Below are 203534 nucleotides of genomic sequence, written 5' to 3' on the forward strand. Positions count from 1 at the left end.
CGCCACCGGAACGCCGGCGGGCGTGGCAGCGGAAAACGCGGCACCCGCGGCGGTGGCGAACAGGCAGGCGGCGGTCAGATTCCGGAGGGCGGTTTTCATCGAAGCGGGTTCCGTTGAAAGAGACGGTTGCGGGACAGTGCGGCGCGCGAAACGATGGCCATGAAGCGACGACGATGAAGCCGGCGCGGCGGGCAACGCCACGCCGGCGTCGAATCGGAAAAGCGAACGCCGGCCGAAACGGGCGGCAAATCGTTCAACGATACGACGCGTGAAGCCAGTGGAAAACGAACGAATTCTCGAATGAATATGACGTGCGGCATCGCACCGGCGCATGCGATCTCATGCGCGTCCGCACGCGCATCACTCCCGGCCCTTGATCCGCGCCATGTGATACACGGATGCATGCACGCCGTCACGCAACGCGTAGCCCGGCGATTCGCCTTCGATCCGAAAGCCGTGCTTCTCGTAGAGCGCGATCGCCGCGCGGTTGTCGGTGAATACGGTCAGCTCGAGACGCGTGAGGTTCAGCCAGCCTTCCGCGAGGTCGATCGCGGCCGCGAGCAGCCGGCTGCCGATGCCGTGCCCGTGACGGGCCGCGTCGACCATCATCCCGAGCCCCGCGGCATGGCGCCGGCGCGGATTCGGTTCGAACTCGAGGCCGAGATGGCCGACCACCGTGCCGTCGGTTTCGGCGACGAGGCTCACGCCGCGCTCGTGCGCGTTTGCGAGCCGCTTCTGCCATTTCTCGAGCGATGGAAACGGATACTGCAGCGTATTCCTGTACACCGCGGGATGCGCGGCGATTTGCCGGATCGCGTCGACGTCGTGCGTCTCGCTGTGCCGGATCGTGATGTCGGTCATGGGTGGGCCGGTTCCGAAAAATCGCGCTGAAGGCGCGGACTGCGCGTGTGCGCAGCAATGTGTCGAGCTTATCCGATTTCACGCATTTGAAACATGGGTGTCACGTCGCCTCGCGTCCAGTTGCACCCGCAACTAACGTGACCCATGGATTCGAGCGGAATCCGGAAAATTCTGACCGGTCGCGCATGTTCCGCCCGGTAATTTCTTACCTTTTTCGATCACGCATCGCGTCTTGGATAATCGTTGCGCACGCAACGTCATAAACGCGACATGCGATGTCACGCCTTCATCACGTCGACGTCATGTCGTCTCCCTAGACTGGGCGCCGCCCAGCCCGGCATGCGCCGGGCCGGTGTGTGCCGACACCGACACCCTGCCCCGCGCATCGCGAGCGCGCGGCGCACGGGATCACGACGACGGCCGCTGCCTTCGCTCGACACCGCGTGCCGAACGCGATGCGCGCACCTCCGCCACATGCAGCCGGCGCACCGAACGCACACGCAACGCGGATCGTCCCAGGGGGGACGACGCACGGGCGCCCCAGACGAAGTCACGAACGCTCCCACCATCACAGGATCCGAACGCCATGACGTCACGCCGTAAATTCCTTCAGCAGACCGCCACTTCCGGCCTCGCCGCCGCCGCGCTGTCCGCGTTTCCGCCGAGCATCCGCCGCGCGCTCGCGATCCCCGCGTTTCATGAAACGGGGACCATCAAGGACGTCAAGCACGTCGTGCTGCTGATGATGGAGAACCGAGCGTTCGACAGCTACTTCGGCACGTTCAAGGGCGTGCGAGGCTATGGCGACCGCTTCGCGGTGCCGTCGCCGAACGGCCGCGACGTGTTCTACCAGTCGTACACGAAGGCGACGCCCGCCACGACCGTGACGCCGTATCACCTCGACGCGAGCCAGGGCAACGCGCAGCGCGCGGGCGGCACGCCGCATACGTGGGCCGATGCGCAGGCCGCATGGGATCACGGCCGGATGAACCGTTGGCCCGACGCGAAGACGCCGCTGTCGATGGGCTATTACGACGCGGCGGAAGTGTCGTTCCAGCGCGCGCTCGCCGATGCGTTCACGCTGTGCGACCACTACCACTGCGGGATGCACACGGGCACGATCGCGAACCGCCTGTTCTACTGGAGCGGCACCAACGGCCCGAACGGCATCAGCCCGGCCGACGGCAGCCGCGTGAAGATCGCCGCGCTGAACAACCAGTTCAACGGCGGCAACGACATCGGCCCGTCGAGCCAGGGCTGGACCTGGACGACCTATGCCGACCGGCTGCAGCAGGCCGGCGTGAACTGGAAGGTCTACCAGAGCCTGATCGACAACTTCGGCTGCAACGAGATGATGAGCTTCCGCCACTGGCGCGCGGCGATCGAGCAGATGCCGGCCGCGCGCCGGCCCGCGTACGTCGCGTCGACGGACATCACGCAGCCGGTGACGGCAGCCGGCGCGTTCTACGACCCGGCGATCGACGATCCGCTGAGCCCGCTCGCGAAGGGTTTCGGCAACACGATGCCGTACGGCTTTCTCGAAACGTTGCGCGACGACATCCGCAACGGCACGCTGCCGGAAGTGTCGTGGATCATCCCGCCGTCCGCGTACAGCGAACACCCGGGGCCGTCGAGCCCCGCGCAGGGCGGCTGGTACGTGCAGGCCGTGCTCGATGCGCTGACGGCGAACCCGGAGGTGTGGAGCAAGACCGTACTGCTGGTGAACTACGACGAGAACGACGGCTTCTTCGACCACATGCCGTCGCCGGCCGTGCCGTCGCGCAACGCCGACGGCACGCTCGCGGGCGGCCATACGCTGCGCGATACCGATGTCGCCGCCGAATACCATGACTTCACGCCGGCCACGTCGAGCCAGCCGGCCAGCGACGGCCGTCCGTACGGCCCGGGCCCGCGCGTGCCGATGTGGGTCGTGTCGCCGTGGAGCCGCGGCGGCTGGGTCAACTCGCAGGTGTTCGACCACACGTCGACGCTGCTCTTCCTCGAGAAGCGCTTCGGCGTCGCGGAGCCGCAGATCAGCGCGTACCGCCGCGCGGTGTGCGGCGACCTGACGAGCGCATTCAACTTCCGCTCGCCGAACAACGAACCGCTGCCGACGCTCGCGGGCCATACGACGAAAAGCCAGGTCGACGCGCTGAGCGCCGCGCAGCAGGCCGCGCCGAAGATCGTGCCGCCGACCTCCCCGGCCCTGCCCGCCCAAACCACCGGCGTGCGCCCGTCGCGTGCGCTGCCCTACGAGCTGCATGCGAGCGCGCGCACCGATGCCGGCGCCGGGACGGTCACGCTGAAGTTCGCGAACACGGGCCGCGCCGCCGCCGTGTTTCACGTCTATGACAAGCTGCACCTCGACCGCCTGCCGCAGCGCTACATCGTCGAGCCGGGCAAGACGCTGCACGGCGACTGGGCCGCGCGCGCCGACAACGGCGGTAAATATGACCTGTGGGTGCTCGGCCCGAACGGCTATCACCGCCGCTTCACCGGCGACCTGAGCCGCCTCGCCGGCGCCCGCGCGCCGCAGCCGGAAGTGCGCGTCGGCTACGCGGGCGCGAGCGGTAACCTCCACCTGCGGCTGCGCAACGACGGCGGCGGCACGGTGCGCTTCACGGTGAAGTCGAACCAGGTCTACGGCCCGCTGTCCGGCCGCGGCGGCAACGACGGCCACGGTCATGGCCACGACGACGAGGACGGCAACGGCCAGGGCCGCGGTAACGGCCGCGGTACCGGTACCACGTGGGCCGTCACGGTACGGGCCGGCGACCAGGCCGAGCTGCACTGGAAACTCGACTCGACCGGCCACTGGTACGACTTCATCGTCACCGCCGACAGCGACGCGAGCTTCTCGCGCCGCGTGGCCGGCCGCCTCGAGACCGGCCGCCACTCGGTCAGCGACCCGGCGATGGGGCTCGCCGACCGCTTCTGACGCCGCCGCGGCGACACGCATCGCACCGCGTGTCGCCGCCCGCGCCGGCGCGGCCGGGAACGCCCGTCACGCGCCGGCCGCGGCGGCGGCCGATCCGGCTGAAACGCCCGCCCTGCTTGGCTCAAACATCAGAAGGATCGGTGGTGTAGCCCTCATTTCACCGCACGAAAATGCTCCGTCTTGCGGCCCGTTCGCGTTAAACTGCGTCAAGCTGTATTCAACAAAGACATCTTTGCCGTTACGGCATCCACGACACGATACGAGGATAGGTTCGATGCGCACTACCGGCTCATCCGGGGCAATGACCCTGCTCACCGAACACGACCCGGCCGACGGCCGCGAACTGCGCTCGCTGCGACTGGAAGCAACGGGCGACGGTAAAAGCGTGCTGCTGATCGAGATCGACGAACGCAAGCCCGGCATCCACCGCGAGGTCCGCTACGAGATCACGCCGGCCGAACTGATCGCGGCGATCCGCTCGCACGGCGCCGAGCTGCCCGGCGAAAACCACGGCGCCGCCTCGCTCGCCCGCACCCTCCCCTGATTCCGATCGGTGAGCCGCGCGCAGCGCGCCGGCTCACCGGTATCCCCCTGCCGTCGTCAGGCGCTTTCCGTCATTCCCGCCGCTGTCTTGAAAAAGGCCGATAATCGGCCCATCTGTGTTTCCTGCCCACGCGTTTCCTTTTCGGCCAGCCGTCATGCTCCTACGTGACCTCGTCGCCCAGTACGGGCCGCTTCTCGTGTTCGCCAACGTGCTCGCGGCGGCCATCGGCCTGCCGGTGCCCGCGATGCCGACGCTCGTGCTGTTCGGCGCGATGGCCGGGATGCACCCGGAAATGATCGGCTCGCAACTGGTGACGGTGGTGGCGCTGTCGGTGTTCGGCGCGCTGATCGGCGACACCGTCTGGTACATCGCGGGGCGGCGCTACGGCGGCACGACGCTGAAGACGATCTGCCGGCTGTCGCTGTCGCGCGATACGTGCGTGAGAAAGACCGAACGCTTCTTCGGCCGCTACGGCGTGCGCGTGCTCGCGGTCGCGCGCTTCATTCCCGGCCTGTCGCTGGTGTCGGTGCCGATGGCCGGCGCGCTCGGCACGCGCTATCGCACGTTCGCCGGCTACGACGCGCTCGGCGCCGCACTGTGGACGATCGTCGGGCTGGTCGCCGGCATCGTGTTCTGCCAGCAGATCGACTGGCTGTTCGCCGGCGCGAGCCATCTCGGCCGCGCGGTGCTGCTGGTCATCGTCGCGCTGCTGGCGATCTATGCGGCCGTGCGCTGGATGCGCCGCCGTGCACTGATCCGCCAGCTCGCCCATGCGCGAATCGGCGTCGACGAACTCGAAAACCTGCTGCGCGACGACGCCGCGCCGGTAGTGCTCGACGTGCGCTCGCCCGAACACCGCAAGCTCGACCCGTTCTCGATTCCCGGTGCGCAGTTCGCCGACGAGCGGCAGATCGCCGACATCGTCGCGCGCTATCCGTTCTCGCAGAAGTTCGTCGTGTATTGCTCGTGCCCGAACGAAGTGACGGCCGCACTGATGGCGAAGCGCCTGCTCGACGCAGGCTTCACCGATGCGCTTGCGCTGCGCGGCGGCCTCGACGCATGGCGCGACACGGGCCGCCAGCTCACGTCGCTCGCGGAAGAAATGCCCGCGGCGAACGATCCCGTCGCGGGGCTGCACAAGCCGGCCTGAGCGCACTGCTGGCAGGCCGGCTGCGCGATGCGGGGGAACCGGCGTCCCCCTTCGATCAGAACGCGTGCAGCGGCAGGTTCACGACCAGACGGTACTCGCGGTTCGTCGCGTCCGAGTAGTGCGCCGAACCGTTGTGCCACATCGCGATGAACGTGACCTTCGTGTCCTTCAGCTTGCCGCTCTGGAACGTGTACGACGGGATGAAGCCGAACTCGTGGTGACGGCCCTGCACCGGCGCGCCGTTGCTCCAGTAGATGCTCGACTTGCTCGGGTCGTTGGCCGCACCCGCGCTGCCGTCCGCACCCCAGCCCGTCACGCCCCAGACCATCGCCTTGAAGCCCGGCAGGCCCGCTTCCTTGCCGTAGAACGTGTAACGCAGCTGCAGCGACTTTTCGTGCGGCGCGTTGTAGTCGACGTCCATCGAGTTGGTCAGGAAGATGCCGTTCGTTTCGTTCAGGTAGTCGAAGAACTGGTCGCCGAGCACCTGCTGGAAGCCGAGCAGCAGCTCGTGCGGGCCGTGCTGCGCGGCCACCGACAGGCTGTATGCGTTGTTGTCGATCTTGCCCTGCAGCGCGTCGCCCGTGTCGTGCGTCGAGTAGACGTTGCCGAAGCCGGTCCACTTGATCGTCTGCGGGCTGCCGATGCTGTGCTTCACCGACGCGTAGTACTGGTGCCACACGTCGTCGGCCTGGTTCGCGTACAGCGCGACTTCGCCGTTCGGCGAGTAGTCCCACGTGCCGCCGACATACGACAGGCGATTGATACGCGTGCCGCCGTACTGCGTCGTCAGGTTGGTGAGCGTCGTGTGACCGCGCGCGTTGGTCTTCGTGAAGCTGCCGGCCTCGAGCATCACGTTCTTGAATTCATTGCTGACGATCGTCGTGCCGAGGAACGTCGGCGGCAGCGCACGGTTGTCGTGCTGCTCCATGAACGGGTTGTCGACGGCCTGCAGACCGTACTTGATCACCGTGTTCGAGATGCGCGCCTTGATGTCGTAGATGCCCGGGTACGCCCACGCGAGCTGGTTGCCGCCACCGCCGCCCTTCGCGATGTGCACCATGCTGCCGGCGCCCTGGCCGCCGTCGAGCTTCAGCGCCGCATACAGCGATGCGTCGAAGCCGATGCCGATCAGGCCCGTCGTATAGCCCGATTCGAAGTTCGCCATCGCGCCCTGGACCCACGCGTGGCGATGCGGCCCGCCCTTGCTGTCGAGCACGTCCGAGTAGTTGCGGAACAGGAAGTCGAGATGGCTGTCGGCAATGAAGCCCTTCGACTTCGACTGCGCCGACGGCTCGTCGGGCGGCGTGACGGCCTGGGTCGCTTCGGCGTTGATGATGGCGTTCGGGGTCGATGCCTGCGCAACGGTCGTGGCCGTACCGGCGGCCGGTGCGGCCTGCGCCACCGTCAGCGGCGCGGGCGCCGCGTCGTCGGCGTGAGCCACGCCCGTCAGCGAGACGCCTGCGAGTGCCGGCAGTCCCCATGCAAGCAGCATCTTCGATGCCGTCCCGATCGTCTTCTGTTTTTTCATCGTCATTCTCGTCTTGTTTGATATCCGTCCACGCCGGTCGCGATCCGCTCCCGGCCCCCCGGCGCGCCCGGTTAAGGACGCGCCTGTACCCGCGACGCGAAGATCATTCGTGCCGCCACTGCCCCTGTTGACCTGCCTGGTTTTATTTGCCCAACTACTTCACTTCACGCCACACCCGCACGGATGCACGCGACACGCGCCGCCGACCCCTGCCGAACTTCCGGCAGCGGCACGTCCTGCGCGCATGCGTCGATCGCGACCGGGCAACGCGTGCGGAACGCGCAGCCGGACGGCGGGTTGAGCGGCGAGGGCATCTCGCCCGCCAGCAGCATCGGACGGCGAGCACGCTCGCGCGCCGGCTCCGGCGTCGGCGCCGCATCGAGCAGCGCCTTCGTGTACGGGTGCTGCGGCACGCCGTACACGTCATGCCGCGTGCCGAACTCCATCACGCGGCCGAGATACATCACGAGCACACGCTGGCTGATCGCCTTCACCACGGCGAGATCGTGTGCAACAAACAGATAGGACAACGACAGTTCGCGTTGAAGATCGCGCAGCAGGTTCACGATCTGCGCCTGGATCGACACGTCGAGTGCCGACACCGGTTCGTCGCAGATCACGAGCTTCGGCTCGCCGATCAGCGCGCGTGCGATGCCGACACGCTGGCACTGCCCGCCGGAAAATTCATGGGGATAACGCAGCAGGTGATGCGCGTTCAGGCCGACGCGTTCGAGCATCGTGACCACGCGGCGGCGCACTTCGGCGCGGCCGAGGCCGGCCTGGTGCGTGACGAGCGGCTCGGCCACCACCTGTTCGATCGTCATGCGCGGATCGAGCGACGCGAGCGGATCCTGGAAGATCATCTGCACTTCGCGCCGCATCGCGGTGCCGCGCAGGTGATCGGGCGTGACGGCGTCGCCGCGCCACTTCACCGTGCCGGCCGTCATCGGCACGAGGCCGATCAGCGCGCGCGCCAGCGTCGACTTCCCGCAGCCCGATTCGCCGACGAGACCGACCGTCTCGCCGCGCTTCACGTCGAACGACACGCCGTCGACCGCGCGCAACGTGCCCTTCGGCGACCACGGATAGCCGCCGAGCGGCACGCGGAAATGCACCTTCAGATTGTCGACGGACAGCAGCGTGTCGCCCGTCGCGCCGGCATCGCGGCGTTCATTGACGCTCATCGCAGACCTCCCGTCAGATCGGCCACCGGGCGGTGGCAGGCGCGCACCGCGCCCACGGCGCCATAGGTTTCGAGCGCGGGGCGCGTCGCGCCGCAGCGTTCTTCCGCATACGTGCAGCGCTTCGCGAACGCGCAGCCGGCCGGCGCGGTGCCGGGCATCGGCGGGTTGCCGGGAATCGCGACGAGCGGCGCATCGTCCGCGTCGGTCAGGCGCGGCAGCGCATTGAGCAGGCCGATCGTGTACGGATGCGACGGCGCCGCGAAGATCGATTCGGCCGGTGCGTATTCGACGGTGCGGCCCGAGTACATGACCATCACGTCGTCCGCGAGGCCGGCGACCACGCCCATGTCGTGCGTGATCAACACGATCGCGGTGCCTCGCTCGCGGTTCAGTTCGCGCAGCAGGTCGATGATCTGCGCCTGCACGGTCACGTCGAGCGCGGTGGTCGGCTCGTCGGCGATCAGGATTTCCGGCTCGGACAGCAGCGCCATCGCGATCATCACGCGCTGCCGCATGCCGCCCGAGAACTCGTGCGGATACATGCGGATGCGCCGCGCCGCGTCGGGAATGCGCACCGATTCGAGCGCCTCGATCGCGCGCTTCGTGGCTTCCTTGCGCGACAGCTTGCGATGCAGCTGCAGCGTCTCGGTCATCTGCCGCTCGATCGTCAGGAACGGATTGAGCGACGTCATCGGATCCTGGAAGATCATCGCGATCCGGTCGCCGCGCACCGCGTTCAGCGCGCGCGTGTCCATGGCGAGCAGGTTGTCGCCACGGTAGCGCGCGGCGCCCGTCGTCGTGCCGTTGCCGGCCAGCAGGCCAAGCAGCGCCATCACGGTCTGGCTCTTGCCCGAGCCCGATTCGCCGACGATGCCGAGCGTCTTGCCGGCTTCGAGCGAGAACGACACGCCGCTCACGGCGTCGATCGGCGGTGCGTCCTTGCGCGTGAAGCGCACGCCGAGGTTGTCTACTTCAAGCAGTGCAGCCATTTCAGCGATCCTTCGGGTCGAGCGCGTCACGCAGGCCGTCGCCGACGAAGTTCACGCAGTAGAGCGTCACGCACAGCATGACGGCCGGGGCCAGCAGCAGCCACGGCATGGATTCCAGTTTCTGCGCGCCGTCCTGGATCAGCACACCCCAGCTCGTCATCGGCTCCTGCACGCCGAGGCCGAGGAACGACAGCACCGATTCGGTCAGCACGATGCCCGGCACCGAGACCGTCGCGTACACGACGACCACGCCGAGCAGGTTCGGCACGACGTGGCGCAGCACGATCGAGGCCGGCGTCACGCCGATCGCGCGCGCAGCATCGACGAACTCGCGGTTGCGCAGCGACAGCGTCTGGCCGCGCACCACACGCGCCATGTCGATCCACGAGAACGCGCTGATGGTCAGCACGACCAGCATGAACGAGCGGCCGAACAGGGTCATCATCAGGATCGCGATCAGCAGGTACGGGATCGCGTACATCATGTCGACGATGCGCATCATCACGGAGTCGACGCGGCCGCCCGCGAAGCCCGCGGTCGCGCCCCATGCGACGCCGAACAGGCCGGACACGAGCGTGCCGAGCACGCCGACCTCGATCGACACGCGGCCGCCGATCAGCGTGCGCACGAGCAGGTCGCGGCCGAGCTCGTCGGTGCCGAACCAGTGCTGGTTCGCCCAGGTCGGCGGCAGGCTGATCGCGCCCCAGTCGCTCGCGGCGGGATCGGCCGCGAGCAGCCACGGGCCGACGAAGCAGGCGAGCGTGACCAGCGCCAGCAGCACGAGGCTGAACACGGCTGCGCGGTTGTGAAGGAAACGCGCCATCGCGAGCGCGAGCGGCGAGCGCGAACGCGGCGGCGAATCGGTCTGCACGGGCAGACCGACGACCGGAGTAGTCGGAGTCATCGCGGTGCCTCGCTCAATAACGGATGCGCGGATCGAGCCACGCATACGCGAGGTCGACCAGCAGGTTGAACAGCACTGCGCAGACGGTGGTCAGGACGACGAGGCCGAGCACCAGCGTGTAGTCGCGGTTGATGGCGCCGTTCACGACGAGCTGCCCGAGGCCCGGCAGCGCAAACACCGATTCGGTGACGACGGCCGCCGTGATCGACGAGATGCAGACCGTGCCGAACAGCGACACGACCGGCATCAGCGCGGGCTTCAGCGCATGGCGCAGCACGATCGTCGAGCCCGGCAGGCCCTTTGCGCGCGCGGTGCGGATGTAGTTGCTCGACAACGTCTCGATCATCGAGCCGCGCATCACGCGCGCGAGCAGCGACATGTTGATGAAGGTCAGCAGCACGATCGGCAGCAGCCGGTATTGCCAGCCGCCGTCGCCCCAGCCGCCCGCCGGCAGCCAGCCGTTGCCGGCCGACGTCTTCAGCAGGATCGCGAAGATCCACACGAGCACCGGGCCGAGCACGAACGGCGGCACGACGTTGCCGACGTTGCCGATCAGCATCACGACGCGGTCGACGAAGCTGTCGCGGCGTACCGCCGCGACGGTGCCGAGCAGCACGCCCAGCCCGATCGAGATCGGGATCGACACGCCGCCCACGCCGACGCTCACGGGCAGCGCCTTCATCACGAGGTCGTTCACCGACCAGTCGACGTAGCGGAACGACGGACCGAGATCGCCATGCAGCAGCGAATCGAGGTACATCAGGTACTGCTTCCACAACGGCTGATCGAGGTGGTACTTCGCGTTCAGGTTCGCGAGCGTCGCGGCGGACAACTGCTTTTCCGTATCGAACGGACCGCCGGGCGTGAAATGCAGCAGCAGGTAGCAGACGGTGACGACCGCGAGGATCGTCGGCACCGCCCACAACGTGCGCCTCAATGCGTAGGCCAGCATGATCGCTCCGCTCAGTGCTTGATCAGGTACATGTCCTGCGAAGCACGCATGTCGATCACGTTCTTCAGCGAGTAGCCGCCCACGTAGGGCTTCACGAGACGATCGGCCGAGTACTGGAACAGCGGCACCATCGGCGTGTCGTTCAGCGCCATGTCATGCGCTTGCGTGAGCAGCGCGGCGCGCGCCTTGTCGTCGAGCTTCTGGTTGCCTTCGTCGACGAGCGCGTCGGCCTGCTTGTTGCAGTAGCCGACGGTGTTCTGCGCGCTGCCGCAGCGCAGCAGGTCGAAGAACGTCATCGCGTCGTTGTAGTCGGCGAACCAGCCGTCGCGCGCGATCTGCACCTTGCCGTCATGACGCTCCTTCATCAGCACCTTGAACTCGACGTTCTCGAGCTTCGTGTTGACGCCGAGCTTGGTACGCCATTCCGACGCCGCGAACAGCGCGACCTTCTTGTGCAGGTCGTTGGTGTTGTAGGTCAGCGTGAATGCCAGCGGCTTCGCATCCGAGTAGCCGGCCTGCTTCAGCAGGTCCTTCGCGGCCGAGACGCGCTTGGCCATCGGCCACGACGCCCAGTCCGGCGTGAACGGCTGCACGCCCTTCGTGCCGTTCGGCATCAGGCCGTACATCGGCTTCTCGCCGGCTTGCGTGAGCTTTTGCGTCAGCACGTCGCGATCGAGCACCATCGACAGCGCCTGGCGCACGCGCTTGTCCTTCAGCGCCGGATCGTTGTTGTTCAGGTAGTAGTAGTAAGTCGCGAGCTGCAGGCCCTGGCGCAGTTCGCCGCCGAACTGCTTGCTGACCTGCTGGAAGATCCCCGACGGGATCGAGTAGCTGTAGTCGATCTGGCCGGCCTGGTACATGCGCATCGCCGTCTCGTCGCTCTCGATCGGCAGGTACGTGACCTTGTTGACCACGACCTTCGGCGCATTCCAGTACTTCGCATCCTTCGAGATCACGATGCGGTTGTTCGGCTGCCAGTCGACGAGCTGGTACGCGCCGTTGCTGACGATGTTGCCCGGGCGCGTCCACGCGTCGCCAAGCTTCGTCACCGTGTCCTTGTTCACCGGCGCGAGCGGCACCATCGCCGTCAGCTCGGGGAAGAACGCGACGGGCACGTCGGTCGTCACTTCCAGCGTGTACGGATCGACGGCACGCACGCCGAGCGTCGACGGCGCGGCCTTGCCCGCGATGATGTCCTTCGAGTTCTTCACGAATTCGACAAGGATCGTGTACTTCGAGCCCGTCTTCGGATCGACGAGGCGCTGCCACGAATAGACGAAATCGGCGGCCGTCACCGGCTGGCCGTTGCTCCACTTCGCGTCATGGCGAAGCTTGAAGATCCACGTCGTCGGCGTCTTGCGTTCCCACGACAGCGCGACACCCGGCACGACCTGGCCGGCTGCGTCGATGCGGGCCAGCCCTTCGAACAGGTCGAGGCCGATCGTGTTGCCGGTCCACGATTCGATGTGCGCGGGGTCGAGCGACTCGACTTCGGCGGGCACCTGGCGCGTCAGGTCCTGTTGAGGAGCGAGCGCGACGTTCGACGGAACGGAAACGGCGTGGGCGACAGGCGTCAGGGCGAGCGCGGCCAGCACGGCCGACATGGCATGCAAGGATTTCATCGTGGCAGTCTTGAGAAGGGTTGTTCGGTGAGCGTCGCGCGGCGGATGCCGCGGATTACGCGTGAGACGCTGACGGGTGCAGCGATTGAGGAGGCCCGTGATTCTCGTGTAGCATTTTAGTATTCCTTACGTTTCTTTCGACAGGCATCCCGTCTTCGAAACGAAGGAATACCTGTGCGTTAGAACAGCCTCGGTGTACCCACCCAGACCACCACCGACTCGATCTTCGCGGTGTTGACCCAGCTGTGCGGCACCGTCGACTGATAGTGCGAACTGTCGCCGGCCTGCAGGACGAACGTCTTGCCTTCCAGCGTCAGCGACACTTCCCCTTCAATCACATACAGGAACTCCTCTCCTGCATGTGTCGTCACCTCCGACCGTTTCTGCCCCGGCGGCATCCTCACGAGGATCGCCTCCAGCTGGCGCCCTTCGGACACGTTCGTCAGCCTCGCGAACAGGTTCGCCGAATCGGCAAACCCGAAGAAGCGCAGCTGCTCGCCTCGGCAGACCGAGCGTTCTTCACTCGGCGTATCCACGAAGTACTGCACCGTCACACCGAGCGCGTGTGCGATACCGGCCAGCGACGTCAATGACGGCGACGCGAGCCCGCGCTCGACTTGAGACAGAAACGGCTTCGAAATCCCCGCGGCGGTAGCGGTGTCGTCGAGCGTGCGCTTGAGTCGTTGACGCAACGCGCGAATCTTGCTGCCCAGTGCGGCGGCAGCGTCTGCGGACCGCGAGTTTTCAGTGGGGGGAACCATAGCAGGCCGAAAAGTGATCGTCAAAAAATGTTTGATGGAAAATAACTAAGTTAGATCGATATAGCTTAGTCTTCGGGTTCGCACACGTCTCCGGTGTTGAGCCCGGTGCACTAAACGGGGCACGAGGCGAGCGAAACGACGCGCTATCTTGCCAGACTCGCCGGCTTCACAGGCAAGCTGCAAGCGGCTCTCCGGGAATCTTCGGAGGACCTGCGCGGATTCTTACAAATAGATGATGAGACGAATGTTCCTGAAAGCTGCTGCCACATCGGGAGTTTCCCTAGGTGGCGCACACCTGTCGCACCGGACCGGCAACCGTTACCATGCGCGCGCCGGTCGGGGACCTTCCCCGCCCCACCAGGCGGTGTCCGACCCCGGCCCGGGCTAATCCGCCCGACTGTTCCATCGCCAGCGCAAAGCTTACCCGGCCCATTGCGCAACGGCGCCAGTTCGACCCCAAGACGACGCGCGATCCGTGCCGTCCGTTTCAACCGAGATTGATGATGCATTCACCTGTTTCACAAACCCGATCGTTCACGACGGTCTTCCTCATCGAAATGTGGGAGCGCTTCGGCTACTACGGCATGGCCGCGCTCCTGGTCCTCTTCATGGTCGACCGGCTCGGTTTCACCGACAGCCATGCGAACCTGACCTGGGGTGCGTTCACCGCACTCGTCTATGCGGCGCCGTCGATCGGCGGCTGGATCGGCGACAAGGTGCTCGGCGCCCGTCGCACGATGATCATCGGCGCGGCCGTGCTGTGCGCCGGCTACCTGATGCTTGCGGTACCGAACGACCAGCTGACGTACATGTATGCGTCGCTCGGCGTGATCGTCGTCGGCAACGGCCTGTTCAAGGCCAACGCGGCGAACCTCGTGCGCCGCATCTACGAAGGCGACGACGCGCGCATCGACAGCGCGTTCACGATCTACTACATGGCGGTCAACATCGGCTCGACGGTGTCGATGCTCGCGACGCCGTGGATCAAGGATCACTGGGGCTGGCACGCCGCGTTCGCGGTCTGCTGCGGCGGCATGCTGCTCGCGATCCTCAACTTCATGCTGATGCATCGCACGCTCGCCCACGTCGGCTCGCGGCCGGACGACGAACCGATCCGCTGGAAGCGCCTCGGCGCGGTCGCGCTGGGCGGCGTCGCGCTCGCACTGGTCACGCTGTACGTGCTGCAGCACAAGCAGCTCGCCGTGGCCAGCGTGTGGACGGCGGCGTTCGCGATCCTCGCGATCTTCGCCTACATGATCGCGAAGTCGGAACGCTCGGAGCGCGCAGGCCTGATCGCGGCACTCGTGCTGATCGGCCAGGTGATCCTGTTCTTCATCTTCTACGTGCAGATGTCGACGTCGCTGACGCTGTTCGCACTGCGCAACGTCGACCCGCGCTTCATCCTGTTCGACACGACGCTGTTCACGTGGAGCGCCGCGCAGTTCCAGGCACTGAACCCGATCTGGATCATGCTGCTGAGCCCGCTGCTCGTGTGGGTCTACAACGCCGTCGCCAAAAGCGGCCGCGACCTGCCGGTCGCCGCGAAGTACGCGCTCGGCTTCGGCGCAGTTGCCGCGGGCTACCTGGTGTTCACGATCAGCGGCCGCTATGCGGTGGACGGCCGCGTGTCGTCGTGGTTCATGGTGTGGGGCTACGGCCTCTACTCGCTCGGCGAACTGCTGGTGAGCGGCCTCGGCCTCGCGATGATCGCCCGCTACGTGCCGGCGCGCATGAGCGGCTTCATGATGGGTGCGTATTTCGTTGCGACGGGTGTGTCGCAGTATCTGGGCAGCGTCGTCGCGAACTTCGCGCAGATGCCGTCGCACGAACTGCCGGCCACCGAATCGCTGCCGCTCTACCTGTCGCTGTTCGAGAAGCTCGGTTGGCTCGCCGCGGTCGGCATGGTGCTCGCCCTGCTGCTGCTGCCGCTGATGAACCGCCTGTCGCGCCAGCATCAGCGCTGCGCGGAAGAGCGTCGCGAAGAAGCGCTGGAGACGCAGGGCGTCGCAGCGGCCCAGTAAGTACTATCCCTTGGCGTGCGGCCTGCACGCCACATTCTCCCGCCAGGCACGCGAACGCGTCCTACACTGGTTGCAGGACATGCATCCGCTTCGCGCGATGCGCCTGGCGGGAGAAAACCATGAAAAGCAAGACAACGAGGCTGCTGAGGATACTGTCGGACATCCGGCACGCTCGGCACTGCACCGCGATGCGCGCCGCCCGGGCCGCAGCCGAAGCCGACGCGGTACTCGCGGAACACGACGATCCCGTGCAGGACGAACGCGACGACGCCGAATCCGACGACGCAACCGCCGTGCCCCGCTCCCGTATCGGCTCACCTCACTGACGCCGCGCGGCACACACCGTGCCGCTCGCACCGCCTCCCGCGCCGCTTACGCGGCCGCACTGCGCCACCGCGCGATCCACGTTCCCGAACCGGCCACGGCCATCATCAGCCCGAGCGCGCACGCGTCGGCCACGAGGCCCACGCCGACATGCCGCAGATCGGCGCTGCGTACGACCGGATGCAGCAGCGAATCGATGACGAGCGAAATCGCCGCGCCCGCTACGAAGCAGATCAACCCGCGCTGGCCGACCGCCACGACGGGCCGCACCCCCTGCGCGATCCGTGCGATCCAGCCGAAGCGCACGCAATCGGCCATCAGCCACGCGATGGCCGCGAAGCTCACGACGCGCGGCAGCGCGAGGTCGCGCTTGAACACGCCTTCGGGCAGCGGCAATCCCGAGAACAGCTTGTAGCTCGCGCAACCGAGCACGATCGCGCACGCGAGCCCGGTCGCCGCCGCGCCCCAGCGCCCGAGCGCGACGTGCCGGTAAAACGGCTGGCAGCGCGCGAGCACGCCGGCGACGAACATCAGTTGCCAGGCGAACGGGTTGAAGCTCCAGCGGAAGCCGTCGGTATCCAGCAGCTCGGGGCCGAGCCAGCCGGCCGCGACCCACGACGCGACGCCAAGCGCGACGAGCAGCCACGGACGACGGCGCGCGAACGGCACGAGCACCGGCGACGCGAGCGCGAACAGCACGTACATCGGCAGCACCGACGCGAGATACGGCTGGCGCTGGAACGTCAGCAATTCGGCGAGGCCCGTGAGCGGCGACGCGAGCATCACGCTGACGTCGTCGAGCGCGAGGTTCGGCGCATCGATTCCGTAGTGGTCGAGCACGGCCGACACGACGAGCATCAGCGTCGACGTCGCGAGAAACGCGCGGTAGATCTGCATCGCGCGATGCACGAACCGCCGCTGCGCGGCGCGCGCGCCATGCCGCTCGGCGATCGCGCCGTACGCACTCGCGGTCGCGAAGCCGCCGAGAAACACGAACACCTCGGCTGCATCGCACAGCGCGAACGCATGCAGCGTCACGCGCGACAGCACGCTCGCACCGATGTGATCGACGACGATCATCAACAGCACGAGCCCGCGGAAGAAGTCGATTTCGATCAGGCGGCCGCTGCGTGGCGACTGGATCGTGGTGGAAGACGGCGGGCTCAACGACATGAGCGCACCGGCACGACGACGGTGCGGCACGCACCGTGGAAGGGATCGGGAAGAAGAAGGCGAGCGCGATCAGCGGCGATACGCGTATGCTCGCATCGCGCCAACCCGGCTGGCCAGGCACGGAGATGACCGTTCATTGAAAAGCTGCATACGAAGGGAAGTCGGTCAGGCCAGTCTAATGGCCGATCGGGGGAGACCCTAAGTAACAAAGTGCAACCGAATCTTCTGTTCGATTACACGCGCGAGCCATGTGGAGCAAAGCGGTCGGCGTCGCCAGATTCACGTCAGCGCGACGCCAGCTTGCGGTCAGCCTCGATGCATTCGACCGCTGAACGAGCGCGGTTCGATCGTCGAACGATGCGCGATGCGCGGCGCGCTCCATGCGGCCGCCGCATCGCGATCGGCGCTTATCCGCGTGCCGGCAGACGCCGCATCAGCATCGCGCTGTGCCACGCGGTGAGCGCGACGGCGACCCAGATCGGCCCGTACGTCGCGAGCTTCGCGACGCTCAGCGTCTCGCCGAGCAACAGCAGCGACACGGCGACGAGCAGCACGGGTTCGACGTAGCCGAGGATCCCGAACAGCGCCATCGGCAGCATCCGGCTCGCCTTGAGGTAGCTGGCGAGCGCGAGCGTGCTGAGCACGCCGAGCCCCGGCAGCAACGCCGCCCACAGCACCGGATGCTCCGCGACGCGGGTCGTGCTCGTCGCGACCATCGCGAACGCGATCGGGCACAGCAGTGCGATCTCGACCGCGAACGCGGCGAGCGAATCGGCGTTGATCCGCCGGCGCAACACGAAATACGGCGGATAGCCGAGCGCGACGACAAGCGTCGGCCACGCGAACGCGCGCGTCGCCCACACTTCGTGCGCGACGCCGAGCGCGGCGCACGCAACCGCCGCCCACTGCAGCGGGTCGAGCCGCTCGTGATAGTAGAAGCGGCCGACGAGCACCATCGTCAGCGGCAACAGGAAATAGCCGAGCGACACTTCGAGCATGCGGCCGTGCAGCGGCGCCCACAGGAACAGCCACAGCTGCACGCCGAGCAGCGCCGCGCTCACCGGCAGCGCGATCAGCAGGCGCCAGTCGCGCACGGTGCGCCGCGCGAGTTCGACGAGCGCCGGCCAGCGGCCGCGCAGCGCGATCAGCGCGAGTGCGCCCGGCGCGGTCCACAATACGCGCCACGCGAAGATGTCGAGCCCCGTGAGCGGCGCGAGCAGTTTCGCGTAAGCCGACATCAGCGCGAACAGCGTCGACGCCATCACCGACAGCATGAGGCCGCGCCCGGCTTCCGGATACCCCGTCATGATTGTTCTGCGCCGCTTACTGTTGCTGGAAACGCTCGAAGCGCCTTTCGGTCTGACGCTCCTCGAACGTCACTTCGGTCACGCGCGCGGCCGGCGGCCCGTGACGCAGCCACGCGAGCATCCGGTCGATCTGCGCGCCGGGCCCCTGGATCATCGCCTCGACGGTGCCATCCTCGAGATTCGCGACCCAGCCGCGCAGTTTCAGCGCGTGCGCCTCGCGCACCGTCGCATGACGGAAACCGACGCCCTGCACGACGCCGCGCACCCGCACGTAGTAGGTCTCGATCCGTTCGTCCAGTTCATTGCGGCTCATCGCGTCGCCCTCCCGTTGCATTCAAGCCCGGCATTGTAGTCGCGTCGGCGGCTTCGCACACGCGCCGGCCAGGCGTCGCCGCGCGCGCCGACCACGTACAATCTCGCCGACGCTCAACCGCCGCGCCGCCCCGCGCGCGGCCCTGAAGGAAACGCATGACTGATACCTCCCGCGATCTCGTTCTCGTCACCGGCGCGTCCGGTTTCGTCGGCTCGGCCGTCGCACGCATCGCGCAGCAGAAAGGCTATGCGGTGCGCGTGCTCGTGCGCCCGACCAGCCCGCGCACGAACGTCGCGGATCTCGATGCCGAGATCGTCACCGGCGACATGCGCGACGAGGCGTCGATGCGCGCCGCGCTGCGCGGCGTGCGCTACCTGCTGCACGTCGCGGCCGACTACCGGCTGTGGGCGCCGGACCCCGACGAGATCGAGCGCGCGAACCTCGAGGGCGCGGTCGCGACGATGCGCGCGGCCCGCGCGGAGGGCGTCGAGCGGATCGTCTACACGAGCAGCGTCGCGACGCTGAAGGTGACGAGCGCCGGCGATCCGTCCGACGAGAACCGGCCGCTCACGGCCGAGCAGGCGATCGGGGTGTACAAGCGCAGCAAGGTGCTCGCGGAGCGCGCGGTCGAGCGGATGATCGCCGACGAAGGCCTGCCGGCCGTGATCGTCAATCCGTCGACGCCGATCGGCCCGCGCGACGTGAAGCCGACGCCGACCGGCCGCATCATCGTCGAAGCCGCGCTCGGCAAGATTCCCGCGTTCGTCGATACGGGGCTGAACCTCGTGCACGTCGACGACGTCGCGCACGGCCACTTCCTCGCGCTCGAGCGCGGCCGGATCGGCGAACGCTACATCCTCGGCGGCGAAAACCTGCCGCTGCAGCAGATGCTCGCCGACATCGCACAGATGACGGGCCGCAAGGCGCCGACGATCGCGTTGCCGCGCTGGCCGCTGTACCCGCTCGCGGTCGGCGCAGAAGCCGTCGCGAAGTTCACGAAGAAGGAACCGTTCGTCACCGTGGACGGGCTGCGGATGTCGAAGAACAAGATGTATTTCACGTCGGCGAAGGCCGAGCGCGAGCTCGGCTACCGTGCGCGTCCGTACCGCGAAGGGCTGCGCGACGCGCTCGACTGGTTCGGCTCGGCGGGCTACCTGAAGTAACACAAAGCGGCGCGGCTCGCGCCGCTTTGCGCACTTTGTTACACGTCCCGCGCGGACCGGCGCCGGCGCAGCGGGTAAAATCGCGGGTCTTACGCAGAGAAGACACGCATGAACCTGAACGATCAGATCGCTTCGCTCACCACGGGCGTCGATCAGCTCCTCCACGATCACCACGCCGCACAGCAGGCGGCACGCAGCGCGGAAGCCTTCGCGCGCGCCGCCGCGGCGGAAGCCCAGGCCGCGGCCGAACGTCACGCCGCCGCGGAAACCGAAGCGCAGGCCGCCGCGCAGCGCCACACGGCCGCTGCCGCCGACGCGGAAGCCGCGCAGCAGCGCCACGCCGACGCGACCGCCACGGCCGAAGCTGCCGCTCAACGTCATACGGATGCCGCCGCGCAGGCCGAAGCGGCCGTGCAGCGCCATGCGGAAGCCACTGCGCTGACCGAAGCGCTCGCGCAGCGTCACGCGGATGCCGAAGCCGCCTCGCAGCGCCACGCGGCTGCGATCGCCGAAGCCGAGGCCGCCGCGCAGCGTCATCACGCCGCCGCGACCGACGCCGATGCGGCCGCGCAACGTCATGCGGCCGCGACCGTCGAGGCCGAAGCCGCCGCGAAGCGCCACGCGGAAGCGACCGCCGAAGCCGAAGCCGCCGCGCAACGCCACACGGCCGCGATTGCCGAGGCCGAAGCGCTTGCACAACGTCACACGCAGGCGATCGCCGACGCCGAGGCTGCCGCGCAGCGTCACGCCGCCGCGGCCGCCGAGGCCGAAGCCGTCACGCGGCGCCACGCCGAAGCGATCGCGCAGGCCGAAGCGGCCGCGCAACGCCATGCCGACGCGACCGCCGAAGCCGAGGCCGTCACGCAGCGCCATACGGAAGCGATCGCGCAGGCCGAAGCGGCCGCGCAGCATCACGCGAAAGCCATTGCCGACGCCGAGGCGCTGGTCGAGGCCGTCGTCAAGGAAGCCGCGACGAACGCGGTTGCCGCCCGTGCGGTGGCGGCCGAAGTCGTCGACCCGGCACCGGCGGATTCGCCGGCGGCGGAAGCGGTCGTGAACGCGGCCTCGCCGGCTGCGACCGAAACGCTCGGCGTCGTCGACGCATCGGTTGTTGCCGAAACCGCACTCGTCCCGGCGGCGCAAGCCGAGCCCGTGACCGAGGTCGAGGCCGCGCCGGTCGCCGCTGACAAGGCGACGCTGCACGTGTCGCGTCCGACGCAGAACGAACTCACGCTGACCGTCAACGGCCAGTCGATCACGCTGCATCCGGAGCAACTGGGCCAGCTGATCGAGGAACTCGCGCACGCACGCGCGTCGATGCAGCCGGAGCCGCCGCCCGGCATCCCGTCCGGCTGGCGCTTCGTGACGACGAAGAACCCGATGATGGCCGTGCAGAAGCAGTCGAACGGCGATCGCCTGCTGGTGGCCCGCCACACCGGCTACGGCTGGGTGCCGTTCACGTTCTCGCCGGACGTCGTGGTCCAGATGTACATGATGCTGACCCAGCGGTAAGCGCCGGCAGGCAGCACCGCCGAAAACACAACGGCCCGACCGGTTCGCACCGATCGGGCCGTTTGCTTGCCGGCTGCCGGGAGGCGTGCCTCCCGGCAGTACTCAGCGCTCCACCGGCGCCTGCACGCGCGCCTTCCACTGGCCGCCCTTGCCGCGCCAGTAGCGCCACGCGGACGCGAACGTCGCGCCCACATAGAACAGCGCGACAAGCGGCAACGCGGGCGCCCACAGCGGCGAGCGGCGGTAGTAGCGCAGCATCGGCGCATACGCGGCGCACATCGACGCCCACGCGAGCCAGGCCGGCCATGCACGCGCGCCGTACGCGAGCGCCGCGACGGGCGGCACGAGATAGATGATCGTCATCCCGAGCAGCGTGCCGGCCAGCAGCAGCGGCGAATAGTGCAGCTGCGTGAACGCGGTGCGCGCGATCATGTTCCAGATATCGCGCCAGCTGTCGTACGGGCGCAGCGACACGCTGCGATCGGCCAGGTCGAGACGGATCGGATGGCGGCCGCTGCCGCGATGCTTGATCTGCGCGGCCAGGCTGCAGTCGTCGATCAGCGCGCCGCGGATCGATTCGATGCCACCGGCTTCCTCGAGCGCCGCGCGCTTCACGAGCATGCAGCCGCCGGCAGCGCCGGCCGTGCGATTGCGCGGGTTGTTGATCCACGAGAACGGGTACAGCTTCGCGAAGAAGAACACGAACGCCGGGATCAGCGCCTTTTCCCAGAACGAATCGCAACGCAGCCGCACCATCAGCGACACGAGATCGCGATTCTCGGCCTGCGCACGCGTGACCAGCTGCGCGACGGCGTCGGGCGGATGGCCGATGTCGGCATCCGTCAGCAGCAGGTAATCGGCCGGCAGGCCGAGCGTCTGCACCGCGGCGATCCCCTGCGACTGCGCCCACACCTTGCCCGACCAGCCGGCCGGCAGCGGCTTCGCGCTCAGCACCGTCAGCCGGTCGGCGCGATTGATCGCGAGTGCGGCCGCGCGAGCCGCATCGGCGGTGCCGTCGTCGCTGTGGTCGTCGACAATGATCAGATGAAATTCGCCCGGGTAATCCTGCTCGAGCAGCGAAGTCGCCGCGCGGGCGATCACGTCGGCCTCGTTACGCGCCGGCACGACCGCGACGACGGCCGGCCAGCCGGCCTCGGCAGCCGCCCCGCGCGCCTCGGGCGGCAGCGGCCGCGCGGGCTGCGCACGCCAGAAGCCGCCGCGCGCGACGAGCAGCACGATCCAGATCATCAGCGACAGGCCGGACACCAGGAAAGCAATCACCAGCATCATCGGCATGCCTCCTGCCGGGTGCCGGCTTGCCCGATTTCAATAAGGGTCAGGAACAAAACACCCGAAACCGCATGGGCGGCCGGGCAATACGCAAAAGAATCGACGGTCATCGAATGGCCTTGAAATGAGCGCGACGCCGGGCAGCCGGAGCGGCTGCCCGCGAAACCGCGTAGTTTACTGGGTTCCGCGCGCGCCAGCGCCGACGCGGCTCTCCCGCAATTGCAACAGCGCCGATACAGCACCAAAGCACGGACGGCCCGATAGGGTTAAAATGCGCGATTAATTCGGGGTTCCGGGGCCTGGCCGGCCGGTTCGTTCCTGCCTTCATAACATCAAGCCGGGGCGAGCGAGCGAGTGCCAGCTCCTCGAACCCCGGTGTCTGTCGTCGGAGTTCGCTCACCTATGCGAGTCATCCTTGCCCAGCCCCGCGGCTTTTGTGCGGGGGTTGTCCGTGCGATCGAGATCGTCGATCGCGCGCTGCAACAGCACGGTGCGCCGGTTTATGTACGCCATGAAATCGTGCATAACCGGCACGTCGTAGAAAATCTGCGTAATAAAGGGGCACGATTCGTTGAGGAACTCGACGAGGTGCCGCACGGCGCTGTCGCGATCTTCAGCGCGCACGGTGTCGCCCAGACGGTCGAGCGCGACGCGGAAACGCGCGGGCTCGACGTGCTCGACGCGACCTGTCCGCTCGTCACGAAGGTGCACGTGCAGGGCCGTCAGTATGTCGGGGCGGGTCGCCGGCTGATCCTGATCGGCCACGCGGGCCACCCGGAAGTCGAGGGTACGATCGGCCAGATTCCGGCCGAGGTGATCCTCGTGCAGAGCGAAGCCGAAGTCGATACGCTGACGCTGCCCGTCGACACGCCGGTTGCGTACATCACGCAGACCACGCTGTCGGTCGACGATACGCGCGGCATCATCGAAGCGCTGCAGCGCCGGTTCACCGACATCGTCGGCCCGGACACGCGTGACATCTGCTACGCCACGCAAAATCGCCAGGCCGCCGTACGCGAGCTGAGCGAACAGGTTGACGTGCTGCTCGTCGTCGGTGCGACGAACAGCTCGAACTCGAACCGCCTGCGCGAGATCGGCACCGAAAGCGGTGTGCCGAGCTACCTCGTCGCCGACGGTTCGGAAGTGAAGGCCGAATGGTTCGCGGGTGTGCAGACGGTCGGCCTGACGGCCGGCGCGTCGGCGCCCGAAGAGATGGTCGAAGATGTAATTGGCGCGCTGCGCGCGCTGGGGCCCGTCGATGTCGCGACGATGGCGGGCCGTGAGGAAAAAGTCGAATTCAAGCTGCCGGCGAAGCTCACGCAAGCTGTCGCCCGCGAAGTTTAAGGAGGACATCCCTTGTCTATTCCGCTGCTCCAGCAAGTCCGTGTCGGCGCCTATATCGTGCGCCAGCACCTGTCCGGCAACAAACGCTATCCGCTCGCGCTGATGCTCGAGCCGCTGTTCCGCTGCAACCTCGCGTGCAACGGCTGCGGCAAGATCGATTATCCGGATCCGATCCTGAACCAGCGCCTGTCCGTCGAGGAATGCCTGCAGGCCGTCGACGAGTGCGGCGCGCCCGTCGTGTCGATCGCCGGTGGCGAGCCGCTGCTCCACAAGGAGATGCCGGAAATCGTCAAGGGCATCATGAAGCGCAAGAAATTCGTGTACCTGTGCACGAACGCGCTGCTGATGGAAAAGAAGATGGACGACTACGAGCCGAGCCCGTATTTCGTCTGGTCGGTCCACCTCGACGGCGACAAGGAAGCGCACGATCACTCGGTGTCGCAGGATGGCGTGTACGACAAGGCCGTCGCGGCAATCAAGGAAGCGAAGCGCCGCGGCTTCCGCGTGAACATCAACTGCACGCTGTTCAACGATGCAGTGCCGGAGCGCGTCGCGAAGTTCTTCGACACGCTGGGCCCGATCGGCGTCGACGGCATCACGGTGTCGCCGGGTTACGCGTACGAACGCGCGCCGGATCAGCAGCACTTCCTGAACCGCGACAAGACGAAGAACCTGTTCCGCGAAATCCTGAAGCGCGGCGAAGGCGGCAAGCGCTGGTCGTTCAGCCAGTCGTCGCTGTTCCTCGACTTCCTGGCCGGCAACCAGACGTACAAGTGCACGCCGTGGGGCAACCCGGCGCGTACGGTGTTCGGCTGGCAGAAGCCGTGCTACCTGGTCGGCGAAGGTTACGTGAAGACCTTCAAGGAACTGATGGAAACGACGGAGTGGGACAACTACGGCGTCGGCAACTACGAGAAGTGCGCGGATTGCATGGTCCACTGCGGCTTCGAGGCGACCGCCGTGATGGACACGATCTCGAACCCGCTGAAGGCGCTGAAGGTGAGCCGCAAGGGCATCAAGACCGACGGCCCGTTCGCACCGGACATCTCGATCGCGAAGCAGCGTCCGGCCGAGTACGTGTTCTCGCGCCACGTCGAGATCAAGCTCGAGGAAATCCAGCGCGCCGGCAAGGGCAAGCTGCAGAAGCCGGCCAAGCCGGCAGCCGCGGCTTAAGCGCGTTGCGCCACGCGGGGGCTGTGCCTCCGCGCAGGTGACAAAAATAAAGCGCCACGGATTCGCTCCGTGGCGCTTTTGCTTTGGGCAGCGTTTCGCCGTCACCGTGTCACCGTAACGTCGCGACGGCCGCGCAATCGCCGAAGCCGCGCGATTGCATCGACCGTGCCGGTGCGGCCGGCCCTGTCTCCTCCATCCTCCCTGCAAAACCGGTGTGCGGCGCTATGCGGCCAGCGAGTCGATCACGTGCGAGCGCATCTTCTCCGCCGCGCTCGCGACGAGCGCCGGCTGGCCGCATGACGCGAACGTGCAGACATGACGCCACAGCTCCGCCAGCCGATGCCGCGTGAGCGTCGCAACGCAGGTGTCGTGCGCGGCAAGCACACGCTCGAGCACCGCACATTCGTCATCGTGCAACGTCCATGCGCCGCTTTGCGCCGCGCGCGCCGCACCGGCTTCGAGCGCGCGCTCCGCGTGAACGCACAGGTCGATGTCCGCTTCGGCGTACCGCGTATCGTCGAGCGCGAGGAACACCAGGTAGACGCTCGTGCGCAACCGCATCAGCAGCACTTCGTTGCCGTGCTCGCCGCGCAGCGCGACGAGCGCCATGTGGCATTTCAGCGAGATGTCGCGTGCATGCGCGGGGGGCAGCGGCAGCAGCCACTCACGCGTCAGCGGCACGTGGCGGCGGTGTTTCCGGGCGGCCTTCATGATTCGTGCCCACTTGCCGGCGCTTCGCTGCGCGGCGACGCTGCTCGCGCGTCCGGCAGCCGGCACAGCGCCAACGCGCGCACGACGCCGGCCAATCGGTTCGGGCATGCCATGCTCGTCTCCTGCATCAGAACGTGTTCTCGCCCTTCAGGTAGTACGCGGTCTTCACGAAGAAGGCCTTCACCGGATGGCCGCTCTGCGCGTCGCGAGCGGCGCGCGCTTCCATCGCGGCCCGCTCCTCGCGCGACCGGTCAGGCACCGGATTGTGGACACGGTCGAGCGCTTGCTGCATCGCAAGCGGATAGTTCTGGTTGCCGGCCGTCGTCGCGCGATAGCCGGCGCGGGTCATCTGCATCAGTTGCGCATTGGTTTCGGCACGCGCCGCCGACCAGGTCGACTGCGCGGCATTCGACGACCAGTCCGGGCCGGCAGACTGCGCAAAGCTGACGGCAGGCAGCGCAACGAGTGCGCAGGAAAGAACAGCAACGGGAACGAGGGATCGCATAGTGGCCTCCAGATGGTTGTCCCCGCATCGATCGCGATCGTCGATGCGTTGAAATCATCGTATGTCGTGCCGCATGCCACTTGAATAGCCGATTCCGCAATTGATATTTTCGGCTTCGGAATCCGGCGTGCGGGCGCGTCTTTCGCGAATCCCGTCGAACGGGAATTTCTTTATTTCATTCAACGACCTGATCCCGCTTTTGCGCGCGACCGAAAGCGGCGCGCATTGCGCTTTTTCAATTTCCGAAATGACGTGTTGCCGGTGCGATCCCCGCCTGCGCCCCTGCCGGCAAGGGTTCCGGCGTGATATCGCGCACGCGGATACCGCACAAACGAATGCGTCGGACCAACGGTTCTCCTGATACAGGACAAATCATCGGCGCCGGATTGCCGGATTGCGACACGACGTGCCCGGCAAGGACGCGCGATAATCACGCATCGGCCATTTGCTTCGTTTCGCACGGCCTCTCATGCATTCCCCTTTTTCATCGAGTCCTTCCATGGCTGCCCTCGACACCACCGCCATCGACAGTTGGCACGCGCACGTCTATTTCGATGCGGCCAGCCGCGACGCGGCCTGGGCGTTTCGCCAGGTCGTCGACGAGCGGTTCGGCGCTGTCATCGAGCTCGGCCGCTTTCATGAGCGCCTCGTCGGTCCGCATCCGGCCTGGTCGTACCAGATCGCGTTCGATGCCGCGCGCTTCGACGAGATCGTGCCGTGGCTCGTGCTGAACCACGGCGCGCTGGACATCTTCCTGCATCCGAATACCGGCGACGAACTGCGCGATCACCGCGATTGCGCGGTGTGGATCGGGAAATCGTATGGGCTGAATCTCGACGCGCTGGCGGGGTAAGCGCGGGCCACGGTGCAGCCTTCACACGGCTGCATCCACGTTTCGGGTTGACGTGAAACGTCTCGCGGCGGTGCGCCCATACAGTGGGTTTCCGCCAACGACGCTTCCGGACGCCCGCCATGACACCCGCAGAAACCGACGCCGACGCCCGGCGCATCCATGAAGACTGGCACGCAGCCGTCGTCGCGCGCGACCTCGATGCGCTGATGGCGCTGTATGCCGACGACGCGGTGCTCGAAACACCGCTCGTCGTCGTCACGCTGCCCGCGCACGGCTCGGGCGTGCTGCACGGCAAGGCCGCGATCGGCGCATTTTTCGCGGCCGGCCTGCGCAATCCGGGCAGCCCACTCGGCCGCTGGTACCGGACCGGGCTGTTCTTCTCGAACGGCCGCCAACTCACGTGGGAATATCCGCGCGCCACGCCGGACGGCGACCAGGTCGATCTCGTCGAAGTGATGGATCTCAGCCACGGCCTGATCGCGCATCATCGCGTGTACTGGGGATGGGTCGGCTTCCTCGCGCTGCAGGCGGCCGCCACACGCCGCTAGCGCATTGCGCGGCAGACGCGCCGCTCACGCAACGTACATCGCGACACTGACGAACTGGCACAGGCTGCCGGCCAGTACGAAAAGGTGCCAGATGCCGTGCCCGTGGCGGATGCGTTCGTCGTTGATGAAGAAGTAGATTCCCGCGCTGTAGATCAGGCCGCCGGCCACGAGCCAGGCGGTGCCGACCGGCGGCAGCGCATGGATCAACGGACGCACGGCGACGAGCGCGAGCCAGCCCATCGCCACGTACAGGATCATCGACAGCATGCGCGTGCGGCGCCCGAGCGTCAGTTCCTGCACGATGCCGAACACGGCGAGCCCCCAGCTCACGCCGAACAGCGACCAGCCCCACGGGCCGCGCAGCGTGACGAGCGTGAACGGCGTGTAGCTGCCGGCGATCAGCAGGTAGATCGCCGAGTGGTCGCATTTCTGCAGGATGGCTTTCAGGCGCGGGCTACGCACGCTGTGATACAGCGTCGAGATCGCGTAGAGCAGGAACAGCATTGCGCCGTACACGCTGAAGCTCACCACCTTGTACGGATCGCCTTCGAGCGCGCCCATCGTCACGAGCGCCACGAGGCCCGCCACCGACAGCACCGCGCCGACGAGATGGGAAATGCTGTTGAAACGCTCACCGACATGCACGACGTGTTCTCCTGCGGGTCCATCGGGAAAAGAGAGACCCCTATGATACCGGCGGCCGGATTTCGCCGTGCTGCGCCTGGGCAAACGGCGAAGCGGCCGCCGCGCGATGCGTGCCGCCGCCGCCCCAAAGAAAAAGCGCCGCGATCTCCATCGCGGCGCTTCTCTTTCGATTACCGAACGGCTTGAACAGGCTGGTTCAGCAGCACTTCCCTGCTCCCGACCCGTACCGCGCATTCTGACGCTCGCGGAAAAATTCCTCGTACGTCATCGGCTCGCGGTCCGGATGGGTTGCGCGCATGTGCGCGACGTAGGTGTCGTAGTCGGGCAGGCCGACCATCAGCCGCAACGCCTGCCCGAGGTAACGCCCCGCGCTGCGCAGGTCGCTGCCAAGATCGCTGAACATCGCGGCCTCCCCTTAGCGTCCGCTGCCGAGCGCTTGCGCGGCCGGCATCGCTTCGTACGGCGTCTCGCGCACGGTCGGCTTCGACTCGCGGCGCGCGCGCAGCACGGCGATCACGCCGTACACCGCGATCGCCACGACGACGAAGATGAACAGCCCGGCCAGCGCCGCGTCGATGTAGTCGTTGAAGATGATCCGCTGCATCTGCGCGATCGACTTCGCCGGGGCCAGCACCTTGCCTTCGTCCACCGCGGCCTGCAGCTTCGCCGCGTGCGCGAGGAAGCTGACCTTCGGGTTCGCGTCGAAAATCTTCTGCCAGCCGGCCGTCAGCGTGCAGATCAGCAGCCACACGGTCGGCACGATCGTCACCCACGCATAACGCTCGCGCTTCATCTTGAACAGCACGACGGTGCCGAGCACCAGCGCGATCGCGGCGAGCATCTGGTTCGAGATGCCGAACAACGGCCACAGCGTGTTGATGCCGCCGAGCGGATCGACCACGCCCTGGTACAGGAAGTAACCCCACGCGGCCACGCACAGCGCGGTGGCGACGAGGTTCGCGGGCAGCGACTCGGTGCGCTTGAGCGCCGGGTGGAACGTACCGAGCAGATCCTGCAGCATGAAGCGGCCCGCACGCGTACCGGCGTCGACGGCCGTCAGGATGAACAGCGCTTCGAACAGGATCGCGAAGTGATACCAGAACGCCATCATCGCTTCGCCGCCGATCACCTGGTGCAGGATGTGCGCCATGCCGACGGCCAGCGTCGGCGCGCCGCCCGCGCGCGCGATGATCGTCGTTTCGCCGACGGCCTTCGCGGTCTGCGTCAGCATGTCGGGCGTCAGCACGAAGCCCCATTGCGTGACGGTGTTCGCGACGGCTTCAGGCGTCGTGCCGAGCACGGCGGCCGGCGCGTTCATCGCGAAGTAGATGCCCGGCTCGATCACGCTCGCGGCGACGAGCGCCATGATCGCGACGAACGACTCCATCAGCATCGCGCCGTAACCGATGAAGCGCGCATTGGTTTCGTTGTCGATCAGCTTCGGCGTCGTGCCCGACGAGATCAGTGCGTGGAAGCCCGAAACGGCACCGCACGCGATCGTGATGAACAGGAACGGGAACAGGCCGCCCGACCACACCGGGCCCGTGCCGTCGACGAACTTCGTCAGCGCGGGCATCTTCAGTTCCGGTGCGACGACCAGGATGCCGATCGCGAGACCGAGGATCGTGCCGATCTTCAGGAACGTCGAGAGATAGTCGCGCGGCGCTAGCAGCAGCCACACCGGCAGCACCGATGCGACGAAGCCGTAGCCGATCAGGATCCACGTGAGCTGCGTGCCCGTGAACGTGAACCACGCGGCGAGCGTCGGCGAATCGTGCACGTGCTGGCCGAACGCGATCGACGCCATCAGCAGCACGAAGCCGATGATCGACACTTCGCCGATGCGGCCCGGACGGATGTAGCGCGTATAGACGCCCATGAACAGCGCAATCGGAATCGTCGCGGCGACGGTGAACGTGCCCCACGGCGAGTTGGTCAGCGCCTTCACGACGATCAGCGCGAGCACCGCGAGGATGATCACCATGATCAGGAACGCGCCGAACAGCGCGATCACGCCGGGCACCGTGCCGAGCTCCATCTTGACGAGATCGCCGAGCGAGCGGCCGTCGCGGCGCGTCGAGATGAACAGCACGATGAAATCCTGCACCGCGCCGGCGAACACGACGCCGGCCAGGATCCACAGCATGCCGGGCATGTAGCCCATCTGCGCAGCGAGCACGGGCCCGACGAGCGGACCGGCGCCGGCGATCGCGGCGAAGTGATGGCCGAACAGCACGTACTTGTTGGTCGGCACGTAGTCGAGGCCGTCGTTGTACTTGACGGCCGGCGTCATCCGCAGCCCGTCGAGCTGCATGACCTTGCTGGCGATGAAACGGCTGTAGAAGCGATACGCGATCAGATACACGCAGACTGCGGCGATCACGATCCAGAGGGCACTCACGCGCTCGCCGTGTGCGAGTGCGATCGTTCCGAACGAGAACGCGCCGAGCAGCGCGACCGCGATCCAGAGCAGGGTACTGGAAGCCCGATTCATGGCGTCTCCTGGTCTCCAATGTGGTTTTAGATGGCGTGCGGCACAGGAGCCGCACACACGTGACGTCGATGCGTCGTGCCGCGGTCTCGCAAAGGCCGCGACGATGGGCCGTAGTATTCCGTGCGACGGGGGCGGCTTACAAGCGGTTAACTACGTATGCGGATCTACGTAGAATTACGTAGATGCCTGTGCAACGTTCGGGCGAACGAATGGGAAACGCGCCGGCCTCGCCGGCGCGGCACGATGTAAAACGGCCGGCAACAGATGTGCCGGCCGCTGGTGCAAAACGGATGAATCCCGCGTCGCGCGCCGCCGTCCTCGCAGCCGGCGCACGTTTACGGGATGCCGTGCTAAGACTGCCGCTCGGCTGCCACGACCGGCTCCGCCCGGCTATCGCGCGCGCCGCTTGCCGCCGCCGGCTTCTCCCAGAACGTCGCGTTCGCGATGCCGAGCGCGACCGGATCGAACGACGGCTCGCGCCCTGCGCGCTTCTGCGCCTCGTAGTCGCGCAACGCCTTGAGCGCGGGCTTCTGCAACAGCACGATCGCGACGATGTTCAGCCACGCCATCAGCCCGACACCGATGTCGCCGAGCGCCCACGCAACGCTCGCGCTCTTCACCGCACCGTACAGCGTCGCGAGCAGGATCACCGCGCGCAGCACGAACGTGCCGGCGGCGCTGCTGCGCGCACGGCTCAGGTAGGCGACGTTGGTTTCCGCGATGTAGTAGTACGCGAGGATGGTCGTGAACGCGAAGAAGAACAGCGCCATCGCGACGAATGCCGCGCCGAAGCCGGGCAGCATCGATTCGACGGCCATCTGCGTATAGCCGGGGCCGGCCTCGATGCCGGCCGCACCCGAGAACAGCGCGCGGCCGTTCGGCGCGATCACGTTGTAGGCGCCCGTGATCAGGATCATGAAGCCCGTCGCCGAACAGACGAACAGCGTATCGACATACACAGAGAAGGCCTGCACGAGCCCCTGCTGCGCCGGGTGCGTCACTTCGGCGGCGGCAGACGCGTGCGGGCCCGTGCCTTGCCCCGCTTCGTTCGAATAGACGCCGCGCTTCACACCCCACTGGATCGCCATGCCGAGCACCGCGCCGAAACCGGCCTCGAAGCCGAACGCGCTTTCGAACACCAGCTTGACGACGCCCGGCAGGCGCTCGATGTCGAGCGCGATCACGACGCACGCAATCAGGATGTAGCCGAGCGCCATGAACGGCACGACGATTTCCGCGACGCGCGCGATCCGCTTCACGCCACCGAAGATGATGAGGCCGAGCAGCAGCACGAGCACCGCCCCGGTAACGGGCTTCGCGATGCCGAAGGAGTTCTCGATCGCGGACGAGATCCCGTTCGCCTGCACGCCGGGCAGCAGCAGCCCGCATGCGAACACGGTCGCGATCGCGAACGCGATTGCGTACCAGCGGATGCCGAGCCCCTTTTCGATGTAGTACGCGGGGCCGCCGCGATACTGCCCTTCGCGCCGCACCTTGTAGATCTGCGACAGCGTCGATTCGACGAACGCGGTGCTCGCGCCAAGAAACGCGACGAGCCACATCCAGAACATCGCCCCCGGGCCGCCGAACGTGATGGCCGTCGCGACGCCCGCGATATTGCCGGTGCCGACGCGCCCCGACAGCGACAACGCCAGCGCCTGGAACGACGACACGCCTTCCGCCGATGCCTTGCTGCCGCGCATCAGGCGCAGCATCTCGATGAAGTGGCGAACCTGCGCGAAGCGCGTGCGCAGCGAGAAGTACAACCCTGCGGCAAGACAGAGAAAGATGAGCGCGGGGCTCCAGATGACACCGTTGATCGAATCGACGAGTTTTTCCATAAGGCGTTTCTGTTGATAACGGAAGATGGCGCGTGGCGGAGAGTCGAATCCGTTACGTCCACGCGCGGGTGGCTCGACTACGGGCGGATCCGACCTTGCCTTTCATTTATATTACATTCTTTACGGTTTTCTTCGGAATCGGGGTGAGCCCCAAGCCGCGCGTCACGTCGAGTCACGTCGATTGATCCGCTCCGGCGAGCCACGTACAGTGTTCGCCTGTCCCTCCTGCCAGAACCGCCATGCCGATCGGATTTCAGAAGATGAACGCAAACGGCGATGACTTCGTCATCGTCGACCTGCGCGGTCAGGATCAGGATCACGCGCCACGCATCGACCGCGCCCTCGTGCGGCGCATGGGCGACCGGCACAACGGCATCGGCTTCAACCAGCTCGCGGTGGTGTCGGACTGCGACGACGCGGCCGCCCGCGTCGCGTTCTGGAATGCCGACGGCTCACCGCTCGACACCTGCGGCAGCGCGACACGCGGCGTCGCGTGGCAACTGATGCGGGAAACCGGCATGGCGTCGCTCGTGCTGCGGACCGGCCGCGGGTATCTCGTCTGCTCGAGGGAGGCGAACGGCCTGATCACCGTCGGGATGGGCACGCCGCTCACCGGCTGGCGGGACGTGCCGGTCGCCGAGGCGCTCGACACCCTCGCGCTGCCGCTGCCCGGCGCGCCGGCCGCCTGCAACATGGGCAACCCGCATTGCACGTTCTTCGTCGACGATCTCCGCATGATCGATGTCGCGGCGCTCGGCCCGGCCATCGAAACGCATCCGCTGTTTCCGCAGAAAACCAACGTGCATTTCGTTCAGGTCGTCGATCGCACGCATATTCGCCTGCGCATCTGGGAGCGCGGCGGCGGCGTGCCGCTCGGTTCGGGATCGTGTTCGTGCGGTGCGGTCGTCAACGGCATCCGGCGCGGGCTGCTCGACGATACGGTACGGGTGACATGCGACGGCGGCGACGTCACCGTTCGATGGGACGGTACCGGCAGCGTGTTCCTGAGAGGGCCGGTCGCGTTCGGTTTCGACGGGGTGTGGGTAGACGGAGAGAAGCCGGCGATCTGATCGCCGGAATGGGCGGCATTCGCGGCGTGTTGCGGATCACCACGCCGATTCGCGCGAGCTCGCATGGCGACCGACGGCCGGCGGTCGCCAGCCCCGGCGCAACGCGCGCCGGGCTGCGATACATCGAATCGACGATCAGTGCTTGTCGTCGAGCTTCTTCGGCTTCGGCGGCGACGGCACCTTCGCGTACTGGAACGCCGGCGTCGCCTTCAGCGCTTCCTTCGTCGCGCCCGGCAGGTAGATGTTGCCCTTGCGCACGTCGAGCGACGCGATCGGCACCGCGACGTCATGCGCGGCCACGCCGAGGAAGCCGCCGGCCGACACGATCGCGGCCGACACCGAGCCGTCCGGCGCGACGATCAGGTCGCGCACGGTGCCGACCTTCTGGTTGTCGTCGTTGTACACGGCCTTGCCGAGCACGCTCTTCTTCACGCTCCAGCCTTCGAGCAGCGCCTGCGATTGCTCGACGGTCACGCTGATCGGCTGCGCACCCGCGATCTGCGCGTGTGCGCTGACGCTCGAGGCGAGGACGGTTGCTGCGATGAGGGTCTTGTAGAAAGCCATGCTGTTATGCACTCCGGTGAATTGTTGTCGGTATCGGCGGCCGGCCTCGCCGCCTCCGTGCGCGCGAGGCTGCGCACCGGCCCATGTTAGCGCCACTCGTGCAACGCTGCATCGGACGCGATGACGCAGCCCGCGTCACGCGTCACGCGTTGCGCGACCGCGCGCGCCGTTGCCGCACGGCGTCGGCCAGCACGTCGAGCACCGGCTCCGTCTGCGTCCAGCTCAGGCATGCATCGGTGATCGACACGCCGTACTTCAGCGGCACGCCCGGCTTCAGGTCCTGACGCCCGGCCTCGAGATGGCTCTCGACCATCACGCCGACGATCCGCTGCTCGCCCTGCGACAGTTGCCGTGCGAGATCCTGCGCGACATCCACCTGCCGGTCGTGCGACTTGTTCGAGTTCGCATGCGAGCAGTCGACCATCACCTGCTCGCGCAACCCGGCCTTGCGCAGCACCGCGCAGCACGCCTCGACATGCTCGGCGTCGTAGTTCGGGCCCGTCTTGCCACCACGCAGGATCACGTGCGCGTCGTCGTTGCCGCGCGTCTCGAAGATCGCGGCCATCCCCATCTTCGTCATCCCCATGAACGCATGGCTCGCCGCGGCCGCGACGATCGCGTCCGACGCGACCTGCACGCCGCCGTCCGTGCCGTTCTTGAAGCCGATCGGGCAGCTCAGGCCCGACGCGAGCTGGCGATGGCTCTGGCTCTCGGTCGTGCGCGCGCCGATCGCGCCCCACGCGATCAGGTCGGCGATGTACTGCGGGCTCAGCAGGTCGAGGAATTCGGTCGACGCCGGCAGGCCGAGCGCGTTGATGTCGAGCAGCAGCTGCCGCGCCGCGCGCAGCCCTTCGTTGATGCGGAAACTGCCGTCGAGACGCGGATCGTTGATGTAGCCCTTCCAGCCGACCGTCGTGCGCGGCTTCTCGAAGTAGACGCGCATCGTGATCAGGAGGTCGTCCTTCAGCGCATCGGCGGCAACCTTCAGGCGGCGCGCGTAATCGAGCGCCTGGTCGTGGTCGTGGATCGAGCACGGGCCGACGACCAGCAGCAGCCGGTCGTCGCGGCCGTGCAGGATGTCGCCGATCGCGCGGCGCGTATCCTCGACGAGCGTCTGCGTGCCGGCCGGCACCGGCAGCTCGTCCAGCAGCAGCGCCGGCGAGATCAGCGGGCGCACGGCGCCGATGCGGACGTCGTCGATACGCGTGGTGTCCTGCGTCGCGTCGGCGCTGCCTACCTCGCGATCGTGGGAAGGATTGTCGAGGTTCTGCATGGTGATTCTCCGGGGGACGTCTGAAATGATGGGCAGCCTCGATTATGGCACCCGGAGAAGGCGGCACAGAGTAACGGCGGGGGACCGCGGGCGCGTGGCAACCGCCGTCACGCGACCGGCGTCGAGACGTCGAAAAAAAGGGCGACCGCCAGCGGGTCGCCCGACCATTCATCCGGTCGTACGTCGCTGCGTCTAGTGCAGCGTCTCGGGCGCCAGCGAATTGCTCGGCAGCAGCGACGTCAGCCAGCAATTGCTCGGTGCGGTTTTCCCGTTGAAGCGGTCGTAGAGCCAGGGCAGCATCCCGGCCACCCACGGCACGATCGCGCCCGCATGTTCCAGCGGATACTCGGTGTACGTGACCGGCGTGCCGCTGGCGCAGAAACTCTGCGCCAGCGCGCGCACGTCGTACGCGAGCATCACGCCGTCGCCGACCTGGCTGCTGAAAGTGCCGTCGAGCGCACCTGCCGTGCCCTGGCCGATGAACATCGGGATCGTCGGCGATGCGGCCAGCCCTGCATTCACCTTGTTCGCATACGTCACGTACGCCGGGATGCTGTTGATGTCGTTCGCGTATTGCGGCTTGAACAGCGTGCTCCAGTGCAGGCCCGTGTACTTCGGCAGGATGTACGCAAGCGACTGGTTCTGGATGTCCTTGAACACGGCGACGCCCGTATCGCTGAGATACGGCGTCAGGTCGAACGCATAGCCGCGCGACAGCCCGGCCAGCGCGGCCGCCGCAACGCCACCCCACACGATGCTGCCGTCGACGTAGCGCAGGTTGTGCGCGGGATCGACCAGCACGCCGCCTTCCGCCGCGCCGACGAGCTGCTTGTTGATGTCGGGCGCATAACTCGGCGCGAGCTGCACGGCCCAGTTCGTCGCGATTGCGCCGCCCGAATAGCCGATCATCGCGACCTTGCTCGACGGATTCAGGCCCGTCGACGGCGTATTGAGCGCCGCGCGGATCGAATCGAGCGTCGTCATCCCGTATTCGGGGCCAGCCGCGAAGTCCGCCGTCTGGCCTTCCGTATCGGGCACGATGATGTTGTAGCCGAGCAGCAGCAGCGTCGACAGCGGGATCGACTCCGCACTGTAGAGCAGCGTGCCGACGTTGATGACCTTGGTCACGTCGCGATCGCCGGCGATCACCTGCGACGGCTCGTCGTACGGGTTCAGCGAATCGTAGGCCGACTGGTACGAAATGGCCTGGCCGTTGCTGACCTGGCTGCGGATCACCGACGTCACGTTGACGACGGGCTGGTTTTGCGCGTTGTTGGTGCGGTACAGCAACTGCTGCGCGGTCACGGCGGTCGGGATGCCTGCGACGTGATAGGTGACGTTGCGCGTCTTCAGCACCGTGCCCGGTGGAATCGATGCCAGCGGCGTGGCGCCGGTGTATGTGTAGAACGGATCGGACACGGTCGGCGCGGCGGCGCCGGCCGGCGGTGCGGCAATGGCCAGCGCGGCGCACACGGCGGCCGCGACGGTCATGAGTCGTCTGGAGGACATGGGTGGGGGCCCCTGGGATAACCTGCTTTCATCGAAGGAAGTTCGGCGGTATTGCAGACCATCGTGCTTGCCGCATCAAAACCGTTTCCATGCCATCGACTGTCTCCTGTGAGTAAATGATCCGGCCTGTTCTGAATCCGACATTTTAGTAGGAGTACAAACCGGATTAATTGAAGCACAACGTGGACACGTTCGATGGGCGTTTTCGATTGTTTGAAGGTAAACGTCTAAAACCCTGGCCGATCGACGCGAACGCACCGGCCGTTCGGCCGACTGTTCGCGTGTCGCCGAAGTACCGTACGATCACGTCTGTCCGGTAACGAAGCGGCCCGTGGTGCGACACCGGACACACCGTGCGCCGCCTGCCTGCAACCCATCGTTCCCTGCCCGACCGACACGCCACGATGACCGTATCCGAACTGCTCCGCGCCATCCGCCAACCTTACGCCGACCTGCTCGCGAAAGCGGCCACGCAACCGTCGGCGATCGTCGAGCCGGCCTACCGGCAGGCCGACGGCGCGCTCGCCACCGAAGGGCCGCTCGCGCTGCCGTGCCGAGCCGACACCATCGCGGCCGAAGGCGAAGCGGCCGGCCAGCCCGTGATGATCGATTCGACCACGCAGCTGGATTTCGAACCGTTCGAGTTCAATCTCGAAACCGCGGCCGTGTCGATCCGCCCGTTCGTGTGGGACTGGGCCGTGATCGAGGCCGACGGTCTCGACGAAAGCGTGGCGGTCGATGCGTTCAAGACGTGGTTCCTCGCGTGGTTCGATGTCGACGACGACAACGAGCCGGCCGAAGACGGGCTGCACGGCATCGTGCACTACCTGTCGGAACCGGTTCGCACGGAACACGGATGGCGCGTCAACGCGGATCTCGGCTCCGCACCCGAGACAGCCGTCGAGGATCTGCTGTTCCGGCTCGTCGATGCGGGCGCTTCGCGGATCAGCGTTGGTTGACGTACCGTTTCAGTTCTCTCACGCCATCATGAAAAAAATCCTCGCAGCCGTACTGCTCTGCGTGTCGCTGCCGGCACTCGCCAAGGTGTCCACCGAAGTGTTCTGCTTCAAGTCGGATGGCGACAAACCCGTGCGCTTCGAGATGCGCACCTACTACGACGATGCAGTCAAATGGTCGGGCGGCATGGTCCGGTACGCGAACGCGAAAACGGCACTCCCGTTGGTGATCGAACATGAAGAGGACGAAGTGCTCGCGGAAGATCGCCCGCATCAGTACACGACGACCTGGGTCGAACTCGTCGACGGCAGGATCAACGGTCGGTACGAAATGATGAGCCAGGGCGCGATGATCTATTCGATGACCTACACCGCTGCGCGCACCGGCAAGAAGACGTCGTTCGGCCGCGCACTGGATGTCGACGCGTCCGAGCGAACCGGGTGCCGCTGGTGATGCACCCGGCAAGCTGTCGTTCGCCGTGTCGGGGAACGACCATGCGGCGGGAGCCTGTCCGGGGCCTCTGCTCGACGCGCCGTTTGCGGCGCGCGAGCCGATCGTGAGATCGGATGGTGCGCGTTATCTCGTGCCGGGCGTGAAGCTGAAGTCACGCGGCGGTGCACAAGCACCGCCGCCATCTGCGTCAGGACGCGTCGCCTTGCGCGTCGACGTCGATTCCCAGCTCAGTGGCCATCCGCTGAACCAGCGCACTCAGCCGCGCCACTTCATCCGCGAGGCGCTTCTGCTCGGCCTTCAGCGCCTCGAACTCGGAAGGCGGTACCGAATCCGCGCCGCCGGCATCCGCGCTCGCGAAGTCGGCCACGTTCACTTCGCCGCACATCAGGTGCATCCAGCGGTTTTCGCGCGCGCCCGGTGCGCGTGGCAGCCGGATAACGAGCGCCTGCGCGCGCGCCGCGAGTTCGTCGAGGAACGCCTCGACCGACGAGATATCCGCGAAGCCGTGCAGGCGTGCGCTGTTCAGGCGCAGCTCGGCGGCCGTCTGCGGGCCGCGCAGCAACAGGATCGTCAGCAGCGCGATCGCCTGGCTCGGGATGCCGAGCACGCGGTTCATGTTGTGCTCGAAACGCGGCACGCGGCTGCTGCTGCCCTCCATCACGAGGCTCAGGCGCTTCAGCTCGTCGAGCGCGGTCGTCACTTCGTCCTCGCTGACGCTCATCACCGGCGCGCGCGCGGTCTTCTGGTTGCAGCCCGCGGTCAGCGCGTTCAGCGACAGCGGGTAGGTATCCGGCACCGTGTGCTGTTTCTCGACGAGCACGCCGAGAATGCGGGCCTCGAGGGGCGTGAGTTCGCGAAGGGCGCGTGGCGTGGGCGTATCCGGCGTGGTGTTCATGAGTGGCGTCGCAGCGTGCAGCAGGTGAAGGGAAACGATCGCGGCCCGTCCGGCATCGCGCACGGGCGAGCCATATGATAGCTCGCGACGCGTGGCCCCGCGCCGCGCGCTGCGCTGGCGCGCGCACTTGCCGCAGCCGGCTTTCGTCCAACCTGTCGGCGCGCCCGGTACTGCGCGGCGCCGCGCGGCGATGCATGCGCGCACGCCCCGGCGTTTGCGCGATGCGCGTGCCGGCGCTACGATATGCGTTCACCCCGATATCCGTGGCGCCGCTTGCGACTATATTCGCACGCCGGTTCCACGCATCGTCCGTCCTTGGCGTGCTGCCGCCACGCATGCCCGCCGCTCGTCACCACCGCTCACCCCTTCACCGGTTCACCGCCATGACTGCATCCTCTTCCGCGCACGTGCGCGCCATCGTCACCGGACACACGCGCGGCCTCGGCGCGTCGCTCGCCGAACAACTGCTGCTGGAGGGCGTCGCCGTGCTCGGCGTGTCGCGCAGCCGTCATCCGTCGCTCGCGTCGCAAGCCGGCGACCGCTTCTCCGAAGTCGAGATCGACCTGTCCGATTCCGCGGCCGTCGCAACCTGGCTCGCCGGCGACACGCTGCGTCGCTTCGTCGACGGCGCATCGCTCGTGCTGCTGTTCAACAACGCGGGTATCGTCGATCCGATCGGCCCGCTCGCCGCGCAGGACCCGGCGATCGTCGCGCGCGCGGTCGGCCTGAACGTCGCGGCACCGCTGATGCTGTCGGCCGCGCTCGCGCAGGCGGCCTCGGCCACGACCGAATGCCGGATCCTGCACCTGTCGAGCGGCGCAGCCCGCAACGCATACGCGGGCTGGAGCATCTACTGCGCGACCAAGGCCGCGCTCGATCACCATGCACGCGCAGTGGCGCTCGACGCGAACGGCGCGCTGCGGATCTGCAGCGTCGCGCCAGGCGTCGTCGACACGGGCATGCAGGCGACGATCCGCTCGACCAGCGAAGACCACTTCCCGATGCGCGAAAAGTTCGACGAGTTGAAGTCGAGCGGCGCGCTCGCAACGCCCGAGGCGGCCGCGCGGCAACTGATCGGCTATGCGCTGAGCGACGCGTTCGGCGCCGAGCCGACGGCCGACGTGCGGAACCTGCCGGCCCGATAAGCTGCAAACGCGGCCCGTCACCCTCCGAGCCGCTTCGTCCAGTCTTCGACCTGCCGCTCCGTCCGGCGCTTTTCAAGCATCTTGCGCCAGCCGGGCGGCAGCAACGGCACGTCGCACAGCGCAGCGAGCGCGGCCATGTCGAGCGTGCGCCGGTACAGCACGTCGAGCACCGCCGACAGCGGCCATTGCGGATACGCGCGCTCATGCAGCGTCAGCACTTCGCCCGCCTCCACCCAGCCTTCCTGCAGCACACGGTAATACCAGCCGGTCCGGCCGCTCTGCTGCACGAGCGCGGCCATCCGCGGATGATCGAAGCGTGCGTTGAGCTTCCAGCACGGCTGCCGCGACTGCGTCACCTGAAGCACGGCACGGCCCAGCGTGAACACGTCGCCGAGACAGACGTCGCGCTCGGTCACGCCTTGCGTCGACAGGTTCTCGCCGAATGCGCCCGGCTGCGCGAGCACGTCGCGCGCGCCGATCTGCGCCGACCACCACGCATAGTGGTCGTGGGCATAGTGGTGAACCGCCTTGTCGGGGCCGCCGTGATGCCGCGCATCGGCCTGCTCGTCGCCGGAAAAGCCGAGCGTACCCAGCCACAGACGCGCATCGACCGGCTGCTTGTCGATCGCGCTCGCATGCGGCGTGCCGGCCAGCGGCCGGCTCGTGCCGACCCGCACCGCGCCGATGGCGGCCGCGATCGCCGGCCGTGCGTGATCGCTCATGCCGCGACGCCGTCCGGCAGTGCCGCGAGCAGGCGTTCGAGTTCGCGCGTGCGTGCGTCGCCCAGCGGCAGCAGCGGCTTCCGCGGCTCGCCCGCGTCGAAGCCGCGCAGCCGCAGCCCGGCCTTCACGGTCACCGGCAACCCGCCGTTGACGATGAACTGCAGCAGCGGCAACTGCGCGTGAAATACCGACCTGGCGCGCGTCAGGTCGCCCGTCCGCATCGCGTCGACCAGCGCGAGCGGCAACGCGGCATTCAGGTTCGGCGCGGCCGTGCACCATCCGGCCGCACCCGCGGCCAGCGCGGCGAGCGCCATCGGGTTGCTGCCGTTGTAGAACGGGATCGTCCCGTCGCTCAACTGCGCGAGCCGATGCATCCGGCCGATGTCGCCGGTGCTCTCCTTGACCATCGTCACGTTGTCGACGGTCCGGCAGATCGTCGCGATCAGGTCGGGCGACATGTCGACGCCGCTCGTCGCCGGGTTGTTGTACAGCATGATCGGGATGCCGATCGCCTCGCCGATCGCGCGATAGTGCGCGACGATCTCGTCGTTGCCGAGCTTCCAGTACGACACCGGCAGCACCATCACCGCATCGGCGCCGGCCTGCTCGGCAAGGCGCGCGCGGCGCACCGCGCCTGCCGTGGTGAGGTCGGAAATCCCGACGACGGTCGGCACGCGCCGGCGCACCGCGCGAATCGACGCGATGGCGACCGCCTCCCATTCGGCATCGGACAGGTAGGCGCTCTCGCCCGTACTGCCCAGCGAGGCGATCGCGTGGACGCCGTCGGCGATGAGCCGCTCGATCAGCGCATCGAGCGCTGTCAGGTTAACGCCGCCATCGGCGGAGAACGGTGTAACCGGGTAGGCAATGATGCCTTGCAACAGGATGGACACGATCTGTATTCCTCAATGATTGTCGGGCGAGGTGGGATCGACGCACGCATTCATGCGACGCAATCCCGATGCGTACGCAGCGCGCGACGGGCGTAATAGTCGAACGTCACCGCGTCGCGTTTCGGCTTCGAAATCCAGTCGTGCGCCTCGCGCGCCAGTGCCGCCGGCACCGGCCTGATCTCGCCGGCGGACATCGCGAGCAGTTGCAGCTTCGCGGCCCGCTCGATCAGCAGCGCGAGCATGCAGGCTTCCTCGATCGTCTTGCCGACCACGAGCTGGCCGTGATGCGACAGCAGGATCGCGCGCTTGCTGCCGAGCGCCTTCGAAATGATCTCGCCCTCCTCGTTGCCGACCGGCACGCCCGGCCAGTCCTTCAGGAACGCGCAATCGTCGTACAGCGGGCAGGTGTCCATGTGCGACACGACGAGCGGCTGCTCGAGCATCGACAGCGCCGCGACATGCGCCGGATGCGTGTGAATGATGCAGTTCACGTCCGGGCGCTCGCGATAGATCCACGTATGGAACCGGTTGGCCGGATTCGGAATGCCTTCGCCGTCGACCACGTCGAGATCCTCGTTGACGCGCAGCAGGTTCGCGGCCGAAATCTCGTCGAACCCGAGCCCGAGCCGCTGCGTGTAATACGTGCCGGCGTCGCCCGCGCGGCAGGTGATCTGCCCGGCCAGACCCGAGTCGTGACCGGCGTCGAACAGGATCCGGCACGTGAGCGCGAGCTTCTGCCGCGCGGACCAGCCGCTGTCGCCCACCTCGTTTTCAAGCCGCTGCTCGGCCAGCGCGACCAGCGCTTCCTTCGTCAAATTCAGCGTTTCCGCCATGTTCGCCTCCTGACTGGATCGGGTTCGCCGCGCCGTCCGCGGTCGTTTCCCCGGCATCACGAGACACACGATACATCATAGGACACTTTGTGTCATGCGTTACAATCGGTTTTTCGAAGGACACCCGGCGCCCCATGACGATTCGCCTGAAGCTGCTCAGAAAACAGAAGGGCTGGACGCTCGATGTGCTGGCCGACGAGACAGGCCTCACCAAGAGCTACCTGTCGAAGGTCGAGCGCGGCCTGAGCGTGCCGTCGATCGCGGTCGCGTTGAAGCTGTCGAAGGCGCTGAGCGTCGACGTCGAACAGTTGTTCTCGGAAAGCCACAACCGCGAGCTGATCACGGTCACGCGCGCCGGCGAGCGCACCGCGATGGGCGCGGCGGCCGACCGCCACGCGCACCGCTTCGAAAGCATCGCGGCCGGCGTCGCGCCGAAGAAGATGCTGCCGTTCGTCGTGCACCCGCCGCACGAGTTTGTCGCGTCGACGTTCCGCGAGCACGAAGGCGAGGAATTCCTGTTCGTGCACAAGGGGCGCGTCGAAATCGAATTTCCGAACGAGACGGTGCAACTCAAGACCGGCGATTCAGTCTATTTCAACGCACTCATCCCGCACCGCACGCGCAGCCTCGGCACCGCGCAGGCGGAGATCCTGGTCATCGTCAGTCACGACGACTAGCCTCGTCACTTCTTCGCGCAAGGACCCCCGATGGTCACCAAGGCCACCGCCCCGTTCCAGCAGATCAAGACGCTCGTTCGCCAGAACGTCGAGTCCGGCGACTGGCGCCCCGGCGACCGCATTCCGTCGGAACTCGATCTCGCCGCGCAGTTCGGCGTCGCGCGCATGACGGTCAACCGCGCGCTGCGCGAGCTGACCGAGGAAGGCGTGCTGAAGCGCATCGCAGGCGTCGGCACCTTCGTCGACGAGGTGAAGCCGCAATCGAACCTCCTGATGATCGCGCATATTCGCGATGAAATCCGCGCGCGCGGGCACGAATATCGCTGCCGCGTGATGAGCCGGTCGAGCGAGCCCGCGTCGTTCGACGTCGCGGCCGCGTTCGGGCTGCCGGTCAATACGCCGGTCTTTCATGTGGTGTGCGTGCACGAGGAAAACGGCCGCCCGATCCAGCTAGAGGACCGCTACGTGAACCCGGCCGCCGCGCCCGGCTTCATCGACCAGGATTTCCAGGCCGAGCCGCCGTCCGAATACCTGTACAACAACGTGTCGCACCACGAACTGGAAATCGAGCACGTGGTCGACGCATCGCTGCCGACCGTCGAGCAGGCGCGGCTGCTCGACATGCGCGCCGACGAGCCGTGCCTCACGCTCACGCGCCGCACCTGGACGGACGGGCTGCCCGTCACGTTCGTGCATTTCCTGCATCCGGGCAACCGCTACCGGCTCGGCTCGCGCTTCAAGCCCGGTGCCGGGCGCCACCCGACCTGACCTTTATCACCCACGAAAAGCACACGGCGGCCGTTTCGCGATGAAACGGCCGCCGTGTTCGTGACTGCACGGCTCAGATCGCGCCAGCCTGCCCCGCGCCACGCGACCACACGACCGGAAACAGCGGGTGGTCGAGCGCCGCGCCATCGGCCAGCTGTTCCGCGAGCCCGGGGAACTCGGGGGACGTCTTCCAGCGGCGCGGCGCGTGACGAATATCGTCGCCGACGAAGCGGATCGAGAACGCGCGCCGGCGGTTCTGCGTGCCGCCTGATGCGTGCAGCGTGAGCATCCGGAAGCACACCATGTCGCCGGGCTCGAGCGCCCAGTGGCGAATCGGGAACGCCGCGCGGTCGGCTTCGATGTCGGGCAGGTCCGCCAGGCTGCCTTCCGGGAACCACTTCGCTTCCTTGTCCATGAACGTGCGCGGCATCAGCCACGGCCCGAGATGCGAGCCCGCCACGAATTCCAGCGTCGATTCGAGCGGCACCGGATCGACCGGAATCCACATGCTGACGTTGTCGTCGCCCTCGATGTTGTAGTACGGCTGGTCCTGGTGCCACGGCGTGCGCTGCCGCGTGCCGGGCTCCTTCACGAGCAGGTGGTCGTGATGCAGCCGCACGTTCTCGGTCCCCATCAGCGCGGCGGCGACCGACGACGCCGGCGAGCGCACGATGAAGTCGCGATACGCGTCGTTGTGCTGCCAGTTGCAGAAATCCTCGAAGAACCAGCCGGGATCGTCGGGCTGGCTCGCCACTTTCGCGCGCTCGCTCGGCTGGGCGAGATTCGCGTCGATGCCGGCGCGCAGCGCGGCCACTTCGTCGGGCGAAAAGATGCCCTTGATGCAGACCGCGCCTTCCTCGCGGAACGCGGCGATCAGTTCGGGCGTCACGGCTTGCGCGACGCGGTCGTGGATAGTCGTCATGGTGTGCCTGTCGATGGAATGAATCACGGAATCACGGTGCCGAAGTCAGCTGCTGCTTCGTGCCGTAGATGTCGAAGTCGAAGTATTTCGCGGCGATCTTCTGGTAGGTGCCGTTCGCGCGGATCGCGACGATCGCGTCGTTCAGCCGCTTCTTCATCGCGTCGTCACCCTTGCGCACGCCCATCGCGACGCCGTAGCCGGTGATGCGCGCGTCAGTCACGTCGGGGCCCGCGAACGCATAGCCCTTGCCGCGCGGCGTCTTCAGAAACGCGTAGCCGGCCTGGGTCTTGTCCTGGAAAGTCGCGTCGAGGCGGCCGTTGACGAGATCCTGGTACACCTGGTCCTGGTTCTGGTACGAGACGATCGTCACGCCCTTGGTCGCCCATTCGGCCTTCGCGTACGTCTCCTGCGTCGTGCCCTGGTCGATCCCGACGCGCTTGCCCGCGAGCGACGCGGCGGTCGGCAAGAGCTTCGAGCCGACCGGCGCGACGAGCGCGCCCGGCGACGCATACAGCTTGTTCGAGAAGTCGATCTGCTTGAGCCGCTCGTCGGTGGCCGTCATTGCGGACATGATCACGTCGAACTTGCGCGCGCGCAGCGCCGGGATCATCCCGTCGAAGCCCTGCTCGACCCACACGCACTTCGCACGCAGCTGCTCGCAGATCGCATTGCGCAGGTCGATGTCGAAGCCGGCGAGCGAGCCGTCGGGCTGCTTCGCCTCGAACGGCGGATACGTGGGGTCGATACCCCAGCGAATCGTCGACGTGTCCTGTGCGAACGACGCGAGCGGCGCGAACGCCAGCGCGGTAACGAGGAACTTTGCAGTGCGGTTCATGGCGTGTCCTTGAAGGTCTCGACGCGGCGGGCGACGCCGGCGTCCGGTGGAGGCGCCGCGCCGGGACGCCGGCACGGTGCGCGAAAGACGGGACTTCGATGAAACTGCGATGCAGTCTAGACCACTCGATTTTCGAGCGCAAGCGAGGGAATGCGGGGAGGTAGCGGATTGAGGGGAGATGGGGGCCGAAAAGGTGGGGAGACGCTTGATTGATGGTCTTTTTGCGGGATTTTCGGGTGTTTACCCTGCGAGATGCAGCGCCGCCACAGATCGCGTTTTTCCGGATGTTCGCGAAAACTGGATGTCTATACAGGTGACCGCGGCAATGCTTTGCCCGATGCTCATTCGACCGGATGGGCAATGCACCCTATACCGCGATGGCATTTTTCAGCGACGACAGTTCGCCTCGAAATGCTTACATCGGGAAGCACTGAATCGTCGTCGGGAGGTCCCCACGCAACTCCATGAAATCGGTCAGGCCGTCGCGAAACGGCGTGCCGAACTCGACCTCACGCAGACACAACTCGCGAAGCTCGCCGGGTTGTCCCGCCTGACCGTCAATCAGCTCGAAGCCGGCAATGGTCGAGGGATCTTCACCTGTATCGTGAAGTATGGGTCTGACCGCGGCGCGGTCCCGCCCGGTTGAAACCTACCGCGCCCCCGCCGCCACCAGCACCCGCTCGATCGCGCCGTACCCGCGCTGCCGCGCATGCTGCAGCGGCGTCACCCCGTTCGAATCGGCCAGATCGACGTTCGCGTGCCCGTCGACGAGCAACTGCACGATCCGCACGTAGCGCTCGCTGCCGTCGCCGAGCATGATCGCCTCCAGCAGCGCGGTCCAGCCGAGCCGGTTCACGTGGTCGACGTTCACGCCCGCGTCGATCAGCGTGCGCACCGTCTCCACATGGCCACGCTCGGCCGCCGGAATCAGCGCGGTGCCGCGATACCGGTTCGTGCTGCGCAGATCGGCGCCGTGCGCAAGCGTCATCCGCAGGATGTCGAGATAGCCGCGCGCGCCGGCATACAGGTACGGGCTGTCCTGGATCGCGTCCTTCGCGTTGACGTCCGCGCCCGCGTCGATCAGCACGCGCGCCGCGTCGACGTGATTGCCGTGCGTCGCGATCAACAACGCGGTACGGCCCTGCCCGTCGCGCGAATCGACCTGCGCGCCGCGCTCCAGCAGCGTACGCACCTCGCCCGCGTCGCCGCGGTCGGCCGCGCTGCGCAGCCGGCCCTCGGGCGCACCGCCGTCGGCGGCAGCCACGGCCGACGTCAGCGTGGTCAACGCAAACGAGCCGATGATCGCGATCCGTTTGAATAACATCCCGTTTCCTCCTTGCGCGCCGCGCACGCCGATGCGCGGCCGATGCAATGCGTCAGGCGCCGGCACGGCGCCACACGACGCCGCGCCGGGTCCGGCGAAACCGCGATTGCCCGCGGCGTCCGGCCATGTTAAAAGTCGTCGCACGCATTTGGAAATGAAATGTTTGAATCCGCAAAAGTGCAGAAATGAATAGACCCCTGTTCGACATCGACCTGTTGCGCGCGCTCGTGATGGTTGCCGACTGCGGCAGCTTCACGACGGCCTCCGCACGCCTGCATTCGACGCAGTCGACGGTCAGCCAGAAGGTGCGCCGGCTCGAGGAAATCGCCGGCCACCGCCTGCTCGACCGAGGCACGCGCGACGTCCGGCCGACCGACGCGGGCGTGACGGTGCTCAGCTATGCGCGGCGCATGCTCGCGCTGAATGACGAAATGCTGGAGGCGCTGTCGGGCGCCACGGTTGCGCTGACGATCCGGCTCGGCGTGCCCGACGATTTCGCGGCGGGCCGCACGACGCATGCGCTCGCCGCGTTCAAGCGCGAGCATCCGCAGGTCAAGCTCGAAGTGATGTGCGGGCTGAGCCGCGACATCAGCGCCGCGTACGACCGCGGCGAACTCGACCTCGTTTTGATCAAGCAGCGGCGCGACAGCCGCGAGGCCGTCGTGCGCTGGCCCGAAAAGCTGCGCTGGATCGACAGCGCGACGCATCCGTCGATCGATCTCGACCCGGTGCCGATCGTCGTGTTTCCGCCGCGCGGGCTTTACCGCGACGACATGATCAAGGCGATCGAGGAGCGCGGCCGCCGCTGGCGGATCAGCTTCACGACGTCGAGCCTGAGCGGCATCCAGGCGGCCGTCGCGGACGGGCTCGGCATCAGCGTGCTGCCCGCGCGCGTGGTGACCGACGAGCACGTCGTGCTGACCGCGACGCAAGGTTTCGCGCCGATCGAGCACATGGACATCGCGATCCTGCACCGGCCGACGGCCGACCCGATGGTCAGCGAACTGACGAAGACGCTCGCGGCGATGCTGGAGCACGAGGAGCAGTAGGAAAGCGAAGACCGAATGCGCCAAGGGAACGGACGGCGCAACGCCTCGGGCACGGCCGATGCGATGCGATCGCGGGGGCATCGGCACGGCCGCGCGCCCGATCCCCGTCAGAACATCGTATTGCCGTTCGCGGCCTGCTCGGGCACCGGCTGGTTGACGTCCCAGTGCTCGACGATCTTGCCGTTCTCGAGCTTGAAGATGTCCATGATCGCGCTGCCGCGCGTACCCGGTTCGCGCACCGCGTGCACGTGCAGGATCACGTAGTCGCCATCGACGAACGAGCGCTTGATCTCGCTTTGCGACTGTGGATATTTGTCGCGCAGAAAGGCGACGAACTTGCGAAAGCCGTCGGGGCCGTCAGCCGCATTCGGGTTGTGCTGCACGTAGCGATCGCCGACATACGCGAGCGCGGCATCGGCGTCCTTTTCGTTCAGGCCTTTCTCGTAGAACGCGAGCACCGTCCGCCGGTTGGCTTCCTGCTGCGCGTCGGTCGGGCCGGCCGCCGCCGCATGCGCGGCCGTCACGGCGAACAGGGCCGCCGCCATCCATCGTGCGGCCCGTGCCGCTGTCGTGCGTCGCATCGTCGTCTCCCCGGAAATCCGGCTGAAAACCGGATCATACCGGGGCGACGCCCCACTCAGACGAGTGCGCCGTTGCGCGCGACGATCTTCCCGGACGACACGACGAGGCGTCGCACCGGCCGCGCGACGACGGCCTCGGCGAACGTCAGCGCATCGACGAGCACGACATCCGCGCGACTGCCGGGCTGCAGCCCGTAATCCGCGAAACCGCAGCCGCGCGCCGCGCTGTGCGTCACGCAGTCGAGCGCGACTTCGAGCGCATCGTCGCGGCGGAAATCGTTGCGCATGCCGATCAGCATCGCGCGTTCGAGCATGTCGGGCGAACCGTACGGCGACCACGTATCGCGCACGCCGTCGTTGCCGCCGATCACCGTCACGCCCGCCGCGCGGCACGCGACCACCGACGGCACCGGCACCGCCGCCGGCGCCGTCGTGACGATGGCCACGCCGAGCTCGGCCATCCGGGCGAGCAGCGCATCGCGCTCGCGCTCGGCGATATCGCCGAGACAGAAGCCGTGGCTGATCGTGACCATCCCCTGCATGCCGTGCGCGGCCGTGCGCTGCAGGATCAGGTCGAGCGAGTACGCACCCATCGACGCGCGCTCGTGCAGGTGGATGTCGAGCCCGCGGCCGTGGCGCTCGGCGATCGCGAACAGCACGTCCACCGCCTCGACCGGATCGCCTTCGATCGCGCACGGGTCGAGCCCGCCGAGCAGGTCGGCGCCGGCGCCGAGCGCGTCGGACAGCAGCGCGTCGGTGCCCGGCCGCTTGAGCACGCCCGATTGCGGAAACGCGACGATCTGGATCTCGACCTGCCCGCGCAGCGTCTCGCGCGTCGCGAGCACGCCGTGCAGATGGCGCAGCCCGGCTTCGGTATCGACGTCGACGTGCGTGCGAATGCGCGTCGTGCCGGCCGCGAGGAATGCGCGTGCCAGCGCGAGCGACGCGGCGCCCGCGTCATGGCCACTCGTCGCGCGGTAGTGGCGTTCGTTCTCGATGCGATCGACGAGGCGCGGCCCGACCTGGTTGCGATACCACGGCATTCCCCAGTGCGTCTTGTCGAGGTGCGTGTGGCCTTCGACGAGGCCAGGCAGCGCGAGCGCGAGCGCGCCGTCCTCGATCGCGCAGCCGGCGGGCGCGTCGAGCGACGGGCCGACGCGCGCGATGCGGTCGCCTTCGATCAGGATGTCGAGCGCGGTGTCGGCGCTCGTGCGGACGTTGCGGATCAGCAGGTTCGTCATGTCGGTTCCGGTGTGGTCGGTCAGTGCGAAGCAGGCACGGCGCATGCCGTGCCGCCGGTCATCAGGTCAGCGCGTGAAGCGCAGCGACGGGGCGAACGGCGCACCCGTATCGCTCTCGCCGCGGCGGAATACCCAGCGCTCGGCCGGGACGCCCGCGACGGCCGCCGCCGCATTCGGCGCGCGCACCGCGACGAAGCTCGCGTCACAGCCGACCGCGATGCCGTAGCGTTCCTTGCCGATCGCGCGTGCGCCGGCATGCGTCGCCATGTCGAGTGCGACGCCGAGCGCTTCGTCGGTGTAGAAACCCGACCGGTAGCCGACCATCATCGCGCGCTGCAGCATGTCGCCGTTGCCGTACGGCCACCACGCGTCGCGGATGTTGTCGTTGCCCGCGAACACGTGCACACCCGCATCGCGCAGCTGCTGCACCGGCGGAAATGCGCAGTCGCCCGGCGCATTCGTCAGGATCGACACGCCTGCTTCGGCCAGTGCCGCCGCGGTGCGCTGCACGTCGTCGTCGCTCACCTGGCCGAGCGCGTACGCATGGCTCACGTTCACGCGCCCGCCGAGCCCGGTCGCGCGCGTGCGCGCCGCGATCCGCAGCAGTTGCGCGATGCCGGTTTCGCCCGGCTCGTGCAGGTGGATGTCGATCTTCGCGCCGCGCTTCTCGGCGATGCCGAACACGATGTCGAGCTGGCCGTCCGCATCGCCGTCGAGCGTCGTCGGGTCGATCCCGCCGACCACGTCCGCGCCTTCGCGCACGGCTGCGTCGAGCACCTCGGCCGTGCCCGGGCACGTCACGACGCCGGCCTGCGGAAACGCGACCAGTTCGATGTCGACGATCCCGCGCCATTGCTCGCGCGCGGCCATCACGGCCTGCAGGTTCGACAGGCCCGTCGTCGCATCGACGTCGACATGGCTGCGCATCGCGATCGTGCCGAATGCGGCGGCCTGCGCGATCAGCGCGTTCGCGCGCTCGACGATCGGCGGTGCAGCAGCGAGCTGGCGCTTCTCGACCGCGAGCCGCTCGCGCAGCGAGCCGACCGGCTCGTGCGGCACCCAGCGATCGCCGACGAAGCTCTTGTCGAGGTGGATGTGGCCGTCGACGAAACCGGGCAGCACGACGCGGCCGTCGAGGTCGATCGTCTCCGCACCGGGCGCGGCTGCGCACTCGGCGCCGATCGCGGCGAAGCGGCCGTCACGGACGACGAGGTTGACGGGCTGGCCGCCGGCATCGACGGCGTTGATGAAGAAGCGTTCGGTCATGGCTTGGAATGTGGGGCGGTCGCGGCGCGCCACCGGCGCGGACAGGGGAAGGAACCGCAGCCGGCGCGGCGCGACCCTTGGCAGGGAATGCGGCCACGATATCGGACGCTGCCGCCCGAGGCCAATTAAATGTCGCGATGCCGCGCATTCGATTTCGCGATGTGCGGCGCGCACGCCCGCCGGGCCTGGCGCGGCGACGGGGTTCGATCGCAGGGGAGGCGACGGAATCGCCGCCTGAAACGCGCGGGCCGCCTCACCGTCGCGCGGCCGGCCGGAAGCCGTCTCGCGCCCTTGTCGGGCATGGCTCGAACACCCCGCCCGGCTGGCGATTTACGCGGCAACAGACTTTACACGTTGTTACCCGGCCGCACCGGACGCGCATCCGGCCATTCCTTATACTCACGCCGAGTTCGCCACCCATCCGGGAATCAGTCGGCGGACACGTTGCCGATGCAGGAAACATCATGATGCGCATGCCTTCCACGAAGACCGTTCTGTTCGCCTCGCTCGTCGCCGTGGCGGCGCTCCCGCTGACCGCCTGTGTCGCGCCCGGCTACTACGGCGCGCAACCGGGCTATCCACAGCAGCAGCAATACGCGACGCCCGGCTACGCGCAGCCCGCGTACTCGCAACCGGGCTACGTGCAGCAGCAACCGGCGTATCCGAACCAGGCGCCGCAGCCGTATGATCAGTATGGCAACCAGTCGCAGTACGGGACGCAGCCGTATGACCAGTATGGCAATCAGCAACAGCAATACGCGAACCCGTACGGCGCGCAATACGGCACCGTCGCGAACATTCAGCCGGTCAACGGCTCGGTCGGCCCGTCGGGCGTGGCCGGCACCGTCGTCGGCGCACTCATCGGCGGCGTGCTCGGCAACCAGGTCGGCCGCGGCCATGGCCGCGATGCCGCGACCGTGATCGGCGCGCTCGGCGGTGCGGTGGCCGGCAACCAGATCGGTCAGCAGATGGGCGCCGCGCAGGGCCCGAGCAGCTACCGGATCGACGTGCAGGTCAGCGACGGCTCGATGCGCTCGTTCGACGTGCAGTCGCCGGGCAACCTGCGTCCGGGCGACCGCGTGCAGATCAACGGCAATCAGCTGTCGCGTTATTGATGCCGGTTGCGTGCGCGCGACCTGATCGCGCGCACGTCTCACGTCCCCCCTTTCGTCACGCCAGCATGGCTGCGTGACCGTCATGCGCACGGGCACACCGTTCCGGCGCCGCCGGCATGCGCAATGCGCCGAACAGCGCCACGCGACATCCGGATTCCCATTAGGATGAGGACGATGCATCCCGCGGCGACAGCAGCGCGCGCCGGCATGCACGACCCTCAACCGGAATTCACCCGATGACGATCACGACCCGCCTGCTCGATGCGGCCGACGCCGCCCGCTTCCAGACCGTTCGCCTGCGTGCGGTCGACACCGCGCCCACGTCCTTCCTGCCGACGCTCGACGAGGAATCGCAGGTGCCGGTCGACGAATTCGCGACGCGCATCACGCCGACCCACGAACGTGCCGTGTTCGGTGCGTTCGACGGCGATACGCTCGTCGGCATCACCGGCGTGCGCCGCGATGCGCGCACGAAGATCGCGCACAAGGCGACGATCTGGGGCGTGTTCGTCGATCCCGCGTATCGCGGGCAGGGCATCGCGCAGACGCTGCTCGAAAGTGCGACCGGGCATGCCGCGCAGGCGTGGCAGTGCAAGCAGCTGATGCTGTGCGTAAACGAGGTCAACGGCACCGCGGAGCGGCTGTATGCGTCGCAAGGGTTCGTGCGGTTCGGCACGGAACCGCGCTCGCTGTACGTCGATGGCAAGTTCTACGACGAGCACTACATGGTCAAGACGCTCGCGTAACGCGTTCACGTTCGCTCGCACTCGCTTTTGCCGTTGACGTTGCGTTCGCATGCATCGACCGACCACCCCGCACGCGAACGCCCTTGCGCGCTCACCTCATTGCATCACCGCTTGTCGGTGATCGTCGTGTTGACGGCCTGCCCGGCGATCGTCACGTTCGTCAGCGTCATCGCGTTCACGTTGAACGCATAGATCGGCCCCGGCGACGTGACCGTCGGCGTGCCCGACGCGACCGGCGTGCCGAAGTCGCAATTGCTGATCGTCACGCCGGAGATCGGCTGCACCGCAGGCGTGGGCGGCGTGCCGTTGTAGTCGAACGCGACGGGCCCCTGCGCGACGATCGCCTGGAAGCACGACGCGGTCACGCCGTTCAGCGTCACGTTGCTCGCCTTCACGTCCGAGATCGTCACGTTCTGCACGACCGGCGGACGCGTGCGCACGGCATCGTTCGCCGGCTGGTAGTCGCAGTCGAACGTGACGATGCCGCCCTGCGCCGCGGACGGATTCCCGGCCGACGGCGTCACGACGCCGAGCGGCACGCTCGCGTTGACCGGGCTGCCCGCGAGCAGCGCGCTCCCGTAGCCGCCGCCCTTCAGCGTCACGCCGTTCGGCAGCGTGACGCCCTTCACGTGGAAGTCCTTCACGTAGCCGCCGCGGTTCATGTTGGTCTTCACGCGAATCGCGATGTTCAGCGGGTTGGTCTGCCAGTTCGCGTTCAGCATCGACAGGTTCGTCGCGTAGATCTGCTCGACGCCGCCGCCCATCTCGCTGCCGAGCGTGATGCCGCCGTGCCCGCTGTTCATCGTGCAGTTGCGGATCAGGTGCCGCTTTGCCGGACCGTATTCGGTGTCGCGGTCCTTGCCCGACTTGATCGCGATGCAGTCGTCGCCGGTGTTGAACGTGCAGTCCTCGCACAGCACGTCGGTGCACGCGTCCGGATCGAAGCCGTCGTTGTTCGGGCCGATGCTGTTGGTCGTCACGCCACGGATCACGACGTTGCGGCTCGCGGTCGGATGGTGCTGCCAGAACGGCGTGTTCTGCGTCTGGTAGTTCGCCATCAGCACGTTCGTGCAGCCGATGAATTCGACCATGCACGGGCGCAGGTAGTGACCGAGGCCGAAGATGCGTTTCTCGACCGGCACGCCGGCCTCGGACAGCGCGGGCAGGTAATTCTGGTCCTGCTGCCACGGCGTGACCGGCGACGTCAGCAGCGAATAGAGCGCGTCGGGAATCGCGGGCGCGACGATCCGCAGATCGACGTTGTTCGGATTCAGGTACGCCTGGCTCGGTACCGACGCACCCGCGCCGTACGCGCCCGACGAGCCCTTGTAGGTCCACCAGCAGACGCTGTTCGCGCCGCTGCCGGAGAACGGCGTCATCGCCTGCCCGTTGAGCACCGAGGTCGGGCCTTCGCCCGTCAGCGCGATGTTCGTCGCGTTGCGCGCGTAGACGGGCGCGCCGTAGTTCAGGCAATCGTTCGCCTGCCAGCGGCTGTAGTACAGGCGGCCGTTCGCGCCGCAATCGACCGGGCCGTCCTTCGCGTAGTCGGCCGGGTTCGGGCTGAAATAGATCGTGCAGTTCGCGCTCAGGTGGAACGTGACGTCGCTCTGCAACACGATCGGCCCCGCGCAGTACCAGGTGCCGGACGGCACGACGACCCGGCCGCCGCCTTCGCGCCGGCACGCGTCGATCGCCGCGAGGAACGCCGGGCGCGAATCGAACGCGCCGGGCGCGGTCGTCAGTTCGGAACCGGGGCTGACGGGCGATTTCGCCACCGGGTACAGCGACGTCTGCGCGACCATCGTGCAGGGGCGCGCACCGTAGTGCGTCACGTCGAAATCGCGCCCGCGCCGGGCGAGCCGCGACACGTGCGCGAGCGACGCGGCGATGCGCGCCGCCGCGCCATGCTCGCCCCACACGAGATCGACCGCCGACGTATTGGACATGGGGCCTCCGGCCAGCGCCCGGGTCGCCGCGGACGGTCCACCGAGCATGGCGCCGCCGGCGAGTGCGCCGGTCCAGCCGATGAAGGCGCGGCGCGACACCCGCTTCGACGAGGGCGACAGGGTGGACGAAGACGAACGGCGGCGGTGGGCGGCCATGGGCGCTCCTTCAGTGTAGGGGGTATCGATGCGCCGGGCGGCGGATCACTATTCATACGTCGTCGTACTACATCGCGCAGTCTAGTCGCGACCTGCACGGAACACGTATTTGTCGTTTACCCTGTTTTCACTGATTTCATGCCATGGATGTGTGCGCACACTCACATTTGGAAATATCGCTTCAGAGATATGTTGTCGTATGTTTATGCGCAAAAAGTTTGACTGAAAATCCCCGGTGGGCGATGTCCACCGGGGTGATTTCCCTATTCGCCTGCCGCCGCGGCGGCCCCCGCCGCCGGCTCGCGTCCGGCTGAAGCCGCCGGCTCGAACACCAGCACGAGGTCACCGCGATAACGCCCGCTGGGTGACGCCGCGTCACCGGCGATCGGCGCTTGTGCGCTGATCTTCACGTTGCGGGTTTCGTCGTAGCCGTCGAATCCGTCGTGTCCGCGGCTCACCAGCGTGATCGGACGAGCGGCGCCCGGCGTGATGTCCGCCTTGCCTGCGCCACCCGTCATCAGCACGACCTTTGCGTTAGCCATGTCTTCGTGGCCGTTCGACAGCCGCAGCGGCTGCAGCAACATGACGTTGAAGTCCGGATACGTCGTGCGCACGCGGATCGGCAGCGTCGCCGTGAACGTCTGTTGCGTGCCGTCCGCCGCGGTCAGCTCGACCACGTCGTACGCGGTGTTGTCCGGCTTCGACGCGAACAGGCTGTCGCCGATATGCGCGGTCAGCGTGATTTTCTTGACGATCATTTGTGGCGACGTCGGGCCTGCGTGTGCGATGCCGGTCAAGGCGCTGCAGGCGACGAATGCGGCGAGATGGGTTCGGATTTTCATTGTGTTGCCCCGCATGCTGGAAAGTTGGAATCGGGCGCCCGAACCCGTCCCATCACCGGCCAATCCGGGATCCAACTATCCCGAAATTAGCCGGCAATATCCCCGTCGAATTCGCTGTGCCCAGCCGGGTACGCGCGCGATCGAGTCGGCCGGAGTCGATCGCATCCACCTGCCGGGTTCGCGCGCCGGCCAATACCGGCCTGCTCGTGTGAACCCGTCGCGCCACGGCATGCAACAACGATAGGCCGCGAAAGACCCGTTAAACATTCATGGAAACCTTCACGTCCCGGTGCGTCTTTCATTCACCTGTGCCATCTTGAAATCAAACTGGACGCACCGGCGAATCCCCGCCACCCACCCGCCTCGGTAGTTCCGCGTCTGTTCAGCCCCCTGCCGCCCGCGCTATCGTTTCCCCTTCTTCACAGCCCAGGAGCTGCCTTTGCCTTCCCGCCACGGAGTCGACCTCATCCGCGCCCGCGCATTGTTCGATCGCGAGCGCCAAGCGTTCACCGAAGCCATGCCGGTCTCCCGCGCCCTGTCCGCGGAAGCATCCGAGCACTTGCTGTTCGGCGTGCCGCTGCACTGGATGCAGGACTGGTCGACACCGTTCTCGCTGTATGTGAAGGAGGCGCGCGGCGCAACGTTCACCGACGTCGACGGCCATCGCTACGTCGATTTCTGCCTCGGCGATACGGGCGCGATGTTCGGCCACGCGCCCGAACCGGTCGCCCGCGCGCTCGTCGAACAGGCCACGCGCGGCTACACGACGATGCTGCCGAGCGAAGACGCCGCATGGGTATCGCGCGAACTCGCACGCCGCTTCAGGCTGCCGGTCTGGCAATTCGCATTGAGCGCCAGCGACGCGAACCGCTTCGTGCTGCGCTGGGCGCGTGCGGCCACCGGCCGCAACACGATCGTCGTGTTCAACGGCTGTTATCACGGCACGGTCGACGACGTGTTCGTCGATCTCGTCGACGGCCGCCCGGTGCAGCGCGACAGCCTGCTCGGGCAGTCCTACGATCTGCTCGCCAACACGCGCGTCGTCGAATTCAACGACCTGGCCGCGCTTGAAGCCGCACTGAAGGACGGCGACGTCGCGTGCGTGCTCGCCGAGCCCGCGATGACGAACATCGGGATGGTGCTGCCCGACGCGGGCTTCTGGGACGCCGCGCGTGAACTGACGCGCCGCTACGGCACGCTGCTGCTGATCGACGAGACGCACACGATCAGCAGCGGCCCCGGCGGCTACGCGGTCGCGCACGATCTCGAACCGGACATGCTGGTGGTCGGCAAGCCGATCGCCGGCGGCGTGCCGTGCGCGGTGTACGGTTTCAGCGCCGAATTCGCGGAACGCGCGAAGCAGGCCAAGCTGAACGCGCCGCCCGGCCATTCGGGCATCGGCACGACGCTCACCGCGAACATGCTCGCGATGCATGCGATGCGCGCGACGCTGGCCGAAGTCGCGACCGACGCCGCGTATGCGCACATGTTCGAACTCGCCGCGCGACTGGCGACGGGCCTCGAGCAGGCGATCGCGAAACACGGGCTGCCGTGGTGCGTGACGCGCATCGGCGCGCGCACCGAATTCCAGTTCGCGCCCGTGCCGCCGCGCAACGGCACGCTGGCCGGCGCGCAGCTCGACAGCGAACTCGAACACATCGTGCACCTGTACCTGCTGAATCGCGGCGTGCTGATCACGCCGTTCCACAACATGATGCTCGCGTGCCCGCAGACGACGGCCGACGATGTCGACCGGCTCGTCGCGCAGTTCGACGCGTGCCTGGGCGAACTGGTGTGACGTGATGTGATGCACTGCGCGTCCGGTTCGCCCGCGGCGGCGCTGCCGGACGCACGCCCGGCGCTGCTTCCGCAGATCAGTCGGAGCGCGCACTCACTTCCAGCGCCACGCGCAGCGTCTCACGCGTATCGCCACGGCTACTTCGGCAGATCCGTGGCATCGACCTGCGTGCCGGGCACGCCTGCGGAGCGCGCACTCACTTCAAGCTCGTCGCGCAGCGCCACACGCGTGTCGACGCCGCCCGAGACCGGCCCCGACGCCCGCCCGCCATCGAGCGCCGGCAGGATGTAGCCGTTCACCATCCGCCGGAACAGCTTCACGTTCTCCGCATCGCGCAGGCCACCGTCAATCGGCAGCACGCCCGTCATCACGATCACCGTGTTGCGCTTCGGCAGCACCGTGATGAATTGCCCCTTGAAGCCCATCGCGTCGAATTCGGGCTCGCTCTCGACGATGTTGTTGATCCACCAGTAGTAGCCGAAATGCGGCGACACACGCGGCGCCGTCATCTGCGCAATCCATGCCTGCGGCACCACCTGCCGCCCCTGCCAGCGCCCACCGTCGAGCACGAGCATGCCGATCTTCGCCATGTCGACCGCGCGCAGCCGCAAACCCCAGCCGGCCGACACGAGCCCCGTGCGATCCGCGCGCTCCCATGTCGCGCGCTTCATGTCGAGCGGGGCGAACAGATGCGCCTGCGCATAACGCTCGACGGGTTCGCCGGCCGCCGCGCTCAACATCGCGGACGCGAGGATCGGGTTCACGTCGGTGTATTCGAACGCGGTGCCGGGCGCGACCTTCGGCGCGGCCGAAGCAGCAAGCTTCAGCCGGTCGGGCGCGGTGTAGTAGATCGGATCGTCCTTCGGGCTGAAGTCGTAATGCAGGCCGCTCGACATCGACAGCACGTGCTTCAGCTCGATGCCTCGCTTGTCCGCGAGCGCGCCGCCGAGGTCGGGACGCCACGCGGCGAGCCGCGCGGCCACCGGCTCGTCGAGATGCACGGCGCCCTGATCGACCAGGATGCCCGCGACGAGCGACGTCACGGCCTTCGTCACGGAATACAGCTCGTAGGTCGAATCGCGCGACGCCTTCGCGCCGTAGCGCTCGAAGATCAGCTTGCCGTCCTTCACGACGAGCAGGCTGTACACATCGAGCTTCTGCTCGCGGATCCAGCGCGACAGCTCGACGAGCTTGTGCGAATCGGCGCCGACGTCCTCCGGCGCAGCGGCTTCGATGCCCGTTTCATGCAGCGGCGGCCGTGCATCGGCCGCGTGCGCCGCCGACATCGTCGGCACCGGCGCGAGCGCACCGCTGCCGATCAGCAGCGTTGCAAGCCGCGCGAGCAGCCGGCGCATGAAAGGCACGGCGCGCGATGCGGGCCGTCGCGAACCGGGCCATGCATCCGGATTGGCGATCATGTTCGTTATCCTCATCAAATCTCCGGCGCATCGTTGAAGGCGGCGGCCGTGCCGGGCACGCCCTTCGTCTCGCGGCTGCGCGCCAGCTCGTCGCGCAGCGCCTGCGTCGTTTCCGCGCGCTCGACCGGCGGCTGCGCCGGCGTGAGCGCGGGCAGGATGTAGTCGCTCACCATCCGGCGATACAGGTTCAGGTAGGTCGCATCGCGCAGCCCACCGTCGGTCGGCAGCAGGCTCGTCATCACGACGACCGCGCGCTGCGCGGGCAGCACCGTGATGAACTGCCCCTTGAAACCCATCGCGCCGAATTCCGGCGTGCCGTGTTCGACGACGTGGCTGATCCAGCAGTAGTAGCCGTAATCGGCCGCGGCCGGCGACGGTGTCGTCATCTGCCGCACCCAGCCGGCCGGTACGACCTGCTTGCCGTTCCACTGACCGTGGTCGAGCAGCAGCATGCCGATCTTCGCCATGTCGACCGCGCGCAGCCGCAGCCCCCAGCCGCCGGCCACGGCGCCGGTGCCGTCGGCGCCGCTCCAGCGGTAGTGCGCGAAGCCGAGCGGCTCGAACAGCCGCTTGCGCGCGAACTCGTCCTCGCGCTCGTGCGCGGCGATCGACACGGCCGTGCCGACCAGCACCGGGTTCACGTCGATATAGTCGAACTGCGTGCCGGGCGGCTGCGCCGCACGGCTCGTCACGGCAACTTTCAGCCGGTCGGGCGCTTCGTAGTACAGCGGATCGGTGCCTTCGCGCGTCGTATAGTGCAATCCGCTCGACATCGACATCAGGTGCCGCAGCTCGATGTCCTGCTTGTCCGCGAGTTCACTCGCGAGATCGGGCCGCGCGGCCGCGATCAGCGGCGCGACCTTCGTCGACGGGCCGAGCTTGCCCTCGCCGTCGAGCACACCGGCGAGCAACGCGGTGATCGTCTTCGTCACCGAATACAGCTCGTAGTTGTGGTCGCGCGTGAGGCCGTCGCCGTAGCGTTCGAACACGATCTTGCCGTCCTTCACGACGACGAGGCTGCGCACGTCCATCCGGTCGTGGCGCAGCCATGCCGACAGCCGCACGAGCGGCGCCGAATCGACGCCGACCGATTCGGGCACGACGCTCGGCATGTCTTGCGGCGCACCGCCTGCGGCCAGCGCCGGGCCGCCGCACGAACCGGCGACGATCGCTGCGGCCGCGATACCGCGCATTGCGTGGGAAACGCTCATTCTTGCTCCTGTTGAAACCTGCGCCCGCGGCAGCGCGCGGGCCTTCACCTCAATCGAGACACGGCTTGCCGGCCGGCACGAACTGCCCGCGCCCCGGTTCGGCCGCGAGCAGCCGGCCGTCCTCGACGAGCAGCTCGCCGCGCGAGAAGCAATGACGCGGCCAGCCCGTCACCTCGATCCCTTCGTACGGCGTGTAGTCGACCGCATGATGCAGCGACGCATTCGCGATCCGCACGCGCTTGTCCGGATCCCACACGACGATGTCCGCGTCGGCGCCGACCGCGATCGTCCCCTTGCGCGGATACAGCCCGTACAGCTTCGCGGGGCGCAGCGACGTGAGCTCGACGAACTGGTGCAGCGACAGCCGCCCGTGACGCACGCCGTCGAACAGCAGCGGCAGCCGCGTCTCGAGCCCCGGAATCCCGTTCGGGATATGGTCGAACGAAACGGCCTGCCCGCCCGGATGCTTGCCGCACGGATCGTCGTAGTTGAACGGCGCATGGTCGGACGAGAACACCGAGAATACGCCCTGCTTCAGCGCCTTCCACACGGCCTGCTGGTTCGCCGGATCGCGCGGCGGCGGGCTGCATACGCACTTTGCGCCTTCATAGCCGTGATCGTCATGGCCAAGATCGGCGGCCGTCAGATACAGGTATTGCGGGCAGGTCTCGGCGAGGATCGGCAGCCCGCGCGACTGCCCCCAGCGGATCTGCTCGATCGCCTCCGCTCCCGACACGTGCACGATCAGGATCGGCACGTCGACGAGTTCCGCGAACGCGATCGCACGATGCGTCGCTTCGCGTTCGACCACGGCCGGCCGCGCATGCGCATGGAAACGCGGCGCGACGTGGCCGTCGCCGAGCAGCCGTTCGGTGAGCCAGCCGATGCAGTCCGAATTCTCCGCATGCACCATCACGAGCGCGCCGTGCTCGCGCGCGACCGACAGCACGTCGAGCATCTGGCGGTCGTTCAGCTTCAGGTCGTCGTAGGTCATGTACACCTTGAACGACGTGTAGCCGTTCGCGATCAGCCGCGGCAGTTCCTCGGCCAGCACGTGCGGCGTCGGATCGGCGACGATCAGGTGAAAGCCGTAGTCGACCAGCGCGCGCCCTTCGGCGCGCCGGTGATAGTCGTCGACGGCCGCCTGCAGCGACTGCCCCTTCGCCTGCGCGGCGAACGGGATCACGGTCGTCGTGCCGCCGCACAGCGCCGAGCGCGTGCCGGACAGGAAATCGTCGGCCATCCGCAGCCCGTCGGGCATCGGCTGGTCGAGGTGGCAGTGCGCATCGACGCCGCCCGGCATCACGAGCATTCCGCTCGCATCGAGCTCGCGCGGCGCGCGCGGCAGCCCGTGGCCGAGCATGGCCACGCGCCCCGCGCGAATGCCGATGTCGCACGAGAACCGGTCCGCCGCCGTGACGACGTCGGCGTGACGGATCACGAAATCGAGATCGTTCGACATGGCGCCCGCCTCAGATCACTTCGCCGAAGAGACGGCCCCAGCCCTTCACCTGCCGTGTGTCGTAGTCGGCAAGCTGCAGCGACTTCCACACGACGGTCGAGATCGTGTCGTAGATCGGGATGCCCGTTTCCTCCTCGAGCGCCGGCACCAGGTGCGCGGCATTCAGGTTCGTGCAGAAGATCGAGATCGCGCGCGGGCCGGCCGCCGCGACTTCGCGCACCATGTTGCCGATCTCGTCGCCCGTCACTTCGGAGAACGAGAAATTGACCTTCAGGTTCAGGTGGCGCTCGGCGATGCAGTTCAGCCCCGAACGGCGATAGTTGTCGACGATCTTCGTCTGCACGTCGTCGAGATACGGCGTGACGAGGCCGAATTCGTGCGCGTTCGTCTTCTTCAGGATCTCGTTGAGCGCGAGCACCGACGTGGTGGCCGGAATGCCGGTCGCCGCGGTGATGCGCTCGCACAGCCGCTCGTCGGCCTCGAAGCCGAGCCAGCCCGACGACGTGCCGTTCCACGCGATCACGTCGACCTTCGCGTCGGCGAGCAGCATCGCGGCCTGGATGATCTTGTCGTCGTCGAACTGGCCGAGCGCCTGGCCCGTCAGCGAGATCTCGGTGACCGGAAAGCGCGCGAAGTGCGCTGACACGCCCGGCAGGCCGGCGACCATCGCGCTCGTCAGCGGTTCGAGCGACGTGTTGGAGGACGGGGTGAGCATGCCGAGCAGGGTACGTTTCTTCATGATGGGTTTCTCTTTACCAGTGAATGCAGTCGATGCAAGGAAAGGGGCCGGTCAGACGGGGAGCTTGTTTTCGTAGTCGATCGCGCTGGAGCACACGAGCAGGCCGACGCCGGCCGCCGCGAACACCATCAGCGCAAGGAAGTAGGAACCGGTGAACTGCACGATCGCGCCGACGACGATCGGCACGGTGACGCCGCCGATGTTGCCGCCGAGGTTCATCAGGCCGCCGAGGAAGCCGATCTTGTTGCGCGTGCCGAGCGACGACGGGATGCACCAGTACAGCCCGCACCAGCGCAGGAAGAACAGTGTCGACGACAGCAGTGCGACGCACACGACGGGGTCCTTCACATACGCGACCGAGAAGATCGACACCGTGGCGATCACCGCGGCGATGCCGAACAGCGTGCGCATCACGACGTTCGGGCGGCCGCCCGCGGCCTTCCACTTGTCGGCGATCCAGCCGCCGAGCAGTTCGCCGACGAAGCCGCTGAAAAAGATGATGAAAGTCGAGCCGCCCATCTGCTTGATGTCGAAGCCGTGCACCTTGTGCAGATAGTTCGGCATCCACGTGAGCAGCCCGTAGAACACGCTGTTGAAGCACATCCAGCCGAAGAACATGCACCACACCGAGCGGTACTTGAAGAAGTCGCGCGAACGGCCCGACGCGCCGGCCGGCTCGGCCGCGAGATCGCTCGCATGCGACGCCTCGATGTATTCGGCTTCGAGGTCGTTGACGCCCGCATGCTCGCGCGGCGAGTTGCGGATGTAGTGCCACGCGAGCAGCCCGGCCAGCACGGTGCCGACGCCGGCCACCGCGAACGCGAGCCGCCACGAGCCGAGCACCGCGATCAGCCCGGCGATCAGCACCGCGCCCAGGGCCGCACCGAGCGGCGCGCCGCCGTCGAGCAGCGTGGCGCCGCGGCCGCGCTCGGTCTGCGTCATCCAGATCGCGTTGAGCTTGCCGCCGGCCGGGTAGATCGGCGCTTCGGCCGCGCCGAGGCCGAGGCGCGTGAGCAGCAGCGACGGTGCGTTCGTGCACAGCGCGGCGATCGCCTGGAAGAAGCCCCAGAACACGGTCGCCGTCGCGATCACGATGCGCGGCTTGAACCGGTCGGCCAGCATCCCGCCCGGGATCTGCATCACGGCATAGGTCCAGAAAAACGAACTGAGGATCAGACCCTCCATCGCGGGCCCGATATTGAACTCCTGCGAGATGTAAGGCATGGCGACGGACAGCGACGCGCGATCGACGTAGTTGATCGCGATGAGGCTCAGCATGACGACGAATATCTTCCAGCGAACAGCGGATTTGCCGACCGTCAGGGCGGCGACACCGGAGGTTGAAGACATGGACGGACTCCAGGAGTGAACGAGGATGGTCGGGACGTCGCGCAACGTGGAGCCGAGTATAGGATTAGAAATTTATAATTACCGTTATCGTAAACGCTTGGTTTGATTGATATTCTTATATCACAATGTTGGTGCAGGGTAAGCCCCGATATCGTGATAAGCTCGCACCATCATGAGCCAGACACCCCGCAATCCCCTGCTTCTGCGCACGCGCGGCATGGCCGCCGAGATCGCCGCGCGCCTGCGCGTGATGATCGACGAGGGCGAATTGCCGCCCGGCGCGCGGATCGACGAAAAGGAACTCAGCCTCGCGTTCGACGTGTCGAAAACGCCGCTGCGCGAAGCGCTGAAGGTGCTCGTCGCGGAAGGCGCCGTCACGCATCGCCAGTACATCGGCTATCGCGTCGCGTCGATCGACCTCGACGACCTGGTCTCGACGTTCGAGCTGCTGCACGGGCTCGAGGCGATGGCGGGCGAGTTGCTGCGCCAGCGGATCGGCACGGCGACGCTCGCCGCGCTGCAGGCGAAACACCGGAAGATGGTCGAGTGTCATGAAGCCGGCAAGCGCGTCGAGTACTTCCGGCTGAACCAGCAGATTCATCAGATGATCGTCGACGCAGCCGGCAACCCCGTGCTGTCGGGCATCTATGCGTCGCTGATGTCGAAGGTGCACCGCGCGCGCGGCGCCGCGAACACGGACACGCTGCGCTGGGCCGAGTCGCTGCACGAGCACGAGGACATCATGGCCGCGCTCGCCGACCCCGACCATGCGGTGCTGCCGCAGGTATTGCGCAGCCATTCGGAAAACACCGCGCGCGAGGTGCTCGCGATCCTCGATCGCACGCGCGCGGCCGACGCGCCGGAGCAGCGCTCGGCCGGCGCGTGAAGGCTGCCGACTGACGCTCCGCTAGGCCGCCCGCAACGCGCGCCGCGCCACTTCCGCGAAATACCGCGCGCCGACCGGCAGGATCGCGTCGTTGAAATCGTACGTCGCGTTGTGCAGCGGCACGCCGCCGTGGCCCGCAGCCTCGCCGTTGCCGATGAACACGAAGTTGCCGGGCACCGCCTGCAGGAACGCGCCGAAATCCTCCGAGATCATCATCGGCTGCACGTCGGCATTCACCGCGTCGGCGCCGGCAATCTGCGCGGCGGCCTGCACGGCCGTGCCGACCCATTCCGCGGAATTCACCGTCGGCGCGAACTCGTGCGTGTACTCGAACGTGCACGCCGCGCCGTGCGTGCGGCAGATCCCTTCGCTGATCTCGCGCATCCGCGTTTCCAGCAGCGCCTGCACGTCGCGCGAATAGCTGCGCGTGTCGCCCTTGATCGTCACCGTCGACGGCAGCACGTTGCGCAGCCCGTCGGTCAGGAACTCCGTGCACGAGATCACCGCCTGCTGGCCCGGGTCGAGATTGCGCGACACGATCGTCTGCAGCGCGAGCACGATCTGCGAGCCGATCACGATCGGATCGATGCCCATGTGCGGCCGCGCCGCATGCGTGCCGCGCCCGTCGATCCGGATCACGAAATTGTCTTCGCTCGCCATGATGCCGCCCGCGCGCGTCGCGAACGTGCCGGCGCGCATGCCCGGCATGTTGTGCGCGCCGAAGATCGCGTCGACCGGAAAGCGCTCGAACAAGCCGTCGGCCATCATCGCCTTCGCGCCGCGGCCATGCTCTTCGGCCGGCTGGAAAATGAAGCGCACCGTGCCGTCGAAATCCTTGCGCTCGGCCAGCAGTTGCGCGGCGCCGAGCACCATCGACATGTGGCCGTCGTGTCCGCACGCATGCATCTTGCCGGGCGTGCGCGACGCATGCTCACGGCCCGGCGCGTGCTCGGCGATGTTCAGTGCGTCCATGTCCGCGCGGATGCCGATCGCGCGCTTGGCCGTGCCGGCCGTCAGGTTCGCGACGAGCCCCGTGCCGCCGATCCCGCGATGCACGTCGAGCCCGAGCGTCGTCAGGATGCGCGCGACGTAGTCCGACGTGTTCACTTCTTCGAAACCCGTTTCCGGATACTGGTGCAGATGGCGGCGCCAGGTCTTCAGTTGGCCCTGCAGCATGCTTTCTTCGATTGCATCGATTGCGTCCATTGCGTTCGCCTCGTCGGTCGTCATGTCGTTCAGGCGGCCACCGCCGCGCGGTTCAGCCAGTCGCGCTGCCGCGCGAGCACCGCATCGGCCGTCTCGCCGACGCAGTTCCGGTACACGGACGGCGCCGTCGCGCCTTCCGTATTGATCGCCAGCACGCGCGCGTTCGCGTCGAGCCCGACCTGCCGCGCGAGCGCCGGGTCGCGCATCAGCACCGCCAGGCCCGCCACGCCAGCCGCGCCCGATTCGCCGGCTACGACCGGCACGTCGCCTTCACTGCCGGCCGCGAGGCCGCGCATCGCCTGCACCGCGTCTTCGTCGTCGATCAGCATGAAGTGGTCGATGCACATCTCGAGGAAATCCCACGCGAGCGGCGACGCCTCGCCACACGCGAGCCCGGCCATCACCGAATCGACGCTGCCGGTCGCCTTCGTCGCGCGCCCCGCGAGCGCGCTCTGGTACAGGCAATCGGCCTGCCGCGGCTCGACGACGACGAAGCGCGGCCGCTGCACGCCGTCACGCTCCCACAGATAACTAGCGACGCCCGCGGCGAGACCGCCCACGCCGCCCTGCAGAAACACGTGCGTGAACGGCCGCCCGTCCTCCTGCGCCGCCTGCGCGGCGGCTTCGGCGGCGATCACGCCATAGCCCTGCATCACGTCGCGCGGAATCGCCTCGTAGCCGTCGTACGACGTATCCGACACGACATACCAGCCGTTCGCCTGCGCGAGCTGCGCGGCGCAGACGACCGATTCGTCGTAATTCCCCGCGATGCGCACGATCCGCGCGCCGTATGCCGAGATCGCGCGTTCGCGCTCGGCGTCGACGTTCGCGTGCAGCACGATCACGCACCCGCAGCCGATCGCGCGCGCGGCGGCGGCCAGCGCGCGGCCGTGATTGCCGTCGGTCGCGCTGATCACCGTCAGGTCGGCAAGCTGCGCCGCGTAGCGGCCGGTGACGAGCCCTTGCGGATCGAGATCCTGCGTGCGGCGCAGCCGCTTCACGAGCCGCACCAGCGCGATCGGCGCACCGAGCGCCTTGAAGCTGCCGAGCGGCGAGCGGCACGACTCGTCCTTCACGCTGACGCTCGCGACGCCAAGCCGCGCGGCGAGACCGGGCAGCGCGCGCAGCGGCGTGCGCGCATTGCCGACGAGCGGCCAGTGCGCGAGCCATGCGCCGCTTTCGTCGGCCGATGCGATGTTCATCACGCGACGCAGCGCGTTCGGGTAGGCGGTGCGCGACGCGCGCGGGTTGGCGATCAGCACGGCGGAAGGCTCCTGAGCAGGACCGCGCGCGGGCGGCCTATCGGGTGGGTCGGATCGGGCAAGCGCGGGTTGCGCTCGTCATCGGTTGGAAAATAATATTGCGCACGCCGGTCAACAAAATCGCAAAATCGACCGCCGCCACGCAAAAATTTCTCATTCTTTCGAGGTTTCGCGCCCCATCATGACGACCCCACTCGACGCGTTCGACCGCAAGCTGCTGATGGAACTCCAGCGCGACGCGCAGACACCGCAGGCCGAGCTCGGCGCGCGCGTCAACCTGTCGACCGCGGCCGTGAACCGGCGGCTGAAACGTCTCGCGGAAGACGGCGTGATCGAGCGCTATACGGCCGTCGTCGCGCCGGACAAGGTCGATCATCCGCTGACCATCGTCGTTAACGTCGAGGTCGAGAGCGAGCAAATCGACCAGCTCGACGCGATGAAGCGCGCGTTCGAGCGCTGCCCGCAGATCCAGCAGTGCTACTACGTGACGGGGGAATGGGATTTCGTGCTGATCCTGGCCGTGCGCAACATGGATCAGTACAACGCGCTCACGCGCGAGCTGTTCTTCGCGAACAACAACGTGAAGCGGTTCAAGACGCTGGTGAGCATGAGCCGCGTGAAGGTCGGGCTCGACGTGCCGGTCGATCTCGGCGAATGAGTGAGTGAGTGAGTGAGTGAGTGAGCGATCGCACACATGAAGCGGCCGGCACGCAATCGCACGCGCCGGCCGCGTCCCATCGACGGCTACCTCAACGACAACTGAAGCTCGCGGCCGAATTCACGTCGCCCGAGCCGTTGTAGCGCGCGACCTGCGGATACGGGCACAGCGGCCGCGTGCGTCCGGCGCCCCACGATGCAGGCACATCCGCATTCGGCACCGCGTTCGTCGCGTCGCGCGCGGTGGCCACCACCGCACCGGGCGCCTGCCCCTGCTCGACCCACGCGACGAGCGGCGTCAGCAGGTCGAACTGGTCGGCCGCCGGCCCGCCCGAGCAGTGGTTCATCCCCGGCACCGGATAGAAGCGCGCGAAGTCCGACGCATCGCCGCCGTTCGCCTGCGCGACCTTCGCATACCAGTCGCGCGTATCGTCGAACGAGAACACCGGGTCGCCCGTGCCGTGATAGACGAGCAGCTTCGCCCCGCGCGCCTTCAGTGCGGACAGGTTCGTCTCGTCCGGCGGCGTCATGAACGTCCACGCGGATTGCGTGTACGTGCCGTTCGTCGCGAAGATCGCCGGCGCATCGTTGTCCATGTCGAAGTCGAGCGCGAAACCGGCCAGGTTGGCGAGCGTCGCGGCGGTCTTCGGCGGCGTCATGAACGTGAACGCCATCGCGGCCGGATCGAGCGTGATCGAATTCGACTGCTTCCACGCGGCCCAGCCGCTGCCGCCGATGCCCGGATCGTACGGAAAGCCCGCGTAGAGTGCCGTGCCCGCGCTGTTGCGTGCGCCCGTGAACACGTTCTCGAGCGCGGTCTTCTGCGCCGGCGTCAGACAGGCGCCCGTGCGCGTGCCGTTCGCGCAGGTCGGAATATCGGCATCGACGCTGAAGTGCGCCTGGCAAGCGGCAACGTCCTGCACCATTCCGTCGGCCGCGCCGTCGAGCGCATCGCATTTCTCGAGGATCTTCGCGCCGACGAACTGCCGCTCCGCTTCGGTGAAGCCGCTGCGGATGTCCGGCAGCCCGTTCGTCCCGGTCGCCGATGCGATCTTCGCGAACTGCTGCGCACCGTACATCTCGCCGATCGCCGCCTTCGGCAGATGAAAGCCCGGATCGCCCGCGATGATGCCGTCGTAGTCGGCCGGGTTGCGCGCCGCCGTGACCATGGCGTGACGGCCGCCGTTCGAGCAGCCGTCGAAATAGCTGCGGTCGGGCGCCTTGCCGTACGCGAGCCGGATCACCTGCTTCGCCATCGGCGTCAGCGCGTCGACCGCGCCGTAGCCGTAGTCGATGCGCGCCTGCGGATCGAGGCCGAACAGCGGATTCTGCGCGGCACTGTGCCCGGAATCCGAACTGATCACGGCGAAGCCCTGGTTCAGCGCATCGTTCAGCGGCCCGCCGCCGCCGATCTCGCCGGTCGCGGTCACGACGTTGCCGTCGAGCCCGCCGTTCGCCTGGTAGAAGAAGCGGCCGTTCCACGCCTTCGGCAAGCGCATTTCGAAGCCGATTGCGTAGGTCTTGCCGTCGACCGCGCTCACGCGCTCGTTCATCTTCCCTTCGATCACGCAGTGCTCGGCGATCGGCTTGCCGGCCACCGTCAGCGCGCCTGCGGCCGCGGTCGTCACCGACGTGAACGACGTGTTCGCATACGCGAGCTTCGCGGCAAGCGCGTCGCAAGTCTGCGCCATGGCGGCCGGTGTCGCGGCGCTCAGGTGTGTCGGCGTGGAACTGACCGAATCGTCGCCGCCGCAACCGGCGAGCATGGCCGCCGCGGACAGCGGCGCAATACAGAGGAATGCAGATTTTCTGTTCAAGATATCTCCCGTTCGTCAGGCTGCCGGATCAGAACATGTGCCGCACGCCGACCATCGCGCCGAGCTGCCCCATCCCTTCGCCGGGCGTCGTGCCGGCGCCGCCGCCGCTGACCGCGTAGCGCGCATGCGCGCTGTTCCACAGATACGACGATTGCGCGTAGACCGCCGTGCGCTTGGTCAGCAGATAGGTCGCGCGCAGCGTGGCCATCGTCGCGCGCGTGTCGTGCGCGCTGTTGACGATCCGGTAGCCCTCGCCGTCGACGACGAAATCCGGCTTCACCGCATACGACGCGCCGACGAAGAACAGGTCCGAATGCGCGCCGGGCGCGGCCGGCGAACCGGTCGACACGCGGCGCCCGATCCAGCCCGCGCCGATCCGCGCGCCGGCGGCCTGCGCATAGGCGCCCACGTGCGTGCGTGCGTCCTTGCCGCCGCTGCTGGTGAAGGCGACCGGCGCGATGCCGTCGAAGAAGTTCGCGGCCGCGCCGGTCCCGCCGCGCTGCTCCTCGTACGACGCCGCCGCACCGAAATACGCGCTGTCGTACTTGAGCATCACCGACCAGTCGCGGCACTGCGTGGCGTCGCCCGGCACCTGCCCCGCGCACGTGCCCTGGCCCGGTGAGTTGCCGGTGCCCGCGCCGTCGCGGCCGAACGAATACGCGGCGCCGAGCGTCACGCCGCGATAGGTGCCGACGTAGGTCACCGCGTTGTCGGCGCGGCCGTTCGGCACATACGCGTCGAGCGAGCCGAGCCCGTAGATGTCGGGGCCGATGATGTCCGCGCCCTGCAGCGCGAGATAGGTCATCGTGTACTGGCGGCCGAACGCGAGCGTGCCGAAGCCGCCCTTCAGCCCGACGAATGCCTGTCGCCCGAACAGCCGGCCGCCCTGCCCGAGATCGCCGCCGCGCACGTTGAAGCCGCTTTCGAGCGTGAACACCGCCTGGTAGCCGCCGCCGAGATCCTCGGCGCCGCGCAGCCCCCAGCGCGACGGCAGCTCGCCCGTCACGCCCGGCATGCGCACCACGTGGTCGCCGGCCGCGTTCGCATGCGTCACGAACTCGACGCCCGTGTCGATGATCCCGTACAGCGTCACGCTCGACTGCGCGTGCGCGCCCGGCGCGGCGAGCGCGCAGCAGGCGCCGGCGGCCAGCAGGCCGTTCCTTGTCTTCGTTTTCATGTTGTTGCGTCTCCAGACCTTGGTGAGTGGCGCGCTCTGACGGCGCGCATTGAAAAACGCCAAACCTCAGTCGCCCGCTTGCGGGCGGCGAATCAGCACCAGCGCGGCGACGGCCGCGACGAGCGTGACGGGGATGCTCGCGCCGATCACGACGGGCGCGCTGCGGCCGGCGGCGAGCAGCGTCGCGGCCGCGAGCGGCCCGACGACGGAACCGAGCCGGCCGACTGCCACCGCCGTGCCGACGCCCGTGCCGCGCATCGCGGTCGGGTAATAGATCGCCGCGAGCGCATACAGCACCGACTGCCCGCCGACCACGAACATCCCGGCCGCGAACGCGGCCGCCGCGAGCGATGCGAAGCCGGGCGCGGCCGCGAGCGCGGCGAGCGACAGCACGATCCCGACATACATGCCGCCGACCACGCGCGACGCGCGCATCCGGTCGAGCGCCGCGCCGATGCCGAGCGCGCCGAGCCCCGCGCCGACGTTGAACGCGATCTGCACGAGGCCGACGTGCTCGCGATCGAGCCCGCGCGCGGCCATCAGCGACGGCAGCCAGTTCAGCAGGAAGTAGAGGACGATCAGCGTGCAGAAGTAGCTGACCCACAGCGCGACCGTCGACGTCGTGCGGCCGTCGCCGAACAGCGTGCGTGCCACGCTCGCGCGTGCGGCCTGCGTGCCGGCGACGTCGAGATACGCGCGCGACTCCGGCAGGAACCACACCAGCAGCGGCACGAGCAGCAGCGGCCCCGCGCCGCCGACGTAGAAGATGTGCCGCCATTCGGTATCGCCGGCGAGCAGCACGCCGATCAGCGACGCGATCACGCCGCCGAACGGGATGCCGCAGTACATCGTCGCCACCGCGCTGCTGCGCGAGCGCGGCTCGACCGCTTCGGACGACAGCGCGATCAAATTCGGCATCGCGCCGCCGAGCCCGATGCCGGTGAGCACGCGCACGACGACGAGCATCGCGAAGGTCGACACCTGCGCGGTGGCGATCGACAGCAGCCCGAACAGCGCGGCCGACGCGATCAGCACGCGCTTGCGGCCGATCCTGTCGGCGAGCCGACCGCCGAGCATCGCGCCCGGCAGCAGCCCGAAGGTGCCCGCGCTGAACGCGATGCCCATCTGCGATACGGAGAGCCCGAATTCGCGCGCCATGCGCGGTGCGGCGACGCCAACCGACTGCAGGTCGAGCCCTTCGAGAAGGGCGATCGCGAAACACAGTGCGAGCGTGGTCGCGACCGTGGGTTTTTCAGCAACGTAAGTGTTCATCCTGTCTCCTGTCTCCGGTCGGCTGGAGTGAGTGCTTCAGCACAGCCCCATGCACCGCATTCCCGTGTCTTGTCTTGTAGTCGTTCGCCCTGCAACGACCGCCGCGCGCCGCCGCCGGCCAGTGGCGAAGCGGCGCGCGAGTGTCGTCCGAACGGCCGCTTTTATCAGGCAGCCTGATTCACTGGCCGCAAGAATGCCTGCCGGTCACATGGCCGGCCGGTCGTTACGCCTGCTTGTCCCTGCTCGTCCCTGCTGACTGCTTACGCGTAAATCACGTCGGGATCGCGCCGCGCCGGGTCGTACAGCGCGTCGACAGTTGCCGCACGATGCTTCTGCACGGCCGCCTGGTTCAGCGAACCCTTGTCGGTCGCTTCGCCGAGATCGAGCGACGGCGGCGTGTCCATCAACCGGATGCGCGCGACGAACGTCGATCCGCCGCTCGCATGCCGGTTCAGCGCGGCAAGCCACGCCGCGAACGCCGCGCGCACGGCCGGCGCGCGCAGCACGTCGGCGACCGGTGCGTCGGCAGCAAGCCCCGCCAGCGCACGGCACGCATCGACACGCGGAAACACCAGCAAACCGATGTCGTCGCGATTGATCCCGGTGACGACCACGTCCTGCACGTACGGCGCCCCGCTCGACACCGCGTTCGCGCGCAACGGCCCGACGCTCACGAACGTGCCGCTGCTCAGCTTGAAATCCTCGGTCAGCCGGCCGTCGAACAGCAGCCCGAGTTCCGGCCGCTCCGGATCGGCAAACACGCCCGCGTCGCCGCTACGGTAATAGCCTTCGTCGTCGAATACGTCGCGCGGATCGACGTCCGCGTGCCAGTAGCCGCGCATCACGTTCGGCCCCTTGAAGCGCAGTTCGAGCTTGCCGCCGCACGGCACGAGCTTCGCGTCGCAACCGGGCGCGGGCAGCCCGATATAACCGGCGCGCATCAGCGGCCCCGTCGTGAACAGGCACGACGGCGACGCCTCCGTCATCCCGAGGCCGGCCATGATCCGGATGCGCTCGCCGCAATGCGCGTCGGTCACGCGGTCGAGCCGGTCCCACGCGGCCTGCGACAGCCCCGCGCCGCCGAAGAAATACAGCTTCACGCGCGAGAAGAACGTGTCGCGCAACGCGGCGTCATTTTCGAGTGCGGCCGTCAGCTCTTCCCAGCCCTTCGGTACGTTGAAGTAGATCGTCGGCGCGATCTCGCGCAGGTTGCGCACGGTTTCGTCGAAGCGGCCGGGCACCGGACGGCCGTCGTCGATGTACAGCGTGCCGCCGTTGTACAGCGCGATACCGAGGTTGTGACTGCCGCCGAACGTGTGATTCCACGGCAGCCAGTCGACCAGCACCGGCGGCTCGCGCGTCAGCTCGGGCATCGTCTGGCGCAGCATCTGCTGGTTGCTGCACAGCATCCGGTGCGTGGTCGGCACGGCCTTCGGCTGCTTCGTCGAACCGGATGTGAACAGGATCTTCGCGAGATGGTCGGGGCCGACCGCCGCATGGATTGCATCGATCGTGCGCGGGACGGTGGCATGCAGGCGTGACAGCGGCACCGCGCGGCCCTCGACGTCGGCATCGTGCGCGACGATCAGCGCCGCATCGGCCGGCAGCGTCGCGTCGAGCGCGCGCGCGAACGGCGCGCGTTCGGCGACGAACACCGCGCCCGGCCGCAGCACGCCGAGCGTATGTCGCAGCTTGCCGTAGTCGGTCGACACCAGCGAATACGCGGGCGAGATCGGCGAGTACGGCACGCCGGCCAGCATCGCCGCAAACATCAGTTGCAAGTGTTCCAGATCGTTGCCGGACAGCACCGCGAGCGGACGCTCGGCCGACAGGCCGAGATCGACGAGGCCCTGGCCGAGCGCGCGGGCGCGTTCGAGCATCTGCGCATAGGTGATCTCGATCCAGCGGCCGTCGGCGCCGCGCCGCGCGGCCAGCACGCGGTCGGGGTGCGCCTGTGCGCCGCGCACGAGGCAGTCGGTCAGGCGCGTCGGGTAGTCGCCGAGCGGTTCGCGCGAACGCAGGTACCACGCGCCGTTATCCGCGCGACGAATCTCGGCCGCACCGACGGCGACGGCCGCCGCGCGATAGCGCACGCCGCCCGTGTCGTTCGCTGGCCCGCTCGCGGGAGTCGCAACATTCATCGTCGGCTCGCTCATATCGGGTAGTGACGCGGCGTGGTCTGCACGGTGATCCAGCGCAGCTCGGTGAATTCGGCGATCGACGCGCGGCTGCCGAAGCGGCCATAGCCGCTCGCCTTCGTGCCGCCGAACGGCATCTGCGCCTCGTCGTGCACGGTCGGGCCGTTGATATGGCAGATCCCCGATTCGATCCGGCGCGCCACCGCCATCGCGCGCGCAACGTCGCGGCTGAACACGCTCGCCGACAGACCGAACTCGCTGTCGTTCGCGAGCGCGACCGCTTCGTCGTCGCTGTCCGCGCGCAGGATCGCGACGACCGGCGCGAACGATTCCTCGCGATACAGGCGCATGTCGCGCGTGACGCCGTCGACGATCGCGGGCTGCATCGTCGCGCCGTCGACGCAGCAGCCGAGCGGCAACTGCGCGCCATGCGCGCGAGCGTCCTCGACGAGCGACGCCGCGCGCGCGGCGGCCGTCGCGTCGACCATCGTGCCGAGCGGATGGCCTGCGAGCGGATCGCCCGCGACGAGCGTGCGCGCCTTAGCGGCGAGCCGCTCGACAAGTGCATCGGCGATCGGCCGCGCGACGATCACGCGCTCGGTCGACATGCAGATCTGCCCCTGGTTGAAGAACGCGCCGAACGCGATCGCGTCGACGGCCGCATCGAGATCGGCGTCGTCGAGCACGAGCACCGGCGCCTTGCCGCCGAGTTCGAGCAGCACGGGTTTCAGGTGCGCGGCCGCGTGGCGCGCGATGATGCGCCCGACGTGCGTCGACCCGGTGAAGTTGATCCGCTTCACGTGCGGATGCGCGATCATCCGCTCGACGAGTTCGGGTGCATCGGCCGCCGCGTGCGTGATCACGTTGACGACGCCCGCACCGAGCCCAGCTTCGTCCAGCACCGCGCCGATCAGCGCGTGCACGCCGGGGCACGCTTCGGATGCCTTCAGCACGACCGTGTTGCCGCATGCAAGCGGCATCGCCAGCGCACGCGTGCCGAGGATCACCGGTGCATTCCACGGCGCGATGCCGAGCACCACGCCGCACGGCACGCGCATCGCGAGCGCGAGATTGCCGGGCACGTCGGACGGGATCACGTCGCCGGCAATCTGCGTCGTCATCGACGCGGCCTCGCGCAGCATGTTCGCCGCGAGCGTCACGTTGAAGCCGAGCCAGCCCGGCGTCGCACCGGTTTCGGCGACGCCCGTCGCGATGATCTCGTCGATGCGCGCGTCCATCAGGTCGGCCGCCTTCAGCAGCCGGCGGCGCCGCTCGGTCGGCGCGAGCGCCGCCCACGCGGGGAACGCGCGGTGCGCGGCGTCGATCGCCGCATCGGCGTCGGCGAAGCCTGCCGCCGGCGCGCGCGACGCGAGCGCGCCGGTCGCGGGGTTGAATCGGTCGAAGGTTCTGCCGTCGCGGGCGGTGCACCACTCGCCGGCGATCAGCATCCGTCTGTCGGTCATGTCGTCTCCTGCCTTGCCTGTCTCTTGCGGTTGCGTGGGCGGTTCGTCTGCGCTCGTATCGGCGCTCGCGTCAGCGCTTGTATGCCTGCAGGCCCGGCTTGATCGTCTTGTCGTCGAGGAACTGCTTCAGCCCCTGCTCGCGGCCGCGCTCCGGATCGCGCAGTTGCGCCTGGTCGAGCTTCGCATACAGGTAATCCTCGCACTGCTCCCACGTGAGTTCGCGCGAACGCTTGAAGCCGTGCTTCGCCGCGCGCAGCACGACCGGGTTCTTGTCCATCAGCCGCGCGGCGAGCGCGATCGTCGCGTCGCGCAGGCCGGCCAGCGGCACGCTGCTGTTCACGAGGCCCATCTCCGCCGCGTCCACGCCGGTGAACGTGTCGCCGGTCATGATGTAGTGGAGCGCGCGGCGATGCCCGACCGTGTCGGCCATCGCCTTGCTGACGAGGTTGCCGGGCGGGATGCCCCAGTTGATTTCCGACAGCCCGAACACCGCTTCGTCCGCGGCGATCGCGAGGTCGCACGCGACGAGCGGCGAGAACCCGCCGCCGAAGCACCAGCCGTTCACCATCGCGATCGTCGGCTTGTTGTACATCCGCAGGCGGCGCCATTGCCATTCCGACGCATCGCGGCGCACCTTTTCCTGCAGCGCGTCGGAGCCGCCGTCGATCTCGCGGAAATATTCCTTCAGGTCCATGCCGGCCGTCCATGCGGCGCCCGCGCCGGTCAGCACCAGCACCTTCGCCTCTTCGTCGAACTCGACGGCGTCGAGGACTTCCAGCATCTCCCGGTTCAGCGTCGGGCTCATTGCATTGCGCTTGTCCGGACGGTTCAGCGTCACCCATGCGATGCCGGCCTCCACGTTCACTTCCACGGTCTGCCAGCGGTTGTCGTACTTGCTCATGTCTGTTCCTGTCGTTCGTTCCTGTGCGATTCGGTGCGCAGCATTCCTGCTGCGAACGGCTTCATTTAATATCAGGCTACCTGATATTGCAAGCGGCACGAGCGGCGGTGTAAACCCGGAGCGGAAAGCGAGAGGACACGACGGAATCAGGGAACGGTCAGGCGACCGGCGATGGTGCGTACGGAGCGAACGCGGGCCCGATGGGCCCGCGTCGTAGAGATTCGGTAAGCGATCAGCCGCGCAGGTTGCGCGAGAACAGTTCGAGCGCGCGCTGCACGTGCGCGGCGTCGTCGGCGGAGACGTCGCCAAGCATCCGCGTTTCGAGCGGGCGCAGCACGGCTTCGCATTCACGCAGCATCGCCGCGCCTGCGTCGGTCAGCGTCAGCAGGATGATGCGGCCGTGCGACGGGTCGGCTTCACGCGTGACGAAACCGCGGGCGGCCATCACGCTCATCACTTCGTTCGCCGACTGCGGCGTGATCCACGAGCGCTCGGCCAGTTGCGCGTTCGACGACGCGCCGCGCGCCTCGAGCACCGACAGCGCCGTGTATTGCGCGAGCGTGATGCCGAGCGGCGCGAGCGCGTCGGTCATGTGGCGGCGCAGCAGCCGGTCGAGACCACCGATCACGTAGGTCAGGCGCTGCTGCACGCGCGCCTTCGGCTTGTCGCCCGTCGTGCGGGCGGTGTTCTTTGCGGCGCTTTTCGGGTTCGCGGGCTTGGTCGGGGTGGAGCTCATGGCGCGGGCAGGATGGGATTGCGGGCCATCTTACCAGCAGGTCGCGGGGACGAACGGGGTGTTCCGAAAGCCGGACGGCGTCGGCGCCGCTCGCGCATGCGCAGTGGACTGCGGACCTCAGCGCGAAGTCCGCGGCGTCAGCGGCATCCCATGAACGGAATCCCTTGCGGGGATCCGCGATCAGCCGCGCGGCGCACCCGCGAACCGCGCGGTCGGCAACCCCGCGTAGCGCGTCTGCGCGACGAACACGCCGCCGGCATCGGCATCGCTCGCAAGCGCATCGTCGCTCAAGCCGACACGCGCGCTCGTCACATACAACCGGCCTTCGCCATCGAGCGTCACGCAGCTCGGCTGCGCGGTCGGCACGGCTACGCGATCCGTCTCGACGCCGTCCGGCCCGTAGCGCACGACGCGCCGGCCGCCCCACTGCGCGTTCCACAGCCCGCCGTCGCGGTCCATCGTCGAGCCGTCCGGGTCGCCGTCCGCATCGGTCAGCCGCGCGAACGGCCGCACGTTGGCCACGTCGCCGCCCGCGCGGTAATCGCACACGAGAATCTCGCGCACCATCGAATCGCAGAAAACCATCTTCGAACCGTCGGGAGAAAACGCGATGCTGTTCGCGATCGCCGCCGCCGGCAATGAAAGCCGCTCCAGCGTGAGGTCGGGATTGAGCCGATGGAACCCGCCGACCGCTTGCGGCGGCTCGCTGCCTTCGCCCTTCATCCCGAACACGAACGCGCCAAACGGATCGCAGCGCCCGTCGTTCAGCCGCGTCGGCAGCTCGGGCTCGACGTCGACGATCCGCGTGAACGCGCCGCTGCGCAGGTCGAAGAACGCGAGATGCGTGGCAAGCCCGACGAGCAGCACGTCCGGTTCATCGGTCAGCGCGAAGCACGCGAGCCGTTCCGGCATCGGCCACTGCGTGACGTCCGAGCCCTCCGCGCGGCAGCGCCACAAGCGCGCGCCTTCGATGTCCGTCCAGTACAGCGCGTGCGTCGCGTCGCACCACGTCGCGCCTTCGCCGAGCGTGTTGCGGCTGTCCACGAGCAGCGCCGCCGCGCCCGGATGAATCTGTTGCATGCCGTCTCCCGATATCTGTCGCCTTCGCCGGCGGCCGCGCGTTCGTCAGGGTCAGATCTTCATCGCGCGCCGCTGGTTGCGACGATACTGGTCGAACAGCACCGCGAGCAACAGAATTCCGCCGCGTATCAGATATTGGTAAAACGTCGGCACGTTCAGCAGGCTCATCGCGTCCTGCACGGAGCCCATGATCAGCACGCCGACCAGCACGCCGGAGATCGTCGCGACGCCGCCGGTCAGCGACACGCCGCCGAGCACGCACGCGGAAATCACGCCGAGTTCGAGCCCGACCGACGTCTTCGGATCGCCGAGGCTCATCCGCGACGCGAGCATCACGCCGGCAAAACCCGTCACGAGCCCCTGCAGCACGAACACCGTGATCTTGATGCGCATCACCGGCAGCCCCGCGAGCAGCGCGGCCTCGCCGTTGCCGCCGACGGCCAGCACGTTCTTGCCGAACACGGTCTTGCGCAGCAGGAAGCCGAACACGACGAAGCCGACGATGTTGCTCCAGATCGGATACGAGATGCCGAGGAACGACCCGCCGCCGAGATCGAAGAAACGCTCCTCGGAGATCATCACCGCGTCGCCGTTCGACGTGATGAACGCGAGCCCGCGCACGACTTCCATCATCGCGAGCGTGACGATCAGCGAATTGATCCGCCAGCGCGCGATCAGCACGCCGTTGACGAGTCCGACCGCACCGCCCGCGAGCACACCGCCCGCGATGCCGAGCACGACGCTGTGCGTCGCGGTGATCAGCGTCGACGCGACGACGCCCGAGAACGCAACGATCGATGCGACCGACAGGTCGACCTCACCGAGCGCGAGCACGAACATCATCGTTACCGCGATCGAGCCGATCAGGGTGACCGACAGCAGCAGGCCCTGGATGTTGCGCGGCGTGAGGAAGTCCGGCACCGTCAGCGACAGCGTCGCGAACAGCACGAGGAACACCATCACGATGCCGGAGCGGTTGATCAGTTGCCACACGCCGCCGCGCGCTCGCGCGGGCGCGGCCGGGGCATCCGGGGACGGGGAAGTGCGTTGGGTTTGCATTGCCTGGCTCATATCGGTTGCTTTCCGGTTGACTGCAGGCCGCTAGCGCGGCAGCGCGAGCTTGATCAGCGCGTCGGGCGTCGCCTGCGCCTTCACGACCTCGCCCGCGATCCGTCCTTCCTTCATCACGACGATCCGGTCCGACACGCCGATCACCTCGGCCAGATCGCTCGACACGAGGATCACCGTGCGGCCCGCTTCCGCGAGTTCGTAGAACAGGTTGTAGATTTCCGCGCGCGCGCCGACGTCGATGCCGCGCGTCGGCTCGTCCATCAGAAACACGTCGATGCGCTCGGCCAGCCAGCGCGCGAGCACGACCTTCTGCTGGTTGCCGCCGGACAGCGCGCCGATCGGCGTATCGCCGTCGCGGGTCTTGATGGCAAGCCGCTCGATGTAGCGTTGCGCGAGTTCACGCTCGCGCCGCCCGTCGAGCAGCACGCGCGCCGGGCTGAAATGACGGCGCGCGCTGATGTTCAGGTTGTCGGCCACCGACGCGATCGCGACGATGCCCTCCTGCTTGCGGTCTTCCGGGCACAGCGCGAGACCGGCGCGCACCGCATCGCGCGGGCTCCCGAATGCAACGCGTTTCCCGTTCAGCTCGACGTGCCCGGCGCTCGGGCGCACCGCGCCGTACAGCAGCTTCATCAGCTCCGAGCGGCCCGCGCCGACGAGCCCGAAGAAGCCGACGATCTCGCCGCGCCGCGCGGTGAACGACACGGGCTCGGCGAGCCCCGGCCCCACCAGCCCCTTCGCCTCGATCAGCACGTCGCCGGCCGTGCGCGGCCGATAGCCGTACACGTCCTCGATCGAGCGGCCGACCATGCAGCCGATCAGCCGGTCGCGGTCGAGATCCGTGACGGAATCGAACGTGTCGATGCGGCGGCCGTCGCGGAACACGGTCACGCGGTCGCACAGCTCATACACTTCTTCCATCCGGTGCGTGACGTAGATGATCGCGCGGCCTTCCGCGCGCAGCGCGCGGATGATCCTGAACAGCTGCGTGGTTTCCCGCGCCGACAGCGAACTCGTCGGCTCGTCGAACGCGATCACGCGCGCGTCGCGCATCAGCGCCTTGCCGATCTCGATCATCTGACGCTGACCGATCGACAGGTACTTCACCGGAATACCCGGATCGATGTGCTCGCCGAGCCGCTCCAGCGCATCGAGTGCGCGCGCGGCGAGCGTGCGTTCGTCGACCACGCCGAGCCGGCTCGGCAACTGCCCGAGCATCAGGTTCTCCGCGACCGTCAGCTCGGGCACCAGATGCAGCTCCTGGTAGATGATCGCGATGCCGGCCTCGAGCGCCGCGCGCGTCGACGCGAAGCGCTGTTCGGCGCCGTTCAGCGTCAGCGTGCCAGCCTGCGGCTGGTTCACGCCGGACAGCACCTTCAGCAGCGTCGACTTGCCCGCGCCGTTCTCGCCCATCAGCCCGTGCACCTCGCCCGCGCGCACCGACAGCGACACGCCGTCGAGCGCACGCACGCCCGGGAACGTCACCGTGATGCCGTCGAGCGCGAGCAGCGGGCCGTCCGGCGGCGTGGCCGCCGCGGCGTCGCTGCCGGACACGGCCGTCATCGTCTGCATCGTCATCGCGTTCTCGCCTCGTGCGCTCAGATGCCGAGCTCGGTGCGCACGGCCTGCCAGTTCGCGCGCGTCATCAGCTTGCCGCTCGTCTGCGTGTCGGCCGGCGGCGTCTTGCCGTTGCGGATCCAGTCGACGAGGTTCTGCGTGCTGTCCTTGCCGTGGTTCGTCGAGCTGACCGCGATCGTCCCGTAGAAGCCGGTCGGTTCCTTCTTCTGGAATTCGGCGAACGCTTCGCCCGCACCGTTGATGCCGACGCCGATCACGTCGGCCGACGGGATGTGCAGCTGTTCGGTCGCGCGCACCGCGCCGAGCACGGTTTCCTCGTTCAGCGCGTAGACCACCCACTTCTTCACGTTCGGATGGCGTGCAAGCACCGGCGCGGCCGCGCTGAAGCCGCCTTCGTCGTCGGTCGTCTTCTGCGGCGCGTCGAAGATGTTCTCCTTGCGGAAGCCGTTCGCGAGCAGCGCCTGCGTCGCGCCGTCGGTGCGCAGCTTCGCGGTCGGCAGCTCGTAGTTCGTGACCCGCAGCGCGCCGACTTCCTCGGGCTTCCAGCCGCGCCGCTTCATCTCGTCGGCGATCGCCTGGCCGACCTGGTTGCCGATCTTGGTCGCCGACATCCCGAGGTGCGGCACGTTCACGAGCGGCTTGCCGGTCGAATCGACGAGCTGGTCGTCGACCGTCACGAACTTCATGTTGTAGCGCTTCGCGCGCGCGGCGATCGCCGGGCCGAGGCGCACGTCCGGCGCGCAGATCACGAAGCCCTGCGCGCCTTGCGAACCGAGGTTGTCGATTGCGGCCAGCACCTTCTCGCCGTCGGGCGTGCCGATCTTCACGACCGAGAAATTCTCCTTCTGGCCGAGCGCGGACGCCGCGTTCTGCTCGTTGATGAACCACGCCTGCTCGGGCATCTTCACGAGGAAGCCGATCTTCAGCGGCGCGTCGGCGCGCGCGGCGCCCTGCATGCCGAGCGGTGCGATGCAAAGCGCGGCCAGCAGCGCGCGCAACGTATGGCGGCGAATCATGTGAGTCGTGCGGTTCATGCGGTGTCTCCTGGGTATCGGCTTGTGCCGTGATGTATGCGGTAATGATTCGTCGTGCGCGCTTCGCGCCGAAGCGCGCACGTTCAGCGGCCGAACGCGTCGGTCTGCACGCGCCGGCCGAACAGGAAGGCATCGGCGACGAGCCGCAGCGGCCGCACGTCGACGTCGCTTTCACCGCGAGCGATCAGCGCATGGAAATGCGCGTACAGCGCCGGATACTCGCGTTCTGGCCCGATCTCGACCGGCTCGCCCGCGATCGACAATTGCGCGCCGCCGCGGCTGATCGCGAGCACGCCGTCGGCCGTGTCCACCGCGATCTCCCATTGCTCGACGGGGCCGTGCCGCCAGTCGAATTCCGCGCGCACCGGCACGCCGTCGGTATCCGCGCAATCGAGTTCGGCCGCGATCGGCGTCTGCACGTCGCTCGGCACGAACAGCGTCGCCTCGCGCAGCACGAGCTCGCGCGGCAGGATCCGCGTGACGATCGACAGCGCGTTGATGCCCGGATCGAACACGCCGAGGCCGCCGGGCTCCCAGATCCACTGCTGCCCCGGATGCCAGCGCCGCACGTCCTCCTTCCAGCGCACCTGCACCGCGCGGATCGTCCGCGTTGCGAGCCACGCGCGCGCGGGCTCGACCGCGCTCGCACAGCGCGAATGCCAGGTCGCGAACAGCGTGAGGCCGCGTTCACGCGCAAGCGCGTCCAGCGCGGCCACTTCACCGAGCGTCGCGCCCGGCGGCTTCTCGAGCATCACGTGCTTGCCGGCTTCGAGCGCGGCGCGCGCCTGTGCGTAGCGCACCTGCGGCGGTGCACACAGCGACACGGCGTCGAGCGCGCGTTCAGCGGCCAGCAGCGCGCGCAGATCCTGATAGTTGCGCACGCTCGCGACTTCCGCGTGGCGGCTCACGCACGCGGTCAACGCAAAGCCTGGATGGGCCGCGATCGCCGGCAGATGCTGGTCGCGCGCGATCTTGCCGATCCCGACGACACCCAGCGAAATCGGATCACTCATCGTGCCTGTCTCCTTCGCGAATCGTTCGGCGATCGCTCAGTGCGCCCAGCGCAGCACGAGCGGATCGAGCCGGCGCGCGATCGCGAGCAGTTCCGCGCGCGTGTCCGGGTGCAGTTCCGGCATCGGATGCCGTGGCCGCTCGCACGCGATCACGCCGCCTTCGCGCATCAGCGCCTTCGCGGTGAGGATCCCGGACTGGCGGTTCTCGTGATTGATCAGCGGCAGCCACGCCTGGTAGCGCGCGTACGCATCGTCGTGGCGGCCTGCGCGGAAGGCTTCGAGAATCGGCCGGATGCCGTCCGGAAACCCGCCGCCCGTCATCGCGCCGGTCGCGCCGGCATGAAGATCGGCGAGCAGCGTGATTGCCTCCTCGCCGTCCCACGGCCCTTCGATCGCGTCGCCGCCGAGCCGGATCAGCTCGCGCAGCTTGTTCGCGGCGCCCGGCGTCTCGATCTTGAAGTACGCGACCTGCTCGATCTCGCGCGCCATCCGTGCGAGGAACGGGGCGGACAGCACGGTGCCGCTCGCAGGCGCGTCCTGGATCATGATCGGGATCGCGATCGCATCGGACACGCGTGCATAGAACGCGAAGACCTGCGCTTCCGGCACGCGGAACGTCGCGCCGTGATACGGCGGCATCGCCATCACCATCGCCGCACCGAGCTGCTGCGCGCGCAGGCTGCGCGCCGCGCACACCTGCGTGCTGTAGTGCGACGTCGTGACGATCACCGGCACGCGGCCCGCGACGTGTTCGAGGATCGTGCGCGTGAGCACGTCGCGTTCGTCGTCGGTGATCGCGAACTGCTCGGAGAAGTTCGCGAGGATGCATAGCCCGTCCGAGCCCGCGTCGATCATGAAATCGACCGCGCGCTTCTGGCTCGCGAGGTCCAGCTCGCCGGTATCGGTAAACGTCGTCGGGACGACGGGGAAGATGCCGCGATAGCGCGGCGTGCTGCTCGATGTCATGTTTCGCGTCCTGCGCCGGCCCCCGGTAGTGGCCGGCCGTCTTGCGTTCACGGTTTCACGAAGCGCGGACCGGCAAGGTCCGCAACCGGCTGCGACGCACCTCGCGTCGCCCGCCGCCCGCCGCTCAATGCGAATGGCTCGGCACGTCCGCGCCGCGCGTGCCGACCAGGAAGTCGAGGTCGCACCCCTCGTCGGCCTGCAGCACGTGATCGATGTACAGCCGCGCGTAGCCGCCCTTGCCGAGCTGGCCGGCCACGCCCGGCGCCGCGGTCGGATCGACATCCGACAGCCGGCGCTGAAGTTCGTCATCCGTAATGTCGAGATGCAGCGTGCCGGCCTCGCAGTCGAGCTCGATCCAGTCGCCGTTATGCACGGCCGCGAGCGGCCCGCCGGCAGCGGCCTCCGGCGCGACGTGCAGCACGACCGTGCCGTACGCGGTGCCACTCATCCGCGCGTCGGAAATCCGCACCATGTCCTTCACGCCCTGGCGCAGCAGCTTCGGCGGCAGCCCCATGTTGCCGACCTCGGCCATGCCCGGATAACCGCGCGGCCCGCAGTTCTTCAGCACGAGCACCGAGCTGGCGTCGACGTCGAGCGCTTCGTCGTTGATCGTCGCCTTGTAGTGGTCGAGGTTCTCGAACACGACCGCGCGGCCGCGATGCTTGAGCAATTCCGGGCTTGCCGCCGACGGTTTCAGCACCGCGCCGCGCGGCGCGAGATTGCCGCGCAGGATGCGGATGCCGCCGTCCGCGATCAGCGGCCGATCGAGCGGGCGGATCACTTCGTCGTCGTAGTTCGGCGCTTCGCGCACGTTGTCCCACAGCGACTTGCCGTTCACCGTCAGCGCGTCCGGATGCGGCAGCAACCCGCCCTCGCCGAGCCGGCGCAGTACGGCCGGCAGGCCGCCCGCGTAATAGAACTCTTCCATCAGGAAGCGCCCCGACGGCATCAGGTCGACGATCGTCGGCGTGTCGCGGCCGATGCGCATCCAGTCCTCGAGTTCGAGCGGTACGCCGATGCGGCCCGCGATCGCCTTCAGGTGGATCACCGCGTTGGTCGAGCCGCCGATCGCCGCGTTCGCGCGAATGGCGTTCTCGAACGCCGCGCGCGTCAGGACCCTCGACAGCACGAGCCCTTCGAGCGCCATCTCGACGATGCGGATGCCCGACATGTGCGCGAGCACGTAGCGACGCGAATCGACGGCCGGAATCGCCGCGTTGTGCGGCAGCGCGACGCCGAGCGCCTCGGCCATGCACGCCATCGTCGACGCGGTGCCCATCGTGTTGCAGGTGCCGGCCGAGCGCGACATCCCGGCCTCGGCCGACAGGAAGTGATGGAGGTCGATCTCGCCGGCCTTCAGCGCTTCATGCAACTGCCACACGGCCGTGCCCGACCCGATGTTTTTGCCTTCCAGCTTGCCGTTGAGCATCGGGCCGCCCGACACGACGATCGCCGGCACGTCGCAGCTCGCCGCGCCCATCAGCAGCGCGGGCGTCGTCTTGTCGCAGCCGGCGAGCAGCACGACCGCGTCGATCGGGTTGCCGCGGATCGCTTCCTCGACATCCATCGACGCGAGGTTGCGCGTGAGCATCGCCGACGGCCGCAGGTTCGATTCGCCGTTCGAGAACACCGGGAACTCGACCGGGAAACCGCCGGCTTCGGAGATCCCGCGCTTCACGTGCTCGGCGAGCTTGCGGAAGTGGGCGTTGCACGGCGTCAGTTCGGACCACGTATTGCAGATGCCGATGATCGGCCGGCCGTCGAACTCGTGATCGGGGATGCCCTGGTTCTTCATCCAGCTCCGGTACATGAAGCCGTTCTTGTCGTTCGTACCGAACCATTGGGCGGAGCGCAGCCTGGGTTTTGTTGCCGACATCGTCAGTCCTGTGGTGACGGGATACCGGCGCAGTCTAGGCAGAATTTTGATAACTGGCTAATGACGTTTTTGGCGATTACGATATCGATTCCGATATCGATATAAACCCGTACGATGCCCGAAGCCAGTCCGTGGGGAAACCGCGGCCGCCTGAAGACGCGCCAGCTCCTGCTGGTCGTCGCGCTCGCCGACGAAGGCAGCATTCATCGCGCGGCGGCCGCACTGAACATGACGCAGCCGGCCGCGTCGAAGCTGCTGCGCGAACTCGAGGAATCGATCGGCGCGGTGCTGTTCGAGCGCCTGCCGCGCGGGATGCGGCCGACGCTGTACGGCGACGCGCTGATCCGCCACGCGCGCGCGGCGCTCGGCAGTCTCGACCAGGCGCACGAGGAGCTGGCTGCACTGAAGGCCGGCCATCTCGGCCACGTCGCGGTGGGCGCGATCACATCGCCGGGGCTGCGGCTCGTGCCGCCGGCCGTTGCCGCGGTGAAGGGCACGCACGCGGGCCTGCACGTGTCGGTCGAGATCGACACCAGCAACGTGCTGCTCGAGCATCTCGCGCAGGAAAAGATCGACATCGTGCTCGGCCGGCTCTCCGCCGAACACGACAAGCTGCGCCTGCGCTACGAGCCGCTGACCGGCGAGCCGGTGGCCGCTGTCGTGCGAGCCGGCCATCCGCTGCTCGCGCAGTCGCCGCTGTCGCTCGCCGACGTGCAACGCGCCGCGTGGGTCGTGCCGCCGGCCGGCAGCGTGCTGCGGCATCGCTTCGAGCTCGTGTTCCAGCGTGCCAGCCTCGCGCCGCCGGCAAACCTCGTCGAAACGTCCGCGCTACTGTTCATCACGCAGTTGCTCGAGCAGAGCGACATGATCGCGGTGCTGGCCGAGGACGTCGCGCGCTACTACGCGCGGCACGGAATCGTCACGGTGTTGCCGCTGGAGATGGATTGCCGGATGGACGATTTCGGGATCATCACGCGCACCGACCGGCTGCATTCGCCGGCCGTCGCGGTGATGGCCGACGCGATTCGCGCGGCTGCGCGGGAGGTTTACGGCATCGCGCTGTGACGATGCAGCGCGGGTTTGGTTGCCTTGCCGAATTGCCGAATTGCCGAATTGCCGAATTGCCGGGTATGCATGCGCGCCGCGTGACGCGCATGCTGCTCCCGTTACGCGTTACACCCAGGGCGCCGCGAGCCCTTCCGTCTTCAACGCCCGCTGGATCGCCGGGCGCGCGAGCACTCGCTGCAGATAGCCGCCGAGTACCGGCCGTTGCCGCGCCGGCTCGGCAAAGCCGCGCGTCCAGCGGCACAGCATCAGCGCATACGGATCGAGCACGGTGTAGTACTCACCGAGCAGCCACGGGCCGCCCGTCGTTTCCAGCTGATGCTCGAGCTGATCCAGCAGCGTCGCGATCCTGGCCTCCGCATGCGCCTTGACCTGCGCGGCGCCCGACGCGTTACCCGCATCGACCCAGCGCTCCGGATAGAAATACGCGATCAGCGTTGCCTGCAGCGTGTTGGTGAGCCACATCAGCCACTTGTAGAACTGCGCACGTTCCGGCGTGCCGAGGCCGGGCGCAAGCTGCTGCTGCGGATGCGTATCGGCGAGATGCAGGCAGATCGCGGCGGTTTCGTACAGCACGAGATCGCCGTCGACCAGCACCGGGATGAGTCCGTTCGGGTTCAGCGCGAGGTAATCCGGCGACTTGTGTTGATCGTGCGTGCGGTCGACGTATTCAAGCTCGAACGGCTCACCGATTTCTTCGAGCACGAAGTGCGGCGCCATGCTGGCGTTGCTGGGGTAGTAGAAAAGCTTCATCGTCGATTTCATTCGGCTGGTGTCGGCGTCAGGCGGCGGCGAACTCGATCACCGGTTCGCAGCGGATCGGGAAATTGACCGAGTTCGCGATATAGCACTTCGCATGCGCATCATGATGCAGATGTTCTGCCCGCTCGAGATCGTCGCCGGCCTGAATGGTCACGTGCGGGCGCAGCACGATTTCGGTGAAGCGGCCCGGCTCGGAACTGTCGACCATCGTGCCTTCCGCAGCGTCGACATAGGCGAGCACGCGAATGCCCGCATCGGAGCACAGATGCAGATACCAGAGCTTGTGGCACGCCGATGCCGACGCGAGCAGCAGGTCTTCCGGATTCCAGCGCGCCGCATCGCCGCGAAACGACGCGTCCGACGAACCGGGGATGTCCGGCTTCGAACCCGCGCGGATCACATGATCGCGGCCGTACTCGCGATATCCCGACGTGCCGGTGCCCCGATTGCCCGTCCACTCCACTGCGACGCGATACTTGTGTTCGCCAGATGCCATCTCGCTCTCCATTGATGTCGGTGCTTCGACCGTGCCGGACGCCGTCGTGCAACGCCCGCCTGTGGCCGCCATTGTGGCACCGGATTCCCATTTGGTATACCATTATTCCAAATTGACGAAACACGCAGGTATGGAAGCCAAACTCGATTCCACGGCGGACGCGGTCGCCGCGTCGTTGCGCGACATGATCATCAACGGCGAGCTTGCGGCCGGGGAACGGCTCGTCGAGCGCGACCTGGCCGAGCGGTTCGGCATCAGCCGGATTCCGATGCGCGAGGCGATCCAGCGGCTGGAACGTGAAGGCTTGCTGGATATCTTCAGGAATCGCGGCGCCATCGTGCGGATGCTGAGTGCGTCCGACGTGCAGGAAATCTACGATCTCCGCGTGCTGCTCGAAGGCGACGCGATCTACCGAAGCGTGAAGCGCCTCGACGACGAGACGCTCGCGCGCGCCGAACTCGTGCATCGCCTGCTCGGCGATGCGAGCGTGCTGCGCCGGCAGGGCGAGCTGAACCGCGAATTCCACGCGCTGCTGTATTCGTGTTGCGGCAACGCGAGGCAGTTGAAGTCGATTGCCGAATTGCGCAGCCAGGTCGAACGTTACGAGCGCCTGCAGACGACGCTGCTCGCCGATACGCCGTCGTTCCAGGTCGAGCATGAAGAGATCCTGCAGGCGTGCCGCGAACGCAATGCGCGCGCGGCACGCTCGATGACGGTCGCGCATCTCGAGTCGGCCAGAAGCATCGTGATGCGGCTCGTCGAAGGCGATTGAAGCCGGGGCTGTGTTGGCCGCTTGCTGCACCGCGCGTAGGCCTTACCGGGCTGGGCCGATTGCGGCGGCGCCCTCCCTCGCGAAGTTCAACCTATCGATACATCAGAGCGATCGCGTCACGCTCCCGTCAGGCGCGCGGCCGGTCGTCCCACGCACCACCAGTTTCGGCAGCGACGCTATCCGCACGCGTGACGCCCCGTCGCTACGCTCGCCCGCCTCGCGCAGCGCATTGAGTAGCTCGACCGCAAGACCCGCAGCCTCGGCGGTCGGGATCGCGACGGTCGTCAGCGTGGGCCGCGTGTCGCTGGCGAGGTGAATGTCGGTAATCCCGACGATCGACAGATCGTCGGGCACACGCCTGCCGCGATCGGCCGCCGCATGCATCGCGCCGATCGCCGGCAGGTCATTGGTGGCCAGCAGCGCAGTCAACTGCGGATGCGCGTCGAGCAGCCGCCCCGCCGCGCGCACGCCGCCTTCGATCGAATCGGGCTCGGCCACGACGATCGACGCGTCGAGCCCCGCTTCGCGCATCACGTCGACGAAACCGTCGTAGCGCGCCGCCTGCACGCCGCTCGCCGATCCGCCGACGATCAGGCCGATCCGTTCGTGACCGAGTTCGACCAGATGCCGCGTCGCGATCCGTCCCGCCTCGCGGAAATCGATGGCCACGCACGGCAATCCTTCGGGCGGCGCCTCGGGTCGCTCCCACAGGCACAGCACGACCGGCACACCGCGCGCCGCCACGTCGAGCAGATCCGGCAGGTGCAGGTTCGCGTTGGTCACGAGAATGCCCTCGGAAATCGTGCCGGCAATCTGGTCGAGATAAGCGCGCCCCTGCAACGGATCTTCGTTCGTATTGCAGACGATCAGGAACTGCCCGTTGCGGCGCACCGCGCGTTCGACCGCCAGCGCGAACTCCGGATAGAACGGGTTCGCGATGCTCGATACCATCAGCGCGACCGTCGGCGCGCGCCCTTCCGCCAGCGCCCGCGCGGCGAGATGCGGCCGATACCCGAGCGCCTCGACGGCCTCCAGCACCCGTGCGCGCGTCGCGTCGCCCACCCGACCACGGTCGCGCAGCACGTTCGATACCGTCGCGGCCGTCACGCCGGCGCGGCGCGCAACTTCATCCAGTGTCGCCATGTTTGCTCACTATATGAGACGTCGATCCAGTATTTGCTTCGATCACCGAAGCGGCGCACTATCGCCGCACACCTTGCCGCCCGTCCGACGGGCGCGACTCGGCCGCGATCGCATCGCCCCTTTTTTTGATCGCGATGATTAAGCGCTTAATCAAGCGGTACGGCGCATTAAAACATGGAGCGGAGACAATGGCGAGCATCTCGATGCGGCGCGTGCAGAAAGCCTATGGCGATCACGCGCCGGTAATTCGCGACGTCGATCTGGAGATCGGCGCGCACGAGTTCTGCGTGTTCCTCGGGCCGTCCGGATGCGGCAAGTCGACATTGCTGCGCATGATTGCCGGCCTCGAGGATCTGAGCGCGGGCGAGCTGTCGGTCGACGGCCGCCGCGTCGACGACGTGCCGGCTGCCGAGCGCGGCGTCGCGATGGTGTTCCAGAGCTACGCGCTGTTTCCGCACATGACGGTGTACGAGAACATGGCGTTCGGCCTGAAGCTCGCACGCGTGCCAAAGGCCGAGATCGACCGCAAGGTGCGCGACGCCGCACGCATCCTGCAACTCGACACGCTGCTCGAGCGCAAGCCGAAGGCGCTGTCGGGCGGCCAGCGGCAGCGCGTCGCGATCGGCCGCGCGATCGTGCGCGAGCCCGGCGTGTTTCTCTTCGACGAACCGCTGTCGAATCTCGACGCGGCGCTGCGCGGCCAGACCCGCATCGAGATCGCGCGGCTGCACCGGCAGTTCGAACGCGCGAGCGTCGTCTACGTGACCCACGACCAGACCGAGGCGATGACGCTCGCCGACAAGATCGTGCTGCTGCACGCCGGCACGGACACCGCGCAGCACGGCAGCATCGCGCAGGTCGGCGCGCCGCTCGACCTCTACCACCATCCGGCCAGCCGCTTCGTCGCAGGCTTCATCGGCTCGCCGCGCATGAACTTCCTGCCGGCCGTCGTCACAACGTGCGACGCACATCGCACGACCGTCGCGCTCGTGACGTCCGGCGAAACCTTCACGCTGCCACGCGACGGCTCGGCACTCGGCGCCGGCGTAGCCGTGACGCTCGGCATTCGCCCCGAACACCTGACGCTCGGCGCCGCGCCCGACGCGACCACGCTCGCGCGCGACGTCGCACTCGTCGAACGCCTCGGCGAACAGACCTACGTGCACCTCGACACGCCCGGCGGCGCACCGCTGATCGCGAAAGTACCCGGCGACGCGCAGGTGCGCACCGGCGAGCGCGTGCACGTACACGCGCCGGCCGCGCCCTGCCATCTCTTCACGGAAGACGGCCGCGCGGTGCCCGCGTGCGCCGACGTCGTCGTCCACCACCACTACGCATAAGGATCGGCATGCGCCTCGGAGTCTGCTACTACCCGGAACACTGGCCGGAATCGATGTGGGCCGATGATGCCCGCCGGATGAAAGCGCTCGGCATCGAGCAGGTGCGGATCGCCGAATTCGCGTGGAGCCGCATCGAGCCGTCGCCGGGCGAATACGACTGGGGCTGGCTCGACCGCGCGGTCGACGTGCTCGGCGCGGCCGGCCTCGAGATCGTGATGTGCACGCCGACCGCGACACCGCCGAAATGGCTGGTCGACCGTCACCCCGACATCCTCGCGATCGGCGCGGACGGCCGGCCGCGCGCGTTCGGTTCGCGCCGCCACTACGACTTCTCGTCGCCGACCTATCTCGAAGCGTCGCGGCAAATCTGCACGGCGGTCGCCGAACGCTACGGCCGCCACCCGGCCGTGCGCTACTGGCAAACCGACAACGAACTCGGCTGCCACCAGACGGTCGTCAGCTACTCGCCGGCCGCGCTCGTACGCTTCCGCGCATGGCTGAAGGCGCGCTACGGCACGATCGACGCGCTGAACCGCGCATGGGGCACCGTGTTCTGGAGCATGGAGTATCGCCATTTCGACGAAGTCGACGCGCCAGTCGGCACCGTGACCGAGGCCCATCCGTCACATCGCCTCGACTACCGGCGCTTCGCATCCGACGAAGTCGCGCGTTATCACCGGATGCAGGTCGATGTGATCCGCGCGCATTCGCCGGGCCGGCCCGTCGCGCACAACTTCATGCAGCTGTTCACCGAGTTCGATCACTACGAGGTCGCACGCGACCTCGACATCGCGACCTGGGACAGCTACCCGCTCGGCGCGCTCGAAGAGCAATGGTTCGCACCCGACGTGAAGGCGCGCTGGCTGCGCACCGGCCATCCCGATTTCGCGTCGTTCAATCACGACCTGTATCGCGGCATGTCGAAGCTGCCGTTCTGGGTGATGGAGCAGCAGCCGGGCCCCGTGAACTGGGCGCAGTGGAACCCCGCGCCGCTGCCGGGCATGGTGCGCCTGTGGAGCTGGGAAGCGTTCGCGCACGGCGCCGGCTGCGTGTCGTACTTCCGCTGGCGGCAGGCGCCGTTCGCGCAGGAGCAGATGCATGCGGGCCTGAATACGCCGGACAACCAGCTCGACGAAGGCGGCCGCGAGGCGCAGCGCGTCGCGCGCGAGATCGCTTCCGTACACGACGCCGGCGCGGATGCGGACGGCCCGGTGCGCGCACCGGTCGCGCTCGTCTTCGATTACGAAGCGAAGTGGCTGTTCGAAGTGCAGCCGCAAGGCGCCGATTTCCACTACCCGCGCTTCGCGTTCGAGTACTACTCGGCGCTGCGCTCGCTCGGCCTCGACGTCGACATCGTTTCAGCGCACGCGCCGCTCGACGGCTACCGTCTCGTCGTGGTGCCGCCGCTGCCCGTCGTGCCGGACGATTTCGCGGCACGGCTCGCCGCCTCGGGCGCGCATGCGGTGATCGGGCCGCGTACCGGGTCGAAGACCGTCGACCTGCAGATTCCGCCGACGCTGCCGCCCGGCGCGCTCGCGTCGATCCTGCCGGTGCGCGTGTGGCGCGTCGAATCGCTGCGGCCGAACGTGACCGAACGAATCGACGGCACGCTGCGCGACGGTTCGCCGCTCGCGGGCGACGCGCGCCACTGGCGCGACTTCGTCGAGCTGCACGACGACACGCGCAGCGTCGTGCGCGCACGCTTCGCCGACGGTCATCCGGCCTGCGTGTCACATGGCGCGCTGCACTACTGGGCCGCGCTGTTCGACGATGCAACCACCGCGAAGCTGTTCGCCGACGTCGCGGCCGAAGCCGGCCTCGTGCCGACGCTGCTCGGCGACGGCGTGCGCGTGAGCCGGCGCGGCGGCCTGACCTACGTTTTCAACTATGGCAACGCGCCGCACACGATCGACGCGGTGCCGCCGTCGGCGTTCGTGCTCGGCGCCGCGCAGGTCGAGCCGCAGGACGTGGCCGTGTATCGAAGCCGTTCGTAGCCCCCCGCCACCGGCGCCGCGACGTGCCGGTCACGCACAACGACACACAGGACTGGAGACACCATGACACATCGCCCCCTTCGCGCCGCCGCCCGGCTCGCCACGGCCGCCGCCGTCGCCTTCGCGTCGCTCGGCATGACCGCGCCCGCCGATGCCGGCACGCTGACCATCAACATCGCGTTCAAGGGCGCGAGCCAGCGCGCGGTCTGGCAATCGACGCTCGACGCGTTCCACAAGGCCCATCCCGACATCGACGTGAAGGCGACCTTCGTCGACGAAGAGGCGTACAAGGTGCAGCTCCCCGCGTGGCTGACGACCGTCGCGCCGGACGTCGTGAACTGGCACGCGGGCGAACGGATGGCGTACTACGCGAAGCGCGGGCTGTTCGAGGACCTGAGCGGCGACTGGACGAAAAATGGCTGGGGCGCGATGTATGCGTCGACACGCGATGCATCGTCGTACAACGGCAAGCAGTACGCAGCGCCGACCGTCTACTACTCGTGGGGGCTGTTCTACCGCAAGGACCTGTTCCGCAAGGTCGGCATCGCCGACGAACCGAAGACCTGGGACCAGTTTCTCGACGCGTGCAAGAAATTGAAGGCCGCGGGCATCACGCCGGTCGCGATCGGCGGCCGCGACGCGTGGACGCTCGCCGGCTGGTTCGACTATCTCGACCTGCGCCTGAACGGCAACGCGTTCCACCAGCAGCTGATGGCCGGCGACGTGCCGTACACCGACCCGCGCGTGAAGAAGGTCTACACGACCTGGAAATCGCTGATCGATGCCGGCTACTTCATCGACAACGCGCTGTCCTACGATCTCGACGGCGCGCAGCCGTTCCTGTTCCAGGGCAAGGCCGCGATGATGCTGATGGGCACCTTCATCGCGGCGGGCTTTCCGCCGAACGTGAAGCAGGAAATGGGCTACTACCGCTTCCCGATCATCGACCCGAAGGTGCCGACCGCCGAGGATGGCCCGGTCGAATCGCTGCACATCCCGACGAAGGCGAAGAACAAGGCCGATGCGCACACGTTCCTCGCGTTCGTCGAAACGCCCGAGATGGGCGCGAAGCTCGCGGAAGGCCTCGGCTCGCTGTCGGCGAACAGCAAGTCGCCCGAGCCGGCCGATCCGGTCTCGCGCATCGGCTTCCGGATCCTCGCCGACACGAAGGGCGGCGTCGCGCAGTTCTACGACCGCGACATGACGAAGGAAATGGCCGACGAAGGGATGAAGGGCATGCAGCAGTTTCTCGCGAATCCCGCGCAGCTCGATACGGTGCTCGCGCAACTCGAACAGACCCGCAAGCGGATCTACAAGAAGTGACCGCGTGACCCAACCGGCGGCGCGTGCCGCCGCGTCCGTTCAGGAGGCTTGCCGTGTCCAGTCCGATCACGTCCACCCCGCCCGCCGGCACCGCGCCGCCGCCGCGCGGGACATCCGCCACCGCGTTGCCCGCGCGCCGCCCGTCGCCCGCCGTGCGGCGGCAACGACGCGCCGCGTGGCTGTTTCTCGCGCCGGCCTGCGCAATGGTTGCCGTCTATGTGATCTGGCCGATCCTGTCGACGCTGTGGCTGAGCCTGTACAACTGGGACGGGATGACCGAACGCACGTTTGTCGGCCTCGCGAACTATGCCGAGCTGCTGCAAGCGCCGACGTTCTACACGGCGCTGCGCAACAACGTGATCTGGCTCGTGCTCTTCATGCTCGCGCCGCCGCTCGGGCTTGCGCTCGCGTTGTACCTGAACCAGGCAGTCGGCGGCATCCGGCTCGTGAAATCGCTGTTCTTCGCGCCGTTCGTGCTGTCCGGCGTGGTCGTCGGCCTGATCTTCTCGTGGTTCTACGATCCGACGTTCGGGCTGCTCGCGCTGATCGCGGGGCACGGCATCCCGGTGCTCGGCGACGCGCGCTACGCGACGCTCGGCATCGTGTTCGCCGCGCTGTGGCCGCAGACGGCGTACTGCATGATCCTGTACCTGACCGGTCTCACGTCGATCAACCCGGAACAGATCGAAGCCGCGCGGATGGAAGGTGCGCGCGGCTTCGCGCTGCTGTGGCACGTCGTGCTGCCGCAGCTGCGGCCGACCACGTTCATGGCGATCGTCGTCACGGTGATCGGCGCGCTGCGCAGCTTCGACCTGATCTCGGTCATGACGAGCGGCGGCCCGTTCGAGAGTTCGACCGTGCTCGCGTATTACATGTACGACCAGGCGATCAAGTACTACCGGCTCGGCTATTCCGCGTCGATCGCGGTCGTGCTGTTCGCGATCATGCTCGTCTACATCGTGTTCCAGTTGCGCCGCATGCTGCGCAACGAGCAGTGACCTACCGGGGATTCATCGATCATGTTTCCGACGCCCGTTGCCCAATGGAAGCCCGTCTCGCGCCGGCTGTACAAGCTGTCGCTGCCCGTCGCATTGCTGATCTGGCTGATGCCGATGATCGCCGTGTTCGTCACGTCGGTGCGCTCGACCGAGGAGCTCGTCGAAGGCCACTACTGGGGGTGGCCACGGCACTTCGCGATGGTCGAGAACTACCGCGACGCGCTGACGACGTCGCCGATGCTGCATTACTTCTGGAACAGCGTGCAGATCACGGTGCCGTCCGTGATCGGCTCGATCGCGCTCGCGGCGATGGCCGGCTTTGCGCTGGCGACCTACCGGTTTCGCGGCAATACCGCGCTGTTCGGCACGTTCGTCGCCGGCAACTTCGTGCCGGTGCAGGTGCTGATGATTCCGGTGCGCGACCTGTCGCTGAGGCTCGGCGTGTTCAACACCGTCGAGGCGCTGATCCTGTTTCATGTCGCGTTTCAGACCGGGTTCTGCACGCTGTTCCTGCGCAACTTCATCAAGCAGTTGCCGTTCGAGCTGATCGAGGCCGCGCGCATCGAAGGTGCCGGGGAATGGACGGTGTTCTGGCGGATCGTGCTGCCGCTGATCCGGCCGGCGTTGGCCGCGCTTGCGATTCTCGTGTTTACGTTCGTGTGGAACGACTACTTCTGGGCGCTGTGTCTCACGCAGGGCGATGAGGCCGCGCCGATCACGGCGGGCGTCGCCGCGCTGAAGGGACAATGGACGACGTCGTGGAATCTCGTTTCGGCCGGGTCGATTCTTGCGGCGCTGCCGTCGGTCGCGATGTTCTTCGCGATGCAGAAGCATTTCGTCGCGGGGCTCACGTTCGGCGCGACGAAAGGCTGAACGCGCGCCGGACGCGTTTTCGTATCTCCCCCTCCGCATCGTGAGGTTGCCCGCTTCGGCGGGCTTTTTTCATGCCGGCGGATCAGGGTTGGCGTTTGCCGCGGCCGCCAGCGGGTTTGGCCGCCGATTTGCCGGCCGATTTGCCCGACGGCTTGCCCGACCCCGCACCTGCCTTGCCCGCAGGTTTGCTGCGCGGCTTCGGCACGCTGAACGGGCTGCCGATCGTGTAGTCCGGTCCGTTACCGGCCGGCTTCGCATGCTGCGTCGCAGGCTTGCGCTTGCTTTCACCGCCTTGCGGGTGCGGCTTCTTGCCGGGCCCCTGCTTGGCAACCGGCACCGCCTGCTGCACCTTGGGTTTCTTCGGCTTTTTCGGCTTCTTGATGATCTGCCCGGTCGCACTCGTTTCCGGCACGCGGTGTTCGGCTTCGAAGCCCGGCTCTTCTTCACGCCGCAGCGTTTGCCGGATCAGCGCTTCGATCGCGGCCAGTTGCGGCGCCTCGTCGGCACACACCAGCGACACCGCCACCCCGCTGGCACCCGCGCGGCCGGTACGGCCGATACGGTGCACGTAGTCCTGCGCGACGATCGGCAGATCGACATTGATCACCAGCGGCAGATCGTCGATATCGAGCCCGCGCGCCGCCACATCGGTGGCGACCAGCATCTGGACTTCGCGTGCCTTGAAGCGCTCCAGCGCACGCAGGCGCGCGGGCTGCGGCTTGTCGCCGTGGATGGTGTCGACCGCATAGCCCGCTTCATCGAGCATGGCCGCCAGGTAATCCACGCCGACACGCGTCTTGACGAACACCAGCGCGTGCTCCCAGTTGTTCTCGGCCACCAGGTGCATGAAGAGATCGGGCTTGTTCCGCTTGTCGACCGTCACCACCCACTGCTTGATCTTGCTGGCCGTGGCATTGGGCTGGCTGACGCTGATATCGACCGGGCTGCGCAGAATGTTGGCCGCCATCGCGCGGATATCGTCGGTAAACGTCGCGGAAAACAGCAGCGTCTGGCGCCGAGCCGGCAACGCAGCGAAGACGGCGTCGAGTTCGCGCGCAAAGCCGAGATCCAGCATGCGGTCGGCTTCGTCGAGCACCAGCGTCTGCACCTGATCGAACTGCACCGCGTTCTGGCGATTGAGGTCGAGCAGACGGCCCGGCGTGGCGACGAGCACGTCCACGCCCTTGCGCAGCTTCATCATCTGCGGATTGATGCTCACGCCACCGTAGGCAGCCAGGAAACGCAGATCGAGGCCTTTGCCGTACTCGACGAAGCTTTGCAGCACCTGTTCGGCCAGTTCACGCGTGGGCACCAGCACCAGCACGCGCGCGCGGTTGCTCGACACCGCCGGGCCGTGTTGCACCAGCCGTTGCAGCAGCGGCAGCGCAAAACCGGCCGTTTTGCCCGTGCCGGTCTGTGCCGCGGCCATGACGTCCTTGCCGCTCAGCACGGCAGGGATCGCCTTGGCCTGCACCGGCGTAGGTGTCTGGTAATTGAGGCCCTGCAGATTACGCAGCAGCGGCTCGATCAGGCCAAGCGAGGCAAAGGACATGGACGTATTCCGGGCTAAAACCGCAATTCTAGCGGTTACGGCGCGGGTTGCGCCCCGTCCGCTCCGCCGCGCAGCCGCATATCGACCGCCCCGATATTCTTCTCGTGTGCCACCAGCATCAACGACAGTGCGTGATGCATGTCCCGATCGGCGAGCGTCGGCAGCAACGTCTGCAGCTTGCGGACTACCCAGCGCTGGCCACGATTCAGGAACGCCATCCGCTCCGCCAGATCGTCGATCGCCATCGCCTTCTCGTAGAACGCGCCGGTCGCGCGCGTCGGTACCGCATCGAGCGACCGGATCGCGTCGACGAGCACGCTGCACCAGTGCGCCTCGTCCTGGCGAATATGGGCGATCAGCCGATGCAGCTCCGGATCGTCGCTCACCTCGGCTGCCGTTTCGGAAGCGACACGCGCGCCTGCGCGCTCGGCCTCCAGCAGCTCGTCGAGCGTCGCCAGCAGCGCGGCGCGGCCTTCATGCGGAATCGGGTCGGCACGGGCGTCAGGCCCGTCGCCATGCTTCGGAATCGACATGCAGCATCCTCCTGTCGGGATCGATGGCGTAATACATGCGACGGTACACGGTGCGCGTTGCACGAACGTGCAAATCCGAGGATGCCGTCTGCCGAATACATCACATTATGATGCAACAGCCAATCAAACCGCATCGTCGACGCACTTCGCTTGATTCATGTCATCGCACGAACGCGCCGGCGCCTGCTCAAGTCCACCCTTCGAGCCGTAACGTCGAACGCACGAGCCGCTGCTCCTCCTGCTCGATCTCGCGCAGATACTCGACGCACTGGCGGATATGTTCGCTCGCGGCCTTGCGTGCCTGGTCGGGCAGCCGCCCCGTGACCGCGTTGTAGAGCCGCGCATGTTGGCGGTCGATCTGCTTCTTCAGCGGTTCGCGGTGATAGAGGTTGTTCACCGAAGCGAACACCGAACTGAGCAGCAGGTCGGTCAGCGACTGCAGCGTATTGACGAGCACCGGGTTGTGCGACGCCTCGCAGATCGCGAGATGAAACGCGTGATCGAGCTTCGCACGCGCGGCAGGGTCGAGATCCTGCGCGTCGGCCGCGGTCATTTCCTCGTAGCGACGCCTGATCAGGATGAAATCGGCCGGCGTGCCGCGCAACGCCGCGAGCCGGGCAGCTTCGGCCTCGAGCATCCCGCGTACCTCGAACAGGTCGTACAGCGTGCGCGGCTGCGAGCCGAGCAGATGCATCATCGGCGTGGTCTCGCGCTGCGGGGTCAGGCTCGCGACGAACGAGCCCTTGCCGTGCATCGTGTCGATGATCCCGCGCGCGTGCAGCAGCTTCATCCCTTCGCGCACGGCCGTGCGAGACACGCCGAGTTTCTCGGTCAGCCGGCGCTCGGACGGCAGCGCCTGCCCGGCCTTCAGCACGCCGTCGACGATCAGTTGCTCGATCCGTTCGGCGACGACATCGGCCACGCGCCGCGCCGGCCCTTCTCGATCCTGCATTTCCATACTGGTATGACCACTTTGGACGGATACCGGAGATTTTCGCACAAAGCCTTGTTTCAATTGGAATTCCATGACCCGATGTGAATACCTCGAAAGAGCCAGTACAAAAACTGGTATGACCACCTGCAAGACGTCTGGACACGCTGGCGCAGCCCGCCAAGAATCCCCTCCTTCCGGCGTGTCGCGCATCGCGCGGCCGCCCGCATGGTGGAGACAGACCGATGAGTTTCATCTACGACGAACGGATCGACGGCCCGCTGGCGACCGTCAGCCGTGACACGCTCGTCGCCGCGCTGCACGCGGCGGCGCCCGGCCTCGACGTGCTGCACGAACGCGAGGCGCTCAAGCCGTTCGAATGCGACGGCCTCGCCGCGTACCGCACGGTGCCGCTCGCGGTCGTGCTGCCCGATACGGTCGAGCAGGTGCGCGCGGTGCTGCGCGTCGCGGCCGCGCTCGGCGTGCCGGTCGTCGCGCGCGGCGCGGGCACGGGGCTGTCGGGTGGCGCGATGCCGCTCGCAAAAGGCCTCCTGCTCGTGATGGCGAAGTTCAACCGGATTCTCGACATCGACCCCGATGCCGGCATCGCGCGCGTGCAGCCCGGCGTGCGCAACCTCGCGATCTCGCAGGCGGTCGCGCCGCACGGCCTTTACTACGCACCCGATCCGTCGTCGCAGATCGCGTGCTCGATCGGCGGCAACGTCGCCGAGAACGCGGGCGGCGTGCACTGCCTGAAATACGGGCTCACGGTGCACAACATCCTGAAGGTCGAGATCCTGACGATCGACGGCGATACGCTCACACTCGGCGCCGATGCGCTCGACGCACCGGGCTTCGACCTGCTCGCGCTGTTCACCGGCTCCGAAGGGATGCTCGGCATCGTCACCGAAGTGACCGTGAAGCTGCTGCCGAAACCGCCGAGCGTGAAGGTGCTGATGGCGAGCTTCGACGACGTCGCCGAGGCCGGCGCCGCGGTCGCGCGGATCATCGGCGCGGGCGTGATTCCCGGCGGCCTCGAGATGATGGACAACCTCGCGATCCGCGCGGCCGAGGATTTCATCCACGCGGGCTACCCGGTCGATGCGCAGGCGATCCTGCTGTGCGAACTCGACGGCGCGGCAAGCGACGTCGACGAGGATGCCGAACGCGTCGCCGCATTGCTGCGCGACGCGGGCGCCACCGAGATCCGCGTGGCGCGCGACGAAGCCGAGCGCCAGCGTTTCTGGGCCGGCCGCAAGAACGCGTTCCCCGCGGTCGGCCGCATGTCGCCCGACTACTACTGCATGGACGGCACGATCCCGCGCCGCGAATTGCCGCGCGTGCTCGAAGGGATCGCCGCGTTGTCCGCCGAATACGGGCTGCCGGTCGCGAACGTGTTCCACGCGGGCGACGGCAACATGCATCCGCTGATCCTGTTCGACGCGAACCGCCCGGGCGAACTCGACCGCGCGGAAGCGCTGGGCGGAAAGATCCTCGAGCTGTGCGTCGCGGCGGGCGGCAGCATCACCGGCGAGCACGGCGTCGGGCGCGAGAAGATCAACCAGATGTGCGTGCAGTTCAACGCCGACGAAATCACGTTCTTCCACGCGGTGAAGGCCGCTTTCGATCCACAGGGCCTGCTCAATCCCGGCAAGAACATCCCGACGCTGCACCGCTGCGCCGAATTCGGCGCGATGCACGTCCATCACGGCAAGCTGCCGTTTCCCGAACTGGAGCGCTTCTGATGCGACGTGACATCGAATCGATCGACGACAGCGCGGCGCTCGTTGCGCAGGTCGACGCCGCGCTCCACGACCGCCAGCCGCTGCACATCCGCGGCGCCGGCACGAAGGCGTTCCTCGGCCGCCCCGTCGAAGGCCGCACGCTCGACGTACGCACGCATCGCGGCGTCGTCTCGTACGACCCGACCGAACTCGTCGTCACCGCGCGCGCGGGCACGCCGCTCGCCGATCTCGAAGCGATGCTCGACGCGGCCGGCCAGATGCTGCCGTGCGAGCCGCCGTCGTTCGGCGGCGCGGCCACGGTCGGCGGGATGTTCGCGGCGGCGCTGTCGGGGCCGCGCCGCCCGTGGGCCGGCGCGGTGCGCGACTTCGTGCTCGGCTGCCGCGTGATCACCGGCCACGCGAAACACCTGCGTTTCGGCGGCGAAGTGATGAAGAACGTCGCGGGCTACGACGTGTCGCGGTTGCTCGCGGGCAGCTTCGGCTGCCTCGGCGTCGTGACCGAGGTGTCGCTGAAAGTGCTGCCGAAACCGCGCGCGACGTGCGATCTCGCATTGGCGCTCACGGCCGGTGAAGCCGTGCAGCGCGTGGCCGCATGGCGGCGCGCGGGGCTGCCGCTCGCGGGCGCGTGCCACACGGACGGCGTGCTGCGCGTACGGATCGAAGGCGGAGAAGGCTCGGTGAAGGCCGCTCGCGGCACGATCGGCGGCGATCCGATGGACGACACCGGCGACGCGTTCTGGGCACGGCTGCGCGATCTTGCGCTGCCGTTCTTCGACGATCCACGCCCGCTGTGGCGTGTATCGGTGCCTGCTGCCGCGCCGCTCGACGCGTTGCCGGGCGCGCAGCTCGTCGACTGGGGCGGCGCACAGCGCTGGCTGAAGAGCGACGCCGCGCCGGCCGACGTGCAGCGGCTCGCCGCGCAATCGGGCGGCCACGCGACCTGCTTCACGCCGGGCATCACGCACGAGCCGTTCCAGCCGCTGCCGCCCGCGTTGCTGCGTGTCCACCGGCAGCTCAAGTCACAGCTCGACCCGCATGCGATTTTCAATCCCGGCCGGCTCTACGCCGACTTCTGACGCGAACCCGATCCCGACCCGCCGATGCAAACCAATCTCAGCGAAGCAAGCAAGGCCCTCGCCCGGGCCGACGAAGCGGAAGCGATCCTGCGCGCGTGCGTGCACTGCGGCTTCTGCAACGCGACCTGCCCGACCTACCAGGTGCTCGGCAACGAGCTCGACGGGCCGCGCGGCCGCATCTACCTGATCAAGCAACTGCTCGAAGGCGAGCCGTGCGGCGAGCGCACGCAGCAGCATCTCGACCGCTGCCTGACGTGCCGGAACTGCGAGACGACCTGCCCGTCCGGCGTGCGTTATCACACGCTGCTCGACATCGGCCGCGCGGAAGCCGAGAAGCGTGCGCCGCGGCCCGCGCGCGAACGTCTGCTGCGCGCGGGGCTGCGTCACGTCGTGCCGCGCCCCGCGACGTTCGCCGCATTGCTGAAGGCCGGCCGCGCACTGCGCCCGCTGCTGCCCGGCACGCTGCAGGACAAGATCCCGGCCGCCGTTCCCGCCGCCGCGCCGCGCCCGGCCGTGCGTCACGCGCGGCGCGTGCTGATGCTCGAAGGCTGCGTGCAGCCGTCGCTGTCGCCGAACACCAACGCGGCCGCCGCGCGCGTGCTGGACCGGCTCGGCATCAGTGTCACGCCGGCACGCGAAGCCGGCTGCTGCGGCGCGACCGAATATCACCTCAACGCGCAGGATGCCGGCCTCGCCCGCGCGCGCCGCAATATCGACGCGTGGTGGCCGGCGATCGAGGCCGGTGCGGACGCGATCGTGCTGACGGCAAGCGGCTGCGGCGCGTTCGTCAAGGAATACGGCGACCTGCTGCGCTCCGACCCCGTCTATGCAGAGAAGGCGCGGCGCGTCAGCGCGCTCGCACGCGACCTCGCGGAAGTGATCGCGGCCGAGCCGCTCGACGCGCTGGCCGATGCGACGGCGCGCCGCGTCGCGGTCCACTGCCCGTGCACGCTGCAGCACGCGCAGCGCCTCGGCGGCGCGGTGGAAAACATCCTGACGCGGCTCGGCTTCAATCTGACGAATGTCGCCGACGGCCATCTGTGCTGCGGCTCGGCCGGCACGTATTCGCTGACGCAGCCCGAACTCGCGACGAAACTGCGCGACAACAGGCTCGATGCGCTCGAAGCCGCGCAGCCGGACCTGATTGTCACGGCCAACGTCGGCTGCCAGACTCACCTGAACGGCGCGGGGCGCACGCCCGTGCGCCACTGGATCGAACTCGTCGACAACCGACTCGTCAACTGACCTGATTCCGGAGGACCTCCATGCAAACGAAACCCGAACTCGAACTCGACGACGCCGATCGCATGCTCGCCGCCGCCCGAGCCGAAGCGGAACGCCACGGCTGGGCCGTGTCGATCGCCGTCGTCGACGATGGCGGCCACCTGCTCGCGTTCGCGCGGCTGAACGGCGCATCGCCGGCCAGCAGCTACATCGCGCAGGACAAGGCGCGCGCGGCAGCGCTCGGCCGTCGCGAGACGAAGGCGTATGAGGATATGATCAACGGTGGCCGCACCGCGTTTCTCAGCGTGCCGCTGACGGGGTTGCTCGAAGGCGGCGTGCCGATCACGGTCGGCGGCCGGATCGCGGGCGCGATCGGCGTGTCTGGCGTAAAGTCCGAACAGGACGCGCAGATCGCCCGCGCCGGCACACAAAGCGTCGCGACATAACCAGCCAAGCCGCGCGCGCGCATTTTTCCCCGGGAGGATTAACGATGATCGACCAAGCAGGACTGCAAGTCGCGCCAGCGCTGAGCCAGTTCATTGAAAACGAAGCGCTGCCGGGCACCGGCATCGACAAGGCCGCGTTCTGGAGCGGTTTCTCGGCCCTGGTGCACGACCTCGCGCCGCGCAACCGCGAACTGCTCGCGGAACGCGACCGCCTGCAGCTGGAACTCGACGCGTGGCACCGTGCACATCCGGGCCCCGTACGCGACCACGCCGCGTACCGCGCGTTCCTCGAACAAATCGGCTACCTCGTGCCGGTCCCGTCGAACGTCGCGGCAGCCACCGCGAACGTCGACAGCGAGATCGCCACGCAGGCCGGCCCGCAGCTCGTCGTGCCGCTGTCGAACGCACGCTATGCGCTGAACGCCGCGAACGCCCGCTGGGGCAGCCTGTACGACGCGCTGTACGGCACCGATGCGCTGCCTGAAGACGGCGGCGCCGAACGCACCTCGGCCTACAACCCGACGCGCGGCCAGCGCGTGATCGACTACGCGCGCAACGTGCTCGACAACGCAGCGCCGCTCGCGAGCGGTTCGCACCGCGATGCACTGCGCTACCGCGTGCAGGACGGCCAGCTCGCCGTCGAAACCGCGAAGGGAATCGTGGGCCTCGCGCAACCGGCGCAGTTCGTCGGCTACCAGGGCGCGGCCGACGCACCGTCCGCGATCCTGCTGAAGCACAACGGCCTGCACCTCGAGATCCAGATCGACGCATCGACGCCGATCGGCCGCGCCGATCTCGCGAACGTGAAGGACGTCGTGCTCGAAGCCGCGGTCAGCACCATCATCGACTGCGAGGATTCGGTCGCGGCGGTCGACGCCGACGACAAGGTCCAGCTTTACCGCAACTGGCTCGGCCTGATGCAGGGCACGCTGATCGAGGAAGTCGCGAAGGGCGGCAAGACCTTCACGCGCCGCCTGAACGCCGACCGCGAGTACACGACGCCCGATGGCGGCACGCTGTCGCTGCACGGCCGCTCGCTGCTGTTCGTGCGCAACGTCGGCCACCTGATGACCAACGGCGCGGTGCTCGACCGCGACGGCAACGAGATTCCGGAAGGCATCCTCGACGGCGTCGTCACGGTGCTGTGCTCGCTGCACGACCTGAAGGCGAAGCGCAATTCGCGCACGGGCTCGATCTACATCGTGAAGCCGAAGATGCATGGCCCGGTCGAAGTCGCGTTCGCCGATACGCTGTTCGCACGCATCGAGGATCTGTACGGCCTGCCGCGCAACACGCTGAAGATGGGCATCATGGACGAGGAGCGCCGCACCAGCGTGAACCTCGCCGCGTGTATCGCCGCCGCCGCCGAGCGTGTCGCGTTCATCAACACCGGCTTCCTCGACCGCACCGGCGACGAAATGCACACCGCGATGGAAGCGGGCCCGATGATCCGCAAGGGCGACATGAAGTCGTCGGCGTGGATCCAGTCGTACGAGCGCAACAACGTGCTCGCGGGCCTGTCGGCCGGCCTGCGCGGCCGCGCACAGATCGGCAAGGGCATGTGGGCGATGCCGGACCTGATGCACGCGATGCTCGAGCAGAAGATCGCGCATCCGCGCGCCGGCGCGAACACCGCCTGGGTGCCGTCGCCGACCGCCGCGACGCTGCACGCGCTGCACTACCACCTCGTCGACGTGCAAACCGTCCAGCAGGAACTCGAGAAAACGCCGTACGCGAGCGAACGCGACACGCTGCTCGAAGGCCTGCTGACCGTGCCGGTCGTCGAGCGCGCCCAGTGGAGCGAGGCCGAGATCCTGAGCGAAGTCGAGAACAACGCGCAGGGCATCCTCGGCTACGTCGTGCGCTGGGTCGAACAGGGCGTCGGCTGCTCGAAGGTGCCCGACATCCACGACGTCGGCCTGATGGAGGACCGTGCAACGCTGCGCATTTCGAGCCAGCACATCGCGAACTGGCTGCGCCACGGCGTGATCACCGAGGCCTTCGTGCTCGACGTGTTCAAGCGGATGGCGCGCGTCGTCGACCAGCAGAACGCCGGCGACCCGAACTATCGACCGATGGCGCCCGGCTACGACCAGTCGACCGCGTTCAAGGCCGCGTGCGCGCTCGCGCTGCAGGGCACGTCGCAACCGAGCGGTTACACCGAGCCGCTGCTGCACCGGTTCCGCCTCGCGTTCAAGGCGCAACAGCACGGCGCTTGAGGCATGCGCATGCGGGCCTGACCTGCATGCCTGCCGGCGTCACGAAACGGGCGGCCCTCGCGGCCGCCCGTTTTCATATTCGCGTTCACACGGCTGTTGAAATCGTCCGTTGAATCCGATAATCGGTACATATCGCGCGCATTCAAGTTTCGCGCCCGCCCGCCGTTAAACCGGCGGAATCGCCGGGCATGCGCGGCGCGGATGCGTCCGCCATACCGCAAAGCCTTACGCTGTAACGCTCTGACCGATATTCGCAAGCCCGGGAATTCACGGTAATTTGATCCGGATCAACGGGTCGCAACATTTTCCGCGCACGCGGACACGCGCGTTATACTCCGTTGAATCCGCGCCGCCCGATTCGCCGGATCGTCGAATCACGGCAGATGTCGCCGGTGAATCGTTGATTTACCGGTTTATCTGGCCGCGATTGCCGATAATCGGTGCCCATTTTCTCCGCCGAAAGGCGGGGAGGCGCCGGAGGGCCGCGCACCGGATCGCCGCCGACACGTCATACAAACAATCGCATCGGCCCGCCGCCTGGCGACGATGCCCATCGATCCTCGGACCATGGCAGAAACCGACTACGCAATGCCCAGCGAATCCGGCCTGACGAGCCGTGTCGCCGCGCATTTGCGCAGGTTCCTGCTGCCGCACCTGATCTTCTATACCGGGCTGCTGATCGCGCTGCTCCTGCTGCTGCTGTGCGGAATCGTGCTGTACGAAGGCCGCATCGACGCGCGCGACCGCTCGATCGCGACGCAGCAGAACCTGGCGCTGATGGCGTCGTGGGACATCGAGCGCAACATCGAGATCTATTCGCTGTCGCTGCAGGCCGTCGTCGAAGGCGAGAACGACCCCGAAGTCGTCAAGCTGCCGATGCCGCTGCGTCGCCAGGTGCTGTTCGACCGCGCGACGACGGCCAAGTACCTCGGCGGCATCTACGTGCTCGATGCAAAGGGCGACATCTCGGTCGACGGCAAGAGCGACGTGCCGCGCAAGGCCAACTTCGCCAACGAACCGTACTTCGCCGTGCACCGCGACCACCCCGACGTCGGCCTGTACGTCAGCCCGCCGTATCATTCGCGGCTGCGCGGCGGCTCGCCGAGCATCGCGCTCAGCCGGCGGATCACGAAACCCGACGGGTCGTTCGGCGGTGTTGCGGTGATGTCGATCCGGCTCGAATATTTCCAGAATCTGTTCTCGCGGCTGTCGCTCGGCGATCGCGGCTCGATCGCGCTGATCAATACGGCCGGCCAGATGCTCGCGCGCGAGCCGTACGACCCCAAGATCGTCGGCCGCGACATCAGCCATGCCAGCACGTTCCGGCACTTCATGACGGCCAACGAAGGCAGCTTCGCCGACACCGCGTCGATCGACGGCGTGCGGCGCCTGTACGTGTTCCGGCACCTCGAGCACCTGCCGCTCATCATCATGGTCGCGCGCTCGGAAGCGGACACCTACGCCGCGTGGTACGACCGCGCGATCCCGATCGGCTCCGCGATGGCCGCGCTCGCGATCGGCTTCGTCGGCCTGTCGCTGCTGCTCGACGTGCAGTTGCGCAAGCGCCACCGCGCGGAAACCGAATTGCAGGCACTTGCGCGCACCGACGGCCTGACGGGCCTCGACAACCGCCGGATGCTCGATGTCACGCTCGCGCGCGAATGGCGCCGCGCCGCCCGTTCGCAGCACGCGCTGTCGCTGCTGTTCATCGACGTCGATTACTTCAAGCGCTACAACGACACGCAGGGCCATCAGGCCGGCGACGACGCGCTCGCCGCGGTCGGTCACTGCATCGCCGGCTGCCTGCGCCGCCCGGCCGACTATGCGGCACGCTACGGCGGCGAAGAGTTCGTCGTCGTGCTGCCCGACATCGACACGGACGGCGCGGTGACCATCGCCGAAACGATCCGCACGGGCATCCTCGATCTCGGCATCCGGCATGACGCCGGCACGGTCGGCCGCCTGACCGTGAGCATCGGCGTGACGACGAGCTATCCCGAATGCGACGACGACATGCAGGGCGCGCTGAAGCTCGCCGACGACGCGCTGTATCGCGCGAAGGAAGCCGGGCGCAATCGCATCGTCGTGCAGACGGCTGCGTCCGCCAGCCACCTCGAATCGCGCCGGGCCTGAGCGCCCGGGCGCCCGGGCCGCTGCCGCCCGCGCGCAAAATCGCCGACAATGTCGGCTCGATACGCCACCGCGCCGCCGCGCGGCTGACGCGCCCGGCCGACCCGCGCCGGCACGCGGCCGCCTCGTACCACCATGAGACTCAAGGCAAAGATCTTCCTTCTGGCCATCGTGCCGTTCCTGCTCGCGATCGCCGGCATCGGCTTCGGCGTGCGCCAGCAGGCGACGTCGCTCGCGCGCACGCAGCACGCGACGATCCAGGCCGCGTACCTGTCGAGCAAGGAAGTCGAGCTGAAGCACTACGTCGAGCTCGCGACGAGCGCGATCATGCCGCTCTACGACGCGAGCGGCCGCAACGCGCGCGACGACGCACTGCTGCGCACGCAGGCGCTCGCGATGCTGCAGAAAATGGATTTCGGCCCGGACGGCTATTTCTTCGTGTATGACCTGCACGGCAATTCGCTGATGCATCCGCGCGAGCCCGAGCGCGTCGGCCACAACTACTGGACGATGCGCGACCCGCAGGGCGCGCTGACGATCCAGAAGCTGATCGGCGCGGCGTCGAGCGGCGGCGGCTACGTGCGCTACGCATGGCAGCGGCCGTCGACGGGCCGCGTCGCGCCCAAGCTCGGCTACGTCGTCGCGCTCGAACGCTGGGGTTGGATGGTCGGCACCGGCATCTATCTCGACGACGTCGACACTGCGCTGCAACGCATCGACGCGCGCGCGTCCGCGAACATCGAACGCACGATGAGCTGGCTCACGGCGATCGCCCTGACCGGCGCGGCGGCGATCGCCGTGTGCGCGCTGGTACTGAACGTCAGCGAGTCGCGCAGCGCAGACGCGAAGCTCAAGCTGCTCGCGCAGCGCGTCGTCGAATCGCAGGAGCAGGAACGCGCGCGGCTGTCGCGCGAACTGCACGACGGGATCAGCCAGATGATGGTGTCCGCGAAGCTGATGCTCGAATCCGCGCTCGCGCGTTTCGAGCGCAGCGCGGCGCGTGTGCCCGAAGCCGAGCAGGCGCTCGCGACGAGTGTCGGGCGGCTCGGCGACACGCTGCGCGAAGTGCGGCGCATCTCGCATGCGCTGCGTCCGTCGATGCTCGACGATCTCGGCCTCGCGGCCGCGCTCGAACAGCTCGTGCGCGAACTCGGCACGGAAAGCGGCATCGACATCGGCTATACGCAGGTCGCGCACAGCGGCGCGCGGCCGCTGCCCGAGGCCGTGAACACCGCGCTGTTCCGGATCGCGCAGGAAGCGCTGAGCAACATCGTGCATCATGCACAGGCGTCGCGCGCGGCCGTCACGCTCGACGTCGGCGCGCACGCCGTCACGCTCACCATCGCCGACAACGGCTGCGGCTTCGACGCCGAACGCTCGCAGGAAGACGCGCGCCGCGGCATCGGCCTGCGCAACATGCGCGAGCGCCTCGACGCGCTCGGCGGCATGCTGACGATCGCGTCGCAGGTCGGCCACACGATCGTCGCCGCGCGCGTGCCGCTGCGCAGCGCGGCGTGACGACACGCACCATAACAGGAGACCTTTCACGCATGAGCGCCCCCGACACCGCCCGGCCTGCCGCCCGACTGCTGCTCGTCGACGATCATCCGCTCGTGCGCGACGGCTTGCGGATGCGGCTCGAAGCAGCCGACCTGTCGGTGGTCGGCGAGGCCGGCAACGCCGACGAGGCGCTCGCGCTCGCCGCGTCGCTCGAACCCGATCTCGCGCTGATGGACGTCGGCATGAACGGGATGAACGGCATCACGCTCGCAGGCGTGTTTCACGATCGGTTTCCGGGCATCCGCGTGCTGATGCTGTCGATGCACGACAACACCGAATACGTGACGCAGGCCGTGCGCGCCGGCGCGAGCGGCTACCTGCTGAAGGATTCGCCCGCGAGCGAGATCGTCCGCGCGATCGGCGCGGTGCTGGCCGGGCAGACGTTCTTCAGCGAAGGGCTCGCCGCGCGGATGATCCAGGCGAGCGCGACCGCGTCGCCGCTGGATCGGCTGACGCCGCGCGAACGCGACATCCTCGATACGCTGGCGCAAGGGCTGTCGAGCAAGCAGATCGCGCAGCAGACGGGGCTATCGGTGCGCACGGTCGAAACGCACCGGCTCAACCTGAAGCGGAAGCTGGAGATCGAAGGGCAGGCCGAGCTGATCAAGTTCGCGGTCGAGCATCGGCGGCGGTAGGGCGGTACATCGGGTCAGTCCGGGCGGGAAGACGTCACACGCATCATCGCGGCACGATCGGACCGCTCGCGCGTTTCACGCTGCACGACCAGCATCGCCGCAATCACCATACTCAGGATTCCGGAACACAACACCGCGATCGAAAACCCGTGCGCCATCGCGTCCCGATACGCACCGAGCAGTTCCGGCGCCGAAGCCGACCATCATCGCGAGCATCGCGCCGATCGCCCCATACCCGGCAACCATCAGCGTGTGCAGCGGAACGCGCGCCGCGATGCGCCCGAACAGCATCTCCGTGATCGCCGTCATCACGAACTGCGGCATCGGTTGCCAGCCGGCCTCCGCGGGCGCGCGGCCCTGCGCCTGCTGCAGCGCGCAGCCATGAAAAAGGGCGCCCGAGGGCGCCCTTCATGCATCCGGACCGCGGCCTTGCAACGCCCGTCAGTTCGTCCGCGAATTGTGCTTCTGCAGGTAAGCGATCAGGCCGTCGATCCCGCCCGACGCCAGCTGGCTCTTGAACTGGCCCTGGTAGACCTGGATCAGCCACGCACCCGACATGTCGATGTCGTAGATCTTCCAGTCGTTGCCGACCTTGCCGAGACGATAGCCGACCGACTGGCTGTCGCCCGGCGTCGAGACCGTCGACTGCACGAGCGCGTCGGCGCCCGACGCGCCGCCAGCCTTGAACGAGAACTTCGCGTCCTGGCTTCCGAGCTGCGCGAGCGACGCGGCGTAGGTGCGCGTCATCAGCAGCTTGAACTGCTTGTACAGCTCCTGCTGCTGTTGCGGCGTGGCCTGCTTCCATGCGTCGCCGACCGCGATGCGGGTCGTGCGTTCGAAGTTGGTCGCGGGCAGGAAGCGCTGCTCGACGACCTGCGTGACCTTCGCCATATCGCCGCCGCGTGCGGCCGGATCGGCCTTCATCGCGGTGACGGTGCCCTCGACCGCATTGCGGACGATGTCGACCGGCGCGCTCTGCGCGAAAGCGGAAACCGACACGGCGGCGGCCGCGACGAAAGCAAACAGATGACGTTTCATACGGATATCGCACTCGGTGAGAAAAAACGACCGGCTCTTTGCATCGGCCGGTGAAGCCAAGTATACCGGGCCTGACGCCCGGTTGCCGCACGGTGACCGACTGTTACCTTTCAGCTTCATTTGTCACACGCAACGCAGCCCCGCGCCGACTATGTAAATATCCCCATACAAATGAACCGGTCACGGGTACCGATTCCACCACCGCAAACAAATCTCCTTCCCGCCCCGAAACCCCCATCGTCACGACCGCCGCCACGCCGCGCCGGTATACTTGGCTACTTTGCCCTTGCCAGCCGCTCCCCACCGCCACATGGTGACATCTCTCATCGTCCGACTCGTTGCATGGTCGGTGCGCCGCCCCGTCTGGGTCGTCGTGCTGTCGCTCGTCATCGCCGCGCTCAGCGGCGTCTATGTCGCGCAGCATTTCAAGATCAACACCGACATCAGCAAACTCGTCGATGCGGAGCCCCAATGGGCCGCGCTCGGCGAGGCCGTCGACAAGGCGTTCCCGCAACGCAACGGCACGATCCTCGCGGTCGTCGAGGCGCCTGCGCCCGAGTTCGCGAACGCCGCCGCGCATGCGCTGACCGAAGCGCTGCAGAAGGATGCCGAAGCCGGCCGCATCGGCCAGGTTGCCGAGCCCGGCGGCGGGCCGTTCTTCGAGCACAACGGCTTGCTGTTCCTGTCGCCGCAGGAAGTCTCCGATACGACGTCGCAGCTCGCGAGCGCGCGCCCGCTCGTCAATGAACTCGCGAAGAACCCGAGCCTCACCGGGCTCGCCACCACACTGGCCACCACGCTCGGCCAGCCGCTGCTGACCGGCCAGGTGAAACTGCCGACGATGGCCAAGCTGCTCGCGCGCAGCGCGGCGACGGTCGACGACGTGCTGGCCGGCAAGCCGGCCGCGTTCTCGTGGCGCGCGCTGGTCGACAACGATGCCGCGCGGCAGCCCGCGCGCGCGTTCGTCACCGTGCAGCCGGTGGTCAACTACGGCGCACTGAAGGCCGGCGCGGAAACGAGCCAGGTGATCCGCGATGCGGCGCGTTCGCTCGACCTCGAGAAGCGCTACGGCGCGGCCGTGCGCCTGACCGGCGAACAGCCGCTCGCCGACGACGAATTCGCGTCGGTCGAGGACGGCGCCGCGCTCAACGGCGCGCTCACGCTGCTCGCCGTGCTCGTGATCCTGTGGCTGGCACTGCGTTCGAAGCGGATGATCGGCTCGGTGCTCGTCACGCTGTTCGTCGGCCTCGTGGTGACCGCGGCGCTCGGCCTCGCGATGGTCGGCTCGCTGAACATGATCTCGGTCGCGTTCATGGTGCTGTTCGTCGGCCTCGGCGTCGACTTCTCGATCCAGTACGGCGTGAAGTACCGCGAGGAACGCTTCCGCGATCCGCGCATCGATCACGCGCTGATCGGCGCCGCGCACTCGATGGGCATGCCGCTCGCGCTGGCCACCGCGGCCGTCGCCGCGAGCTTCTTCTCGTTCATCCCCACCGCGTATCGCGGCGTGTCCGAGCTCGGGCTGATCGCGGGCGTCGGGATGTTCGTCGCACTGCTGACCACGCTCACGCTACTGCCTGCGCTGTTGCGCCTGTTCGCGCCGCCGGGCGAATCGAAGACGCCGGGCTTCCCGTGGCTCGCGCCGGTCGACGACTACCTCGATCGCCATCGCAAGCCGATCCTGATCGGCACGCTCGTCGTCGTGATCGGGGCGCTGCCGCTGCTCGCGTTCCTGCGCTTCGACTTCAACCCGCTGCACCTGAAGGATCCGAACAGCGAATCGATGGCGACGCTGCTCGCGCTGAAGGATTCCCCGGAAGCGGCCGTCAACGACGTCACGCTGCTCGCGCCGTCGCTCGCCGAAGCCGATGCGGCCGCGAAGCGCCTCGACGCGCTGCCCGAAGTCGGCCGCACGACCACGCTGTCGACCTTCATCCCCGCCGACCAGCCGGCCAAGCGCGCGGCGATCGCCGCCGCCGCGAGCGACCTGCTGCCCGCGCTGACGCAACCGGCCGCGCCGCCCGCGACCGATGCGCAGCGCGTCGCCGCGCTCAAGCGCGTGTCGGACCTGCTGAGCTACGCGGCCGAAGATCACCCGGGCCCGGGCGCAGCGGCCGCGCAGCACCTGTCCGCATCGCTCGCGAAGCTCGCGGCCGCCGACAGCGCGACGCGCGACCGCGCCGAGCGCGCGTTCGGCGACACGCTGCGCATCGCGCTCAACCAGCTCGCATCGCTGCTGCAGCCGCAGGACATCACGCGCGAAACGCTGCCGCCGCAACTCGTGCGCGACTGGGTCGCGCCGGACGGCCACGCGCTCGTGCAGATCTCGCCGAAGGTGCCGAAGGGCGTCGACCCGAACGACGACACGATGCTGCGCCGTTTCGCGAAAACGGTGAAGGCCGCGGAACCGGGCGCGACCGGCGGGCCGATCTCGATCCTGCATTCGGCCGATACGATCATCAACGCGTTCCTGCATGCCGCGCTGTGGTCGATCATCTCGATCACGATCCTGCTGTGGGTCACGCTGCGCCGCTTCGGCGACGTGCTGCGCACGCTGGTGCCGCTGCTCGTGTCGGGCATCGTGACGCTCGAGATGTGCGTCGTGCTCGGCATGTCGCTCAACTTCGCGAACATCATCGCGCTGCCGCTGATGCTCGGCGTCGGCGTCGCGTTCAAGGTGTATTTCGTGATGGCGTGGCGCGCGGGGCAGACGGGGTTGCTGCACTCGAGCCTCACGCATGCCGTGCTGTTCAGCGCCGCGACGACGGCGACCGCATTCGGCAGCCTGTGGCTGTCGCACCATCCGGGCACATCGAGCATGGGCAAACTGCTCGCGCTGGCCCTGACCTGCACGCTGATCGGCGCCGTGGTGTTCCAGCCCGTCCTGATGGGCAAACCGCGCGTCAAACGCGCCAAGAACCAATCGCAAGGAATCAATGAATAAGGTGCGAATCATTGCGGCGACCGTCGCCGCCAGCGCGATGCTGTCCGGCTGCGCGACGGGACCGAACCGCAATCCCAACGACCCGCTCGAGCCGATGAACCGGGCGATGTACACGTTCAACGACACGGTCGACACGAACATCGCCCAGCCGATCGCGAAGGGGTACCAGAAGATCACGCCGACGCCCGTGCGGACCGCGATCAGCAACTTCTTCTCGAACCTCGGCGATCTCGGCAACATGGCGAACAACCTGCTGCAGTTGCGCATCACCGATGCGACGCAGGATCTGATGCGCGTGGCGATGAACTCGCTGTTCGGCGTCGCCGGCCTGATCGACATCGCGACGCCGGCCGGGCTGCCGAAGCACCACCAGGATTTCGGGCTGACGATGGCGCGCTGGGGCGTGCCTTCCGGCCCGTACCTCGTGCTGCCCGTGTTCGGGCCGAGTACGATCCGCGATGGCGTCGGCCGCGCGGTGGACGTGCGCTTCAACCTGCTGAACTACATCGAGCCGGCCGCGCGCAACCCGATGTACATCGCGCAGTTCATCAGCGCGCGCTCGGACCTGCTCGGCGCGACCGACCTGCTGAAGCAGGCCGCGCTCGATCCGTATTCGTTCGTGCGCGACGCGTACCTGCAGCAGCGCAAGTCGCTGACATACCGCAGCCAGTCGTCGTCGGCCGCGCCGCCGACCTACAACGAACCGGGTGAGCCGGGCGCCGCGCCGGCCGCGACACCGGCCGTGCCGGGGCTGCCGAACTACGAGGATCCGGGCGACTCGGGCGGCGCATCGGGCGCGACGCCGAACAACGCGCCGGCCGCGCCGGGATTGCCGCAGTACGACGATCCAGGTGCGGACAATGCGATGCCCGCCAGTGCGCCTGCTGCCGCACCGGCTGCGGCGTCGGCAGCCGTGCCGGCGTCGTCCGGTTCGGCGGCCGTGCCGGCCACGCCGGCCGCACCTGCAAGCAGTCCGGCCGCGCAGTAACGCCGCAACGGCGGCCGCACAAAGACAAAGAGCGCTGCATCACGCAGCGCTCTTTTTTTGTCCGTACGAAACAGCGAAACCGGGAAGAGGGGAGAAAGTCGCGGCGCAAGCCGCTCAGACGACCCGCATCGCGCCCGTACGCTCGAACGCGTGGCGCGCCTGGATCAGCGTGGTGCGTGCCGCGCGCGCGTCGCTTGCGACCTGCAGCAGCGGGCCGAGCTGCGACGGCTGCTTCAGCAATTCACGCAGGATCGGCAGGATCGCCGTGCTGCCGTCGTCGCGCAGGCCGGCGGTCGCCGCGCGCGGCAGCGTGCGCCACGCCGGATCGACGATCGCGCGGCACACCGCGAACGGCACGCCGCGCGCCGCCGCGAAGGCCGCCGCGATGTGCGACTCCATGTCGACGGCCAGCGCGCCCTTCGCGTGATGCAGCGACGTCTTCTCCTGTTCGCTGACGACCGGCGCACCGACGGCCGCGATCGTGCCACGCGTGACGCGCGCCCACACCGGCGTGTCGTGCAGCGAGGCGACGAGCCGCGTGCTCCAGCCCGCATCGGTCTCCACGCGGCCGAACGGCCCGTCGATCGCGCTCGCGATCACGAGCGCGCCAGGCGCCAGATCGGGCGAGAGCCCGCCCGCCGTGCCGAAGCTGACGATGCCCGCGCAACCGCGCGCGGTCACGTCCGCCAGCGCGCGTTCGAGCCGGTCGGCGCGCGCAGCGAACACGGCCTCGACGCCGTTACCGCGCGCGATGCGCGCCTCGAACGCCATCCCCGTCACCGCGATGACGGGCAATGCGCCGTTGTGTCGTGATACGCCCACCGTCACATCCCGACCGTGACGCGCGTCGCGTTGTCGCGCTTCAGGTTGCGGTAGCGCGCCAGCGCCCACAGCGGGAAGAACTTGCGATAGCCGTGGTAGCGCAGGTAGAACACGCGCGGGAAGCCCGTCGCCGTGAAGCGCGTCTCGTCCCACAGGCCTTCTTCGTTCTGCTGGGCGATCAGGTAGTCGACGCCGCGTGCCACGGCCGGGTTGTTCACTTCGCCGGCCGCCATCAGGCCGAGCAGCGCCCAGGCCGTCTGCGACGCCGTGCTCGGCGCCTGCTCGAAGCCGCGGTAGTTCAGCTTGTAGCTGTCGCCGTCCTCGCCCCAGCCGCCGTCCTTGTTCTGGATCGACAGCAGCCACTGCGCGCCGCGCTTCATGCGCGGATCGTCCGGCGTCAGGCCGGCCGCGTTCAGCGAGCACAGCGCCGTCCACGTGCCGTACACGTAGTTCATCCCCCAGCGGCCATACCAGCTGCCGTCCGGCTCCTGTTCCTTCAGCATGTAGTCGAGCGCGCGGCGGGCCGGCTCGCTGTTCAGCGGCGTCTCGCCGAGCTGCGACAGCATCGACAGGCAGCGGCCCGACACGTCGGACGTCGGCGGATCGAGCAGCGCACCGTGATCGGAGAACGGGATGTTGTTCAGGTAGTACTGCGTGTTTTCCGGTTCGAACGCCCCCCAGCCGCCGTCGCTGCTCTGCATGCCGACGACCCATTCGCGCGCACGCGCCATCGAATCGCGATACGTGTCCGACTGCTTGAGCTTCTGCGCGCGATCCATCGCCATCACGACCACGGCCGTATCGTCGACGTCCGGGTAATGTGCGTTCGCGTACTGGAACGCCCAGCCGCCGGGCCGCACGTGCGGACGGCGCGAGATCCAGTCGCCGCGCACGTCGAGGATCTGCAGCGGTCGCAACCATTCGAGGCCGCGCAGCACGGCTTCTTCCGCGCGCGCATCGCCGGTCTCGAGCAGCGCGTGCGCGGCGAGCGACGTGTCCCACACCGGCGACAGGCACGGCTGGCAGTACGCTTCGTCCTCGTGCACGACGAGCAGCTTCTCGAGCGCCTTGCGCGCGATCGCACGGTTCGGGTGATCTTCCGCGTAGCCGAGCACGTCGTACATCATCACCGCGTTGGCCATCGCCGGATAGATCGCGCCGAGGCCGTCCTCGCCGTTCAGGCGCTCGTCGACGAACGACACGGCCTGACGGATCGCCCGTTCGCGCGTGTAGCTCGGAAACAGGCCGTCGACCGCGCGCAGCGCATGGTCGACCACACGGAAGAATGCGAACCAGCCGGCGCTCTGGTGGCCCTGGCGCGGCAGCAGCCCGGCGTTGACGGGCGGATCGATGAACAGCTCGTCGATGCGCACGCCGCGCGGGTTCTTCGCGATCGGGCGCTTCGCGTTCAGCACGAGCAGCGGCACGATCACGGTACGCGCCCAGTACGACACCTTGGACAGGTGGAACGGGAACCACTGCGGCAGCAGCATGATCTCGACCGGCATCATCGGCACCGCGCGCCACGGAATCGCACCGTACAGCGCGAGCTGGATGCGCGTGAACACGTTCGACATCTCGGCGCCGCCCATCGCGTGGATCGCCTTGCGCGCGCGCTGCATGTGCTCGGCGTTCTCGTCGTCGCCGATCACCTTCAGCGCGAAATACGCCTTCACGCTCGCGCTGATGTTCGGCGCGCCGTCGGTGAACAGCGGCCAGCCGCCGTCGGCTTGCTGGATGCGGCGCAGATATTCGCCGATCTTCTGTTCGAGCTCGAGGTTCGGCGTCTCGCCGAGATAGTGGACGAGCAGCACGTATTCGGCGGGAATCGTCGAATCGGCTTCGAGTTCGTAGACCCAGTGCCCGTCCGCTTGCTGCGCGGCCAGCAGCGCGTCGGTCGCACGTGCGACGGCCGCGTCGACGCCGGCCGGCGCGGTGCCGGCGGACAAGGTAGCCATTTCGGTGAGATCGTTCATCGGTCCCTCTCTTATTGTGTCTGGAGCACGTCCGCGGCCAGCTGGCCGGAGCGGATCGCGCCCTCGATCGTGGCGGGCAAGCCGGTGGCAATCCAGTCGCCCGCCAGCACAAGATTGGTCCAGCGCGTACGCACGGCCGGACGCTTCATTTCCTGCGACGGCACCGCCGCAAAGCCCGCGCGCGGCTCGACGACGAGCTGCCACGCGGGGATGGTTTCCGGGTTCGCGCCGGTCACGCGCGCGACGTCTTCCCAGATGCGCCGCGCGAGTGTGTCGCGCGGCATGTCGAGCCAGCGGCCCGCATCGCGGATCGTCGCCGCGAGCTGGCCGCCGCCGGTGCGCACCGCGTCGACGATGCCGTTGACGACGGTCGTCTGCTGCGGATTGCCGGCTGGCGATTCGACCGTGAAATACGCGGTCACGACCGCGCTGAACGTGTCGGGCGCGGTGAGTTCGGGCACGAGCGGCCGCGCGACCTCGGGCGGCACGGCCAGCACGACCGCGTCGCCAGGCGCGAGATCGATGCGCTCGCCGCCGACCGAAAGCGCATCGACCGCGTTGCCGTGCGCGCCGAATTCGAATGCGTCGAGCCGCGAATTCAGCCGGATCTGCGCGCCGCCGTGCTGCAGCATCCGCAGCGCCGGTTCGACGAATGCGCTGCCGAGCCCGTGGCGCGCGACGAGCGGACGGCTGCCGGGGCCGCCCGCGGCAAACGTGCCGCACAGCGCGGCGCGTGCGAGTTCGGCACTTGCATGGCGCGGCTCGACGTTCAGCACACCGAGGAAATACGGCCGCAGCCAACGATCCCACAGCACGCCGTCGCATCGCATCGTCTGTGCGAGTGAGCGGCCCGTGCGCGCGAGCGCGAGCGGCGCGAGCGCGAGATAGTCGAGCGGCGTCGTGCCCGGCGCGCGCGACGCGGCATCGAACAGCCACGACGGCCAGCGCCCGTTGCCGAAGCGCAGTGTCCAGCGCTGCTGCGACGCGATGTCCACGACCGCGCATTCAGGCAACGCGGGCCCCGTGAGCTGATCGGCCGCGCCGATCGCGCGCAGGTAGCGCTGCGTCGCGGCTTGCCCCGCGAACACCGTGTGCAGCCCGCTGTCGAGCGTCGTGTTCAGCGTCCCGTCGAACCACGAGCGGCAGCGGCCGCCCGCGAGCGCGTGCGCGTCGTGCAGCACGATGCGGCGACCGCGGCGTTGCAGCTCGACCGCGGCCGACAGGCCGGCAAGGCCGGCGCCGATCACGTGGACGGTTCTGGGCATCGACTCGGTCGACTCAGAACAGCGCGTAGCGCGCGGCGATCATCAGCATGCGCGCCTTCGGCTTGCGCAGCGGCGCGCGCGGGAAGGCAAAGCCGCGTGCGATCGCGGCTTCGAGAATGCAGCGATACGCGCCCGACATGATGCGCGGCGCCTTCACCTGCGCACGCGAGCAGGTATCCATCACGGCGTCGGCCTGGCGGAAGTGCTCGAGCGCGCGCTCGACGAGCGTCGCGCACACGCGCGGCAGCGCCGGATCGCGCACGATCGTCGCCGGATCGCTGATCGCGATGCCTTCGCGTGCGAGCAGCTCGCGCGGCAGGTAGCAGCGGTTGATCGCCGCGTCGTCGTCGATGTCACGCAGGATGTTCGTCAGCTGCAGTGCGCGGCCGAGGTGGTGCGACAGCTCGATCCCTTCGGCTTCCGGCATCCCGAAAATCCTCACCGACAGCCGGCCGGCCGCGCTCGCCACGCGATCGCAGAAGAGGTCGAGCGTCGGCTCGTCGGGCGCGCAGATGTCTTCGACGGCGTCCATCGCCATCCCGTCGATCATCGCGTGGAAATCGGCGCGCTGCAGGTTGAATGCGCGGATCTCGCGGTCGAGCGCAACCAGATGGCGTGGCGGGCGGCCCGCGAAGCACGCGTCGATGTCCGCGCGCCAGCGATCGAGGCCCGCGTTGCGCTCCGCGCGCGGCAGGTCGCTGTCGGCGATGTCGTCGACTGCGCGGCAAAACGCGTAGACCTGGAACATCGCGTCGCGCTGCACGGCCGGCAGGATGCGCATCGCCAAGTAGAAAGAACTGCCCGATGTGACGGCAGCGGCGTCGGTTTCTTGTTCGTCCACGACGGAATTGGAAACGGCCAAGACGAGCTCCACGGAGACACCCACGCGGGGCGATTGAAGAAGCCATGCCCGGCTGGGATGGTCAGAGTGTCAAATGCGTGCGAGATATGCGAACGATCGACGCAGACAGGCACAAATTACCGGCCGGAAGCCGGAATTGGGCGAAAGTATAGCAATCTTTGAAGTTCGATGGCGGACACGCGCCACGCCCGGCGGGGCGCCGGAGGCCGCCGGCAGCCCGGTGCGGCCGGCCTCGGCGGGAACCGGCGCCGTGCGGCGCCGGCGGCGGGTCAGCCGTAAACGATATCGCGCTGCAGATCGAGCGCAATGAGCCCCATTTCACGCGTGAGTTGCAGCATCGAGCGGCGCTCGAGGCGCGAGCCCATGAAGCTCGTCACACGGCCGTCGGGCTCCGCGGTGAACTGGAACACCGCGCCGCCGGTGCCGAACCACGCGCCCGGCACGTCGGGCGATTCCTTCCAGTCGATCTGCTCGAACACGCGTGCGATGCCCGCTCGCACCAGGTCGCCCGGGCCGATCGGCGGCGCGATGTCGCCCAGGTCGTCGAGCGAATAGGGGCCGGGTTTGTCCGGCTTCCGGTAGAAGAGATAGTCGACGTTCATGGGGCGCAATCGCAGGCAAAGCAACAAGTTAGCGTGCTTCGGCACAAATTCAAATCAGATCCGGACGAAATGTTGCCTGCGCGAGACAAGAGGGACGGATCGCGACCGGCCACGCGACCGCACTGCGCGTCCGCCTCTGGATGCCGGCCGGTTCGTCTAAGATGACACCTTTCTCGAAAAAATACGGACACCATGGAGACGAACGACACCGCCACCCCGCAGTCCGGCCATCCCGTTTTCGTGCTCGTGCACGGCGCCTGGCATGGCGCGTGGTGCTACGCGCACGTCGCGGCCGCGCTGGCCGCGCGCGGCCACCTGTCGATCGCGCGCGACCTGCCCGCGCACGGCATCAACGCCCGCTTTCCCGCGTCGTATCTCGCACGGCCGCTCGACAAGGATGCGTTCGGCGCCGAACCGTCGCCGGTCGCGAACACGACGCTCGACGACTACGCGACCCAAGTGATGCAGGCCGTCGACGACGCCTATGCGCTCGGCCACGGCAAGGTCGTGCTCGTCGGGCACAGCATGGGCGGCCTCGCGATCACGGCGGCCGCCGAGCGCGCACCGGAGAAGATCGCGAAGATCGTCTATCTCGCGGCCTTCATGCCGGGCTCGGGCGTGCCGGGCCTCGACTACGTACGCGCGCCGGAGAACAAGGGCGAGATGCTCGGCCCGCTGATGCTCGCGAGTCCGCGCGTCGCCGGTGCGCTGCGCATCGACCCGCGAAGCGGCGATGCCGCGTATCGCGACACGATGAAGCGCGCGCTGTATGAAGACGTGCCGCAGGCCGACTTCGACGCCGTCGCGAACCTGATGACCTGCGACGTGCCGGCCGCGCCGTTCGCGACCGCGATCCCGACCACCGCCGCGCGCTGGGGCGCAATCGACCGTCATTACATCAAGTGTCTCGAGGATCGCGTGATCCTGCCCGCGCTGCAGCAGCGCTTCATCGACGAAGCCGACGCGCTGGCACCCGGCAACCCGACCCACGTGCACCAGCTCGACAGCAGCCATTCGCCGTTCATGTCGCAGCCGGCCGTGCTGGCCGGCGTACTCGCCGACATCGCGAAAAGCTGAGCGCGGCGGGCGCAGTCTACGCGTAGGCCACCGAACGATCGCGCCCGAGCCGCTTCGCGCGATAGAGCGCGGCGTCGGCTTCGTTGACCAGCACGTCGCTGGTCGGCGCGCCCATCTTCGCACATGCACCGCCGACGCTCGCCGTCACCGGCACGCTGACGCCCTCGGCATCGACCGGCAGGCTGCCGATCGCGTCGCGCACCTTGTCGGCCACCAGCATCGCCTCGTCGAGATTCGTGCACGGCAGCAGCAGCGCGAATTCCTCGCCGCCGAAGCGGCCGAACGTATCCTGCGCGCGCACGATCGACGCGACGCGGCGCGCCGTCTCGCGCAACACGGCGTCGCCGGCCGCATGGCCGAAGCGGTCGTTGATCGTCTTGAAGTGGTCGAGATCGAACAGCAGCACCGACATGTCGCCGCCGTAACGCTGCCAGCGCGCGAATTCGTCGCCGAGCCGCGCCTCGAAGAAGCGCCGGTTCGCGATGCCGGTCAGCCCGTCGCGATTCGCGTGTTCGCGCAGCTTCGCGACGGCTTCCTCGCGCTCGCGCTGCATCACGCTCACGTGCGTGACGTCCGAGATCGTCACGCACACGGCCTCGACGTCGCGGCCGCGCGTGAGCGGCATGAACGTGCAGTCCTGCTGCATGTAGTCGATGCCGCCGGTAATCGGCCGGTCGTGCTCGAAGCGGAACAGGTAGGGGCGCTGCTCCCATGAACTGAATGCGAAGCTGCCGAGCTGGAACACGCTCTCGAGCTTGCGCGACAGCCACGCGTGCGGCAGGTCCGGAAAGCGGTCGAACAGGTTGCGGCCGATCACGTCGGCCGCCGGAACGCCGCTGTGATCCTGCATGAAGCGGTTCCACATCAGCACCGTCATCGAGCGGTCGAGCACGAACAGCCCGAAGCCGACCCGCTCGATCACGAGGTCGCTCAGCGACAGGGCGGCGGCCGTCATAGCGCGGACAGCAACGCGTCGAGCGCGTCGCCCATCAACCGGATCGAGTCCTCGGCCATCAGCATGACGAAGTGAGCGCGGAACGTGTGGTCCTCGAGCCCGAAATTCACTTCGAGCAGCAGCGCGACGCTCCACGCGAGCACGTTCGGCTCGAACACCTCGTCGAACGACACGTTCGCACCGAGCAACCCCGGCGGGAAAAACACGGGCTTGCGGCCGAGCTCGTCGAGGATCGATGCGACGCACGCGCCCATCAGCACGTTCGCGACGTCGAACACGAGTTCGTCGGGCGTCGCCATCCCGCCATAGACGCCGTCGCCGAACGTGCGGTCGACGACCGACATGAGCCGCGCGACGCCCGACGTGCGGCACAGCACGATCGCTTCGCCCTTGATGTCGGAACGGAAGCCCTGGCGCACGGCGGTCACGTTGTCGTGAATGCCCGTCATCTCGCGCAGCGCGTTGCCCGCGTCGGCCGCTTGCACGACGCGCACGCGCGGCACCGACAATTCGATGAAGCGCCCGAGCAACAACGCAAGCCGCGCGGCGGCGCGGCCCATTGCAAGGTTGGCGATCTCCTGCAACGCGTCGCGTTGCTCCGCCGTGAACACCGAGTCAGGCATACAACCCATACTCCTTGAGAATGGGCAGCAATGCCTCCGACGTCACGGGCTTGGCAACGAATGCGATCGCGCCCAATTCACGCACGCGTGCTTGCGCCTGCGGCTGGATATCGGCGGATACCACGATCACGAACGTATTCAGATCTTCGTGGCGCAGTGTTTCCAGGACCTGATATCCGCTCATGTCGGGCATCGTCAGGTCCAGAAACATCACGGAAGCTTTGCCGTCACGATAGAGCGCCAAGGCCTCGCGACCATTCGCTGCATACGCGACTTCAACGTCCCAGTCTCCCGGCAGCGCCTTTGTCAGAAGTTTGCGAGCGAGCAGCGAATCGTCGGCAATTACAATCGGCAAAGGCATGGGGCGATGCGGTATACGGAATGGTCTCTCTCGCGTTAACGACCGCGCGGCGCACTTCTTTAGGGGCCATGCGTTCGGGCGCGGGCAACCGCCTTGCGGCCGTGCGCGGACGTCGCGACGCAGGTGCGCGCGACGCCCGCGCGGCGATCGCCGGCGGGCGCATATATCTGTCATAGGGAAAGCAAGGCGCGATTCTCGGAGTAAACCGGAGGCGATGCAACTCGCCATTTTCACCATTTCGAACAGAATCGGTCCGATCGCACGCCATTCCGAAAATAGCCGCGATCATTTTCGAGATAAGCACGCAAAATTTTTCCTTGTGTACGTTTGCGCTGCCGGATTCGTCGCGTTTTCAATCTGACAGTTTCCCCCTGTCGGAACCGACAGGATCGTGTCGCCGCGGGCTGCGCGGCCGGTCGTCGCAACTCGTTTATGATGGCAGGCACCTCCGCTTCACCCGCTTCTTCGATGACGTCCGACCGGCCTGCCGACTCCCACGCTCCCGCCTCCCCGCCCGCCGACGACTGGCAGGACGACGGCAGCTACGCGTCCGGCGCCCCCGAACACGATTTCGCGGTGCGCCGCGTGACGCTGATCGTGCTGCTCGTCGCGGCGATCGTGCTGCCGTGCATCTACGTGGTGGTGATGGCGTACAACGACCTGAATACGCGCGAGGCCGCCGCGAGCGACGTGACGATGCGTACGGTGCGGGTTGCCGAGGAGCATGCGCTCAAGGTGTTCGACCTGAGCGAGACGCTCGATGCGCGCATCGTCGACCTCGTGCAGGACATGGACGACGCCACCGTGCGCACCAAGGAATCCGACATCCATGAAGCGCTGAACACCATCGGCGGCGGCTATCCGCAGGTGGCCGCGGTGTCGATCTTCGGCGCGAGCGGGATGCTGCTCGCCAACAGCCTCTACTACCCGGCGCCGTATGCGTCGATCGCAAACCGCGACGACTTCGCGGGCATCCGCGACGGCAAGGTCATCGAACACATCTCGCGGCTGATGATGGGGCCGCTCAAGCTCGAAAACATTCCGGTGTTCAACACGGGCGTCGCGCGCCGTCATAGCGACGGTTCGTTCGCCGGGATGGTGTCGATCGCGCTGAAGTCGTCGTATTTCAATGCGTTCTATCGCGACCTCCTCGGCGGCGCGAGCACGCCGATGACGATGGCGCTCGCGCGCTCGGACGGCGCGGTGATCGCGTCGTATCCGCCGCCGCCGTCGCTCGCGCACACCGATCGCTCGGTCACGTTCGGCAACGCGCGCAACGATCCGCGCGCTGGCGTCGTGCGCGTGCGCCACGACGGCGCGAGCAGCGAGATCGTCGCGTACCGCCAGGTCGGCAGCTATCCCGTGTACGTGACGTGCGCGTACCGCACGTCGGCGATCTGGCATGAATGGTACGAACACCTGAGCGTGCTGTTCATCTCGATGTTCGCGCCGTCGATCGCACTGTGGTCGGTGATCTGGCTGTCGCTCAAGCGGTTGAAGGCGGAAGAGGAGGCGTGGGATCGCTGGCAGGCCGAAGCATCGATGCGGCGTTCGATCGAGTCGGCGTACCGGCAGTCGCGCAAGATGCAGGCGCTCGGCAATCTCGTCGGCAGCGTCGCGCACGACTTCAACAACCTGCTGATGATCATCTCGAGCAACGTGCAGATCGCACGGCGGCGCGGTGTCCAGCATCTCGACAAGGAACTCGGCGCGATCGAACGCGCGCTGAAGAACGGGCAGTCGCTCACGCGCCAGCTCCTCGGCGTCGCGCGCAAGCAGCCGCTGCACAACGAGACGATCGACGTCGGGCAATGGGTCGGCACATGCCGCGAACTGCTGAAGACGTCGCTCGGCTCGAAGTCGTCGCTGGTCGTCGCGATCGAGCCCGGCGTCTGGCCGATCCGCGTCGACGTCGCGGAGCTCGAACTCGCGGTGATCAACCTCGCGGTCAACGCGCGCGACGCGATGGCGGCCGGCGGCCGCTTCACGGTCGGCGCGCGCAACGTGACGCTGCGCCGCGAGGACGGCTTCCCGCTGACCGGCGATTTCGTGCAGATCTCGCTCGACGATACGGGTTCCGGCATGGCGCCCGACGTGCTCGCGCGTGCCTTCGAACCGCTGTTCACGACGAAGGCGCAGGGGATGGGGACGGGGCTCGGCCTGCCGCAGGTGTTCGCGTTCTGCGAGCGCTCGGGCGGCCTGGCAACGATCGACAGCGCGGTCGGGGCCGGCACGTCGGTGCGCCTCTATCTGCCGCGCGCACGCGCCGAAGACGTCGTCGCGCGGCCGCCGGCCGTCGCGCACGAAGCAGGCACCGGCGCACTCGCGGGCCTGCACGTGCTGCTCGTCGAGGACAACAGCGAAGTCGCGGCCGGCACGGAGGCGCTGCTGTCGCTGCTCGGCCACCGCGTGACGTATGCGCCTACCGCCGACGACGCGTTGCACCTGATCGAGGGCGCGGCCGCGAACGATGCGTTCGACCTCGTGATTTCGGATATCCACATGCCGGGCCGTCTGAACGGCATCGACCTCGCGGAAGCGATCGACAAGCGGCCGGGGAAGCTGCCCGTGATTCTCGTCACGGGTTATGCGGAGGAACTCGACCGCACGCGCACCGTCAACGTCCGCGTGCTGTCGAAGCCGTTCGACATCGCGCTGCTCGACGAAATCCTGCTGGGCATCCGCGAAGCGCGCGACGCGCGGCACGCCGGCGCTTGACCCGCTGCGTGCGGGCCGGCGCCGACGGCTGAACGGGTGTGGCGCTCAGGCCGACTTCAGCAGGCGCACCCAGCTCGCATAGCGATCGACAAAGCCCTGCAGGAACTTGCGGGTGTCTTCGCTGACGATCTGGCCTTGATCGTCGATGCGTGCCGGATCGTGCTTGATGAACATCTCGGGTTGAGCGAGCGTCTTCACGTCGAGGTAGGCGAGCACGTTGCGCAGGTGCTGCTGCGCGAGCGCGGTGCCCACGGCGCCCGGCGACGTGCCGAGGACCGCACCCGGCTTGCCCGACCACGAGTTGGAACCCCACGGGCGCGAACCCCAGTCGAGCGCATTCTTCAGCACGCCGGGAATCGACCGGTTGTATTCGGGCGTGACGAACAGCAGCGCATCGGCGGCTTCGATCGACTGCTTGAAGCGCTTCGCGACTTCCGGGAAATCCGCGTCGTAGTCCTGGCTGTACAGCGGCAGCTCGCCGATCTCGACGAACTCGAACGAAAAATCGGCGGGGGCGAGCGAAATCACGGCGTGCGCGAGCGCACGGTTCGTCGATGTGCGGCGCAGGCTGCCGACGACGACCGCAATACGATAGGACATGGCATTCTCCTTCCGGTGAGTGAAGAATCGGATCAATTGCTTCCGAACGGGCAATAAAGGTCTGTTTATAGGCAAGCCAGCCCGCGAGCCGTCCCACGGGGCCGACCGGCCGACTTTCCACAAGGTTTTCCACAGAAATTGTGGATAACTCGACCGTTATGTTCTGACGTTACAGATTGCCCACCGCGCGACGCCGTCGACGCGCAGGCCGGGGTTCGGCAAGCATAGCGCAGCACGCTGGCCGGTTTCGTGAAATCGTGACGGAACATGCGTTGCAGGCCGGCGGCGGGCCCAGTAAGCTGCTCGCACCGCGATGCGCGCGCCCGGTGGCGCAAGCGCGATCGTTTCGAAACACTGCAACCCAGACATGCCGTCCGCCTACGACGATCCCGTTTATCTCGCGCAACTGCGGCGCGACCTGCTGCGCTTCGCGCGACTCCAGCTCCGCGATGCTGACGCGGCCGAAGACGCCGTGCAGGAAGCACTCGCCGCCGCGTGGTCGCACGCGGGCGATTTCGCCGGGCTGTCGGCCCACAAGACGTGGGTGTTCGGCATCCTGCGCAACAAGTTGATCGACGTGCTGCGCGCGCGGCAGCGGACAGTCAACCTGTCCGCGCTCGACGCCGAACTCGACGGCGAATCGGTGCTCGATCGGGAACTGTTCAAGGAGAACGGGCACTGGGCCGCGCATGCGAAGCCGCGACCGTGGCCGAAGCCCGAGACGCTGTTGCAGCAGCAGCAGTTCTGGACGCTGTTCCAGGTCTGCCTCGACCACCTTCCGGAACAGATCGGGCGCGTGTTCATGATGCGCGAATTTCTCGATGTCGAGATTGCGGACATCTGCAGCGAATTGACGATGACGACGAATCATTGCAGCGTGCTGCTGTATCGGGCGCGCACGCGCCTGCGAACCTGCCTGAGTGAAAAAGGACTGACGACCGAAGATGCTGCCGGGGAAATGTACTGACATCACGCGACTGCTGTCGGATGCGCTCGACCGGCATCTGACGCTGCACGAACGACTGCAGGTGCGCATTCATCTGCCGACCTGCAGCGGATGCAGAGCCTATCGCGGGCAGATTTCGCTGTTGCGGACGGCCGCGAAAGCGGCGGCGGGGCAGGAGCCGGACGATGACGGTACATCGTCCGGCGAACGCTAGGATACGGTTCGTGTCGCCGCTATCGTTCGCGTCGCGGGCGGCGGATTGCCCGGCGATCGCGTCGGCGTCGAATGCCGGCGCGTACGTCGGGCCGAGGCAATAAGAAAAATACGCTGACCAAGAATTATTCGAACAACGCTTTCACCGATTCGGGCGGCCGGCCAATCGCCGCCTTGCCGCGATACACGACGATGGGCCGCTGCAGCAGAATCGGATGCGCGGCAATCGCGGCATAGGCCTCGGCGTCGGTCAGATCCGCGCGGGCAAGATTCAGCGCCTTGTACGGCTCCTCGCCGTCACGCAGCATGTCGCGCACCGGGCGAGCGAGCTGCCGATGCAGCGTTTCCAGTTCCTCGACCGTCGGCGGCGTCTTCAGGTACTCGACGACGTTCAGCGGTGCGCCGGTGGTATTCAGCGATTCGACCAACGCAAGCGTCTCGCGCGACTTCGAGCATCGGGGGTTGTGGTAGATCGTGATCATCATTCAGGCCTGGATGGTAGAGCCCTGTATTGTAGCCAGTCTGTGCGCGGGGTTCTGACGGGTGGCTGGGGGGAAGTCGGGTGTGGGTTCGGTGTATCGCCGAGGCAGCCGATGAGACGGCACATCATGGCCGGGAGTCGCGAAAGGGGAGCGCTTTCCGGGGCGCGCGCTTCAAAGAGTGGATGTGTTTATGCGCATAAAGCCGGGCGGTGCGCTATTGCGTGACGAGAGCTATGTCTCTGCGAGCCAACGCATCGTGACTGCCTCAGCGCTGAGCGAGTGGTGCGGGAGACAGCGCGAGTGGATTGATTTATGCGCATAAAGCCTGCGATCGTCGGAGGGAGGGGCGTCGCGATTTGGCGCTTGATCGCATGTCGATACACCACGGCACCGAGGGACCGCTATCTCGACATGCGGCCTCGCCACGGCATCGTCGCGCATCGGATTCAGGCGGGGCCTCTCGAGGCCCATCGTTGCTCACCATCGTGCGTCACCGGTTTATGCGCATAAACATCGCTCCCGGACCGAGCCTCACGTCGATGCATTCGGGTTCAACGACACGCGCCGAAGCGGCATGCTTGGTCGGCGCTCGACGATCACACCCCTCGCTCATCAATGCACGGCCATTTCTCCACGAGGTTGATCGCTCGACCTCGGCCGAGTTTATGCGCACAAACCACCGGTACTCAGACAAGCCCCATCCAACGAAAGGGCAGTGCATCCGGGATATCGCAGAACGACGTCACTCATACGACCCTGCCCGCGATTCAACATCCAACGATGTCGCCCATCGACATCGCCAAGCATCCGCCACGCGATCCAATCGAGCCATCAATCTCCCCCCGCTCGTTTATGCGCATAAACCGATAGCCGAATGGCTAATGCGTAGTTGTTGAACGACAATTTCATTGAAATCCAAATATCGTCCTGTAGAATTCCAACGATCAAAACAGGAGTGAAAATTGGCCGCGGAAATCATTGCAGTCACTCAACAAAAAGGTGGCGTCGGCAAAAGCACGATTGCCATGCACCTCGGCGCCGCGTTCCATGAAAAAGGGAAGCGCGTCCTCGTCATCGACGCAGACCGTCAAAACACGCTGGTTCACTGGTCGAGCGCTTCCGGCGACAGCGAAAACGGCATCCCGTTTCCGGTCGTCAACCTTGCCGAAGCCGACGGCCAGATCCATCGCGAGATCAAGAAGTTCATCAACGACTACGACATCATCGTCGTGGACTGCCCGCCGTCGATCACCGAGAAAGTCTCAGGCGTCGTCCTGCTCGCCGCATCGATTGCCGTGATCCCGACTTCGTCGTCGCCGGCCGATTACTGGTCGAGCGTCGGGCTGGTCAAGCTGATCCAGCAGGCTCAGGTCATGAACGAAGATCTCCGCGCGGTCTTCCTGCTGAACAAGACCGAAGAGAAGCGCATGCTGACCCGCGAGCTGAAGCGTGCGCTCGAGGAGCTCGGCTTCCCGTTGCTGAAAACGCAGATCCCGACCCGGGAAGCGTACAAGCAGGCGATGGCGCTCGGTCAGACCGTACTGCAGATGAACGATCGCGGTGGCAAGCTGGCCGCGGCCGAAATTCGTGCATGTGCCGACGAAATCGTCGCCATGCTGCCCTGACTTTATGCGCACAAAGGAGTCACATGAAACCCTCCCAATTTGCCAAAGGATTCCAAGCGCGCCCGGATATCACGACGAGCGAGAAGCGCACCGCGCTTGATCGGCTCAACGCGATCGACGGTATCGTCAAGTCCGAGACGCCCACGCCTACGCCGACCAAATCCGCAAAGAAAGACATCGCGCCGCCGCCTGCTCCGGAGCTCACGATCGATCCGTCGATCGACGAGTCGCCGCAATATCGCGCGTGGCGCCTCGAGAATCGCTACGCACCGGGCCAGGTGATCGAGCTGTCGTTGAAGGCAATCAAGCATAGCCCGTTCAACCCGCGGCACTTCTATCTGAAGTCGTCGATTGCCGAACTCGCGGTCAACCTCGCGAAGCAGGGGCAGCAGCAGGCCATCCACGTGATTCCGGATTACGACAACCCGGGCACGTATTTCGTCAGCGACGGCGGTCGTCGCGTGCGGGCGCTGAAGGAAGCGAACAAGGAGTCGGTCAAGGCGATCGTGATCGATGTGCCGATCGGCATCCAGAGCTACAAGCTCGGCTACGATCTCAACGTCCAGCGCGATACGCAGACGGTGTTCGACAACGCCGTCGTGTGGCGCCGCTTCCTCGACGACAAGCATTTCCAGAGCCAGAAGGAGCTCTCCGAGCACCTCGGCCTCGACGAGTCGACAGTGGCCGTCGCGCTGTCGATCGGCAAGCTGCCGGAGCCGATCATGCAGGAGATGGTCGTGCGTCCCGACCGCTTCGGCTCGAACATGGCGTATCAAGTCGGCCGCTATCACAACGCGCGCGGTACCGAGGCGACGCTGCGGCTGATCAACAAGATCGTGTCGGACGATCTCAGCACGCGCCAGGTGTCGGATATCGTCAAGGGCCGCGTCGCGGCGCAGGAGACGCCGAAGGTCGCGGGCCGTCAGCGCTATGCGCAGCGTCTCGAGATCAAGCTCGGCGGTAAATCGGTGGGCGACCTGAAGTCGTATGGCGAAGATCGCATCGAATTGCGCCTGCGCGGTCTCCCGAAGGACAAGCGCGACGCGATCCTCGAGCAGCTCGAGCGGATGCTGTTGTCGGAGTGATGGAAACGGCCAGGAGGGCCCGGTGAGGACGCCGGGCCCGCCGGCTCAGGGCGAGGCCGGCGGCGGCCCGTCAGCGGGCCTCAGGCGGCCCGCGACTGATTCAGCGTGAACGACAGCAGGTCGCCGTCCGTCGGCTCGCCCCAGGTCTTCTGGGCCAGCCAGTCGAAAAAGGCCGTCTCGGCCAGCTTGGAATCGAGGCCGCGCTTGCGCCAGTCGTCGCGCAGATGCGAGCCCATCGTCGGCAGCGCCTCCGATTCGAACGACTCGCGCGCCACTTCGCGCTCCGCGTCGCCCTGCTCTTCGTACAGCACCTTCGCTTCCTTGCGGCGGAACGCCGCGAACTCGCTCATCAGACGTGCCTTCAGATCGTCCGGCTGGGCCGCTGCGACCTTCGCAGACGGCGTGCCGGCAGGCAGCGCGTCGACCGACTCGACCGGCGGCGCATAGCCCTTCTTCAGCGCATCCTTGAACAACGCCGGCGCGCTGCGCACCGGCGGCAGCGTCGTGCTGCGCAACCGCTGTTCGGTCATCTGCAGTGCGGCGCGAATCCGGTTCTCCTCGCTGTCGGCATAGAGCGTCTGCGCTTCCTTCAGCGGGATCCCCAGCTTGACCATCCGGTCGACCAGCGTGCTGTCGAATACGTTCGGGTGTTCGTCGAGCGCGAGCATCGGCTGCTTGCGTTCGGTCACGCGGAACTGGATCTCGGCCACCCGGCGCCCTTCGCGGTGCTCGATCAGCTCGACGAAGATGTTGGTGACCGCGTTGACTTCCGCGATCGCGGGACGCAGGTAGTCGCGCTTGAAGTACTTGTACTCGCGCTTTGCCTCGTCGCCGGCTTCCGTATCGGGCGTACCCGACAGGATCGGCCGCCACCATTCCCACGGTTCGCGCATCGTCAGGTGGCTCGGGTTCGTCAGGTAGCGCACGCAGATCTCGTACAGCGCGAGACCGGCGCTGCTGCGCAGCTGGCTCTGGAACTGCAGGCTCAGGCGCGCATACTGGACCGGGTCGAGCAGCTTCTTCTTGATCTTCGGTGCGAACGAGAATTCGACCCACACGCGACGGGTCGTCGGATCCTCGAGGATTTCCGCGTCGGCGATCAGCGTCGAGATCCCCCACTTGCGGCCAGGCTTCTGGCTCGACGTCCCCGTGCTCCATTCGACCTGCACCGACACCATGCGGCGCAGGTGTTCCTTCACCAGCGCGGTGTCGTTCGAGTCGAAAGCGGAGTTGGCGACGATGTCCGACAGCAGCGCGCGATAGGTGTCGCCCGAGTCGTCGGCCTGCTGCGCGACGGCCAGCAGGACATTGAACAGCTTGCGAGTGAGGAGCGTGATCTTGCCGCTTTTCGGCTGAATGGCAATCGCCTCGACGGCCTTGCGCAATTCGGCTGAACTGGCACTCACCACATCCACATCGGTTTTCTTGGCGCGCTTCGTCGTGGCCATACGTCGGGTCGGAGGTGAAGTTTCCCGGAAGGATAGCGCCTGCGGTGATGTGCGTCCAGAACGACTTGCTCACCATAGCCGGTGAAGCGCGCGTGTAAAACGGCGCTCACCCCAACCACTCCCGAAAACCCTCACCGGTCCGCCATTGCAGCGTTCCGGACTCTTCCAGACGTGCCGCGGGATGCGCGGATTCACAGAATTTCACCTGTGCGCGACACGTGCGGAATTCGCTCCCGTATCGGCTCACCTTTCAATTTGTCGTAATTTTGCGACTGCCCGGCTGTGCATTCGGCACAGGCTTGCGATTGTCCGTTGCTGTGCGCCCTCGATCGCCCCACGGCGGCCTGTATGCATGTACAGGCGCGGCTCGCGAGGGGATCGAGATCGGGTCCGGCGTTCGAAAAGACATCGCCGAAACCGGCCCGCACGGCCGAATCGAACCCGATTTGCAGGCCCGGGCGCGCATTGTACAGCGCACCAACAGGATCAGGTCCCGAAAATACTCACCTTGAGCACAGCGTGTTCTTTCGTCCGGATGCCGACGAATGCCCGGCACGCGCGGGATTGGCTGGCGAAGCCTCCCGAAAACGCTCACCTTTCCGAAAAAATGCTGTGCCGCAACGGGCACGGAAGTAGCTCCCGAAAAACCTCACCGTAACCGCCACAGTATCAAAAACCTCAATGCGTTCCGATACTTATGCTCAGAAGGCATTTGGCTGTGCACCACGGATATCCCCCGAAAAATCTCACCTTTCGACGGGAATCCTTCATACGACACCGGTATGTCAGCCCCCGAAAAATCTCACCTGTGCCAAAAAGCGGCACAGCAAAAACGAGATTTCTTCCAGTCCTGGCGGGCTTTTCGACGAATCCTGCCGCTCACAGGTCCCGAAAAGCCTCACCTGTGACCATTTTTCGAGCAAATTCCATTCCCGAAAAGACTCACCTGTGACTGCGCGCACAGCCTGTGATCCATGCCCCGAAAAAGCTCACCTTAGCGGGATCAGGCCAGGAAAACCCGGATTTCCCTCCCGAAAAGCCTCACCTTTAGGGCATCACAGGCCCCTGAGCGCACTTTTGCTGTGCAAAATGGCGTTCGCTTCCCGGAAATCCTCACAGCAAAATCCCGCGGAGTCCCGTGAAACCTCACCTTTCGCCAAAACTGCCCAAAAGATGGGCAGAATCGGGGCGCAAAGAAGGTCCTGCAAACGCTCACCTGTGTCTGCACAGGCAGAAAACTGTGCAGACAGGCACGGCGCGGGTTCTGTGGCTGTGCGGCCCCGAAAACCCTCACCTTTGGGAAATCTCGTGTTTCACTGTGATCCCGAATCCGCTCACGATCTTTCCTGCAACGGCTCACGCTGCTCCCCGAACCCCATCACTTCAGCTCCCGCATAAGATCACCTTGGCTCCCGTAAAACTTCACCTTGTCGGCCGGAAAGCCTTGTTGCATAAGGCTGTGCCGTGGCGTTAACGTTTTTAACTAAGGGTTCAAGGGTGTTTACTTCTAATACTCTCAAGACATCGGCTGACGAGTTTTCCACAGACACCCCAACCCCTGAACACCCACAGGCAATCGGATCCGCTGTCATGTGAAACAAATGCCGAAATTCGGGGTCTGCAGGAAAATGCTTGTGCAACAAGGACTTGGCTGATCTTCTTCGCTTTGTTTCACGGAATCCTTGAGCACGGTCGACCAGATCGGCTCACAGATCCGATTTCTGTGCGAAGCGACGTAAATTCACCACGCCTGCACAAAATAAGTATCAATAAATACGTATTTCGTTATGATTGCCACACTTCAATGTCTGTGAGCACTGTCATGACCCTGGACGAAATACGCCAAGTCATTCGAGACGAACTGGAATCGCTACGTGCCAGCGGTGCGCGCCGTCAGGAATTGTCGCTGCACGCATGCAAGCGTTTGTTCTTCGATCTCGGCATCCGGCCATCGGCCGCCAACGTCCGCGATCTCACCCAGACCGGCAGCGCCAGCGACATTCCGAAAGACATCGACCATTTCTGGGAACGCATCCGTTCCGCGTCCAAGATCCGGCTCGACGGTGCAGCCATTCCGAAGGCCGTCGAGGAAAAAGCCGGTGCATTGCTCGGGGCGCTCTATGAAGAAGCGCTAAAAGCAGCCCGCGACAGTCTCGACGGCGATCGCGAACAGGTTCGCGCCGGCGTGGCCGACGCAGAACGGCGGTTGCGCGACGCAACTGTCCGCCAGGAGACGCTCGAAGGGGCGCTCGCCCGCGGCGAAACCCGAAACGAGCAGTTGCAGGCCAGAGTGACCGAACTCGAGGTTCAACTCGCGTCGCAATCGACGCACGGTTCGGCAAGCGAAGCGACGTTACTCACCACAGTCGGCCGATTGGAGAAAGAACTGGCCGCGGCAGCGGCCCGCATCGACACCGAGCAGGCGCAAAACGCAACGCTGCGCGACCGGATCGATGCGTTGCAAGCCGAATTGCAGCAGCGCACCGAGCACTATGCGCAGCAAATCAAGGACGCCGTGGCCGAAGCCGAGCGTCGCGTCAAACCGATGCTGGTCGAGCTGGACTCGTTGCGCAGCATGGCATCGACCTACCAGAGCGGTTTGCGGGACGTTCAGCGCAAGGAGTTCGATTTCCTGCAGCAATTGAGTTCGGCCAAGGCGCGCGCGGATCGGCTCGAAGAACAGTTGCGCACCCAGGGCGAAGAGCTGGAACGCGCGACACGCGACGTAAGCTCGCTCCGCGCGAGCCAAGGGATGAATCCTGAAGTCTCCGCGCTGATCCGGCGCCTGGCCGATGCCGGGCAACTGGATGCGGAAGCGTTTTCCGCGATTGGCACCGCGCTGGATCACGACATTCCGGTGCCCACCCAGTGCCCGCATTGCGACGGGGAGCCGGAGCTGTCACACGGTGAAGAGGGGTTTGAAGTGGCGTGCCCGGAATGTGAACACGCTTCGGGCACATGGCCGTCCCGGTTCGAAGCCGTCGCGCGCTTTGCGCATTCCTGACCCGAAGATCGACAGCACCTGCACAGGTGAGACGATCCGGGACGCTTGAGGTGAGGTTTTTCGGGAGCTGTGAAACGGTGAGGCTGCGCCACGCAAGGCTGCTCACGGATCATGTGCGTGAGCAGCCGTTTCCCGATCAGTGAGTTTCGTCGATGCCGGTTGCGTCACCGTTGTGGTCGGCCAAACCGTCGCGCCAGTTTTTCCACGCGCGATGCAGGCGGTTCGACGAGATCGGACGCATGAAGCCCAGCCATTTGCCGACGCGCTCGGGCGGGACATCGTGCTCGAACAGCTCGGCCGCGTAGGTATTGCGCAGCGTTTGCGGGCTGGCACGCGCGGTGCGCGATGACGTGAGCCCGGCCGATTCGACGATCGCGTCGATCGCGCGCAGCATCGTCGCCTTGTGCATCGGCCGTCCGGCATGCGATGCGGGGAACACGAGTTCTCCCGGAATCTCCTGGCGCTTGCGCTCGGTCAGCCATGCTTCGAGCAGCGCGATCGCAAACGAGGCCAGATGGGTTTCGCGCGCGTAATCCGGATGCGTCGACTCGATCTGCAGCGACGTGGCGCTCGTATTGATGCAACTAATCGTGAGTGCACGCGCTTCGCCGGTCTTGATGCCGGCACCGAGAAACGCAGCGACGAGCGCGCGGTCGCGCCGCTCTTTCCAGTAAGCGGAGCCCGATACGCCGATCGGCGAAAACAGATAGGCGAGCAAGGTCGCGCGCTCGGCCGGCGTGAGGAAACCGGTCGGCTCGTTGTCGCGTGCCTTGCGCCAGTTCGCTTCGCCATCCTGAGCAATGAAACGGGCCGGGTTGGTCGATGCGTATTCGGTGCGCCGGATGTGATCGAGCACGCGCTCGATCAGTCGCAGGTAGCGCATGCGCTGCGTTTTCCGGATCGACAACTCGCCGACGAAGTTTGCGATGGTGGCCGTGTCGACCGTTGCCAGATTCTTCTGGTGCGCACGCATCCAGGTGAGAAAAGCGCCCCACTGCGCGCGATAGACGTCGGCCGACGACCGGCGATAGTCCTGCATTGCAAGCCAGGCGTCGAACGCGGCTTCGGGCGAGACTATCCAGTCGGATGCGCCGCGGTCGAACAGATCCTTTTCTTCCGGGCGTGCAGCGGTGTCGGGAGAGGCGGGAAGGGACATGGTGTTTATTCCGTTAGTTGCGTATATGGTAGCCCTTTCCGCAACCTGTCGGGCAGCAAGAGACTGGACCGGCCGCCGTGCGCTGCAGCCGGGGCTTGACCCTCAGTCGCCCCAGGCCTTGGACTGACGGTGAGCGCGCTCGCGAGGCGCCGCGTCGTGCGACGTGGCCGCAGCTTCATACGCGAGCACCGCGAACGAAAAGACGGCGGGCAGCGCGTTCGAGCGCCCGAAGTCGATCGGATCGTCCGTTTCGGGAAAGGTCATGTCCGACGGCCGTTCGAACAGTTGACGCATGCCGGCTTCGTGCCGGCTGGCAAAGCCGAGGTCGGCGAGCGCCTCGGCCTCGATTGCGTGCAGCAGGCGCCACGTCAGCGGCACGCGCTGGTGGATATAGCGCCCGGCGATATGCCGGACGATCAACTCGAGATCGTGCGCGGCAGCCTTGAAGCTGAGCGCGGCCAAATCTTGTTCTTCTGTCATTGCAGGCTCCTGTCGACCGGGGCGGGCGCCTCGGTGCGCCGGCTCCGGCCCGTGCATGGCGGAATGTCCGTATACTGTACAAACATACAGTGTTTTCCGCAACTGGCCTGCGATTGACTGTTTGGCCGACTATCCGCGCCGTCAGCGATGGATCACGATCAGCAATGCCCGCGCCTCGGCCTTGCCGGGGTTGCGGATCGCGTGAGGCTCGTCGGCGGGGTAGCGTGCGGTGTCGCCCACCTTCAGGCGACGGCTCGCTGCCGCAGCCTCGATTTCCATCGCGCCTTGCAGCACGGTGAGGTGCTCGCGCGTGCCGGGTTCGTGTGCGTTCGATACCAGTGCGCCACCGCCCGGTAGCGTCAGCTCGTACCACTCGAACTTGCCGGCGAGGTCGATCGGGCCCCATACGCGCAACTGGTACCGGCCGTCATGGCCGGCGAGCGTGGGGATGTCGTGCGGGCCGTCCACCCGGATCGTCTCGGGCGCCTTCGGCTGAGAGAACAATTCGTCGAGCGTGATGCCGAGCGCATTCGTCAGGCGCCACGCGACGGCGATCGTCGGGTTGGCCTTGTCGCGTTCGATCTCGGAGAGCATCGATTTCGATACGCCGGCCGCGCGCGACAGGTCGTCGAGCGTCAGCTTGCGCTCGTTGCGCAGCCGCTGGATCTGCTCGCCGACACGCGGCGGCGTGACGGCCGGCGGCTGCGGTGCGGCGCTGGCAGGCGTGCGCCGCGACCCGGAGGAACTTGCCATTTGGATTCCGTTCGCTTAGAGTTGTTCGATATTTCGAATTCTAGTTCGGAATATCGGATAAATGCGGTCAACCGAACGACCGACTATAACAGTAGCAGGCCGTTGCGCCGCCGCCACGAGTGGCGCGTTGCGGAATGCGAAACCCTGTCAGGAGCTTTGCGATGCGTGATGCCTTTCTCGCCCAGGTGCGCGGGACGCTCGACCAGATCCGCGCGGACGGTTTTTACAAGACCGAGCGCGAGATCGCGAGTCCCCAGGCGGCTGCAGTGCGGCTCGCCGGCGGTGCCGGCGTGCTCAATTTCTGCGCGAACAACTATCTGGGTCTGGCGAACGATCCGCGCCTGATCGACGCGGCGAAGGCCGGCCTCGACCAGGACGGCTTCGGCATGGCATCGGTCCGTTTCATCTGCGGCACGCAAACCGTCCACAAGCAGCTGGAGAGCGCGCTGGCCGCGTTTCTCGGCACCGAGGACAGCATCCTCTATTCGAGCTGCTTCGACGCGAACGGCGGGCTGTTCGAGACGCTGCTCGACGAGAACGACGCGATCATCAGCGACGAGCTGAACCACGCGAGCATCATCGACGGCGTTCGCCTCTGCAAGGCGAAGCGCTTCCGCTACAAGAACAACGATCTGGCCGACCTCGAGGCGAAGCTCAAGGAAGCCGATGCGGCGGGCGCGCGCCACAAGCTGATCGCGACCGACGGCGTGTTCTCGATGGACGGCATCATCGCCGACCTGAAAGGCATCTGCGATCTCGCCGATCGCTACGGTGCGGTCGTGATGGTCGACGATTCGCACGCGGTCGGCTTCATCGGCACGCACGGCCGCGGCACGCCCGAGCACTGCGGCGTCGAAGGCCGCGTCGACATCATCACGGGCACGCTCGGCAAGGCGCTCGGTGGTGCATCGGGCGGCTATGTCGCCGCGCGTCGCGAAGTCATCGAGCTGCTGCGCCAGCGCTCGCGCCCGTATCTCTTCTCGAACACGCTCACGCCGAGCATTGCCGCGGCCTCGCTGAAGGTGCTGGAACTGCTCGGCAGCGACGAAGGCGCGAAGCTGCGCGAGCGCGTGCGCGAGAACGGCGCGCGTTTCCGCCAGCAGATGACCGAAGCCGGTTTCACGCTCGTGCCCGGCGCGCATCCGATCATCCCGGTGATGCTCGGCGACGCGCAGCTCGCGACGAACATGGCCGACAAGCTGCTCGGCGAAGGCGTCTACGTGATCGGCTTTTCGTTCCCGGTCGTGCCGCGTGGCCGCGCGCGCATCCGTACGCAGATGAGCGCCGCGCATACGCCCGAGCAGATCGACCAGACGGTCGCCGCGTTCGTGCGCGTCGGCAAGTCGCTCGGCATCATCTGACGGAGGCTCGATCATGAAAGCACTGGCAAAGCTCGAACGCGGCCCCGGACTCACGCTCACGCGCGTGAAGCGTCCGGAAGTCGGCCACAACGACGTGCTGATCAAGATCCGCCGTACGGCGATCTGCGGCACCGACATCCATATCTGGAAGTGGGACGACTGGGCGCAGAAGACGATTCCCGTGCCGATGCACGTCGGTCACGAATACGTCGGCGAGATCGTCGAGATGGGGCAGGAAGTGCGCGGCTTCGCGATCGGCGATCGCGTGTCCGGCGAAGGCCACATCACGTGCGGTTTCTGTCGCAACTGCCGAGCGGGGCGCCGGCATCTGTGCCGCAACACGGTCGGCGTCGGCGTGAACCGCGAAGGCGCGTTCGCCGAGTATCTGGCGATTCCGGCGTTCAACGCGTTCAAGATTCCGCCGGAGATTTCCGACGATCTCGCGTCGATCTTCGATCCGTTCGGCAACGCGACGCACACGGCGCTGTCGTTCAATCTCGTCGGCGAAGACGTGCTGATCACCGGCGCGGGCCCGATCGGCATCATGGCCGTCGCGATCGCGAAGCACGTCGGCGCGCGCAACGTCGTGATCACCGACATCAACGACTACCGGCTCGAGCTCGCGCGCAAGATGGGTGCGACGCGTGCGGTCAACGTCGCACGCGAATCGCTGCGCGATGTGATGGCCGACCTGCACATGACCGAAGGTTTCGACGTCGGTCTCGAGATGTCGGGCGTGCCGAGCGCGTTCACGAGCATGCTCGAGGCGATGAACCACGGCGGCAAGGTCGCGCTGCTCGGCATCCCGCCCGCGCAGACGGCGATCGACTGGAACCAGGTGATCTTCAAGGGGCTCGAGATCAAGGGCATCTACGGTCGCGAGATGTTCGAGACCTGGTACAAGATGGTCGCGATGCTGCAGAGCGGCCTCGACCTGTCGCCGATCATCACGCATCGCTTCGCGGCCGACGATTTCGAGCAAGGCTTCGCCGCGATGCTGTCGGGCGAAAGCGGCAAGGTGATTCTCGACTGGACGGCCTGAGTCGAGTGTCCAGACGGGGCAGTGCGGCGCGTTTGCCGCCTGCCCCGCTTTCGTTTGCACGCGCATCGTCAACATCGATGCGCGTGATTCGACGCTTGAGGTGAGATTATTCGGGAGCTGTGTTCGCATGCGTGAATCACGCCGCGATCACACATCGGTGACTTGCAATCGCACGTTCGCTTCACCTGTCAGCTTCCGCTTCGCTTTGCCCCTTCACGCCGTTCGGTGCCTGCTCTCCCCCTTCCCATACGCTTCCCTGCTTCGCCGGCCGGGCGATCGTTCGCGACGCACCGCACGCGACACCGAATTGAATCGCGACATCAACCGTGAGCCTGCGAACCGCGTTGCGACTCACTCATACGCATTGTGCATGGCGTCCAACGGTGCGCGGATTGCTACTTGTTCCGTTCACCCTTCACCCATCGCGGTTCGAGCTGAAGATTCAACACGACGAGCCAGCGTTTCGGGCATTGCGGCGCAACGTCGACCGGATCGCCATGCGCGCCGGGAACCGTGACGAACCCGTGCTGCGCCGCGAATTGATACGCGCGTAACGCATCCGCTTGCAGCCAGAAGCTGACGAGCGCGCATGTCACGAAGCGGAACAGCAGCACCGTCGCGGCGTCCGGCGCGAAACCGGCGGCGCCCAGCAGGCCTTCGAACGCGAACGCCAGCGCCTGCGCAACCGCGATCGTGACGATCGTCAGCTTCATCACACCGCGCAGTCGAAGCGCCGCACACACACGTGCCTGCCGGGCGTCGAGCTGTGCGCGATCCTCGCCGTCCTCGCGCTTCGGCACCTCGTGTTTCATGACACCGCACCGGCTTGCCGCGCGACCTCGATCTGCGTCGTGCCGCACGCACGCATGCGGTCGTTCGCGATGCTGACGGCTTTGCACAGGATCACGCTGTCGTAGTTGTGCCCCGGAAAACGCATCACGTCGACCGGCTGAAATCCTTCGCGGCGATAGAAATCGACGAGCCGGACCGCCGCATGCGGCGCGTCGAGCGCGAGGTGCGTCGCGCCGCGCGCGGCGGCACGATGTTGCGCAAACGCGAGCAGTGAGCGGCCGATGCCGCGATCCTGCCAGACCGGGTCGACGGCCAGCTGGCCGAGCGTCGCGACGCACCGGCTGCGATACGGATCGCAGCGGGAATCGGGATCGTGCGACAGCATCGTCATCGTCGCGACCAGATGCGCGTTGCCGAGCGCGACGAAGCACTCGCCGGTGAGCATGCGTTCACGCGTCGCCGACGCCGATTGATCGACGCTCGGGCAATTGAAGCCCAGTGCGCCGAGCGGGGCGAACGCGCGATGCAGCAGCGCGGTCAGGGCGTCGTACGAATCGCTGCACGGGTCGAAGCGCCGCACGACGACGCGGCCGTCGAGCCGCTTCGCATAAGCCGCATAGGCGCGCACGGGGCGCGCGGATTCCGGTCGCTGCATGATGTCCTTGTGCCCAGACAGGGTGACCGAAGTGTAGTGAGCGTCCCGAATCGGCTTCAAGAAAAAATGTCGTAAACGCGCGCCGCCAGGCCGCGCTTCAGCCCTCCCGTCGATGGGGCTTTTTCACATGGGTATTGACGATGGAGAACGATCGTTCTACCGTAAACCCATGAACACACCTCACGACTCCTCCGGCGAACCGGGCGTTCGCGACCGGCTGCTCGACGCGGCCGAAGCGCTGATCTACTCGGGCGGCATCCACGCAACGGGTGTCGATGCGATCGTCAAGCGATCCGGCGCGGCACGAAAGAGCTTTTATTCGCATTTCGAATCGAAAGAGGCGCTGGTGGTCGCCGCGCTCGAACGTCGCGACGCACGCTGGATGCGCTGGTTCGTCGACGCCACGCTGGCGTGCGGCAAGGCGCCGCGCGCACAGCTGCTCGGCATGTTCGACGTGTTGCGCGACTGGTTCGGGCAGCCTGGTTTTCATGGCTGCGCGTTCCTGAACGCATCGGGCGAGATCCCCGACGCCGACGATCCCGTGCGGGTCGTCGCGCGCGAGCACAAGGCACGGCTGCTGGCATTCGTGCGCGAGTGTTTCGATGCGTATGCCGACGAAGCCGGCCTCGAGCGCCGCGGGCTTGCCCGCATCGCGCGCCAGTGGCTCGTGCTGATCGACGGCGCGATCGGCGTGGCGCTCGTCAGTGGCGATGCAAACGCCGCGCGCGATGCGCGCGCGACGGCCGAACTGCTGCTCGATGCCGTGTCCCGGTAGCCGGTGCAGCGAATCCGAACCGGCTGCGTTCGTTCGCAGCCAGAACCTGAACAGGAGCAACCCATGTCCGCTTCCCCCGAAGTTCGCCCACCCGTTCCGCCCTTCACGCTTGAAACGGCGCGCCAGAAGGTGCGCGCTGCCGAGGACGCATGGAACACGCGCGACCCGCAACGCGTGTCGCTCGCCTATACGCCGCAAAGCCGATGGCGCAATCGTGCCGAGTTCGTCACGGGCCGCGACGAGATCGTCGGGCTGCTGCAGCGGAAATGGACGCGCGAGCTCGACTACCGGCTGATCAAGGAGCTGTGGGCGTTCGGCGGCAATCGCATCGCGGTGCGCTTTGCGTACGAATGGCATGACGACGCGGGCAACTGGTTTCGTTCGTACGGTAACGAGAACTGGGAGTTCGACGAAAACGGCCTGATGGCGCATCGTCACGCGAGCATCAATGATCTGCCGATTCGCGAGGCGGACCGTCTTTATCACTGGCCGCTCGGTCGTCGTCCGGACGATCATCCGGGGCTGTCCGACCTCGGGCTGTGAGGTTCACGTCGATTCAGCGGAGCGGCGAACGCATCACCGAGGTTCAATGGTGAGGAAATTCGGGAGTCGCAACGCTAAGGTGAGATTTTTCGGGAGGAGGTGAAATGTCGCGTCGAACCGTGTGTTCCGAACAGGTCGACGCGTGATTGCACGGGTGAAGCAGACACGTCGACGCATAGCGAGCGGTGTGCGTTGCCGCGTGATGCATCTCACCGATCGCATCGGTGAAGCATTGACGATCGGTGTGAGTGAGCGTGACGTGCCACTCACCGATCGGATCGACATCAGCTCGCACGCTTCCGAAGAATCTGCACGCGTGCGCAAACGCATCGCGTGTTGCTCACCGCAGACGGATTCGTGAAGTGTCGCCCGGCACGGGCGCCGGGCGCGACCTTCGATCCTCGGCCCTCAGCCCGCGATCCGCGCGGCGATCGCCTCGCCCACTTCCTGCGTGCCTGCATTACCGCCGAGATCGCGCGTATGCGGCCCCGTGCGCAGCACGTCCTCGATCGCGGCGACGATCACGTCGTGCGCTTCACGTTCGCGGCCCGTGCCGTTGCCGAGGAAGTCGAGCATCATCGCCGCCGACCAGATCATCGCGACCGGGTTCGCGATGTATTGCCCCGCGATGTCGGGTGCCGACCCATGCACGGGTTCGAACAGCGACGGGAACGTGCGGTCGGGGTTCAGGTTCGCCGACGGCGCGATGCCGATCGTGCCCGTACAGGCCGGCCCGAGATCCGACAGGATGTCGCCGAACAGGTTCGACGCGACGACGACGTCGAAGCGGTCAGGCTGCAGCACGAAGCGCGCGCACAGGATGTCGATGTGCTGCTTGTCGACGGCGATCTCCGGATAGCGTTCGGCCATTTCGGCCGCGCGCGCATCCCACCACGGCATGCTGATCGCGATGCCGTTGCTCTTCGTCGCGACGGTGAGGCGCTTCGCGCGCCGTTGCGCGAGCTCGAACGCGAATTTCAGCACGCGCTCGGTGCCGTGCCGCGTGAAGATCGACTGCTGCATCACGACTTCGCGATCGGTGCCTTCGAACATCGTGCCGCCGACCGACGAATATTCGCCCTCGGTGTTCTCGCGCACGATCATGAAATCGATGTCGCCCGCGCGGCGGCCGGCGAGCGGCGACGGCACGCCGTCGAACAGGCGCGCGGGCCGCAGGTTGATGTACTGGTCGAATTCGCGGCGGAATTTCAGCAGCGAGCCCCACAGCGAGATGTGATCGGGCACCGTCGCGGGCCAGCCGACCGCGCCGAACAGGATCGCGTCCATGCCCGACAACTGCGCCTTCCAGTCGTCCGGCATCATCTTGCCGTGCTGCGCATAGTAGTCGCAGCTCGCCCAGTCGATCTCGACGAAGTCGAAGCGGATGCCGAAGCGCGCGGTGACGGCGGCGAGCGCGCGCAGGCCCTCGGGCATCACTTCGCGGCCGATGCCGTCGCCGGGGATCACGGCAATCCTGTAGGTCTTGTCGGTCATGCAAATCTCCTTGGCTGGTTGGTCGGCTGCCGAGGGAGGCAGCCGGCCGTCACGTCATTCTATTTATTTCCATCCGGATTAAAATCGCTCGAAAGGTTAATCGACTTTCCACGAATCGTGAATAAATCCCCGAATCTCGACGACCTGCGCGTGTTCAGCCTGGTTGTCCGCCTGGCGAGCTTCAGCGCGGCCGCCGAGCAGCTCGCGGTGTCGCCTGCGTACGTCAGCAAGCGCATCGCATTGCTCGAGGCGCAGCTCGGTACGCGCCTGCTGCATCGCTCGACGCGTCGCGTGAGCGCGACCGAAGCAGGCGAACGCGTATTCGCGCGCGCCGAGAAGATTCTCGACGACGTCGATCATCTCGTCGAGGACGTGTCGACTACCCGCACGGTGCCGCGCGGCACGCTGCGCATCTCGAGCAGCTTCGGCTTCGGCCGGCATGTCGTTGCGCCGGCGCTGCTCGACTTCAGCGCGCGCTATCCGCAACTGAACGTGCGGCTCGATCTGTTCGACCGGCTCGTCGATGTCGCGGGAGAGGGCTACGACCTCGACGTGCGGATCGGCGACGAGATCGCCGATCACCTGATCGCGCGCCGCCTCGCCGCGAATCATCGCGTGCTGTGCGCGTCGCCCGACTATCTCGCACGACGCGGCACGCCGCGCTCGCTCGCGGATCTCACATCGCACGATTGTCTTGCAATCAAGGAGCGCGACCATCCGTTCGGTGTATGGCGATTGAACGTGCGCGGCGAGACGGTCACGGTGAAGGTCGGCGGCGCGCTGTCGACGAATCATGGCGAGGTGGCCGTGCAGTGGGCGCTGGCGGGACGCGGGATCGTATTGCGGTCGATCTGGGAGGCCGCGCCGCTGATCGAGCGCGGCGAACTGTGCCGCGTGCTGCCGGACGCGATCCAGCCCGCGAACATCTGGGCTGTGTATCCGGAACGCGTCGCAGCGTCGGCGAAGGTGCGCGTGTGCGTGGATTTTCTGGTGGAGACGCTGGCCGGCCTGAATGCAGCGGCAGGTGACGATACGGCCTGAAATCGTCTAAAGGTGAGCTTTTACGGGGGGCGTGCGCAGGCACCGAAGCAGCGCTGGATGCGACGTCGAGCGGCCCGACGGGCGGGCCTTCGGCGGCGCCTGCGGGAGACTCAGGCCGCGCTCGATGCGCCGAGCATCAGGTCGAGATTCTGCACGGCTGCGCCCGATGCCCCTTTGCCGAGATTGTCGAACACGGCGGACAGCAGTACCTGACCGTGCTCTTCATTGACGAATACGCCGAGCCGCAGGTCATTGGTGCCGTTCAGCGCTTGCGGATCGAGATGCGTGATCGCGCGTGCGTCGGCAAGCGGCGTGACGTCGACATGACGTGCGCCGGCGTAATGGTGCGCGAGGCACGCATGCAACTGCTCACCGGTCACGCCGGCCGGAAGCAGGCGCAGTTCGATCGGTATGGTGAGCACGATGCCTTGCCGGTAGGCACCGTAGGCCGGCACGAAGAACGGCCGGTGTGCGAGCCCGGCGTGCAGCCGGATCTCGGGGGCATGCTTGTGCTCCAGTGCCAGGCCATACACCTGCAGCGGCAGCCCGCGCGCGGCGGCGTCACCCGATTCGAATGCTTCGACGGCCGCCCTTCCGCCCCCCGAGTAACCGGAGACCGCATGGATGCTCACCGGGTAGTCGCGCGGCAGCAGGCCGGCTTGTTGCAGCGGGCGCAGCAGGCCGATCGCGCCCGTCGGGTAGCAGCCCGGATTGGTGACGCGCTTCGCGTGCGCAATGTTCTGCGCATGTCCTTCGGCCATCTCGGGAAAGCCGTAGACCCATTCGGGCTGCGTGCGGTGAGCGGAACTCGCATCGATCACGCGTACCGCCGGGTTCCGGACGAAGCCGACCGCTTCGCGCGCGGCCGCATCGGGCAGGCACAGGATCGCGATATCGCATGCGTTGAGCGCGTCGGCGCGGCGCACGGGGTCCTTGCGTTCGGCAGCCGGAAGCGTGAGCAGCCGCAAGTCGGCGCGCTCGCGCAGGCGCTCGTGAATCAGCAGTCCGGTCGTGCCCTGGTCGCCGTCGATGAAGACAGTGGGGAAGCTCATGATGGTCGTGTTCCTCGCGTTCGGTCGTCGGGGGAAAGCCGTATCGTCCGCCGAACGCCTAGAATAGGAAAAGTTGAATTTACTGACTATCTGCTTCAGCTTTCCTGAACGAGAGGTGTTTGATGCGCGAGATCAGTCTCGACCGCCTGCGTACGCTGGTCGCGATCGCCGACCAGGGATCCTTTGTCGCGGCGGCGCAATGGCTTCATCTCGCACCGCCCACCGTCAGTCTTCATATTGCCGAGCTGGAAAGCCGCGTCGGCGCGCCATTGCTGTCCCGCACGCGCGGAAACGTGCGGCCTTCGACGATCGGTGAAGTGCTGGTGGAGCGGGCGCGGCGTCTGCTGGCCGAAGTCGAATCCACGCTGGACGACGTGCAGCGGCAGGTGCAGGGGTTGACCGGGCGCGTGCGCCTTGGCGCATCGACCGGGGCGATCGCGCATCTGTTGCCGCAGGCGGTGGCGCGGCTGCGCGAACAGCATCCGGATATCGACGTCCAGATCGCGGTGCTCACGTCGCAGGACACGCTGGCGCGCATTGCGCAGGGCACGCTCGACGTCGGTCTGGTGGCGTTGCCCCAGGCGGCGGTCGCGGGGCTGTCGATCCGCGCGTGGCGGCGCGATCCGGTGATGGCGTTCCTGCCCGCGGACTGGCGGCTTCCGGCGCGCGTGACGCCGGCCTATCTGGCGGCGCGTCCGCTGATTCTCAACGATGCGACGACGCGCCTGTCGCGGCTCACGACGGAATGGTTCGCGCTCGGCGGCCACCGGCCCGAGCCGCGGATCGAACTCAACTACAACGATGCGATCAAGAGCCTGGTCGCCGCAGGTTACGGTGCGACGCTGCTGCCGCACGAGGCCGGCGCGCCGCTGCCGGATGCGCGCATCGTCATGCGGCCGCTACGCCCGGCGTTGTGGCGCGAACTGGGTATTGCCCATCGGGCCGGCCCCGTCGAACGGGCGACGCAGCACGTGCTCGACGCGCTGTGGGCGCTCGGCGCGCGATAGCGGATCTTGGTGCGGTTTTGCCCGTGTGGGCCGAACGCGCGTGGTTCAGAGCCGGTTGTCCTTCGCGAGCATCAGCACGCGCGCCCAGCGCTGCGCATCGCGCTTGTCCGTCATCGGCAGCTTCCATTCGCTGCGCACGGCGTCGCGCACGCGCACGACGAGATGCCAGCGGCCGCCGATCGGCGCGACCTGGCAGCCGTCGAGCTGCGACAGCGTATAGCGGCCGTCGGCGCCGTCATGCGACAACCACAGCAGCCCTTGCGTTGCCGACAGGCGCAACTCGCCCCACGCGCGATGCACGATGTGCGTCCAGCCTTCTTCCTTCGTATTTGGTGCGACGTCGCGGCGGCGTTTGATCCACCACGCGACCAGTGCGATCACGATTGCGGCGGCGAGCACGGCGGCCGCGATCGCGACCGGCTGGCCGAACTGCGCGGCGATGACGTGAAACAGGTGAACCGCGCCCCATCCAATTGCGATGAGCGCGAAGAGCGCAATGAAAATCGGCATGTCGAATCTGAAAGGAGAACGGCCCGGCGCATGCATCGCGCCGGGCCGCCGTACACGGCATTACCGGCGGCGGTGAATGTCGTGCGTGACGAAGCCCGCGTCGTTGTTGGGCAGCGCGAGGCCGTCCTTCACTGCGAGCGTCTTGCGGATGTCGTCGAGACCCGCGGACCAGTGGTCGCGCATCGTCGACAGACCGAACTGATAGTCCTTGTAGTGATGCTCGTACGCCTTCTGCTGGTAGATCAGGTGCTGGATGTTGTACTTCTTGCTGCACGACATCGCATCGGCCTCGATGCACCACGGATCGGCCTTGCGCTGCTCGTCCGGTACCTGGTCGAGCACGTGGCGCAGCACGTTGCGGTAGCGCTGCTCGCGCTGCAGCGTGTCGGTCACGAAACGCGTGCGGCTCGAATACTGCACGTCCTTCGTGCGTTCGGCGACGTCGGCCATCGTGCGCGGCAACGGCCCGCGCGCGCTCCACAGATCGACCTGGAACGCGAGCGTGTCGCGGCGCGGCCGTGCGCGGAGCACTTCCATCAGCGGCGTATTCGACACGACACCGCCGTCCCAGTAGTACTCGCCGTCGATCTCGACGGGCGGGAACGCGGGCGGCAGCGCACCGGACGCCATGAAGTGCTCGGGCGCGAGACGGATGCGCGAGTTGTCGAAGTACACGAAGTTGCCGGTGCCGACGTTGACCGCGCCGACCGACACGCGCGTTTCGCCCGAATTGATCCGGTCGAAGTCGCACAGTTTCAGTAGCGTCGTGCGCAATTGCGACGTGTCGTACCAGCTGATTTTCTCCGGATGATCCGACACGCCCGGCAGCGGCGGCGGGAAACGCGGCACGAAGAAGCCCTGCTGGCCCTGCATCATCGCGCTGGCTGCCTGCGACGCGGTGAAGAACGTGCGGATCTGGTCGATGCTGTTGAACAGCGCGAATTCGAACGCGGCCGGAATCGTCGGGAAGAACGCCGGCTGGCAGATCGTTTCCCAGAATTCGCGCAGGCGCTCGACGCGATGCTCGGGCGCATTGCCGGCGATCAGCGCGGTGTTGAGCGCGCCGATCGAGATGCCGGCGATCCAGTCGAGCGGAACGCCCGCCTCGTGCAGCCCTTCGAACACGCCGGCCTGATACGCGCCGAGCGCGCCGCCGCCCTGCAGGACGAGCGCGATCGTCTCGTACGGCAGCGACCGCGCGGGGGCCGGCGCGCCGGCTTCGTGATGCAGGTCCGCCGCATCGACGGCCTGCTTTTCGGTGGGGGCGCGGGGCTTCACTGCATGAACCAGCCGTGGCTGACGACGAACGACTGGCCCGTGAGCGCGGCGCTCGGGAACGCCGACAGGAACAGCACCGTCTGTGCGACGTCCTGCACCGTCGTGAACACGCCGTCGACGGTGTTGCCGAGCATCACCTTCTTGATCACTTCTTCCTCGCTGATGCCGAGCTCCTTCGCCTGCTCCGGAATCTGCTTGTCGACCAGCGGCGTGCGCACGAAACCCGGACACACGACGTGCGAGCGCACGTTGTGCTTCGCGCCTTCCTTCGCCAGCACGCGGGCGAGGCCCAGCAGGCCGTGCTTGGCCGTCACGTACGCCGATTTCAGCGGCGACGCTTCGTGCGAGTGCACCGAACCCATGTAGATCACGACGCCGCCGCGATCGTCCTTGTACATGTGCTTGAGCGCGGCCTTCGTCGTCAGGAACGCGCCGTCGACGTGGATCGCCTGCATCTTCTTCCAGTCGGAGAACGAATAGTTCTCGATCGGGTTGACGATCTGGATGCCCGCGTTCGACACGAGGATGTCGACCGAGCCGAATGCTTCGGCAACCTTGTCGATGCCGCTGTTCACGGCGTCCTCGTTCGTCACGTCCATCGCGACGCCGATCGCCTTGCCGCCCGCCTTGATGATCTCGTCGGCGACCGCGTTCGCGCCGTCCTGGTTCAGGTCGGCGATCGCGACGGCCGCGCCTGCCTTGGCGAGCTCGAGTGCGATTTCCTTGCCGATGCCGCTCGCGGCGCCCGTGACGACTGCGGTCTTGCCATTCAGGTTGCTCATTTCGAATTCCCGTGGTGAAAGGATTGACAGGGAGAAAGGACTGCGGACGTGTTACTGAGCCAGGTAATCGTAGACGACTTCGCCGAGGCCCAGCGTCAAATCTGCGACCAGGTGCCGGGCTTCGACGATTTCGAGCACGGGCAGGTCGGCCACGGGCGCCAGTGCGTGCGGCGCCAGTTCGAGCGAGGCGGGGCCCGTCCACGCGCCCTTCATCTTGATGTCCTGCATGTAATAGCGCACCAGTTCGCAGACGCGCGCGGTGCCGTCGACGTGCGGGATGATCTTCAGCAGGAAATTGGGGCCGGCGAGACGCTTCGTCTGCTCGTCGATGTCCAGTTCCTTGTGCTTGTAGCCCATCGTGCCGGTGGCGACGCGCACCTTGCCGTAGTCGAGCGTGCCGAGGATGTGGTCGGTGTTCACGTGCAGCGTGGGCGACGCGAGCTTCTTCGGGAAGCCCCACAGCTCGCGGCCGCCGGCGATCGGCGGGTGATCGTCGAGATACATCGCGAGCGTGTAGCCGCCCGGCTGGCCGTTGTATTCGACCGGGATGACCTGGCCGCTTTCGGTGTAGTCGCCGAAGCCGGTCGAATCGGCCATGCGAATGAATTCGTAATGCACGAGCGGCTCGGTGACCTGCAGCGGCTCGGGGACAATTTCGCGGAGACGGTCCGGATCGGTGCGATACGTGATGATCAGAAACTCACGATCGACGAAACGGTACGGGCCCATCGGGAAGGCAGGGCTGGTCAACGGCATCGCAAACGCTTTCGATCGGACATCGCTGGCTTTCATGCGGACTCCTTGTTGTTGATCGCTTCGTGGATGAGTGCTCGTAAGCTCGTAATCCTATGCCTGTGCGTTGCCGTTGTGCGATGCCGCATATGGAATTAATTGTTGCCGATTTCGAAGAATTCGCGACGTAAATATTGAGATGAATGACGCAAACGGCAGGGATGGCGCCCGGCGGCGCGATGGTCGCACGCGTCGATGACGCCACGATGTGAAAAAGGTGAGTCTTTACGGGAGGCCGGGTGAGCCTTTACGGGAGACAGTCGCGCGGGAATATGACAATTGTGTGAACTTGCGTTGCAGTGCAGGCTCTAAGTGCGTTCGCCGCAGCGGGATTCGCGCCAGCGGCCACATTAAGCATCGCTTAAGCGGGTGCGCCCTAGCATCGTTCGTATCGGGCCGGGCAACCGGTCGAATTTTTTACGCCCCACGCAACCGGATTCATGCAGAACCTCAATCTCACCCTCTTTTCCGCCATCAACGCCGGGGTTGCGCCGCAGCCGGGCGTCGCCCGCCTCGCGATCTTTGCCGCCGACTGGCTCGTCTACGCACTGCCGGCCATGCTGCTGCTGACCTGGATCTTCGGCGCGCGCCCGACGCGGCGCCAGGCGATCGAAGCCGGCGTCGGCGTATGCGTGGCGCTCGCGCTTGCGCAGGTGATCGGGCATGTCTGGTTCTCGCCGCGCCCGTTCATGGCCGGCGTCGGCACGCAACTGATTCCGCACGCGCCGGACAGCTCGTTTCCGAGCGATCACATGACGTTCGCGTGGAGCCTGGCTGTGGGCCTGATGCTCGGCGGCTCGACGCGCGTGACCGGGTTCGTGATGGCCGCGATGGCCGTGGCGATTGCGTGGGGGCGCGTCTATGCGGGCGTGCACTGGCCGTTCGACATGGCGGGCGGTGTGCTGGTCGGTACGGCCGGTGCGCTGGCCGCGCACCTGTACGGGCAACGCGCGATCGCGCTGCTCGAACGCCTCGGCGATGCGGTACACGCGGTCGTGATGGGGCGCCGGCACGCGCCCTGAGCGAAAGGAAACCGGGCAGGACGCCGTCAGCCGGGCGTCTTGGCCGATTCGGCCGATGCGGACGGGCCACCGCCCGCATCGTGCAGTTCAGGCGTATCGGCCGGGTGCTGAGCGGCATCGCGATCGAGGGCGCTTTCCTTCAGGATCGCGCACATCGCGACGAACAGCGCGAGTACCACCGCGGCGAGGCCGCAATAGCCGGCGATCTTCAGGTTGCGAAGGAAAGGCGAAGCGTGGCTTTCTTTTGTCATGACCGGGCGCTCCTGGGCGGGCTGCGGCGGCTGTCGCCTGACAGCGGCGTCGCAGACACAGATATATACCAGCCGCGATACCGGTGCCAAGCCCGCTGGTGCGCGGACGCCACGATTGTGTCATCCGCCGGTCAACCGGGTGCCCCCTTGCCGGGTGCCCGTATCCGTCAGTCTTCCAGCGTTTCGTGCACGGCCGCCGCGCCGCGCTTCCAGTACGCCGCCGCGCGGATGCGCGACTTGTCGATGCCGCGCTCGCCGGTCAGATGCTGGCGGACCGTGCGCATCGACAGCGCTTCGCCGGCCGCCCAAACGTAGCCGTCGCCCGACGACGGCAACGGCAGGTCGCGAACGGCATTCAGCAGCACATCGCCGTCGGCCGCGTCGGCTTCGGCGCGGAAGCGCCAGACTTCATGCACGTCGGCGCGCGTGTCGAACGAGATTTGTGCGGCACGATCGGCGACTTCCAGCACGACGGCCGCACGCGCACCGGCCGGCAATTCCTCGAGACGCCGAGCGATGGCCGGCAGCGCCGTATCGTCACCGATCAGCAGATGCCAGTCGAAACTGGTCGGGACGACGAACGAACCGCGCGGGCCGCCGATACCGAGCCATTGGCCGACACGTGCCTGCGCAGCCCATTGCGACGCGGGGCCCGGATGGTTCAGCACGAATTCCAGATCGAGTTCGCCGGCGGCGCGGTCGAAGCGGCGCGGCGTGAAGTCGCGCGCGACCGGCTTCGGCTCGCCTTCCGGAAACTCGGGGCCGTTCGCGCCGAGCGTCGGCATCGCGGGCCGTTCGGCGCCGGGCGGCGGGAAAAACACTTTCACGTGATCGTCGAACGACGCCGATTCGAAATCCGCGAGATCGGGACCGCCGAGCGTGACGCGCAGCAGGTGCGGCGTCACGGCATGCACGCGCAGGACCCGCAGCAGGCGGAATTTGAGGGTATGGCGCACGCGGGTCACGGTGCGCTCGGATGTGTTCTGCATCTATCCGTTCTCCTTGAGTGGTGACGGGGCAGCGCGGATCACGCGCCTGAGCCGCCTTCGATTTCGGCCGTCGCGCGGCGCATGATGGCCGCGATGCGGCGTTGTTCGTCGGCATCGGCAGCGCTCTTGTGCAGCAGCGCGCGCTTGAGCGCGAGACGTGCCTCGACGAATTCCGGCAGCCAGCCGGCCTGCGATTCGTCCGGTGCTTCGTTGCCGGCCGATTCCCCGGCGAACGCGCGGCGCATGAATTCCATCTTGCGGGCGAGGTGCGTGAGGCGGGCGAACAGCGTGTCGACGCGCTCGCGCTGCGCATCGAGATGCGCGCGGCCGGCGTCGGTCAGCGCATAGCGCTTGCGGTTGCCTTCCGCCTGCGACGCGACGAAGCCGACTTCTTCCAGGTACGTGAGCGCCGGATACACCATGCCGGGGCTCGGGCTGTAGAAACCGTTCGAACGCGTGTCGAGCGCCTTGATCAGCTCATAGCCGTGGCTCGGCTGCTCGGCGACCAGCGCGAGCAGCAGCAGCTGGAGATCGTCGGAGCTGAACTGGCGGCCGCGCGGCATGCCGTCGTCGCCGAAATCGCCAAAGCCGCCGCGCCCGCCCCGGCCGCTGAACGGGCCGCCACCGAACATGTCGTGGCCGCGGCGGTGGCGGCCGATCGCGTACCAGAGACCGCCGAACCAGTCGGGGCGGGCATGCGCACCATGACCGTCGCAACGGTCATGGCCGCGGAAGTGGTTGTGTCGCATGATCCTGTCCTATATGTCGAAAAACATATCTAAAGATATATATCGAAAGATAGGTCGTCAAGGGGATTTATTTGGGGTTGGATGGGGCTTGCGGTGGGCGACGCTGCGCATCGCGCGATGACCTGGCGAGCCTTGGCCCACGTCAACAATGGTCAATTCCGATGCCGGCGTATTGTGGTCCGTGCACGCAGTGGCGACAATCGGCCCACTCGCCCGGGCGAGCGCGCTCGAGAAGCGGCGCTCGCTTTTCGCGCCCTGGAAAATTCGAATGACGTTCATCCTGCCGCACAATCCCCGCCAAGACCGGCGTCAACGCGCCGACGCGCTGCTTCTCGAAGCGACGGCGGATGACGGATTCGTCCGCGAATCGCTGCGTATCGTCGCCGAGGCCAGGCAGCGCATCGAGGATTCCCGTGGGTTGACAACCGATGCGGGACGGCGTGACATGCACGATATCGCCGATATCTCGTAAGAGGCCACCGCCCGTGGGATCGAAGACCGCGAACCGCAGATGGAAGATCGCGCTGGCGCTGGTTGCGCTGACGGGCATCGCATTGTTCGCGCTCGGCACGCGCATTCATTTCGGCTACTACGCCGACAACAGGCAGGCCGCGCTTCGTGCGGAAGCGTTGGTGGTACAGCGCTTCAATGCACAAGCGTTCGACGCGATCTACGACGATGCGGCCGACGCGATGCACGCCGCCGTGTCACGAACCCAGGCTGTCGACGCAATGCGTGCGACGCTGAAAGCGTACGGGACCATCCTCGAAGACAACGAAGGCGCGACGATCTGCTTCCCGGATCAGGTCCGCATGGTGCGCTGGCTGAAGTCGTCGAACGGGATCGACCTGACGCAGATGAGTTTGTGGTCCACACCGGGCGGCGACGCAAAGCTCGTGATGATGCGGATTTCGCCGGGGCATGCGAGCGTCGACCCCGAGATCGTCCACCGAAATCGCTGCGGTTCGCGGTGAGTGCCCGATGAACGACGCGCCGCGTGCCGGCGCGTGTTCCCGTTTCCTTCAGATCCCCATCCGTTCCGCCACCCCGTCGCGATCGACGAACTTGTGTTTCACCACGGCGCCGACGTGCATGGCCAGCAGCAAGCCGAGCGTCAGCACCAGTGCGCGATGCAACGTATCGGTGAGGAGTCGCAACGGTTCGTCGCGACCGACGAGCATCGGCAGTTCCGTGATGCCGAAGAAGCTGACCGCGTGCGCGCCGGCGAGGCGGTGCACGTAGCCGGTCAGCGGCACGAGAAACAGCAGCAGGTACAGCACGCCGTGCAACGCGCCGGCGATTCGCGCCTGCCAGGCCGGAACGCTGTCGGGCAGCGGCGGCGGCGTGTGCGTCGCGCGCCAGACGAGGCGCGGCACGGTCAGCATGAAGATCAGGCTGCCGATTGACGCGTGATAGAACAGGATGCCGTTGAACTGCGACGAGTTGTGTGGATACGTATCCATGTAGAGCCCGATCGACAAGTTCAACAGGATCAGGATCGCGATCGACCAGTGCATGGCGATCGCGAAGCGTGCGTAGGCGGCGTGATTGGGCTGTGACATGAGCGGTCTCGCTGAATCGGGTGGGGTGTCGCGCACCCGCACGTCCGGCGCAGCGAACGGCGTGGCGACACCCGATGTACCGGTGCCGCGCCGGATTTATTCCCGAGGCATGCATCACTCGCCGTCGAAGCGAAATCGCTGCGGTATCCGGAAAAGGGGGTGAAACGCTGGTCGCCGCGCTTCAAGACCCCGCACTGGCCCGATGCGCGAGCCGGTAAGCACCCGGGCTGCACCCGAACCGCGCCTTGAATGCGCGGCCGAAATGCGTGATGTCCGAGAAACCGCATGCAATCGCCAGTTCCAGCAGGTTCCGGTGGGTATCGGCCGGATCCTCCAGCGCTCGCCGGCTCGCCTGCAGCCGGTACTCCTGGATCAGGCTCTGCGGTGTCTGGTCGGTCGCGGCGAGCGCGCTGTAGAGCGTGCGTCTCGATACGTTCAGCGCACTGGCGAGCCGGTCCGGCGACAGGTCGGGATCGTGGTAGTGATGCGCGAGATGGATTTCGGCATTCATGCGCAGCGCCGCGCAGCGTGCGTCGGCGCCGGTGAGCGAATCGCCGGCTTCGCGGCGGATCACCGAATCGAGCAGCATCAGCGTCGACTGCTCGAAGCCGAACAGGCTTTCCGGATCGTTCGGCACCTGTCCGTCCATCAGGTAGTGGATCGACTGCAGCGCGAGCCGCGCATTGCCGACGGTCTGGCGAACCTGAACGCCCGCGCGTTCGACGAACCACCGCCACATCGTGCTGCTGCGCGGCGGCGTCAGCGCGGCGACGAAGCGCGACGCGTGCGCGGATTCGATCCGGTACGGCTGCGTTGCGTCGTAGATCACCCATTCGCCGGGATTGACGGTCGACGTCGTGTTGCGCTGTGTGATGCGGCTTTGCCCGGCGATCTGGAACAGGATCTTGTAGCAGTCGCTTTCGGTACGCGCGGCCAGCGCGCGATCGCGGTCGACCCGGACGGCCGTGGTGTCCACTTCCGCCATGCGCAGCCCGCCCACCGACGCGACGCGCACCGACATCTGGAAAAGCGGGCCGGTATCGTGAAAAACCAGCGGCAGGAAACTGTCCGCGACGAGTTCTCGCAGGTTTGCGCTGCCGTTGCTCGCGCTGACGACGAGTTCATGTGCCATGGCCGGGGGAGGGAAGGTGCCGGGAACGCCCCAAGATTAATGCAAATGAAAAAAGCCGGTACGGTGGCCGCGCGGTTCTGCACGCTGAAGCCAAAAGTGTGCACGGAACGCCGAGGTGTGCCGGCGGCGCGCTTCTAGAATCGAAACGCGGTCGAACAATCATCCATGCGCATCGGACTGTCGCCACGGCGATTCCCGTTGCGTCGCAACGAACCGCACGGGCTGGCTCGCGCCATCAGGAACCACCACCGATTTTCAAGGAGACACCGCCGAAGGCTGGCGACGCACGCGGCGGTAGCACGCGCCGGCGAACGTTGCGCGGACAACGGCGGGCGCATATCAGGATGTCCGATAGAACTTTCGATTACATCGTCATTGGCGCCGGGTCGGCGGGCTGCACCATTGCGACCCACCTCGTCGAGCGCCGCAAGGGCACCGTGCTGCTGCTGGAAGCGGGCGGGCACGACAAGGACCTGTTCATCCACATGCCGGGCGGGCTCGCCAAGGCCATTCCGCGCCACACCTGGCCATATGCGGCCGAACCGTCGGACGACGTGAAGGGCCGGTCGATCGCGGTGCCGCAGGGGCGCGTGCTCGGTGGATCGAGTTCGGTCAACGGAATGCTGTACGTACGCGGGCACCGCAACGACTACGACCGTTGGGAAAACGAATTCGGCTGCAAGGGCTGGGGCGCCGACGAGATGCTGCGCTACTTCGCGAAGGCGGAGAACAACGAGTCGTTGACGGCCCCTTATCACGGCAACAAAGGGCATCTGCAGGTCACGGAGATCCGCTACCGGCATCCGCTGTCGCAGGCGTTCGTGCGGGCCGGCCAGCAGATGGGTCTCGATTACCTGGTCGACTACAACGGCGAGCGGCAGGAGGGCGTCGGGTTCTATCAGGCGACGATCTTCAACGGCGAGCGCGGCTCGACCGCCGCCACCTATCTGAAGGCGATCCGGAACCGTCCTGAATTAAGCCTCGAAGTCGATGCGCTGGTCGAGCGCGTCGAGATCGAGGGCGGCCGTGCGACCGGCGTCACCTATCGCCAGGGCAGCCGCCGCGTGACGGCGAAAGCGCGTGCGGAAATCATCGTGACGGCCGGCGCGATCGGTTCGCCGAAGATCCTGCAGTTGTCCGGCATCGGGCCGCGCAGCGTGCTCGAAGGCGCCGGCGTGCCGGTCCGGCACGTGCTGCCGGTCGGCGAGAACTTTCACGATCACATGCACATGTCGGTCAACGCGACGATCCGCACGCCGGTGTCGCTTTACGGCCAGGACAAGGGATGGCGCGCGCTCAAGCACGGCATCGAGTGGAAGTTCTTCCGCTCCGGCATCCTGACTTCGCCGGTGCTCGAAGGGTTCGCGTTCGTCGATACCTGCGGGCAGGGGCAGCCGGACGTGCAGTTCCACTTCCTGCCGACTATCGATTCGTTCGACGACCCGATCGGCGTGACGCAGGGCAGGACGCACGGCATCACGATCAAGACGGGCCATCTGCAGCCGCATTCGCGCGGTCGCGTGACGATCCGTTCGTCGAATCCGGCCGACCTGCCGCGGATCGACGGCCGTTATCTGGCCGATCGCCGCGACGTCGACGGCCAGATTCGCGCGGCGAAGCTGGCACTGAAGATTCTGCGCCAGCCCGCGCTCGCGGAGCACGTCGACGAGATCTTCTCGCCGGATTGCCCGCCCGACGACGAAACCGCCATCGAAGACTGGGTGCGCGGCGCGGCGAAGACGGTCTATCACCCGGTGGGCACGTGCCGGATGGGCACGGATGCGGCGTCGTCCGTCGTCGACCTGCAATTGCGCGTGCACGGCATCGCAGGGCTGCGCGTGGCCGACAGTTCGACGATGCCGAGCATCCCGAGCGGCAACACGAACGCGCCGACCATCGCGCTCGCCGAAAAGGCGTCGGACCTGATCGCCAACGCGGCCTGATCGGGCGTTTCATTCACATCGATTTCCGGAGGCAGGAAAATGGCATTGGTGCAGATGCTGGACGAGGTCAAACGGTTTCTTGCGCGCGAGCATGGTCACTACATCGACGGCCGGGCTGTCGCCGGCAGCGGCGGCGAACGGATCGACGTGCGTAACCCGGCGACACGCGCGGTGACCGGTTCCGTCGCGCAGGCAACCGATGGCGAGATCGAGGCGGCGGTCGCGTCGTCGCATCGTGCGTTTCGCGGCGCGTGGGCGCAGGTGACGCCGGCCGAGCGCGAGCGCATCCTGTTGCGGTTCGCGGATCTGATCGAAGCACACGGCGAAGAGATCGCGCAGATCGAAACCGCGCAGTCGGGCAAGCTGATCGGCCTGTCGCGTGCGATCGAAGTGAGCTGGTCGGCGCGCTGGCTGCGCTATTACGCGGGCTGGGCCACCAAGATCGCAGGCGAAACGCTCGCGCCGTCGTTCCCGAGCATGAACGGTGAGCGGTACACGTCGTTCACGTTGCGCGAGCCGCTCGGCGTCGTCTTCGGCATCATCCCGTGGAATTTCCCGGTGATGATTCCCGTATGGAAATTCGGCGCGGCGCTCGCGACCGGCAACACGGTGCTGATCAAGTCGTCGGAGTTCACGCCGCTCACGATGCTGCGCATCGCCGAGTTGGGCACCGAAGCCGGCTTGCCGCCGGGCACGCTGAACGTGATCAACGGCTCGGGCAGGGTGGGCGCTTCGGTGATCCGCGATCCGCGCATCGCGAAGGTGTCGTTCACGGGCTCGGTGCCGACCGGCCGCATCATCGGCGAGGAAGCCGTCAAGGCGAACTTCACGCGCTTCACGCTTGAGTTGGGCGGCAAGAATGCGGCCGGCTTCTTGCCCGATACGCCGGTCGAGAAGATCCTCGACGGTGTGCTCGAAGCCGGGTTCCTGCACAGCGGGCAAGTGTGCGCATCGGCTGAGCGCTTCTTCGTGCATCGTTCGCAGTTCGACGAGGTGGTCGAGAAGCTGAAGGCGCGGCTGGACGGCTTCCAGCCGTCCGACCCGATGGACGACGCGGGCATGATGGGGCCGGTGTGCAACGAGCCGCAGTTTCGCAAGTGCCTCGACGCGTTCGACGGGGCCCGCGCGGACGGCGACACGATCGTCACGGGCGGCGGCGCCTATGCGCGCGACGGCTTTTACGTGAAGCCGACGATCGTGCTGCCGAAGTCGCTGCAATCGAGTGTGTACCGCAACGAAGTCTTCGGCCCGGTCGGCGCGTTCGTGCCGTTCGACGATGACGAAGAACTGATCGCGATGATGAACGACACGCCGTTCGGGCTGACCGCGAGCCTGTGGACGAACGATCTCGCGAAGGCGCTGCGTTATGTCCCGCGCATCGAGGCCGGTACCGTGTGGGTGAACATGCATACGCTCGTCGATCCGGCCGTGCCGTTCGGCGGCGCGAAAGGGTCCGGCATCGGCCGTGAATACGGTTCGTCGTTCATCGACGCCTATACGGAACCGAAATCCGTCACGATCCGCTTCTGAGTCAGATGCATGGCGAGCGCGTTGCCGGCTGAAAGCCCGGCAGCGCGCCGGCTGGCGCCGGCCCGATATCGCGGCCGGCGCACTTTTTTTTCCGTCAGAACCGCGTGCTGAACCCGATCCGTGCGATCGACTGCAGTGCGCTGCTCGATGCACCGTCCGCATCCATCACGCCGTTGATCTGCGCGTTGCTGCCGTGGCCGGTGCGCTGATGCACGCCGGCGACGTACACCATCGTGCGTTTCGACAGCCAGTACTGGACGGCGGCCAGGAATTGATGCGCATGCGCGTTGTCGAGCGTGTCGTTGCCCTTCATGTACGTGTAGCTCGCGCCGACGACCCATCCGGGCGACGGGTGCCATGCGGCGCCGGCTTCGGCCGACCACGCACCTGCGCCGTTCTGCGCGTTGTGCACGGTCGTGAAGAGCGCTTTCCCCGTGACCGTGCCGACCGTGTAATGCACGCCCGCCCCCCAATTGCGCACGCTGGTGGGCGGCAGTCCGCCGGCCGCGCCATATTTCTGGTTCGTATAGGCGGCACCCGCGCCGAACGGGCCGTTGTCGTAGCTTGCGCCGACGCTGACGGTGTTGTTCGCGCCGACCGACCCGGCGACGTTCCCGAAGCCGTACAGCGCGCCGAAGGTGAGGCCCGACAGCGACGGGCTCGTGTACTTGACGGAATTCGCGACGCGATTGCTGCCCGCGACGCGGTCCCAGTCGAATGCGCCGGTCGGGTTGTTCGGCAGCGCGAGCTTGTCGAACGGCCCGTTGCGGAAGCCGTACAGGCCGACGAGATCCTGCGCGATCTCGTTGCCGCTGGCGGCCAGCGAATCGACCATGAACTCGTACTGGTTGCCGAGCGTCAGCGTGCCGTACCGGTCGTTCTGCAGCCCGACGTAGGCCGTGCGTGCGAACAGCCCGCCGCCGATGATCGACCCGTTGCCGAGCGAATACTGGTTCACGAGCCGGAAGATCGCACGCGTGCCCGCGCCGAGATCCTCCTTACCCTCGAAGCCGAGCAGGTTCGGAAAGAAGATGTTGTCGTCGAATTTCGCGGCGCCGTGGCCGCTCTGGTTGCTGACATAGCTGATGCCGGCATCCATCAGCCCGAACATCGTCACGCTGCTCTGTGCGAACGCCGCGGCCGGAATCGTGCAGGCCGCGAGTGCCAGTAAGGTCTTTTTCGTCATCTCCAATGTGCTCCTCACATGTTCCGATCGGATCGGATATTTTTGATGGGACTACTGATTGATATGAACAAACCGGAACCGGGCGATTCCCGGTTCAGTGGCTGCAGGAGGGCATTGCGCAGCGCAGGGCGCCGGCGGGTTTCGTGAACCTGCCGACACCCTGCGCGCGGTGCGTTAGACCGTCGAGTACCCGCCGTCCACCGGTACGACCGCGCCGGTCACGAACGACGCGCCGGGCGAGCACAGGAACAGGATCACGTCCGCGACCTCGTCGACCGTGCCCCAGCGCCCGAGCGGCGTGCGCTCGAGGATGCGGCGCGACGCCTGCGCGTCGGCCATCAGGCCGGTACTGAGCGGCGTGTCGATCCAGCCGGGCGCGACCGCGTTCACGCGGATGCCGCGATCGGCCCACGCCTGCGCGAGCGAGCGCGTGAGCTGCGCGATGCCGCCTTTGCTCGCGCTGTACGCAGGGCGGTCCTTGCTGCCGAAGTACGTGTACATCGACGCGATGTTGACGATGCTGCCGCCTTGTACGGACAGCGCCGGCAACGCGGCGTCGGACGCGCGCATCACCGACGTCAGGTTCACGTTCAGCACGAGCTCGAACTGGTCCATCCGGTATTCGTCCGAATGCCGGCTGATGCCGACGCCGTTGACGAGCACGTCGAGCCGCGGCAGCGTCGCGATCGTGCGCGTCAGTGCATCGCTGTCGGTCACGTCGAGCTCGACGCAGCGGATGCCCGCATGCACGGGCGCATGCGGGCCGGTGGCGTCGAGCCCGAGCGCAACGACCGACGCGCCGGCTTCCGCGAACCGCAACGCGGTGCGCGCGCCGATGCCCGACGTGCCGCCCGTCACGACGACGGACTTGCCCTCAAATAACCACTGGAGACTCATGTTCGACACTCTCGACGGCGGGGGTGGAGCGCGCGTGCCGCTGCGCGGGGGAAACCAGGATCTTGATCTGCGTACGGTCGGCGAGCAGCGCGTCGAAGCCGTCGGCGACGGCGTCTTCCAGCGACACGGTGCGCGTGACGATCGACGTGAGATCGAGCGTGCCCGACGCGACGATCCGCAGCAGGTCTTCATACGCATGCCGGTAGCCGACGCTCGCCGTGAAGGTCAGCTCGTCGTTGACCGCGCGGAACGCGTCGAAGCCCGCCTGCGGCATCAGGCCGACCATCACGACGCGGCCGCCCTTGCGCAGCGCTTGCATCGCCGCCTCGAACGTGGCCGGCAAGCCGGCCGCCTCGAAGCTCGCGTCGACGCCGAGCCCGCCCGATGCCTCATGGATCGCGTCGCGCAGCACGGACGCGTCGAGCGTGCGCGCATTGAATGCGTGCGTCGCGCCGAAGCGCGCGGCGGCCGCGAGGCGCTCGGTCGACACGTCGACCGCGACGATGGTCGTCGCACCCTGCAGCTTCGCGAGCTGGATCAGCAGCAGGCCGATCGGCCCGAGCCCGAATACCGCGCACGTGTCGCCGAGCCGGAGCTCGGCGCGGCGCAGCGCGTGCAGTGCGACGGCCGCGGGTTCCATCACGGCGGCTTGTTCGAGGCTCACGCCGTCGGGCAGCCGGTGCAGCATGTAGGCCGGCACGACCGCGAAGTCGGCCATCCCGCCGTCTCCCATCAGCCCGGCAAAGCCCATCGACACGCACAGGTTGTACGACCCCGAGCGGCAGTACGCACACTGGTGGCAACGATATTCAGGCTCGACGGCGACACAATCGCCCGGGTTCAGCGCCGTCACGCCTTCGCCGACTTCGACGACCGTGCCGCAGAACTCGTGGCCGAGCGTCAGCGGTGCGGTGCGGCGCGACAGGGGATGCGGCGTGTCGACCGGAATTGCGTGCGGGCCGTCCGCGTATTCGTGCAGGTCGCTGCCGCAGATGCCGCAATACGCGACCGCGATGCGCACCTCGCCCGGTCCGACGCTCGGCGTATCGATTTCCACGAGACGGACATCGCGCGGGCCATGCCATTGAAGTGCTCGCATGTCAGCGTCCTCCGAGGTTCTGTGTATCGAGACGGCCCGATGCGGCGCCGGCGAGCGCGCGCTTGCGCAGCACGGCCGGCGCGGTTTCGACGAGGCCGAACGACAGCACGCACGCGAGGATCGCGCCGGTGGTCGACGTCCACATCGCGAACTGCAGGCCGTACTTGTCGGCCGCGAACCCGGCGACGGTCGGCGCGACGAAGCCGCCGATCAGTTCGCCCGCGCCCATGATCAGCCCGAGCGCGCTGGCGATCGCGCGCGGCGGCACCGTTTCGGCCGGGATCGTCGCCATGAACAGCGTGAAGCAGCCGAGGCCCGTGTACGTGACGAACACCAGCGCGCCGAGTGCCCAGACCGAGCCGACGTGGATCATCACCATCGGGCACACGGCCGCGATCAGCGCGAACACGATCATCGTCGGCTTGCGGCCGATCCGGTCGGAGATCGCCGGCACCGCGAAGCCCCAGAACACCCACGCGGCCCCGAGGCAGGTCATCACGACGCCCATGTCGGACGGCGACAGGTGGCGGTTTTCCACGAGGAAGACGGGCGCGAACGAGATGATCACGACGAACCACGTGAGGAAGCAGCAGCTGATCAGCACGCAGAGCAGGATGTTGCGTTCCTTCAGCAGCGCCCAGCGGTTGATCGCCGTGCCGCTCGCGGCAGGCATGCCGGCGCCGTCGGCCTGCGCGTGCCGCACGCCGCCGGGCGGCACTTCGCGTACCCAGCGCCAGATGCAGAACGCGATCAGGAAGCCCGGAATGCACGACACGTAGAACGCCTCGCGCCAGCCGTACGTGGTCGCGATGCCGATCACGACCGGCGGCCCGATCATCGCGCCGAGCAGGCCGGCGGCCGAGCCTTGCAGCAGGCCCATGTTCAGTCCGCGGCGGCTCGGCGTCGAGCTGTCGACCATCAGCGACTGCGACAGCGGCAGCACGGGGCCTTCGGCGATGCCCATCAGTGCGCGGAACGCGATCAGGCTCGCGAAGCCGCCGACGAGCCCGGACAGTGCCGAGCACACGGAAAAGCCGAGCACGGCCGCGATCAGCAGCGGCTTGCGCGTGCCGCGCGCATCGGACCACGCGCCGGTCGCGGCGCCGGACAGCGCCCAGGTGAGCGCCAGTGCGGACGACACCATGCCGAGCTGCGTGTTCGTCAGGTGCAACTCGGCGGACATGAACGGGAACAGGAACGACAGCGCGAGGCGGTCGAAGAACACGAAGCCGAACGTCATGAACAGGATCAGCAGCAGCCTGTTCTCGTACGTCCAGGCGGATCCGGATGAGGAGGGGGATGTCATGGGGAGCCTCGCCGTGCGTCAGCGGAACAGCTTCTCGATCGCTTGCGCGCCGAGGCCGATCTTCTCGTAATGTGCCTTGCACATCGCGATGTACGAATGCACGTCGAAGTAGCCGTCGGGATTGCCTTCTTCGTCGAGCCAGATCAGTGGCCCCTTGACGATGAAGAACGCGCGCATCGGCTCGGGATGATCGAACGCTACCAGCGTATGGCCTTCGCCCGGCGTCTCGTACACGAAATCGCCGCGCGTCGCGGTCCATTCGTGCTCCAGGTAGCCCCATTTTCCGGACAGCGTGTACGCGAACACCTCGTGCGGGTGATAGTGCCGGTTCACGAGCCCCGCTTCCTTCGCCATCAGGATGTCGCACCATTTGTTCTGCGACGGCGAGATCCACAGCGGCCGCGACGAAACCGTTTCGGTGAACGGAACGTAATAACGCTCGTCGTCGGTGGCCGCGTTCGGGATGTAAGCTTCGGGCAGCGCATCGGGCTTGAACGGATTGGCAATCGCCGGGATGTTTTGCCAGAATTCGGATACGGCTTTGTCGACCACGGTTTGTCTCCTTCCTTGAGTTGTCGTGGGCTCGACTTTAGCCAGCCGGTGCGCGCCGCTCTTGACTGGGCCGGACGAATTGCTTGACCGCGCCGGACATTGCATTGCACCAAAATCCAGACGAACCATCCCCCAATCCGTGCCGCTCCGCACGACAGGCGCCCGCAGGAGGCGACGTGACGAATTCGACCGTTTTTTCATGCACGCGCGGCTCGACTGCCGACGTGCCGGCGCGCGACAGGATGGCGTACTGGGATGCGTTCAATGCGGCGACGCTGGTCGGGCTGCGCTGCTCGTCGCTGTCGCCGGCCGGGCTCGAAGTCGAGAAGACCGACATCGCGCTGCCGGGCCTCGGCATCGCTGACATCAGCGGGCAGGATCACGTGATCGAGCGCAGCCCTGCGCTGGTGCGCCAGTTGCCGAAGGAATCGCTGTTCGCGTGCCAGATCCTGAGCGGGCGCGCGTATTTCATCCAGCGCGACCGGTGCCTGCTCGCGGAAGCCGGCGATGTCGTCGTCTACGACACGCGCGTGCCTTATCTGTTCGGATTCCTGACACCGATGCGCCAGCTGCTGATCGACATTCCGGTCACGTCGTTCGACGACCGGCTCGATGCGGAGCTGGCCGCGCTGCCGCTGCGGATCGCGCCGAAGCCGGGCGCGGGTGCGATGCTCGGCGCGACGTTGCGCGCGAGCGTCGAGCGGTTCATGAAGGATCCGGTCGAGCGCGATGCCGCGCGGTTTGCCGAGCACACGCGCACGCTGATCGCGGAGCTCATCGACACGGAAGTGAATGGCGCGGGGGCATCGCGCGCGTCGCTGTCATACCTGCTGACCGCGAAGCAGTACATCGCGACGCATCTCGGCGAGCCGGAGCTCGGGCCGCAGGCCGTCGCAGATGCCGTCGGATTGTCGCTGCGGCATCTGGGCCGGCTCTTCGCGGCCGAAGGCGAGTCGATCACGCAGCACATCTGGTCGGAGCGGCTGTCGCACGCGCATCGCGAGCTGACCGATGCACGCCTGCGCAAGACGAGCATCGGCGAGATCGCGTTTCGCTGGGGGTTTTCGAGCCAGGCGCATTTCAGCCGCGCGATTCGCGAGCGCTACGGCGCGTCTCCGATGACGCTGCGCGATGCAGCGCGTGCGGATGGGTGACGTCACCGCTTTCCTGACGGTTCGGCGGCGCGTGTGTCACGCGCCGCTTTTGCTTCCACACCGCGTCACTTCGCCAGCATGAACTCGGCGCAGCGCTCCGCGATCATGATCGTCGGCGCGTTCGTGTTGCCGGACACGATGCGCGGCATCACCGATGCATCGCAGATCCGCAATCCATCCAGGCCTTGTACCTTGAGGCGCGGCGTCACGACCGCATGCGCGTCGTTGCCCATGCGGCACGTGCCGGCCGGGTGATAGACGGTTTTCGCGCGGTGCCGCACGTAGTCGGCGAGTGCCGCGTCGGTCAACGTCTCGGCTTCGCGGACGATGCGTGCGAGCGACGGCGCACGGATGATCCGCCGTGCGAGCGCGACGCCGCGCACGAGGCCGTCGACGTCGGCCGGATCGGACAGCGCGCCGCTGTCGAACAGGATCGGCGCGGCCGGATCGTTGCCGCGCAGTTGCACGGAGCCGCGTGAACGTGGCCTGAGCAGGCATGGGTTGATCGACAGGCCGTGGCCGGGCAGCGGTTCGCGATCGACGTCGCCGACGAGGGTCGGCAGCACGTGGAACTGGATGTCAGGGCGGCCACTGCCGGTCGTATCGACGAAGGCACCCGATTCGACGACGTTCGACGTCAGTAGGCCCGTGCGGCACAGCATCCACTGCAGCCCGTGGCGCAGCGCCTTCAGCCCGCGATCCTCGCCGAGCAGGCTGACCGGTGCATGGCTGCGGCCGTAGATCGACACCTCGAGGTGATCCTGGTAGTTCGCGCCGACTTCGCCGCTGTCATGCAGCACGTCGATGCCGTGCGCCCGCAGGTGCGCGCCGGGGCCGACGCCCGACAGCATCAGCAGCTTCGGCGTGCTCAGCGCGCCGGCCGCTAGCACGATGTCGGCGCGCGCGGCAGCCGACCCTGTTGCGCCGCTTTCGGTGCGCCATTCGACGCCCGTTGCGCGCCGCCCGTCGAACCGGATGCGCATCACGCGGCAGCCGGTCAGCACCCGCAGGTTCGGATGAGCGATCGCTTCGGCGAGATAGGTGGCCGCGGTGCTGCCGCGCTGCCCGTCGAAGATCGTCGTGTGATAGAAGCCGACGCCGTGCTGCGCGGCGCCGTTGAAGTCGTCGTTGTACGCGATGCCGGTTTCCTGCGCGGCCTTCACGAACGCGAGGCTCAGCGGATGCCGGAAACGCGTGTCGCCGACTTTCAGCGGCCCGTCGGTGCCGTGGAACGGCTCCGACAGCCGCAGGTGCGATTCGGCGCGCTTGAACACGGGCAGCACGTCGTCCCAGCCCCATCCGGTGCAGCCGAGCGTGGCCCAGTCGTCGTAGTCGTCGCGCGTGCCGCGCACGTACAGCATCGCGTTGACCGAACTGCCGCCGCCGAGCGTGCGGCCCTGCGGCACATAGGTCTTGCGGCCCGCCGCACCGGGCTGCGGCTCGCTCTCGAACGTGACCGTGCGCTGCGTGCCGAGCACGCGGATGAACGTCGCCGGAATCCGGACGAACAGGCTGTCGTCCTTCGGGCCGTCCTCGAGCAGCAGGACGCGCCTGCCGGCCTTCACCAGCCGGTGCGCGACCGTACAGCCGGCCGAACCGCCACCGACGACGATATGGTCGTACGTCTCCATCCCGCTTCTTCTCCTTGCTGTCGGGCGGCGGAACGAGTGCCGCCGCGCAGGAAGCCAGCTTAGCGAGCGGGTTGCGGCCCCATTTGACCGGGACGGACGCCGCGCTTGCCTCGCCGGGACACGGCGGCGGGTGGCGGCGCGAACGGGCCTAGCGCGCGTCGGCAGGCGCCCGCGACTCGCTCGGCGTCTCGCCGAACCGCGCGCGATAGCTGCGGCTGAAATGCGCGCTGTTGTTGAAGCCCCAGCGGAACGCGATCTCGCTGACCGTCAGGTGCTTCAGCGACCGGTCGCGCAGGTCGGCGCGGCAGCGTTCGAGCCGCCGCGCGAGGATGTAGCGCGTGAGCGGCATCCCTTCGATCTCGAATACGCGCGCAAGCTGCCGTGGCGACAGGTTGATCGCGCGGCTCACCGACTGGCTGTCGAGATCGTCGTCGGCGAGATGGTTGTCGATGAATGCCTTCGCGCGCGACAGCGTGTGGACGGTCGACTTCGTCGGCGACGCGTCGCCGTCGCGCAGCCGCAGCATCGACTGCACGAGGTCGAGGATCGCGGCGGCGCGCCGTTCGCGCGCGTCGGGCGTCGGCTCCTGCGGCGCGGCGAGCAGCGCATAGACCTGCCGCACGGCCCACGACGTCACGCCGTCGTCGCGATCGATCTTGACGAGGCTGCGATAGCGCCACGGGCCGACGCGCGCTTCGAACGTGTCGCGCGGCACGTCGAGCACGGTCATCGCCATGTCGGCCGGAAAGCCGTGACCGTACGGCATCGACGTGTCGTACAGCACGAGATCGCCGGGCGCATGCTGCATGCAGTCGACGTCCTGGAACGTATAGCCCTGCCCTTCGTGCATCAGGCAGATGAACACGGCGTCGCGCTGGTCCGCGTGGATGTTGTGCGGTGTGCGCACGACCGCATGCCGGTTCGCGACGATGTCGCATGCACTGAACAGGCCGAGATCGCGCTTGCGCATCGACGCGTCGATGCCCTCGGACGACTTGCCGCTGCATTCGATCCGCACGAGCGTGCGCGCGACATGGTCGACCCAGAAGTCGACGCGCTCGGCGCCGCGTACGGCGCGCGTCGAGACCGTGGCGATCTCCGTGCTGATGTCCGGCATGACGTTCTCCCAATGACCGCCTGAGCGGCGCAGTCTCGGGCACGTCGAACGGCGCGGTCAATCCGTGAAAGACCCGGGACGCTCGCGTAACGCACTTGCGGCGGGGCGCAGCGGGCGATGGCGCGATCGATGTCCGACTGAGTCAACGCAAGCGGCCGTGCGAGTCAAAACACGCGCGTGGTTTTCGGCTAGACGACACAGGCCGGTCGACAAACCACGCGGATCGCGCGATTTCCCCACCGGCCTGCCGCCGTCGCGGAATTCAGGTCGCGCTGGCTTCGTCGATCTGGCGGATATCGTCCTGATCGAGTTGAACGCGGATCGCTTCGCCGAGCAGTTCGAGCTGCGCGAGCGACGTCGCGCTGGCGATCGGCGCGGTGATCGTCGGTCGCGCGATCTGCCACGCGAGCGCGATCGCGGCCGGCTGCGTGCGGTGCTTCGCCGACACGGCGTCGAGTGCCGCGAGGATGCGCAGGCCGCGTTCGTTGAGGTAGCCGGCGACGCGATCGCCGCGCACGCTCTTCTTCAGGTCCGCTTCGCTGCGATACTTGCCTGACAGAAAGCCGCTCGCGAGCGCATAGTAGTTGACGACACCGAGCTTCAGGTCGCGCACGACCGGCTCGAGATCGCGTTCGTAGTCGGCGCGGTCGATCAGGTTGTACTCGGGCTGGATGACCTGGTACGCCGGCAGCCCGTCGCGCTGGCTGATGGCGGCGGCTTCGCGCAGGCGCGCGCCGCTGTAGTTCGACGCGCCGATGATGCGCACCTTGCCGGCGTCGATCAGCGTTTGATACGCGCCGAGCGTTTCTTCGAGCGGGGCCGTGTCGGCGAGATCGCGATGCGAGAAATACAGGTCGATGTAGTCGGTCTGCAGGCGGCCGAGCGAATCGTCGACGGCCTTCAGGATGTTGTCCTTCTTCAGTCCCGCGCGTGCGGCCAGCAGGCCGACCTTGGTCGCGATCACGACCTGCTCGCGCTTGCCGGAGCGCTTGAGCCACTTGCCGATGATGGTTTCCGATTCGCCGCCGCTGTTGCCGGGTACCCAGGCCGAATAGACGTCGGCCGTGTCGATGAAATTGATGCCGGTGTCGGCAAGCGCGTCGAGCAGCGAAAACGACGCGTTCTCGTCGACGGTCCAGCCGAAGACGTTGCCGCCGAACGCGAGCGGCGAAACCTGGATGGTCGATGTGCCGAGGGTGCGGTGTGCCATGTTCCTCTCCGATAACTGCGGGTGACGGGGTTGAACTGCGGGGTGGGGCGATACGAATGCGGCGGGACGGCGGGGTGCGCGGTGCGGTTCCGCCGTTGTCGCGGGACACCGGCCATTCTCGCCGATCGCTGCGATTCGTGCAGCCGGCGCGTTGCCGCGATGACGGATGGCTTGCCGCGGATGGCGGACGCTTCGTCCGTTACGTGAGTGTCCCGTATGGCTGCATTCGATCGGGAGCGATTTTTTGCAGCGGGGAGCGCGATGAAGGGAGGCCGGTTGCCCCAGCGTTGCGCCGGTGCGGAAGGGGAGACGGGCGGCAGTCGGCCGCCCGTGCGAGGGGGCGGTCAGCCCAACTGCACCGCCGCAAGAAACAGCACCATGCTGCCGATCGCGCCATCCAGTACACGCCACGCGACGGCCTTGCGGAACCACGGCGCCAGCAGCCGCGCGCCGTAGCCGAGCCCGAGGAACCAAACGATGCTGACCGTCATCGCGCCGATCGCGAACGCGAGCCGTGCGCCCTCCGGCTCGCGTGCGCCGGCCGTGCCGATCAGCAGGAACGTGTCGAGATATACGTGCGGATTGAGCCACGTGAACGCGAGCGTCATCAGTACGATCGAGAGCCCGCTCTGCGACGGCGGTGCGACCGTGTCGCCGCGCACGTCGAGCGTTTCGTGGCCCGGCTTGAATGCGCGACGCAGCGCGTTGATGCCGAACCATGCGAGATACGCGAGGCCGACGTACAGCACCGCATGGACGAAGGTCGGATAGCGTTCGACGAGCACCGACGCGCCGCCGACGCCCGCGCCGATCAGGATCATGTCGGACACCGCGCACAGCAGCACGATCTTGCCGATATGCGCGCGCATGATGCCTTGGCGGAGCACGAACGCGTTCTGCGCGCCGATGGTGACGATGAGCGATCCGCACAGGGCGGCGCCGTGGGAAAAAGCGAGCCAGTTCATGATGGTGGGCAGCGGTGGAAGCAGTAGACGAATGATTCGGGTAGCGCTAGTCTGCGGTCAGCATGAAAATAAGAGAAGCTAATTCACCTAATGCAGATTAAGGAAATCTAATGCTCGACTACGCGTTGCTCGATGCCCTCGCGGCCGTGATCCGGCACGGTTCGTTCGAGCGGGCGGCCAAGGAGCTGAATGTCACGCCGTCGGCCGTGTCGCAGCGCGTGAAGCTGCTGGAGGAGCGCGTCGGCAGCGTGCTCGTCAAGCGCGGGCAGCCGTGCGTCGCGACGACGTCGGGCGCGCTGCTGTGCCGGCATACCGAGCGCGTGCAGCTGCTCGAGGCCGAACTGGGCGGCCGGATGCCGGCGCTGCCGGGCCAGATCGCGAGCGCATGGCCGACGTTGCGTGTGGCCGTCAACGACGACAGCGTCGCGACGTGGTTCATCGACGCGGTTGGGCCGTTCTGCACGGAGCGCGAGACGTTGCTCGATCTCGTGATCGACGACCAGGATTACACGGCGTCGCGCATTCGCGACGGCAGCGTGCAGGGCGCCGTGACCGCGCAGGCCGAGCCGATTCAGGGATGCCGGTCGGAGCGGCTCGGGCGCATCCGTTATCGCGCGGTGTGCTCGCCGGCGTTTTACGAACGCTATTTCGGGGCGGGCATCACGCGCGATGCGCTGCGCCGCGCGCCGTGCGTGATGTTCAATCCGAAGGACGGACTGCAGTCGCGTTTCATCCGGCGCGTGACACGCGCGGATCTCGATCCGCCGCAGCACTGGATACCGCACGTCGCAGGCTATCTGCGCGCATGCGAAACGGGATTGGGATGGGGGATGTGTCCGGACCGGATGGTCGATCGCCAACTGGCGGCGGGCGAACTCGTGGATATGTCGCGCGGGCGAACCATCGACATCGATCTTTACTGGCAGAGCTGGCGTCTGTCGATCGGCTGGCTCGACGATTTCAGCGCGGCGCTGAAGACGCGCGCCGCGCTGTTTCTCGATTGATTCGGGGTGCGATGCAGGCGGTGCGCGAGCCGTGCGCGCCGCGCGGGATCAGACGTGCTGCAGGCCGTCGAAGTCGACGATCTGCACGTGGCGGCCCTGCATTTCGATCAGGCCGCGCTTCTGGAACTTCGACAGCGTGCGGCTGACCGTTTCGAGCGTCATGCCGAGATAGCTGCCGATGTCTTCGCGCGTCATGCGCAGGTTGAATTCCGACGGCGAGTAACCGCGCTTCAGGTAACGCGACGAGACGTCGAGCAGGAAAGCCGCGACGCGCTCTTCGGCATTCAGCGAGCCGAGCAGCATCGTTTGCGACGTTTCGCGCACGATCTGTTCACTCATCAGCTTGTGCATGCGCAGCTGCATCGAGCCGGCTTCGGAGCACAGTGTCTTCAGCGCGCTGTACGGGATCACGCAGACGGAGCTGTCTTCCAGTGCGACCGCGGTGCGCGGGTGGCTATCGTCGCAGATGCCGTCGAGACCGAGCGCTTCACCGGCGAGATGCAGGCCAGTGACCTGTTCGCGGCCGTCATGGCGCGTCGCGACGGTTTTCAGCGAACCCGAGCGTACTGCGTACAGGTTGTCGAATGCGTCGCCTTCGCGGAACAGCGCTTCGCCGCGCTTGACGGGGCGAGCCGCGCAGATGACCGACTCGAGGCGACTGAGTGCTTCGGGCGCCAGGCCCTGCGGCATGCACAGGTGCCGCATTGCGCACGACGAGCAGTGCGCGGCCTGGCGAGGAGCCCAGCTACCGACATGAGGCGTGGCGGTGGGCCGTGTGGCGACGGGCGTCAGCATGATCGTTTACTCCGGCGTTGAATCGACGGAATCATTGTCCCACCGCAAGTTGCCGCTGTCGGGTGACAAAACGTCGCGACCGGTCGCGCCCGCCGGATGGCGTTCAGGCGGCCTGTTCGTCGACGTTCGCAGCCGCCGGAATCAGCAGCACGGGCAGCGTGGCGTGCCGCACGCATTGTTCGGCGATGCTGCCGAGCACGAGGCGGCGGAACCCGCGGCGACCATGCGTGCCGAGCACGAGCAGATCGGCGCCGAACGCCTTCGCGCCGTCGAGGATCAGCGACGACACATCGTTGAGCGACGTCGCTTCGTTCAGCCGCGTTTCGCCTTTCACGCCGGCTGCCTGCATCAGCTTGGTGAATTCCTGCGCGAGTTCGTTGCCCTGTGCGACGAGCTGATCGCGCAGCACGGACGGATCGTAGCCGGGCACGTTGTAGTAGATCGCGGCGTTCTCGACGACGTAGAACGGCTGCAGCTCGGCGCCGTGTGCTTTCGCGAGCGCCAGCGCGGCATCGAACGCGTGGCGGGACGTGTCGCTGCCGTCGACGGCAACCAGAATACGCTTGTACATAGTGTCTCCGAGTGGCGGGTTGAAACGAAGTCGGCCGGATGGCCGATCAGGCTGGGCAATGCGCAATGCTGCGAGGCAGAGTAAACCAACGGCGGGGACTTTGCAGTGCGGTGCCCGTCGGGCCGAGTGGCCGCGCTGCGTCTGTCGACGTGGCGAATGGCCATGCGCGCGGCGCATGCTGCGTCGCGCGAGGGGTGGCGCGTGGCTCGGTCGTAGTCGCGGTTCGCGCCGGTGGCGGAACGCATGCGCATGCAGCGGCGCGATGCGTTGCATGGGCACGCACGTCGATCGTGCGCGACAGGCACATCGATGCACCGCACGCATCGCCATTCAATCGCAACTGCGCCGTTTTGACATGACTTCGATCAACGCATGTGCATCGGCACGATTCGCGGTGCGCATGAAACCGCCGACGCCGATGCGTGAAATCGTTCACTCGAGCATCGGTCGCGCGCGCCGATCCGCCGCCATCGGTCTGCGACCGATGCCGTTCCGCAAACTTCCGCAAACGAACGATCGATTCAAACGCGGCGCCGGCTACCTCGGCACGGCTGTCAGCTCGATGATGCGTTCCGGCCGCCGCCCGTGGCCGGGCCAGTACGCGCTGCCGTACATCCTGTGGACGGGACCGTACATCGCGTCGCTCGGAGCCGGCGCGTCGAAGCCTTTCTCGATCACCATGTAACCCGCGCGCAGCGCGAACGCCGGATGGTTGCCGCCGGGGCGGCTGTCGAAACCGGCGAAGCCGTCGCCGGCTTCGGGCATCGCGTTGACGAGCGACGCGTTGCTGCGCGTGATCTGGTCGGGCGAGATCGGTCCGCCGCCGGCGAGGCGCGTGGCCTCGCGGTTCTTGCCGTCGGTGTCGACCGTGCTGTCGTGCGTGTCGTCGTTGTCGAGTTCGACACTGCGCGGGTGCACACGACCTGTTTGACCGGATGATTCCATCGCGGCTCTCCTGGCGGCGAAACGCTCCGGATCGAAGCAAAACCCGTTCCGGGCACGACGGGAAAAGGCGCGCGGGCGATCGCCGCGGTCGCGCGACGCGCACTGATTTGTCATGATTTATTTCAGCTAGAAGACGCGTTTTCTACAGAGTATGATTCTTTTCCTGCGAAGCGGCGACAGGGGATGAAGTCTCGCCGCCTCTGCCCGCGCCGGGGCGCCGCAGCACCCTTAAAGACGGGTAGTGAACAACAAAGCAAGGGACTAGAGGTGGCGGATTCATGCAAGCGACTACTGCCTTCACGCACCGCGGTTATCTGTTGAACTGCGCGCCCGCGCGCGCCAGCGATGGTTCGTTCAAGCCCTATGTCGTGATCTCCCGATCGAGCGACGGGGAGCTTGTTGCGAACCGTTTTTTTCCGATCGAGCTCCAGTTCAACGACGAAGGCGACGCGATCGCGCACGCGCGCGACTGGGCCGTGCGCTGGATCGACGCGAGCAGCGTCACGATGTGACGCCGTCGCGCTCGCGCGTCGTCGGCCGTCCGGCCGATCCCCGGTGTGCCGCTCCCGGACAAAAAACGCGGTAATCTTGTGGAACCCGTCACTTTATTAGCGGCCGTGCGATCGAGCGCGGCCGCCTGCATTGGCATATGTCGACATCACCCGTCCGTCAGTGGGGCCTCGAAGAAATCGTCGCCGGCTTGCGCGAGTCGCGCGAAGAACTCCATCGCACGCGCCATCCGCGCGGCATCCGTGAACTGCCGTCGCGCGATGCGATCTGCAAGATTGTGACCGGCCTGCGCGCGTCGATGTTTCCGACACATTACGGCGCGCCGGACCTCACCGACGAAAGCGTCGACTACTACGTCGGCCATACGCTCGAAAGCACGCTGCGCATTCTGTCCGAACAGATCCGCCGTGCGCTGCCGTTCCTGCCCGAGCATGCCGATACGCCGTTCGCGGAACTCGACGAACGCGCGTTCGAAATCGCGCGCGAATTCGGCCGGCAGTTACCGGCGGTGCGCGCGCTGCTCGTCAGCGACATCCAGGCCGCGTACGCGGGCGATCCGGCCGCGCAGCACATCACCGAGATCCTGCTGTGCTACCCCGGCGTGCTCGCGATGATGCACCATCGGCTCGCCCACGCGCTGCACCAGCTCGGTGTGCCGCTACTCGCGCGATTCATCAATGAAATCGCCCACTCGGCCACCGGCATCGACATCCATCCGGGCGCGCAGATCGGCCCGAGCTTCTTCATCGACCACGGCACCGGTGTCGTGATCGGCGAAACCGCGATCATCGGCGAGCGCGTGCGCGTGTACCAGGCCGTCACGCTCGGCGCGAAGAGTTTCCCGGCCGATGGCGAAGGCGCACTGGTCAAGGGCAATGCGCGGCACCCGATCGTCGAGGACGACGTGGTGATCTACGCGGGCGCGACGATTCTCGGCCGCGTGACGATCGGGCGTGGCTCGGTGATCGGCGGCAACGTGTGGCTCACGCACAGCGTGCCGCCCGGCACGAGTGTCGCGCAGGGCAAGGTTCGCGAAGGCGGGAGCGCCGAGAAGCCTTAACGTGGCGGGCGGCGGTGCGCTCGATTCGCACGGGCGCGTGCCGTGTGTGTCAGTGCTTGCCGTCCGGCGAGCGGTGCTTGTACAGCACGTCCTGGTCGACGCGGATCAGGTTCTGCCCCGCATCGACGACGAAATCGACGCCGTTGTACGCATTGCCGGTCAGCAGCAGGATCGCGCTCGCGACGTCGTCGGGGCCGGCGATGCGCGCGAGCGGCGTCGACGCGCGGCTCGCGTGCTCGAAGTCGGCCTGCGTCTGGTCGTCGCTCGGCAGCATCAGCCCCGGGAACACCGCGTTCACGCGCAGCACCGGCGCGGACGACAGCGCGAGCATTTGCGTGAGGTTGCCGAGCGCGGCCTTCGCGACCGTGTAGCTGAAGTGGTCGCGGTGAAAGTTTTCCTTGATCTTCTGGTCGACCACGTTCACGACGACGCCCTGCGTGCCGGCGGCGCGCGCGCGTTCGTAGAATGCCCGCGTGAGCAGGATCGGCGCGCGGCAGTTGACGGCCCACGCCTGGTCGAACGCCGCGAGGTCGAAGCTCGGGAAGTGGTCCTGCCAGAACACCGACGCGTTGTTGACCAGCACGTCGAGGCGCCCGAAGCGCGCATACACCTGGTCGATCAGCGCGGTGATCTGCGCGGCATCCGACAGGTCGGCCTGCAACGCGACCGAATCGTGCCCGCGTTCGGCGATCGCGCGGGCGGCTGCCTGCGCGGCGTCGGCCGAACGGTCGTAATGCACCGCGGTGCGATAGCCATGCTTCGCGAAATACTCGGCGAACGCGCGCCCGGCCCGGCGCGCGGCGCCGGTTACGAGCACGACAGGCGCGTGTGCCGCTTGCTTCGTCTGCGCCATCAGGTATTCGTCAGGTTGACTGAAGAAGGGTTCGCGACGATCGACAGGAATTCGCGCCGCGTCGACGGATCGGTGCGGAACGTGCCGAGCATGCGCGACGTCACCATTTCGACGCCCGGCTTGTGCACGCCGCGCGTCGAGATGCACTGGTGCGCGGCTTCGAGGATCACGCCGACGCCCTTCGGCTGCAGCACGTCGAACAGCGTATCGGCGATCTGCACGGTCATCTTTTCCTGGATCTGCAGGCGCTTCGCGAATGCGTCGACGAGGCGCGCGAGCTTCGAGATGCCGACCACGCGATGGTTCGGCAGATACGCGACGTGCGCGCGGCCGATGATCGGCACCATGTGGTGCTCGCAGTAGCTCTCGAAGCGGATGTCCTTCAGCACGATCATCTCGTCGTAGCCGTCGACTTCGCTGAACGTGCGCGCGAGGATGTCGCGCGGCTCCAGCGCATAGCCGGCGAAGAACTGCTCGTACGCCCGCACGACGCGCGCGGGCGTATCGAGCAGCCCTTCGCGTGCGGGATCGTCGCCGGCCCAGCGCAACAGCACGCGGACGGCGTCTTCTGCTTCTTCACGGCTCGGCCGGGAGGCGGCCGGCTCGGCCTGCGCGGTTTTCTTTCCCTTACCCATGTAGTGGCTCCATCGAAGGCCGCCAGCGGCGGCCGATATCCGGCCATTGTTTCATGCTTTCGCGGGTCGTGTGTGCGGCCTGCCGCTCACCGTCCGTCACTTCGGCCATTCGTCCTGCTCGTCGTTGAACAGCGAGGCGACGACGCCGCGCAGCCACGCGGTGCGCGGATCGTTGTGGTACTTGCGATGCCAGTGCTGCTTCAGGTCGAAGCGCGGCAGGGCGAGCGGCGGCTCGACGGGCACGATGAACGCGTGCTCGGCCGCATACGCATAGCCGATCGCATGCGGCACCGTCGCGATCAGGTCGGTGCGGCTCAGGATGAACGGCAGGCTCATGAAGTGCGGCGTCTCGAGCACCGCGCGGCGCTGCATGCGCTGCTTCGCGAGATATTTCTCGAGCACCTCCTGGCTGCGGCCTTCGGCGCGCACCACTGCGTGCCCGCACCCGAGGAACTGCTCGACCGTGAACGGTGGCGCCTGCTCGAACGGATGGCCGCGCCGCATCAGGCAGACGAACCGGTGTGTGAACAACCGCTGCTGGAAGAAGTTGTTGCCGTCGAGATCGGGGAAGTAGCCGACCGCGAGATCGATCGACTCGGCTTCGAGGCCACGCCCGACTTCGTCGTGCGCGAGCGAGACCGAGCGCAGGTTCGCGTGCGGTGCGCGCGTCGCGAATGCCTGCAGCAGCTTCGGCAGGAACACGATCTCGCCGACGTCCGACAGCGCGATCGAGAACGTATGCGTGCTCGCGGCCGGATCGAAGTCGTGCGGCGCGACGAGGCCGCGCTCGATCTGCGCGAGCGCATCGCGGGCGGCCGGCAGCAGCGCGAGCGCGCGCGGCGTCGGCTCCATCCCGCGCGACGTGCGCACGAACAGCGGATCGCCGAAGTACTCGCGCAGGCGGCCGAGCGCCGTGCTCACGCGCGGCTGGCTCACGCCGAGCAGGTCGCCCGCGCGGCTCACGTTGCGCGTGTCGTCGAGTGCGACGAGGTAGGGAATCAGGTTCAGATCGAGCGTATCCATCGCCGGCGCAGTATCTTCAAAACGTATACAACATATCTCCTGAATCGCGTTGCCGCATAGTCGGGAAAGCGCTCAAATGTGTTCCATTACTCGAACCAATGTTCTGGAGACGAACAATGCGCACCCAGGTCGCCATCATCGGCGCCGGTCCGTCCGGCCTTTTGCTTTCCCATCTGCTGCGCCTGCAAGGCGTCGATTCCATCCTCGTCGAAGCGCGTTCGCGCGAATACTGCGAGAACCGCATCCGCGCCGGCGTGCTGGAGCAGGGCACGGTCGACACGCTGAACGAAGCCGGCCTCGGCGACCGGATGCGCCGCGAAGGGCTCGAACACCACGGCATCGAGCTGCTGTTCTCGGGCCAGCGCCATCGCATCGACCTGTCCGAACTGACCGGCGGCCGCGCGATTACCGTCTATAGCCAGCACGAAGTCGTGCGCGACCTGATCGCCGCCGGCGTCGAGCATGGTCATCAGATGCATTTCGAAGTGAGCGACGTCGCGCTGCACGACGTCGAAGGCGAGCATCCGTTCGTCACGTTCAAGCATGCCGACGGTCGTGAAGACCGTATCGACTGCGACTACATCGCCGGCTGCGACGGCTTCCACGGCATCGCGCGCCAGACGATTCCGGCCGAGCGGCTGAACACGTTCGAGCGCGTCTATCCGTTCGCGTGGCTCGGCATCCTCACCGATGCGGCGCCGTCGCTCGACGAACTCGTCTACGCGCATCACGACAACGGCTTCGCGCTGTTCTCGATGCGCTCCCCGACGGTCACGCGCTTGTACCTGCAGTGCAAGCCCGATGAAGACCTCGCCGAATGGTCCGACACGCGGATCTGGGACGAACTGCACACGCGCTTCTCGAACGACACGGGCTGGACGCCGACCGAGGGCCGGATCACGCAGAAGAGCGTGACGCCGATGCGCAGCTTCGTGTCGGAGACGATGCAGCACGGGCGCCTGTTCCTGGCCGGCGATGCCGCGCACATCGTGCCGCCGACCGGCGCGAAGGGGATGAACCTCGCGGTGGCCGACGTCCGCGCGCTGTCCCGCGCGCTCGGTGCGCGCTACCGGACGGGCGACACGACGCCGCTCGACACGTATTCGGCGACTTGCCTCGAACGCGTGTGGCGCGCCGAGCACTTCTCGTACTTCATGACGAACATGCTGCATTCGTCGCCGGAGGACTCGCCGTTCGTCAATCGCCTGAAGTTTGCCGAACTGAAATACGTGACGCGCTCGCGGGCCGCCGCGCAGTCGCTTGCCGAAAACTACGTCGGGTTGCCGTTCGACGATGCGACGGCCCCCGAGGGAACCCGCCTTGACAACGCGCTGTGCGCGACTCTATGATCGGCCCATCGTTCGCTAATCGAATCTAGGTTCGAATGGCGAACAAATACCGGGATCGACATCGGCCCCGGCGCGGCACGCGGCACGCGCGTGTCCCCTCGACAGGCCGCGCATCGAGCCGCGGGTTCGTATCAGGAAGAGACATGGTCAACAAGATTTTCGAATCGCTTCAGTCGGCGGTGGCCGACATCCACGATGGCGCGACAATCATGATCGGCGGCTTCGGCACGGCCGGCATGCCGTCCGAGCTGATCGACGCGCTGATCGAACAGGGCGCGCGCGACCTGACGATCGTCAACAACAACGCGGGCAACGGCGAGACGGGCCTCGCGGCGCTGCTGAAGGCAAAGCAGGTGCGCAAGATCATCTGCTCGTTCCCGCGCCAGAGCGATTCGCAGGTGTTCGACGGGCTGTACCGGGCAGGCGAGATCGAGCTGGAACTCGTGCCGCAGGGCAACCTCGCGGAGCGCATTCGCGCGGCGGGCGCCGGCATCGGCGGTTTCTTCACGCCGACGGGTTTCGGCACCAAGCTCGCGGAAGGCAAGGAAACGCGCGTGATCGACGGCAAGCAGTATGTGTTCGAAACGCCGATCCACGCCGATTTCGCGCTCGTGAAGGCGTACAAGGGCGATCGCTGGGGCAACCTCGTGTATCGCAAGACCGCGCGCAACTTCGGTCCGATCATGGCCAGCGCCGCGAAGGTCGCGATCGTGCAGGTGTCGGAAGTCGTGCCGCTCGGCGCGCTGAACCCGGAACACATCGTGACGCCGGGCATTTTCGTCCAGCGCGTCGTCGAGGTGCCGCAGGCCGCGCACGCGGCCGAGCTGGCTGCCGAACACGCTGCATCACAAGCTGCTTGAGGGAGACATCCAGATGAAACGACTGACCCGCGATGAAATGGCCAAGCGCGTCGCCCAGGACATCCCCGAAGGCGCGTACGTGAACCTCGGCATCGGCGTGCCGACGCTGGTGGCGAACCACCTCGACCCGAGCAAGGAAATCTTCCTGCACAGCGAGAACGGCCTGCTCGGCATGGGCCCCGCGCCCGCGCCCGGCGAGGAAGACGACGAACTGATCAACGCCGGCAAGCAGCACGTGACGCTGCTCACCGGCGGCGCGTATTTCCACCATTCGGATTCGTTCGCGATGATGCGCGGCGGCCACCTCGATTACTGCGTGCTCGGCGCGTTCCAGGTGTCGGCGAACGGCGACCTCGCGAACTGGCATACGGGCGCACCCGATGCGATTCCGGCCGTTGGCGGTGCGATGGATCTCGCGATCGGCGCGAAGCAGGTGTTCGTGATGATGGAGCACCTGACGAAGCAGGGCGAAAGCAAGATCGTCGCGCAGTGCTCGTACCCGGTCACCGGCGTGCAATGCGTGAGCCGTATCTATACGGATCTCGCGGTGCTCGACGTGACGGCCGACGGCCTCGCGGTGAGCGAGATTTTCACCGACCTGTCGTTCGACGAACTGCAGAAGCTGACCGGCGTACCGCTGATCGACGCGACGCAGAAGGCCGCTGCCTGACCCACCGGCGTGCCGGCGCGTGCGTTCGCGCGCAGGCCGGCACGCTTGGGTGGACAATAGGCGCACGCCGTTTCCCCTATCTGATGCCATGCTCGAAGACAGCGCTCGCCTGACCTCCCTCATCTGCGGCACCGAGCCGCTCAACCGGATCTGGTCGCCCCGCGCGACGATCCAGCGGATGCTCGACGTCGAGGCCGCGCTCGCGCGTGCGCTTGCCGCGCAGCAGGTGATTCCCGCCGCCGCGGTCGCGCCGATCGAGCGCGCGTGCGACGCCGGCCGGCTCGACGCCGACGCGCTCGCGCACGGTGCGGCGCTCGGCGGCAATCTCGCGATTCCGCTCGTCAAGCAGCTCACCGCGCAGGTGAAGGCCGACGACCCCGAGGCCGCGAAGTTCGTGCATTGGGGCGCGACGAGCCAGGACATCATCGATACCGCGACCGTGCTGCAGCTGCGCGACACGCTCGACGTGCTCGAGCCGATGCTCGACGAAGCGTGCGCATCGCTCGCGACGCTCGCGCGCACGCATCGCGCGACGCCGATGATCGGCCGCACGTGGCTGCAGCAGGCGCTGCCGATCACGCTCGGCCTGAAATTCGCCCAATGGCTCGATGCGCTGCTGCGCCACCGCGCGCGTTTCGCCGAATTGCGCGAGCGTGCGCTCGTGCTGCAGTTCGGCGGCGCGGCCGGCACGCTCGCGAGCCTGCGCGAGCAGGCGGCGGGCGTTACCGCCGCGCTCGCGGCCGACCTGAAGCTCGCGGCGCCGGCCGTGCCGTGGCATACGCAGCGCGACCGCATCGCGGAAGCCGCATCCTGCTTCGGGATGCTGACAGGTACGCTCGGCAAGATCGCGCGCGACGTGTCGCTGCAGATGCAGACCGAAGTCGGCGAGCTTGGCGAACCGGCCGCCGCCGGCAAGGGCGGCTCGTCGACGATGCCGCACAAGCGCAACCCGGTCGGTTGCGCGGCGGTGCTCACCGCCGCGGTGCGCGCGCCGAACCTCGTCGCGACCGTGTTCGCGGGCATGGTGCAGGAACATGAGCGCGCGCTCGGCGGCTGGCAGGCCGAATGGGATGCGCTGCCCGATCTCGCGCGCCTGACCGGCGGCGCGCTTGCGCAAATTGCCCAGATCGTCGCGGGCCTTGACGTCAATACCGAACGCCTCGCCGCGAACCTCGACCTGACGCACGGGCTGATCCTCGGCGAAGCCGTGATGCTCGCGCTCGGCGACCGGATCGGCCGGCTCGACGCGCATCACGTCGTCGAGCACGCGTCGAAGGAAGCCGTGCGTACCGGCGCGACGCTGTTCGACGTACTCGCCGCCGATGCGACCGTGTCGGCGCACCTGTCGCGCGACGCGCTCGCGCGGCTGCTCGATCCCGCTCATTACGTCGGCGAGGCGCAGGCCTACGTCGACGCCGTGCTCGCGCTGCATGCGGGCACGCAATAACCAGGAGAACCTCGATGCCTTTCGCCACTGTCAACGGCGTGAAACTGCATTACCGGATCGACCGTGCCGCGCGCGACGACGCGCCGTGGCTCGTCTTCTCGAACTCGCTCGGTGCCGACCTGCAGATGTGGGCGCCGCAGATCCGTCCGCTCACGCAGCACTTCAACATCCTGCGCTACGACACGCGCGGCCACGGCCATTCCGACGCACCGGCCGGTTCGTACACGATCGAGCAGCTCGCCGGCGACGTGATCGGCCTGCTCGACCACGTCGGCATCGACTGCGCGCATTTCTGCGGGATCTCGATGGGCGGGCTGACGGGCGCCGCGCTCGCCGCGCGTTATCCGTCGCGCATCGTGCGCGCGGTGCTGTCGAATACCGCCGCGAAGATCGGCTCGCCGGAAGTGTGGGCGCCGCGTGCGCAGAAGGCGCGCGCCGAAGGCATGGCCGCGCTGGCCGACGCCGTGCTGCCGCGCTGGTTCACCGACGCATTCGTCGAACGCGAGCCGCGCCTGTTCGACGCGATCCGCGACACCTTCGTGCATACCGACAAGGACGGCTACGCGGCAAACTGCGACGCGCTGAACGCGGCCGACCTGCGCGAGGAAGTGAAGGGCATCGCGCTGCCGGTGCTCGTCGTGACCGGCGCGAAGGACATGTCGACGCCGCCCGACCAGGGCCGCGCGCTGGCTGCCGCGATTCCCGGTGCGCTGCACGTCGAATTCGACGCCGCGCACATTTCGAACATCGAGTGCACCGACGGCTTCAACCGTGCGCTGCTCGATTTCCTGAACGCGTGAGGCAATGGCGATGGACGACCAGGAACGTTACGAAGCAGGGATGAAGGTGCGCCGCGCGGTGCTCGGCGACGCGCACGTCGACCGTTCGATCGAGAACCGCACCGAGGTGACCGATGAATTCCAGAACCTGATCACGCGCTATGCATGGGGCGAGATCTGGACGCGCGACGGCCTGCCGCGCCATACGCGCAGCCTGCTGACCATCGCGATGATGGTCGCGCTGAACCGCGGCGAGGAACTGGCGCTGCACCTGCGCGCCGCGCGCAACAACGGCGTGACGCGCGACGAGATCAAGGAAGTGCTGCTGCAGACCGCGATCTACTGCGGCGTGCCGGCTGCGAATTCCGCGTTCCATCTCGCGGACAAGATCTTCAAGGAACAGGATGCGGCCGGCTAAGCGCCGGCGGTGATCCGATCGCGCGGCCCGCCGAGGTTGGCGGGCTGTCGACGATGAAAGAACGCACCGGCAGTGAATCGGTGCGCGAAGAAAGGAAAAAGCGCGGCCCTGAAGCCGCGTTTCTTGCATAACCATCCAGGAGACTCGCGATGAATCGCGCACCCGTGGTCGATGTCCAGACCTTCATCAACGAGCAGCCGTTCGGCGGCTTTCAATGGCTCGTGTTCCTCATGTGTTTCGTGATCGTGCTGCTCGACGGCTTCGATACGGCCGCGATCGGCTTCATCGCGCCGTCGCTGCTCGGCGAATGGAACCTGACCAAGCCCGATCTCGCGCCGGTGCTGAGCGCCGCGCTGTTCGGCCTCGCGTGCGGCGCGCTCGTGTCGGGCCCGCTGTCCGACCGGCTCGGGCGTCGTTCGTTGCTGCTCGGCTCGGTGTTCCTGTTCGGCGTCGCGTGCCTGATGTCCGCCTTCTCGAATACGATCGGGCACCTGACGATCCTGCGCTTCATCACGGGCGTCGGGCTCGGCGCGGCGATGCCGAACGCGGTCACGATGATGGGCGAGTTCTGCCCGGACAAGCGCCGCGCGACCGTGATCAACCTGATGTTCTGCGGCTTCCCGCTCGGCGCCGCGTTCGGCGGTTTCCTGGCCGCGTGGATGATTCCGCATTTCGGCTGGCGCAGCGTGCTGATGCTCGGCGGCGTGACGCCGCTGCTGCTCGGCGTGCTGTTGCTGCTGAAGATGCCGGAATCGGTGCGCTTCATGGTCGCGAGCGGCCAGCAGGTCGACAAGATCCGCGCAACGCTCGCGCGGATCTCGCGCGACGCGCTGAACGCCGGTTCGTTCGCGTTGACCGAAGCCGCGCCGCAGACGGGCAGCAAGGGCCTCGGCGTCGTGCTGTCGCGCTCGTACATCGTCGGCTCGGTGATGCTGTGGCTCGCGTACTTCATGGGTCTCGTGATCTTCTACGCGTCGATCAACTGGATGCCGATCCTGCTGAAGGATGCGGGGCTGACGCCGAAGAGCGCGACGCTGATCTCGGCGCTGTTCCCGCTCGGCGGCGTGGGCGCCGTGCTGTGCGGCGTGCTGATGGACCGTTTCAACGGGAACCGCGTGATCGCCGTGTGTTACGCGCTGACGGCGGTGAGCGTGTATGCGATCGGGCAGGCGGCCGGCAACGTCGGGCTGCTCGTGCTGGTCGTGTTCGTGGCCGGCGTGCTGATGAACACCGCGCAATCGTCGATGCCGGCGCTCGCCGCGGCGTTCTATCCGACCGAAGGGCGCGGCACGGGCGTGGCGTGGATGCTCGGCGTCGGTCGTTTCGGCGGGATCGCGGGGTCGTTCCTCGTCGCCGAACTGACGCGCCGGCACTTTTCGTTCGCGGGCGTGTTCGCGACGATCGCCGTCGCGGGCGTGCTCGCGTGCATCGCGTTGCTGATCAAGCAGATGGCGCGGCCGCATGGCGTCGCGCAGCCGGCAGGCAAGATCGAGTCGCTCGGGCATTGAGCGGCGTGCGGGCCGGTGCGTTGCGCCGGCCCTTTTTGAGCGGCACCGTCCGGGCCGCTATTCTTCCGTGTCGTGTTCCTTGACGAAGTTGCGCAGATACGCGCGCAGCGCAGCCTCCCGGCTGCGATGATCGGCGAGGTTCGCGGCGCCCATGTCTTCCTCTTCGCCGAACATCGTCGGCGGCGCGCAGTAGATGCCGATCTCGATGTCTTCGCGCAGCACGCGAATCTCGTGCGTGAGCGGATGATACTCGGCGATCCAGTGCATCCCCTCGATGTGTTCGCCCGTCCTCAGCAATGGCTTCATCGGCTTGTCTCCCGGCAGCAGCGGCGCAACCGGCGAAGCGGTTGCGCGCGCCCGTACCAAAAGGGTACGCCTGCCCCGCGTGAATCTCAACGGGCGCGCTTTGAGCGCTTACTGCGGCAGAAGGTGTGCGATGAGCGGATACAGCGACAGGATCAGCAACACTGCCATCGTCACGTTGAAGATGCGCAGCGCGCGGGGATTCGACAGGAAGCGGCGCAGGCCGAGGCCGAACGCGGCCCACAGGCAGATGCACGGGAAGCCGATCAGGATGAACACGACGGACATCCACGCGGCATTCATCCCGTAGTCGGCCGACAGGCGGACCGTCGTCGCGGCGGTCAGCACCATCATCCAGGCTTTCGGGTTGACCCACTGGAACGCGGCGGCTTCGACGAACGTCATCGGCCGCGGCTTGGCGCCGTGCGCCTTCACTTCGCCCGACGTGCCGATGCGCCACGCGAGGTACAGCAGGTACGCGACGCTGGCGGCTTCGAGGACCGTGTACAGCAGCGGCAGGCGCTTGAATGCTTCGCCGAGGCCGAAGCCGACGCACAGCATCAGGATCGCGACGCCGATGCTGATGCCGAACAGGTGCGGCATCGTGCGGCGGAAACCGAAATTGACGCCGGATGCGAGCAGCATCGTGTTGTTCGGGCCGGGCGTGATCGACGTGACGAGCGCGAACAGCATGCCGGCGGGCAACGCGCTGAGGGTGAGGAATTCCATCGCGGATTCTCCATTCTGTTCTGTTCTGGACTGGGATGGAGGTCAGTTTAGCGACGGTTTTCTGTACAGTACCGGTACAGTTGGTTTGACGAATGCCGGTACGGAGGGAGGGGAGTTGGGCTTGGCTGGCTCGATGTTTGTTGGTTCTCGGAAAAGATGTCCGCAGTCTCAATAGGTTGTCTTTGACTAAAAGACGACAAATCGGCGGCTGGCTTCGACTTCACGAAGTCTTCAGGCTGGTAGTAGAAAAGCGCGCTCGATAAGCGCGTGGTGTCAGAGAAAAATGCCGGACGAATACCTTGCGCATTTGTTCCTCTGTTGGAAACCCTACGCGGGAAGCGATCGTTTTCAGCGGCAGGTCACGGTCCAGCAACAGGGTTGCCGCACGCTCGCAACGTGCTCGAACGAGATAGTGGGTCGGCGGCATGCCAACCTCCTCCTTGAACAGGCGAGTGAAGTTGCGAACGCTCATCCCGGCCTTCTCGGCCATGTCTTCAAGCTGCAACGGCTTGCTCAGATTCGAACTGACCCAGGTTTGAACGTCCCGGATCTCCGGCGCCGCGGTCATCTGGCTGTTCAACACGTCGCTGAACTGCGACTGGCCGCCGGGGCGCTTCAGATAGATGACCAAATCACGGGCGACCGCCAGCGCGAGGTTGCGTCCGAAATCTTGTTCGACAAAAGCCAGCGTAAGGTCGATCGCTGCCGTGACGCCAGCGGATGTCCAGATGTTGTCTTCCTGAATGAAGATCGCGTCAGCGTCGACTTCGACTGACGGAAACCGCTGCTGCAGTAGTGTGGCGACGCTCCAGTGAGTCGCGGCACGTCGGCCACTCAACACACCGGCGGTGGCAAGAAAGAAGCTTCCGGAGCAAAGCGCTGCGAAGCGCTTGGCGGCGATCGATCGTCTGCGGACCCAGTCCACAAGGGCGGTCTCGCGAGCGACCGCCGACTCGATGTCCAGCGCGCCTGCAATCAGTACCGTGGAGAGTGCTTCGCCCTCGGGCAAGCCTGCGCTCACGTCGAGCGAGATCAGCGTGTCTGAAGAAATGGCGCCCGGCGTCGGCGCCACCAGGTTGATTGCGTACCGCCTCGTATCCCCCTGAGCGGCAAGATGCCGGTTCGCGTAGCTAAAGACGCTTACCGGGCCCACGGCCTCCATCAATTTGAATCCCGGGTAGATCACGAGATGCACCGGATGGGTCGACGCCGGACCTGCAGACCTGTGCGAATCCACGGATGGAAACTGGACCTTCGCCTGCTCGTCATGCCCGAAGGGAAACATTATTCAGACTCCATGCGATTTGAAGGTTGGATCTTGGCCAGAATCATCCGGAGCGTCTCAATAGAATTGATTTTGCTGGATGTGAATTGGTGCAACGCAAGCGCATTTGTAGGCGCATTTGATTGCCATTAATTCCACAAGCATGTGACTTGGAATTCCGGGTGCAGATTCCGTGACCCATGAGCGCATGACCCAGATCGACAGGATCGTCTGTTTTTTCACTTTCGTTGAGGAATCGAATTATGACCACATTCACCCACGTTACGGTTGGTACCAACAACCTGCCGGAAGCACGTGCCTTTTATGACAAGGTCCTCGCAACGCTCGGCTGGTCCCGCATTGCAGACCTGCCCGGTGACGCTGGTTCGATCTGGGGTGCCGGCAAGCCTTCGTTCTTCGTTCTGAAGCCTGCCAATGGGCAACCCGCCACCATCGGCAACGGCGTAACCGTGAGCTTTGAAGCCTCGACTCGTTTGGCCGTCCAGGCATTCCACGATGCCGCTCTGTCCCTGGGCCGCCCCGATGAAGGTGCAGTTGGCCCGCGTGGCTGGGCTCCGCATGCCTTTGCCGCCTATACGCGCGATCCCGACGGCAACAAGCTGGCTGTTTACAGCTTCACGCCGGCGTAAATCCGAGGTACCCGGTTGTCGTGGCATGCGGATTCGGCTGAACGGGTTGTTGTCGTGTCACGGCCTGGCCTGAAGACACGCGTCTTCAGGCCACGCGCGCAGTCCGGTGCGGGCCGAACCGGGTTGATGATACGAGGCCGGTCGATGACCATCGCGCTCAATAGAGATGCGTGACATTCAGCCTGTTGTTCCAGCGAGCATTCAAATACTCTACCGCCAGTCTTCGGTGACAGTGGTGGGGTCTATTTTCGCTGCACAATAAACATCCACGATCAAATAGCGCGATGTCGAGATTGTTTTCCACCTGACGTTTCGCCAGCCATTCGATATATTTCGTGGCATAACTTTCCCAGCCAATCTCCTTTCTTTGATATTGCCTGAGCATATCTTTTTCTGGAGCCAAGTCTCGGAGTTCGACGAACTCTGCCGCGATGAGCTGTGAAAGAAAGTACTTCAGGTCGGCCTTTTTGGCGAATCCCGACAATTGAGAGACGTTGTTGAGTCGCACATCCAATAGCGTCTTGACCTCTGCGTCACGCAAAAGCTTGAAGAATTTTTCGGCCGACTTGTTCGTGAATCCAATCGTCGAAGTTTCCATGCCGTTCTCGCAGTGGCGCTTTCATGTGAGTATCGTCGGTCAAGCCTGCGTGCGTCGCTGCTTGCGACGATGTTCGGTCAGGCCCGAGCCGGCTCGCGCCAGTTCCTCGGCAAGAAAACGCGCTGTGCGACTGCCTGGCGCTTGAGCGACTTGCCGAGGCGTTCCCGCTACGACGACGCGCCCGCCTTCATCACCCGCACCTGGGCCGACATCGATGACCCAGTCGGCCTGTGCGACCGCACGCATATCGTGCTCGACGATCACGACCGAGTTGCCGGCATCGACGAGGCGCTGCAGTTGCACCAGCAGTCGATCGGCGTCCGACGCATGGAGTCCCGTCGTCGGCTCGTCGAGCACATAGAGATTGCGTCCGCGCTGGCTGCGTTGCAATTCCGTCGCGAGCTTGATGCGCTGCGCTTCGCCTCCGGAGAGTTCCGTCGCCGGCTGCCCCAGGCGCAGATAACCGAGCCCGATCTCCCGCAACAGTTGCAGCGGGCGGGCCACCGCGTCTTCGTCGGCGAAGAAATCCCGCGCCTCGTCCACGGTCATCTGCAGCACCTCGGCAATGTTGCGGCCGTTCCAGAGCACCTTGAGTGTCGCCTCGTTGTATCGTGCGCCGTGGCATGTCGGGCAAGGTGCGTACACGCTGGGCATGAACAGCAGTTCCACGCTGACGAATCCTTCGCCTTCGCAGGTTTCGCAGCGTCCCTTGGGCACGTTGAAGGAAAACCGGCCGGCGTCGAACCGGCGGCGGCGCGCATCGGGCGTGGCGGAGAAAAGCTTGCGCACGTGGTCGAACAGCCCCGTATAGGTCGCCAGGTTCGAGCGCGGCGTGCGCCCGATCGGTTTTTGGTCCACCTGAACCAGACGTTGAACCGCGTCCAGATCTCCCGTCAGGTGGCCGGCGGTGGCGTCGATCACGGCCGGACCATCGCTGGTGCTTTCGTCCGCGTCGTCTTCGGGTTCGTGACCCAGATGCAGGAGCACCAGCTCGGGCAGCGCCTGGGCGACCAGGCTGGATTTGCCGGAGCCCGAGATACCCGTGACCGCCGTCAAAACGCCCAAAGGAATGCGTGCGTCCACGCCATGCAGGTTGTGGCGATGAATTCCCCGCATCTCGAGCCATCCGGCAGGTTCGCGCTCGTGACTCGGCGCAGCAGGAATCTCGTCGAACAGATAGCGCGCGGTGCGTGATTCGTCGATCGCGCGCAGGCCGTCCGGCGCCCCGCTATAGAGCACCCTGCCGCCCCGTTCTCCGGCCTCCGGTCCGACGTCCACGAGCCATTGCGCGCGGCGCATCAGGTCGAGGTCATGTTCGACCACGAATACCGAATTGCCGGCGTCGCGTAGCCTGTCGAGCGCGTCGTACAGGGCCTGGCTGTCGGAAGGGTGCAGGCCCGCGGAAGGTTCATCGAGGACGTACACGACGCCGAACAGCATCGAACTCAGCTGCGTGGCCAATCGCAACCGCTGCAGTTCGCCGGCCGATAGCGTGGGCGTGGCACGGTCGAGCGTGAGGTAGCCCAGGCCCAGTTCCCGCAATTGGCGCAATCGTGCAACCACCCCTTGAGCCAGTCGTTGCGCGGCGAGGCGCTTTTCCTCCGACAGTGCGGACGTGCGGCGCACGTCTGGCGTTACCGTATGCGTCGCGCGACCCGACGCGGCGCGTTCTTTGCGATCGCGCTCGGTTGCCTCCCGGTCCGTACCCGCTCCGGCGGTGTGTGCTCCGAAATTGCCCTGGGCGATCGGCTCGAGCAGCGACGCCAAGCGGTCCAGCGGCATTTGCATGAATTCGCCGATGTCCACGCCGGCGAAGGTCACCGAGAGTGCCTCGGCCTTGAGTCGCTTGCCGTGGCAAGCGGGGCACAGCTTGCCCTCCATGAAGCGCGACACGCGCTTTCGCATCAGCGCGCTCTGGGTATTGGCGAAGGTATGCAGGACGTAGCGCCGTGCTCCGGTGAAGGTGCCCATGTAGCTCGGCTCGAGCTTGCGCTTGAGGGCCGCGCGGGTTTCAGCGGGTGTCAGGCCCGCGTAGACCGGTACCGTCGGTGCCTCTTCGGTGAACAGAATCCAGTCCCGGTCTTTCTTCGGTAGATCGCGCCACGGTCGGTCGACGTCGTAGCCGAGGGTGACGAGGATGTCACGCAGGTTCTGCCCGTGCCAGGCCGGCGGCCAGGCGGCGATCGCCCGTTCGCGTATGGTCAATGACGGGTCCGGTACCATCGTCGCTTCGGTGACTTCGTACACGCGACCGAGACCGTGGCAGCTCGCGCATGCGCCTTGCGGCGTGTTCGGCGAGAAGTCCTCGGCGTAGAGCATCGGCTGGTTGGCCGGATACGCACCGGCACGCGAGTACATCATGCGCACCAGACTGGACAAGGTCGTCAGGCTTCCTACCGAAGAGCGCGCGTTGCTGGCCCCGCGTTGCTGTTGCAGCGCCACCGCCGGCGGCAGACCGTCGATGGCATCCACATCCGGGACGCCCACCTGGTCGATCAGACGCCGCGCATAAGGGGCAACGGACTCGAAATAGCGCCGCTGTGCCTCGGCATAGATCGTACCGAACGCAAGGGAGGATTTGCCGGAACCGGAAACGCCGGAAAATACCACCAGCGCATCGCGCGGGATGATGACGTCCACATCCTTCAGATTGTGTTCTCGCGCACCGCGCACATCCACGAAACCCTCCGTGGAGGGACGGGATCGTTTGCCGGACGAATCGTTTGACATGGTGTTCCTCTCCTGCAGTTCGTGTTGGTGCCGGACTCGCGCGAATTCAATATACAGACCGATCAAGGCTTCGCGGTGCCGTCCGCCGCCGTGTCGAGCGAGCGCAACCCGTCGAGCTTTTCCCCGATCTTGATTTCGGCCCCTTGATTGGCCGGCTGATACCAGTGCTGTCGTGCGACGCCATCCGGGAAATAGATTTGGCCGGCCAAGTAAGCGTAGCGTTCGTGATGTCGACTTCGGCATTGGCCGGGCCGTTGACGACGTCGAGTTCACCGAAGCCGGCACCCACGATCACGACGTGATGTCGTTTGCCGGCGGCCTTGAACACGATTTGCTCTCCTCTCGCTCAGCGCTTCAGCGCAGACGCATGGTGTGCAATGTGCTCGCCGATGTAGCTGGCGATGAAGTAATAGCTGTGGTCATGACCCGGCCGCAGGTTGAGCTGAAGCGGGTGATCGACGGCCTCGCAAGCCTCGCGAAGCAGCTCCGGCCGGAGCTGCTTTTCGCGAAACTCGTCGTCAAGGCCCTGATCGACCAACAACGGCAAACGTTCCGGTGCGGTACGGACGAGTTCGACGGTGTCGTATTGCTTCCAGGCTTCCTGGTCATCTCCGAGATAGGCGAGGAAAGCCTTCTGCCCCCAGGGAACCCGCGATGGTGCGACGATGGGCGAGAACGCCGACACGCTTCGATAGCGGCCCGGGTTGCGCAGCGCAATGACCAGGGCGCCGTGCCCGCCCATCGAATGACCGCTGATGCTTCTCGCATCCGTGGCGGGCAAGCTGGCTTCGATCAGCGCGGGCAGCTCGTGGACGACGTAGTCGTACATCCGATAATGTGCGGCCCACGGGGATTGCGTCGCGTTGACATAGAAACCTGCGCCCTGGCCGAGATCGTACGCAGCGTCGTCAGCGACACCCTCGCCACGCGGGCTCGTGTCCGGCGCGACGACGATGACGCCATGTTCGGCCGCGTAACGTTGAGCCGCGGCCTTGGTCATGAAGTTCTGTTCCGTGCAGGTGAGGCCGGACAGCCAGTAGAGGACCGGTAGCTTGCCGTGAGCCGCTTGTGGGGGCAGGTATACGCCGAACCTCATCGTGCAGTCGAGCGTTTCGGAATGGTGTTGATAGACGTCCTGCCAGCCGTCGAAGCTGGCGTGATGTTCAACGCGTTCCATGGGTTCTCTCCAAATTTGAGCAGATGGCGTGGCTGTGACGTTTCCAGGTGACAGCCAGTCAGTCGAATGCGTTTCGGTGTTTCGTGTCGCTATGGGCGTTCTTGATTCGATGTACGGTCAACCAGATCGCGAGGACGACGAGGGGTGTTGGGCCGTACTGGCTGGGATTGGCTCATTCACGATGACCTCGTGTCTACATGGTTCGAAAGCGGTCAGGCTTCGCGGTAGGTGCCTTTTTGCTTGGCCGCGTGAATGGCGAGTGCGTCCATCAGGCCCGGAGAAGGACAGTCGTACGGCTCGAGATCGAGTTCGCGCAGCCTGTCGCGAATCTCCGCCATCTTCGAAGGCGGGATGCCGCTTTCGATGACCGACGAGATGAAGGCGGCAAAGCGCGGCTCCGACCAGCCCTTTTGGGAAGAGCGTTCGGTGTGAACGAAGTCGAGGCCGTAGAACGCATGCTGCCGGTTTTCAATGCGACCGAACATATGGTCGCCGCATTCCCGGCAGGCATGTCGTTGAATGGCTGCCTGCTTGTCGACGATGTAAAGCTTTTCAGGGGGCGCAAGCACGTTCACCTTGTCGCCGGCACAGCGGCACTGGAGTAAGCCGCCGGCAAAACCGGGATGTTCGTGATGCGTTCCGTTGTTCACTGACGGAGGGATAGAGATTGCACTCACAATAGCTCTCCTTGGGCAGTGAAAGACTGCACGGTGCAGTGCCGCGCAGTCAGGCCGGCATCAATAGTGAATGACCGTACGAATCGACTTGCCTTCGTGCATCAGGTCAAATGCGTCGTTGATCTTGTCGAGGCCCATGGTGTGCGTGACGAACGGGGCGAGATCGATTTCGCCTTTCATTGCGTCTTCCACCATGCCCGGCAGCTGGGTGCGTCCCTTTACGCCACCGAATGCCGAGCCTTTCCAGACCCGGCCGGTAACCAGCTGGAACGGACGGGTCGAGATTTCCTTGCCGGCACCCGCGACGCCGATCACGATCGACTGGCCCCAGCCACGGTGAGCCGATTCGAGCGCAGCGCGCATGACGTTGACGTTGCCGATACACTCGAAGGTGTGGTCGACACCCCAGCCGGTCATCTCGACGAGGACTTCCTGGATCGGCTTCTCGTAGTCGTTCGGGTTCAGGCAGTCGGTTGCGCCGAACACGCGAGCCAGCGTGAATTTTTCCGGGTTGGTATCGATGGCGATGATGCGACCGGCCTTGGCCTGTCGCGCACCCTGAACGGCGGCCAGACCGATACCGCCGAGACCGAAGATGGCCACCGAGTCGCCGGGTTGAACCTTGGCGGTGTTGTGAACCGCGCCGATGCCGGTGGTAACGCCGCAGCCAAGCAGACAGACGTGCTCGGGATTGGCTTGCGGGTTGATCTTGGCGAGCGAGACTTCCGCGACCACGGTGTATTCGCTGAACGTCGAACAGCCCATGTAGTGGAACAGCGGCTGCCCGTTGTACGAGAAGCGCGTCGTGCCGTCCGGCATGAGTCCCTTGCCCTGCGTCGCACGAACCGCCACGCAAAGGTTGGTTTTGCCCGACTTGCAGAACAGGCACTCGCCACATTCCGCGGTGTAGAGCGGAATGACGTGATCGCCGGGCTTCACGCTGGTGACGCCTTCGCCGACTTCAACGACGACGCCTGCACCCTCGTGACCGAGGACGGCCGGGAACACGCCTTCCGGATCGTCACCCGACAACGTGAACGCATCGGTATGGCAAACACCGGTGTGCGTGATTTTCACAAGAACCTCGCCCTTACGCGGCGGCTCGACGTCAATCTCGACGATTTCCAGCGGCTTTCCAGGCCCGAAGGCAACAGCTGCACGTGATTTCATGATTTCGCTTCCTCAACCAAGTTAGATATCCGAAACCTGGCGCCGCCCTGGCACCGGTTATCGGAGGTAGGACCGAACGATAGAGATGGTTTCCTCGATGGACTTTCTCTGTGAGTCGGTCGCGGTTTCACTCTCCGGAAATTCTTCTCGCAGATAGCTTTCCAGCACGGCTGCCATCAAACCGTTGACCGCACCCCGGACGGCCGCAAGCTGCTGAAGAATCGCAGCGCATTCGGCGTTCTCTTCAAGCGCCTGCTCAAGAGCGATCGCTTGCCCGCGAATACGGCGAACCCGGGTGAGCGCTTGCTTCTTTTCTTTGGGACTGTAAGGCATGGCCTCTTTCCTGTCGGTAGATGGGAATATACTATACTCAGGTACAGTATAAAAGTGTGCGGCCGGGTGAAATTTACACCTGCAGCGTGCTGCACCCCGGGATTGTACAGAAACTGCCCCGGAGTATCCCTTCTCTGGAGCAATCCGTCTGGTCGCTGGCCTCCGTCCGGACGAGGCGGGGATCTTCGCGACGCTCGCCTCCGGTTGCCCGTGGCTGCACATCGTGACGCCCCCGTCGGCATCGGCTTGCAGTTGAAGCCGGGGGAATTCAGAACCGACTGGGGTGCTGGCAACGGCGCCTCGGCACGCCGGGCGAAACTGCGAGCGTCTATGCATTCCTCGCGTCGGACGAAGCCAGTTTCGTCAACGGCACCGCGATCGAAGTGTCAGGCGGCTTGTCGGTGTAAGGGCGATTGCGTAGCGGCGCGGGGTCGCATCGTTGCGAACCGGTGCGATCGCGATTCGAACTCGTGATTGACAGCCGGCACGAGGTTGACTAGATTCACCCCATGAACGCACGTTTCGTCACGACCACCACGACCACCACCACGACCGCCAAGGGCGGGCCGGGGGGAGGTTGCACGTCGTAGGCCAGTGCGTCACATCATCCCCAGGAGCCCCGCCGGAAACGGACGGGGCTTTTTTCATGCTCCGTTCGTCCAGCATCGACGTCAACGGAGAACGTGATGGACGAGTTCGACCATCGAGTGCTTGGCAGCAGACTCGATCTGTTTCACCAGCAGGATGAAAGTCCGGGCGCCATTTTCTGGCACCCGCGCGGCATGGCCCTTTACCGGGTCGTCGAGGAATACATTCGCGCCAGGATGCGGCAAGCTGGCTTCGCCGAAGTCAGGACACCTCAGATTGTGTCGCGCGGGCTGTGGGAACAGAGCGGCCATTGGGAGAAGTTCGGGAAAAACATGTTCTCGCTCGAGAGCGACAGCAACCCGTACTGCCTCAAGCCGATGAGCTGCCCGTGCCATGTGCAGCTTTTCAGGAAGGGTGTTCGCTCGTATCGCGACCTGCCGGTCCGCTACGCGGAATTCGGGGCAGTGCACCGCGCCGAGCCGTCGGGCGCGCTGCACGGGCTCATGCGTGCCCGTGCATTCACGCAGGACGATGCGCACGTGCTGTGCCTGCCCGATCAGGTCGAGGTCGAAGTGGCGCGATTCTGCGTGCTGCTGAAGACGATCTATGCCGACTTCGGGTTCGACGGATTCGACGTGGCGCTGTCGACGAGGCCGGCGGTTCGCGCGGGCGACGATGCGGTCTGGGATCGTGCGGAAGCGATGCTTGCGTCGGCTGCGCGAGCGGCGGGCCTGGATTTCGCGATGCTGGCGGGAGAAGGGGCATTCTATGGCCCCAAGCTCGAGTTTCATCTGCTCGACCGCCAGGGGCGGAAGTGGCAGTGCGGGACGATCCAGCTCGACTTCGTGTTGCCGGAACGGCTCGGCGCGAGCTATGTCGCGGAGGACGGCGCACGCGCGACGCCCGTCATGCTGCATCACGCGGTACTCGGGAGCCTCGAACGGTTCATCGGCATCCTGCTCGAGCATTATGAGGGCTGGTTGCCGACGTGGCTGGCGCCCGATCAGATCGTCGTCGCGAACATCGGAGAGGACGACCGTGCATTCGCCGATAACACGGCGTTCGCGTTCGAGGAGATCGGCTGCCGGGTGCTGCGGGACTTTCGTGCCGAGCGCTTGCCGCGCAAGATTTTCGACGCGCGGGAACTGGCCGCGCCGATCGTCGCGGTGGCCGGACGGAAGGAAGCACTGGCCGGCGAGGTGTCGTTGCGGATGAGGAGCGGGGAGCAGCACGTGCTGTCGATCGACGATGCGCTCGCGTACCTGAAGCAGCATGCGCGTTCGCCTTCCGCGACGCGCGTGTTTCGCTCGCCGGGTTGACCTGGCGGCAGGCTCGTCCGTGTGAAGGTCGTGCATGGACGGGCCGAACGCCGTCGTGGTGAACGGCCCGTGTATCGATGCACGGGCCGGCGACGGCGCTGTTCTACCCGCGTGCCCGAACCCGCGCCTTCATGCATTTGAACCACAGCCGAACGGCCCCGACACCGCCCGCGACCGGAATCCGCGGCAGCAAGAACGGATCGTCGGCCGCGGCGGCGCACCCGCGCCGGGTCGTCGTCGCATTGTCGTAACCGGCGTCGGCGACCTGGTCGCGCACGCGTGCATCCAGGTCGCCGTACGGATAGCAGAACGATTCGACGCGCTGGCCGCCCAGTGCCTCGAGCCGCCGCTTCGACTCGCTCACCTGATGATCCGACTCGTACCCGGGCACCTGCGACAGCGCGACGTGATCGAGCGTATGCGAGCCGATTTCATGGCCGTGATCGCGCCACACGAGCATGTCCTCGTAGGTCATCAGCGGTGAGCGCGCGGTGTCGGCTTCTGCATCCCAGTCGTTCTCGCCGCCGAAGCGGCCGGCGACGAAATAGCAGGTCGCGGTGAACCCGAGCTCGTCCAGCACCGGCATCGCATGGGCCAGCACGTTGAGAAAACCGTCGTCGAACGAGATGCCGAAGACCTTCCCGCTGCGCTCGCCGCGCAGATACGGCTGCAGTTCGCGCACGCTCAGCCCGCGGTAGCCGAGCCGCTTGAACAGCGACATCTGGCGGCGGAACGCATCGGGTGCGACGCTCAGGCTGCGCAGCCGGTCGGTCGGCGGCGGCAACGGGCGTACCTGGTGATACATCAGGATCGGATGGCGCGGAGCGGACGTAAACATCGGCGGACGGGAAGAAACGCGGGGTTACGCAGCCTTGCGGAAGATCCGCAGGGTCTTGAAGTCGCCGACTTCGACGAAATCGGCATTCGCCGCCCACTGCGCGATGATCGGCTCGGCCTTCCGGTATGCCGACGAGCCCTTGTAGAACAGCAGATGGCCGTTGGCTGCGGTATGGCGTGCGAACAGGTCGAGCACCTCGTCGTCGGTCTTCGCGCCATAGCGGCTGTTCGACTCGTCGCGGAACTCGCACAGATGGAAAAGCGTGACGACGTCGAACGCCGGCAGCAAGCCCGAATTGCTCGTATAGATGTCGCCGAAGTACGCGAGGTAGGTCTTGCTGACTTCCGGTTGCCGCGTGACGAGATCGACATACGACTTGTATTCCTTCGGCGACGCCGTCACGCCGAAGACGGTGTTGTTCAGGTGCGGCCGCGCGCATTCCACGCCGACATGGTGATGCCCGCCGGTGCCGAAGTGATAGATGCGCACGCCCCTGAGACGGACGGACTCCAGCCATTCGACGAAGTGCACGTCGCACGGACATTCCTGCGTCCGCAAGTCCCAGTACTTCTTCCAGATATTCATCGCCATCAAACGGACCTCATGGATGTCACCCAACGGTAGGGGTTGTGTCGAATCGATTTCTGATAGACGGACAACGTCGCGTCGACGAACGTATCGAACGAGAACTCGCGCCTGCCCTTCAGCCGCGCGCTGCGTCCCATCGAGCGAACGCAGCCGGGTTCGCGCGCGATCGCGCGCAGGATGGCTTCGATCGCCTCGGGCTCGCGCGGCGGGACGACCCAGCCGTCCACGCCCGGCTCGACGTTTTCCGGCAGTCCTCCCACGCGCGTGACGATCGCGGGGCAGCCGAGCGACATCGCTTCGCGGCACGCGTACGACAGGCTTTCGTGGTACGACAGCACGAACGACACGTCGATGATCGAGAACGGCGCCCGTACGTCGTCGAGGCGCCCGGTGAACGCGGTGCGCGACGCCATGCCGTGCCGCGCGATCTGTTCGCGCTGCTCGCGGGACGGCTCCGCGCCGACCAGCAGCACACGAAACCGCTCGCGCTCGCCCTCGGGCAGGCCGCCCAGTGCCGCGATCAGGTCCATCCAGCCTTTCTCCGGCGCGGTGCCGGCGCTGCTGCCCAGCACGATCGCGTCCGCGCCGGACGGCCCGAACAGCGCGATCTTGCGGCGGCGGATCTCGTCGATGGCCAGTCGTTCGGCGGCCGACCGGCGCACGCCGTGCTTCACGACCGTCACGTCTCCGTACGGGGAGCGCAGCGCGAGCATGCTCGCGACGTAGTCGCTGACCGCGATGGTGTGGTCGGTGGCGAGCCGTGCGCGCAGCAGGTTGCCGAAGCTGTCGGCGCGATACGTGTTGTGCTTGGTGAGCACGACCGCGGGCCGGTACCGGCACCCGAGCAGCGCGAGCATCACCTGCCGGTGGTCGGCGGACCCGTTCACATGGATGACGTCGAAGCGCTCGGCGGCGATTCGCCGGCGCAGCCGGACGATTTCCTGGCACAGCCGGTTCCAGCGCGGCTTGAATTCCATGTCGAAGATGGCCACGTCGGGGCTGTCCTTCAACAGGCGCGACAGGCGGCTTCCCTCCGGAGACGCGACGGTCACGCGGTGATGCCGGCTCATCGCGGCGGCGAGATCGCGTACGTAGGTATCCTGGCCGCCGCCGTAGTCGCCGTGGAAGTTGGTGTACAGAATGTTCATCACGATGTCGCTTTTCCTCGATCATCCATCCAGAGGACTACTTAGGAATGAATGGCTCAACCCGTCGGGAGCAATGACTCGAACACGATGCCGCGTTGCCGGCCCGCGATCGCGCGTCGACGCTCGGGCGTGGCGTCAACGCGAATCATTTCCAAATATTACATATCGTTTACGTATCGTAGTGTCGAGGTCTGCGCATCTTTGTGAGAGTGTGTCGCGATCGCTTGACCGTGTCGGCGCCCCGCGCGGGCGGCTCGCTGATGCGCGTGTACTCGCGAAACCCGTTTGCCGTGGCGGTGCCGGCCCATTTCGCACCCTCGGCCAGGCTGCTGCACGCCGGTCGGTCCCGGTCAGGATCGCGCTGGATCGCGACAAAACCTGTCTTCCCGGCGACATCCGGACACAGATCAACGGGCCGCGCTTTCAGATTTGAAAGCCGATGCGCCATTTGCGTTAGAATGCCCCCCCTTGTCCGCCCTGGTGAGCGCCAGCGCGGACTTGTCGCACGCGTGGCGACCCAGGTTCCGATTCGCAGCCGGACGCGAATGATTTGCCAGCCGTTAGCAACATACGTTTTGTGATTTGGATTACTAATGAAGAAGAAGCACAACATTACCAAGTACATCGTCGTGGCGATGATGCTGGGTATCGCCGTGGGTTACGCGTGTCATAGCGCGTTTCCCGACCCGAAGATGGCGAAGGAAGTCGCCGGTTACGTGTCGTTGCTGTCTGATGTATTCCTGCGATTGATCAAGATGATCATCGCGCCGCTGGTATTCGCGACGCTGACCGTCGGCATTGCGCAGATGGGCGACGGCGGCGCGGTGGGCCGCGTGGGCGTCAAGGCGTTCGGCTGGTTCTTCATTGCGTCGTTCACGTCGCTGCTGCTGGGTCTGCTGACCGCGACGATCCTGCAGCCGGGCAGCCACCTGAGCCTGCCGCTGCCGCCTGCCGATGCGGCCCTCAACCTGAAGACGGGCGCCTTCACGCTGAAGGACTTCGTGGTCCACCTGGTGCCGAAGTCGATCGCCGAGGCGATGGCGAACAACGAAATCCTGCAGATCGTGGTGTTCTCGATCTTCTTCGGCACCGCGCTGTCGGCGCTCGGCGATGCGGGCAAGCGCCTGACCGGCGTGATCGAGGATCTCGCGCAGGTGATGCTGAAGGTGACGGGCGCGGTGATGTGGTTTGCGCCGATCGCGGTGTTCGCGGCGCTCGCGTCGACGATCACGACCGAAGGGCTCGGCATCCTGCTGACGTTTGCGAAGTTCATGGCGAGCTTCTATCTGGCGCTCGCGCTGCTGTGGGGCGTGCTGACGCTCGCTGGCGTGACGTTCCTGGGCAAGCGTGCGTTCACGCTGATCCGGCTGATTCGCGAGCCGTTCCTGCTGTCGTTCGCGACGGCGAGCTCCGAGGCCGCGTATCCGAAGCTGCTGGACGCGCTGGACCGCTTCGGCGTGAACCGCAAGATCTCGAGCTTCGTGCTGCCGATCGGCTATTCGTTCAACCTCGACGGCTCGATGATGTACTGCACGTTCGCGGTGCTGTTCATCGCGCAGGTGTACGGCATCCATCTGCCGCTGGGCACGCAGATCACGATGCTGCTGATGCTGATGGTGACGTCGAAGGGGATGGCCGGCGTACCGCGTGCGTCGCTGGTCGTGATCGCGGCAACGCTCAACCAGTTCAACATGCCTGAAGCCGGGTTGCTGCTCATCATGGGTGTCGACATGTTCCTCGACATGGGGCGCTCGGCCACCAACGCGGTCGGCAACTCGATCGCGGCTGCGGTGGTCGCGAAGTGGGAAGGGCAACTCGACGATCCGCGCGATGACAACGATTCGGACGGCGGGCGCGTGGCCGAGGTGAAAGTGCGGGAGACCTCGGCATGACGCACGGCAACGCGGTGACGCGTTGCCTGCCCCGTAGTCAATGACGATCGCCGGCCTGGATTCGATACGGATCCAGGCCGGCGATTTGTTTTGTGCGGTGCCTTTGCACCGCATTCGGCGGCTTTTTCCGATTCGCTGGTAAAAATGTTTGCCGTTTCAATCCGTCATCGCTGGACCAGCGGTGATATTCCCGCAGGCGAATGCCTGATTCCCGCCATTCCCGCGCCAGCGCGTAAGTGAACATTCACTGTCGCGCAATCGCATGGTGGCGCTTGCCGCAAGCGCGAGCGACCCGCAATTT

The 203534-nt window shown here is 66.8% G+C and carries 191 protein-coding genes and 2 pseudogenes (1 of these 193 cut by a window edge); 74 read left to right on the forward strand and 119 right to left on the reverse strand.

All coding sequences use genetic code 11. From position 1 onward, the window contains the following. Positions 1 to 99, reverse strand: partial view of a thioredoxin family protein gene (locus U5809_RS14935; protein WP_322087074.1) — the 5' portion only. 1500 nt of this gene lie to the left of the window's left edge; 99 of the gene's 1599 nt are visible here — the first part of the coding sequence; its start codon is at positions 97 to 99; its stop codon lies beyond the left edge, outside the window. Between the two features lie 261 nt (positions 100 to 360). Continuing rightward, positions 361 to 861, reverse strand: a complete 501-nt coding sequence (locus tag U5809_RS14940; protein WP_322087075.1) for a GNAT family N-acetyltransferase — start codon at positions 859 to 861, stop codon at positions 361 to 363. A 586-nt stretch (positions 862 to 1447) separates the two neighbouring features. On the opposite strand from U5809_RS14940, the gene U5809_RS14945 reads away from it, so the two are divergent. The 3 genes from U5809_RS14945 to U5809_RS14955 all read left to right on the forward strand — a co-directional run bounded on the left by U5809_RS14945 (position 1448) and on the right by U5809_RS14955 (position 5493). Further along, positions 1448 to 3799: a phosphocholine-specific phospholipase C gene (locus U5809_RS14945; RefSeq protein ID WP_322087076.1), complete on the forward strand. Its 2352-nt coding sequence runs from the start codon at positions 1448 to 1450 to the stop codon at positions 3797 to 3799. A 274-nt stretch (positions 3800 to 4073) separates the two neighbouring features. Next, positions 4074 to 4343, forward strand: coding sequence for a hypothetical protein (locus U5809_RS14950; protein WP_322087077.1), 270 nt, complete (start codon positions 4074 to 4076; stop codon positions 4341 to 4343). A 154-nt stretch (positions 4344 to 4497) separates the two neighbouring features. Beyond that, the gene (locus tag U5809_RS14955) at positions 4498 to 5493 is read left to right on the forward strand and encodes a DedA family protein/thiosulfate sulfurtransferase GlpE (RefSeq protein WP_282508277.1); all 996 of its coding nucleotides are present in this window, start codon (positions 4498 to 4500) and stop codon (positions 5491 to 5493) included. A gap of 55 nt (positions 5494 to 5548) precedes the next feature. Here U5809_RS14955 and U5809_RS14960 read toward each other — a convergent pair whose 3' ends face one another. The 7 genes from U5809_RS14960 to U5809_RS14990 all read right to left on the reverse strand — a co-directional run bounded on the left by U5809_RS14960 (position 5549) and on the right by U5809_RS14990 (position 13433). Beyond that, positions 5549 to 7021, reverse strand: a complete 1473-nt coding sequence (locus U5809_RS14960; protein WP_322087078.1) for an OprD family porin — start codon at positions 7019 to 7021, stop codon at positions 5549 to 5551. Positions 7022 to 7185: 164 nt separating this feature from the next. Beyond that, complete coding sequence (locus U5809_RS14965) at positions 7186 to 8205, reverse strand: ABC transporter ATP-binding protein (protein ID WP_282508275.1); 1020 nt, start codon at positions 8203 to 8205, stop codon at positions 7186 to 7188. Then, positions 8202 to 9194, reverse strand: coding sequence for an ABC transporter ATP-binding protein (locus U5809_RS14970; RefSeq protein ID WP_322087079.1), 993 nt, complete (start codon positions 9192 to 9194; stop codon positions 8202 to 8204). The genes U5809_RS14965 and U5809_RS14970 overlap by 4 nt, the downstream gene beginning before the upstream one ends. Position 9195: 1 nt before the next feature. Beyond that, a complete protein-coding gene (locus U5809_RS14975; protein WP_282508272.1) occupies positions 9196 to 10098 on the reverse strand; it encodes an ABC transporter permease in 903 nt (300 codons plus the stop codon). Positions 10099 to 10111: 13 nt separating this feature from the next. Next, positions 10112 to 11050: an ABC transporter permease subunit gene (locus tag U5809_RS14980; protein ID WP_322087080.1), complete on the reverse strand. Its 939-nt coding sequence runs from the start codon at positions 11048 to 11050 to the stop codon at positions 10112 to 10114. Between the two features lie 11 nt (positions 11051 to 11061). Then, positions 11062 to 12672: a peptide ABC transporter substrate-binding protein gene (locus tag U5809_RS14985; protein ID WP_282508270.1), complete on the reverse strand. Its 1611-nt coding sequence runs from the start codon at positions 12670 to 12672 to the stop codon at positions 11062 to 11064. A 179-nt stretch (positions 12673 to 12851) separates the two neighbouring features. Further along, positions 12852 to 13433 (reverse strand): cupin domain-containing protein, encoded by a 582-nt coding sequence (locus U5809_RS14990; protein ID WP_021162455.1) that lies wholly within the window; start codon positions 13431 to 13433, stop codon positions 12852 to 12854. Positions 13434 to 13933: 500 nt separating this feature from the next. Here U5809_RS14990 and U5809_RS14995 point away from each other — a divergent pair, with 500 nt between their 5' ends. Further along, a complete protein-coding gene (locus U5809_RS14995) occupies positions 13934 to 15454 on the forward strand; it encodes an oligopeptide:H+ symporter (protein WP_322087081.1) in 1521 nt (506 codons plus the stop codon). A gap of 119 nt (positions 15455 to 15573) precedes the next feature. Then, positions 15574 to 15780 carry a hypothetical protein gene (locus tag U5809_RS15000; RefSeq protein ID WP_322087082.1) on the forward strand — a complete coding sequence of 69 codons (207 nt, stop codon included), beginning with the start codon at positions 15574 to 15576 and terminating at the stop codon, positions 15778 to 15780. Positions 15781 to 15826: 46 nt separating this feature from the next. On the opposite strand, the gene U5809_RS15005 is transcribed toward U5809_RS15000, so the two are convergent. The 3 genes from U5809_RS15005 to U5809_RS15015 form a co-directional block, all read right to left on the reverse strand. Beyond that, on the reverse strand, positions 15827 to 16951 hold the full coding sequence (locus U5809_RS15005) for an OpgC domain-containing protein (protein WP_322087083.1): 1125 nt from the start codon (positions 16949 to 16951) through the stop codon (positions 15827 to 15829). 407 nt (positions 16952 to 17358) lie between these two features. After that, a complete protein-coding gene (gene rarD / locus U5809_RS15010; protein ID WP_322087084.1) occupies positions 17359 to 18258 on the reverse strand; it encodes an EamA family transporter RarD in 900 nt (299 codons plus the stop codon). Positions 18259 to 18274: 16 nt separating this feature from the next. Further along, positions 18275 to 18571: an acylphosphatase gene (locus U5809_RS15015; protein ID WP_034205906.1), complete on the reverse strand. Its 297-nt coding sequence runs from the start codon at positions 18569 to 18571 to the stop codon at positions 18275 to 18277. Positions 18572 to 18726: 155 nt separating this feature from the next. Between U5809_RS15015 and hpnA the strand changes: the two genes are divergently transcribed. Further along, a complete protein-coding gene (hpnA, locus tag U5809_RS15020) occupies positions 18727 to 19734 on the forward strand; it encodes a hopanoid-associated sugar epimerase (protein ID WP_011353724.1) in 1008 nt (335 codons plus the stop codon). 108 nt (positions 19735 to 19842) lie between these two features. Next, complete coding sequence (locus U5809_RS15025; RefSeq protein ID WP_322087085.1) at positions 19843 to 21246, forward strand: phage tail protein; 1404 nt, start codon at positions 19843 to 19845, stop codon at positions 21244 to 21246. A gap of 102 nt (positions 21247 to 21348) precedes the next feature. Here U5809_RS15025 and U5809_RS15030 read toward each other — a convergent pair whose 3' ends face one another. Then, positions 21349 to 22536, reverse strand: a complete 1188-nt coding sequence (locus U5809_RS15030) for a glycosyltransferase (RefSeq protein ID WP_282508263.1) — start codon at positions 22534 to 22536, stop codon at positions 21349 to 21351. A gap of 402 nt (positions 22537 to 22938) precedes the next feature. Here U5809_RS15030 and ispH point away from each other — a divergent pair, with 402 nt between their 5' ends. After that, the gene (ispH, locus tag U5809_RS15035) at positions 22939 to 23880 is read left to right on the forward strand and encodes a 4-hydroxy-3-methylbut-2-enyl diphosphate reductase (protein WP_059238498.1); all 942 of its coding nucleotides are present in this window, start codon (positions 22939 to 22941) and stop codon (positions 23878 to 23880) included. 12 nt (positions 23881 to 23892) lie between these two features. Continuing rightward, entirely contained in the window at positions 23893 to 25053 is a 1161-nt protein-coding gene (gene hpnH, locus U5809_RS15040) for an adenosyl-hopene transferase HpnH (RefSeq protein WP_176047732.1), read from the forward strand. A gap of 222 nt (positions 25054 to 25275) precedes the next feature. On the opposite strand, the gene U5809_RS15045 is transcribed toward hpnH, so the two are convergent. Both U5809_RS15045 and U5809_RS15050 read right to left on the reverse strand, forming a co-directional pair. After that, a complete protein-coding gene (locus tag U5809_RS15045) occupies positions 25276 to 25764 on the reverse strand; it encodes a hypothetical protein (RefSeq protein WP_322087211.1) in 489 nt (162 codons plus the stop codon). 127 nt (positions 25765 to 25891) lie between these two features. Continuing rightward, positions 25892 to 26269 (reverse strand): DUF4148 domain-containing protein, encoded by a 378-nt coding sequence (locus U5809_RS15050; protein WP_322087086.1) that lies wholly within the window; start codon positions 26267 to 26269, stop codon positions 25892 to 25894. A gap of 499 nt (positions 26270 to 26768) precedes the next feature. On the opposite strand from U5809_RS15050, the gene U5809_RS15055 reads away from it, so the two are divergent. Together U5809_RS15055 and U5809_RS15060 are read left to right on the forward strand one after the other, a co-directional pair. After that, entirely contained in the window at positions 26769 to 27122 is a 354-nt protein-coding gene (locus tag U5809_RS15055) for a DOPA 4,5-dioxygenase family protein (RefSeq protein WP_322087087.1), read from the forward strand. A gap of 119 nt (positions 27123 to 27241) precedes the next feature. Beyond that, positions 27242 to 27670, forward strand: a complete 429-nt coding sequence (locus U5809_RS15060; RefSeq protein WP_322087088.1) for a nuclear transport factor 2 family protein — start codon at positions 27242 to 27244, stop codon at positions 27668 to 27670. A 24-nt stretch (positions 27671 to 27694) separates the two neighbouring features. Here U5809_RS15060 and trhA read toward each other — a convergent pair whose 3' ends face one another. The 4 genes from trhA to U5809_RS15080 all read right to left on the reverse strand — a co-directional run bounded on the left by trhA (position 27695) and on the right by U5809_RS15080 (position 32650). Beyond that, positions 27695 to 28315 carry a PAQR family membrane homeostasis protein TrhA gene (gene trhA, locus U5809_RS15065; protein WP_282508256.1) on the reverse strand — a complete coding sequence of 207 codons (621 nt, stop codon included), beginning with the start codon at positions 28313 to 28315 and terminating at the stop codon, positions 27695 to 27697. Positions 28316 to 28511: 196 nt separating this feature from the next. Further along, positions 28512 to 28718 (reverse strand): YbdD/YjiX family protein, encoded by a 207-nt coding sequence (locus U5809_RS15070; RefSeq protein ID WP_011353713.1) that lies wholly within the window; start codon positions 28716 to 28718, stop codon positions 28512 to 28514. Between the two features lie 12 nt (positions 28719 to 28730). Then, the gene (locus U5809_RS15075; RefSeq protein WP_122948294.1) at positions 28731 to 30809 is read right to left on the reverse strand and encodes a carbon starvation CstA family protein; all 2079 of its coding nucleotides are present in this window, start codon (positions 30807 to 30809) and stop codon (positions 28731 to 28733) included. Positions 30810 to 31159: 350 nt separating this feature from the next. Next, positions 31160 to 32650, reverse strand: coding sequence for an alanine/glycine:cation symporter family protein (locus tag U5809_RS15080; protein WP_322087089.1), 1491 nt, complete (start codon positions 32648 to 32650; stop codon positions 31160 to 31162). 239 nt (positions 32651 to 32889) lie between these two features. On the opposite strand from U5809_RS15080, the gene dapF reads away from it, so the two are divergent. Further along, positions 32890 to 33720, forward strand: coding sequence for a diaminopimelate epimerase (dapF, locus tag U5809_RS15085; RefSeq protein WP_322087090.1), 831 nt, complete (start codon positions 32890 to 32892; stop codon positions 33718 to 33720). A gap of 135 nt (positions 33721 to 33855) precedes the next feature. Here dapF and U5809_RS15090 read toward each other — a convergent pair whose 3' ends face one another. The 3 genes from U5809_RS15090 to U5809_RS15100 all read right to left on the reverse strand — a co-directional run bounded on the left by U5809_RS15090 (position 33856) and on the right by U5809_RS15100 (position 37066). After that, entirely contained in the window at positions 33856 to 34284 is a 429-nt protein-coding gene (locus U5809_RS15090) for a PRC-barrel domain-containing protein (protein ID WP_282508251.1), read from the reverse strand. A 142-nt stretch (positions 34285 to 34426) separates the two neighbouring features. Further along, positions 34427 to 35557, reverse strand: a complete 1131-nt coding sequence (locus tag U5809_RS15095; RefSeq protein WP_282508250.1) for a 3-deoxy-7-phosphoheptulonate synthase — start codon at positions 35555 to 35557, stop codon at positions 34427 to 34429. 192 nt (positions 35558 to 35749) lie between these two features. Then, positions 35750 to 37066, reverse strand: a complete 1317-nt coding sequence (locus tag U5809_RS15100) for a lipase family protein (protein WP_322087091.1) — start codon at positions 37064 to 37066, stop codon at positions 35750 to 35752. Positions 37067 to 37470: 404 nt separating this feature from the next. On the opposite strand from U5809_RS15100, the gene U5809_RS15105 reads away from it, so the two are divergent. Both U5809_RS15105 and U5809_RS15110 read left to right on the forward strand, forming a co-directional pair. Beyond that, entirely contained in the window at positions 37471 to 38025 is a 555-nt protein-coding gene (locus U5809_RS15105; protein ID WP_322087092.1) for a hypothetical protein, read from the forward strand. Positions 38026 to 38053: 28 nt separating this feature from the next. Beyond that, positions 38054 to 38476 carry a hypothetical protein gene (locus tag U5809_RS15110; RefSeq protein WP_322087093.1) on the forward strand — a complete coding sequence of 141 codons (423 nt, stop codon included), beginning with the start codon at positions 38054 to 38056 and terminating at the stop codon, positions 38474 to 38476. Between the two features lie 187 nt (positions 38477 to 38663). Here the strand turns inward: U5809_RS15110 and U5809_RS15115 are convergent, their stop codons facing one another. Next, on the reverse strand, positions 38664 to 39371 hold the full coding sequence (locus tag U5809_RS15115) for a YceH family protein (protein ID WP_322087094.1): 708 nt from the start codon (positions 39369 to 39371) through the stop codon (positions 38664 to 38666). A gap of 383 nt (positions 39372 to 39754) precedes the next feature. On the opposite strand from U5809_RS15115, the gene U5809_RS15120 reads away from it, so the two are divergent. Next, complete coding sequence (locus tag U5809_RS15120; RefSeq protein ID WP_322087095.1) at positions 39755 to 40516, forward strand: SDR family oxidoreductase; 762 nt, start codon at positions 39755 to 39757, stop codon at positions 40514 to 40516. 17 nt (positions 40517 to 40533) lie between these two features. Here the strand turns inward: U5809_RS15120 and U5809_RS15125 are convergent, their stop codons facing one another. The 3 genes from U5809_RS15125 to U5809_RS15135 are packed head-to-tail and all read right to left on the reverse strand — an operon-like array spanning position 40534 to position 42964. Continuing rightward, positions 40534 to 41238 (reverse strand): MOSC domain-containing protein, encoded by a 705-nt coding sequence (locus tag U5809_RS15125; RefSeq protein WP_322087096.1) that lies wholly within the window; start codon positions 41236 to 41238, stop codon positions 40534 to 40536. Then, complete coding sequence (locus tag U5809_RS15130; protein WP_322087097.1) at positions 41235 to 42131, reverse strand: dihydrodipicolinate synthase family protein; 897 nt, start codon at positions 42129 to 42131, stop codon at positions 41235 to 41237. Before U5809_RS15130 ends, U5809_RS15125 begins: the two co-directional genes overlap by 4 nt. Before the next feature lie 50 nt (positions 42132 to 42181). Then, positions 42182 to 42964 carry an aldolase gene (locus U5809_RS15135; protein ID WP_322087098.1) on the reverse strand — a complete coding sequence of 261 codons (783 nt, stop codon included), beginning with the start codon at positions 42962 to 42964 and terminating at the stop codon, positions 42182 to 42184. 134 nt (positions 42965 to 43098) lie between these two features. Between U5809_RS15135 and U5809_RS15140 the strand changes: the two genes are divergently transcribed. Beyond that, positions 43099 to 43641 carry a helix-turn-helix domain-containing protein gene (locus U5809_RS15140; protein ID WP_282508239.1) on the forward strand — a complete coding sequence of 181 codons (543 nt, stop codon included), beginning with the start codon at positions 43099 to 43101 and terminating at the stop codon, positions 43639 to 43641. Positions 43642 to 43671: 30 nt separating this feature from the next. Continuing rightward, the gene (gene hutC / locus U5809_RS15145) at positions 43672 to 44409 is read left to right on the forward strand and encodes a histidine utilization repressor (RefSeq protein WP_282508238.1); all 738 of its coding nucleotides are present in this window, start codon (positions 43672 to 43674) and stop codon (positions 44407 to 44409) included. 73 nt (positions 44410 to 44482) lie between these two features. On the opposite strand, the gene U5809_RS15150 is transcribed toward hutC, so the two are convergent. Beyond that, positions 44483 to 45331: a phytanoyl-CoA dioxygenase family protein gene (locus U5809_RS15150; protein WP_322087099.1), complete on the reverse strand. Its 849-nt coding sequence runs from the start codon at positions 45329 to 45331 to the stop codon at positions 44483 to 44485. Between the two features lie 31 nt (positions 45332 to 45362). Next, the gene (locus U5809_RS15155; protein ID WP_322087100.1) at positions 45363 to 46166 is read right to left on the reverse strand and encodes an ABC transporter substrate-binding protein; all 804 of its coding nucleotides are present in this window, start codon (positions 46164 to 46166) and stop codon (positions 45363 to 45365) included. 178 nt (positions 46167 to 46344) lie between these two features. Between U5809_RS15155 and U5809_RS15160 the strand changes: the two genes are divergently transcribed. Next, the gene (locus tag U5809_RS15160) at positions 46345 to 46812 is read left to right on the forward strand and encodes a helix-turn-helix transcriptional regulator (protein ID WP_322087101.1); all 468 of its coding nucleotides are present in this window, start codon (positions 46345 to 46347) and stop codon (positions 46810 to 46812) included. A 3-nt stretch (positions 46813 to 46815) separates the two neighbouring features. On the opposite strand, the gene U5809_RS15165 is transcribed toward U5809_RS15160, so the two are convergent. Continuing rightward, entirely contained in the window at positions 46816 to 47490 is a 675-nt protein-coding gene (locus tag U5809_RS15165; protein ID WP_322087102.1) for an ankyrin repeat domain-containing protein, read from the reverse strand. A 185-nt stretch (positions 47491 to 47675) separates the two neighbouring features. Here U5809_RS15165 and U5809_RS15170 point away from each other — a divergent pair, with 185 nt between their 5' ends. Continuing rightward, the gene (locus tag U5809_RS15170; RefSeq protein ID WP_282508232.1) at positions 47676 to 48539 is read left to right on the forward strand and encodes a LysR family transcriptional regulator; all 864 of its coding nucleotides are present in this window, start codon (positions 47676 to 47678) and stop codon (positions 48537 to 48539) included. Positions 48540 to 48646: 107 nt separating this feature from the next. Here the strand turns inward: U5809_RS15170 and U5809_RS15175 are convergent, their stop codons facing one another. From U5809_RS15175 to U5809_RS15185, 3 genes are all read right to left on the reverse strand, one after another. Continuing rightward, complete coding sequence (locus tag U5809_RS15175) at positions 48647 to 49120, reverse strand: nuclear transport factor 2 family protein (RefSeq protein WP_322087103.1); 474 nt, start codon at positions 49118 to 49120, stop codon at positions 48647 to 48649. 56 nt (positions 49121 to 49176) lie between these two features. Then, positions 49177 to 50361: an amidohydrolase family protein gene (locus U5809_RS15180; protein WP_322087104.1), complete on the reverse strand. Its 1185-nt coding sequence runs from the start codon at positions 50359 to 50361 to the stop codon at positions 49177 to 49179. Between the two features lie 66 nt (positions 50362 to 50427). Then, positions 50428 to 51627: an amidohydrolase family protein gene (locus U5809_RS15185; RefSeq protein ID WP_322087105.1), complete on the reverse strand. Its 1200-nt coding sequence runs from the start codon at positions 51625 to 51627 to the stop codon at positions 50428 to 50430. 464 nt (positions 51628 to 52091) lie between these two features. Here U5809_RS15185 and U5809_RS15190 point away from each other — a divergent pair, with 464 nt between their 5' ends. Both U5809_RS15190 and U5809_RS15195 read left to right on the forward strand, forming a co-directional pair. Beyond that, on the forward strand, positions 52092 to 52742 hold the full coding sequence (locus U5809_RS15190; RefSeq protein WP_059238436.1) for a glycine zipper 2TM domain-containing protein: 651 nt from the start codon (positions 52092 to 52094) through the stop codon (positions 52740 to 52742). Positions 52743 to 52978: 236 nt separating this feature from the next. Further along, the gene (locus U5809_RS15195; protein ID WP_322087106.1) at positions 52979 to 53488 is read left to right on the forward strand and encodes a GNAT family N-acetyltransferase; all 510 of its coding nucleotides are present in this window, start codon (positions 52979 to 52981) and stop codon (positions 53486 to 53488) included. A gap of 104 nt (positions 53489 to 53592) precedes the next feature. On the opposite strand, the gene U5809_RS15200 is transcribed toward U5809_RS15195, so the two are convergent. Together U5809_RS15200 and U5809_RS15205 are read right to left on the reverse strand one after the other, a co-directional pair. Further along, complete coding sequence (locus U5809_RS15200; RefSeq protein WP_322087107.1) at positions 53593 to 55590, reverse strand: glycoside hydrolase family 28 protein; 1998 nt, start codon at positions 55588 to 55590, stop codon at positions 53593 to 53595. 263 nt (positions 55591 to 55853) lie between these two features. Then, the gene (locus tag U5809_RS15205) at positions 55854 to 56348 is read right to left on the reverse strand and encodes a hypothetical protein (RefSeq protein WP_322087108.1); all 495 of its coding nucleotides are present in this window, start codon (positions 56346 to 56348) and stop codon (positions 55854 to 55856) included. 523 nt (positions 56349 to 56871) lie between these two features. Between U5809_RS15205 and U5809_RS15210 the strand changes: the two genes are divergently transcribed. After that, positions 56872 to 58230 carry an aspartate aminotransferase family protein gene (locus tag U5809_RS15210; protein WP_322087109.1) on the forward strand — a complete coding sequence of 453 codons (1359 nt, stop codon included), beginning with the start codon at positions 56872 to 56874 and terminating at the stop codon, positions 58228 to 58230. Positions 58231 to 58367: 137 nt separating this feature from the next. Here the strand turns inward: U5809_RS15210 and U5809_RS15215 are convergent, their stop codons facing one another. The 5 genes from U5809_RS15215 to U5809_RS15235 are packed head-to-tail and all read right to left on the reverse strand — an operon-like array spanning position 58368 to position 64410. Then, complete coding sequence (locus U5809_RS15215; RefSeq protein ID WP_322087110.1) at positions 58368 to 59648, reverse strand: serine hydrolase; 1281 nt, start codon at positions 59646 to 59648, stop codon at positions 58368 to 58370. A 14-nt stretch (positions 59649 to 59662) separates the two neighbouring features. Then, a complete protein-coding gene (locus tag U5809_RS15220; protein WP_322087111.1) occupies positions 59663 to 60859 on the reverse strand; it encodes a serine hydrolase in 1197 nt (398 codons plus the stop codon). A 49-nt stretch (positions 60860 to 60908) separates the two neighbouring features. Continuing rightward, a complete protein-coding gene (gene hydA, locus U5809_RS15225; RefSeq protein ID WP_322087112.1) occupies positions 60909 to 62321 on the reverse strand; it encodes a dihydropyrimidinase in 1413 nt (470 codons plus the stop codon). 10 nt (positions 62322 to 62331) lie between these two features. Next, positions 62332 to 63060: an aspartate/glutamate racemase family protein gene (locus U5809_RS15230; RefSeq protein WP_282508220.1), complete on the reverse strand. Its 729-nt coding sequence runs from the start codon at positions 63058 to 63060 to the stop codon at positions 62332 to 62334. 51 nt (positions 63061 to 63111) lie between these two features. Next, a complete protein-coding gene (locus U5809_RS15235) occupies positions 63112 to 64410 on the reverse strand; it encodes an MFS transporter (RefSeq protein ID WP_176047770.1) in 1299 nt (432 codons plus the stop codon). A 172-nt stretch (positions 64411 to 64582) separates the two neighbouring features. Here U5809_RS15235 and U5809_RS15240 point away from each other — a divergent pair, with 172 nt between their 5' ends. After that, a complete protein-coding gene (locus U5809_RS15240; RefSeq protein ID WP_322087113.1) occupies positions 64583 to 65296 on the forward strand; it encodes a GntR family transcriptional regulator in 714 nt (237 codons plus the stop codon). Positions 65297 to 65317: 21 nt separating this feature from the next. Here U5809_RS15240 and U5809_RS15245 read toward each other — a convergent pair whose 3' ends face one another. Further along, the gene (locus tag U5809_RS15245; protein ID WP_322087212.1) at positions 65318 to 66502 is read right to left on the reverse strand and encodes a M20 aminoacylase family protein; all 1185 of its coding nucleotides are present in this window, start codon (positions 66500 to 66502) and stop codon (positions 65318 to 65320) included. 29 nt (positions 66503 to 66531) lie between these two features. Beyond that, positions 66532 to 67764: a diaminopropionate ammonia-lyase gene (locus tag U5809_RS15250; RefSeq protein WP_322087114.1), complete on the reverse strand. Its 1233-nt coding sequence runs from the start codon at positions 67762 to 67764 to the stop codon at positions 66532 to 66534. Positions 67765 to 67945: 181 nt separating this feature from the next. Between U5809_RS15250 and U5809_RS15255 the strand changes: the two genes are divergently transcribed. Next, positions 67946 to 68422, forward strand: a complete 477-nt coding sequence (locus U5809_RS15255; protein WP_322087115.1) for an Lrp/AsnC family transcriptional regulator — start codon at positions 67946 to 67948, stop codon at positions 68420 to 68422. A gap of 91 nt (positions 68423 to 68513) precedes the next feature. On the opposite strand, the gene U5809_RS15260 is transcribed toward U5809_RS15255, so the two are convergent. The 14 genes from U5809_RS15260 to U5809_RS15325 all read right to left on the reverse strand — a co-directional run bounded on the left by U5809_RS15260 (position 68514) and on the right by U5809_RS15325 (position 86543). Continuing rightward, positions 68514 to 70238 carry a tannase/feruloyl esterase family alpha/beta hydrolase gene (locus tag U5809_RS15260; RefSeq protein WP_322087116.1) on the reverse strand — a complete coding sequence of 575 codons (1725 nt, stop codon included), beginning with the start codon at positions 70236 to 70238 and terminating at the stop codon, positions 68514 to 68516. A 28-nt stretch (positions 70239 to 70266) separates the two neighbouring features. Continuing rightward, positions 70267 to 71415, reverse strand: coding sequence for a porin (locus U5809_RS15265; RefSeq protein WP_322087117.1), 1149 nt, complete (start codon positions 71413 to 71415; stop codon positions 70267 to 70269). A 66-nt stretch (positions 71416 to 71481) separates the two neighbouring features. Continuing rightward, on the reverse strand, positions 71482 to 72687 hold the full coding sequence (mhpT, locus tag U5809_RS15270; protein WP_322087118.1) for a 3-(3-hydroxy-phenyl)propionate transporter MhpT: 1206 nt from the start codon (positions 72685 to 72687) through the stop codon (positions 71482 to 71484). Positions 72688 to 72947: 260 nt separating this feature from the next. Then, the gene (locus U5809_RS15275) at positions 72948 to 74843 is read right to left on the reverse strand and encodes a feruloyl-CoA synthase (RefSeq protein WP_415877948.1); all 1896 of its coding nucleotides are present in this window, start codon (positions 74841 to 74843) and stop codon (positions 72948 to 72950) included. Continuing rightward, positions 74840 to 76288 (reverse strand): aldehyde dehydrogenase, encoded by a 1449-nt coding sequence (locus U5809_RS15280; RefSeq protein WP_322087120.1) that lies wholly within the window; start codon positions 76286 to 76288, stop codon positions 74840 to 74842. The genes U5809_RS15275 and U5809_RS15280 overlap by 4 nt, the downstream gene beginning before the upstream one ends. Before the next feature lie 70 nt (positions 76289 to 76358). Beyond that, positions 76359 to 77189, reverse strand: coding sequence for a p-hydroxycinnamoyl CoA hydratase/lyase (locus tag U5809_RS15285; protein WP_322087121.1), 831 nt, complete (start codon positions 77187 to 77189; stop codon positions 76359 to 76361). Between the two features lie 232 nt (positions 77190 to 77421). Then, a complete protein-coding gene (locus tag U5809_RS15290; RefSeq protein ID WP_322087122.1) occupies positions 77422 to 77925 on the reverse strand; it encodes a MarR family winged helix-turn-helix transcriptional regulator in 504 nt (167 codons plus the stop codon). A 180-nt stretch (positions 77926 to 78105) separates the two neighbouring features. After that, complete coding sequence (locus U5809_RS15295; protein ID WP_322087123.1) at positions 78106 to 79005, reverse strand: SMP-30/gluconolactonase/LRE family protein; 900 nt, start codon at positions 79003 to 79005, stop codon at positions 78106 to 78108. Positions 79006 to 79056: 51 nt separating this feature from the next. After that, positions 79057 to 80076 (reverse strand): L-arabinose ABC transporter permease AraH, encoded by a 1020-nt coding sequence (araH, locus tag U5809_RS15300; protein ID WP_322087124.1) that lies wholly within the window; start codon positions 80074 to 80076, stop codon positions 79057 to 79059. A gap of 30 nt (positions 80077 to 80106) precedes the next feature. Next, a complete protein-coding gene (gene araG, locus U5809_RS15305) occupies positions 80107 to 81654 on the reverse strand; it encodes an L-arabinose ABC transporter ATP-binding protein AraG (RefSeq protein WP_322087125.1) in 1548 nt (515 codons plus the stop codon). A 20-nt stretch (positions 81655 to 81674) separates the two neighbouring features. Continuing rightward, positions 81675 to 82688, reverse strand: coding sequence for an arabinose ABC transporter substrate-binding protein (locus U5809_RS15310; protein ID WP_322087126.1), 1014 nt, complete (start codon positions 82686 to 82688; stop codon positions 81675 to 81677). Between the two features lie 83 nt (positions 82689 to 82771). Further along, positions 82772 to 83701 (reverse strand): Gfo/Idh/MocA family oxidoreductase, encoded by a 930-nt coding sequence (locus U5809_RS15315; RefSeq protein WP_322087127.1) that lies wholly within the window; start codon positions 83699 to 83701, stop codon positions 82772 to 82774. Between the two features lie 36 nt (positions 83702 to 83737). After that, positions 83738 to 84667, reverse strand: coding sequence for a dihydrodipicolinate synthase family protein (locus tag U5809_RS15320; RefSeq protein WP_322087128.1), 930 nt, complete (start codon positions 84665 to 84667; stop codon positions 83738 to 83740). A gap of 124 nt (positions 84668 to 84791) precedes the next feature. Beyond that, the gene (locus U5809_RS15325) at positions 84792 to 86543 is read right to left on the reverse strand and encodes an IlvD/Edd family dehydratase (protein WP_322087129.1); all 1752 of its coding nucleotides are present in this window, start codon (positions 86541 to 86543) and stop codon (positions 84792 to 84794) included. A gap of 114 nt (positions 86544 to 86657) precedes the next feature. Here U5809_RS15325 and U5809_RS15330 point away from each other — a divergent pair, with 114 nt between their 5' ends. Further along, complete coding sequence (locus tag U5809_RS15330) at positions 86658 to 87608, forward strand: LysR substrate-binding domain-containing protein (RefSeq protein ID WP_322087130.1); 951 nt, start codon at positions 86658 to 86660, stop codon at positions 87606 to 87608. A 108-nt stretch (positions 87609 to 87716) separates the two neighbouring features. Here the strand turns inward: U5809_RS15330 and U5809_RS15335 are convergent, their stop codons facing one another. Further along, on the reverse strand, positions 87717 to 88361 hold the full coding sequence (locus U5809_RS15335; protein ID WP_322087131.1) for a glutathione S-transferase family protein: 645 nt from the start codon (positions 88359 to 88361) through the stop codon (positions 87717 to 87719). A 28-nt stretch (positions 88362 to 88389) separates the two neighbouring features. Then, positions 88390 to 88866, reverse strand: a complete 477-nt coding sequence (locus tag U5809_RS15340; protein WP_282508204.1) for an OsmC family protein — start codon at positions 88864 to 88866, stop codon at positions 88390 to 88392. A 130-nt stretch (positions 88867 to 88996) separates the two neighbouring features. Between U5809_RS15340 and U5809_RS15345 the strand changes: the two genes are divergently transcribed. Then, entirely contained in the window at positions 88997 to 89638 is a 642-nt protein-coding gene (locus tag U5809_RS15345; RefSeq protein WP_322087132.1) for a GntR family transcriptional regulator, read from the forward strand. Positions 89639 to 89740: 102 nt separating this feature from the next. On the opposite strand, the gene U5809_RS15350 is transcribed toward U5809_RS15345, so the two are convergent. Beyond that, positions 89741 to 90781 (reverse strand): LacI family DNA-binding transcriptional regulator, encoded by a 1041-nt coding sequence (locus U5809_RS15350; RefSeq protein ID WP_322087133.1) that lies wholly within the window; start codon positions 90779 to 90781, stop codon positions 89741 to 89743. 188 nt (positions 90782 to 90969) lie between these two features. Here U5809_RS15350 and U5809_RS15355 point away from each other — a divergent pair, with 188 nt between their 5' ends. The 5 genes from U5809_RS15355 (at position 90970) to U5809_RS15375 (ending at position 97309) form a co-directional block, all read left to right on the forward strand. Further along, entirely contained in the window at positions 90970 to 92121 is a 1152-nt protein-coding gene (locus U5809_RS15355; RefSeq protein ID WP_322087134.1) for a sn-glycerol-3-phosphate ABC transporter ATP-binding protein UgpC, read from the forward strand. Positions 92122 to 92129: 8 nt separating this feature from the next. Continuing rightward, positions 92130 to 94115 (forward strand): beta-galactosidase, encoded by a 1986-nt coding sequence (locus U5809_RS15360; protein WP_322087135.1) that lies wholly within the window; start codon positions 92130 to 92132, stop codon positions 94113 to 94115. 63 nt (positions 94116 to 94178) lie between these two features. Continuing rightward, a complete protein-coding gene (locus U5809_RS15365) occupies positions 94179 to 95438 on the forward strand; it encodes an ABC transporter substrate-binding protein (protein WP_322087136.1) in 1260 nt (419 codons plus the stop codon). A gap of 53 nt (positions 95439 to 95491) precedes the next feature. After that, positions 95492 to 96436 (forward strand): carbohydrate ABC transporter permease, encoded by a 945-nt coding sequence (locus U5809_RS15370; protein ID WP_282508197.1) that lies wholly within the window; start codon positions 95492 to 95494, stop codon positions 96434 to 96436. A 21-nt stretch (positions 96437 to 96457) separates the two neighbouring features. After that, positions 96458 to 97309, forward strand: coding sequence for a carbohydrate ABC transporter permease (locus tag U5809_RS15375; protein ID WP_124608473.1), 852 nt, complete (start codon positions 96458 to 96460; stop codon positions 97307 to 97309). A gap of 82 nt (positions 97310 to 97391) precedes the next feature. Here U5809_RS15375 and U5809_RS15380 read toward each other — a convergent pair whose 3' ends face one another. From U5809_RS15380 to glcC, 3 genes and pseudogenes are all read right to left on the reverse strand, one after another. Further along, positions 97392 to 98861 carry a DEAD/DEAH box helicase gene (locus tag U5809_RS15380; protein ID WP_322087137.1) on the reverse strand — a complete coding sequence of 490 codons (1470 nt, stop codon included), beginning with the start codon at positions 98859 to 98861 and terminating at the stop codon, positions 97392 to 97394. A gap of 35 nt (positions 98862 to 98896) precedes the next feature. Beyond that, positions 98897 to 99331: pseudogene (locus U5809_RS15385) on the reverse strand (DUF6306 domain-containing protein); the annotation flags it as partial. 250 nt (positions 99332 to 99581) lie between these two features. After that, positions 99582 to 100352: a transcriptional regulator GlcC gene (glcC, locus tag U5809_RS15390; RefSeq protein ID WP_282508193.1), complete on the reverse strand. Its 771-nt coding sequence runs from the start codon at positions 100350 to 100352 to the stop codon at positions 99582 to 99584. Positions 100353 to 100570: 218 nt separating this feature from the next. Between glcC and glcD the strand changes: the two genes are divergently transcribed. The 8 genes from glcD to U5809_RS15430 all read left to right on the forward strand — a co-directional run bounded on the left by glcD (position 100571) and on the right by U5809_RS15430 (position 111360). Continuing rightward, on the forward strand, positions 100571 to 102070 hold the full coding sequence (gene glcD / locus U5809_RS15395) for a glycolate oxidase subunit GlcD (protein ID WP_322087138.1): 1500 nt from the start codon (positions 100571 to 100573) through the stop codon (positions 102068 to 102070). Next, positions 102070 to 103146, forward strand: coding sequence for a glycolate oxidase subunit GlcE (gene glcE, locus U5809_RS15400; RefSeq protein WP_322087139.1), 1077 nt, complete (start codon positions 102070 to 102072; stop codon positions 103144 to 103146). The genes glcD and glcE overlap by 1 nt, the downstream gene beginning before the upstream one ends. Positions 103147 to 103170: 24 nt before the next feature. Beyond that, positions 103171 to 104391, forward strand: coding sequence for a glycolate oxidase subunit GlcF (gene glcF / locus U5809_RS15405; RefSeq protein ID WP_322087140.1), 1221 nt, complete (start codon positions 103171 to 103173; stop codon positions 104389 to 104391). 20 nt (positions 104392 to 104411) lie between these two features. Next, positions 104412 to 104816: a heme-binding protein gene (locus U5809_RS15410; protein WP_322087141.1), complete on the forward strand. Its 405-nt coding sequence runs from the start codon at positions 104412 to 104414 to the stop codon at positions 104814 to 104816. 44 nt (positions 104817 to 104860) lie between these two features. Further along, positions 104861 to 107035 (forward strand): malate synthase G, encoded by a 2175-nt coding sequence (locus U5809_RS15415; RefSeq protein WP_322087142.1) that lies wholly within the window; start codon positions 104861 to 104863, stop codon positions 107033 to 107035. A 567-nt stretch (positions 107036 to 107602) separates the two neighbouring features. After that, positions 107603 to 109168, forward strand: a complete 1566-nt coding sequence (locus U5809_RS15420; protein WP_322087143.1) for a diguanylate cyclase — start codon at positions 107603 to 107605, stop codon at positions 109166 to 109168. Positions 109169 to 109300: 132 nt separating this feature from the next. After that, complete coding sequence (locus U5809_RS15425) at positions 109301 to 110683, forward strand: cache domain-containing protein (protein ID WP_322087144.1); 1383 nt, start codon at positions 109301 to 109303, stop codon at positions 110681 to 110683. A 32-nt stretch (positions 110684 to 110715) separates the two neighbouring features. Then, a complete protein-coding gene (locus U5809_RS15430; protein ID WP_282508182.1) occupies positions 110716 to 111360 on the forward strand; it encodes a response regulator in 645 nt (214 codons plus the stop codon). 75 nt (positions 111361 to 111435) lie between these two features. Here the strand turns inward: U5809_RS15430 and U5809_RS15435 are convergent, their stop codons facing one another. Continuing rightward, a complete protein-coding gene (locus U5809_RS15435; RefSeq protein ID WP_322087145.1) occupies positions 111436 to 111684 on the reverse strand; it encodes a hypothetical protein in 249 nt (82 codons plus the stop codon). Between the two features lie 117 nt (positions 111685 to 111801). Beyond that, complete coding sequence (locus U5809_RS15440) at positions 111802 to 112398, reverse strand: phospholipid-binding protein MlaC (RefSeq protein WP_166955807.1); 597 nt, start codon at positions 112396 to 112398, stop codon at positions 111802 to 111804. Between the two features lie 310 nt (positions 112399 to 112708). On the opposite strand from U5809_RS15440, the gene U5809_RS15445 reads away from it, so the two are divergent. Further along, positions 112709 to 115342: an MMPL family transporter gene (locus U5809_RS15445; RefSeq protein WP_322087146.1), complete on the forward strand. Its 2634-nt coding sequence runs from the start codon at positions 112709 to 112711 to the stop codon at positions 115340 to 115342. Continuing rightward, positions 115335 to 116330 (forward strand): VacJ family lipoprotein, encoded by a 996-nt coding sequence (locus tag U5809_RS15450; protein WP_322087147.1) that lies wholly within the window; start codon positions 115335 to 115337, stop codon positions 116328 to 116330. Before U5809_RS15445 ends, U5809_RS15450 begins: the two co-directional genes overlap by 8 nt. 114 nt (positions 116331 to 116444) lie before the next feature. Here U5809_RS15450 and U5809_RS15455 read toward each other — a convergent pair whose 3' ends face one another. The 5 genes from U5809_RS15455 to U5809_RS15475 form a co-directional block, all read right to left on the reverse strand. After that, positions 116445 to 117152 carry a phosphorylase gene (locus tag U5809_RS15455; protein ID WP_322087148.1) on the reverse strand — a complete coding sequence of 236 codons (708 nt, stop codon included), beginning with the start codon at positions 117150 to 117152 and terminating at the stop codon, positions 116445 to 116447. A gap of 2 nt (positions 117153 to 117154) precedes the next feature. After that, positions 117155 to 119128, reverse strand: coding sequence for a squalene--hopene cyclase (gene shc, locus U5809_RS15460; protein WP_322087149.1), 1974 nt, complete (start codon positions 119126 to 119128; stop codon positions 117155 to 117157). 11 nt (positions 119129 to 119139) lie between these two features. After that, positions 119140 to 120393: a hydroxysqualene dehydroxylase HpnE gene (gene hpnE / locus U5809_RS15465; protein ID WP_322087150.1), complete on the reverse strand. Its 1254-nt coding sequence runs from the start codon at positions 120391 to 120393 to the stop codon at positions 119140 to 119142. Positions 120394 to 120406: 13 nt separating this feature from the next. After that, positions 120407 to 121255 carry a presqualene diphosphate synthase HpnD gene (gene hpnD, locus U5809_RS15470; RefSeq protein ID WP_282508172.1) on the reverse strand — a complete coding sequence of 283 codons (849 nt, stop codon included), beginning with the start codon at positions 121253 to 121255 and terminating at the stop codon, positions 120407 to 120409. 269 nt (positions 121256 to 121524) lie between these two features. Next, the gene (locus tag U5809_RS15475; protein ID WP_282508171.1) at positions 121525 to 121857 is read right to left on the reverse strand and encodes a hypothetical protein; all 333 of its coding nucleotides are present in this window, start codon (positions 121855 to 121857) and stop codon (positions 121525 to 121527) included. Between the two features lie 192 nt (positions 121858 to 122049). Between U5809_RS15475 and U5809_RS15480 the strand changes: the two genes are divergently transcribed. Next, positions 122050 to 122934, forward strand: coding sequence for an alpha/beta fold hydrolase (locus tag U5809_RS15480; protein ID WP_322087151.1), 885 nt, complete (start codon positions 122050 to 122052; stop codon positions 122932 to 122934). A gap of 16 nt (positions 122935 to 122950) precedes the next feature. On the opposite strand, the gene U5809_RS15485 is transcribed toward U5809_RS15480, so the two are convergent. From U5809_RS15485 to U5809_RS15495, 3 genes are read right to left on the reverse strand one after another with little or no spacing between them, the layout of a single operon-like run. Beyond that, positions 122951 to 123889: a diguanylate cyclase gene (locus tag U5809_RS15485; protein WP_322087152.1), complete on the reverse strand. Its 939-nt coding sequence runs from the start codon at positions 123887 to 123889 to the stop codon at positions 122951 to 122953. Continuing rightward, positions 123886 to 124512 (reverse strand): chemotaxis protein CheC, encoded by a 627-nt coding sequence (locus U5809_RS15490; protein WP_322087153.1) that lies wholly within the window; start codon positions 124510 to 124512, stop codon positions 123886 to 123888. Before U5809_RS15490 ends, U5809_RS15485 begins: the two co-directional genes overlap by 4 nt. Continuing rightward, on the reverse strand, positions 124505 to 124873 hold the full coding sequence (locus U5809_RS15495) for a response regulator (RefSeq protein WP_034187557.1): 369 nt from the start codon (positions 124871 to 124873) through the stop codon (positions 124505 to 124507). The genes U5809_RS15490 and U5809_RS15495 overlap by 8 nt, the downstream gene beginning before the upstream one ends. A 468-nt stretch (positions 124874 to 125341) precedes the next feature. On the opposite strand from U5809_RS15495, the gene U5809_RS15500 reads away from it, so the two are divergent. Further along, on the forward strand, positions 125342 to 127591 hold the full coding sequence (locus U5809_RS15500) for a hybrid sensor histidine kinase/response regulator (protein WP_322087154.1): 2250 nt from the start codon (positions 125342 to 125344) through the stop codon (positions 127589 to 127591). A 45-nt stretch (positions 127592 to 127636) separates the two neighbouring features. Here U5809_RS15500 and U5809_RS15505 read toward each other — a convergent pair whose 3' ends face one another. After that, positions 127637 to 128191 carry an NADPH-dependent FMN reductase gene (locus U5809_RS15505; protein WP_282508167.1) on the reverse strand — a complete coding sequence of 185 codons (555 nt, stop codon included), beginning with the start codon at positions 128189 to 128191 and terminating at the stop codon, positions 127637 to 127639. Between the two features lie 367 nt (positions 128192 to 128558). Here U5809_RS15505 and U5809_RS15510 point away from each other — a divergent pair, with 367 nt between their 5' ends. Both U5809_RS15510 and U5809_RS15515 read left to right on the forward strand, forming a co-directional pair. Then, the gene (locus tag U5809_RS15510) at positions 128559 to 129158 is read left to right on the forward strand and encodes an RNA polymerase factor sigma-70 (RefSeq protein ID WP_322087155.1); all 600 of its coding nucleotides are present in this window, start codon (positions 128559 to 128561) and stop codon (positions 129156 to 129158) included. Further along, positions 129136 to 129351 carry a zf-HC2 domain-containing protein gene (locus U5809_RS15515; protein ID WP_176047836.1) on the forward strand — a complete coding sequence of 72 codons (216 nt, stop codon included), beginning with the start codon at positions 129136 to 129138 and terminating at the stop codon, positions 129349 to 129351. The genes U5809_RS15510 and U5809_RS15515 overlap by 23 nt, the downstream gene beginning before the upstream one ends. A gap of 124 nt (positions 129352 to 129475) precedes the next feature. Here the strand turns inward: U5809_RS15515 and arsC are convergent, their stop codons facing one another. Then, the gene (arsC, locus tag U5809_RS15520; protein WP_322087156.1) at positions 129476 to 129835 is read right to left on the reverse strand and encodes an arsenate reductase (glutaredoxin); all 360 of its coding nucleotides are present in this window, start codon (positions 129833 to 129835) and stop codon (positions 129476 to 129478) included. Positions 129836 to 130794: 959 nt separating this feature from the next. Here arsC and parA point away from each other — a divergent pair. Next, a complete protein-coding gene (gene parA, locus U5809_RS15525; RefSeq protein ID WP_059238301.1) occupies positions 130795 to 131457 on the forward strand; it encodes a ParA family partition ATPase in 663 nt (220 codons plus the stop codon). A 23-nt stretch (positions 131458 to 131480) separates the two neighbouring features. Then, entirely contained in the window at positions 131481 to 132542 is a 1062-nt protein-coding gene (locus tag U5809_RS15530) for a ParB/RepB/Spo0J family partition protein (RefSeq protein WP_282508163.1), read from the forward strand. A gap of 80 nt (positions 132543 to 132622) precedes the next feature. Here the strand turns inward: U5809_RS15530 and U5809_RS15535 are convergent, their stop codons facing one another. Further along, positions 132623 to 133990 (reverse strand): replication initiation protein, encoded by a 1368-nt coding sequence (locus U5809_RS15535; protein ID WP_176047839.1) that lies wholly within the window; start codon positions 133988 to 133990, stop codon positions 132623 to 132625. A gap of 1822 nt (positions 133991 to 135812) precedes the next feature. Between U5809_RS15535 and U5809_RS15540 the strand changes: the two genes are divergently transcribed. Then, complete coding sequence (locus U5809_RS15540) at positions 135813 to 136994, forward strand: DNA-binding protein (RefSeq protein ID WP_322087157.1); 1182 nt, start codon at positions 135813 to 135815, stop codon at positions 136992 to 136994. A 136-nt stretch (positions 136995 to 137130) separates the two neighbouring features. Here U5809_RS15540 and U5809_RS15545 read toward each other — a convergent pair whose 3' ends face one another. From U5809_RS15545 to U5809_RS15555, 3 genes are all read right to left on the reverse strand, one after another. After that, positions 137131 to 138150, reverse strand: a complete 1020-nt coding sequence (locus U5809_RS15545) for a tyrosine-type recombinase/integrase (RefSeq protein ID WP_322087158.1) — start codon at positions 138148 to 138150, stop codon at positions 137131 to 137133. Positions 138151 to 138252: 102 nt separating this feature from the next. After that, a complete protein-coding gene (locus U5809_RS15550) occupies positions 138253 to 138630 on the reverse strand; it encodes a DUF2471 family protein (RefSeq protein WP_322087159.1) in 378 nt (125 codons plus the stop codon). Positions 138631 to 138771: 141 nt separating this feature from the next. Next, on the reverse strand, positions 138772 to 139383 hold the full coding sequence (locus U5809_RS15555; protein ID WP_193102032.1) for a helix-turn-helix domain-containing protein: 612 nt from the start codon (positions 139381 to 139383) through the stop codon (positions 138772 to 138774). Between the two features lie 161 nt (positions 139384 to 139544). Here U5809_RS15555 and U5809_RS15560 point away from each other — a divergent pair, with 161 nt between their 5' ends. Both U5809_RS15560 and tdh read left to right on the forward strand, forming a co-directional pair. Further along, a complete protein-coding gene (locus tag U5809_RS15560) occupies positions 139545 to 140744 on the forward strand; it encodes a glycine C-acetyltransferase (protein ID WP_322087160.1) in 1200 nt (399 codons plus the stop codon). A 13-nt stretch (positions 140745 to 140757) separates the two neighbouring features. Next, the gene (gene tdh / locus U5809_RS15565) at positions 140758 to 141786 is read left to right on the forward strand and encodes an L-threonine 3-dehydrogenase (RefSeq protein ID WP_176047845.1); all 1029 of its coding nucleotides are present in this window, start codon (positions 140758 to 140760) and stop codon (positions 141784 to 141786) included. Positions 141787 to 142181: 395 nt separating this feature from the next. Here tdh and U5809_RS15570 read toward each other — a convergent pair whose 3' ends face one another. Together U5809_RS15570 and U5809_RS15575 are read right to left on the reverse strand one after the other, a co-directional pair. After that, positions 142182 to 142598 carry a hypothetical protein gene (locus U5809_RS15570; RefSeq protein ID WP_322087161.1) on the reverse strand — a complete coding sequence of 139 codons (417 nt, stop codon included), beginning with the start codon at positions 142596 to 142598 and terminating at the stop codon, positions 142182 to 142184. After that, positions 142595 to 143233, reverse strand: a complete 639-nt coding sequence (locus U5809_RS15575) for a GNAT family N-acetyltransferase (RefSeq protein ID WP_322087162.1) — start codon at positions 143231 to 143233, stop codon at positions 142595 to 142597. The genes U5809_RS15570 and U5809_RS15575 overlap by 4 nt, the downstream gene beginning before the upstream one ends. Before the next feature lie 169 nt (positions 143234 to 143402). Here U5809_RS15575 and U5809_RS15580 point away from each other — a divergent pair, with 169 nt between their 5' ends. Both U5809_RS15580 and U5809_RS15585 read left to right on the forward strand, forming a co-directional pair. Then, positions 143403 to 144008, forward strand: a complete 606-nt coding sequence (locus tag U5809_RS15580) for a TetR/AcrR family transcriptional regulator (RefSeq protein ID WP_322087163.1) — start codon at positions 143403 to 143405, stop codon at positions 144006 to 144008. Positions 144009 to 144071: 63 nt separating this feature from the next. Beyond that, positions 144072 to 144551, forward strand: a complete 480-nt coding sequence (locus tag U5809_RS15585) for a DUF1348 family protein (protein ID WP_027781811.1) — start codon at positions 144072 to 144074, stop codon at positions 144549 to 144551. Between the two features lie 408 nt (positions 144552 to 144959). Here U5809_RS15585 and U5809_RS15590 read toward each other — a convergent pair whose 3' ends face one another. Further along, positions 144960 to 146045, reverse strand: a complete 1086-nt coding sequence (locus tag U5809_RS15590; protein WP_322087164.1) for a tartrate dehydrogenase — start codon at positions 146043 to 146045, stop codon at positions 144960 to 144962. Between the two features lie 117 nt (positions 146046 to 146162). On the opposite strand from U5809_RS15590, the gene U5809_RS15595 reads away from it, so the two are divergent. Further along, on the forward strand, positions 146163 to 147086 hold the full coding sequence (locus U5809_RS15595; protein WP_322087165.1) for a LysR substrate-binding domain-containing protein: 924 nt from the start codon (positions 146163 to 146165) through the stop codon (positions 147084 to 147086). Between the two features lie 110 nt (positions 147087 to 147196). Here the strand turns inward: U5809_RS15595 and argC are convergent, their stop codons facing one another. Then, entirely contained in the window at positions 147197 to 148138 is a 942-nt protein-coding gene (gene argC / locus U5809_RS15600; RefSeq protein WP_322087166.1) for an N-acetyl-gamma-glutamyl-phosphate reductase, read from the reverse strand. A gap of 122 nt (positions 148139 to 148260) precedes the next feature. Between argC and U5809_RS15605 the strand changes: the two genes are divergently transcribed. After that, positions 148261 to 149145 carry a LysR family transcriptional regulator gene (locus tag U5809_RS15605; RefSeq protein ID WP_322087167.1) on the forward strand — a complete coding sequence of 295 codons (885 nt, stop codon included), beginning with the start codon at positions 148261 to 148263 and terminating at the stop codon, positions 149143 to 149145. 45 nt (positions 149146 to 149190) lie between these two features. Here the strand turns inward: U5809_RS15605 and U5809_RS15610 are convergent, their stop codons facing one another. The 4 genes from U5809_RS15610 to U5809_RS15625 are packed head-to-tail and all read right to left on the reverse strand — an operon-like array spanning position 149191 to position 152507. Continuing rightward, entirely contained in the window at positions 149191 to 149655 is a 465-nt protein-coding gene (locus tag U5809_RS15610) for a signal peptide protein (RefSeq protein WP_322087168.1), read from the reverse strand. A gap of 60 nt (positions 149656 to 149715) precedes the next feature. Next, positions 149716 to 150933 carry a patatin-like phospholipase family protein gene (locus U5809_RS15615; RefSeq protein WP_322087169.1) on the reverse strand — a complete coding sequence of 406 codons (1218 nt, stop codon included), beginning with the start codon at positions 150931 to 150933 and terminating at the stop codon, positions 149716 to 149718. Beyond that, complete coding sequence (locus tag U5809_RS15620) at positions 150930 to 151715, reverse strand: 3-hydroxybutyrate dehydrogenase (RefSeq protein WP_322087170.1); 786 nt, start codon at positions 151713 to 151715, stop codon at positions 150930 to 150932. The genes U5809_RS15615 and U5809_RS15620 overlap by 4 nt, the downstream gene beginning before the upstream one ends. Before the next feature lie 51 nt (positions 151716 to 151766). After that, positions 151767 to 152507: an acetoacetate decarboxylase gene (locus U5809_RS15625; RefSeq protein ID WP_124456771.1), complete on the reverse strand. Its 741-nt coding sequence runs from the start codon at positions 152505 to 152507 to the stop codon at positions 151767 to 151769. 440 nt (positions 152508 to 152947) lie between these two features. On the opposite strand from U5809_RS15625, the gene U5809_RS15630 reads away from it, so the two are divergent. Then, a complete protein-coding gene (locus tag U5809_RS15630) occupies positions 152948 to 153529 on the forward strand; it encodes an undecaprenyl-diphosphatase (RefSeq protein ID WP_322087171.1) in 582 nt (193 codons plus the stop codon). A gap of 26 nt (positions 153530 to 153555) precedes the next feature. On the opposite strand, the gene U5809_RS15635 is transcribed toward U5809_RS15630, so the two are convergent. The 3 genes from U5809_RS15635 to U5809_RS15645 all read right to left on the reverse strand — a co-directional run bounded on the left by U5809_RS15635 (position 153556) and on the right by U5809_RS15645 (position 155518). Then, on the reverse strand, positions 153556 to 153780 hold the full coding sequence (locus tag U5809_RS15635) for a hypothetical protein (RefSeq protein WP_089446765.1): 225 nt from the start codon (positions 153778 to 153780) through the stop codon (positions 153556 to 153558). 167 nt (positions 153781 to 153947) lie between these two features. Then, the gene (locus U5809_RS15640) at positions 153948 to 154769 is read right to left on the reverse strand and encodes a siderophore-interacting protein (protein ID WP_322087172.1); all 822 of its coding nucleotides are present in this window, start codon (positions 154767 to 154769) and stop codon (positions 153948 to 153950) included. A 38-nt stretch (positions 154770 to 154807) separates the two neighbouring features. Beyond that, positions 154808 to 155518 carry a PadR family transcriptional regulator gene (locus U5809_RS15645; protein ID WP_322087173.1) on the reverse strand — a complete coding sequence of 237 codons (711 nt, stop codon included), beginning with the start codon at positions 155516 to 155518 and terminating at the stop codon, positions 154808 to 154810. A 268-nt stretch (positions 155519 to 155786) separates the two neighbouring features. Here U5809_RS15645 and U5809_RS15650 point away from each other — a divergent pair, with 268 nt between their 5' ends. Further along, positions 155787 to 155990, forward strand: coding sequence for a hypothetical protein (locus tag U5809_RS15650; RefSeq protein ID WP_176048543.1), 204 nt, complete (start codon positions 155787 to 155789; stop codon positions 155988 to 155990). 13 nt (positions 155991 to 156003) lie between these two features. Further along, the gene (locus U5809_RS15655; RefSeq protein ID WP_322087174.1) at positions 156004 to 156492 is read left to right on the forward strand and encodes a hypothetical protein; all 489 of its coding nucleotides are present in this window, start codon (positions 156004 to 156006) and stop codon (positions 156490 to 156492) included. 48 nt (positions 156493 to 156540) lie between these two features. Here U5809_RS15655 and U5809_RS15660 read toward each other — a convergent pair whose 3' ends face one another. Together U5809_RS15660 and U5809_RS15665 are read right to left on the reverse strand one after the other, a co-directional pair. After that, positions 156541 to 157080 carry a cytochrome b gene (locus U5809_RS15660; protein WP_322087175.1) on the reverse strand — a complete coding sequence of 180 codons (540 nt, stop codon included), beginning with the start codon at positions 157078 to 157080 and terminating at the stop codon, positions 156541 to 156543. A gap of 181 nt (positions 157081 to 157261) precedes the next feature. Next, a complete protein-coding gene (locus tag U5809_RS15665; RefSeq protein ID WP_322087176.1) occupies positions 157262 to 158212 on the reverse strand; it encodes a helix-turn-helix domain-containing protein in 951 nt (316 codons plus the stop codon). Positions 158213 to 158556: 344 nt separating this feature from the next. On the opposite strand from U5809_RS15665, the gene U5809_RS15670 reads away from it, so the two are divergent. Beyond that, positions 158557 to 160155, forward strand: coding sequence for a GMC family oxidoreductase (locus tag U5809_RS15670; RefSeq protein WP_322087177.1), 1599 nt, complete (start codon positions 158557 to 158559; stop codon positions 160153 to 160155). Between the two features lie 39 nt (positions 160156 to 160194). Beyond that, positions 160195 to 161685, forward strand: coding sequence for an aldehyde dehydrogenase family protein (locus U5809_RS15675; RefSeq protein WP_322087178.1), 1491 nt, complete (start codon positions 160195 to 160197; stop codon positions 161683 to 161685). A 94-nt stretch (positions 161686 to 161779) separates the two neighbouring features. Here U5809_RS15675 and U5809_RS15680 read toward each other — a convergent pair whose 3' ends face one another. The 5 genes from U5809_RS15680 to U5809_RS15700 all read right to left on the reverse strand — a co-directional run bounded on the left by U5809_RS15680 (position 161780) and on the right by U5809_RS15700 (position 166725). Beyond that, positions 161780 to 162871 (reverse strand): porin, encoded by a 1092-nt coding sequence (locus tag U5809_RS15680; protein ID WP_322087179.1) that lies wholly within the window; start codon positions 162869 to 162871, stop codon positions 161780 to 161782. Between the two features lie 174 nt (positions 162872 to 163045). Further along, positions 163046 to 163768 (reverse strand): SDR family oxidoreductase, encoded by a 723-nt coding sequence (locus U5809_RS15685; RefSeq protein ID WP_322087180.1) that lies wholly within the window; start codon positions 163766 to 163768, stop codon positions 163046 to 163048. Further along, positions 163746 to 164867 carry a 2,3-butanediol dehydrogenase gene (locus U5809_RS15690; protein WP_322087181.1) on the reverse strand — a complete coding sequence of 374 codons (1122 nt, stop codon included), beginning with the start codon at positions 164865 to 164867 and terminating at the stop codon, positions 163746 to 163748. Before U5809_RS15690 ends, U5809_RS15685 begins: the two co-directional genes overlap by 23 nt. Before the next feature lies 1 nt (position 164868). Continuing rightward, complete coding sequence (locus tag U5809_RS15695) at positions 164869 to 166173, reverse strand: MFS transporter (RefSeq protein ID WP_322087182.1); 1305 nt, start codon at positions 166171 to 166173, stop codon at positions 164869 to 164871. Positions 166174 to 166191: 18 nt separating this feature from the next. Beyond that, on the reverse strand, positions 166192 to 166725 hold the full coding sequence (locus tag U5809_RS15700) for a 2,4'-dihydroxyacetophenone dioxygenase family protein (protein WP_322087183.1): 534 nt from the start codon (positions 166723 to 166725) through the stop codon (positions 166192 to 166194). Positions 166726 to 166901: 176 nt separating this feature from the next. On the opposite strand from U5809_RS15700, the gene U5809_RS15705 reads away from it, so the two are divergent. Beyond that, the gene (locus tag U5809_RS15705) at positions 166902 to 167879 is read left to right on the forward strand and encodes a helix-turn-helix domain-containing protein (RefSeq protein ID WP_322087184.1); all 978 of its coding nucleotides are present in this window, start codon (positions 166902 to 166904) and stop codon (positions 167877 to 167879) included. 65 nt (positions 167880 to 167944) lie between these two features. Here the strand turns inward: U5809_RS15705 and U5809_RS15710 are convergent, their stop codons facing one another. The 4 genes from U5809_RS15710 to U5809_RS15725 form a co-directional block, all read right to left on the reverse strand. After that, entirely contained in the window at positions 167945 to 169510 is a 1566-nt protein-coding gene (locus U5809_RS15710; RefSeq protein ID WP_322087185.1) for a GMC family oxidoreductase, read from the reverse strand. Between the two features lie 148 nt (positions 169511 to 169658). Then, positions 169659 to 170627: a helix-turn-helix domain-containing protein gene (locus U5809_RS15715; protein ID WP_282508127.1), complete on the reverse strand. Its 969-nt coding sequence runs from the start codon at positions 170625 to 170627 to the stop codon at positions 169659 to 169661. A gap of 262 nt (positions 170628 to 170889) precedes the next feature. Beyond that, positions 170890 to 171837: an aldo/keto reductase gene (locus U5809_RS15720; protein WP_282508126.1), complete on the reverse strand. Its 948-nt coding sequence runs from the start codon at positions 171835 to 171837 to the stop codon at positions 170890 to 170892. A gap of 344 nt (positions 171838 to 172181) precedes the next feature. Beyond that, complete coding sequence (locus U5809_RS15725; protein WP_322087186.1) at positions 172182 to 172802, reverse strand: LysE/ArgO family amino acid transporter; 621 nt, start codon at positions 172800 to 172802, stop codon at positions 172182 to 172184. Between the two features lie 110 nt (positions 172803 to 172912). On the opposite strand from U5809_RS15725, the gene U5809_RS15730 reads away from it, so the two are divergent. Continuing rightward, positions 172913 to 173806, forward strand: a complete 894-nt coding sequence (locus tag U5809_RS15730; protein ID WP_282508124.1) for a LysR family transcriptional regulator ArgP — start codon at positions 172913 to 172915, stop codon at positions 173804 to 173806. A 48-nt stretch (positions 173807 to 173854) separates the two neighbouring features. Here the strand turns inward: U5809_RS15730 and fnr are convergent, their stop codons facing one another. The 3 genes from fnr to U5809_RS15745 all read right to left on the reverse strand — a co-directional run bounded on the left by fnr (position 173855) and on the right by U5809_RS15745 (position 176117). Then, a complete protein-coding gene (gene fnr, locus U5809_RS15735; protein ID WP_322087187.1) occupies positions 173855 to 174601 on the reverse strand; it encodes a fumarate/nitrate reduction transcriptional regulator Fnr in 747 nt (248 codons plus the stop codon). Positions 174602 to 174704: 103 nt separating this feature from the next. Beyond that, positions 174705 to 175172 carry a universal stress protein gene (locus tag U5809_RS15740; RefSeq protein WP_176048776.1) on the reverse strand — a complete coding sequence of 156 codons (468 nt, stop codon included), beginning with the start codon at positions 175170 to 175172 and terminating at the stop codon, positions 174705 to 174707. Between the two features lie 537 nt (positions 175173 to 175709). Continuing rightward, positions 175710 to 176117 (reverse strand): DUF3005 domain-containing protein, encoded by a 408-nt coding sequence (locus U5809_RS15745; RefSeq protein ID WP_322087188.1) that lies wholly within the window; start codon positions 176115 to 176117, stop codon positions 175710 to 175712. Positions 176118 to 176395: 278 nt separating this feature from the next. Here U5809_RS15745 and U5809_RS15750 point away from each other — a divergent pair, with 278 nt between their 5' ends. After that, positions 176396 to 176629, forward strand: a complete 234-nt coding sequence (locus tag U5809_RS15750) for a hypothetical protein (protein ID WP_034189753.1) — start codon at positions 176396 to 176398, stop codon at positions 176627 to 176629. A gap of 137 nt (positions 176630 to 176766) precedes the next feature. Next, positions 176767 to 177687 (forward strand): serine O-acetyltransferase EpsC, encoded by a 921-nt coding sequence (gene epsC, locus U5809_RS15755; protein ID WP_322087189.1) that lies wholly within the window; start codon positions 176767 to 176769, stop codon positions 177685 to 177687. A gap of 49 nt (positions 177688 to 177736) precedes the next feature. On the opposite strand, the gene U5809_RS15760 is transcribed toward epsC, so the two are convergent. From U5809_RS15760 to U5809_RS15770, 3 genes are all read right to left on the reverse strand, one after another. Continuing rightward, positions 177737 to 178540 carry an SDR family oxidoreductase gene (locus tag U5809_RS15760; protein ID WP_322087190.1) on the reverse strand — a complete coding sequence of 268 codons (804 nt, stop codon included), beginning with the start codon at positions 178538 to 178540 and terminating at the stop codon, positions 177737 to 177739. Then, complete coding sequence (folE, locus tag U5809_RS15765) at positions 178540 to 179175, reverse strand: GTP cyclohydrolase I FolE (protein WP_322087191.1); 636 nt, start codon at positions 179173 to 179175, stop codon at positions 178540 to 178542. The genes U5809_RS15760 and folE overlap by 1 nt, the downstream gene beginning before the upstream one ends. Positions 179176 to 179271: 96 nt before the next feature. Continuing rightward, a complete protein-coding gene (locus U5809_RS15770; protein ID WP_322087192.1) occupies positions 179272 to 180198 on the reverse strand; it encodes a LysR family transcriptional regulator in 927 nt (308 codons plus the stop codon). A 116-nt stretch (positions 180199 to 180314) separates the two neighbouring features. Here U5809_RS15770 and pobA point away from each other — a divergent pair, with 116 nt between their 5' ends. The 7 genes from pobA (at position 180315) to U5809_RS15805 (ending at position 187229) form a co-directional block, all read left to right on the forward strand. Then, a complete protein-coding gene (gene pobA / locus U5809_RS15775; RefSeq protein ID WP_322087193.1) occupies positions 180315 to 181547 on the forward strand; it encodes a 4-hydroxybenzoate 3-monooxygenase in 1233 nt (410 codons plus the stop codon). Positions 181548 to 181690: 143 nt separating this feature from the next. Continuing rightward, entirely contained in the window at positions 181691 to 182407 is a 717-nt protein-coding gene (locus U5809_RS15780; RefSeq protein WP_176048768.1) for a 3-oxoacid CoA-transferase subunit A, read from the forward strand. Between the two features lie 13 nt (positions 182408 to 182420). Then, positions 182421 to 183077 (forward strand): CoA transferase subunit B, encoded by a 657-nt coding sequence (locus U5809_RS15785; RefSeq protein WP_006482308.1) that lies wholly within the window; start codon positions 182421 to 182423, stop codon positions 183075 to 183077. A gap of 88 nt (positions 183078 to 183165) precedes the next feature. Continuing rightward, the gene (locus U5809_RS15790; RefSeq protein WP_322087194.1) at positions 183166 to 184524 is read left to right on the forward strand and encodes a 3-carboxy-cis,cis-muconate cycloisomerase; all 1359 of its coding nucleotides are present in this window, start codon (positions 183166 to 183168) and stop codon (positions 184522 to 184524) included. Positions 184525 to 184538: 14 nt separating this feature from the next. Then, a complete protein-coding gene (pcaD, locus tag U5809_RS15795) occupies positions 184539 to 185324 on the forward strand; it encodes a 3-oxoadipate enol-lactonase (protein ID WP_322087195.1) in 786 nt (261 codons plus the stop codon). A gap of 10 nt (positions 185325 to 185334) precedes the next feature. After that, positions 185335 to 185721 carry a 4-carboxymuconolactone decarboxylase gene (gene pcaC / locus U5809_RS15800; RefSeq protein WP_006480129.1) on the forward strand — a complete coding sequence of 129 codons (387 nt, stop codon included), beginning with the start codon at positions 185335 to 185337 and terminating at the stop codon, positions 185719 to 185721. 149 nt (positions 185722 to 185870) lie between these two features. Next, on the forward strand, positions 185871 to 187229 hold the full coding sequence (locus tag U5809_RS15805) for an MFS transporter (protein WP_322087196.1): 1359 nt from the start codon (positions 185871 to 185873) through the stop codon (positions 187227 to 187229). 57 nt (positions 187230 to 187286) lie between these two features. On the opposite strand, the gene U5809_RS15810 is transcribed toward U5809_RS15805, so the two are convergent. The 3 genes from U5809_RS15810 to U5809_RS15820 form a co-directional block, all read right to left on the reverse strand. Next, a complete protein-coding gene (locus U5809_RS15810; RefSeq protein ID WP_322087197.1) occupies positions 187287 to 187535 on the reverse strand; it encodes a hypothetical protein in 249 nt (82 codons plus the stop codon). A gap of 108 nt (positions 187536 to 187643) precedes the next feature. Continuing rightward, positions 187644 to 188261, reverse strand: a complete 618-nt coding sequence (locus U5809_RS15815; protein WP_322087198.1) for a LysE family translocator — start codon at positions 188259 to 188261, stop codon at positions 187644 to 187646. A gap of 220 nt (positions 188262 to 188481) precedes the next feature. Then, complete coding sequence (locus U5809_RS15820) at positions 188482 to 189546, reverse strand: GlxA family transcriptional regulator (RefSeq protein WP_322087199.1); 1065 nt, start codon at positions 189544 to 189546, stop codon at positions 188482 to 188484. Positions 189547 to 189788: 242 nt separating this feature from the next. Between U5809_RS15820 and U5809_RS15825 the strand changes: the two genes are divergently transcribed. Next, positions 189789 to 190175, forward strand: coding sequence for a VOC family protein (locus tag U5809_RS15825; protein WP_322087200.1), 387 nt, complete (start codon positions 189789 to 189791; stop codon positions 190173 to 190175). A 157-nt stretch (positions 190176 to 190332) separates the two neighbouring features. On the opposite strand, the gene U5809_RS15830 is transcribed toward U5809_RS15825, so the two are convergent. The 7 genes from U5809_RS15830 to frmR all read right to left on the reverse strand — a co-directional run bounded on the left by U5809_RS15830 (position 190333) and on the right by frmR (position 196860). After that, complete coding sequence (locus U5809_RS15830; RefSeq protein WP_322087201.1) at positions 190333 to 190773, reverse strand: DUF488 domain-containing protein; 441 nt, start codon at positions 190771 to 190773, stop codon at positions 190333 to 190335. 39 nt (positions 190774 to 190812) lie between these two features. Next, positions 190813 to 193503: an excinuclease ABC subunit UvrA gene (locus U5809_RS15835; RefSeq protein WP_322087202.1), complete on the reverse strand. Its 2691-nt coding sequence runs from the start codon at positions 193501 to 193503 to the stop codon at positions 190813 to 190815. A 62-nt stretch (positions 193504 to 193565) separates the two neighbouring features. Further along, complete coding sequence (locus tag U5809_RS15840; protein ID WP_415877949.1) at positions 193566 to 193712, reverse strand: hypothetical protein; 147 nt, start codon at positions 193710 to 193712, stop codon at positions 193566 to 193568. 137 nt (positions 193713 to 193849) lie between these two features. Beyond that, on the reverse strand, positions 193850 to 194680 hold the full coding sequence (fghA, locus tag U5809_RS15845) for an S-formylglutathione hydrolase (RefSeq protein WP_322087203.1): 831 nt from the start codon (positions 194678 to 194680) through the stop codon (positions 193850 to 193852). A 212-nt stretch (positions 194681 to 194892) separates the two neighbouring features. Then, a complete protein-coding gene (locus tag U5809_RS15850; protein WP_322087204.1) occupies positions 194893 to 195357 on the reverse strand; it encodes a glutathione-dependent formaldehyde-activating protein in 465 nt (154 codons plus the stop codon). Between the two features lie 60 nt (positions 195358 to 195417). Further along, complete coding sequence (locus tag U5809_RS15855; RefSeq protein ID WP_322087205.1) at positions 195418 to 196527, reverse strand: S-(hydroxymethyl)glutathione dehydrogenase/class III alcohol dehydrogenase; 1110 nt, start codon at positions 196525 to 196527, stop codon at positions 195418 to 195420. Between the two features lie 57 nt (positions 196528 to 196584). Next, on the reverse strand, positions 196585 to 196860 hold the full coding sequence (gene frmR, locus U5809_RS15860; RefSeq protein ID WP_282508105.1) for a formaldehyde-responsive transcriptional repressor FrmR: 276 nt from the start codon (positions 196858 to 196860) through the stop codon (positions 196585 to 196587). A 284-nt stretch (positions 196861 to 197144) separates the two neighbouring features. On the opposite strand from frmR, the pseudogene U5809_RS15865 reads away from it, so the two are divergent. Next, positions 197145 to 197267: pseudogene (locus U5809_RS15865) on the forward strand (SDR family oxidoreductase); the annotation flags it as partial. A 279-nt stretch (positions 197268 to 197546) separates the two neighbouring features. Then, complete coding sequence (thrS, locus tag U5809_RS15870) at positions 197547 to 198767, forward strand: threonine--tRNA ligase (RefSeq protein ID WP_322087206.1); 1221 nt, start codon at positions 197547 to 197549, stop codon at positions 198765 to 198767. Between the two features lie 103 nt (positions 198768 to 198870). Here the strand turns inward: thrS and U5809_RS15875 are convergent, their stop codons facing one another. The 3 genes from U5809_RS15875 to U5809_RS15885 are packed head-to-tail and all read right to left on the reverse strand — an operon-like array spanning position 198871 to position 201341. Continuing rightward, positions 198871 to 199605, reverse strand: a complete 735-nt coding sequence (locus tag U5809_RS15875) for a polysaccharide deacetylase family protein (protein WP_322087207.1) — start codon at positions 199603 to 199605, stop codon at positions 198871 to 198873. Positions 199606 to 199629: 24 nt separating this feature from the next. Next, positions 199630 to 200190 carry a hypothetical protein gene (locus tag U5809_RS15880; protein ID WP_322087213.1) on the reverse strand — a complete coding sequence of 187 codons (561 nt, stop codon included), beginning with the start codon at positions 200188 to 200190 and terminating at the stop codon, positions 199630 to 199632. 5 nt (positions 200191 to 200195) lie between these two features. Beyond that, a complete protein-coding gene (locus tag U5809_RS15885; protein WP_322087214.1) occupies positions 200196 to 201341 on the reverse strand; it encodes a glycosyltransferase in 1146 nt (381 codons plus the stop codon). 593 nt (positions 201342 to 201934) lie between these two features. Between U5809_RS15885 and U5809_RS15890 the strand changes: the two genes are divergently transcribed. Further along, on the forward strand, positions 201935 to 203233 hold the full coding sequence (locus U5809_RS15890; RefSeq protein WP_282508102.1) for a dicarboxylate/amino acid:cation symporter: 1299 nt from the start codon (positions 201935 to 201937) through the stop codon (positions 203231 to 203233). A gap of 37 nt (positions 203234 to 203270) precedes the next feature. Here U5809_RS15890 and U5809_RS15895 read toward each other — a convergent pair whose 3' ends face one another. Next, on the reverse strand, positions 203271 to 203477 hold the full coding sequence (locus tag U5809_RS15895) for a hypothetical protein (RefSeq protein ID WP_322087208.1): 207 nt from the start codon (positions 203475 to 203477) through the stop codon (positions 203271 to 203273). Positions 203478 to 203534 lie beyond the last annotated feature (57 nt).

The organism is Burkholderia sp. BCC1999, from assembly GCF_905339975.1.
Classification (GTDB): domain Bacteria; phylum Pseudomonadota; class Gammaproteobacteria; order Burkholderiales; family Burkholderiaceae; genus Burkholderia.

Coding starts and splice junctions, on each gene's coding strand:
- glcD (WP_322087138.1), top strand. CDS start 100,571: ATGAGTTTCATCTACGACGAACGGATCGACGGCCCGCTGGCGACCGTC.
- argC (WP_322087166.1), bottom strand. CDS start 148,138: ATGAGCTTCCCCACTGTCTTCATCGACGGCGACCAGGGCACGACCGGA.
- U5809_RS15235 (WP_176047770.1), bottom strand. CDS start 64,410: ATGTCTTCAACCTCCGGTGTCGCCGCCCTGACGGTCGGCAAATCCGCT.
- U5809_RS15315 (WP_322087127.1), bottom strand. CDS start 83,701: ATGAGTGATCCGATTTCGCTGGGTGTCGTCGGGATCGGCAAGATCGCG.
- U5809_RS15200 (WP_322087107.1), bottom strand. CDS start 55,590: ATGGCCGCCCACCGCCGCCGTTCGTCTTCGTCCACCCTGTCGCCCTCG.
- thrS (WP_322087206.1), top strand. CDS start 197,547: ATGGACGAGTTCGACCATCGAGTGCTTGGCAGCAGACTCGATCTGTTT.
- U5809_RS15045 (WP_322087211.1), bottom strand. CDS start 25,764: ATGAAGGCCGCCCGGAAACACCGCCGCCACGTGCCGCTGACGCGTGAG.
- U5809_RS15310 (WP_322087126.1), bottom strand. CDS start 82,688: ATGAACCGCACGACTCACATGATTCGCCGCCATACGTTGCGCGCGCTG.
- U5809_RS15115 (WP_322087094.1), bottom strand. CDS start 39,371: ATGAACACCACGCCGGATACGCCCACGCCACGCGCCCTTCGCGAACTC.
- U5809_RS14980 (WP_322087080.1), bottom strand. CDS start 11,050: ATGCTGGCCTACGCATTGAGGCGCACGTTGTGGGCGGTGCCGACGATC.
- U5809_RS14995 (WP_322087081.1), top strand. CDS start 13,934: ATGATGCATTCACCTGTTTCACAAACCCGATCGTTCACGACGGTCTTC.
- U5809_RS15690 (WP_322087181.1), bottom strand. CDS start 164,867: ATGCGAGCACTTCAATGGCATGGCCCGCGCGATGTCCGTCTCGTGGAA.
- U5809_RS15000 (WP_322087082.1), top strand. CDS start 15,574: ATGAAAAGCAAGACAACGAGGCTGCTGAGGATACTGTCGGACATCCGG.
- frmR (WP_282508105.1), bottom strand. CDS start 196,860: ATGCCTTACAGTCCCAAAGAAAAGAAGCAAGCGCTCACCCGGGTTCGC.
- U5809_RS15325 (WP_322087129.1), bottom strand. CDS start 86,543: ATGTCGGCAACAAAACCCAGGCTGCGCTCCGCCCAATGGTTCGGTACG.
- U5809_RS15110 (WP_322087093.1), top strand. CDS start 38,054: ATGAAAAAAATCCTCGCAGCCGTACTGCTCTGCGTGTCGCTGCCGGCA.
- U5809_RS15360 (WP_322087135.1), top strand. CDS start 92,130: ATGCGCCTCGGAGTCTGCTACTACCCGGAACACTGGCCGGAATCGATG.
- U5809_RS15100 (WP_322087091.1), bottom strand. CDS start 37,066: ATGTCCTCCAGACGACTCATGACCGTCGCGGCCGCCGTGTGCGCCGCG.
- U5809_RS15590 (WP_322087164.1), bottom strand. CDS start 146,045: ATGACCGACAAGACCTACAGGATTGCCGTGATCCCCGGCGACGGCATC.
- U5809_RS15375 (WP_124608473.1), top strand. CDS start 96,458: ATGTTTCCGACGCCCGTTGCCCAATGGAAGCCCGTCTCGCGCCGGCTG.
- U5809_RS14985 (WP_282508270.1), bottom strand. CDS start 12,672: ATGAAATCCTTGCATGCCATGTCGGCCGTGCTGGCCGCGCTCGCCCTG.
- U5809_RS15240 (WP_322087113.1), top strand. CDS start 64,583: ATGAGCCAGACACCCCGCAATCCCCTGCTTCTGCGCACGCGCGGCATG.
- U5809_RS15880 (WP_322087213.1), bottom strand. CDS start 200,190: ATGAATATCTGGAAGAAGTACTGGGACTTGCGGACGCAGGAATGTCCG.
- U5809_RS14975 (WP_282508272.1), bottom strand. CDS start 10,098: ATGACTCCGACTACTCCGGTCGTCGGTCTGCCCGTGCAGACCGATTCG.
- U5809_RS14940 (WP_322087075.1), bottom strand. CDS start 861: ATGACCGACATCACGATCCGGCACAGCGAGACGCACGACGTCGACGCG.
- U5809_RS15855 (WP_322087205.1), bottom strand. CDS start 196,527: ATGAAATCACGTGCAGCTGTTGCCTTCGGGCCTGGAAAGCCGCTGGAA.
- glcE (WP_322087139.1), top strand. CDS start 102,070: ATGCGACGTGACATCGAATCGATCGACGACAGCGCGGCGCTCGTTGCG.
- U5809_RS15155 (WP_322087100.1), bottom strand. CDS start 46,166: ATGAACCGCACTGCAAAGTTCCTCGTTACCGCGCTGGCGTTCGCGCCG.
- U5809_RS15245 (WP_322087212.1), bottom strand. CDS start 66,502: ATGGACGCAATCGATGCAATCGAAGAAAGCATGCTGCAGGGCCAACTG.
- U5809_RS14960 (WP_322087078.1), bottom strand. CDS start 7,021: ATGAAAAAACAGAAGACGATCGGGACGGCATCGAAGATGCTGCTTGCA.
- U5809_RS15105 (WP_322087092.1), top strand. CDS start 37,471: ATGACCGTATCCGAACTGCTCCGCGCCATCCGCCAACCTTACGCCGAC.
- U5809_RS15150 (WP_322087099.1), bottom strand. CDS start 45,331: ATGACGACTATCCACGACCGCGTCGCGCAAGCCGTGACGCCCGAACTG.
- U5809_RS15430 (WP_282508182.1), top strand. CDS start 110,716: ATGAGCGCCCCCGACACCGCCCGGCCTGCCGCCCGACTGCTGCTCGTC.
- shc (WP_322087149.1), bottom strand. CDS start 119,128: ATGAACGATCTCACCGAAATGGCTACCTTGTCCGCCGGCACCGCGCCG.
- U5809_RS15625 (WP_124456771.1), bottom strand. CDS start 152,507: ATGAAAGCCAGCGATGTCCGATCGAAAGCGTTTGCGATGCCGTTGACC.
- U5809_RS15180 (WP_322087104.1), bottom strand. CDS start 50,361: ATGACGAACCTGCTGATCCGCAACGTCCGCACGAGCGCCGACACCGCG.
- U5809_RS15055 (WP_322087087.1), top strand. CDS start 26,769: ATGGCTGCCCTCGACACCACCGCCATCGACAGTTGGCACGCGCACGTC.
- U5809_RS15355 (WP_322087134.1), top strand. CDS start 90,970: ATGGCGAGCATCTCGATGCGGCGCGTGCAGAAAGCCTATGGCGATCAC.
- U5809_RS15435 (WP_322087145.1), bottom strand. CDS start 111,684: ATGCCGCAGTTCGTGATGACGGCGATCACGGAGATGCTGTTCGGGCGC.
- U5809_RS15630 (WP_322087171.1), top strand. CDS start 152,948: ATGCAGAACCTCAATCTCACCCTCTTTTCCGCCATCAACGCCGGGGTT.
- U5809_RS15740 (WP_176048776.1), bottom strand. CDS start 175,172: ATGTACAAGCGTATTCTGGTTGCCGTCGACGGCAGCGACACGTCCCGC.
- U5809_RS15685 (WP_322087180.1), bottom strand. CDS start 163,768: ATGAGTCTCCAGTGGTTATTTGAGGGCAAGTCCGTCGTCGTGACGGGC.
- U5809_RS15410 (WP_322087141.1), top strand. CDS start 104,412: ATGCAAACGAAACCCGAACTCGAACTCGACGACGCCGATCGCATGCTC.
- U5809_RS15120 (WP_322087095.1), top strand. CDS start 39,755: ATGACTGCATCCTCTTCCGCGCACGTGCGCGCCATCGTCACCGGACAC.
- U5809_RS15815 (WP_322087198.1), bottom strand. CDS start 188,261: ATGGAATTCCTCACCCTCAGCGCGTTGCCCGCCGGCATGCTGTTCGCG.
- U5809_RS15490 (WP_322087153.1), bottom strand. CDS start 124,512: ATGCCTGACTCGGTGTTCACGGCGGAGCAACGCGACGCGTTGCAGGAG.
- pobA (WP_322087193.1), top strand. CDS start 180,315: ATGCGCACCCAGGTCGCCATCATCGGCGCCGGTCCGTCCGGCCTTTTG.
- U5809_RS15205 (WP_322087108.1), bottom strand. CDS start 56,348: ATGATCGTCAAGAAAATCACGCTGACCGCGCATATCGGCGACAGCCTG.
- U5809_RS15050 (WP_322087086.1), bottom strand. CDS start 26,269: ATGCGATCCCTCGTTCCCGTTGCTGTTCTTTCCTGCGCACTCGTTGCG.
- U5809_RS14990 (WP_021162455.1), bottom strand. CDS start 13,433: ATGGTTCCCCCCACTGAAAACTCGCGGTCCGCAGACGCTGCCGCCGCA.
- U5809_RS15830 (WP_322087201.1), bottom strand. CDS start 190,773: ATGGAAACTTCGACGATTGGATTCACGAACAAGTCGGCCGAAAAATTC.
- hydA (WP_322087112.1), bottom strand. CDS start 62,321: ATGTCGAACGATCTCGATTTCGTGATCCGTCACGCCGACGTCGTCACG.
- U5809_RS15640 (WP_322087172.1), bottom strand. CDS start 154,769: ATGCAGAACACATCCGAGCGCACCGTGACCCGCGTGCGCCATACCCTC.
- pcaC (WP_006480129.1), top strand. CDS start 185,335: ATGGACGACCAGGAACGTTACGAAGCAGGGATGAAGGTGCGCCGCGCG.
- U5809_RS15480 (WP_322087151.1), top strand. CDS start 122,050: ATGGAGACGAACGACACCGCCACCCCGCAGTCCGGCCATCCCGTTTTC.
- U5809_RS15580 (WP_322087163.1), top strand. CDS start 143,403: ATGAACACACCTCACGACTCCTCCGGCGAACCGGGCGTTCGCGACCGG.
- U5809_RS15025 (WP_322087085.1), top strand. CDS start 19,843: ATGAACCTGAACGATCAGATCGCTTCGCTCACCACGGGCGTCGATCAG.
- folE (WP_322087191.1), bottom strand. CDS start 179,175: ATGGGTAAGGGAAAGAAAACCGCGCAGGCCGAGCCGGCCGCCTCCCGG.
- U5809_RS15415 (WP_322087142.1), top strand. CDS start 104,861: ATGATCGACCAAGCAGGACTGCAAGTCGCGCCAGCGCTGAGCCAGTTC.
- ispH (WP_059238498.1), top strand. CDS start 22,939: ATGCGAGTCATCCTTGCCCAGCCCCGCGGCTTTTGTGCGGGGGTTGTC.
- U5809_RS15635 (WP_089446765.1), bottom strand. CDS start 153,780: ATGACAAAAGAAAGCCACGCTTCGCCTTTCCTTCGCAACCTGAAGATC.
- U5809_RS14955 (WP_282508277.1), top strand. CDS start 4,498: ATGCTCCTACGTGACCTCGTCGCCCAGTACGGGCCGCTTCTCGTGTTC.
- U5809_RS15290 (WP_322087122.1), bottom strand. CDS start 77,925: ATGAGCTCCACCCCGACCAAGCCCGCGAACCCGAAAAGCGCCGCAAAG.
- U5809_RS15710 (WP_322087185.1), bottom strand. CDS start 169,510: ATGGAGACGTACGACCATATCGTCGTCGGTGGCGGTTCGGCCGGCTGT.
- U5809_RS15475 (WP_282508171.1), bottom strand. CDS start 121,857: ATGAACGTCGACTATCTCTTCTACCGGAAGCCGGACAAACCCGGCCCC.
- U5809_RS15015 (WP_034205906.1), bottom strand. CDS start 18,571: ATGAGCCGCAATGAACTGGACGAACGGATCGAGACCTACTACGTGCGG.
- U5809_RS15650 (WP_176048543.1), top strand. CDS start 155,787: ATGACGTTCATCCTGCCGCACAATCCCCGCCAAGACCGGCGTCAACGC.
- U5809_RS15425 (WP_322087144.1), top strand. CDS start 109,301: ATGAGACTCAAGGCAAAGATCTTCCTTCTGGCCATCGTGCCGTTCCTG.
- U5809_RS15170 (WP_282508232.1), top strand. CDS start 47,676: ATGAATAGACCCCTGTTCGACATCGACCTGTTGCGCGCGCTCGTGATG.
- glcC (WP_282508193.1), bottom strand. CDS start 100,352: ATGGAAATGCAGGATCGAGAAGGGCCGGCGCGGCGCGTGGCCGATGTC.
- U5809_RS15730 (WP_282508124.1), top strand. CDS start 172,913: ATGCTCGACTACGCGTTGCTCGATGCCCTCGCGGCCGTGATCCGGCAC.
- U5809_RS15320 (WP_322087128.1), bottom strand. CDS start 84,667: ATGACATCGAGCAGCACGCCGCGCTATCGCGGCATCTTCCCCGTCGTC.
- U5809_RS15745 (WP_322087188.1), bottom strand. CDS start 176,117: ATGGAATCATCCGGTCAAACAGGTCGTGTGCACCCGCGCAGTGTCGAA.
- rarD (WP_322087084.1), bottom strand. CDS start 18,258: ATGACGGGGTATCCGGAAGCCGGGCGCGGCCTCATGCTGTCGGTGATG.
- U5809_RS15275 (WP_415877948.1), bottom strand. CDS start 74,843: ATGAGCGAGCCGACGATGAATGTTGCGACTCCCGCGAGCGGGCCAGCG.
- U5809_RS15190 (WP_059238436.1), top strand. CDS start 52,092: ATGATGCGCATGCCTTCCACGAAGACCGTTCTGTTCGCCTCGCTCGTC.
- U5809_RS15485 (WP_322087152.1), bottom strand. CDS start 123,889: ATGACGGCCGCCGCCCTGTCGCTGAGCGACCTCGTGATCGAGCGGGTC.
- U5809_RS15175 (WP_322087103.1), bottom strand. CDS start 49,120: ATGCGACGCACGACAGCGGCACGGGCCGCACGATGGATGGCGGCGGCC.
- U5809_RS15450 (WP_322087147.1), top strand. CDS start 115,335: ATGAATAAGGTGCGAATCATTGCGGCGACCGTCGCCGCCAGCGCGATG.
- U5809_RS14970 (WP_322087079.1), bottom strand. CDS start 9,194: ATGGCTGCACTGCTTGAAGTAGACAACCTCGGCGTGCGCTTCACGCGC.
- U5809_RS15785 (WP_006482308.1), top strand. CDS start 182,421: ATGAAACGACTGACCCGCGATGAAATGGCCAAGCGCGTCGCCCAGGAC.
- U5809_RS15715 (WP_282508127.1), bottom strand. CDS start 170,627: ATGCCGGACATCAGCACGGAGATCGCCACGGTCTCGACGCGCGCCGTA.
- U5809_RS15380 (WP_322087137.1), bottom strand. CDS start 98,861: ATGTCCTTTGCCTCGCTTGGCCTGATCGAGCCGCTGCTGCGTAATCTG.
- U5809_RS15345 (WP_322087132.1), top strand. CDS start 88,997: ATGGAAGCCAAACTCGATTCCACGGCGGACGCGGTCGCCGCGTCGTTG.
- U5809_RS15280 (WP_322087120.1), bottom strand. CDS start 76,288: ATGACCGACAGACGGATGCTGATCGCCGGCGAGTGGTGCACCGCCCGC.
- U5809_RS15725 (WP_322087186.1), bottom strand. CDS start 172,802: ATGAACTGGCTCGCTTTTTCCCACGGCGCCGCCCTGTGCGGATCGCTC.
- U5809_RS15570 (WP_322087161.1), bottom strand. CDS start 142,598: ATGAAACACGAGGTGCCGAAGCGCGAGGACGGCGAGGATCGCGCACAG.
- pcaD (WP_322087195.1), top strand. CDS start 184,539: ATGCCTTTCGCCACTGTCAACGGCGTGAAACTGCATTACCGGATCGAC.
- U5809_RS15825 (WP_322087200.1), top strand. CDS start 189,789: ATGACCACATTCACCCACGTTACGGTTGGTACCAACAACCTGCCGGAA.
- tdh (WP_176047845.1), top strand. CDS start 140,758: ATGAAAGCACTGGCAAAGCTCGAACGCGGCCCCGGACTCACGCTCACG.
- U5809_RS15665 (WP_322087176.1), bottom strand. CDS start 158,212: ATGGCACATGAACTCGTCGTCAGCGCGAGCAACGGCAGCGCAAACCTG.
- U5809_RS15500 (WP_322087154.1), top strand. CDS start 125,342: ATGACGTCCGACCGGCCTGCCGACTCCCACGCTCCCGCCTCCCCGCCC.
- U5809_RS15420 (WP_322087143.1), top strand. CDS start 107,603: ATGGCAGAAACCGACTACGCAATGCCCAGCGAATCCGGCCTGACGAGC.
- U5809_RS15030 (WP_282508263.1), bottom strand. CDS start 22,536: ATGATGCTGGTGATTGCTTTCCTGGTGTCCGGCCTGTCGCTGATGATC.
- U5809_RS15875 (WP_322087207.1), bottom strand. CDS start 199,605: ATGTTTACGTCCGCTCCGCGCCATCCGATCCTGATGTATCACCAGGTA.
- U5809_RS15750 (WP_034189753.1), top strand. CDS start 176,396: ATGCAAGCGACTACTGCCTTCACGCACCGCGGTTATCTGTTGAACTGC.
- U5809_RS15135 (WP_322087098.1), bottom strand. CDS start 42,964: ATGGCGGAAACGCTGAATTTGACGAAGGAAGCGCTGGTCGCGCTGGCC.
- U5809_RS14965 (WP_282508275.1), bottom strand. CDS start 8,205: ATGAGCGTCAATGAACGCCGCGATGCCGGCGCGACGGGCGACACGCTG.
- U5809_RS15445 (WP_322087146.1), top strand. CDS start 112,709: ATGGTGACATCTCTCATCGTCCGACTCGTTGCATGGTCGGTGCGCCGC.
- U5809_RS15160 (WP_322087101.1), top strand. CDS start 46,345: ATGGGGGCCGAAAAGGTGGGGAGACGCTTGATTGATGGTCTTTTTGCG.
- dapF (WP_322087090.1), top strand. CDS start 32,890: ATGCCGATCGGATTTCAGAAGATGAACGCAAACGGCGATGACTTCGTC.
- U5809_RS15285 (WP_322087121.1), bottom strand. CDS start 77,189: ATGAGCAAGTACGACAACCGCTGGCAGACCGTGGAAGTGAACGTGGAG.
- U5809_RS15760 (WP_322087190.1), bottom strand. CDS start 178,540: ATGGCGCAGACGAAGCAAGCGGCACACGCGCCTGTCGTGCTCGTAACC.
- U5809_RS15125 (WP_322087096.1), bottom strand. CDS start 41,238: ATGAGCGATCACGCACGGCCGGCGATCGCGGCCGCCATCGGCGCGGTG.
- U5809_RS15550 (WP_322087159.1), bottom strand. CDS start 138,630: ATGACAGAAGAACAAGATTTGGCCGCGCTCAGCTTCAAGGCTGCCGCG.
- U5809_RS15820 (WP_322087199.1), bottom strand. CDS start 189,546: ATGTTTCCCTTCGGGCATGACGAGCAGGCGAAGGTCCAGTTTCCATCC.
- U5809_RS15505 (WP_282508167.1), bottom strand. CDS start 128,191: ATGTCCTATCGTATTGCGGTCGTCGTCGGCAGCCTGCGCCGCACATCG.
- U5809_RS15265 (WP_322087117.1), bottom strand. CDS start 71,415: ATGAAAACGAAGACAAGGAACGGCCTGCTGGCCGCCGGCGCCTGCTGC.
- U5809_RS15440 (WP_166955807.1), bottom strand. CDS start 112,398: ATGAAACGTCATCTGTTTGCTTTCGTCGCGGCCGCCGCCGTGTCGGTT.
- U5809_RS15185 (WP_322087105.1), bottom strand. CDS start 51,627: ATGACCGAACGCTTCTTCATCAACGCCGTCGATGCCGGCGGCCAGCCC.
- fghA (WP_322087203.1), bottom strand. CDS start 194,680: ATGGAACGCGTTGAACATCACGCCAGCTTCGACGGCTGGCAGGACGTC.
- U5809_RS15720 (WP_282508126.1), bottom strand. CDS start 171,837: ATGGCACACCGCACCCTCGGCACATCGACCATCCAGGTTTCGCCGCTC.
- fnr (WP_322087187.1), bottom strand. CDS start 174,601: ATGCTGACGCCCGTCGCCACACGGCCCACCGCCACGCCTCATGTCGGT.
- arsC (WP_322087156.1), bottom strand. CDS start 129,835: ATGATGATCACGATCTACCACAACCCCCGATGCTCGAAGTCGCGCGAG.
- U5809_RS15335 (WP_322087131.1), bottom strand. CDS start 88,361: ATGAAGCTTTTCTACTACCCCAGCAACGCCAGCATGGCGCCGCACTTC.
- U5809_RS15535 (WP_176047839.1), bottom strand. CDS start 133,990: ATGGCCACGACGAAGCGCGCCAAGAAAACCGATGTGGATGTGGTGAGT.
- araH (WP_322087124.1), bottom strand. CDS start 80,076: ATGAGCCAGGCAATGCAAACCCAACGCACTTCCCCGTCCCCGGATGCC.
- U5809_RS15695 (WP_322087182.1), bottom strand. CDS start 166,173: ATGACATCCCCCTCCTCATCCGGATCCGCCTGGACGTACGAGAACAGG.
- hpnA (WP_011353724.1), top strand. CDS start 18,727: ATGACTGATACCTCCCGCGATCTCGTTCTCGTCACCGGCGCGTCCGGT.
- U5809_RS15080 (WP_322087089.1), bottom strand. CDS start 32,650: ATGGAAAAACTCGTCGATTCGATCAACGGTGTCATCTGGAGCCCCGCG.
- U5809_RS15215 (WP_322087110.1), bottom strand. CDS start 59,648: ATGATCGCCAATCCGGATGCATGGCCCGGTTCGCGACGGCCCGCATCG.
- U5809_RS15805 (WP_322087196.1), top strand. CDS start 185,871: ATGAATCGCGCACCCGTGGTCGATGTCCAGACCTTCATCAACGAGCAG.
- U5809_RS15770 (WP_322087192.1), bottom strand. CDS start 180,198: ATGGATACGCTCGATCTGAACCTGATTCCCTACCTCGTCGCACTCGAC.
- U5809_RS15885 (WP_322087214.1), bottom strand. CDS start 201,341: ATGAACATTCTGTACACCAACTTCCACGGCGACTACGGCGGCGGCCAG.
- hpnE (WP_322087150.1), bottom strand. CDS start 120,393: ATGCCCAGAACCGTCCACGTGATCGGCGCCGGCCTTGCCGGCCTGTCG.
- U5809_RS15515 (WP_176047836.1), top strand. CDS start 129,136: ATGCTGCCGGGGAAATGTACTGACATCACGCGACTGCTGTCGGATGCG.
- U5809_RS15005 (WP_322087083.1), bottom strand. CDS start 16,951: ATGTCGTTGAGCCCGCCGTCTTCCACCACGATCCAGTCGCCACGCAGC.
- U5809_RS15495 (WP_034187557.1), bottom strand. CDS start 124,873: ATGCCTTTGCCGATTGTAATTGCCGACGATTCGCTGCTCGCTCGCAAA.
- U5809_RS15220 (WP_322087111.1), bottom strand. CDS start 60,859: ATGAGCGTTTCCCACGCAATGCGCGGTATCGCGGCCGCAGCGATCGTC.
- U5809_RS14945 (WP_322087076.1), top strand. CDS start 1,448: ATGACGTCACGCCGTAAATTCCTTCAGCAGACCGCCACTTCCGGCCTC.
- U5809_RS15340 (WP_282508204.1), bottom strand. CDS start 88,866: ATGGCATCTGGCGAACACAAGTATCGCGTCGCAGTGGAGTGGACGGGC.
- mhpT (WP_322087118.1), bottom strand. CDS start 72,687: ATGAACACTTACGTTGCTGAAAAACCCACGGTCGCGACCACGCTCGCA.
- U5809_RS15070 (WP_011353713.1), bottom strand. CDS start 28,718: ATGTTCAGCGATCTTGGCAGCGACCTGCGCAGCGCGGGGCGTTACCTC.
- U5809_RS15560 (WP_322087160.1), top strand. CDS start 139,545: ATGCGTGATGCCTTTCTCGCCCAGGTGCGCGGGACGCTCGACCAGATC.
- U5809_RS15645 (WP_322087173.1), bottom strand. CDS start 155,518: ATGCGACACAACCACTTCCGCGGCCATGACCGTTGCGACGGTCATGGT.
- epsC (WP_322087189.1), top strand. CDS start 176,767: ATGTCGACATCACCCGTCCGTCAGTGGGGCCTCGAAGAAATCGTCGCC.
- U5809_RS15555 (WP_193102032.1), bottom strand. CDS start 139,383: ATGGCAAGTTCCTCCGGGTCGCGGCGCACGCCTGCCAGCGCCGCACCG.
- U5809_RS15230 (WP_282508220.1), bottom strand. CDS start 63,060: ATGAAGAAACGTACCCTGCTCGGCATGCTCACCCCGTCCTCCAACACG.
- U5809_RS15140 (WP_282508239.1), top strand. CDS start 43,099: ATGACGATTCGCCTGAAGCTGCTCAGAAAACAGAAGGGCTGGACGCTC.
- U5809_RS15165 (WP_322087102.1), bottom strand. CDS start 47,490: ATGTTATTCAAACGGATCGCGATCATCGGCTCGTTTGCGTTGACCACG.
- U5809_RS15330 (WP_322087130.1), top strand. CDS start 86,658: ATGCCCGAAGCCAGTCCGTGGGGAAACCGCGGCCGCCTGAAGACGCGC.
- U5809_RS15790 (WP_322087194.1), top strand. CDS start 183,166: ATGCTCGAAGACAGCGCTCGCCTGACCTCCCTCATCTGCGGCACCGAG.
- U5809_RS15895 (WP_322087208.1), bottom strand. CDS start 203,477: ATGTTCACTTACGCGCTGGCGCGGGAATGGCGGGAATCAGGCATTCGC.
- U5809_RS15350 (WP_322087133.1), bottom strand. CDS start 90,781: ATGGCGACACTGGATGAAGTTGCGCGCCGCGCCGGCGTGACGGCCGCG.
- U5809_RS15540 (WP_322087157.1), top strand. CDS start 135,813: ATGACCCTGGACGAAATACGCCAAGTCATTCGAGACGAACTGGAATCG.
- U5809_RS15195 (WP_322087106.1), top strand. CDS start 52,979: ATGACGATCACGACCCGCCTGCTCGATGCGGCCGACGCCGCCCGCTTC.
- araG (WP_322087125.1), bottom strand. CDS start 81,654: ATGACGATGCAGACGATGACGGCCGTGTCCGGCAGCGACGCCGCGGCG.
- U5809_RS15780 (WP_176048768.1), top strand. CDS start 181,691: ATGGTCAACAAGATTTTCGAATCGCTTCAGTCGGCGGTGGCCGACATC.
- U5809_RS15585 (WP_027781811.1), top strand. CDS start 144,072: ATGTCCGCTTCCCCCGAAGTTCGCCCACCCGTTCCGCCCTTCACGCTT.
- U5809_RS15610 (WP_322087168.1), bottom strand. CDS start 149,655: ATGCCGATTTTCATTGCGCTCTTCGCGCTCATCGCAATTGGATGGGGC.
- U5809_RS15670 (WP_322087177.1), top strand. CDS start 158,557: ATGTCCGATAGAACTTTCGATTACATCGTCATTGGCGCCGGGTCGGCG.
- U5809_RS15545 (WP_322087158.1), bottom strand. CDS start 138,150: ATGTCCCTTCCCGCCTCTCCCGACACCGCTGCACGCCCGGAAGAAAAG.
- U5809_RS15530 (WP_282508163.1), top strand. CDS start 131,481: ATGAAACCCTCCCAATTTGCCAAAGGATTCCAAGCGCGCCCGGATATC.
- U5809_RS15675 (WP_322087178.1), top strand. CDS start 160,195: ATGGCATTGGTGCAGATGCTGGACGAGGTCAAACGGTTTCTTGCGCGC.
- U5809_RS15835 (WP_322087202.1), bottom strand. CDS start 193,503: ATGTCAAACGATTCGTCCGGCAAACGATCCCGTCCCTCCACGGAGGGT.
- U5809_RS15295 (WP_322087123.1), bottom strand. CDS start 79,005: ATGCAACAGATTCATCCGGGCGCGGCGGCGCTGCTCGTGGACAGCCGC.
- U5809_RS15890 (WP_282508102.1), top strand. CDS start 201,935: ATGAAGAAGAAGCACAACATTACCAAGTACATCGTCGTGGCGATGATG.
- U5809_RS15680 (WP_322087179.1), bottom strand. CDS start 162,871: ATGACGAAAAAGACCTTACTGGCACTCGCGGCCTGCACGATTCCGGCC.
- U5809_RS15095 (WP_282508250.1), bottom strand. CDS start 35,557: ATGCAGAACCTCGACAATCCTTCCCACGATCGCGAGGTAGGCAGCGCC.
- U5809_RS15620 (WP_322087170.1), bottom strand. CDS start 151,715: ATGAGCAACCTGAATGGCAAGACCGCAGTCGTCACGGGCGCCGCGAGC.
- U5809_RS15365 (WP_322087136.1), top strand. CDS start 94,179: ATGACACATCGCCCCCTTCGCGCCGCCGCCCGGCTCGCCACGGCCGCC.
- hutC (WP_282508238.1), top strand. CDS start 43,672: ATGGTCACCAAGGCCACCGCCCCGTTCCAGCAGATCAAGACGCTCGTT.
- U5809_RS15660 (WP_322087175.1), bottom strand. CDS start 157,080: ATGTCACAGCCCAATCACGCCGCCTACGCACGCTTCGCGATCGCCATG.
- glcF (WP_322087140.1), top strand. CDS start 103,171: ATGCAAACCAATCTCAGCGAAGCAAGCAAGGCCCTCGCCCGGGCCGAC.
- U5809_RS15075 (WP_122948294.1), bottom strand. CDS start 30,809: ATGAATCGGGCTTCCAGTACCCTGCTCTGGATCGCGGTCGCGCTGCTC.
- U5809_RS15605 (WP_322087167.1), top strand. CDS start 148,261: ATGCGCGAGATCAGTCTCGACCGCCTGCGTACGCTGGTCGCGATCGCC.
- U5809_RS15510 (WP_322087155.1), top strand. CDS start 128,559: ATGCCGTCCGCCTACGACGATCCCGTTTATCTCGCGCAACTGCGGCGC.
- U5809_RS15810 (WP_322087197.1), bottom strand. CDS start 187,535: ATGAAGCCATTGCTGAGGACGGGCGAACACATCGAGGGGATGCACTGG.
- U5809_RS15255 (WP_322087115.1), top strand. CDS start 67,946: ATGACGACCCCACTCGACGCGTTCGACCGCAAGCTGCTGATGGAACTC.
- U5809_RS15060 (WP_322087088.1), top strand. CDS start 27,242: ATGACACCCGCAGAAACCGACGCCGACGCCCGGCGCATCCATGAAGAC.
- U5809_RS14950 (WP_322087077.1), top strand. CDS start 4,074: ATGCGCACTACCGGCTCATCCGGGGCAATGACCCTGCTCACCGAACAC.
- U5809_RS15090 (WP_282508251.1), bottom strand. CDS start 34,284: ATGGCTTTCTACAAGACCCTCATCGCAGCAACCGTCCTCGCCTCGAGC.
- U5809_RS15575 (WP_322087162.1), bottom strand. CDS start 143,233: ATGCAGCGACCGGAATCCGCGCGCCCCGTGCGCGCCTATGCGGCTTAT.